Annotated in this window: 214 protein-coding genes, 2 tRNA genes, 6 pseudogenes, 1 riboswitch and 1 other annotated feature (2 of these 224 cut by a window edge); of the genes and pseudogenes, 116 read left to right on the top strand and 106 right to left on the bottom strand. The window is 68.9% G+C overall.

Features of this window, described 5'->3' with window-relative positions:
• From hslU to ACS5Q7_RS19560, 10 genes are all read right to left on the bottom strand, one after another.
• On the bottom strand, nt 1–212 hold the beginning of the coding sequence (hslU, locus tag ACS5Q7_RS19515; RefSeq protein WP_478340925.1) for an ATP-dependent protease ATPase subunit HslU. The gene continues 1,102 nt to the left of window position 1, outside the view; the window shows 212 of its 1,314 coding nt (coding positions 1–212); it begins with the start codon at nt 210–212; the stop codon falls past the left edge of the window.
• Nucleotides 213–310: 98 nt separating this feature from the next.
• Nucleotides 311–1,807 (bottom strand): SulP family inorganic anion transporter, encoded by a 1,497-nt coding sequence (locus tag ACS5Q7_RS19520; RefSeq protein ID WP_478340926.1) that lies wholly within the window; start codon nt 1,805–1,807, stop codon nt 311–313.
• A 50-nt stretch (nt 1,808–1,857) separates the two neighbouring features.
• Nucleotides 1,858–1,913 (bottom strand) — a sequence feature (sul1 is cis-regulatory element that is thought to sense ions involved in sulfur or methionine metabolism; They are found in Alphaproteobacteria).
• A gap of 58 nt (nt 1,914–1,971) precedes the next feature.
• Nucleotides 1,972–2,754 (bottom strand): DUF1223 domain-containing protein, encoded by a 783-nt coding sequence (locus ACS5Q7_RS19525; protein ID WP_478340927.1) that lies wholly within the window; start codon nt 2,752–2,754, stop codon nt 1,972–1,974.
• A gap of 9 nt (nt 2,755–2,763) precedes the next feature.
• Nucleotides 2,764–3,762, bottom strand: a complete 999-nt coding sequence (locus ACS5Q7_RS19530) for a lipid A biosynthesis lauroyl acyltransferase (RefSeq protein WP_478340928.1) — start codon at nt 3,760–3,762, stop codon at nt 2,764–2,766.
• 77 nt (nt 3,763–3,839) lie between these two features.
• The gene (locus tag ACS5Q7_RS19535) at nt 3,840–4,862 is read right to left on the bottom strand and encodes a zinc-binding dehydrogenase (protein WP_478340929.1); all 1,023 of its coding nucleotides are present in this window, start codon (nt 4,860–4,862) and stop codon (nt 3,840–3,842) included.
• A gap of 186 nt (nt 4,863–5,048) precedes the next feature.
• Nucleotides 5,049–5,327 carry an SH3 domain-containing protein gene (locus ACS5Q7_RS19540; RefSeq protein ID WP_243959013.1) on the bottom strand — a complete coding sequence of 93 codons (279 nt, stop codon included), beginning with the start codon at nt 5,325–5,327 and terminating at the stop codon, nt 5,049–5,051.
• A gap of 19 nt (nt 5,328–5,346) precedes the next feature.
• Nucleotides 5,347–6,105 carry an SDR family NAD(P)-dependent oxidoreductase gene (locus ACS5Q7_RS19545; protein ID WP_478341136.1) on the bottom strand — a complete coding sequence of 253 codons (759 nt, stop codon included), beginning with the start codon at nt 6,103–6,105 and terminating at the stop codon, nt 5,347–5,349.
• Nucleotides 6,106–6,107: 2 nt separating this feature from the next.
• Nucleotides 6,108–7,391: a beta-ketoacyl-ACP synthase gene (locus ACS5Q7_RS19550; RefSeq protein WP_478340930.1), complete on the bottom strand. Its 1,284-nt coding sequence runs from the start codon at nt 7,389–7,391 to the stop codon at nt 6,108–6,110.
• A gap of 82 nt (nt 7,392–7,473) precedes the next feature.
• Nucleotides 7,474–8,727, bottom strand: coding sequence for an allantoate amidohydrolase (locus tag ACS5Q7_RS19555; RefSeq protein ID WP_478340931.1), 1,254 nt, complete (start codon nt 8,725–8,727; stop codon nt 7,474–7,476).
• A 320-nt stretch (nt 8,728–9,047) separates the two neighbouring features.
• Entirely contained in the window at nt 9,048–10,571 is a 1,524-nt protein-coding gene (locus ACS5Q7_RS19560) for a CYTH and CHAD domain-containing protein (RefSeq protein WP_478340932.1), read from the bottom strand.
• Nucleotides 10,572–10,883: 312 nt separating this feature from the next.
• Between ACS5Q7_RS19560 and selB the strand changes: the two genes are divergently transcribed.
• On the top strand, nt 10,884–12,836 hold the full coding sequence (selB, locus tag ACS5Q7_RS19565) for a selenocysteine-specific translation elongation factor (protein ID WP_478340933.1): 1,953 nt from the start codon (nt 10,884–10,886) through the stop codon (nt 12,834–12,836).
• Here selB and ACS5Q7_RS19570 read toward each other — a convergent pair.
• Entirely contained in the window at nt 12,794–13,111 is a 318-nt protein-coding gene (locus ACS5Q7_RS19570; protein ID WP_478340934.1) for a hypothetical protein, read from the bottom strand. The genes selB and ACS5Q7_RS19570 overlap by 43 nt on opposite strands.
• Before the next feature lie 50 nt (nt 13,112–13,161).
• Complete coding sequence (locus ACS5Q7_RS19575) at nt 13,162–13,665, bottom strand: Fur family transcriptional regulator (RefSeq protein WP_478340935.1); 504 nt, start codon at nt 13,663–13,665, stop codon at nt 13,162–13,164.
• A 117-nt stretch (nt 13,666–13,782) separates the two neighbouring features.
• Here ACS5Q7_RS19575 and ACS5Q7_RS19580 point away from each other — a divergent pair, with 117 nt between their 5' ends.
• From ACS5Q7_RS19580 to ACS5Q7_RS19590, 3 genes are read left to right on the top strand one after another with little or no spacing between them, the layout of a single operon-like run.
• Nucleotides 13,783–13,950 carry a hypothetical protein gene (locus tag ACS5Q7_RS19580; RefSeq protein ID WP_478340936.1) on the top strand — a complete coding sequence of 56 codons (168 nt, stop codon included), beginning with the start codon at nt 13,783–13,785 and terminating at the stop codon, nt 13,948–13,950.
• Nucleotides 13,947–14,768, top strand: a complete 822-nt coding sequence (locus tag ACS5Q7_RS19585) for a metal ABC transporter ATP-binding protein (RefSeq protein ID WP_478340937.1) — start codon at nt 13,947–13,949, stop codon at nt 14,766–14,768. Before ACS5Q7_RS19580 ends, ACS5Q7_RS19585 begins: the two co-directional genes overlap by 4 nt.
• 35 nt (nt 14,769–14,803) lie before the next feature.
• Nucleotides 14,804–15,628, top strand: coding sequence for a metal ABC transporter permease (locus ACS5Q7_RS19590; RefSeq protein WP_478341137.1), 825 nt, complete (start codon nt 14,804–14,806; stop codon nt 15,626–15,628).
• A 7-nt stretch (nt 15,629–15,635) separates the two neighbouring features.
• Here ACS5Q7_RS19590 and ACS5Q7_RS19595 read toward each other — a convergent pair whose 3' ends face one another.
• The 3 genes from ACS5Q7_RS19595 to ACS5Q7_RS19605 form a co-directional block, all read right to left on the bottom strand.
• A complete protein-coding gene (locus ACS5Q7_RS19595; RefSeq protein ID WP_478340938.1) occupies nt 15,636–16,496 on the bottom strand; it encodes an SDR family oxidoreductase in 861 nt (286 codons plus the stop codon).
• 49 nt (nt 16,497–16,545) lie between these two features.
• A complete protein-coding gene (locus ACS5Q7_RS19600; RefSeq protein WP_478340939.1) occupies nt 16,546–17,364 on the bottom strand; it encodes an SGNH/GDSL hydrolase family protein in 819 nt (272 codons plus the stop codon).
• 222 nt (nt 17,365–17,586) lie between these two features.
• Nucleotides 17,587–17,847 (bottom strand): PepSY domain-containing protein, encoded by a 261-nt coding sequence (locus ACS5Q7_RS19605; RefSeq protein ID WP_478340940.1) that lies wholly within the window; start codon nt 17,845–17,847, stop codon nt 17,587–17,589.
• A gap of 147 nt (nt 17,848–17,994) precedes the next feature.
• Between ACS5Q7_RS19605 and ACS5Q7_RS19610 the strand changes: the two are divergent.
• From ACS5Q7_RS19610 to ACS5Q7_RS19620, 3 genes and pseudogenes are all read left to right on the top strand, one after another.
• Nucleotides 17,995–18,648, top strand: a pseudogene (locus ACS5Q7_RS19610) (magnesium chelatase domain-containing protein); the annotation flags it as partial.
• Nucleotides 18,649–18,873: 225 nt separating this feature from the next.
• Nucleotides 18,874–20,598, top strand: a complete 1,725-nt coding sequence (locus ACS5Q7_RS19615; protein WP_478340941.1) for a recombinase family protein — start codon at nt 18,874–18,876, stop codon at nt 20,596–20,598.
• Nucleotides 20,599–20,783: 185 nt separating this feature from the next.
• Entirely contained in the window at nt 20,784–21,413 is a 630-nt protein-coding gene (locus ACS5Q7_RS19620) for a hypothetical protein (protein WP_478340942.1), read from the top strand.
• A 521-nt stretch (nt 21,414–21,934) separates the two neighbouring features.
• Here ACS5Q7_RS19620 and ACS5Q7_RS19625 read toward each other — a convergent pair.
• From ACS5Q7_RS19625 to ACS5Q7_RS19705, 17 genes are all read right to left on the bottom strand, one after another.
• Entirely contained in the window at nt 21,935–22,939 is a 1,005-nt protein-coding gene (locus ACS5Q7_RS19625) for a hypothetical protein (RefSeq protein ID WP_478340943.1), read from the bottom strand.
• Between the two features lie 260 nt (nt 22,940–23,199).
• Nucleotides 23,200–24,318 (bottom strand): tyrosine-type recombinase/integrase, encoded by a 1,119-nt coding sequence (locus ACS5Q7_RS19630; RefSeq protein ID WP_478340944.1) that lies wholly within the window; start codon nt 24,316–24,318, stop codon nt 23,200–23,202.
• A 98-nt stretch (nt 24,319–24,416) separates the two neighbouring features.
• Nucleotides 24,417–24,809 carry a helix-turn-helix domain-containing protein gene (locus tag ACS5Q7_RS19635; RefSeq protein ID WP_478340945.1) on the bottom strand — a complete coding sequence of 131 codons (393 nt, stop codon included), beginning with the start codon at nt 24,807–24,809 and terminating at the stop codon, nt 24,417–24,419.
• A gap of 98 nt (nt 24,810–24,907) precedes the next feature.
• A complete protein-coding gene (locus ACS5Q7_RS19640; RefSeq protein WP_478340946.1) occupies nt 24,908–25,162 on the bottom strand; it encodes a helix-turn-helix domain-containing protein in 255 nt (84 codons plus the stop codon).
• Nucleotides 25,163–25,337: 175 nt separating this feature from the next.
• The gene (locus ACS5Q7_RS19645; RefSeq protein ID WP_478340947.1) at nt 25,338–25,565 is read right to left on the bottom strand and encodes a hypothetical protein; all 228 of its coding nucleotides are present in this window, start codon (nt 25,563–25,565) and stop codon (nt 25,338–25,340) included.
• 746 nt (nt 25,566–26,311) lie between these two features.
• Entirely contained in the window at nt 26,312–26,554 is a 243-nt protein-coding gene (locus tag ACS5Q7_RS19650) for a hypothetical protein (RefSeq protein ID WP_478340948.1), read from the bottom strand.
• Complete coding sequence (locus tag ACS5Q7_RS19655) at nt 26,547–28,595, bottom strand: AAA family ATPase (protein WP_478340949.1); 2,049 nt, start codon at nt 28,593–28,595, stop codon at nt 26,547–26,549. Before ACS5Q7_RS19655 ends, ACS5Q7_RS19650 begins: the two co-directional genes overlap by 8 nt.
• 155 nt (nt 28,596–28,750) lie before the next feature.
• Nucleotides 28,751–29,020 (bottom strand): hypothetical protein, encoded by a 270-nt coding sequence (locus tag ACS5Q7_RS19660; RefSeq protein WP_478340950.1) that lies wholly within the window; start codon nt 29,018–29,020, stop codon nt 28,751–28,753.
• A 430-nt stretch (nt 29,021–29,450) separates the two neighbouring features.
• Nucleotides 29,451–30,266, bottom strand: coding sequence for a hypothetical protein (locus ACS5Q7_RS19665; protein WP_478340951.1), 816 nt, complete (start codon nt 30,264–30,266; stop codon nt 29,451–29,453).
• Between the two features lie 34 nt (nt 30,267–30,300).
• Nucleotides 30,301–33,291 (bottom strand): DEAD/DEAH box helicase, encoded by a 2,991-nt coding sequence (locus tag ACS5Q7_RS19670; RefSeq protein ID WP_478340952.1) that lies wholly within the window; start codon nt 33,289–33,291, stop codon nt 30,301–30,303.
• 32 nt (nt 33,292–33,323) lie between these two features.
• A complete protein-coding gene (locus tag ACS5Q7_RS19675; RefSeq protein ID WP_478340953.1) occupies nt 33,324–34,703 on the bottom strand; it encodes an EH signature domain-containing protein in 1,380 nt (459 codons plus the stop codon).
• On the bottom strand, nt 34,694–35,569 hold the full coding sequence (locus tag ACS5Q7_RS19680) for an OmpA/MotB family protein (protein ID WP_478340954.1): 876 nt from the start codon (nt 35,567–35,569) through the stop codon (nt 34,694–34,696). The genes ACS5Q7_RS19675 and ACS5Q7_RS19680 overlap by 10 nt, the downstream gene beginning before the upstream one ends.
• A gap of 6 nt (nt 35,570–35,575) precedes the next feature.
• On the bottom strand, nt 35,576–37,747 hold the full coding sequence (gene zorA, locus ACS5Q7_RS19685) for an anti-phage ZorAB system protein ZorA (protein WP_478340955.1): 2,172 nt from the start codon (nt 37,745–37,747) through the stop codon (nt 35,576–35,578).
• A gap of 206 nt (nt 37,748–37,953) precedes the next feature.
• On the bottom strand, nt 37,954–39,492 hold the full coding sequence (locus tag ACS5Q7_RS19690; protein WP_478340956.1) for a nucleotide-binding domain-containing protein: 1,539 nt from the start codon (nt 39,490–39,492) through the stop codon (nt 37,954–37,956).
• Nucleotides 39,492–40,067: an SLATT domain-containing protein gene (locus ACS5Q7_RS19695; RefSeq protein WP_478340957.1), complete on the bottom strand. Its 576-nt coding sequence runs from the start codon at nt 40,065–40,067 to the stop codon at nt 39,492–39,494. Before ACS5Q7_RS19695 ends, ACS5Q7_RS19690 begins: the two co-directional genes overlap by 1 nt.
• Complete coding sequence (locus ACS5Q7_RS19700; protein WP_478340958.1) at nt 40,064–41,641, bottom strand: DUF2235 domain-containing protein; 1,578 nt, start codon at nt 41,639–41,641, stop codon at nt 40,064–40,066. Before ACS5Q7_RS19700 ends, ACS5Q7_RS19695 begins: the two co-directional genes overlap by 4 nt.
• Nucleotides 41,642–41,704: 63 nt before the next feature.
• Nucleotides 41,705–41,878, bottom strand: a complete 174-nt coding sequence (locus tag ACS5Q7_RS19705; protein ID WP_478340959.1) for a hypothetical protein — start codon at nt 41,876–41,878, stop codon at nt 41,705–41,707.
• 228 nt (nt 41,879–42,106) lie between these two features.
• On the opposite strand from ACS5Q7_RS19705, the gene ACS5Q7_RS19710 reads away from it, so the two are divergent.
• The 4 genes from ACS5Q7_RS19710 (at nt 42,107) to ACS5Q7_RS19725 (ending at nt 45,634) form a co-directional block, all read left to right on the top strand.
• Nucleotides 42,107–43,210 (top strand): ImmA/IrrE family metallo-endopeptidase, encoded by a 1,104-nt coding sequence (locus ACS5Q7_RS19710; RefSeq protein WP_478340960.1) that lies wholly within the window; start codon nt 42,107–42,109, stop codon nt 43,208–43,210.
• 7 nt (nt 43,211–43,217) lie between these two features.
• Nucleotides 43,218–43,721 (top strand): hypothetical protein, encoded by a 504-nt coding sequence (locus tag ACS5Q7_RS19715; RefSeq protein WP_478340961.1) that lies wholly within the window; start codon nt 43,218–43,220, stop codon nt 43,719–43,721.
• Between the two features lie 81 nt (nt 43,722–43,802).
• The gene (locus ACS5Q7_RS19720; protein WP_478340962.1) at nt 43,803–44,516 is read left to right on the top strand and encodes a hypothetical protein; all 714 of its coding nucleotides are present in this window, start codon (nt 43,803–43,805) and stop codon (nt 44,514–44,516) included.
• 425 nt (nt 44,517–44,941) lie between these two features.
• Entirely contained in the window at nt 44,942–45,634 is a 693-nt protein-coding gene (locus tag ACS5Q7_RS19725; protein WP_478340963.1) for a DNA-binding protein, read from the top strand.
• Between the two features lie 36 nt (nt 45,635–45,670).
• Here the strand turns inward: ACS5Q7_RS19725 and ACS5Q7_RS19730 are convergent, their stop codons facing one another.
• Nucleotides 45,671–45,916 (bottom strand): hypothetical protein, encoded by a 246-nt coding sequence (locus ACS5Q7_RS19730; protein WP_111473378.1) that lies wholly within the window; start codon nt 45,914–45,916, stop codon nt 45,671–45,673.
• 263 nt (nt 45,917–46,179) lie between these two features.
• Here ACS5Q7_RS19730 and ACS5Q7_RS19735 point away from each other — a divergent pair, with 263 nt between their 5' ends.
• The 8 genes and pseudogenes from ACS5Q7_RS19735 to ACS5Q7_RS19770 form a co-directional block, all read left to right on the top strand.
• The gene (locus ACS5Q7_RS19735) at nt 46,180–48,408 is read left to right on the top strand and encodes a CHASE3 domain-containing protein (RefSeq protein ID WP_478340964.1); all 2,229 of its coding nucleotides are present in this window, start codon (nt 46,180–46,182) and stop codon (nt 48,406–48,408) included.
• Between the two features lie 358 nt (nt 48,409–48,766).
• A complete protein-coding gene (locus tag ACS5Q7_RS19740) occupies nt 48,767–51,172 on the top strand; it encodes a hybrid sensor histidine kinase/response regulator (protein WP_478340965.1) in 2,406 nt (801 codons plus the stop codon).
• A gap of 134 nt (nt 51,173–51,306) precedes the next feature.
• Nucleotides 51,307–53,220 (top strand): HWE histidine kinase domain-containing protein, encoded by a 1,914-nt coding sequence (locus tag ACS5Q7_RS19745; protein ID WP_478340966.1) that lies wholly within the window; start codon nt 51,307–51,309, stop codon nt 53,218–53,220.
• A 170-nt stretch (nt 53,221–53,390) separates the two neighbouring features.
• Nucleotides 53,391–56,114 (top strand): PAS domain-containing sensor histidine kinase, encoded by a 2,724-nt coding sequence (locus tag ACS5Q7_RS19750; RefSeq protein WP_478340967.1) that lies wholly within the window; start codon nt 53,391–53,393, stop codon nt 56,112–56,114.
• 77 nt (nt 56,115–56,191) lie between these two features.
• Complete coding sequence (locus ACS5Q7_RS19755) at nt 56,192–56,494, top strand: response regulator (RefSeq protein WP_478340968.1); 303 nt, start codon at nt 56,192–56,194, stop codon at nt 56,492–56,494.
• A 52-nt stretch (nt 56,495–56,546) separates the two neighbouring features.
• On the top strand, nt 56,547–56,669 hold the full coding sequence (locus ACS5Q7_RS19760) for a hypothetical protein (protein ID WP_478340969.1): 123 nt from the start codon (nt 56,547–56,549) through the stop codon (nt 56,667–56,669).
• 355 nt (nt 56,670–57,024) lie between these two features.
• Nucleotides 57,025–57,261: a hypothetical protein gene (locus tag ACS5Q7_RS19765; RefSeq protein WP_478340970.1), complete on the top strand. Its 237-nt coding sequence runs from the start codon at nt 57,025–57,027 to the stop codon at nt 57,259–57,261.
• A 149-nt stretch (nt 57,262–57,410) separates the two neighbouring features.
• Nucleotides 57,411–58,313, top strand: a pseudogene (locus ACS5Q7_RS19770) (YifB family Mg chelatase-like AAA ATPase); the annotation flags it as partial.
• A gap of 9 nt (nt 58,314–58,322) precedes the next feature.
• Here the strand turns inward: ACS5Q7_RS19770 and ACS5Q7_RS19775 are convergent.
• From ACS5Q7_RS19775 to ACS5Q7_RS19785, 3 genes are all read right to left on the bottom strand, one after another.
• Nucleotides 58,323–58,766, bottom strand: a complete 444-nt coding sequence (locus ACS5Q7_RS19775) for a hypothetical protein (RefSeq protein ID WP_478340971.1) — start codon at nt 58,764–58,766, stop codon at nt 58,323–58,325.
• Nucleotides 58,767–58,952: 186 nt separating this feature from the next.
• Complete coding sequence (locus ACS5Q7_RS19780) at nt 58,953–60,830, bottom strand: methylmalonyl-CoA mutase family protein (RefSeq protein ID WP_478340972.1); 1,878 nt, start codon at nt 60,828–60,830, stop codon at nt 58,953–58,955.
• 156 nt (nt 60,831–60,986) lie between these two features.
• Nucleotides 60,987–61,790, bottom strand: coding sequence for an undecaprenyl-diphosphate phosphatase (locus ACS5Q7_RS19785; protein ID WP_478340973.1), 804 nt, complete (start codon nt 61,788–61,790; stop codon nt 60,987–60,989).
• 240 nt (nt 61,791–62,030) lie between these two features.
• Between ACS5Q7_RS19785 and ACS5Q7_RS19790 the strand changes: the two genes are divergently transcribed.
• The 3 genes from ACS5Q7_RS19790 to hslV all read left to right on the top strand — a co-directional run bounded on the left by ACS5Q7_RS19790 (nt 62,031) and on the right by hslV (nt 64,615).
• Complete coding sequence (locus ACS5Q7_RS19790) at nt 62,031–62,723, top strand: glutathione S-transferase family protein (RefSeq protein WP_478340974.1); 693 nt, start codon at nt 62,031–62,033, stop codon at nt 62,721–62,723.
• A gap of 29 nt (nt 62,724–62,752) precedes the next feature.
• Nucleotides 62,753–63,868: a tRNA epoxyqueuosine(34) reductase QueG gene (gene queG / locus ACS5Q7_RS19795; RefSeq protein WP_478340975.1), complete on the top strand. Its 1,116-nt coding sequence runs from the start codon at nt 62,753–62,755 to the stop codon at nt 63,866–63,868.
• 201 nt (nt 63,869–64,069) lie between these two features.
• Nucleotides 64,070–64,615, top strand: a complete 546-nt coding sequence (hslV, locus tag ACS5Q7_RS19800; RefSeq protein WP_243959736.1) for an ATP-dependent protease subunit HslV — start codon at nt 64,070–64,072, stop codon at nt 64,613–64,615.
• 16 nt (nt 64,616–64,631) lie between these two features.
• Here hslV and ACS5Q7_RS19805 read toward each other — a convergent pair whose 3' ends face one another.
• Together ACS5Q7_RS19805 and ACS5Q7_RS19810 are read right to left on the bottom strand one after the other, a co-directional pair.
• Nucleotides 64,632–64,928, bottom strand: a complete 297-nt coding sequence (locus ACS5Q7_RS19805; protein WP_478340976.1) for a DUF2218 domain-containing protein — start codon at nt 64,926–64,928, stop codon at nt 64,632–64,634.
• A gap of 244 nt (nt 64,929–65,172) precedes the next feature.
• The gene (locus ACS5Q7_RS19810; protein WP_478340977.1) at nt 65,173–66,606 is read right to left on the bottom strand and encodes an FAD-binding oxidoreductase; all 1,434 of its coding nucleotides are present in this window, start codon (nt 66,604–66,606) and stop codon (nt 65,173–65,175) included.
• Between the two features lie 131 nt (nt 66,607–66,737).
• Here ACS5Q7_RS19810 and ACS5Q7_RS19815 point away from each other — a divergent pair, with 131 nt between their 5' ends.
• The 6 genes from ACS5Q7_RS19815 to ACS5Q7_RS19840 all read left to right on the top strand — a co-directional run bounded on the left by ACS5Q7_RS19815 (nt 66,738) and on the right by ACS5Q7_RS19840 (nt 69,353).
• Entirely contained in the window at nt 66,738–67,433 is a 696-nt protein-coding gene (locus tag ACS5Q7_RS19815; RefSeq protein ID WP_478340978.1) for a fumarylacetoacetate hydrolase family protein, read from the top strand.
• Between the two features lie 8 nt (nt 67,434–67,441).
• The gene (locus tag ACS5Q7_RS19820) at nt 67,442–67,906 is read left to right on the top strand and encodes an NUDIX domain-containing protein (RefSeq protein WP_478341138.1); all 465 of its coding nucleotides are present in this window, start codon (nt 67,442–67,444) and stop codon (nt 67,904–67,906) included.
• Between the two features lie 98 nt (nt 67,907–68,004).
• Nucleotides 68,005–68,079 (top strand) — tRNA-Gly (locus ACS5Q7_RS19825).
• 120 nt (nt 68,080–68,199) lie between these two features.
• Nucleotides 68,200–68,487: a DUF1902 domain-containing protein gene (locus ACS5Q7_RS19830; RefSeq protein ID WP_478340979.1), complete on the top strand. Its 288-nt coding sequence runs from the start codon at nt 68,200–68,202 to the stop codon at nt 68,485–68,487.
• Between the two features lie 9 nt (nt 68,488–68,496).
• Nucleotides 68,497–68,694 carry a type II toxin-antitoxin system HicA family toxin gene (locus ACS5Q7_RS19835; protein ID WP_478340980.1) on the top strand — a complete coding sequence of 66 codons (198 nt, stop codon included), beginning with the start codon at nt 68,497–68,499 and terminating at the stop codon, nt 68,692–68,694.
• Between the two features lie 317 nt (nt 68,695–69,011).
• The gene (locus ACS5Q7_RS19840; protein ID WP_478340981.1) at nt 69,012–69,353 is read left to right on the top strand and encodes a helix-turn-helix domain-containing protein; all 342 of its coding nucleotides are present in this window, start codon (nt 69,012–69,014) and stop codon (nt 69,351–69,353) included.
• Nucleotides 69,354–69,360: 7 nt separating this feature from the next.
• On the opposite strand, the gene ACS5Q7_RS19845 is transcribed toward ACS5Q7_RS19840, so the two are convergent.
• Genes ACS5Q7_RS19845 through folE form a run of 3 tightly spaced genes read right to left on the bottom strand, consistent with a single transcriptional unit; the run spans nt 69,361 to nt 71,674 of the window.
• Nucleotides 69,361–70,416: a patatin-like phospholipase family protein gene (locus ACS5Q7_RS19845; RefSeq protein ID WP_478340982.1), complete on the bottom strand. Its 1,056-nt coding sequence runs from the start codon at nt 70,414–70,416 to the stop codon at nt 69,361–69,363.
• Nucleotides 70,413–70,856: a phosphoribosyl-AMP cyclohydrolase gene (hisI, locus tag ACS5Q7_RS19850; protein WP_478340983.1), complete on the bottom strand. Its 444-nt coding sequence runs from the start codon at nt 70,854–70,856 to the stop codon at nt 70,413–70,415. Before hisI ends, ACS5Q7_RS19845 begins: the two co-directional genes overlap by 4 nt.
• A 23-nt stretch (nt 70,857–70,879) precedes the next feature.
• Nucleotides 70,880–71,674, bottom strand: a complete 795-nt coding sequence (gene folE / locus ACS5Q7_RS19855; protein WP_478340984.1) for a GTP cyclohydrolase I FolE — start codon at nt 71,672–71,674, stop codon at nt 70,880–70,882.
• Between folE and ACS5Q7_RS19860 the strand changes: the two genes are divergently transcribed.
• The 5 genes from ACS5Q7_RS19860 to ACS5Q7_RS19880 all read left to right on the top strand — a co-directional run bounded on the left by ACS5Q7_RS19860 (nt 71,613) and on the right by ACS5Q7_RS19880 (nt 73,301).
• A complete protein-coding gene (locus tag ACS5Q7_RS19860) occupies nt 71,613–71,744 on the top strand; it encodes a hypothetical protein (protein ID WP_478341144.1) in 132 nt (43 codons plus the stop codon). The two genes, folE and ACS5Q7_RS19860, sit on opposite strands and share 62 nt — an antisense overlap.
• 171 nt (nt 71,745–71,915) lie before the next feature.
• Nucleotides 71,916–72,362 carry an iron-sulfur cluster assembly scaffold protein gene (locus ACS5Q7_RS19865; RefSeq protein ID WP_478340985.1) on the top strand — a complete coding sequence of 149 codons (447 nt, stop codon included), beginning with the start codon at nt 71,916–71,918 and terminating at the stop codon, nt 72,360–72,362.
• Between the two features lie 2 nt (nt 72,363–72,364).
• Nucleotides 72,365–72,769 (top strand): membrane protein insertion efficiency factor YidD, encoded by a 405-nt coding sequence (gene yidD, locus ACS5Q7_RS19870; protein ID WP_478341139.1) that lies wholly within the window; start codon nt 72,365–72,367, stop codon nt 72,767–72,769.
• 108 nt (nt 72,770–72,877) lie between these two features.
• Nucleotides 72,878–73,048: a DUF3606 domain-containing protein gene (locus tag ACS5Q7_RS19875; protein ID WP_478340986.1), complete on the top strand. Its 171-nt coding sequence runs from the start codon at nt 72,878–72,880 to the stop codon at nt 73,046–73,048.
• 46 nt (nt 73,049–73,094) lie between these two features.
• A complete protein-coding gene (locus tag ACS5Q7_RS19880; RefSeq protein WP_478340987.1) occupies nt 73,095–73,301 on the top strand; it encodes a DUF2934 domain-containing protein in 207 nt (68 codons plus the stop codon).
• Between the two features lie 21 nt (nt 73,302–73,322).
• Here the strand turns inward: ACS5Q7_RS19880 and ACS5Q7_RS19885 are convergent, their stop codons facing one another.
• From ACS5Q7_RS19885 to ACS5Q7_RS19895, 3 genes are all read right to left on the bottom strand, one after another.
• Nucleotides 73,323–74,009, bottom strand: coding sequence for a glutathione S-transferase family protein (locus ACS5Q7_RS19885; protein WP_478340988.1), 687 nt, complete (start codon nt 74,007–74,009; stop codon nt 73,323–73,325).
• Between the two features lie 127 nt (nt 74,010–74,136).
• The gene (locus tag ACS5Q7_RS19890; RefSeq protein ID WP_478341140.1) at nt 74,137–75,591 is read right to left on the bottom strand and encodes a M48 family metalloprotease; all 1,455 of its coding nucleotides are present in this window, start codon (nt 75,589–75,591) and stop codon (nt 74,137–74,139) included.
• 14 nt (nt 75,592–75,605) lie between these two features.
• Nucleotides 75,606–76,388, bottom strand: coding sequence for a thermonuclease family protein (locus ACS5Q7_RS19895; protein ID WP_478340989.1), 783 nt, complete (start codon nt 76,386–76,388; stop codon nt 75,606–75,608).
• Nucleotides 76,389–77,279: 891 nt separating this feature from the next.
• Between ACS5Q7_RS19895 and ACS5Q7_RS19900 the strand changes: the two are divergent.
• The 4 genes and pseudogenes from ACS5Q7_RS19900 to ACS5Q7_RS19915 all read left to right on the top strand — a co-directional run.
• A pseudogene (locus ACS5Q7_RS19900) lies at nt 77,280–77,549 on the top strand (transposase); the annotation flags it as partial.
• A gap of 352 nt (nt 77,550–77,901) precedes the next feature.
• Nucleotides 77,902–78,096, top strand: a pseudogene (locus ACS5Q7_RS19905) (integrase core domain-containing protein); the annotation flags it as partial.
• A gap of 313 nt (nt 78,097–78,409) precedes the next feature.
• The gene (locus ACS5Q7_RS19910; protein WP_478340990.1) at nt 78,410–78,910 is read left to right on the top strand and encodes a DUF302 domain-containing protein; all 501 of its coding nucleotides are present in this window, start codon (nt 78,410–78,412) and stop codon (nt 78,908–78,910) included.
• A 28-nt stretch (nt 78,911–78,938) separates the two neighbouring features.
• A complete protein-coding gene (locus ACS5Q7_RS19915) occupies nt 78,939–79,862 on the top strand; it encodes a ketopantoate reductase family protein (protein ID WP_478340991.1) in 924 nt (307 codons plus the stop codon).
• Between the two features lie 38 nt (nt 79,863–79,900).
• On the opposite strand, the gene ACS5Q7_RS19920 is transcribed toward ACS5Q7_RS19915, so the two are convergent.
• Together ACS5Q7_RS19920 and ACS5Q7_RS19925 are read right to left on the bottom strand one after the other, a co-directional pair.
• Nucleotides 79,901–80,344: a MarR family winged helix-turn-helix transcriptional regulator gene (locus tag ACS5Q7_RS19920; protein ID WP_478340992.1), complete on the bottom strand. Its 444-nt coding sequence runs from the start codon at nt 80,342–80,344 to the stop codon at nt 79,901–79,903.
• Nucleotides 80,345–80,462: 118 nt separating this feature from the next.
• Entirely contained in the window at nt 80,463–81,062 is a 600-nt protein-coding gene (locus tag ACS5Q7_RS19925; protein ID WP_478340993.1) for a TetR/AcrR family transcriptional regulator, read from the bottom strand.
• A gap of 142 nt (nt 81,063–81,204) precedes the next feature.
• Here ACS5Q7_RS19925 and ACS5Q7_RS19930 point away from each other — a divergent pair, with 142 nt between their 5' ends.
• The gene (locus ACS5Q7_RS19930; RefSeq protein ID WP_478340994.1) at nt 81,205–81,924 is read left to right on the top strand and encodes an SDR family oxidoreductase; all 720 of its coding nucleotides are present in this window, start codon (nt 81,205–81,207) and stop codon (nt 81,922–81,924) included.
• A gap of 132 nt (nt 81,925–82,056) precedes the next feature.
• Here ACS5Q7_RS19930 and ACS5Q7_RS19935 read toward each other — a convergent pair whose 3' ends face one another.
• From ACS5Q7_RS19935 to ACS5Q7_RS19955, 5 genes are all read right to left on the bottom strand, one after another.
• A complete protein-coding gene (locus tag ACS5Q7_RS19935) occupies nt 82,057–82,236 on the bottom strand; it encodes a hypothetical protein (protein ID WP_478340995.1) in 180 nt (59 codons plus the stop codon).
• 176 nt (nt 82,237–82,412) lie between these two features.
• Nucleotides 82,413–83,720 (bottom strand): MATE family efflux transporter, encoded by a 1,308-nt coding sequence (locus ACS5Q7_RS19940; protein ID WP_478340996.1) that lies wholly within the window; start codon nt 83,718–83,720, stop codon nt 82,413–82,415.
• A 155-nt stretch (nt 83,721–83,875) separates the two neighbouring features.
• Nucleotides 83,876–84,439 (bottom strand): PaaI family thioesterase, encoded by a 564-nt coding sequence (locus ACS5Q7_RS19945; RefSeq protein WP_478340997.1) that lies wholly within the window; start codon nt 84,437–84,439, stop codon nt 83,876–83,878.
• Nucleotides 84,440–84,639: 200 nt separating this feature from the next.
• Nucleotides 84,640–85,125 carry a winged helix-turn-helix transcriptional regulator gene (locus tag ACS5Q7_RS19950; RefSeq protein ID WP_478340998.1) on the bottom strand — a complete coding sequence of 162 codons (486 nt, stop codon included), beginning with the start codon at nt 85,123–85,125 and terminating at the stop codon, nt 84,640–84,642.
• Between the two features lie 347 nt (nt 85,126–85,472).
• A complete protein-coding gene (locus ACS5Q7_RS19955; RefSeq protein ID WP_478340999.1) occupies nt 85,473–86,450 on the bottom strand; it encodes a GlxA family transcriptional regulator in 978 nt (325 codons plus the stop codon).
• A gap of 116 nt (nt 86,451–86,566) precedes the next feature.
• On the opposite strand from ACS5Q7_RS19955, the gene ACS5Q7_RS19960 reads away from it, so the two are divergent.
• Nucleotides 86,567–87,244 (top strand): HD domain-containing protein, encoded by a 678-nt coding sequence (locus tag ACS5Q7_RS19960; protein ID WP_478341000.1) that lies wholly within the window; start codon nt 86,567–86,569, stop codon nt 87,242–87,244.
• A gap of 204 nt (nt 87,245–87,448) precedes the next feature.
• Here the strand turns inward: ACS5Q7_RS19960 and ACS5Q7_RS19965 are convergent, their stop codons facing one another.
• Nucleotides 87,449–88,396: a LysR family transcriptional regulator gene (locus ACS5Q7_RS19965; protein WP_478341001.1), complete on the bottom strand. Its 948-nt coding sequence runs from the start codon at nt 88,394–88,396 to the stop codon at nt 87,449–87,451.
• Nucleotides 88,397–88,634: 238 nt separating this feature from the next.
• Between ACS5Q7_RS19965 and ACS5Q7_RS19970 the strand changes: the two genes are divergently transcribed.
• From ACS5Q7_RS19970 to ACS5Q7_RS19985, 4 genes are all read left to right on the top strand, one after another.
• Entirely contained in the window at nt 88,635–89,075 is a 441-nt protein-coding gene (locus ACS5Q7_RS19970; protein ID WP_478341002.1) for a hypothetical protein, read from the top strand.
• An 82-nt stretch (nt 89,076–89,157) separates the two neighbouring features.
• Nucleotides 89,158–89,646 carry a DUF302 domain-containing protein gene (locus ACS5Q7_RS19975; protein ID WP_478341003.1) on the top strand — a complete coding sequence of 163 codons (489 nt, stop codon included), beginning with the start codon at nt 89,158–89,160 and terminating at the stop codon, nt 89,644–89,646.
• Nucleotides 89,647–90,136: 490 nt separating this feature from the next.
• Nucleotides 90,137–90,454, top strand: coding sequence for a hypothetical protein (locus tag ACS5Q7_RS19980; RefSeq protein WP_478341004.1), 318 nt, complete (start codon nt 90,137–90,139; stop codon nt 90,452–90,454).
• A 40-nt stretch (nt 90,455–90,494) separates the two neighbouring features.
• Nucleotides 90,495–92,876 (top strand): TonB-dependent receptor, encoded by a 2,382-nt coding sequence (locus tag ACS5Q7_RS19985; protein WP_478341005.1) that lies wholly within the window; start codon nt 90,495–90,497, stop codon nt 92,874–92,876.
• A gap of 202 nt (nt 92,877–93,078) precedes the next feature.
• Here ACS5Q7_RS19985 and ACS5Q7_RS19990 read toward each other — a convergent pair whose 3' ends face one another.
• Entirely contained in the window at nt 93,079–94,083 is a 1,005-nt protein-coding gene (locus ACS5Q7_RS19990) for a helix-turn-helix domain-containing protein (RefSeq protein WP_478341006.1), read from the bottom strand.
• A gap of 270 nt (nt 94,084–94,353) precedes the next feature.
• Between ACS5Q7_RS19990 and ACS5Q7_RS19995 the strand changes: the two genes are divergently transcribed.
• The 3 genes from ACS5Q7_RS19995 (at nt 94,354) to ACS5Q7_RS20005 (ending at nt 97,453) form a co-directional block, all read left to right on the top strand.
• The gene (locus ACS5Q7_RS19995; RefSeq protein WP_478341007.1) at nt 94,354–95,832 is read left to right on the top strand and encodes a methyl-accepting chemotaxis protein; all 1,479 of its coding nucleotides are present in this window, start codon (nt 94,354–94,356) and stop codon (nt 95,830–95,832) included.
• A 150-nt stretch (nt 95,833–95,982) separates the two neighbouring features.
• Entirely contained in the window at nt 95,983–97,005 is a 1,023-nt protein-coding gene (locus tag ACS5Q7_RS20000; protein WP_478341008.1) for an HD-GYP domain-containing protein, read from the top strand.
• A gap of 67 nt (nt 97,006–97,072) precedes the next feature.
• Nucleotides 97,073–97,453, top strand: a complete 381-nt coding sequence (locus ACS5Q7_RS20005; RefSeq protein ID WP_478341009.1) for a hypothetical protein — start codon at nt 97,073–97,075, stop codon at nt 97,451–97,453.
• A gap of 281 nt (nt 97,454–97,734) precedes the next feature.
• Here ACS5Q7_RS20005 and ACS5Q7_RS20010 read toward each other — a convergent pair whose 3' ends face one another.
• On the bottom strand, nt 97,735–98,382 hold the full coding sequence (locus ACS5Q7_RS20010) for a TetR/AcrR family transcriptional regulator (RefSeq protein WP_478341010.1): 648 nt from the start codon (nt 98,380–98,382) through the stop codon (nt 97,735–97,737).
• 113 nt (nt 98,383–98,495) lie between these two features.
• Here ACS5Q7_RS20010 and ACS5Q7_RS20015 point away from each other — a divergent pair, with 113 nt between their 5' ends.
• Nucleotides 98,496–99,185, top strand: coding sequence for an MBL fold metallo-hydrolase (locus tag ACS5Q7_RS20015; protein ID WP_478341011.1), 690 nt, complete (start codon nt 98,496–98,498; stop codon nt 99,183–99,185).
• 149 nt (nt 99,186–99,334) lie between these two features.
• Here the strand turns inward: ACS5Q7_RS20015 and ACS5Q7_RS20020 are convergent, their stop codons facing one another.
• Nucleotides 99,335–100,234 (bottom strand): trypsin-like peptidase domain-containing protein, encoded by a 900-nt coding sequence (locus ACS5Q7_RS20020; RefSeq protein WP_478341012.1) that lies wholly within the window; start codon nt 100,232–100,234, stop codon nt 99,335–99,337.
• Between the two features lie 251 nt (nt 100,235–100,485).
• Between ACS5Q7_RS20020 and ACS5Q7_RS20025 the strand changes: the two genes are divergently transcribed.
• From ACS5Q7_RS20025 to ACS5Q7_RS20090, 14 genes are all read left to right on the top strand, one after another.
• Nucleotides 100,486–102,375 carry a methanol/ethanol family PQQ-dependent dehydrogenase gene (locus ACS5Q7_RS20025; RefSeq protein ID WP_478341013.1) on the top strand — a complete coding sequence of 630 codons (1,890 nt, stop codon included), beginning with the start codon at nt 100,486–100,488 and terminating at the stop codon, nt 102,373–102,375.
• A gap of 135 nt (nt 102,376–102,510) precedes the next feature.
• Nucleotides 102,511–103,425, top strand: coding sequence for a methanol oxidation system protein MoxJ (gene moxJ / locus ACS5Q7_RS20030; protein ID WP_478341014.1), 915 nt, complete (start codon nt 102,511–102,513; stop codon nt 103,423–103,425).
• Between the two features lie 43 nt (nt 103,426–103,468).
• On the top strand, nt 103,469–104,065 hold the full coding sequence (moxG, locus tag ACS5Q7_RS20035; protein WP_478341015.1) for a cytochrome c(L), periplasmic: 597 nt from the start codon (nt 103,469–103,471) through the stop codon (nt 104,063–104,065).
• Nucleotides 104,066–104,148: 83 nt separating this feature from the next.
• A complete protein-coding gene (locus ACS5Q7_RS20040) occupies nt 104,149–104,442 on the top strand; it encodes a methanol dehydrogenase [cytochrome c] subunit (protein ID WP_243952232.1) in 294 nt (97 codons plus the stop codon).
• A 183-nt stretch (nt 104,443–104,625) separates the two neighbouring features.
• Nucleotides 104,626–105,657 carry an AAA family ATPase gene (locus tag ACS5Q7_RS20045; RefSeq protein WP_478341016.1) on the top strand — a complete coding sequence of 344 codons (1,032 nt, stop codon included), beginning with the start codon at nt 104,626–104,628 and terminating at the stop codon, nt 105,655–105,657.
• Entirely contained in the window at nt 105,654–106,511 is an 858-nt protein-coding gene (locus tag ACS5Q7_RS20050) for a DUF58 domain-containing protein (protein WP_478341017.1), read from the top strand. Before ACS5Q7_RS20045 ends, ACS5Q7_RS20050 begins: the two co-directional genes overlap by 4 nt.
• Entirely contained in the window at nt 106,474–107,406 is a 933-nt protein-coding gene (locus ACS5Q7_RS20055; protein ID WP_478341018.1) for a nonribosomal peptide synthetase MxaA, read from the top strand. Before ACS5Q7_RS20050 ends, ACS5Q7_RS20055 begins: the two co-directional genes overlap by 38 nt.
• Before the next feature lies 1 nt (nt 107,407).
• On the top strand, nt 107,408–108,451 hold the full coding sequence (locus ACS5Q7_RS20060) for a vWA domain-containing protein (protein WP_478341019.1): 1,044 nt from the start codon (nt 107,408–107,410) through the stop codon (nt 108,449–108,451).
• A complete protein-coding gene (locus ACS5Q7_RS20065) occupies nt 108,448–109,077 on the top strand; it encodes an MxaK protein (RefSeq protein WP_478341020.1) in 630 nt (209 codons plus the stop codon). The genes ACS5Q7_RS20060 and ACS5Q7_RS20065 overlap by 4 nt, the downstream gene beginning before the upstream one ends.
• Complete coding sequence (locus ACS5Q7_RS20070) at nt 109,074–110,078, top strand: vWA domain-containing protein (protein WP_478341021.1); 1,005 nt, start codon at nt 109,074–109,076, stop codon at nt 110,076–110,078. The genes ACS5Q7_RS20065 and ACS5Q7_RS20070 overlap by 4 nt, the downstream gene beginning before the upstream one ends.
• Nucleotides 110,078–110,623 carry an SRPBCC family protein gene (locus tag ACS5Q7_RS20075; RefSeq protein ID WP_478341022.1) on the top strand — a complete coding sequence of 182 codons (546 nt, stop codon included), beginning with the start codon at nt 110,078–110,080 and terminating at the stop codon, nt 110,621–110,623. The genes ACS5Q7_RS20070 and ACS5Q7_RS20075 overlap by 1 nt, the downstream gene beginning before the upstream one ends.
• Nucleotides 110,620–111,561 carry a YncE family protein gene (locus ACS5Q7_RS20080; RefSeq protein WP_478341023.1) on the top strand — a complete coding sequence of 314 codons (942 nt, stop codon included), beginning with the start codon at nt 110,620–110,622 and terminating at the stop codon, nt 111,559–111,561. Before ACS5Q7_RS20075 ends, ACS5Q7_RS20080 begins: the two co-directional genes overlap by 4 nt.
• Nucleotides 111,558–112,073: an MxaH protein gene (locus ACS5Q7_RS20085; protein WP_478341024.1), complete on the top strand. Its 516-nt coding sequence runs from the start codon at nt 111,558–111,560 to the stop codon at nt 112,071–112,073. The genes ACS5Q7_RS20080 and ACS5Q7_RS20085 overlap by 4 nt, the downstream gene beginning before the upstream one ends.
• Before the next feature lie 59 nt (nt 112,074–112,132).
• A complete protein-coding gene (locus ACS5Q7_RS20090; RefSeq protein ID WP_478341141.1) occupies nt 112,133–112,756 on the top strand; it encodes a response regulator in 624 nt (207 codons plus the stop codon).
• A 3-nt stretch (nt 112,757–112,759) separates the two neighbouring features.
• Here ACS5Q7_RS20090 and ACS5Q7_RS20095 read toward each other — a convergent pair whose 3' ends face one another.
• Nucleotides 112,760–113,116 carry a hypothetical protein gene (locus tag ACS5Q7_RS20095; RefSeq protein WP_478341025.1) on the bottom strand — a complete coding sequence of 119 codons (357 nt, stop codon included), beginning with the start codon at nt 113,114–113,116 and terminating at the stop codon, nt 112,760–112,762.
• A gap of 179 nt (nt 113,117–113,295) precedes the next feature.
• Nucleotides 113,296–113,697, bottom strand: coding sequence for a hypothetical protein (locus ACS5Q7_RS20100; RefSeq protein ID WP_478341026.1), 402 nt, complete (start codon nt 113,695–113,697; stop codon nt 113,296–113,298).
• 608 nt (nt 113,698–114,305) lie between these two features.
• Between ACS5Q7_RS20100 and ACS5Q7_RS20105 the strand changes: the two genes are divergently transcribed.
• A complete protein-coding gene (locus ACS5Q7_RS20105; protein ID WP_478341027.1) occupies nt 114,306–118,229 on the top strand; it encodes an autotransporter domain-containing protein in 3,924 nt (1,307 codons plus the stop codon).
• Nucleotides 118,230–118,486: 257 nt separating this feature from the next.
• On the opposite strand, the gene ACS5Q7_RS20110 is transcribed toward ACS5Q7_RS20105, so the two are convergent.
• Both ACS5Q7_RS20110 and ACS5Q7_RS20115 read right to left on the bottom strand, forming a co-directional pair.
• Nucleotides 118,487–119,149: a response regulator transcription factor gene (locus ACS5Q7_RS20110; RefSeq protein WP_478341028.1), complete on the bottom strand. Its 663-nt coding sequence runs from the start codon at nt 119,147–119,149 to the stop codon at nt 118,487–118,489.
• Nucleotides 119,150–119,158: 9 nt separating this feature from the next.
• Nucleotides 119,159–120,499 (bottom strand): annotated as a pseudogene (locus tag ACS5Q7_RS20115) (sensor histidine kinase).
• Nucleotides 120,500–120,674: 175 nt separating this feature from the next.
• Between ACS5Q7_RS20115 and ACS5Q7_RS20120 the strand changes: the two are divergent.
• Nucleotides 120,675–121,586, top strand: a complete 912-nt coding sequence (locus tag ACS5Q7_RS20120) for an MBL fold metallo-hydrolase (protein WP_478341029.1) — start codon at nt 120,675–120,677, stop codon at nt 121,584–121,586.
• Between the two features lie 410 nt (nt 121,587–121,996).
• Here the strand turns inward: ACS5Q7_RS20120 and ACS5Q7_RS20125 are convergent, their stop codons facing one another.
• On the bottom strand, nt 121,997–122,701 hold the full coding sequence (locus ACS5Q7_RS20125; protein ID WP_478341142.1) for an IclR family transcriptional regulator: 705 nt from the start codon (nt 122,699–122,701) through the stop codon (nt 121,997–121,999).
• A gap of 174 nt (nt 122,702–122,875) precedes the next feature.
• Here ACS5Q7_RS20125 and ACS5Q7_RS20130 point away from each other — a divergent pair, with 174 nt between their 5' ends.
• The 11 genes from ACS5Q7_RS20130 (at nt 122,876) to uraD (ending at nt 135,207) form a co-directional block, all read left to right on the top strand.
• Nucleotides 122,876–124,201, top strand: a complete 1,326-nt coding sequence (locus ACS5Q7_RS20130; RefSeq protein ID WP_478341030.1) for an MFS transporter — start codon at nt 122,876–122,878, stop codon at nt 124,199–124,201.
• Nucleotides 124,202–124,206: 5 nt separating this feature from the next.
• Entirely contained in the window at nt 124,207–127,260 is a 3,054-nt protein-coding gene (gene ydiJ, locus ACS5Q7_RS20135) for a D-2-hydroxyglutarate dehydrogenase YdiJ (protein WP_478341031.1), read from the top strand.
• Nucleotides 127,261–127,277: 17 nt separating this feature from the next.
• On the top strand, nt 127,278–128,186 hold the full coding sequence (locus tag ACS5Q7_RS20140; protein WP_478341032.1) for a DUF1932 domain-containing protein: 909 nt from the start codon (nt 127,278–127,280) through the stop codon (nt 128,184–128,186).
• A gap of 37 nt (nt 128,187–128,223) precedes the next feature.
• Nucleotides 128,224–128,898, top strand: coding sequence for an RraA family protein (locus ACS5Q7_RS20145; RefSeq protein WP_478341033.1), 675 nt, complete (start codon nt 128,224–128,226; stop codon nt 128,896–128,898).
• Nucleotides 128,899–128,980: 82 nt separating this feature from the next.
• A complete protein-coding gene (locus tag ACS5Q7_RS20150) occupies nt 128,981–130,300 on the top strand; it encodes an MFS transporter (RefSeq protein WP_478341034.1) in 1,320 nt (439 codons plus the stop codon).
• A 35-nt stretch (nt 130,301–130,335) separates the two neighbouring features.
• Complete coding sequence (locus ACS5Q7_RS20155; protein WP_478341035.1) at nt 130,336–131,256, top strand: SMP-30/gluconolactonase/LRE family protein; 921 nt, start codon at nt 130,336–130,338, stop codon at nt 131,254–131,256.
• Between the two features lie 13 nt (nt 131,257–131,269).
• A complete protein-coding gene (locus ACS5Q7_RS20160; protein WP_478341036.1) occupies nt 131,270–132,208 on the top strand; it encodes an amidohydrolase family protein in 939 nt (312 codons plus the stop codon).
• A gap of 150 nt (nt 132,209–132,358) precedes the next feature.
• On the top strand, nt 132,359–133,717 hold the full coding sequence (locus ACS5Q7_RS20165) for an MFS transporter (protein ID WP_478341037.1): 1,359 nt from the start codon (nt 132,359–132,361) through the stop codon (nt 133,715–133,717).
• A 24-nt stretch (nt 133,718–133,741) separates the two neighbouring features.
• On the top strand, nt 133,742–134,266 hold the full coding sequence (uraH, locus tag ACS5Q7_RS20170; RefSeq protein WP_478341038.1) for a hydroxyisourate hydrolase: 525 nt from the start codon (nt 133,742–133,744) through the stop codon (nt 134,264–134,266).
• 62 nt (nt 134,267–134,328) lie between these two features.
• The gene (gene uraH / locus ACS5Q7_RS20175; RefSeq protein WP_478341039.1) at nt 134,329–134,682 is read left to right on the top strand and encodes a hydroxyisourate hydrolase; all 354 of its coding nucleotides are present in this window, start codon (nt 134,329–134,331) and stop codon (nt 134,680–134,682) included.
• Nucleotides 134,683–134,688: 6 nt separating this feature from the next.
• Nucleotides 134,689–135,207: a 2-oxo-4-hydroxy-4-carboxy-5-ureidoimidazoline decarboxylase gene (gene uraD / locus ACS5Q7_RS20180; RefSeq protein ID WP_478341040.1), complete on the top strand. Its 519-nt coding sequence runs from the start codon at nt 134,689–134,691 to the stop codon at nt 135,205–135,207.
• A gap of 172 nt (nt 135,208–135,379) precedes the next feature.
• Here the strand turns inward: uraD and ACS5Q7_RS20185 are convergent, their stop codons facing one another.
• The 4 genes from ACS5Q7_RS20185 to ACS5Q7_RS20200 form a co-directional block, all read right to left on the bottom strand.
• A complete protein-coding gene (locus ACS5Q7_RS20185) occupies nt 135,380–135,661 on the bottom strand; it encodes a helix-turn-helix domain-containing protein (protein ID WP_478341041.1) in 282 nt (93 codons plus the stop codon).
• 160 nt (nt 135,662–135,821) lie between these two features.
• Entirely contained in the window at nt 135,822–136,145 is a 324-nt protein-coding gene (locus ACS5Q7_RS20190; protein ID WP_478341042.1) for a helix-turn-helix domain-containing protein, read from the bottom strand.
• Nucleotides 136,129–136,491, bottom strand: coding sequence for a type II toxin-antitoxin system RelE/ParE family toxin (locus tag ACS5Q7_RS20195; protein WP_478341043.1), 363 nt, complete (start codon nt 136,489–136,491; stop codon nt 136,129–136,131). Before ACS5Q7_RS20195 ends, ACS5Q7_RS20190 begins: the two co-directional genes overlap by 17 nt.
• A 28-nt stretch (nt 136,492–136,519) precedes the next feature.
• A complete protein-coding gene (locus ACS5Q7_RS20200; RefSeq protein WP_478341044.1) occupies nt 136,520–136,927 on the bottom strand; it encodes a zincin-like metallopeptidase domain-containing protein in 408 nt (135 codons plus the stop codon).
• Between the two features lie 428 nt (nt 136,928–137,355).
• Between ACS5Q7_RS20200 and ACS5Q7_RS20205 the strand changes: the two genes are divergently transcribed.
• Both ACS5Q7_RS20205 and zigA read left to right on the top strand, forming a co-directional pair.
• Nucleotides 137,356–138,162 carry a DUF3658 domain-containing protein gene (locus tag ACS5Q7_RS20205; RefSeq protein WP_478341045.1) on the top strand — a complete coding sequence of 269 codons (807 nt, stop codon included), beginning with the start codon at nt 137,356–137,358 and terminating at the stop codon, nt 138,160–138,162.
• 110 nt (nt 138,163–138,272) lie between these two features.
• Nucleotides 138,273–139,493, top strand: coding sequence for a zinc metallochaperone GTPase ZigA (gene zigA, locus ACS5Q7_RS20210; RefSeq protein WP_478341046.1), 1,221 nt, complete (start codon nt 138,273–138,275; stop codon nt 139,491–139,493).
• A 161-nt stretch (nt 139,494–139,654) separates the two neighbouring features.
• On the opposite strand, the gene ACS5Q7_RS20215 is transcribed toward zigA, so the two are convergent.
• The 11 genes from ACS5Q7_RS20215 to ACS5Q7_RS20265 form a co-directional block, all read right to left on the bottom strand.
• On the bottom strand, nt 139,655–140,644 hold the full coding sequence (locus ACS5Q7_RS20215; protein WP_478341047.1) for a hypothetical protein: 990 nt from the start codon (nt 140,642–140,644) through the stop codon (nt 139,655–139,657).
• A gap of 269 nt (nt 140,645–140,913) precedes the next feature.
• Complete coding sequence (locus tag ACS5Q7_RS20220; RefSeq protein WP_478341048.1) at nt 140,914–141,375, bottom strand: PTS sugar transporter subunit IIA; 462 nt, start codon at nt 141,373–141,375, stop codon at nt 140,914–140,916.
• Nucleotides 141,376–141,406: 31 nt separating this feature from the next.
• Entirely contained in the window at nt 141,407–142,129 is a 723-nt protein-coding gene (locus tag ACS5Q7_RS20225) for a response regulator (RefSeq protein ID WP_478341049.1), read from the bottom strand.
• Nucleotides 142,126–144,840, bottom strand: coding sequence for an ATP-binding protein (locus tag ACS5Q7_RS20230; protein ID WP_478341050.1), 2,715 nt, complete (start codon nt 144,838–144,840; stop codon nt 142,126–142,128). Before ACS5Q7_RS20230 ends, ACS5Q7_RS20225 begins: the two co-directional genes overlap by 4 nt.
• A gap of 9 nt (nt 144,841–144,849) precedes the next feature.
• A complete protein-coding gene (locus ACS5Q7_RS20235) occupies nt 144,850–145,455 on the bottom strand; it encodes a K(+)-transporting ATPase subunit C (protein WP_478341051.1) in 606 nt (201 codons plus the stop codon).
• 17 nt (nt 145,456–145,472) lie between these two features.
• Nucleotides 145,473–147,563 (bottom strand): potassium-transporting ATPase subunit KdpB, encoded by a 2,091-nt coding sequence (gene kdpB / locus ACS5Q7_RS20240; RefSeq protein WP_478341052.1) that lies wholly within the window; start codon nt 147,561–147,563, stop codon nt 145,473–145,475.
• 82 nt (nt 147,564–147,645) lie between these two features.
• Entirely contained in the window at nt 147,646–147,837 is a 192-nt protein-coding gene (locus ACS5Q7_RS20245; RefSeq protein WP_478341053.1) for a hypothetical protein, read from the bottom strand.
• Between the two features lies 1 nt (nt 147,838).
• Nucleotides 147,839–149,554, bottom strand: coding sequence for a potassium-transporting ATPase subunit KdpA (gene kdpA, locus ACS5Q7_RS20250; RefSeq protein ID WP_478341054.1), 1,716 nt, complete (start codon nt 149,552–149,554; stop codon nt 147,839–147,841).
• Nucleotides 149,555–149,576: 22 nt separating this feature from the next.
• Nucleotides 149,577–149,666 (bottom strand): K(+)-transporting ATPase subunit F, encoded by a 90-nt coding sequence (locus ACS5Q7_RS20255; RefSeq protein WP_017484418.1) that lies wholly within the window; start codon nt 149,664–149,666, stop codon nt 149,577–149,579.
• A gap of 461 nt (nt 149,667–150,127) precedes the next feature.
• On the bottom strand, nt 150,128–151,090 hold the full coding sequence (locus ACS5Q7_RS20260) for a DUF6925 family protein (RefSeq protein ID WP_478341055.1): 963 nt from the start codon (nt 151,088–151,090) through the stop codon (nt 150,128–150,130).
• Entirely contained in the window at nt 151,090–153,246 is a 2,157-nt protein-coding gene (locus ACS5Q7_RS20265; protein WP_478341056.1) for a TonB-dependent receptor, read from the bottom strand. The genes ACS5Q7_RS20260 and ACS5Q7_RS20265 overlap by 1 nt, the downstream gene beginning before the upstream one ends.
• 108 nt (nt 153,247–153,354) lie before the next feature.
• Nucleotides 153,355–153,550, bottom strand: a riboswitch (cobalamin riboswitch).
• A gap of 140 nt (nt 153,551–153,690) precedes the next feature.
• Here ACS5Q7_RS20265 and ACS5Q7_RS20270 point away from each other — a divergent pair.
• From ACS5Q7_RS20270 to ACS5Q7_RS20300, 7 genes are all read left to right on the top strand, one after another.
• A complete protein-coding gene (locus ACS5Q7_RS20270; RefSeq protein WP_478341057.1) occupies nt 153,691–155,109 on the top strand; it encodes a cytochrome ubiquinol oxidase subunit I in 1,419 nt (472 codons plus the stop codon).
• A 10-nt stretch (nt 155,110–155,119) separates the two neighbouring features.
• Entirely contained in the window at nt 155,120–156,127 is a 1,008-nt protein-coding gene (gene cydB, locus ACS5Q7_RS20275; RefSeq protein ID WP_478341058.1) for a cytochrome d ubiquinol oxidase subunit II, read from the top strand.
• Nucleotides 156,127–156,258 (top strand): DUF2474 domain-containing protein, encoded by a 132-nt coding sequence (locus ACS5Q7_RS20280; RefSeq protein WP_478341059.1) that lies wholly within the window; start codon nt 156,127–156,129, stop codon nt 156,256–156,258. The genes cydB and ACS5Q7_RS20280 overlap by 1 nt, the downstream gene beginning before the upstream one ends.
• A gap of 34 nt (nt 156,259–156,292) precedes the next feature.
• On the top strand, nt 156,293–156,865 hold the full coding sequence (locus tag ACS5Q7_RS20285) for a GbsR/MarR family transcriptional regulator (RefSeq protein WP_478341060.1): 573 nt from the start codon (nt 156,293–156,295) through the stop codon (nt 156,863–156,865).
• 503 nt (nt 156,866–157,368) lie between these two features.
• Nucleotides 157,369–157,902, top strand: coding sequence for a GDSL-type esterase/lipase family protein (locus ACS5Q7_RS20290; RefSeq protein ID WP_478341061.1), 534 nt, complete (start codon nt 157,369–157,371; stop codon nt 157,900–157,902).
• A 124-nt stretch (nt 157,903–158,026) separates the two neighbouring features.
• Entirely contained in the window at nt 158,027–158,473 is a 447-nt protein-coding gene (locus ACS5Q7_RS20295) for a hypothetical protein (RefSeq protein ID WP_478341062.1), read from the top strand.
• Between the two features lie 231 nt (nt 158,474–158,704).
• Nucleotides 158,705–159,391 carry an SDR family oxidoreductase gene (locus tag ACS5Q7_RS20300; protein WP_478341063.1) on the top strand — a complete coding sequence of 229 codons (687 nt, stop codon included), beginning with the start codon at nt 158,705–158,707 and terminating at the stop codon, nt 159,389–159,391.
• A gap of 54 nt (nt 159,392–159,445) precedes the next feature.
• Here ACS5Q7_RS20300 and ACS5Q7_RS20305 read toward each other — a convergent pair whose 3' ends face one another.
• From ACS5Q7_RS20305 to ACS5Q7_RS20320, 4 genes are all read right to left on the bottom strand, one after another.
• Entirely contained in the window at nt 159,446–160,432 is a 987-nt protein-coding gene (locus ACS5Q7_RS20305; protein WP_478341064.1) for an NAD(P)H-binding protein, read from the bottom strand.
• Between the two features lie 7 nt (nt 160,433–160,439).
• Entirely contained in the window at nt 160,440–161,615 is a 1,176-nt protein-coding gene (locus tag ACS5Q7_RS20310) for a metallophosphoesterase (protein ID WP_478341065.1), read from the bottom strand.
• Nucleotides 161,616–161,898: 283 nt separating this feature from the next.
• Nucleotides 161,899–162,153, bottom strand: a complete 255-nt coding sequence (locus ACS5Q7_RS20315) for a hypothetical protein (RefSeq protein ID WP_478341066.1) — start codon at nt 162,151–162,153, stop codon at nt 161,899–161,901.
• Between the two features lie 569 nt (nt 162,154–162,722).
• The gene (locus tag ACS5Q7_RS20320; protein WP_478341067.1) at nt 162,723–162,863 is read right to left on the bottom strand and encodes a hypothetical protein; all 141 of its coding nucleotides are present in this window, start codon (nt 162,861–162,863) and stop codon (nt 162,723–162,725) included.
• A 69-nt stretch (nt 162,864–162,932) separates the two neighbouring features.
• Between ACS5Q7_RS20320 and ACS5Q7_RS20325 the strand changes: the two are divergent.
• From ACS5Q7_RS20325 to ACS5Q7_RS20340, 4 genes and pseudogenes are all read left to right on the top strand, one after another.
• Nucleotides 162,933–163,828, top strand: a pseudogene (locus tag ACS5Q7_RS20325) (IS481 family transposase); the annotation flags it as partial.
• Nucleotides 163,829–164,498: 670 nt separating this feature from the next.
• Nucleotides 164,499–165,449: a HEPN domain-containing protein gene (locus tag ACS5Q7_RS20330; protein ID WP_478341068.1), complete on the top strand. Its 951-nt coding sequence runs from the start codon at nt 164,499–164,501 to the stop codon at nt 165,447–165,449.
• Between the two features lie 35 nt (nt 165,450–165,484).
• A complete protein-coding gene (locus ACS5Q7_RS20335) occupies nt 165,485–168,439 on the top strand; it encodes an FAD-binding and (Fe-S)-binding domain-containing protein (protein WP_478341069.1) in 2,955 nt (984 codons plus the stop codon).
• Between the two features lie 71 nt (nt 168,440–168,510).
• On the top strand, nt 168,511–169,191 hold the full coding sequence (locus tag ACS5Q7_RS20340; RefSeq protein WP_478341070.1) for a GntR family transcriptional regulator: 681 nt from the start codon (nt 168,511–168,513) through the stop codon (nt 169,189–169,191).
• A 71-nt stretch (nt 169,192–169,262) separates the two neighbouring features.
• Here the strand turns inward: ACS5Q7_RS20340 and ACS5Q7_RS20345 are convergent, their stop codons facing one another.
• Nucleotides 169,263–169,910 carry a GntR family transcriptional regulator gene (locus ACS5Q7_RS20345; RefSeq protein ID WP_478341071.1) on the bottom strand — a complete coding sequence of 216 codons (648 nt, stop codon included), beginning with the start codon at nt 169,908–169,910 and terminating at the stop codon, nt 169,263–169,265.
• A 172-nt stretch (nt 169,911–170,082) separates the two neighbouring features.
• Between ACS5Q7_RS20345 and dctP (ACS5Q7_RS20350) the strand changes: the two genes are divergently transcribed.
• From dctP (ACS5Q7_RS20350) to ACS5Q7_RS20365, 4 genes are all read left to right on the top strand, one after another.
• Nucleotides 170,083–171,105 (top strand): TRAP transporter substrate-binding protein DctP, encoded by a 1,023-nt coding sequence (gene dctP, locus ACS5Q7_RS20350; RefSeq protein ID WP_478341072.1) that lies wholly within the window; start codon nt 170,083–170,085, stop codon nt 171,103–171,105.
• Between the two features lie 124 nt (nt 171,106–171,229).
• A complete protein-coding gene (gene dctP / locus ACS5Q7_RS20355; RefSeq protein WP_478341073.1) occupies nt 171,230–172,252 on the top strand; it encodes a TRAP transporter substrate-binding protein DctP in 1,023 nt (340 codons plus the stop codon).
• The gene (locus ACS5Q7_RS20360) at nt 172,249–172,956 is read left to right on the top strand and encodes a TRAP transporter small permease (protein WP_478341074.1); all 708 of its coding nucleotides are present in this window, start codon (nt 172,249–172,251) and stop codon (nt 172,954–172,956) included. Before dctP (ACS5Q7_RS20355) ends, ACS5Q7_RS20360 begins: the two co-directional genes overlap by 4 nt.
• A gap of 15 nt (nt 172,957–172,971) precedes the next feature.
• Nucleotides 172,972–174,324 (top strand): TRAP transporter large permease, encoded by a 1,353-nt coding sequence (locus ACS5Q7_RS20365; RefSeq protein ID WP_243958938.1) that lies wholly within the window; start codon nt 172,972–172,974, stop codon nt 174,322–174,324.
• Nucleotides 174,325–174,642: 318 nt separating this feature from the next.
• Here ACS5Q7_RS20365 and folK read toward each other — a convergent pair whose 3' ends face one another.
• The 16 genes from folK to ACS5Q7_RS20445 form a co-directional block, all read right to left on the bottom strand.
• The gene (gene folK, locus ACS5Q7_RS20370; RefSeq protein ID WP_478341075.1) at nt 174,643–175,113 is read right to left on the bottom strand and encodes a 2-amino-4-hydroxy-6-hydroxymethyldihydropteridine diphosphokinase; all 471 of its coding nucleotides are present in this window, start codon (nt 175,111–175,113) and stop codon (nt 174,643–174,645) included.
• A complete protein-coding gene (gene folB, locus ACS5Q7_RS20375) occupies nt 175,110–175,484 on the bottom strand; it encodes a dihydroneopterin aldolase (protein WP_478341076.1) in 375 nt (124 codons plus the stop codon). The genes folK and folB overlap by 4 nt, the downstream gene beginning before the upstream one ends.
• A complete protein-coding gene (gene folP, locus ACS5Q7_RS20380; protein ID WP_478341143.1) occupies nt 175,481–176,260 on the bottom strand; it encodes a dihydropteroate synthase in 780 nt (259 codons plus the stop codon). Before folP ends, folB begins: the two co-directional genes overlap by 4 nt.
• Nucleotides 176,261–176,552: 292 nt before the next feature.
• Entirely contained in the window at nt 176,553–176,915 is a 363-nt protein-coding gene (locus tag ACS5Q7_RS20385; RefSeq protein ID WP_478341077.1) for a hypothetical protein, read from the bottom strand.
• The gene (locus tag ACS5Q7_RS20390; protein ID WP_478341078.1) at nt 176,896–177,603 is read right to left on the bottom strand and encodes a hypothetical protein; all 708 of its coding nucleotides are present in this window, start codon (nt 177,601–177,603) and stop codon (nt 176,896–176,898) included. Before ACS5Q7_RS20390 ends, ACS5Q7_RS20385 begins: the two co-directional genes overlap by 20 nt.
• Nucleotides 177,600–178,745: a pyrroloquinoline quinone biosynthesis protein PqqE gene (gene pqqE / locus ACS5Q7_RS20395; protein WP_478341079.1), complete on the bottom strand. Its 1,146-nt coding sequence runs from the start codon at nt 178,743–178,745 to the stop codon at nt 177,600–177,602. Before pqqE ends, ACS5Q7_RS20390 begins: the two co-directional genes overlap by 4 nt.
• Nucleotides 178,742–179,827: a pyrroloquinoline-quinone synthase PqqC gene (gene pqqC, locus ACS5Q7_RS20400; RefSeq protein WP_478341080.1), complete on the bottom strand. Its 1,086-nt coding sequence runs from the start codon at nt 179,825–179,827 to the stop codon at nt 178,742–178,744. Before pqqC ends, pqqE begins: the two co-directional genes overlap by 4 nt.
• Before the next feature lie 135 nt (nt 179,828–179,962).
• Nucleotides 179,963–180,862, bottom strand: coding sequence for a pyrroloquinoline quinone biosynthesis protein PqqB (gene pqqB, locus ACS5Q7_RS20405; RefSeq protein WP_478341081.1), 900 nt, complete (start codon nt 180,860–180,862; stop codon nt 179,963–179,965).
• Between the two features lie 33 nt (nt 180,863–180,895).
• Nucleotides 180,896–180,985 carry a pyrroloquinoline quinone precursor peptide PqqA gene (pqqA, locus tag ACS5Q7_RS20410; RefSeq protein WP_238204934.1) on the bottom strand — a complete coding sequence of 30 codons (90 nt, stop codon included), beginning with the start codon at nt 180,983–180,985 and terminating at the stop codon, nt 180,896–180,898.
• Nucleotides 180,986–181,226: 241 nt separating this feature from the next.
• Nucleotides 181,227–181,931 carry a response regulator transcription factor gene (locus tag ACS5Q7_RS20415; RefSeq protein WP_478341082.1) on the bottom strand — a complete coding sequence of 235 codons (705 nt, stop codon included), beginning with the start codon at nt 181,929–181,931 and terminating at the stop codon, nt 181,227–181,229.
• Complete coding sequence (locus ACS5Q7_RS20420; protein WP_478341083.1) at nt 181,928–183,574, bottom strand: sensor histidine kinase; 1,647 nt, start codon at nt 183,572–183,574, stop codon at nt 181,928–181,930. Before ACS5Q7_RS20420 ends, ACS5Q7_RS20415 begins: the two co-directional genes overlap by 4 nt.
• A gap of 13 nt (nt 183,575–183,587) precedes the next feature.
• Nucleotides 183,588–183,779: a hypothetical protein gene (locus ACS5Q7_RS20425; RefSeq protein WP_478341084.1), complete on the bottom strand. Its 192-nt coding sequence runs from the start codon at nt 183,777–183,779 to the stop codon at nt 183,588–183,590.
• A gap of 115 nt (nt 183,780–183,894) precedes the next feature.
• Nucleotides 183,895–184,689, bottom strand: coding sequence for a formylmethanofuran dehydrogenase subunit C (locus ACS5Q7_RS20430; protein WP_478341085.1), 795 nt, complete (start codon nt 184,687–184,689; stop codon nt 183,895–183,897).
• Between the two features lie 3 nt (nt 184,690–184,692).
• Nucleotides 184,693–185,640, bottom strand: coding sequence for a formylmethanofuran--tetrahydromethanopterin N-formyltransferase (gene fhcD, locus ACS5Q7_RS20435; protein WP_478341086.1), 948 nt, complete (start codon nt 185,638–185,640; stop codon nt 184,693–184,695).
• A gap of 246 nt (nt 185,641–185,886) precedes the next feature.
• Nucleotides 185,887–187,515 carry a formylmethanofuran dehydrogenase subunit A gene (locus tag ACS5Q7_RS20440; RefSeq protein ID WP_478341087.1) on the bottom strand — a complete coding sequence of 543 codons (1,629 nt, stop codon included), beginning with the start codon at nt 187,513–187,515 and terminating at the stop codon, nt 185,887–185,889.
• Nucleotides 187,509–188,558, bottom strand: coding sequence for a formyltransferase (locus ACS5Q7_RS20445; RefSeq protein ID WP_478341088.1), 1,050 nt, complete (start codon nt 188,556–188,558; stop codon nt 187,509–187,511). The genes ACS5Q7_RS20440 and ACS5Q7_RS20445 overlap by 7 nt, the downstream gene beginning before the upstream one ends.
• A gap of 303 nt (nt 188,559–188,861) precedes the next feature.
• Here ACS5Q7_RS20445 and ACS5Q7_RS20450 point away from each other — a divergent pair, with 303 nt between their 5' ends.
• The 15 genes from ACS5Q7_RS20450 to ACS5Q7_RS20520 all read left to right on the top strand — a co-directional run bounded on the left by ACS5Q7_RS20450 (nt 188,862) and on the right by ACS5Q7_RS20520 (nt 202,324).
• Nucleotides 188,862–189,833 (top strand): beta-ribofuranosylaminobenzene 5'-phosphate synthase family protein, encoded by a 972-nt coding sequence (locus ACS5Q7_RS20450; RefSeq protein ID WP_478341089.1) that lies wholly within the window; start codon nt 188,862–188,864, stop codon nt 189,831–189,833.
• A 92-nt stretch (nt 189,834–189,925) separates the two neighbouring features.
• Nucleotides 189,926–190,819 (top strand): NADP-dependent methylenetetrahydromethanopterin/methylenetetrahydrofolate dehydrogenase, encoded by an 894-nt coding sequence (locus ACS5Q7_RS20455; protein WP_478341090.1) that lies wholly within the window; start codon nt 189,926–189,928, stop codon nt 190,817–190,819.
• 11 nt (nt 190,820–190,830) lie between these two features.
• Nucleotides 190,831–191,985 (top strand): ATP-grasp domain-containing protein, encoded by a 1,155-nt coding sequence (locus ACS5Q7_RS20460; protein ID WP_478341091.1) that lies wholly within the window; start codon nt 190,831–190,833, stop codon nt 191,983–191,985.
• Nucleotides 191,982–192,956 carry a methenyltetrahydromethanopterin cyclohydrolase gene (mch, locus tag ACS5Q7_RS20465; protein WP_478341092.1) on the top strand — a complete coding sequence of 325 codons (975 nt, stop codon included), beginning with the start codon at nt 191,982–191,984 and terminating at the stop codon, nt 192,954–192,956. Before ACS5Q7_RS20460 ends, mch begins: the two co-directional genes overlap by 4 nt.
• A gap of 6 nt (nt 192,957–192,962) precedes the next feature.
• Nucleotides 192,963–193,871, top strand: a complete 909-nt coding sequence (locus ACS5Q7_RS20470; RefSeq protein ID WP_478341093.1) for an ATP-grasp domain-containing protein — start codon at nt 192,963–192,965, stop codon at nt 193,869–193,871.
• A gap of 224 nt (nt 193,872–194,095) precedes the next feature.
• Entirely contained in the window at nt 194,096–194,932 is an 837-nt protein-coding gene (locus ACS5Q7_RS20475; protein ID WP_478341094.1) for a triphosphoribosyl-dephospho-CoA synthase, read from the top strand.
• Between the two features lie 232 nt (nt 194,933–195,164).
• Entirely contained in the window at nt 195,165–195,677 is a 513-nt protein-coding gene (gene fae / locus ACS5Q7_RS20480) for a formaldehyde-activating enzyme (RefSeq protein ID WP_243958899.1), read from the top strand.
• Nucleotides 195,678–196,043: 366 nt separating this feature from the next.
• Nucleotides 196,044–196,358 (top strand): polyhydroxyalkanoic acid system family protein, encoded by a 315-nt coding sequence (locus ACS5Q7_RS20485; protein WP_478341095.1) that lies wholly within the window; start codon nt 196,044–196,046, stop codon nt 196,356–196,358.
• A gap of 59 nt (nt 196,359–196,417) precedes the next feature.
• The gene (locus ACS5Q7_RS20490; RefSeq protein ID WP_478341096.1) at nt 196,418–196,639 is read left to right on the top strand and encodes a hypothetical protein; all 222 of its coding nucleotides are present in this window, start codon (nt 196,418–196,420) and stop codon (nt 196,637–196,639) included.
• A gap of 141 nt (nt 196,640–196,780) precedes the next feature.
• Complete coding sequence (locus ACS5Q7_RS20495) at nt 196,781–198,592, top strand: ATP-binding cassette domain-containing protein (RefSeq protein ID WP_478341097.1); 1,812 nt, start codon at nt 196,781–196,783, stop codon at nt 198,590–198,592.
• Nucleotides 198,593–198,667: 75 nt separating this feature from the next.
• A complete protein-coding gene (locus ACS5Q7_RS20500; RefSeq protein WP_478341098.1) occupies nt 198,668–200,563 on the top strand; it encodes a BON domain-containing protein in 1,896 nt (631 codons plus the stop codon).
• Nucleotides 200,560–200,832 carry a hypothetical protein gene (locus ACS5Q7_RS20505; protein WP_478341099.1) on the top strand — a complete coding sequence of 91 codons (273 nt, stop codon included), beginning with the start codon at nt 200,560–200,562 and terminating at the stop codon, nt 200,830–200,832. The genes ACS5Q7_RS20500 and ACS5Q7_RS20505 overlap by 4 nt, the downstream gene beginning before the upstream one ends.
• A gap of 64 nt (nt 200,833–200,896) precedes the next feature.
• Nucleotides 200,897–201,163: a hypothetical protein gene (locus ACS5Q7_RS20510; protein ID WP_478341100.1), complete on the top strand. Its 267-nt coding sequence runs from the start codon at nt 200,897–200,899 to the stop codon at nt 201,161–201,163.
• Between the two features lie 40 nt (nt 201,164–201,203).
• A complete protein-coding gene (locus ACS5Q7_RS20515) occupies nt 201,204–201,839 on the top strand; it encodes a YidB family protein (RefSeq protein WP_478341101.1) in 636 nt (211 codons plus the stop codon).
• Between the two features lie 314 nt (nt 201,840–202,153).
• Nucleotides 202,154–202,324 (top strand): hypothetical protein, encoded by a 171-nt coding sequence (locus tag ACS5Q7_RS20520; RefSeq protein WP_478341102.1) that lies wholly within the window; start codon nt 202,154–202,156, stop codon nt 202,322–202,324.
• A gap of 300 nt (nt 202,325–202,624) precedes the next feature.
• Here the strand turns inward: ACS5Q7_RS20520 and fabF are convergent, their stop codons facing one another.
• The 4 genes from fabF to fabD form a co-directional block, all read right to left on the bottom strand.
• On the bottom strand, nt 202,625–203,884 hold the full coding sequence (gene fabF, locus ACS5Q7_RS20525; protein ID WP_478341103.1) for a beta-ketoacyl-ACP synthase II: 1,260 nt from the start codon (nt 203,882–203,884) through the stop codon (nt 202,625–202,627).
• A gap of 90 nt (nt 203,885–203,974) precedes the next feature.
• A complete protein-coding gene (locus ACS5Q7_RS20530; RefSeq protein ID WP_007559070.1) occupies nt 203,975–204,214 on the bottom strand; it encodes an acyl carrier protein in 240 nt (79 codons plus the stop codon).
• 277 nt (nt 204,215–204,491) lie between these two features.
• The gene (gene fabG / locus ACS5Q7_RS20535; protein WP_478341104.1) at nt 204,492–205,229 is read right to left on the bottom strand and encodes a 3-oxoacyl-[acyl-carrier-protein] reductase; all 738 of its coding nucleotides are present in this window, start codon (nt 205,227–205,229) and stop codon (nt 204,492–204,494) included.
• Between the two features lie 20 nt (nt 205,230–205,249).
• Nucleotides 205,250–206,182, bottom strand: a complete 933-nt coding sequence (gene fabD, locus ACS5Q7_RS20540; protein ID WP_478341105.1) for an ACP S-malonyltransferase — start codon at nt 206,180–206,182, stop codon at nt 205,250–205,252.
• A gap of 180 nt (nt 206,183–206,362) precedes the next feature.
• Here fabD and ACS5Q7_RS20545 point away from each other — a divergent pair, with 180 nt between their 5' ends.
• Nucleotides 206,363–207,283 (top strand): bestrophin family protein, encoded by a 921-nt coding sequence (locus ACS5Q7_RS20545; RefSeq protein WP_478341106.1) that lies wholly within the window; start codon nt 206,363–206,365, stop codon nt 207,281–207,283.
• A 66-nt stretch (nt 207,284–207,349) separates the two neighbouring features.
• Nucleotides 207,350–208,705 (top strand): NAD(P)H-dependent oxidoreductase, encoded by a 1,356-nt coding sequence (locus tag ACS5Q7_RS20550; RefSeq protein WP_478341107.1) that lies wholly within the window; start codon nt 207,350–207,352, stop codon nt 208,703–208,705.
• Nucleotides 208,706–208,708: 3 nt separating this feature from the next.
• On the opposite strand, the gene ACS5Q7_RS20555 is transcribed toward ACS5Q7_RS20550, so the two are convergent.
• The gene (locus ACS5Q7_RS20555; RefSeq protein ID WP_478341108.1) at nt 208,709–208,921 is read right to left on the bottom strand and encodes a hypothetical protein; all 213 of its coding nucleotides are present in this window, start codon (nt 208,919–208,921) and stop codon (nt 208,709–208,711) included.
• A gap of 473 nt (nt 208,922–209,394) precedes the next feature.
• A tRNA-Pro gene (locus ACS5Q7_RS20560) sits at nt 209,395–209,472 on the bottom strand.
• Nucleotides 209,473–209,629: 157 nt separating this feature from the next.
• Here ACS5Q7_RS20560 and ACS5Q7_RS20565 point away from each other — a divergent pair.
• From ACS5Q7_RS20565 to ACS5Q7_RS20600, 8 genes are all read left to right on the top strand, one after another.
• Nucleotides 209,630–210,940, top strand: coding sequence for a glycosyltransferase family 4 protein (locus ACS5Q7_RS20565; protein WP_478341109.1), 1,311 nt, complete (start codon nt 209,630–209,632; stop codon nt 210,938–210,940).
• An 83-nt stretch (nt 210,941–211,023) separates the two neighbouring features.
• Nucleotides 211,024–211,344: a rhodanese-like domain-containing protein gene (locus ACS5Q7_RS20570; protein ID WP_478341110.1), complete on the top strand. Its 321-nt coding sequence runs from the start codon at nt 211,024–211,026 to the stop codon at nt 211,342–211,344.
• Nucleotides 211,345–211,450: 106 nt separating this feature from the next.
• Nucleotides 211,451–212,587 (top strand): efflux RND transporter periplasmic adaptor subunit, encoded by a 1,137-nt coding sequence (locus ACS5Q7_RS20575; protein ID WP_478341111.1) that lies wholly within the window; start codon nt 211,451–211,453, stop codon nt 212,585–212,587.
• A gap of 58 nt (nt 212,588–212,645) precedes the next feature.
• The gene (locus tag ACS5Q7_RS20580) at nt 212,646–215,843 is read left to right on the top strand and encodes an efflux RND transporter permease subunit (RefSeq protein WP_478341112.1); all 3,198 of its coding nucleotides are present in this window, start codon (nt 212,646–212,648) and stop codon (nt 215,841–215,843) included.
• Nucleotides 215,843–216,349: a hypothetical protein gene (locus tag ACS5Q7_RS20585; RefSeq protein ID WP_478341113.1), complete on the top strand. Its 507-nt coding sequence runs from the start codon at nt 215,843–215,845 to the stop codon at nt 216,347–216,349. The genes ACS5Q7_RS20580 and ACS5Q7_RS20585 overlap by 1 nt, the downstream gene beginning before the upstream one ends.
• 9 nt (nt 216,350–216,358) lie before the next feature.
• Complete coding sequence (locus ACS5Q7_RS20590) at nt 216,359–217,135, top strand: lysophospholipid acyltransferase family protein (protein WP_478341114.1); 777 nt, start codon at nt 216,359–216,361, stop codon at nt 217,133–217,135.
• Nucleotides 217,136–217,248: 113 nt separating this feature from the next.
• Nucleotides 217,249–217,695 carry a hypothetical protein gene (locus tag ACS5Q7_RS20595; RefSeq protein WP_478341115.1) on the top strand — a complete coding sequence of 149 codons (447 nt, stop codon included), beginning with the start codon at nt 217,249–217,251 and terminating at the stop codon, nt 217,693–217,695.
• A 99-nt stretch (nt 217,696–217,794) separates the two neighbouring features.
• Nucleotides 217,795–218,907 (top strand): DUF2125 domain-containing protein, encoded by a 1,113-nt coding sequence (locus ACS5Q7_RS20600; RefSeq protein WP_478341116.1) that lies wholly within the window; start codon nt 217,795–217,797, stop codon nt 218,905–218,907.
• 7 nt (nt 218,908–218,914) lie between these two features.
• On the opposite strand, the gene ACS5Q7_RS20605 is transcribed toward ACS5Q7_RS20600, so the two are convergent.
• The 4 genes in view from ACS5Q7_RS20605 to ACS5Q7_RS20620 are tightly spaced (at most 50 nt apart) and all read right to left on the bottom strand, a layout consistent with a single transcriptional unit that may run on beyond the window.
• A complete protein-coding gene (locus tag ACS5Q7_RS20605) occupies nt 218,915–219,226 on the bottom strand; it encodes a type II toxin-antitoxin system RelE/ParE family toxin (protein ID WP_478341117.1) in 312 nt (103 codons plus the stop codon).
• Nucleotides 219,216–219,401, bottom strand: coding sequence for an antitoxin PaaA2 family protein (locus tag ACS5Q7_RS20610; RefSeq protein WP_478341118.1), 186 nt, complete (start codon nt 219,399–219,401; stop codon nt 219,216–219,218). The genes ACS5Q7_RS20605 and ACS5Q7_RS20610 overlap by 11 nt, the downstream gene beginning before the upstream one ends.
• Before the next feature lie 50 nt (nt 219,402–219,451).
• Nucleotides 219,452–220,405, bottom strand: coding sequence for a prephenate/arogenate dehydrogenase family protein (locus ACS5Q7_RS20615; protein ID WP_478341119.1), 954 nt, complete (start codon nt 220,403–220,405; stop codon nt 219,452–219,454).
• Nucleotides 220,398–221,377, bottom strand: the 3' portion of a protein-coding gene (locus ACS5Q7_RS20620; protein WP_478341120.1) for a pyridoxal phosphate-dependent aminotransferase. The gene runs 145 nt beyond the window's last position; the window shows 980 of its 1,125 coding nt (coding positions 146–1,125); the start codon falls outside the window, past its right edge; its stop codon occupies nt 220,398–220,400. Before ACS5Q7_RS20620 ends, ACS5Q7_RS20615 begins: the two co-directional genes overlap by 8 nt.

Genomic DNA, 221,377 nt, shown 5'->3' on the forward strand with positions numbered 1-221,377 from the left:
GCGAGGCGCCTCGCGATCTCGGTCTTGCCGCAGCCGGTCGGCCCGATCATCAGGATGTTCTTGGGCGCCACCTCCTCGCGCAGCGGCCCGGTGAGCTGCTGGCGCCGCCACCGGTTGCGGAGCGCAATGGCCACCGCCCGCTTGGCCTCGTTCTGCCCGACGATGAAACGATCGAGTTCGGACACGATCTCGCGCGGAGAAAACGTCGTCACCGCCTGGCTCTTCCCTGATCCCCGACCCCTGTGCCGGTCAGCCGGGAATGGGGTCCCGGCCGGCGCGGCGCAAGGGGGCGCGGTGGCACGCGGGCCGTTCAGTGATGCGCGAGCGGCGCCGCGCCCGGCTTGTCGTGGGTGCCGAAGCGCTCGACCAGGGTCGCGCTCGCGGCGTTGAGGCCGCGCACCTCGACGCTCCGGCCGCGCTCGCGGGCCTTCAGCACCACCCTGTCGAGGGCGCCCACCGCCGAGATGTCCCAGAAATGCGCGGCCCCGACATCGATCACGAGGCGCTCCACCGGCTCCAGCAGGTCGATGGACTCCGCGAAGGTGCTCGCCGAGGCGAAGAATACCTGGCCGGTCACGGTGTAGGTCCGGGTCGTCCCGTCCGGCGACAGGGCCGAATCGATGCGGCTGAGGCGGGCGACCTTGCCGGCAAAGAACACGCCGGAGAGCAGCACGCCGACGAGCACGCCGATGGCGAGGTCACGGGTCGCCACCACCACCGCCACGGTGGCGAGCATCACCACGGAGGAGGGTAGGGGGTTGGTCCGCAGCCGGGCCAGGGAGCGCCAGGAGAAGGTGTTGAGCGACACCATGATCATCACCGCCGTCAGCGCCGCCACCGGCACCACCGCCAGCAGGCTCTGAAGCGCGACGAGGAGGAGGAGCAGGAAGGCCCCGGCCACGAAGGTCGAGAACCGCCGCCGGGCGCCCGACGACACGTTGATGACCGACTGGCCGATCATCGCGCAGCCGCCCATGCCGCCGAACAGCGCCGAGGCGATGTTGGCGAGCCCCTGGCCGTGGCATTCCCGGTTCTTGTCGCTGCCCGTGTCGGTCATGTCATCGACGATCTGAGCCGTGAGCAGGCTTTCCAGCAGGCCCACCGCCGCCAGCGTCGCCGCGTAGGGCAGGAGGATGCGCAGGGTGTCGAGGGTGAAGGGCACCTGCGGCAGGGCAAAGCTCGGCAGGGACGAGGGCAGGGCGCCGAGATGGGCGACCGTGCGCACGTCGAGATGCAGCCACGCCGTCAGGGCGGTGAGCACCGCGATCGCCACCAGCGGCGAGGGCACGGCGCGGGTGATGAGGGGCAGGCCGTAGATGATCGCGAGCCCCAGGGCGACGAGCCCGTAGGTCGCCAGGCTCACGCCGGTCAGTTCCGGCAGCTGCGCCATGAAGATCAGGATCGCCAGGGCGTTGACGAAGCCGGTCATCACCGATTGCGACACGAAGCGCATCAGCCGCCCGAGCTTCAGGAAGCCCGCCGCGATCTGGATGACGCCCATCAGGATGGTCGCGGCGAAGAGGTATTGCACGCCGTGGTCGCGGACGAGATCGGTCATCACCACGGCGGTGGCGGCGGTGGCGGCCGAAATCATCGCCGGGCGCCCGCCGGTGAAGGCGATGGTGCAGGCGATCACCACGGAGGCGTAGAGGCCGACCTTCGGATCGACACCCGCGATCACCGAGAAGCCGATGGCCTCCGGGATGAGCGCGAGGGCGACGACGAGGCCGGAGAGGATTTCGACGCGGGCGTCACGCAGGCGCGCGCCGAGTCCCGCCGCAGGGGCGGTGGTGGAGGAAGATGTCATGAGGAGAACCGCAGGGAGACCGCCGCGATGGCCGGCTTAAGTCTCGAATGCGTGGTCCGGCGGATCGGCGGCCGGAAGAGCCACCCGGGCTTGCACCGGGTCCTAGCGAATGCCGCCTTGTTAGACGGGCGCGTGCTGCAATGCAACAGAGCGGCGGCTTCGCCTCAGAGCCCCGGCCCCTTCGCTGCGCCGAGGATGCGCCCCGGGCGCCCCTCGCGGGAATGCTGCAGCAGCACCACCCAGCCATCCGCGCCGGGGATCGCGGCGGCGGAGAGGGGCGCCTCGAACCGGGCGGGTTGCCCGGTCCAGGTGCCGAGGCGCTGAAGGCCGCGCACGACGTTCACGTAGGACGCGACCCGGCCGCGATTCTCACCGGTTTCGATCGTGGTGTCCCGCGCCTTCAGCAGCGGCACCAGCCACACCTCGTCCCTCGTGTCGGGTTTCGGCTCCTTGGGGGAGGGGCGGGCGCCGACCTCCACGACGATCCGGCTGTCCTGCACCTCCGCGCTCATCGGCACGGAGAGGGGCGCCGTCCGGGCCGCTTCCTGCAACAGCCGCTCGAGGGCCACGCGGTTCGAGCCGATGGCGGTCTGGCCCCCATCCACGATGGCCTGCGGCGTCACCACCTGCCGCCCGCCCCTGGCGCGGGCATAGGCGCGCTGGCGCTCCGTGAGGGCGCGCAGGCCGAGGGTGTCGTGCCAGCCGAGATAATCCCAGTAGGTGACGGGCAGGGTCAGGGCGAGGATGCCGGGCTTGCGCGCGAGCTCACGCATCACCGGGTCGGCGGTGCGGCAGGCGGCGCAGCCCTGGGCGGTGAACATCTCGACCACCGCCGCAACCGGCTCGGCCCGCGCCGCCGCGCCGGTGAGGCCGCAGCTCAGCCCCGCCAGCGCAAGCGGAACCGCGCGGCGGCCGAGGGAAAAGGTGCGGGCGTGGGCATGCCTCATGCCATGCGATCAGAGCGCGGTCGTCTCGGCCTGGGAAGTCACGTTGCCTTGAGTCGCGGCTGCCTTGCGCGGCGCGGTCTTCGGCAACATGTCCGGCCGCCAGCGGCGGTGCATCCACAGCCACTGGCCGGGGTTCTCGCGCACCCAGCCCTCGATCACGTCGGTCATCGCCTGCATCGCGCCCGGCACGTCGATGGCTCCCTCGGCGTCGCGGGGCAGGTCCAGGGGCGGGGTGAGTTCCAGGCGGAACCGCTCGCCGGGCAATCGCACCACCCGCGCCCCGTGGACGGGGCATTCGTAGTGGCGGGCGAGCTTGGCGAGCAGCGGGTTCACGAGGCAGGGGCGGCCGAAGAAACTCACCACCACGCCGCGGGTGAAATGCTGGTCGACGAGCTGACCGAGATGGCCGCCCCGCTCCACCACGCCCTGCATGGCGAAGGCCGAGCCGGGGCCGGAGGCGGCGAGCCCGCCCATCGTGCTGCGGCGGACCTCCTCCACCAGCCGCTTGGCGGCGGGGTTGTTCGGCGGGCGGAACACGGCGGTCGCCTCCAGGCCGAACTTTGCCGCGCAGATCGCCGGCAATTCCCAGTTGGCGAGGTGGGCCGAGAAGATCAGGCCGGGCTGCCCGTCGTCGCGCAGGGCGAAGAAGTGCTCGATGCCCTCGACCTCGCTGCGCAGCGGCCCGGTCGCTTCGGGGTCGTAGTCGAGCAGCGTGTCGAGATGGGCGTATTCCGCCCCCGTCCGGCCGAGATTGTCCCAGGCCGAGAGGGCGATGGCCCGCACCTCCGCCTCCGGCAGGCCGGGGAAGGCGGCCCGGATGTTGGCGAGCGCCGTCCGGTGCGCCGGGAGCAATGGCCCGATCGTCCGCAGCAGCCCGCCCCCGAAGGCGGCCGCCCGCTCCGGCCCGAGCAGGCGGGCCAGGGCGAAGATCAGGCGGATGAGCGGGATGCTGGCGAAGCCGGCAAGTCGCGGATAGGACCGCTTCAGGATGAGGGCGAGGCGCAGCAAAGGAGTCGGGTTCCGGAGCGAAGGCGCGCCCTTAGATCATGTTTCGCGTTGCGGTGCGAACAACGCGCTTAGACTTATCAGAGCGCGACGAGAATCTTGCCGAACACCTTGCGGGATTCGAGCCGTTCGAGGCCCTGCGTAAAGTCCGCCATCGGGTAGACCGTATCGACCACCGGCCGGATGCCCTGCGCCATCTTGTCGAGGGACTGGGCGATGTTGGCCAGCGTGCAGCCGAACGAGCCGGTGATGCGGTATTGCTGCTGGAACAACTGCATCAGGTTCATGGTCGTGGTCGGGCCGGAGGTGGAGCCGCAGGTGACGAGCCGCCCGCCGCGCTTCAGGCAGAGCAGCGAGCCGTTCCACGTATCGGCGCCGACATGCTCGAACACCACGTCCACGCCCTTGCGCTTGGTCAGGCGGCGCACCTCGCCCTCGAACCGCTCGGTGCGATAGTTGATCACATAATCGGCCCCGAGTTCGGCGGCCTTGGCGCCCTTCTCGTCGTCGCCGACCGTCGTGTAGACGGTGCAGCCGATGGCCTTGGCCATGCGGATCGCCGCCGTGCCGATCCCCGATCCACCCGCATGGACGAGGACGCTCTCGCCCGGCTCCAGCTTGGCGTTGTCGAACAGCATGTGCTGCACCGTGCCGAAGGCGATACCGGCGCAGGCCGCCTCGGCATCCTCGACACCGTCCGGCACCGGCACCACGAGGCGGGCGGGCAGGGTGACGAGTTCGCGGGCGAAGCCGTCGATGTGGAAGCCCATCACGCCGCCGACCTCCTCGCAGAGGTTGTCGCGGCCTTCCCGGCAGGCGCGGCAATGCCCGCAGGTCAGCGCGCCGTAGGGCACGACGCGGGTGCCGACCGCGAGGCCGGTGACGCCCTCGCCGACGGATTCGACCTCGCCCGACGCCTCGGCGCCGACGATGAGGGGCATCTTGCGCTTGGCGAAGGCCATGCCGCGAAAGCCCCACACGTCGATGAAGTTGAGCCCCACCGCGCGGATGCGCAGCCGCACCTCGCCGGGTCCGGGAGGCGGCGGCGGCTCGACCTCGGTCAGGCGCAGGTCGCGGTCACCGAAGAGTTGCAGGGCTCGCATGGGCCTATTCGCTGGTGTGGATCGGATCGCACGAGGCTTGCCCCGCTCTACCCGTCATTGCGAGCGCAGCGAAGCAATCCAGGGATGCGCCACGTCTTGAGGCGTCCCGCCGCTCTGGATTGCTTTGCTGCGCTCGCAATGACGGCGGAGGCAGTTAGCACAGCACCGCGCACACGGCATCCCGGCTCATTCCGGCGAGAGATACCGCCGCCTTGCCCAGCCCACCGTGCGGCCGACGCGGACGCGGCACCATGTGGTGCGGCTCGGCGTGTCGTTGGTGCATCCGAAGACCAGGGCGCGCTGGCGGATCTCGCCCACCACCTCGGCGGCGGCATCGGGCTCGGCGCGGATGCTCAGCGGCTCGCCGGGGGCGAGGCCGGTGACGCGGTACGGTTCCGGGTCGGCATGGGCCGCACCGACGCCGAGGGGCAGGAGCGCGAGGAGCAGGGCGGCGAAGGGGCGCATCGGCAAGGTCGCAGGAGAGTCAGGAGCGGTGGATGCCCATCATCGCGGTCAAGCCGCCATCGACGGGCAACACGGTCCCGGTGATGTAGCCCGCGCCCTCGCCCATCAGGAAGGTCGCCAGCGCCGCAACCTCCTCCGGCTTGGCGAAGCGGCCGGCGGGGATCTGGCGCTCCATGCCGGCGCGGTGGGCGGCGTAGGGGGCCAGCATCGCCGTGTCGATGAAGCCGGGGGCGATGACGTTCACCGTCACGCCGCGCTTGGCGGTCTCGATGGCCAGCGTCCGGCAATAGGCGATGAGCGCGCCCTTGGTGGCGGCATAGGCCGCGTTGCCGGCATTGGCGCGCAGCGCCGCCACCGAGCCGATGGCGACGATCCGCCCCGCGCGGGCGCGGGTCATGCCCCGCACGAGGGATTTCGCGAGGCGGGTGAGCGAGAAGAAGTTCACCTGCATCGCCGCCTCGGCCTTGTCCTGGTCGAGCATGGCGGCGAGCCCGTCGCTCGACTGGCCGGCATTGTGGACGAACCCGTGATAGCCGATCTCCTCGGCCGTCTCGCAGAACGCGTCGAGGGCCGCCCGGTCCGCGAGGTCGAGGGCGTAGGCGCGGATGCCGAGGCGGGGATGGGCCTCGTTCAGTTCGGAAGCCAGCGCCGAGGCCGCCTCGCCCGAGGCGCGATAGGTGAAGTCGACGGCGTAGCCCGCCCCCGCGAGCGTGCGCACGATGGCCGCGCCGAGCCCGCTGCCGCCCCCGGTGACGAGGACGCGCTTCTCAGAGTCCATGCTCATGCGGGCTCTGCCGCGAGCACGAGGCAGGTGTTCTGGCCGCCGAAGCCGAAGGAGTTCGACAGGACGGTGCGCACGGGCATGTCCCGCGCCTCGCCCACGATGTCGAGGCCGAGCGCCGGGTCGGGGTTGCGGTAGTTGATCGTCGGCGGGATCCGCCCGTGGCGGATCGAGAGCAGCGAGGCCGCCGCCTCGATCGCCCCGGCGGCGGTCAGCGTGTGGCCGATCATCGACTTGTTCGAGGTGACGGGCAGGGTCGCGGCGCGTTCGCCGAACACGGCGGCGATCCCCATCGCCTCCATCCGGTCGTTCTCCGGCGTGGAAGTGCCGTGGGCGTTCACCGTGTCGATGGCCTCCGGCGCGAGGCCGGCATCGTCGAGGCTCGCGCGGATCGCGGCGAGGATCGGCGCGCCGTCCGGGCTGGAGCGGGTGCGGTGGAAACCGTCGCCCTTCTCGCCGCAGCCGAGCACGTAGCCGAGAATCGTCGCGCCCCGCGCGACGGCGGCGGCGGCATCCTCCAGCACCAGGGCGGCGGCGCCCTCGCCCATCACGAAGCCGTCCCGGTCCTTGGAGAAGGGGCGGGAGGCCTCCTCGGGCACGTCGTTGCGCGTCGAGAGGGCGGAGAGCAGCGAGAAGCGAATCAGCGATTCGGGATTCACCGAGCCGTCCGTGCCGATGCACAGGGCGGCTGTCGCCTCGCCCCGGCGGATCGCCTCGACGCCGAGCTGGATCGCGGTGGCGCCGGAGGAGCAGGCGGTGGAGAGGGAGATCGGCGAGCCGCGCGTGCCGAACCGCTCGGCGATCCGGTCGGCCACGGTGCCGAACAGGAACAGGTCGTGCCACGCATCGAACCGGCCGGTGGCGACTGCCCGGAGCATGCCGGCATAGTCGACCGCCTCGTTGCCGCCGGCGGCCTCCGCGATGGCGCGGCGCTGGGGCCATTCCATCTCGACGGGCGGCACGGCGATGAACAGCGGCCCGGGAAAGTCGCCCTTGGGGCCGAGGCTCGCCTGCTCCAGCGCCTCCTCGGCCGCCACGGCGGCGAAGCGCTCCGACAGGAGCGGGGCTACGAGCGGGTCGGTGTCGAGGAAGTCGACGGTGCCGGCGATCCGCGTGCGCAGCCCGTCCGTGGGGAAGCGGGCGATCTCGCGGATCCCGGAGCGGCCCTCGGTGAGGGCGGCCCAGGTGTCGGCCTGGCCCCGGCCGAGGGAGGAAACGAGGCCGAGGCCCGTCACCGCAATGAGCGGCCGGCCCCTGGCGTCGCGATAGGCGCGTGCGGTCATGGGAGCGTCCTGTACGGGATTTTTCGGCTCCGCACAGCCGGGTGGGACGAAAAGGGGCTCAGCGCCCGCGAGGGCGGGAGGATCAGCCGGCCAGCCTCAGCACCGTCTGCAACAGAACATCCGCGCCGGCCGCGCAATGCTCTTGCGTCGCCGATTCGGATTCGTTGTGGCTCACCCCGTCCTTGCACGGCACGAAGATCATCGCGGCGGGCACTTTCGCGGCGAGGTTGCAGGCGTCGTGGCCCGCGCCGGAGATGATTCGGCGGCGGGGCAGGCCGAGCCCTTCCGCCGCCGCGTCCACGGCGGCGACGAGGCGGGGGTCGAACGGGATCGGCTCCTTGCGCCAGATCCGTTCCAGCCCGATCGACAGGTGCCGCCGTTCGCCGATCTCGGACGCCGCCGCGCGCAGCTCCGTCTCCATGGCGTCGAGGGTTTCCGCGCGCGGATCGCGGGTGTCGACGGTGAAGGCGACGCCGCCCGGCACGACGTTGCGCGAGGGCGCGAGGATGGTGGTCTCGCCGATGGTCGCCACCGCGCTCGGCCCATGGGCCAGGGCGATGCGCTCCGCCGCGAGGGCGAATTCGGACAGGCCGAGCAGGGCGTCCCGGCGGCGGGGCATCGGCGTCGTGCCGGCATGGCTCTCGAAGCCCTCCACCGTGCCGTCGAACCACGCGATGCCCTGGCCGCCCTCCACGACGCCGATGGTCTTGCCCTCGGCCTCCAGGATCGGCCCCTGCTCGATGTGCAGTTCCACGAAGGCGCCGATGGTCCGCTCGCCCACCGCCTCACCGCCGCGATAGCCGATGGCGTCGAGGGCCTGCGCCACGCTCGTGCCGGCGGCGTCGGTCTTGGCCAGGATCTCGTCGGTGGTGAATTCGCCCGCATAGGCGGCCGAGGCCATCATCGCAGGCGCGAAGCGCGAGCCCTCCTCGTTGGTCCAGTTCACCAGCAGCAGCGGCGCCCGCGTCTCGATCCCCGCATCGGCCAGGGTGCGCATCACTTCCAGGCCCGCGAGGACGCCGAGCACGCCGTCGAACTTGCCGCCGGTCGGCTGCGTATCGAGGTGGGAGCCGAAGGCGATGGGCGGCAGGCTCATGTCCTTGCCCGGTCGCAGGGCGTATTGCGTGCCGAGCGCATCGACGCTCACGCTCAGCCCCGCCGCCTCGCAGGCCTCGCGGAACCAGTCGCGCACCGCGCCGTCCTCGGCCGAGAGGGTGAGCCGGTTGATGCCGCCCTTCGGCGTTCCGCCGAATTGCGCGGTCTCGTGGATCGTCGCCCAGAGGCGCGAGCCGTCGGAGCGCAGGTTGTGGGTGCTGCTGGGGCTGCTCTCGCTCATTCCGGGTCCTCGTGATCGGGGCGGGCGGAGCATGACGGCAAGCGGCCGGGCTGTCAGCCCTGCGACGCCTGCATGGCCCGCAAGGCGACCCCGCTTCTTCGGTAGATTTCTCGCCGGGAAATTGTATCGGGGCTCAGTCAGACATGGACCGGCAACATGCCGGGCGCATGGTTAAGGAAGGTCGCGCTTCCCCCCTCGCGCGACTGACAGGGCGGATCCTTCCCTCAACCCCGGTTGGGTCCGCCCTCGTCGCGTCAGCGCCGGAACGGCGTGCGGTATTCCCCAGACCGCTTCCGTTCCGGTGCTTTCGTGCGGCCCGCTCAGCGCCAGAACGGCTTCACGTCGAGAAGGTCCGTGCGCGCGTCGGCCGCCTTGTCGAGGAGGTCCTTCACCCGCTTCTCATCCACCTCCGGCATGGCCGGGCCGTCCTCGCTCGCGATGTCGAGGGGCAGGGTCCGCGCGGTCTCGATGTCGTTGAGCGCGCCGAGATGATCCTGGAGATCGGAGAGCGCGTCCCCGAACGCCTTCTGGCGCTTCTGGGCCTTGGATTTGGGGAACAGTCCCGCGAAGAACTCCGCGCCGTAGCGCAGCTTCTTGGCTGAGATGCGCGCCCGGTGGCGGGTGTGGGCATCGAGGTGGCGAAGGCCCTTCCCGCGCTTCTTCACCCGGCGGCGGGCCTTGTCGAGGATGCCGGCGGCGAAGTGGCGCCCGTCCTGGCGCGCCGCATCCTGCTCGCTCCATGGGCCGGCCTCGACCCAGCCGGCGATGTCGAGGAGAAGGCCGCGCCATTGCGGGCTCGTCAGGATCTCCTGCACGGCGGCATAGGCGTGCTCGCGCGCCTCGTGCGCGCCCTGCCCGATCTCGGCGATGCCGGGATGGTCGGGATTGTGCTCGGCGAGCACGGGCAGCGTGTCGTGGATGAACACGTCGAGGTTGCGGGCGTGGCCGAAGGGCTCCGTCACCCGCTTGATCTCGTCGCCGAGCGCCACCGCCTTGGGGTCGGCCTCGAACAGCGGGGCGAACAGCGACAGGGCCGAGCGCAGCCGCCGCAGGGCGACGCGCATCTGGTGCAGGGCGCTCGGGTCGCGCGGACCGTGGAGGAAGGCGGTCTCGTTGATGCGCAGGTGGCGCAGGCAAGACCGCGCGACGGTGCGGAACACCGTGCCGGCATCGTCGTCCGGCGACAGTTCGATCGGCTCGGCCTTGGCCGGGGAGGGCACCTCGCGGTCGAGGGCGGCAAAGCCCCGCGCGCTCTTCGAGAGCACGCCGAGGCGCAGCGGCACCGTCTCGGCGAGCGTCTGAGCGAAGGCGAAGAGGTCGGCCACCCGCCCCCGTTCCAGCTCGAGTTCCAGTTCGCACAGGAGCGCGTCGCCGGCGCCGGTCTCGACGCGGCCGTCATCGAGGGTCACGGCGATCGTCGATTCGCCGAACGCGACTGAATGGACCCGGCGCATGACGACCGAGGTGAAGAGCGGCTGCAACTCGGCTCCCGCCTTTTCCAGCACCGGCTCGGCGGCGGTGCCGGCCCAGGCGGAGGGTTCGGGCGCGTCGCCCGGAACGTCGGTCTCCCATTCCGCCCGGTCGAACAGGCCGATCTGGCCCGCGCCCGCCTTCACCGTCTGGACGTGACGCCCCTCCACGCTGCGGATGCGCAGGGTCAAGCCGGCCTGGCGGAGCGCCCGGTCGGGGGTGTCGTAGTAGCGCGTGCGGAGCAACTTCGGTTCGGACGCGGCCACGTCCTTGAGGTTCGGGTGCGTGCTCAAGGCCGTGAGGTCGGGGCCGTCGCATTCGAGCTTCAGCTCGACCTCGCGCGGTTCCTCCGTCCCTGCTTGCGCCTTACTCATGTGTCACCCACCTCGACATTGTGCTTCGACCGGCCGAGCGGCCCGTCTACCATGGTTGGCCGAAAGCGTCCGCTCGGCTCCGCCACCTACGCTTGACGCGCCGAAGCGATCCGCTGTTATCGGCCGTCTAAGGCCGATCCCACTGCGACGCCATTTTAAAGACAAAATATTTTGCGACATTAAATCGCTTGCAATTCAATTGCTCTGCTTAGTATCGCCATCCGCATACTGCGCCCGCTTTCCCCTCACGGTCGATGGAGCGGGTTTCCTCCACGCCGGTTATGCGGTCGGCCCGTCAATCGAGCACTTTCCGTGACTGCCTTGAAGACCCTCCTCGTCGGCGTCATCGGCCATGTCGATCATGGCAAGACCGCGCTCGTGCGCGCGCTCACCGGCATCGAGACCGACCGGCTGAAGGAAGAACAGGCCAGGGGCGTCTCCATCGTGCCGGGCTTCGCCCTGCTTTCGGGCGAGGCGGGGGAGATCGACCTCGTCGACCTTCCGGGGCACGAGCGCTTCGTGCGCGCCATGGTCTCGGGTGCGACGGGGATGCGGGCGGTGCTGCTGGCGGTGGACGCCAACGAGGGCATCAAGCCCCAGACCGTCGAGCATCTGGAAATCGCGAGGCTGATCGGCGTGCGCCGGGGCGTGCTGGCCCTGACCAAGGCCGACCTCGCCACGCCTGAGGCGATCCGCGCGCGCTCGGCCGAGATCGCCGCCGCCGCCGCGCGGGCCGGGCTCGACGTGGGCCCCGTCATCGCCACCTCGACCCTCACCGGAATCGGCATTCCCGCCCTCTCGGCGGCGCTCCTCGGTCTCCTCGCCGAGGCCAATGGCGGCACGGATGACGGCTTCCCCTACTTGCCGGTGGACCGGGTGTTCACCCGCGCAGGCTTCGGCACGGTGGCCACGGGCACCCTGCGCCGGGGCCGGCTGACGGTGGGCGATACGGTCGAGATCGTTCCCGGCGGGCGGCGGGGCGTCGTGCGCGGGCTGCAGATCCACGGGCGCCCGGTGGAGGTGGCCGAGCCCGGCCGCCGCACGGCGGTGGCCCTGCGCGGCGTCGGGCTCGACGAGATCGCACGGGGGCAGGCCCTGAGCCTGCCCGACCTTCTGGTCCCCACCCGCTGGCTCGACGTCGCTGTCACCGCCGCCGCGAGCGCGGAGGCCGCCCTGCCGAGCGGCCTCGCCTGCCGCCTGCTGTTCGGCACCACCGAGGTCGAGGCGCGGCTGCGGCTGCTCGACCGGCAGAGCCTCGAACCGGGGCAGACGGCGCAGGCGCAGCTTCACCTCGCGGAGGAGGTGGCGGTGCCGGCGCGGGAGCCCTTCGTCCTGCGCCTCGATTCTCCCGCCGTCACGGTGGCGGGCGGGCGCATCCTCGATCCGGCGAGCCGCCGCCGCCGCCGCCACGACCCGCGCGTCACCGCCGACCTCGCGGCCATCGCCGCCGGCCGCCCGGCCGAGGCGCTGACCGTGCGTCTCGGCCAAGCCGGAGCGCTCGGCGCGCCGCTGGCGGAACTCGCCCGCCTCGCCGGCACCACGCCGGAGCGCGTCCGCCGCCTGCTCACCGCCGCCGGCGCCCGCGAGATCGCGGACCGGTTCGTCGGGGCGCCCGCCTTCGCGGCCCTGCGGGCGGGGACGATGGGAACGCTGGCGCAGTTCCATCGCGAGCGCCCGATGGACCACGGCGCCGCCCTCGATCAGGTGGCGCGCTCCCTCGCCCTTCCCGAATCGGTGACGGCGGCGGTGCTGCGCGACCTCGCGGGGACGGGTGAGGTGACGCAGGCCGGCACCCTGTGGCGCCGGGCCGATTTCGACCCCGCCCGCAACGAAACGGAGACGGTGCGCCGGCTGGAGCAATCGTTCCGCAAGGCCGGGCTCAACCCGCCCGACGAGGCCGAGGCCATCGGGCGCGACATCCGCCGCCGGGACGCCCTGAACTACCTGATCGGCTCGGGCACGGTGATCCGCGCGGTCGACCGGGTTCAGCGCCGAGCGGTGCTGTTCCATCGGGAGGCGGTGGCGAGCGCCCGTTCGCGCCTCCTCGACGCCTTCCCTGGTGCCAACGACGCCGAGACCGGCTTCCTCGCCCGCGAGGCCGGGGCCGCCCTCGGGATCTCGCGCAAATTCTCGATCCCGCTGCTGGAACACCTCGACGCCACGGGCTTCACCCGCCGCGCCGGCGACAAGCGGATCATCGTCTCCCTCGAGAAGCGCGCTCCTCAGAAATCGCTGCCCAACCAGTCGTCCCGGCTCGGCTCGTAGCAGGTGTAGCCGATCAGGCAGGCGGCGGTGTCGCGGGTCGGCCGGAAGGCCCGGCGGGCGATCTCGGTCGGCTCGCAGAACGAGCGGTCGCGGACGAACCGGTCATAGGTCTGGCCGCCCGTACCCAGCACGATGGCCCCTTGCGAGGCCACGAGCCGCGAGGCCTGGGCGCAACTCATCGCCACGGTGGAGGGGCGCCCCTGCGCAAGGGCGGGCGAGGCCGCCAGCAGGGCGGCGGACAGGACGAGCGACCGCTTCGACAAGGGGGCCTCCATGATGGAGGTTCAAGCCGGAATCCGGATGCGCGGTTCCTGGCGCGGAGGGCCTAGGCCCGGCGCGCCTTGTCGCGGCAGGCGCCGCAATCGCCCTCGACCTCGAGGATGCTGGTGGCGGGGGTGAAGCCCGCGCGCTTGAGGGTCTTGCCGAGGCCGCTTTCCATCTCGGGCGAGGTCGTTTCGTCGATGCCGCCGCAGGTCCGGCAGATCAGGAACACGACGTTCTCCCCCGCCCCATGGGCGTGTGCGCAGGGCACGAAGGCGTTGCGGCTCGCGATGCGGTGGACGAGGCCGAGCTCCATCAGGAAGTCGAGGGCGCGGTACACCGAAACCGGCGCAACCCGACGCCCCGGGCGGCTCATGCGCTCGGCGATGTCGTAGGCGCCCGGCGGCTTCTCGCTCGCCACCACGGCGTCCAGCACCTCCCGCCGCAGGGCGGTGAACTGCACCGCGCGCTCCCGGCACAGCGCCTCCGCCCTGGCGAGGATCGCGGCCGGCTCGGCCTTGCAGGCATGGACGTGGGCGTGATCGTGGGAATGTCCGGCGGCTGACACGATTGCGGCTCCCGAAAGGGCGACCGGCTTCGGCGGCCGGTCATGCGCCGGTTGTGCGGCGGCTTTGTTACAGTGTATCACTTCCGGCCGGGACCGTACCAGGGGCCGCCGCACCGCATGCCCCATCCCGATCCGTCCCTCAAGAAGCCTGCTCCCGTGTCGCGCCGCCCGTCCGCCCCCCTCCGCCCGACGCTGTACCGCAGCGGGCTCGCCCCGCGCCTCGGCCTCGCGGCGGGTCTGGCCGGTCTGGTCTGGGTGGCCATCGCCTGGGCGCTCGCCGCGTGAGCGCGCCCGCGCCGATCCGGCTGCACGGGCTGACGCTCGGCTACGACAGGCACCCGGCCGTCCACCATCTCGACGGGACGATCCGGGCTGGCGACCTGCTGGCGCTGGCCGGGCCGAACGGCGCCGGCAAGTCGACGCTGCTCAAGGGCCTGACCGGCGAGATTCCCGTCCTCGACGGGCGGATCGAGCGGCCGGACGACATCGCCTACCTGCCGCAGATCGATGCCATCGACCGCAGCTTCCCCGTGAGCGTCATGGACCTCGCCGCCATGGGCCTGTGGCGGCGCCAGGGACCGTGGCGCTCCCTGCGCCGCGCTGCCCCCGCCCTGCGCGACGCGCTGGAGGTGGTGGGTCTCTCCGGCTTCGAGGCGCGGCCCATCGGCACGCTCTCGGGCGGGCAGTTCCGCCGGGCCCTGTTCGCCCGCCTGATCCTGCAGGATTGCCGGACGATCCTCCTCGACGAGCCCTTCACCGGCATCGACGCGCGGACCACCGACGATCTCCTGGCGCTCGTCCGCCGCTGGCACGGCGAGGGCCGCACCGTGGTGGCGGCCCTGCACGACTTCGCGCAGATTCGCAGCCATTTCCCCACCACGCTGCTGCTCGCCCGCGAGCCGGTGGCCTGGGGGCCGACCGGGCGGGTGATGACGCCGGACAACCTCGCCCGCGCCCGGTCGCTCTCGGAAGCCTGGGACGAGGACGCGGCCATCTGCGACGGCGCGCGCCACGCCGCCCCGCGCGAGGCGCACACGCATGGGCATTCCCATGCGCATGAGCACGGCCAAGACCACGGCCACGGCCATGAGGATGCCGCGTGATCGACCCCTTCGCGCCGTTCATCGAGTTCGGCTTCATGCGCCGGGCGCTGGCGGGGTGCCTCGCCCTGTCGGTCTCGGCGCCGCCGGTCGGCGTGTTCCTCATGCTCCGGCGCATGAGCCTGATGAGCGACGCCATGGCCCACGCGATCCTGCCCGGCGCGGCGGCGGGGTTCGTGGTGGCGGGCCTGTCCCTGCCGGCGATGACGATCGGCGGCCTCGTGGCGGGGCTCGCGGTGGCCCTGCTGGCGGGCGCCGTCACCCGCACGACGGTCCTGCGCGAGGATGCGAGCCTCGCCGCGTTCTACCTGATCTCCCTTGCGGGCGGGGTGCTGCTCGTGTCCCTGCGCGGCTCGCAGGTGGACCTGATGCATTTCCTGTTCGGCTCGGTCCTCGCCTTGGACGATCCGGCGCTCCTGCTCCTCGGGGGCATCTGCACGCTGACGCTGGCGACGCTGGCGCTGATCTACCGGCCGCTGGTGATGGAGTGCGTGGATCCGCTCTACCTGCGCAGCGTCAGCCGGGCCGGCGGGCCGGTGCATTTCGCCTTCCTCGGCCTCGTGGTGGTGAACCTCGTCGGCGGCTTCCAGGCGCTCGGCACGCTGCTCGCCGTGGGGCTGATGCTGCTGCCGGCCGTCGCCGCGCGGTTCTGGGCGCGGGAACTCGGCGCCACCATGGCGGCCTCCGTCGTCATCGCCGTCCTGGCGAGCTTTGCCGGCCTCAGCCTGTCCTACCGGTTCGACCTGCCGAGCGGCCCGGCCATCGTGCTCGCGGCGGGGGCGCTCTACGTCGTCTCGATGCTCGCCGGGCCGCAGGGCGGGCTGCTGCGCCGCCTCGTCCGGCCCCGGCACCTCGAAGCCTGAGGCGGCCCTACTCGTCCGCCAGGGCGGCGAGGCCCTCGCGGTAGGTCGGGTAGGCGAGGCTGACCCCGAGTTCCTCGCGGATCAGCCGGTTTCGCACGCGCTTGTTCTCGCCGTAGAAGCTGCGCGCCATCGGCGAGAGGTCGGCGGTCTCGAAATCGACCTCCGGCGGCGGCGGCAGGCCGGCGAGGGCGGCGGCGTGCTCGATCACCACCTGCGGCGGCGTCGGCTCGTCGTCGGTGACGTTGTAGATCGCCCCGTTGCGCGGCCGGTCGAGGGAGGCGAGCAGCGTCGTGGCGATGTCGTCCACATGGATGCGGTTGAAGACCTGGCCCTTCTTCACGATCCGCTGGGAGCGCCCCTCGCGCACCTTCACGATCGGGTTGCGGCCGGGCCCATAGATCCCCGACAGCCGGAACACCTGCACTGCCTTACCGGTGTGCGCGCCGAGGCCGAGCCACGCCTCCTCGGCCATGAGGCGGGCACGGGTGCGCTCGCTGCGGGCGGCGGGCGGGGTGGTCTCGTCGATCCAGGCGCCGCCCTGGTCGCCATAGACACCGATGGTGGAGAGATAGCCGATCCAGCCGATGCGGCTTTCCGCGATGGCGTCGCCATAGCGCGGAAGCACGGGGTCGCCCCCGGCATCCGGCGGGACCGAGACGAGGAGCGCGTCGCTGTCCGCGAGGTCGGCGGCAATGCCGGGATCGTCCGCCTTCGGCCCGTAGGCGCGCAGGGTGAGGCCGGTCTCGGCGGCGATGCGCCTCGCTGCCTCCTCTTCGGTGACGGTACCCCGGATCGTGCTGAAGCGGCCTCGCGCCGCCTCGGCGAAGCGGCGACCGGTGAAACCGAGTCCGAAGACGAAGAGATTCATGGAGCCGGGTGTCCGGGAGGCTGGGGCCTCCGTCAAGCCGGGCCGGTGACTATTCCGCCACCGCCTGCGTCACCTGCACGGGGCCGGCGTCGCGCAGGATCGATTCGGCCGCCGCCGCCGCGAGGAGGGCATAGCCCCGGTCGGCCATGTGCAGGCCGTCGGACGCGAAGAGCTGCTTCGACGTCACCTTCCCCTCGCGGACCCAGCCATGCATCAGGTCCGCCCGGCGGATCACCGGCACGTCCAGTTCCTCGCCGATCTCGCGCACGGCGTCACGGAAGCGGTTGGCGCCCGGCGTCGCTTCGAGCTTCGGGCACCATTGCGGCTCCATCAGCACCACGTCGATCCCGGCATCGCGGATCCGGCGCAGGCCCTCCAGGGTCGCCTCCCGGAAGTGATCCAGAGAGACGCCGCGCAGCGGGTCGTTGCTGCCGGTCTGCCAGATGACCAGTTGCGGCTCGGGGCCGATCACGTCGCGCTCGAGCCGGGCGAGCATGTCGTCCACGTGCTCGCCGCCGATGCCCCGGTTGATCACCGTGACGTCGACGCCGTGAAGCTTGGTGCGAAGGTCGGTCTGCAGGCGCGCGGGATAGGCGTTGGCCGGGCTCGACGCGCCGACGCCTTCCGTCGAGGACGAGCCGAAGGCGACGATGCGGAGCGGGGCGCCGATGGCGATTTGCCGTGCCACATGCGGCAGGTCGGGTGTCTCACGCATGTCGATGCCCAGGAGATCGAGGGATTCCGGGAGCAGGTCCGCGTAGGCCAGCACGGCGGTGGGGATGACGAGCAGCCCGGCTGCCAGGGCGACACGCCTGAGCCAGCGCTGGGCGAGGTCGCGGACGGGGCTTGCGGAGGATGGCGTCGACACGGGCACCGTTGGGTTCGGCGAGTGGCTACGATGGATATATTGTGCAGGATCACCGCGGAAGGATCGGTTCGGACGATGCGGTGAAAGCAAACTGAATTCGTAACTCATTGTAAACGAATTCGACGCCGGACACAAAGCCGATCTTTGCATATCCTCGTGGCCGGATCTGGGCGCTCCCCCTCCGAAAGGCCCCCATCCGAAGGGGGATGGGGGCGGCGCGGCTCAGTCGTTCTTGCGCTTCACGATCGCTAAGGTAGTCGGATCGAGCTTCAGATCGACCTTCTTCCCGGCCGAATCGATGGCGTCGTCCACCTCGATCATTCCGTCATCGAGCTCGATTTCGCTCCACTTGGTGAATCCTTCCTGGCGCAGCATCGCCTCGACCTTGGCCTTCTGCTCAGGCGGCAGCGGCGTGTCGGCATGGGCGGCCGGAGCCAGGGTCAGGGCGACGGCAAGGGCGGCGAGGCTTGAGGCGAGGCGCATGGCGGGCTCCGTTTCTGAATTGTAACAGAGCCCGAACAGCGGATGCGCCGGCTGGTTCCAGGCGCCCGACCCGCTTGAGCCGGCTCCGGTTTTCCCGCACAGGTGCGACACCCGGTCGCGGGTCGTTTTCACCGGAGCACGGCCAGGATGGTCACGCGCGTCGCCACCGTCGCCTTCGAGGGGATCGAGGCGCGTGCCGTCGATGTCCAGGTGCAGATCCTCCCCGGCTCGGTGAATTTCTCCGTCGTCGGGCTCGCGGACAAGGCGGTGGCCGAATCGCGGGAGCGGGTGCGCGGAGCCCTCATCGCCTCCGGCCTCGCCCTGCCGGCCAAGCGGATCACCGTGAACCTCGCCCCGGCCGACCTGCCGAAGGAGGGCTCGCATTACGACCTTCCCATCGCGCTGGGGGTGATGGCCGCCATCGGCGCGATCCCGGCGGACGCGCTGGCGGGCTATTGCGTGCTCGGGGAACTCGCCCTCGACGGGACGCTCACCCCCGTCAGCGGGGTGCTGCCGGCGGCGCTCGCGGCCGCCGAGCGGGGGCTCGGGCTCGTCTGCCCCGCCGCGACGGGGCCGGAGGCGGCCTGGGCCGGGGGCGACCTCGACGTGCTGGCGCCCCGTTCGCTCATCCAGCTCGCCAACCACTTCAAGGGCAGCCAGGTGATGGCCCGGCCCAAGCCGGCCCTGGCGGCGACGGACGAGGTGCTGCCCGACCTCGCCGACATCAAGGGCCAGGAGGGCGCCAAGCGCGCCCTGGAGATCGCGGCGGCCGGGGGCCACAACCTGCTGATGATGGGGCCGATTATCATGGAGGCCCGCTCCCCGGCGACGGCCACCGCCCCGACGGCGCCCGGTTTTTTCAGGGGACAACCGCGTGACGGTCCTTGGCATCTGTCCGACCGGCCACGATCACGACCTGCCACGCCGCACGAGGCATTCACCCGATGATAGCGACCGCGCCGCATCCTCCCCGCTGACCACGGAGCGCCGCGCCGAATGCCGGGCCTCCGCACCGACGGACGCCCGATGCCCAAGTGCTATTCCTACATCCGGTTCTCGCGTCCCGAGCAGATGCGCGGCGACAGCCTGCGGCGGCAGACCGAGGCCGCCGAGAAGTGGGCCGCCGATAACGGCATGGTCATCGACGAGAGCCTGACGGATCTCGGCGTCAGCGCCTACCGCGGCCTCAACAGGCTGAAGGGCGCGCTCGGCAAGTTCCTCGAACTCGTCTCGAAGGGCCAGGTGCCGAAGGGTTCGTTCCTGATCATCGAGAGCCTGGACCGGTTCAGCCGCGAGGACGCCCTCGACGTCATCGGCGAGTTCTCCAAGGTCCTGAAGTGCGGCATCACCATCGTCACGCTGCTCGACGGGCAGGTCTATTCCCGGGAGCGGATCAAGGCCGAGCCCATGGCGCTGTTCGGCTCGCTGATGGTGATGATGCGCGCCCACGAGGAGAGCAAGACGAAGGGCAAGCGGGTCGGGGAGGCCTGGGAGAAGAAGCGGAAGGCGGCCTCGGACACGGTGCTGACCTCGCGCGTCCCGGGGTGGCTCCGGGTCGTCGAGGAGGGGGGCAAGCGGCGGATCGAGTTCAAGGAGCACGGACGTGAGATCGTCCGTCGGATCTTCGACGACACCATCCGCGGGTACGGCAAGCACAAGGTCGCCCGGAGACTCGAAGAGGCCGGCTTCGAGCCCTTCGAGGACGGCAAGGCGTGGCACACGTCCTACGTCCAGAAGGTCATTCGCAACCGCGCGACCTTCGGTGAGATGCAACCCTACAAGCGCGACGAGGAGGGCCGCCGGGTGCCGGCGGGGCCCCCGGTCAAGGGATACTATCCCGCGGCCATCAGCGAGGCGGACTTCATGCGGGCGTCCGCGGCGCTGGCCCTGCGCGACAAGTCCGGCGGGCCGCGCGAGGTGACGGGTGAGGCGAACCTGCTGCGCAATCTCGCCCGCTGCACCTGCGGCGGCCGGATGAAGCGCGAGAACAAGGGCGGGCGGAGCTCGGCGTGGCTGGTCTGCGCCGAGGCGTCCCGCGGGGATTGCAAGAATACACGACGCTGGCGCCTCGACCTGGCCGAGGAGAAGGTTCTCGGCTGCACGACGCGCATCGACGTCCGCAAGCTCCTGGCCGCCGAGGGCGAGGAGGTGGAAGCACCGCCGACGGTCGCCGATCACGAGGCCAAGGTCGCGGAGGTCGGCAAGCGCCTCGCCTCCATCATGGCGGCCGTGGAGAGCGGGGTGACCGCGTATGCGCACCGCGCCGTCGAGTTGCAGAAGGAACTCGACGAGGCCGAGGCCGAGCTCGCCCGGGTCAGGCGGCTCGGCGCCATCGTGGCGAACCAGCCGACCCCGGAGCAGCGGCGGCGGACCTTGGCGGAGTTGAAGGCCAGGCTTGAGGGCGCGACCGATGCCGAGCGCGCCGACCTGCGCGTCCGGCTGGCCCAGGAGGTGCGGGCGGGCTTCACGAAGATCACCTTCGGCCCGGACCGAATCACGGCGACCTACAAGGGGGTGGTTCCGTACGCCGGCCTCAAGCCGCGGGACGTGACCGTCCTGGTCCACACCGAGAACCCGGACGAGATCGCCGAATTCCAGCAAGCCGCCTTGGAGATGGACGAGGGCAACCAGCGCAGCGGGTCTGTCCCCGAGTTCGCCCGGCGCCAGAGGGTGCGGTGGGAGGCCCTGGAAGGCCTGATGCCTGACGCCGGACCGCTCGGGGGGACGCTCGATCCGATGCCGCTCGCGTGAGGCGACACCTGCGGGTCGGGTGCGCGACAGCTTGCTGTCACGACAGCATGACAGCATGGCATCGTGCTGCTGTTCGAAAGCGCCGGGCATGTCGCAAGCCCTGTTGCGCACGCTCCTTTAACAGCATGCTGTCATGACAGCTTGGTAGCTTTTGCGAGGCTGTCGTCGTGACGAGAACGCGCCGCGTGGCATCACCGAATGCCCGTCCCGTTCCGGAATCCCCCGCCGAGCCCGAGGGCAAGGTGAAGGCGATGATCTACGTCCCCGGCGAGGTCCATACGGCTATCCGTATCCTCGCCGCCCGCCGGGGCTGCAGGATCAGCGATATCTACGCGGAAGCCGCTGCCGCCCATCTCGCCGTGGCGGACGGGCCCCCGAAGCGCCAGGTTCAGGGACGCGAAACTGGAGGCGCCGGTGCGCTCATGGAATTGGTTGCCGCGGTCGAGCGGCATAGCGCGCTCGTCGAGGAGATCGCGGACAAGGTCGACTGCATGGTCCCCGTCGATCCGGCGAAGGTCAGCCTGCCCCCGATGACGCTCGACACGTCGGCCTGGGCGGTCGCAAGCGCCCTGAGGATGCTGCTCAACGCCGGCGAGGAGGGAATGCTCAAGGCTGAGATCGCCGAGGTCGGGAAGTTCCAGCGGCTCAACAAGGTGGTCGAGAACGCCCTTTACTCCCTGAAGGGCGTCGGGCTCGCCCGGAACGTGAACATGAGGTGGTGGGCATGCTGGCCGCCACGCCAGGGAGACACTCCTCCCTTCGTCCGCGGCAAGCTTGCGGAGTATGCGCCCGGCAAACGGCGGTCCTCGCCATGATCGGGACGATGGCCCAGGGTGGCGAGACGAATGACCCTGCGGCGATCACGCGAAGAAGGTACACGCCTCGGAAAGGGACTCGGACCAGGGGTCCCGACCCTTGCCAATTCCTTGCCAATCGCGGTTCCGAACCCTGCATTTCCGCTCCGTTTTCGCGGTAAGATGCATTCGCCTGGCGCGCTTCGAGACGGTCCGCGCCGATCCGCTTTTCCAAGTTAAATCAATCGTTTACCGGACATAATGCCATGGTATTTCAAGTGGCGGTCGCTTGCCGCTGCAGCATCACCAAATCCGGCTCCTACTAAGACATACAGCGATATCAACAGGTTACGGGCCGAGCTTGCCAATCCCGCGGCAAGTTCGGTTCCGGACCCTGCGGGTCCGTTCAAGAGACACCCGCCGACGGCTCGACGCCGCCGGCGCCTTCCCCGGGAACTCAAACCCCCGCGGCGCACGGATGCGCGCCGCGGGGGTTTCCTTTTGCTGGAAGCCGGACCGGCCATCGCCCAGGGACGGGCTCCCTAGACCCAGAGGACGACGTCCTTCGGCTTGTACTCGGCCATGGTCGCCAGCCTCGGGTCGTCGTGCGGCCAGGCCCGGAGGCGGGCGAGCACCCCGCCGGGGATCGGCCTGCCGCCGTCGCCGCGGAACAGCACGTTCGGGAGCGCCCGCTCGTCGCCGAAGTCCAGCCCGTGGCGCCGGTCTAACAACCGTAAGTCCCCCGCCGCCCGCACGAAGTTATGCAGGTGCCGGACGACGACCACGGCGTCGATGTCGGCGAAGCGCAGGGCGGCCCCGTCCTCGCCCTTGGCGAAGCTGTTCGGCGTCAAAAGGCCGGACCGAGGGTTCACCAGCGTCGAGATCGGCTCGTAGACGTGGTCGTCCCAAACGATGACGAGCAGCCCCGCGGTTTGGCCGTCGGCCCGGAACCCCCCGAACTTCCGGTTGGCGTCCTTGAGGAAATCCAGGACGGGGTTGTCCCGCGGCAGCGTCATTCCGCCGGCGCCCAACGCCTCTCGCGCTCCCTCCAACGGCAAGCCCTCGCGGTAGGGCAACTGTACGCCGTTCTCCCCGCGCTGGCGGGCGTGCGCGAGGAGCGACGGGGTCTTCACCTCGACGACCAAGCGTTCCTCGGGCGTGACCACGAGGAGTTCGGGCCGCGGGCCGCTCTTGGTGGCGGCCGGCTCGTGCCGGAACGTCGTCCCCGGCGGCCAGGGGCATCCGGTGATCCGCTCGATCACCAGGATCTCACCCAGCTTCTGCATGAGCTGCTCGTAGTGCGGCTTATGTCCCTCGCGCCCGCCGATGGACGCCAGCTCGCCGAGGAGGACCGTCCCGATCCCCGGCTTGCCGGCTTCACCCGGGGCCGCGGCGTCGATGTGGATGCACGCCTGAATGATGGCGGTGGCCAGCGGGTGCCCGAACGGGTGGAAGAAGTGGTGGGCGAACCAGTGCCAGCCCACGTCCCCGATGCCGGAACGCGCCAGCTTCAGGAGTTCGACGGCGCGTTCGCGCATTCCGTCCATGACACGATGCTCCCCGGATCAGGCCTGGGCCCGGTGCCGGCGGCGGGACAGGCACGACCTCGCGCGGCCTCCGCTAAGCCCAATCGCCGCCGAGGCCAACCCGTGGTGCGAGGGCCGGATCGCTCCGGCCCGGGAGCCCCAGATGAGGCGAGATGGGCCATCCCTGGGGGATGCTGCCGGCCTGGACCAGTCGGTGGCCGCGCCAAAGAAAAAGGCCGCCCCTCACGGGGCGGCCTTCAACCGTTGGGTTGTTCCCCGCCTCAGGCGGCACCCATCCGGGCGTGCTCGTCGAGCGACTTCGCCCGGACCCACTCCATGGCCAGTTGCCGCTCCTCGATGTCGTCCGGCTGGACGTGCAGGTAGTACATCCGCGTCAACTCCACGCTGGAGTGCCCCAGGAAGCGGCTCACGACGTAGATGTCCCCGGTCGCGCGGTAGAGGCGCTCCCCGGCGGTCCGTCTCAGGTCATGAATCCGGAGTCCCTTGACGCCGGCCCGCGTGCAGGCGGCGCGCCACAGGCTCTGGAACATGCCGTAGGACACGTTCTTCCTGATGCCCACGTCGGGACCGGACTTCGGGACGTAGGTCCAGACCTCGGGCCGCTGGCCGCCGATGGCCTCCGCCTCCTCCAGGAGCTTGCGGATGCCGGCGGTGATCCGGACCTCGAACGGCCTGTTGCCCTTGATGATCAGGCGGATGACCCGCGCGATCCGGTCGACCTGCTCCCATTCGATGAGGGCGTCGTCGCGGCGCAGCCCGGTGAGCAGCACGAACTCGATGAGCGCCCAGAACTCGGGGCTGACGACGGCCTTGATGGCCATCTCCTCGTCCCAGGACATCACCCGCGTCCGGAAGCGCTTCTTTACCTTGTGACGGGACCACGTCGGCTCGTTGGGCAGCTCGATGTCCCACGCCTCGACGGCGCGCCGCAGCAGGACGCGGAGCGGGATCAGGACCGCCCGCTCGACGTAGGTGTCGGCGACCGGGCCGCAGTCCGGGTTGCCGTACCGAAAGTCCTCGCCGCGCTCGGCCATCAGGCGCGAGACCGTGTCGTTCCGGATGTCCGCCAGCGGCGTGGCCGCCCCGATCCGGTCGACGAGCCAGTCGAAGAACACCTCGACCTGGTCGGCGGAGACGAGCTTCTCGCCGGCTTCCTTCATGTAGCGGTTCACCCCCTGGAGCATGGTCATCTGCGGGGCGGCCGCGCGCGCGGCCTCGGCCTGCGCGATCAGGGACACCTTCCAGCGTCGCGAGAACGCCATCGCGTCCCGCTTCGCCGTGCAGCCCGTCGAGGTGCTGTGCCTCTTCCGGTTCACCATCACGCGGCAGTGGTAGGTCTTGGACCCGGCGGGCAGGAAAACTCCGTGGCTCTCGGCCATGTCAAAACTCCGTGGTCAAACAGGATCGTGGATCGGTGGTGCGGTCTGGAGGCCGCGGCCTGGCGGCCCACGGCAGCGGAGCAGGGGGACGCCCACGGTCAGACCCGCTTCCCGGCGAGGCGGGCCGCGCGGCGCTGCGCGTAGTCGGGCTTGGCCGGCAGCACCGGGGGGCGCTGTGGCCGGGCCTCGGGGAACGGCGCGACCCTCGGCAGCGTCGTCCGTCGCCGGAGGAGGAAGCCTTCGAGGTCCTCCTCCAGCACGCGGAGGTCCCGGCGGGTGGTGCCGCGTCCGACGTTGACGGCGACGAGATTGCCGTCGTCGACGTGGGCCTGGACGTGGCGGAGGCTGACGCCGAGCCGCTCGGCGACGTCGTTCAGGGTAAGTGCGACCTGGAGGATCAGGGCGAACTCGTCGACGCCGGGGTCATTGTCCGGCGCCGGGGCGTCCCGGAAATCGTGGATACGCATCATCGTCTCGGGGTCCTTCTTCATGGCGGTGTCGGTGCTGTGGGCCGGGGCGCGGGCACGGTTTCCCGGCGGGGCCGCGAGGCGCGGCCGCCCGTTCCGACAGGTTTTCGGGGGGTGATGGGTCAGTGCCGGGTGAAGGGGTCCCGGCTCGCGACGAAGCGCTCCAGGTCCCCGGCGCGGACGCCGATGTCGCGGCGGCCGATGCGCCCGGCGGCGACGGCGTCGAGGTAGCCACCCTCGATGAGCAGGATCACATGGCGCTGGCTGATGCGCAGGCGGTCGGCGACCTCCCGCATGGTGAGCGTTCCAGGCCGCTCCTTCGGGCCGGAGCCGGTCCGTAGGGGATCGGCCGGATCTTCGTCTCGGTCGCGTGTCATGGCGTGCGTCCTTTCGGTCTGGTCGGGGATCCGGACGTGCGAGGGGCGGACGCGGGCATGCCTTCCCCGCCGGGCTACCGGGGGTAGCCGCGCCTCGACGTTCTTTCGGGTTGTGTGGGTGGGAGGCCGGCCCGTTGGGATGCGGCCTACGGGGCGGCCGGTGCCTGCCCCGGGGTCAGGCCGGCGGTATTCGGGCCGGTGCCCACGATTGCGCCGCCACGCGGGCCAAATGGATGGCCCGGTCCAGCATGTCCGCCTCGTCGGAAGCGAACAGGTCCGGCTCGGCCGGGGGGCGCACGATCCGACCGAGGAGCCGGGCGAACCTGTGGGTCGGGGCGCCGTCGACGGAGACGGCCGCGGCCAGCCCGGCCTCGGCGACGCCCGCCATCAGCCTCGACTTCATGGCCCGCTGCGCCCGACGACCCGGGACGCGGCGTTCCTGCGTGACCGGCACCAGGGGACCGGTCGGCGTGTCGGCGGATGCCGCCGAGGCGGGCCGGGAAAAGGGCGCAGGGGATCCTCGACCCCGGGACGCCCCGGGGCCTTGCTCTGGATTCGGCATGGGTGTACGAGCCTTCGCGTGTGTGTTGGCGATGGCGGCCGTTGGTCTTTGCGGGAGCGACCGCCGCCTGAGTGACATCCGAGGCCAGCCATCCGGTCTTTGCGGGAGCGGTGGCTGGCCTCACCCTTCGGGCTCACGGCCCGCGAGCCTACGGCAGGGAGACCGCCGTGGGCTTTTTCATGCCCGCCGGGTGGCGGGTGCCGCCGTGGACCAGGGCCTGGCCGGGCGGCATGGCGATGATCTTGCACCGCTCGACATCGACGGCAAGTCGGGGCGAATCGCGCCTAGAACGGGCGAATCGGGTAGCCTCACAAAAATGAATTAAAAACAATCATTTCAAGCAAATCATTGATTTTACTACTGGTATACCAGCTTGAAGATTTGCGAACTTGGTCCTTTTCGGCGACATCTTGGGAATGCGCACTCGTGGCCTCGGAATGACATGTGGGTTTAGGCGCTTGGTCGGTTGCCGGCCGGTTCCCGGTGGTCAAAGGCCGGCCCGCAAGTCGCGGACTGAACGCGGTTCAAGAACCGGGAAAATGGGGTTCCGTCGGGGGCCGGGAATCGACCTCTTCACGAAACCGCGATCACGTCCGATTTCCGTCTTTGCCCCTTCCGAGGCCGAACGGGACGACGTTCCCGCCACCCTGGACTCGCGGTCCGGAGGCCTTGGTGGCTGCGGTGCAGGCGGCCCGCTCCGCCGCGAGCGCCGCCGCGGTCTCGACGGCGACGTCCTCAAGGAGGTCGAGGAACCGCTCGGGGGAGAGGTCTCGGGCGGCGCGGGCCAGTGCGGCGACGGCTTGGCCGAGGCGGGCGTCGATGTCAGGCATCGCGGGCCTCCACCACGGGGGACGCCACCGGGAACGCGGCGGGCACGGCCCCGCGTTCGGTAACGATCCGACGGATCTCGTCGCCGGCGAGGACGCGCCGGTCGACCAGCCGCGCCGCCACGGCGTCGACCGCGTCGGCGTTGTCGCGGACCAGCGCGTCCGCACGGGCTTGCAGGGCCGCGAGGTCGGCCTCGACCTGGCGCCTGAAACCGGCGTTAGTCCTGACGAGGGTCATCGCGGTCTCCTCGTCCCCGAGCCACGCGAGGCTGTCCCCCAGGCCGTACGAGGCATGGGCGGCGGCCACGAGCCGCGTGGCGGCGGCGAGGTCCGAGCCGGGCTGGCCGGCTGCCCCGCTGTGGACGCTGCCCCACAGGGCGTCGGCGGACCGGCCGGCGAGGAGCGTCACCACGTAGTCGTCGAGGTCCCGCCGCCGCACGCTGGACCGCACCCGGACACGGCTCCGCGTGAGCCCGGAATAGGGACCAGTCGCCACGATGGAGGCTGTCTCCACGTCCGCGCTCCCGAGGACGAAGCCGGCGAGGCAGTGAGCCGCCTCGTGCCTCGCCACCGATAGGATTTCCTCGGGGCTGCGGGTCTCCGGCGGGGCGACCTGCGCGACGAGGTCGGCGCGGGTCATCGGCCGGCCGGCGGCGCGGGCTGCCGCCCGGGCCCCCTTCGCCCAGCCCGCAATCTGCGCCCCCGTCGCGCCTGCGCCGATTGCGGCGACAGGACTGAGGTCAAGGTCTGCGAGGTCCCCGCCCAGGTGCTGGCGTAGGATGCCGACGGTGGCGGGGCCGTCGGGCCTCTCGATCCGCACGACCTTGTTAAGGCGCCCCGGCCGGACGAGCGCTTCGTCCAACCGCTCCGGGAAATTCGTTGCACCGATGATGATCAGGGATGAAGTTGCCCCTGACATCGCCGAGTCCAATACTGTGAGAATATGGGACGTCAAGGCGACCCAATACTCACGGTTTCTCTGATCGACCGTAGATCTGTTAGGAATACAGTCGATTTCTTCAAGTACGAGGACCCCGTGCCCGGCGGCGGAAGCTTGTCCGATTACGGTGTCGACCTGACGAATGATCTCGTTCAAGTATCCGCCGGTGGACGCGAACCAAGATGAGACGCTGGTCGAGAAAAGCGGCAGCCTTAGCGACTTGGCAAGGCTGCGGGCGAACGAGGACTTGCCCACGCCGGGGTCGCCCGCCAGCACGATGTTCTTATTCTCGATGCTGCTCCAGGGTCGGTTTCCTGCGCGATAGTCCTCGAATTCCGAGATCAACTTCAGCGCCCAGGCCTTGGAGCCGCCCTCGTCGTAGCCGTGGCATTCCTCGATGGGCCGGACGTCGGCGACGCCGGGGTCGAAGGCGGTCAGGGCGCGGGAGGCGGCCTCGATGCGGCGGACGCAGGACCTTCCGGAACTGCCGCGGCGGATGCAGCCGGCCAGGGTCGAGAACGGCAGCCCGGCCGCGATGCCGCGCGGGATCGGACCGGGCCGCGAGCCGGTCGCGAGCCGGATGGCGGTGCGCAGGGCCCGCGGGCTCGGCGATACCAGGTCGATGCGGATGTCGGCCAAGCCGACCAGGGTCGAGGGGAGGTAGCGCTCGGGGGCGTGGCTCACCCCGCAGATGTTCCGGCCAGCCCCGAGGGCCTCGGCGACCAAGTCGCAACCAACCTCTGGACGCTCCTGACGGGAGGCGCCCTGCCGCTTAATTACCTCATTCCAGTCGCCGACCTTCTGCATCGCGCGTGCGACCGGGTCGACCCAATCGGGTCCCGGTACGCCGACGACGACGGCAAGGCCGCGGGCCCTGGCGATGCGCCGGAGGTCGGCGGGCCGCATGGCGTCCTGGACCAGCGCCATCGCCAGCAGCGTGGTGACGCGCAGGCTCGAAACGGTCCCGCCGAAATCCTCGACGGCGGGCTCGGCGGGAAAGTCCTCGAACGCGTCGGCCTCGGTCGGCGGGGCCGCGACGGTCGCGGGGGCGGGGCGTCGCGGCGGCTTGGGCGTGCGGGCGGGCTGGCGGGTCTGCTTGGGCATGTGCGGCCTCCTGCGCGAGGCGGCCGCACGCGCTCGGGCGCGCCGGTCAGGCCTCGCGGGATGATCGGGAAGGGGTGGCGAGCGGGTCGGCCGGTTTCCAGCCGGGCGGCGTCGCTATGGGGAACGGAAACACGGGCATCTCCTCGGATACGTCGTTACGGCTCGATGCTCTCGTCGAAGGGCTCGCCGGTGGTGCGCCGGGCATGGGCGGTCACGCGGACGTCGCCCGGCCGCGGCCCGCCGATGCGTTCGGCCAGGGAGGCGGCCTGCCGCTCGGCCTCGCCCAGCACGGCGGCGCCCAGCGCCACGCGCAGCGCGGCGGCCACCCTCCCGAGGGAGGCCCGGCCCATCTCGGCGCGGCAGGTGGCGAGTTGCTCGAAAATTTGCCCGACGAGCCTGTCGGGGTCATGGAAATCGGGGGACACGGCAGCCTCCGTCGAGGCCGCCGGACGCATGCGCGCCGGTCAGGCCCCGGTTGGGATCGAGAAGGAGGTGAGGGGGCGGCCCATGGCGGCGCGGGCGTTCCGCGCGACCGCCGGCCGGACGTCGGCTCCAGGTATGAGGCGGTCGAGGGGAGGCATGGAGGCGAAGTTCCTCGCGTGGCGGCCCGGCAAAGAGCCTGGGCGGCAGGCAGTGGCGACTAACGGCATGCAGAACAAATCAGCTCGGTTAACGTCGGTCAACGACGACACCTTGCATCTAAGTAGAAAAGCCTGGGCCCCTGTGGATCCCGGGCGAAAAGGTGCGCTCAGGACGAAATCCGGGGAACCCTGGGCGACGTGGGGCGAGCTACTTGGAGGGTATCGCATCGTGCGTAACGTTCGGCGTACGCATTACATATTTCGGCGTTGGTGATCAGTGGCTTGAGGTTGAGGTCAACGAAGCGGTCCATGCCTGGAGAAGCTGATTTTCGGTGCAGCGCAACCGTTCCCCATGCGTCCGGAAAGACCTCATCGCCCCGAACACGCGTTGCTCCATCTCGAAGGCCTGGAGGGAGTCGGGCCAATGCTGTCGGGCGTGGAGCCGCCATTGCTCACCGAGTTCCTCGTGGGGAACGTGCAGGTTGATCTGGCGCAGGCGGTCCTCCACGTCCTGGGCGTGACCGACCTTCCAGATGTTCCGTCGCCCGAACCTCATCGCGTAGGTCCATGCCTCCTTAGTGGCATCGTGCGAGACGCTCCCCTCCCAGGATGTCGGCGTCAGGCCTGTCGTGGGTCCGATGCCCGTGACGGCACCTACGGCCTCGGCCAGGCCACGCACGCGGGCGTTGACTGAGACCGGCACCTCCTCCTTGGGCAGCGCCATCACCATCACGGCGTCAGCCTCGTCGAGCATGACCGCGCGCACCGTCGCCTCGTAGCTCAACTGCTCCCTCAGGATGTCGATGAGCTTCAGACGCGGCTCGGTGAACCGCCATGCCCGGACCATCGGCACGGCCCAACCCCAAACGTGGGTGCCGTCTTCATTAAGGTCCCTGGCCTGCATCAGGCCTGGATCGACGATGTCCCGGGTATCGACGGCGATGCGGGCGAACTCGGCCATGCCGAGCAGACGGCCACGCTCCTCCGGAGCCGTCGGTCCGCTCTGCGTCCCGACGAACACGACCCGGTCACCGGGCTTCGAGGCTCGAAGGAGCGCGTCACGGTTTCCCTCCTTGCCGAAGGCGACCAACGGCCAGCCGGCCGGATCGAAGCCGTGATCCCGTTTAGCGAAGACTCGCACCCGCCTCCTCCTGCCCCAGGCCGAGATCGGTCATCAGGGTCTCGGCCTCGTTGCCCCTAACCGGCGGCGCGAGCAGGTTCCGGGACATCAGCCGCTTCCTTTCGAGAAGGGCGTTCAACGTCACGTCGAAGGTCCTGTCGCGAAGCTGCGGGTGCACGGCCATGGGGATGTGGACGGTGACGTCCCGCTGCTGGCCGATCCGGTAGACCCGGTCGTTGCACTGATCCTCGACCGCCGGGTTCCACCACCTGCTCAGGTGCAGAACGTGATTGGCGGCGGTGATGGTGAGGCCGACGCCCGCGGCCTTCGGCGAAAGGATCATGGCATCGAACCCCGGCCGCTTCGCCTGGAAGACGTTCACCTTCTTCTGCCGCGCACCGCCCGGGACGGTGCCGTTGATGATCACCGGGGGGTCGACATCGAACATGGTCGCCATCGCCAGGGCCATGAGCGCCTGCATGCGGCGGGTGTCGACGAAGACGAGCACCTTCTCGTCGAGGCGGTCGATCTCGCGGAAGATCTCGAACGAACGAGTCAGCCTAGCGGACTGCGCGATCCAATTCCTGCAACCTGCCTTTGTCGTCAGGTCGAAACCGTCAGGCTCCCCCGGGAACAGCGATATCCCCCGGAGCTTTTGGATCAACTCCAGCATGGCGCCCGGTGCATGTTGCCTGGAACCCGCGACCGCATCGGCCACCACCTTGCCGTAGGCCATCGCCTGAACTTCCGGCATGTCGGTCGGATAGGTCCTGTACGCCCTCTCGGGCAGCCCCTTCAGGTGCTCGCCCTTCATGCGCCGGAGAATGATCGGAGGAGCGCCGCCCTGCGATTTCAGGAGTTGGTCGGACAGCAGCCGGTACTTCTCCAGGTCGTCGTCGCGGTACTTGGTCGAGAACGTCCTGAGGTCGCGTAACTGGCCGGGCATCACCCGATCCATGATCGACCAGAGATCCTCGATCCGGTTCTCGATTGGGGTGCCCGTCAGTCCCAGGACGAAGTCGGCGTTCATGGCGCTCGCGGCGTTGGCGTTGAGCGTGCCCGGGTCCTTGATCTTCTGGATCTCGTCGAACAGCGCGACCGAGAACCGGATCTTCGAGAAGGCGGTGTGGTTGTCGGCCAGGGTCTCGTACGTCGTCAGGACGATGTCGTGCTCCGCGATCTTCTCCCAGTCGAGCCTATCGACGGAGGCGGCGGCGTCCGCGCCGGCGTTCCTGAACAAACGGACCGACGAGCCGAACACCTTGGCCATGTCGTCCCCTAGCGCTCCCGGCGCCAGGTGCTTCTCCATCTCCTCGACCCAGTTTTCCAACAGGGCGGTCGGAGCGACGATGAGCATCGGTCGCCTGGCCAGCCGCGCTCCGCCCGGAGGCCGTGCCTCCTGGTCGGCCCTCACCCAGGCAAGGAAGGCAAGGCTCTGGAAGGTCTTCCCGAGCCCCATGTCATCGGCGAGCAGAACGCCGGGCCAGCCGGTCGTCCACGCGTCCACGAGCCACTTGAAGCCGTGCTCCTGATGCGGCTTGAAGCTGGTACGGCCCATCTTCCCCGCCGGAGGCGTCATGGGAATGGCCGGACGCCGCGGGATTGCCGCCATGACGTAGTCGACGCCTTCGAAGTTCCTCTTGATCTGGACCACCACCGGCATCGTCGGCTCGGGAGAGGTCGTCGAGTACAGTCGCTCCTCGGCATCCGCCGGCGCGATGCCGTCTTCCTCGATTGCCTCGCGTCCCAGTCCGACCTGCTTGAAAAGGACCTGTGCCGCTCCCAGGGGCAGGTCGGCCCCCTGAAAGGAGACGGTGGGATTGCCACCCGCCTCGGCGGTCATGACGTCCTGTCGAAGCCGCTCGATGTCGTCTCGCCCGACTTCCACTTCCCGCCCGTCGACGACGATGGGGAAGCGCTCGGGCAACCATTCCGTCCGAGCCTTCGAGAGCCACGACAGGTCGGGCTTTATCCAGGCGCCCAACCCGAGCACGCGGTCGGAATACTGCCACGTCTCCACGAACAGCGCGGTGCTGAGGGCGTCGCCGCCGTCGAGACCCAGGGCGGCCGCGATGGCCGCACGGGGATTGCCGATGAAGGCACGCTTCTCCTCCTCGCTTCCTCGCCGGACCTTGCGCACGACGTCGAGGGCGCGTTGAAGGTCCGGATCGAGAAGGAGATGGGTGGTGCGTCGGAGGGAGTAGGCCCGGCGGGTGTCGTACGTGGCCGCGAACTGTGTGAGGAATGCGCGGTGATCCTCCCCGTTCAGGAGTCTTGCGGCCTCGGCGTCGACCAAGCCCTCGTTGTCTCCGGGGTCGGCCTGGTCCTCGTCTCCGACAGGGGCGTTGTCGTCCAGCGAACGCGCCCGGGAACGGCTCATCAGGATCGGGTTGAAACTGATGCTGCCTGGACGGTCCTCGATGTCGAGGGCGAAGGAGCCGGCCTGGTAGACGGTGAGGCCGCGCGTGTACTCGTCCTTCACGCTCTCCGGATCGATCCTCGCGATGGCCTGCTGGACCAGGGCCCACCAAGTTACCCTGCCTTCGAGACCCTCCCGAGCCGTCCGGTTATAGCCGTCGGCCGCCTCCATGAGTGCGAAGAGCGGAGCGGTCAGACGTCCTGACCGTTCGCCCCATTCGATCATGAGGCCGGTTCTTCGAGGCGTGATCTCCCGGTAGGATGTCTCTCGCCATGCCACCCTGATCGAGGTGTCGGCCTGGCTGACGGCGCCCTGGATGGAGACGGTCACGAAAACCGGCGCAGGGTCTGCCAGGCCGATGCGGGACGCCAGCATCCCCGGCAGTTCCGCCGCTGCCTCATTCGGGATCACCAACGTGCCATCCCGCCAGTGCGTATCGGCTTCGGCCACGGCCGCCAGCAGGAGGCGCGCCGTGGTCGCGTTCTCACCATCGAGGGTTTCCCAGTTCGCCCGGGCGAGAGGACGCGCGCCTCTGAGCAGGGACGACCGCACGGGCGTGACCTCGACGTGGTCCACCAGACACCGAGCCTGAAACCGCACGGCCATGTTCAGACCCTGTACTCGGATGGAGGGATGCGCACGCCGGTCAGATCGAAGATCTCGTCAGCCACGTCGCTTTGCCAGTAATAGCGTTCGGACTGGTCGTGCTTGATGCTCGAATGGGTGCAGCGGATGTCCGCATCGTCGATCAGCCTCACCTGGTCGGCCGTATATTCCCGACGTCGCCACCGGGGCGCGGTTTCATCGGTTGCATCGTGCCAGATGTCGCAGATGCCGTTCTGGCTCCACTCGGCGACGATGCCATTCCCGATCTTCAGTAGAAGGACGGCGTGCCCGCGCTCGATCCTTTTCCTCCTGCTGGACACGAGCCGTGCGAACGGCGTGTTCGCGCCGAATTTCCGGCGTGCCTCGACGGCACCGACACCATCGAAGGCAACCCAGGCATCCGAGATCAGCCGGCGGTCGTTGACCGCCTCCCAGAACTTCCTGCGGTACGTCCAGTGGTTTTCCAGCGCATACCCGTCCACGACGTCGAGGAACTGACGAAGGCTCAACGTCGCCAGCCAACGCAGTACGATGGGCGTGCAAGCCATCGTGCCCCAGTTCTCGGACCCGACCCTCGGGTCACGGAAGGCGCTCAAGAGGAAGTCGAGGTACTCATCCACGATATTGGGAGGATCGACATCGGCGTACGGGAGGACCAGGGCATCCGCGAGTGGACCGCGATGCTGCGGGAACAAGAGGGTTCCATCGGCCCGGAAACCCCAGGCCCGGATGCTTGCCAACCGCGCAGCCGGGGAAAGCGTCACGCTCTCTCGGATCTGGCTGATGCCTGCGAGGAATGCCGCCTCACAAAGCTTGGACTCGGTCGCGAGACCTCGGATTCCATGGCCGGCCAGAACGTCAGTGGGCGAGCGGCCGGTTTCGAGGGCGATCCCGGCGATGATCCCAGGCGCACGGGCCGGGTCGAACAGCGACAGGGCTTCGGAGGCAGCCGACCAGGGGTCCACATAATCGCCGGCTATCGCCCGGAGCGTGTCGGCGACCCGCACCAGCGAAGGATCTCCGAGCGGGAACTTGATGACGTAGGCGGCGGCAAGACGGCGGAAGAAGCTCTTACGGCCCGAGCGCGCCACCTGATCGAGAAATCCGTCGACGATGCCGGGCCGTCCGGCCAGCGGCTGCGCGCCATCCCACAGGCAGAGGGGCGCGTGTTTCAGGTCGCGCTTCCCCGGTGGCTGGCCGGCCTGTAGGGCAAGGGCCACGCGGTCGGCTATCTCGTCGAGGTCGTCCGGCTCGTTGATCTCGACTTCGATGTCGTCGGGCACGATGGCCTCCGCGGCTGCCACCGTCGTCGCCCGATCCGGCAAGCGGACCCCGAAACGAGGCGGGTCCGCCATTTCCGCCAAGGCACGCTTCATTTGCATGCCTGGATGCTTTCCTGGCTGATCTCGGCGAGGCGGGCGATTTGGGCCTTCACCTGCTCGTTGAGGCTGAGGATATCGCGAAGGTTGACGGTCGTATCGGCGTCCATGACGAACCGGAGGTCGATGCGCCGGTTGCGCGCCCAGGCTTCACGGTCCTCGCCGGCGGCGATGGCGCGGGTGGAGGAGTACCCGGACACCGAGACGACGGTCTCACCACGGCGGTTCCGGAACTGCCGTAACTCGGGCGCGTCGGCTAGGAGTTCGCGATAGGTCGAGGTCGCCCGCTCGGTCGAAAGGACCCAGTTGCGCCGGTCGCGCTCGGCGAGATCAGGGACGCCGGTCGTGTCGGTGTGGCCCTCGACGAAGATCGTTTCTAGCCCGGCGCCCTTGAACGCCCCGACCGCCGCTGCGAGCACCTTGGCTATCCTGCCGACGTTCTCGCGGGCACGCGCGTCGAGGTCGGACTTGCCCGGGTCGAAACGGACCGCGGCCTCGGTCAGCCGGAGGACCCCGTTCCGCTCGTCGATCTCGACGGCAGTCCCCTGGGCCGCAAGCTGTTCGCGGATGACGTTGAGGAGGCGACGCCGCTGGTCGGCCGCGAGCTCCAACGCCTCGATCTGCCCGCGGACGTTGTCCTGAATGAGATTGACCTTCGCGTTGATGTCGCTGCTCAACTGGGCGTTGCGCATGAGGACGCTGGTCAGGCAGTCCTTGATGCGCTTCGAGTCATCGTCGCCGATGCGATAATTCAGCGCGAAGACCATCAGCATAATGATGAAAATGAAGAGCATCCCCACCATCATGTCCGTCATGGACACGAAGTAATTCTCGCTCTCCTCGGTCGAGCCGTCCGCTTCCGACATCATGGCCGACTATCGCGCGTTCGCCGGAACGCGGCGGACGTTTTCGAGGAAATCCTCGAATGAATCGGCCAAATCCGATGTGTTCTGCTCCAGGCTGTTGGTGACCGTGTGGAGCTTCTGGATCGCGTCGGCGCAGCCGGCGTCGATGTCGCGGACGAACTGGGCGATGCCCTGTTGCTGGCGGGTCGTCTCGGCCGCAAGTGCCCTGACGGCGTCGGCGAGCACCTGGTCCACCGCACCGAAGCGCTCGTCGTAATTCTTCCAGGCCGCCTCCACCTGACGCTGGTTGGCTTCCAGCCGGTCCGCGAGGGTCCTGGCCGCATCCTGCCCGACACGTATGGCGGCGCTGGCCTCGGTGACTGCCTTGGCCATCGTCTCCGACGAGGCGGAGATGCGGTCGGCGGACTGCACCAGCGGCCGGGAAGCCGCGCTGACATCATTAGCCACCTGTCCGAAGGCGGTGGCGATGACGTTCGACTGGTCTGTCGTCTGTTGATGCGCTCGGGCTTGCTCGGCGAACGCTGTCCCCGAGGCTCGCATGGCCGCCGACATGCGCTCCATGTCTCCACGCAGCTCGGTCACGACCTCGTTGAAGCCCGACCGGATCGAGGCGGCGGCTTCCCTTGCCGCCTCGCCGGCCGCCGCAGCGGCCGCCGTCGCGGCCTGCCGGGACGCGGCTGCGGAACGGCCTGACTCCTCCGTCACGCGATCCTGGAAGCCGGCCAGGGCCGCCTGAAAGGCCCCCATCTGCTCGCCTACACGAGACAGGACCTCACCGAGCCCCGTTTCCAGCATCGTGGCGGCCTTCTCGCCCGCCTCGGACACCCCGCTGTTCATGCGGTCCCGAGCCTGTTCGCCCGCGTCCCTGAGAGCGGCAAGGATGCCCTCCATGGTCTCGCGGCTGGCGGAATTCGCGTGGTTGAACTGATCGCCGGCCTGCCCCACCAGTGTCGCGAAGGCTTCGGTCGCGGCCGCAATCTTCAGGGCGAAATCGTCGCTCGATCCGGCAAGGTTGCCCCTCACGCCTTCGAGCGCCTCCTTCGTCTCTCGAAGGACCCCGGCCAAGGCGGTGATCTCGGCTCCGGCGCTTCCCTGGATGGTTTCCGTGAACCTGGTGATCAGCCCTTCGGCGCCCGTGCGGCTGTTGTCGTCCAGCTTGTTGGCCGTCGCCTCCAGTTGCGCCGCGAGCGGCTGGACGGCCTTCTCCACCGCCTCTGCCAGGGCGGGCGCGATGGTGGAGCCCAAACGGGTGAAGAACTGGACGTCGTTGATGGCCTTGAGTTGGCTGAGTTGATCCTCGCTCGTCCTCTGCAGCCTCTGCAACGCTTCCTGGGGAGCCTGGAAGGTCGTCCTGGCTTCGATGGCGCGGGCGAACCTTTCGAACCCGGTCTCGATGGCAATCGAGTAGACCTTGAATGTCAGCGCCAGTGCCAACGAGGCAAAAAGGCCGGCGATGGAGGTGGCGAACTTGAACGTCGCCGCATCGAGGAGCTCCCGAAGGGACTGCGTCATGTTCTCGGGCGACCCTGCGACGCCGCCCGCCGCCTTCGACAAGGCGATGACGAGGCCCACGAACGTCAGGAGCAGCCCGAGGCCGACGAAGTAGCCGGGGATGGTCGGCATGAGCTTAAGGCCGGCCAAGTTCTCGCGCGCGGCCGAGGCGTTGACGAAGGAGCCGGGGCGCACGGTCCGGACGACGACGTCGTCCTTCACGCACGTCTTCGCGAACTCGCTCCAGGCATGGCCCACGAGCGGGTCCCGGGAAAGCCTATGGTCGATCCTGTCGAACCCGTTCCGGAATTCTCTCGGATCGTGCTTCGGCCCCAGGGCTTTCGACGCCGAACGCAAGGCCACCCTGATGGCGATGACATGCATCACTAGGAGAGCGAGGGCCAAGCCTGCTGCCGACGAGACGATGGCGCATGCGAGCGCGAAGGCGAATTCGGGATGGCCGACGTTGCGGAACTCACCGGCGCCGATCTCCCTGAAGACGTTCAAGACCGTCGCCAGGTCGGATTTCGTCGAAAGAACCGGGAAGAAGTACGAAAGGCGGTATCCGATGAGGAAGAGCACCGCGAATGCGGGCACCCGTACCAGGGGCGACCAGATCGAAGGTTTCATCACACTGCCAGGAGGAACCGGGTCTACCTGGACGCTCGCATGCGAATCGTGGGTCAGCAAGCGCGCGGATGCATCAGTGATATCTGAAGTTGCAACAGGAAGTTGCGCCTTCTCGGCACCCCGCCTCGGCGTCCTGGTGGCATCGGGCATCCGGGAGAGGCGACCGCTTCTTCATCGCTAGTGCGCATCCCGAACGCATCGGATCGGGCGGGCATGGTCGCGAGGAAGGACGTCTGCGCTGCGGCCGCCGGAATACGCGTCAACCATCAAGGGGCGATGTTGACGACGAACGGTCCGCTCCGCGCCGCGCAATACCCGTCCTTGACGATGAAGCACTCGATGCTGTGGCTGCCGGCATACGAAGTGCCTTCCTCGCGCGTCAGCGTGCCGCTCGTGACGGTGCCCTCCTCGAAGCCCCCGCGGAGCCCTCGGGCGGAGGCGGCGTCCTTGCCGGTGTTCACGATCTGCCAGAACACGCGATAGGGCCTCGGGATATCGGTTTGGGCGACGAAACGCAGGTCGGCCCCTTTCGGAAGGGCGGCATCGTCGCTGGAGAACGCCGAAGGGCGGAAGCCCCGGCGCTGGTAGGTCGCCGAGGCGATCCGAACGCTCCCCCTCGACAGGGTCGGCCAGGTCACCGGCCTGCGATGCGGCGCATCGAGGATACGACGCAGGGCGCCACCCACGAAGCCCGCCGTGGCCGTACGACCGGGTGGAGACCGCTTCGACGATGCCGCGGCCTCGACCAGCGGGCGACCCATCCTGGGGGCGAGCCGATCGATGAAGCCGTCGACGCTGTCCTGTTCCGCGGCCTGCCGGAAGTCCGCCCTCGCCGTTTCAAGCCAATCGTAAAAGGCGTCCTTCCGCTCGGGCTCCTCCTTCCACATGTCCGCGAAATTCTCGCGCGGGTCCGACGGGTTGGCGATCCAATACTCGTCGCCCCGCATAAGCACGAACTGGTCCATCCGCGTGAGGATGCTGAGTAGCGCCCCGCTGATGCTCGTTTCCTGCTGGTAGGCGTGCGCCGCCAGCGTCGAGATCACGATGGACGTGGGGCGCCCGCCGGAATCCTCCGAGAACCTCATGTCGCGGTGCCGCTTGAGGATCTGGATGGCCGATTGCAGCGGCGTCTTCACCCTGAACGCGGGTATCTGTGAGACGTCGGCCTTGTCCTCGGCGAGCATCATGGCGCGCCGACGGCCCTCGAAGACCGGCCGCATCCGCTCGTAGAACCACTCCGCGTAGCCGTTCGGGTTGCTCACCGGCCAGTCGTCCGAGCGGACCCGGTAGTTCTCGTGCTCGCTGTCGGTGATGCCGACGGACTTCTCCACGTAGGCCAGCGAGAGCGACCGCTGTTCCCTCAGGAGGCGCTGGCGCTGCGCGTCCGGGACGGCGGGCAGCACGTCCATGTGGAATTGCGCCGTATCGGCGTAGTTGAGCGTCCAGCACCTGCGCCATCCCTCGGGCGGCTGCATGCCGTAACGTTCGGCATAGAGCCGGAGCTCGTGTCCGAGGTCGTCGTGAAGCCGCTTCTGGGTCAGGGACGACTTGGCGACGCCGAACTCGCAGACGATGTCGAGGTCGTAGTCTTCCGCGCCGTTCAGGGGCCGTATGGCCGTGCCGAGCCGGAACGAGCCCTGCGTGTAGGCGTCGATGTGGACGTGCTCGAAGCGGGAGCCGGGGCGCTCCAGCCAGGCACAGACCGACCTGTAGCTGCGGTCGGCGGACGCGTAGCGCTCGCCCGGGATGTCGAGGGCCTTCGCGAGGTCCTCGATCAACTCCTCGCCCGTACGACGGCTCGACATCAGCCCCCCTTCCGCAGGGAGGCGGGCACGAACCTGTCGATCTCGGCGTCGGAGAATGTGTAGTCTTCCTTCCGCTGGAGCGCCTCCTGCGCCGCGGCATAGGCCTTGCCGTCGGTCTGTGGCGCGGCCTTGTAGAGCGTGGCGAGCTTCGCCTGCAGGTCGTCCCTGCGCTTGATGGCCTCGTCGTCCGTGAGGCGGCGCATGCGCATCTCCGTCAGGAGCGACAGGTACGATTCGCGGATGGGCCACAGGCTGGCGGCCGCGTCGCGGTGCTTCTGCGCGGTGCCGCCCGGATCGAAACCCTTGGTGTAGCCGGTGATCAGGAGCGTGCCGAACGAGACCAGGGCGGTCGCGATCTTGAGCGTCGGTTGGTCGACGAAGACGCTCAGCGCCGCACCCGATGCGGTAACCGCCGAGAAGGCGATCTGGAGACGCTTGAGGTTGCGGAGGGTGCCGCCGCACCTGTCGGCCATCTTCTCGTGGGTCTTGTGGGTGTAGACCACCCGTCCGAAGCATTCCCGGACCTGGTCTTCGAGCGAGGTGAAGCCTTCCATGGCGTGGGATCGATCCTTCATGCTCCAGCCGTCGGGGCGGGCCCGAAGTAGCCCTTGAAGCGCTCGTGGTTCGCCAGCGGCGCCGGCCGGTACGGGGCGACGCCGTCGCATTGCACGACCGACGGCAGGGCGAAGCGCTCGTCGACGCTGGGATGCACGGTCGCGTCGGGCCGGATCTCCCGGTCCTTGGTTTCCCAGGATTTGCCGAGCGCCCACCGCCGCACCCATGCGGGCACCCACGAGGCCGAGACGCGGGCCTCGATGCTGTCGCGCATGCCGGCGACCTCGCAATGCTGCACGCCCGCGGCGGACGGGTGGAGCCGGAGCCGCGGGATGCGCATGACCTCCACCGGGTGGCGCGGATCGGCAACCGGGGGCAGCCCGTCCACCTTGAGGCCGTCTGGAACGCCGACCGCCTGCTCCAGCATCCACTTGAGCGCGGTGTCGGACAGGCGGGCCTCGGTCTCGTCGTAGCTGCCGCCGATGTCGGAGTGGTTGCCCGCGAACCAGAACTGCCGGAATTGGTCGGGGGCGCCGGGTGCCCGATGCGGGGCGACCTCGGTCGGCCCCCACTTCACGCGGTCGAAGTCCTTCCGGCGCTCGTCGATGGCGATGGCCGCCCGTGCGTAGCCGACCTGCGCGCTCAGGTAGCGGTCGAAGTTCTCGCCTTTCCACTCGGCGACGTGGCTGCGCTCCTGCCCCTCGACCGGCCAGTTCTTGATCGTCTTGGTCTTGGCCGCCCGGAGCCTGCGGGAAACTTCCCATGCCACGGCTATGGCGGCGAGCGAGAGCAGCACGGCGGCGCCGATGTCGACTTTCCAGAACGGGCCTCCGAGCGCGTACGAAAGGCCGCCGGCGAGCGCCGCCGTCGCAGTGATGGCGAGGCCGACCGGGATGATCACCGCGGCCGCGAGCCCGGCCTTGATGAGGGACCGCTTCGCCCCGGCGACCCCGAGGGCCGCGACCGTGTCGAACGTCCCGATGAAGTACGGCTCGACGTTGGACTTGCGGTCGGTCGGGTCACCGGCGTGATCGGGATGGTGCGAGGCGTACGTATCGCGGAAGCGGCGGGCGAGCTCGGTCCGCTCCGCGTCGAACTCGGCGCGCGGGTGACCGGCGCCGTGCTCCAGCACCGTCCCGACCGCCTCCTTGGCGATGTCCGCGGTCATCTTGCGGTAGCGCAGGAGCGGGCCGTCCTTCCCCCGGGTCGGGACGCCGCAATACATCAGCAGGTTCGCCACGCACCGGACGGTGTAGGCCCCGCGGCTGAAGCCGATCAGGAACACCCGGTCGCCGGGCTCGTAATGGTCGACGATGAACCGGTAGCAGTCGGCGATGTTGGTCGCGATGCCGCGGCCCGAAAGCGAGGCGGCCATCTTCTGCGCGAACCGGACCGGCGCCGTCAGCGCGGTGGCACCGATGTCGGTGCCGAGCCCGGGGTCGTAGAAGGCGACCTGCTCGGCCGGGTCGATCCCGCTCTCCGGGCCGACCTTGCAGACCCGGTACATCTTGTAGACGTTGCTGACGCGCTGCTCGGGACGGACGCCGCCGTCCTGTCCCGTGCCGTCCGAGAAGACCACGATGTTCTTGGCCATGATGCGCCCTGCGTCCGACCTCCCCGGATGCGGGCCCGCCCGTCGGCGGGCCCGCGAGCGCCTTCAGCGCTCCTTGCGCACGCCCTTGAACGGGGTGCCGTCCTTCTTGCCGTCCATGAAGCGGCCGGTACCCGTGTCCCGCTTGGTCCACGTATCCGTCCGCGGGTTGTGGATTTGCGAGCGGTCCCGGACCATGCCGTTGCGGTGACCGTCACCGCTGGGAGGGTTGGTAGCCATCGTCGTCTCCGTCGAACGCGCCGGGGCGTCGCCTGCGGCGCCGGGATACGTCAGGATCATCCGCGTCCCGGGTCCGCTGGAGCCGGGGCGGCCGAGGGAGCCTGACGCAGGCCCTCGGTCCGAGGAGCGGATGCGGCATGGCGACCGGCCATCTATGCATCCTCGTGGGTTGCTTTAATATCTTGCAAACTGCCGATGTGCAAGATAGACCGACGGCAGGGGCACGACATGACACCAGCAACGACCGGCATCAGGCTGAAGGCGCTGCGCGAGGCGCGCGGCCTTTCCCAAGAGCAACTCGCCCGGGTCTTCGGGTTCGAGAACAGACAGACCGTCGCCCAGATCGAGGCCGGCCAGCGCAAGCTGTCGGCCAAGGAGCTCGTGACGGCCGTCCGCGAGTTCGACGTCCCCCTCGACCACTTCACCAATCCCTACCTGATCGTCGGGGAGGCGCGGTTTTCCTGGCGTCGCGAGGGCGGCCTGGACGAGGCGGAGGTCAACGCCTTCGAGGCAAGGGCGGGCGAATGGATCGGGGCCTACCGCGAACTCGGCCGCGCGACCGGCAAGGGCGTCTCGCCTCTCAGGCACCGGTTGGGTCTCGTTCGCGGCAGCAGCTACGAGGAGGCCGAGGCCGACGGGGAGGCGGTCGCCGAGGCCCTGCGGCTTGGCCCGGTGCCGTCCGCGCGGCTCGCCGAGGCGATGCAGGTCGAGCTCTCGACGCTGGTGCTGATGGTCGATGCCCGACCCGGCATCTCGGGTGCCGCCTGCCTGCTACGGGACCTCGGCGCCGTCCTGGTCAACCGGAACGAACCCGCCGGGCGGCGCAATTACGATCTCGCCCACGAGCTCTTCCATCTCCTGACCTGGGACGCGATGCCCCCGGAGCGCATCGACGACGGGGTCGGCTCCGGCAAGATCCAGAAGCGCGTCGAGCAGATGGCGAACAAGTTCGCCTCCGCCCTCCTAATGCCCCGGGAGGTGCTCGCCCGGCATTGCGGGCCGGAGATCGACGCCGCGTGGCTGAACCGGACCGCAACGGCGCTGGGCGTCAGCGCGGTGGCCTTGAAGTGGCGGATGGTGAGCCTCGGCCTGATGGAGCAGGAGGCGGCGAAGGCTTTCGACGACCGGCCGCTCAGGAACAACGGCGCGACGGCGCCCCATGACGGTGAGATCCCACCGCTCTTCGGCAGGCCCTTCATGGAGGTGATGGCCGCCGGCATCGGGAAGGGGCTTGTCTCCGTCCGCCGCGTCGCCCGCCTCCTCGACGTGACCATCGACGAGCTCGGCGAGCTCTTCGCGGTGCACGGCATCCCGCGTCCCTTCGACATGTGAGACCGGTATGCCAGTGTATCGCGGCGCCGTGCTCATGGACGCGAACTCGGTCATCGAGGCGCATCGCGTCTCGGCGTGGGACGCGCTGGCCTCGCGCTACCGCATCGTGATGGTGGAAACCTGCGTCACAGAAACCCAGACGGGTTTCCAGCGACGGCGGCCGGAGAAGACCATCGACCGGGAGGCGCTCCTGGCGTCGCTGACCGAGTATCACCTCGACGACCTCGTGCGCATCATGGAGCTGCAACTCGATCCGACCGGGGTCTTCCTCGACGCTGGCGAGATGTCGCTGTGGGCCCATGCGCTGACGCGGACCGACGACTGGCGGATCTGCGGCGCGGACGAGGCGAGCATGAAGTTCGGCTTCGACCGCAAGAAGCGGGACAACCTCGTCAGCCTCGGCGGCCTGCTTGCGGATATCGGCCACCGCCCCGCGAAGCCGCTGTACCGGAATTTCGAGAAGGCGTGGCTCGACGCGCTGATCCACAAGCTCGTCATGAAGCTGCTCTGAGCCCGGAAGCCCTTCCCCCTATCCTCCACCCCGTCCCGGCGAGCCGTCATGGCCACCCGAACGCAGCCAGGGAGACCTGCCGTGAGCCAGATCAACCTCACCGCCGAGGAGAAGGCCGCCCTGGACGCCGTCGACGAGGCGGAACTGGATCGGCTCATCGACGGCGCCCTGGAGAGCGCCCGCCCGGACGCGCTGCGCCGCCTGCCGCTTTGGCGTTGCGGGCCCTACGTCGCCAACAGCTTCAGGAACTTCGAGCAGGCGCTGTCCCGCTTCGATGCGGCGAAGTCCTGGGCCAAGCGCGAGAGCACCGAGCAGGATGCCAGGCGGACCGGGATGAAGCTCTCGTCCGCCGTGTCGCAGATGAAGCATCGCAGGGAGGAAGAGGAGCGGCAGGGGCGCCTTTTCTTCGTCGACGACGGGATGATCTTCCATCCGGTCCGCCCGGCCAGGACGATGAGCGTCACGGTCCGGTACCGCTGGCGGGGGTCGGAAGCGGACCCGTGGACCCATGGCGCCATCACGTTCGGGTACACGCACGACCCCCGGCCTGATTACGCTCGGGAGGCGTCGAAGGCGAAGATGAGCGCGGCCCGTAAGCGCCGGGAGGAGGAGGACGAACTTCTCTACGCCTGGGAAAGGCTCCGGGATTCCGCGCTGTCCTCCGTCCACCGCTTCCTCAGCGACGGCGGTGACGGCGGCAAGATCCCAGAGGCCTACGCCGCGACGGTGGACGCGTACGACCGCAGGCTCAACAACCACAGCACCGATTTCTGGCGCGATGCGCCCAAGGCCTGATCGCCGGAGCGGCCCGCTCCTTCAGGACGAGGCTTTGGCCTGCCCCGGCCACGGGATACGGCCGCGCAGCAAGGTCGTCAGTCCGGAATGGCGACATCGGAACCTGCTTCCCCGGTCCCGGGCGCAAGCCGCCGATGGCCGCTGCACCGGCATGAAGGCAGTGCGAGCGACGCGCCGGGACGATGTGCAAGCAGCGATGCGTTGTAGGCGGTTTTTGCTTTTGCCTACAACGAATGGCGATGGAGTCTGACGACCCCTTCGATGCCTCCGCACCCGCACCCCACGGCATCGTCCCTCACACGAGGTATCGGGAAGTGCTACCCGATACCCGACCTCGGAGTCGCTTTCCGCGCCTCCGAGGGGGCTCCGTAGCGCGCGCTTAACCCCCTCCGGGCCATGGTCTCCCCGATCCAGGGAGCGCGCCCATGCCGTCGGAGTTCACCGTCTTCCACGTGGCCGACGTGCTGCTCGCCGCCGGGGAGCGCCCCAGCCTGCGCAACGTGCGCGCGAGGATCCCGGCCGGCGGATCGCCCCGCGACGTCTGCAAGCACCTGCGTGCCTGGCGCAAACGGCGCGGCTACGACGCCAGGCTCGAACCCACCGACATGCCCAAGGCCCTGCGCGACAAGGGGCAGGCGCTCGCCACCGAGATCTGGAAACAGGCCAAGCGCGAGGCCACCCAGGCCTTCGCCAAGGAGCGCGCAGCGAGCGAGGCCGACGCCGCCGACGAGCGCCAGGACCGGGAGCACCTGCTGGGCATGATCGAGACCCTCCAGGCGGAGAACGCCGCGCTCGCCGACCGCGCCAAGGCCGCCGAGGACGAGGCCGCCCGCCTCCAGGCCCGCCTGAATAAGGTCGAGAACCAACTCGACCGCTTCCGCGCCATGGAGTTCTGGGACCGCGTCATGCAGGAGATCTTCGAGATCATCCCCGCGGGAGGCGCCCTCACGCCGGCCGAGATCCTGCAGGAACTCAGGGGCGTGACGATCCGCGGCGCGGCCCTGCACAAGGAGCCGCTGAACCTCGCTACCCTCAAGAAGAAGATGGACGTGCGGGTCTCCCATAACCGCTACTTCGAGCCACGGGACGAAGGCCGGTACGCCCGCAAGGTCGGCTGAGGGCGCGGAGCGCGGGCGGCGTCGTCAGCCGCCGGCTCAGGCCATCAGCCGATGGGTGTTGTCCGCGACGAGCTCCCGGTAGCGCGCGATGACGTCGCCCTGGCTGCCGCCCGCCATCAGGGTGTTGGCGGCCTCCATCGCGGCCACGACCTTCTCTCCGACCATCGAGACCATCTCGGCCTGGCCCTCGGCGCCGCCCCAGGCGATCCGCACGAGGCGCAACTCGATGACCTTCTGGGCCTCCACGGCGAGGAGGAACGCGGCATAGAACGGGTTCAGCATAACGGCTCCGGTCGGACGGTCGCATCCGACAACGCTTCGAGGTGAGCCTCGTCACTGCGGACGATGACGCAGGCCGGGGCCGTCTCCATCACGTTGAAGTGCGCTCCCTCCGTCGGCCCGCCCGCAAAAGCCCGCAATCGCGACCTAGGCGGTGGTCACGGACCAGCGGGCAGGCGATGCCCTCGTCCCGAGCTCACGGCCAAGGTCGCACGGCGCTTGCGTCCGAAGGCTGGCCGCGGGCGGCCGGCGCAATCACGGACACCATGACCCAGTACCTCGTCAGGCGCGCCAACCTCCTCGTGCTCGGTGTCCTCATGGCCATCGTCGCCCTGGTCGGCGCGGTGACCTGGGAACGCCTCAACGCCTCGCGCGAGGCCCGGGAGTGGTCGCAGCACAGCTACCGGGTCCTCAGCACCACCAAGGACCTCGCCATCGCCCTGCGCGACGCCGAGCGTGGTCAGCGGGGCTACGTCCTCACGGGCCGGGACGAATACCTCGCGCCCTACGACGCCGCCCGCGACCGGCTCGGCCTGCTCCAGGGCGAGTTGCAGAAGCTGACCGCCGACAACCCCGTGCAGCAGGAGCGCATCCGCGCCCTGGCACCGGCCATCCAGCAGAAGCTGGAGGAGCTCGCCCAGACCTTGCAGGCGCGCCGCGACGGCGGGCTTGAGAACGCCCTGCGCATCGTCAACGGCGACGCCGGCCGCAACCACATGCGCGAAGCCGAGGCCATGCTCGACGGCATGCTGGCCGAGGAGCAGCGTTTGCTCGACGAACGCCTCGCGCAGAACGACGGTCGGGCGGCCTGGGTGCGCTGGATGGTCATCGCCGGATCGGCACTGGCCGTCCTCACGATGCTCTGGGCGGCCCGCCTCCTGAACCAGGCATGGTCGCGCTCCTACGCGACCGAGGCCGAGCAGCGGGCCCTGGCGCTGCGCCTACGCACCACCATCGACAGCCTCAGCCAGGGCGTCGCGGTGTTCGGCCCCGAGCGCAAGCTCGCGAACTGGAACGAGTGCTTCCAGGTGCTGCTCGACCTGCCGAAGGCCATGCTCCGGCCGGGCACCGCCTACGGCGCCTTCGTCGAGCACACCGGCGAACCCGGCCGCCCCGCGCTGGAGACCGAGGACCAAGTCCGCCACGGCAGCCGGAATCCACGCGAGGCGGTCACCTACGAGCGCGAGCGCGCCGACGGGCATCACCTGGAGATCCGTCGCACCCCGATGCCGGACGGCGGTTTCGTCCTGACCATCTCGGACATGACCAAGCGTGCCCAGGCTGAGGCCGTGCTGCGCGAGGCTCAGAAGATGCAGGCGGTCGGACAACTGACCGGCGGCATCGCGCACGATTTCAACAACCTGCTGCAGGTCATCCTCGGGAACCTGGAGTTCGTCCGGGCCAAGCTCGACGGCGACGCCAGGCTGCAGCTACGGATCGAGCGCGCGGCGTGGGCGGCCCAGCGCGGCGCGACCCTGACCGGCCAACTCCTCGCCTTCGCGCGCAAGCAACCGCTCGCCCCGGCGCCCGTCGACCTCGCCGCGACGATGCCGGACCTGATCCCGCTCCTGCGGCGCACGCTCGGCGAGCACATCGAGGTCCGCTACGTCGAGACCGCCGGCCTGTGGCCTGCCATGGCCGACCCGGCCCAACTGGAAAGCGCCGTCCTCAACCTCGCCCTGAACGCCCGCGACGCGATGCCGGGCGGCGGCCGGCTCACCATCGAGCTCGGCAACAAGGTCCTCGATGAGGCCTACGCCCGGGACAACGCCGAGATCACGCCGGGCGACTACGCCATGGTGGCGGTCTCGGACACCGGCCACGGCATGACCCCGGACATCGTCAGGCGCGTGTTCGAGCCGTTCTTCACGACCAAGCCCGACGGCAAGGGCACCGGGCTAGGCCTCGCCATGGTGTTCGGCTTCGTCAAGCAGTCGGGCGGACACGTGAAGATCTACTCGGAGCCAGGCGAGGGCACGACCGTGAAGATCTACCTGCCCCGGGCGGTCGGTGCCGTCGCCGCCGCGCCGCTCACCGGCGCGCCCGTCGAGTTGCCCCGCGGCTCGGCCACGGTGCTGGTCGTCGAGGACGAGGCGGGGGTGCGCGAGATCGCCTGCGCGATCCTCTCCGACCTCGGCTACCGGGTGCTGGAAGCCGTCGACGGCGAGGATGCGCTCCGGGTGTTCGGGACCAACCTCGCCTCGGTCGACCTGTTGCTCACGGACGTGGTCCTGCCGGGCAAGGTCCGCGGGCGCGAGCTCGCGGAACGGGTGCAGGCGCTGCGCCCGGAGGTGCGGGTGCTGTTCATGTCCGGCTACACGGAGAACAGCATCGTGCACCACGGCCGGCTCGACGACGGCGTGCACCTCGTGGGCAAGCCGTTCAAGCGCGAACAGCTCGCCCGTAAGGTCGCCGAGGTCCTGAAGGGTACCGCGGCGCCACCGGAGGCCGGGAACGTCGTGCCCCTGCGCCCGGTGAGGGACGCGGGTCCCTGACGCCGGCGGACTCCCCTAGCGCCCGTTGATCGGCCCGGGAGGCTGGGGCGCCGGAGGCTCGCCCGGCGGATCGCCTTCCGGCGGTGCCGGGTCCGGCGGCGGATCGCCGATGGGCGGCAACGGGTCGTCCCCTGGCCTCGGCGTATCGGACTGCATCATGACCCCCCACGTTCGGCTCCCGGAAGTGGAAGCGGACGACAACGCGCGGAGGTCCGCGATGTCCCGCGCGAGGTGAACTCCGTAGGGCTACCCGGAAATTCCGTGCCCGCGGGCGGACCTGCGCCGTGTCGACGCGTTGTCCGGCTCGTGGTTGTCCCACACCGGTCGCAAAGCTACTCACGCCCGCAAGCGGGGCCCCATGGACGAAGAGAACGAAAGGCTGCGCCGGCGCGAGCGCGAGCTCGAAGACCGCGTGGCGAGGCTTGAGGCCCAACTCGGCGACGGCCTGCGCCGGCCGGGCCAGGGGCAGCGGACCTCCGCGGCCTCCACCGACCTGCTGTTCACGGCGGCGGAGAAGACCCGCATGCCGCAGATCATCACCGACCCCAACCTGCCCGACAACCCCATCGTCTTCGCCAATCGGGCCTTCCAGAACCTGTGCGGGTACGACGCCGACGAGCTGATCGGGAGGAACTGCCGATTCTTGCAGGGGCCCGGCACGGACCCCGCCGACATCGCCAAGGTCCGGGACGCCATCGCGGCCCGGCGGGACGTCGTCGTCGAGATCCTGAACTACCACCGCGACGGCACGCCCTTCCGCAACGAGCTCTACGTCAGCCCCGTCTTCGATCCGGAGGGACGGCTCCGCTACTTCTTCGCGAGCCAGCTGGACGTCACCCGGTTCCGCACCACCGAGGGCGTGCTCGCCGAGAGCGAGGCCCGCTACCGGGCCCTGTTCGATGCCGTCGACAGCGGCCTCTGCGTCGTCGAGATGCGGTTCGACGCCGACGACCGGGCGGTCGACTACCGCTTCGTCGAGGTGAACCCGGCCTTCGCGGCGCAGACGGGCCTTCAAGACGCCGTCGGGCGCTGGATGACCGAGCTCGCGCCGGCCCATGAACGCCACTGGTTCGACACCTACGGCGAGGTCGCACGTACGGGACGACCGGTGCGGTTCGAGAGCGGCGCGGTCGCGATGGGGCGTTGGTTCGACGTCCACGCGCTGCGTGTGGGCGAGCCCGAACAGCACAGGGTCGCCATCCTGTTCAACGACATCACCGACCGGAGACGTCTTGAAAACCATCTGGAGGCCACCGCCCAGGAACGGGCCGACGAGCGCGACATGGTCTGGCGGGCCAGCCGCGACCTCTTCGTGATCTGCGGGTTCGACGGCATCTTCCGCAAGGCGAACGCGGCCTGGACCGAGACGCTCGGATGGGACGCCGCCGAAGTCGTCGGGGCGCGCTTCGATACGTTCGTACATCCCGACGACCACGCGGAGGCCACCGCGGCTTTCGAGAGGATCAGCAGCGGGCTCCCGCTGCACGACGTCGACGTGCGGGTCCGGACGAAGGACGGCGGCTACCGCTGGCTCTCCTGGAACGCCATCCCGAGGGGCGACCACTTTTATGCCGCCGGCCGCGACGTCACCGAGCGCCGCGCGCTGGAGGAACAGCTTCGCCAGTCCCAGAAGCTGGAGGCGGTCGGCCAGTTGACCGGGGGCGTGGCGCACGATTTCAACAACCTGCTGACGGTCATCAAGTCGTCGACGGACCTGCTCAAGCGGCCCAACCTCGCCGAGGAGCGCCGGGTCCGCTACGTCGGTGCCATCTCCGAGACAGTCGACAGGGCGGCCAAGCTCACCGGGCAACTCCTCGCCTTCGCCCGCCGGCAGGCGCTCCGTCCGGAGACCTTCGCGGTCAACCGCGCCGTGGCGGCGGTCTCCGACATGGTGGGCACGCTCACCGGCTCGCGCATCCACGTCGAGCTCGACCTGCCCGACCGGGAGACGCAGGATCTCTACGTCAACGCCGACCCCAGTCAGTTCGACACCGCGCTGGTGAACCTGGTCGTGAACGCGCGGGACGCGATGGACGGCGAGGGCCGCCTGCGCATCGGCCTCCGGCGCACCGGCCGCATCCCCGCGGTCCGGGCGCACCCGCCCCAACGCGGGGACTACATCGCCGTCTCGATCACCGACACGGGATCTGGCATCGCGCCGGAGAACCTGGAGCGCATCTTCGAGCCGTTCTTCACGACGAAGACCGTCGGCCAGGGCACGGGTCTCGGCCTCAGCCAGGTGTTCGGCTTCGCCAAGCAGTCCGGCGGCGAGATCACGGTCGAGAGCCGGAAGGGCGCCGGGACGACCTTCACCCTCTACCTTCCCCGTGTCGCCCCGGCCGCCGCCTCGGTGCCCGACGTGGAGCCGGAGGCGTTGGCGGAAGGCCATGGCACCTGCGTCCTTGTCGTCGAGGACAACCTCGATGTCGGGGCCTTCGCCCAGCAAGCGCTGAGCGAACTGGGCTTCTCGACGGTCTGGGCGACCGACGCGGAAAAGGCCCTGACCGAGATCGAGCGCATCCCGTTCCGGTTCGAGGTGGTGTTCTCGGACGTGATGATGCCGGGCATGAACGGCGTCGAGCTCGCGGGCGAGATCCGACGGCGACGACCGGACATTCCGGTCGTCCTGACCTCAGGCTACAGCGACGTGCTGGCAGCCGAGGGTACCCACGGTTTCGACTTGTTGCGCAAGCCGTACTCGGTGGCGGACCTGTCGCGCATCCTCCGTCGCGCCATCCAGGAGGCAAGGTCGAAGCCCTCCTGAGGGCGCGACCCCTTCGTCCTGCCGAAGCCCGGCGCCGAAATCTTCCATGAACCAGCGACGATGGGTGGACCCCAAACCACAAGACGGTTGCGCGCAACTCGTCTAGTCTACGATTCCGACACTCGCCCGAGAACATGCCGAAGCCCGCTCTACCGTCCCTGTTGCGCGATCCGGTCCGCCTCGAAGCGCTGGCGGCGACCGGCATCCTGGACACCCCGCCGGAGGCGGAATTCGACGACATCGCCCAACTGGCCGCATTGGTTTGCGACACGCCCGTCGCGCTCGTCAGCCTCGTCGCGGAAGACCGGCAATGGTTCAAGGCGCAGGTCGGTTTCCCGCTCTGCGAGACGGCCCTTAACGCCTCGGTCTGCGCATACACTCTGGCCGCTCCGGACCTCCTGACCATCCCGGACCTGACCGTCGATCCGCGGACCCGGGACAACCCGCTGGTGACCGGGGAGCCGTTCATCCGCTTCTATGCCGGAGCACCGCTACGGGACGCGGACGGGCAGGTGCTCGGCAGCCTGTGCGTCATCGACCACGAGCCCAGGCCCGGGGGGCTGACCGACAGGCAGGCGGACGCCCTACGACGCCTGGCCCGGCAGGTGATGACCGTGATGCGCGAACGGCGGCTTAACGCGGAGATGCGGACGACCCGCGACGCGCTTCGGACGTCCCAGGAGCGGCTGGCCTTCGCCTTCGCGGCGTCCGGCGGCCTCGGGTGGTGGGACTGGGACATCCCGGCCAACCGGCTCTACGCCGGGGAGCAGTTCGCCCGCATGTACGGCGTCGATCCGAATGAGGCTGCCGGCGGGGCGCCGCTCGCCGCCTTCGTCGACGGCATTCACCCGGACGACCGGGGCTGGGTCGGCGAGCGCATCCAGAACGCCCTCTATACCGGGGGCGAGTTCGGCGAGGAGTACCGCCTGCTTCGCGCGGACGGGACGCTGACCTGGGTGTACGCCCGGGGACGGTGCTTCCTCGACGACGACGGCAGGCCGCTGCGCTATCCCGGCGTCGCCGTGGACATCACCGCCCGAAAGCTGGCGGACGCGGCCCGCGCCGTAGGCGAGGCGCGGCTGAAGTCGATCATGGAGACCGTGCCGGTCGGTATCCTGCTCGCCGAGGCGCCCTCGGGCCGCATCCTGATGGGCAACCAGCGCCTCGCCGAGATCCTCGGCCACGACACGCTCTACGCCTCGTCGAGCGACGCCTACGGTGCGTTCGTGGCCTTTCACGAGGACGGTCGGCGGGTCGAGGGGCACGAGTATCCCCTCGCGCGCATCACCGGGGGCGAGTGCAAGCGTGCGGTCCTGGAGGTGCTGTACCAGAGACCGGGAGGTGCGCGGCGCTGGATCATGATTACCGGCGAGGCGGTCGAGGACGAGCGGGGCTCGACGGTCGGGGCGGTTTGCGCGGTCAGCGACATCGACGACCGCAAGGCCGCCGAGGCGTCGCAGGACATCCTCAACCGCGAGCTCAGCCACCGGCTCAAGAACACCCTGGCCATAGTGCAGTCCATCGCGACGCAGACCCTGCGCAACGCGGCGAGCCTGCCGGCGGCGCAGGAAGCGCTGGCGGCCCGTCTGGTCGTCCTCGGCAAGGCGCACGACGTCCTGCTGCTCGGGCATTCCGAGACAGCCAACGTCCGCGACCTCGTGCGGGGGACGCTGGCGCTGCACGAGGACAAGGCCGGTCGGTTCCACATCTCCGGGCCGAACCTGTTCATCGGGCCGAGCGCGGCGCTGATGCTCGGGCTGGTGCTGCACGAGCTCGCGACCAACGCGACCAAGTATGGAGCCCTCTCCACTGCGGCCGGCCGTGTTGACCTCGACTGGAGCGTGACCGGGGACGGGGAGGATGCCGATTTCCGGCTGGACTGGCGGGAGCGGGACGGGCCCCCGGTCGCACCGCCGGACCGCAAGGGCTTCGGCTCGCGCCTGATCGAGCGCGGGATGGGCGGCGGACGGGTCGCCATCGACTACCGGGTCGAGGGCGTCAGTTGCGTGGTGAGCGTGCCGATGAAGAGCCTGCAGTCGCGAGCCTGACGATAGGCCGACAGGGTGGCGGATCCCCTCCTGCGCTTTCGCCGGACAATCTTGGATGGCGAACTCCTCCAAGGCGTTGATCGGAAAGCCGCAGTGACGAGGTGTCGGTGCTTCGCTATCAGCCTCGCCCATGGACGATGCCGATTGCCGGGGGGCAGGCGAACTTCTCGATGGATAACGATTTGCGATGCCTCTCGCGCGAGGAGCTTGAGGAAGAGGTCCGCCGCCTAAGGGCGAAGCTGGCCGACCGACCGGACCACGGCCCGAGCCCATCCGACCAGCAGCCACGCCCGGCATCGACCGACACCGACGTGTTGTTCTCCGCCGTCGACAAGACCGGCCTGCCGATGATCCTCACGGATCCCAACCAGGACGACGACCCGATCGTCTTCACCAACCGGGCTTTCCTCGACCTCACGGGCTACGGCATTGAGGAGGTCGTCGGGCGAAACTGCCGCTTTCTCCAGGGACCGGACACCGAGCCGGACCGCGTCGACGCCATTCGCACCGCCCTCCGAGAAAACCGCGACCTCACCGTCGAGATCACCAACCACCGTCGCGACGGCACGCCCTTCGTCAACGCCCTGTTCGTCGGCCCCGTCTTCGATGGCGAGGGACGGCTGCGCTATCGGTTCGGCAGCCAGATCGACGTCACCGAGGCGCACCGCAACCGAGAGCGCCTAGCCGAGAGCGAGGCACGCCAACGCGCCATCTTCGACAGCGCCAGCGAGATGGCGATCATCGTCACCGACACCTCTGGCACGGTGACCGACTGGAACGTCGGTGCCACGCGCATTCTGGGCTGGTCGGCCGAGGAGATGTGCGGGCAGCCCATCGAGCGGATCTTCACGCCCGAGGATCGAACGACCGGTCAGATGCGCAAGGAGATGGACGGCGTCCTCCGCGACGGCCATGCCGAGGACATGCGCTGGCATCTGCGCAAGGACGGCGGCCGGTTCTACGCGGTCGGCGACATGACCTCGCTGCGGGGGCTCGACGGGACACACCGGGGCTTCGTCAAGGCGTTCAGCGACCGCACGCAGGAGCGCAACCTCGCCACCAAGGAACAGGCCGACGCCGAATTCATGCGCAGCGTCCTGGCGTCGTCCGCCGACTGCATCAAGGTGCTCGACCTCGACGGCGGCCTGACCTTCATGAGCGAAGGCGGCATGAAGGTGATGGAAATCAGCGACTTCAATCACATCAAGGGATGCCCATGGCCGAGCTTCTGGCAGGGCCAGGGGAATGCCGATGCCCTGGCGGCCTTGGCCACGGCCCGGGACGGGGGGATCGGCCATTTCCAGGGGGGCGCGGACACCTTCCTCGGCAACGCCAAATGGTGGGATGTCCAGGTGACGCCGATCTTCGGCCCTGACGGGCGGCCGGAGCGGATACTGTCCGTGTCGCGCGACATCACCGAGCAGAAGTCGTTCGAGGAGCGCCTCGCGGCGAGCGAGGCCCATTGGCGCGACCTGTTCGAGCGCTTGAGCGAGGGCTTCCTCGTCGGCGAGGTCGTGCGCGATCCGACCGGTCGCATCACGGATTGGCGCTACCTCGACGTCAACTCCGCATGGGGCCGGCTCGTGGGCATCGCATCGGACAGCGTCGTGGGACGCACGATCCGCGAGGTGTTTCCGGGTATCCAGGATGCCTGGGTCGACGAGTTCGCCGACGTGGTCGAGACCGGAGAGCCGATGACGTTCATCCGACAGGTCGGCACCCTGGCGCGGTGGTACGAGGGCCGGGCCTTCCCGCTCGGGAGCGAGCGCTTCGGCGTGATCTTCCTTGAGGTGACGGAGCGGGTGGAGGCCGATGCACGTCGCAACGGCCTCTTGGAGCTCGGGGAACGGCTGAGGGCCGACATCGGCACAAACGCGATAGCGAAGGCGGGCGCCGCCGTTCTCGGGCGCGTGCTCGGTGTCGGCCGGGTCGGCTACGGCACGGTGGGACCCGACGGCGAAAGCTTCGTGGTCGAGGAGGACTGGACCGCTGCGGGATTCCCGACGCTGGCCGGCCGCTACCGCATGGACGATTACGGCCTCTATGCCGAGGACCTCCGGCAGGGACGGACGGTCGTTATCCCGAACGTACGCGAGGATCCCCGTACCGCCGCCTCAGCCGCGACCTTGGAGGTGGTCTCCGTCCGCACGCTCGTCAACGTTCCCGTCGTCGAGAAGGGCCGGACGGTGGCGGTACTTTATGTGAACGACGACCGCCCGCGGACCTGGGGCGATCCGGAGGTCGCGTTCGTCCGCCAGATCGCCGAGCTGACCCGCCAGGCCGTCGAGCGGCGGCGTGCCGAGGAGCGGCAGGACCTGCTGAACCACGAACTCTCCCACCGCCTCAAGAACACGATGGCGATGGTCGTGAGCATCGCGCATCAGACGCTGCGGTCCGTCCCGGAGCGCGAGCCGGTGGAGGCATTCCAGAAGCGCATCCAGGCTTTGGCCTCGGCCCACGACCTGTTGCTGCGCAAGGACTGGACGGCGGCGGACCTTCGGACCGTGTGCCGAGAGGTACTCGGCACCGCGGCCGAGGCCCGCCGCTTCACGCTCGATGGCCCCGACGTTTCGCTCGGCCCCAGTGCCGCGCTGTCGGCGTCGCTGCTGCTTCACGAGCTGGCAACCAATGCGGCCAAGTACGGCAGCCTGTCCGGCGAGGAAGGCCAGGTCGAGTTGCGGTGGTGGATCGACGGCACGACGGGGGAGCCGGGGTTGGTGCTGCGATGGCGCGAGCACGGCGGCCCACCCGTGACGGCGCCGACCCGAAAGGGCTTCGGGTCGCGCCTAATCCGCACGGGCCTAGTCGGAACGGGCGAGGTCGACGTTACATACGACAGGGACGGGGTGATCGCGGTGATGCGTGCACCGATGGTCGAGGTGCAGCGCTCATGACGACGACCGAGGTGGACTGCGACGGAGTACGACCGGTCGTGCTAGTGCTTCAGGACGAGCCTATCCTGGCAGGGATCATGCGGGACTTCGTCGAGGAGGCGGGGTGCGACGCGGTCGTGGTGCGCACCGCCCAGGCCGCGGTCCGCACCCTGGAGGAGCGTACGGACATCCGGGTGGTGTTCGCCGATCTCGATGTGCGCGGCTCGACCACCGGGCTGAAGCTGGTGGCGATGATCCGCGACCGGTGGCCTCCCATCGAGCTGGTCCTGACGGGTGCCCTGGCGCCGGACCTCGACGCCATCCCGGCGCGGGGCGTGTTCTGCGACAAGCCCTTCCGCGAGGGCAAGGTGATCTCGGCAATCCGTAGCTTCGCCGCGTGAGCCAACCGACCTGATGACGTGCGAGATCGAGGCCTTCCTTGACGGTCGGTCGATGACCGCACTGATGCCGCCGCTGCCGGGCGAGGCGGTCGACGAATACGCCGACCGGGCCACGAGGGAGCCCTTCGCCCCCTACATCGTCGAAGGGCCGGACACGGGGATGGCCGACGTCTGAACCGCGAGCGGCCCCTCCGGGCATCCGTATTGGCTTTCGTGCGTAGTCGAGGACCGATGGAGGTGACCATGCCGGATGACAAGGACCGCAGGGACGAGGCGCCGGAACCGGCCGAGGACCTCGGCTTGCCGACGCCCCCGAGCCCGGGGCGTGTGCCCCCGCCACACTTGCCGCCCCCTCCGGAGGACGAAGGATCCCCCGTCGAGCCTCGCCCCGGCGGCCCGACCCGCGGTGGCGTGGCGTAGGGTAGGGGCGTTACCATCGCTCCGATGCGTGGGCGCGACCGGGTTGACCGGCCACGGTCGCGTGGGCATCTGCCGGGCGGAAGCTAAGGTTCGGGGCGGGAAGCCGGGTGTTGGCGATGCGCGACGGGACGCATGCGTTGAGGCTTCGCTTGCTGGACGAGGCGGTCGGGCGCGAGGATCACGCCGACGCGCTGGCCGAGCTGGCCGCCGGCCTGTCCCCGGAAGTCCACGTGCCAACGTTGCGGGTGCTGGCCCGCAGCCAGCGTATTCGCGCCATGGAACTGCGCGGCCGGGCTGCGGCCTTGGTCCGTCAAGGCGCGTCCGGCGGCCGGCCGGTCGGCCGATGACCCGGTCCCGGCGCCGCCCTCGCGATGCGTTCGGTCCCGTTTGGCACGCCCGGGTCCGGGTCGGATGGCGAACGCCGGGCGACCCCAGCCGGTGGGGCGCCCGCCTCGTTCCAAGCTTCGCAGGCCTGCCTCGTCTTGGCCGCTTAATGGGCCACGACATGCTGCTCAACGGACCGCCGGGGTCGGGCAAGTCGATGCTCGCCGCGCGCCTGCCCTCGATCCTGCCGCCGCTCGGTCCCCGTGAACTCCTCGACATCGCCATGGTGCGCTCGGTGGCCGGCGGGCTGAAGGGCGGCGCCCTGTCGAACCGGCGCCCGTTCCGCCAGCCGCACCATTCCGCCTCCATGGCGGCGCTGGTCGGCGGCGGCCACGGCGCCCGGCCGGGGGAGGTGTCGCTCGCCCATGGCGGCGTGCTGTTCCTCGACGAGTTGCCGGAATTCAGCCCGCAGGTACTCGATTCGCTGCGCCAGCCCCTGGAGACGGGCACGGTGATGATCGCGCGGGCGAACCACCGCGTGACCTACCCAGCCCGGTTCCAGCTGGTCGCGGCGATGAACCCCTGCCGCTGCGGGCACGGGTTGGATCCCGGCTATGCCTGTCGGAAGGGGCCGAACGAGCGCTGCATGGCGCAGTATCAGGCCCGCATCTCCGGCCCGCTCCTCGATCGGATCGACCTGCGTATCGAGGTGCCGGCGGTCTCGGCGGCGGATCTGATCCTGCCCGCGCCCAGCGAGGGATCGGCCGAGGCGGCCTCCCGCGTCGCCGCCGCCCGCGCCCGGCAGACGGCCCGCTACGCGGAGTACGGCCTGCCGCCGGAGACGACGAACGCGACCTGTCCGGCCAAGGTGATCGAGGCGGTGGCGAGCCCGGACGCGCCGGGCACGGCGCTCATTCGGCAGGCGGCCGAGACGATGCGCCTCTCGGCTCGCAGCTTCCACCGGGTGCTGCGGGTCGCGCGCACCCTGGCCGATCTCGACGGCGAGGGGCCGGTGCGGCGGCTGCACCTCGCGGAGGCGCTGTCCTACCGGGGGAGGAGCGACGGAACGGTGTGAAGGGCCGGCTTACTCCGCCGGGGCGGCATCCTCGGCACCGGCCTTCTCGGCCGGCGGCTCGGCGCTCGCCACGGCCTTGCGCTCCAGCATCGGCTGAAGCCGCTCGGCGAGCTGCTTGTCGAGATGCTTCGCGTAGGCGCCCTTGAAGTAGCGCTCGCCGGTCTTGGCGCCGAACAGGCGGTCATGCGCCTGGATCATCGCCGCGACCTCGGGCCGGCACAGGAAGCCGGTGACGGAGGCCGCCTCGTACCAATGGCCGGCGCGGGCCTCGCGGATCGCCTTCGGGTTCGACATCACCGTCTCGGCGAAGCAATCGGTCGCGGCCTGCCGCAGGGGCGACATCACCGTTTCCGCCGCGGCGGCGTCGGGGGCTTTCACGGCTCGCTGCGGGCGGGCCTCCGCGCTTGTCACGAGAGCGAGGACGGCGAGCGTGGCGAGGATCGGGGACTTCATGCGGGGCGGCCTCGTCGGGTGTCCGAACCGGGTTTCAAGATCCCCCCGGATTGCGTCGGGAACAGGGCCAGGGCGCGGTGCCGGCGTGACATGCGAAATGCGCCGGCACCGCGAGGCGGGCGGGCGGGCGCGGCGATGCCCCGGACGCGGTGAGCCGAATGGCTCATCGCGCCGCTCGGCCCCGACTCAGCGGGGCGCGGACCGAAGCGCCCGGCGGATCGCATCGTCGAGCAACGCCAGAAGATCGCATCCGACATGCAGGAAGGCGTGGACACCCGCCGCCTTGAGGGGCGCTTCCAGTTCGGCCGGGCGCCCGGCGAGGTAGATCGTCCCGGCGCCGGCGGCCGCCAGCGCCTCGGCCGCCTCCACCGCCTTCTCGGCATAGACCGTATCGGACGAGCACAGGCAGACGAGGGGGGCGCCGGAGGCCTTGTAGGCCTCGACCAGGGCGGCCGTGTCGGCGAAGCCGTCGTTCGACAGGGCCTCGATGCCCCCCGCCGCGAAGGCGTTGGCGGCGAAGCTCGCGCGGGTGTTGAAGGCGGCCAGCGGCCCGAGATTGGCCAGGAACACGCTCGGCCGGCGCCCGGCCTTGGCGAGCGCGGCGTCCGAGGCGTCGCGCAGGGTCTCGAACGGCTCCGCCAGACGCTGCGAGGGCAGGGGATCGCAGGCCACCGCCGCGCCCGTCCCGAAATTCGCGGGCTTGCCCGGCGCGACCGGCGGCACGTCAAGGACGGCGACCGGCTTCTCGGCGAGGTTCGGGAACTCGGTGGCGCCGGTCAGCGGCATCCGCCGCGTGGCGACCGCCTTCGTGCGGGCCTCGCGCACCGCCTCGATCCGGCGCTGGATCTTGCCGACGCTGAGGGAGGCGACGATGCCGCCCTCGCCCTCGATGGCCCGGAAGGCGTCCCAGGCGGCCTCGGCGATCTGGTCGGCCAAGGCCTCGAACCCGCCCGCGCCCGCCGCCGGGTCGCTCACCCGGCCGAGATGCGATTCCTCGATCAGGACGATCTGGCTGTTGCGGCCCACGCGCCGCGCGAAGGCGTCCGGCAGGCCGAGCGCCTGGGTGTAGGGCAATACGCAGACCGCATCGGCCCCGCCCATGCCGGCGGCGGCGGCGGCCATGCCGGTGCGCAGGATGTTGGTGAAGGGGTCGCGCTTGGTCATCATGCGCCACGCCGTCTCGGCATGGATGCGCAGGGGCTTCGGCTCGAGGCCGCAGGCCTGCTCCACCCGCGCCCACAGCCGGCGCATGGCGCGGAACTTCGCCAGCGTCACGAACTCGTCGGCATCGGCCACGAGGAGCACGGCGATCCGGTCGCGGGCCGTGTCGAGGTCGTGGCCGGCGGCTTCGAGGGCGCGCAGATAGGCGAGGGCGGTGGCGAGCACCGCGCCGAGTTCGGCGGCCTCGCCGGCCCCGGCCTCGTGATACGGGCGCCCGTCCGCCAGGAAGGCGCGGCCGGTGAAGCCGGCTGCGTCCAGTTCGGCGACGGCTGCGGCGAGTTGGGGGGCGATCTCCTTCCACACGGCGCCGAGGCTGCCGGTGGCGGCGAGGACGCCCACGGGGTCGATGCCGAGATCGAGATCGTAGGAGGCCAGATCCTCGCCCCGCGCGGCGGCGAGGTCGCGGATCCAGCGGGCGGCGTCGAGGCCTCGCCCGCCCGCGTCGAGGCGCAGGCTCACGATGGGCAGCATCACGCCCGCGAGCGCGGCGTCGAGCCCGGCGGCATCGGTCACGGTCAGGCCGTAGCCGCGCGCACCCGGCGCCCCGGCGAAGGCGAGGACGAGGGCGTCCGCGCCGCCTTCGAGGTCGGTCATCACCTGACGGGCGGCGGCGGCGGGATCGGGATGGTCGACGCGCTGGGCGATCTTCCAGGGGCCGGGCGCCCGCACCGGCTGCGCCGTCGGCTCGGCGGCGGCGTAGAGCGGCTCGATGCGCAGCCCGTCGGCGGTCTTGGAAACGAGCTTCTTTTCGAAATCCGCGCCCTTCAGCGCGGTCTCGACCAGGGAGAGCCACCGCTTGCGGTCGGCCGGCTCGAAAAGATCGGCGAGCGGTCTGTCTTCCATCGGTTCGGCCGAGCCCCCCTCAAGGCGCTCCGTGCCGAAGGTCGGCCGGCGGGGAGCGCGTCGCAGCATGGATGCCGCGGTTCAACCGCCGCGGTCATTTCGCTGCGTCGCACGAGAACCCGTTCCGATGCAATTCCCCTTCCGGCCGCCCTGACCTCAGCCCAGGATGATGAGCCCCGCGAGGCCGAGCGCCCCGACGATGATGCGCCACCACGCGAACAGCCGGAACCCGTGCTGCGACACGTAATCGAGCAGCACCCGCACGACGAACAGGGCCGAGATGAAGGAGACGACGAAGCCGATCGCGATCAGCCCGACATCGTTGCTCGACAGGTTCTTGTAATTGTCGAGGAGGTCCTTCGCGAAGGCGCCGGCCATGGTCGGCATCGCGAGGTAGAACGAGAATTCGGTGGCGGAACGCTTGTCCGCGCCCATCAGCATCGCGCCGACGATGGTGGCGCCCGAGCGCGACACGCCGGGGATCATCGCGAGGCACTGGAAGACGCCGATCTTGAAGTCCATCGGCAGGGTGAAGTCGTAGACGTCGGTCTTCTTCACCTCGAGGTCGGTGTCGTCGATCACGAGGAGGACGAGGCCGCCGGCTACCAGGGTCGCGCAGACGATCCACGGGTTGAACAGGTAGGCCTTGATCAGCTTCGAGAAGAGGCCGCCGATGACCGCCGCCGGCAGGAAGGCGACGAGGATGCCGATGATGAAGCGGCGGGCCTGCGGGTTGTGCGGCGCGGCGGTGGCGATGTTCAGGAGCCGGCGGAAATACACCGCCAGGATCGCCAGGATCGCGCCGAGCTGGATCAGCACTTCGAACGTGTTGTTGGGCGAATGGAAGCCGATGAAATGGCCGACCAGAAGTTGGTGCCCGGTGGAGGAGACGGGAATGAACTCCGTCGCGCCTTCCACGAGGCCGAGCAGAACCGCTTTCCCGATGCTGACCGGATCCATGCCTGCCCTCGCGCCTTCCGGCGCACGCACCAGGCGCCGCCCCACACCCATGACCGTCCCGGTTGCATCACCCATCGCGGTTGACGGGCGGTTACCGAGCTTGGCGACGCGTGTTAATGGGGCGGCAAGAAACCGGCAATAACGCTCGGACCGAAGCCCTGCCTGCCAGGGCGGATGGCGCGAGAGGGAGCCCCGCGCCGTGACCCGGCAAGTGACTGTCCCGTCCCCACTGCGGCTTCGATGGCGAACCTCTATCACTTCCCCTTTTGCGCCAATTCCCGCTTCATCCGGCTGATCATGGCCGAGATGGGCCTGGAGCCGCTCCTCATCGAGGAGCGCAGCTGGGACCGGCGCGACGAATTCCTGCTGATTAATCCGGCCGGCACGACGCCCGTCCTGCTGGAGCAATCGGGCACCGTCGTCCCGGGCGCGGGCGTCATCGCAGAATATCTCGACGAGACACGGGGGCTCGGCCTCAGCGGGCGGCGCCTCCTGCCGGAGGACCCGACCGGCCGCGTCGAGGTGCGCCGCCTGCTCGACTGGTTCCTGGTGAAGTTCGAGAACGAGGTGACCGGCTACCTCGTGGCCGAGAAGATCGCCAAGCGCTTCATGACCACGAGCCAGGGCGGCGGCCCGCCGGACATGAACGCCATCCGCGCCGCCCGCACCAACGTGCGCTACCACCTGAAATACATCGGCTATCTCATCGCCCGGCGGCGCTGGCTCGCGGGCGACGACCTGTCCTATGCCGATCTCGCGGCGGCGGCCCATCTCTCCTGCGTCGACTACCTCGGCGACGTGCCGTGGGAGGAGGACGAGATGGCCCGCAACTGGTATGCGCGGGTGAAGTCGCGGCCCTCCTTCCGCGCCATCCTCGCCGACCGGGTCGCCGGCATGCCGCCGGCCGCCCATTACGCGGATCTCGATTTCTGAGCGACAAGCGGTTCTTCCACGGCGAACGGTTGCGCCGGCTGGTCGAGGACAGGGCCCGCCACCTGGGCTTCTGCGGCCTGCGCATCACCCGGCCCGACCGCGTTCCCCATCTGCCCGAACGCCTCGCGCACTGGCTCGCCGAGGGCGCCCACGGCACCATGGACTGGATGGAGGAGCGCGCGGACCAGCGCGCCAGCCCCGTCGCCCTGTGGCCGGGGGTGCGCAGCATCCTCGTGGTCGCCATGAGCTACCGGCCGGAGGAGGATCCCCTGGCGCTCGTCGCCCGGCGCAGACACGGCGCCATCGCCGCCTATGCCCAGCGGCGCGATTATCACGAAGTGTTGAAGGGCAAGCTGAAGGAGCTGGGCGGCTACCTGTCGGCCAAGGCCGACGCGCGGGTGAAGGTTTTCTGCGACACCGCCCCCGTGATGGAGAAGGCGCTCGCCGAGGCGGCGGGGCTCGGCTGGCAGGGCAAGCACACGGTGCTGATCTCCCGCGAGGCCGGCAACTGGCTGCTCCTCGGGGCGATCTACACCAGCGCTGAGTTCGAGCCCGACGCGCCCGGCGTCGACCGCTGCGGCTCCTGCCGGGCCTGCCTCGACATCTGCCCCACCGACGCGCTGCCCGCGCCCTACCGGCTCGATGCGCGGCGCTGCATCTCCTACCTCACCATCGAGCACCAGGGGCCGATCCCGGCCGCGTTCCGCCCCGCCATCGGCAACCGGGTGTTCGGCTGCGACGATTGCCTCGCAATCTGTCCCTGGAACAAGTTCGCCCGGCAGGCCGCCGAGACGCGCCTGTCCGCCCGCGACGACCTCGCCGCGCCGGACCTGCGGACCCTCGCCGCCCTCGACGAGGCCGCTTTTCGGACGTTCTTTGCCGGAACCCCGGTGAAGCGCACGGGGCGCGACCGCTTCCTGCGCAACGTTCTCATCGCGCTGGGCAATTCCGATGAGCCCGGCCTCGCGCCGAGTGCGGTCGCGCGCTTGGCGGACGCTTCGCCGCTGGTGCGCGGCATGGCGGTCTGGGCCTGCGGCCGGCTGCTGGACGGGGACGCCCTGCGCGACCTGCACCGCCGCTTCGGGGCGGACGAGGCGGACGCCCATGTCCGCGAGGAATGGGCCTTCGCCCTTACACCACCCTGACGCGCCCCGCCGTCATTGCGAGCGAAGCGAAGCAATCCAGGGCTGCGCCACGCCTGGCAGAGGTCCCGCTACCCTGGGTTGCTTCGCTTCGCTCGCAAAGACCATGAGGGGCCGAAGCGCTGGACGCGACGGGGAAGCCTCCCCATCTGCGCCGCATCACGGAACAGGAGCGCAGACGTGAGCCACGACGAGCGGGGCGGCATGCCCAGCATGCACGCCACCACGATCCTGATGGTGCGGAAGGGCGGTCGCGTCGTCATCGGCGGCGACGGGCAGGTGAGCCTCGGCCAGACGATCGTGAAGGGCAATGCCCGCAAGGTGCGCAAGCTCGCCAAGGGCGCGGTGATCGGTGGCTTCGCCGGAGCGACGGCCGACGCCTTCACCCTGTTCGAGCGGCTGGAAGCCAAGCTGGAGCAGTATCCCGGCCAGCTTACCCGCGCCTGCGTGGAGCTGACGAAGGATTGGCGGACCGACCGCTACCTGCGCCGTCTGGAGGCGATGATGCTGGTGGCCGACCGCGACGTCAGCCTGCTGCTATCGGGCTCCGGCGACGTGCTGGAGCCGGAAAGCGGCGTGATGGCGATCGGCTCAGGCGGCAATTATGCCCTCGCCGCCGCGCGGGCGCTCGAGGACGGGGCGCTCGATGCCGAGGCGATCGTCCGCAAGGCAATGGGCATCGCGGCGGAGATCTGCGTCTACACCAACGGTAACCTCGTCATCGAGGCGCTGGACGAAGCGGCGCGGTAGCGCGCCGCCGGACGGCTCAGGCGACGGCGCGCGACCAGCGGATGTCGCCGAGCCCTTCGCGGAAGGCGAAGCGCAGGAGATGGTCCGAGACGACGTTCTCCAGGCGGGTGAGGTTCACCGGGTCGGCGCTCTCGATGCGCATCACGAGGGCGTCCGGCTCGGCATCCAGCGTGCACACGCGGTCGGTGCCGAAGGGGACGGTGCCGTGATCGGCGGTCGCCTCGACCTCGAACTTGTGGCTCCAGTGGCGGCAGAGCTGCTGCAGGTAACGGCTTGCCTCGGTGGTCTGCACGCGGGCCAGTGAAGAGGGCATCGGATGACTCCGGATCGATGGCGCTCGGCGGTCTGTCTCGCAACTGCGAAACGTCCGACGGCGAGAAGCAAGGGGCGGGCCTACTCTTCCAGAATAGCGGCCGTGCCCTCACCAGAAGGTCCAATCGACGCCTTAGCAACGGGTTAACGCCAAGGTTCGATTGCGGCAGGTGTGTCTGCCGCGTCCCCGTTCTCCGCCGTCAGGGGAGCTGAATTATGGCGCGGCGCACAAAAGTCGATCCCTGTCACGCACTCTCCGCAGGGGGCGGCACGACCTTGCCGGGGTTCAGCAGGCCCCTCGGGTCGAGGGCCGCCTTGATGTCGCGCATCAGGTCGAGGGCGACGGGCGGGGCGTAGCGGGCGAGTTCGTCGCGCTTGATGAGCCCAACCCCGTGCTCGGCCGCGATAGAGCCGCCGAGTTCGTGCACGATGTCGTGAACGATCCGGTTGAAGCGCGTCCAGTGGTCGAGGAACGCGGCCTTGTCCATGCCGACCGGCTGGCTGAGGTTGAAGTGGATGTTGCCGTCGCCGAAATGGCCGAAGCCGCAGGGGCGCAGGCCCGGCATGGCGGCGAGGCAGGCGGCATTGGCCCGTTCCAGGAACTCCGGCAGGCGGGCGAGGGGCACCGACACGTCGTGCTTGATCGAGCCGCCCTCGCGGGTCTGGGCCTCCGGCACGGCCTCGCGCAGGTCCCACAAGGCCTTCGCCTGCGCCCCGCCCGACGCAATGGCGGCATCGCCGATCATCCCCGCCTCCAAGGCTTCGCCGAGGGCCGATTCGAGATCGTGCCGCGCCTCGGAGCCCGGCCGGCAGGACGAGAACTCGACGAGGGCGTAGGCGCCGTGATCCCCGGAGAGGGGGCGCACCGTGCCTCGTCCATGACGGAGCGCCAGCTCGAGGGCGAAGGGCGGCAGGTATTCGAAGGCGGTGAGATCGCGGTCGGCCCGGTCGCGCAGGAACACGAACAGGTCGAGGGCGGCCCGCGCCGAGGCGAGGCCCACGAAGGCGACCCCGGTGGAGCGCGGCTTCGGGAACAGCCGCAGGGCGACGGCCGTGACGATGCCCAGCGTGCCCTCCGAGCCGATGAAGAGCTGCTTCAGGTCGTAGCCCGCATTGTCCTTGCGCAGGGCCTTCAGCCCGTTCCAGATCCGCCCGTCCGCCAGCACGACTTCGAGCCCGAGGGTCAGTTCGCGGGCATTGCCGTAGGCCAGCACGTTGAGCCCGCCCGCATTGGTGGCGATGCCCCCGCCGATCCGCGCCGAGCCGCGCGAGGCGTAGGTGAGGGGGAACAGCATCCCCGCCGCGTCGGCCGCCGCCTGCACGGTCTCGAGGATCGCGCCGGCCTCCACGATGATCGTCGCGCCGATGGGATCGATTGCCCGCACGGCCGTCAGCCGTTCCAGCGAGATCACCACGCCGCCCTGCGGCACGCCCCCGCCGGTGAGGCCGGTATTCCCGCCGAGCGCGACGAACGGCACCCCCGCCCCGGCGCAGAGCCGCACAGCGGCGGCGACCTCCTCCGTCGAGCCGGGCCGGAGCACGGCGGGCGTCGCGCCGTGGAAGAGCCCGCGCCGCTCGCTGAGATAGGGCGCCAGCAGATCAGGGTCGGTCAGGACGTGGCGGTCGCCAAGGGCACCGCGCAGGGCGTCGAGGAGAGCGGAGGGGGCGGGCTCGGTCATCGCATGAATTTTGCGCGCAGTGGCCCGCTCAGCAAGCCCGGCCGGATGGCGGCCCGTGGCGGATGGCTTACAACGAGGTTCGCGCCCGGCAGCATTCCAGCCGCAGGCGACGCGAAGACTTGAGGATCCCGATGCTCTCCGTCATCCAGAATCCGCCCCGGACCACCCTGCCCATCGTCGGCAGCCAGGATTTCTTCCCGGTCCGGCGGGTCTATTGCGTCGGGCGCAACTACGCCGCCCATGCCCGCGAGATGGGCGCCGACCCGGATCGCGAGCCGCCCTTCTTCTTCATGAAACCGGCCGATGCCCTCCAGATCATCGGCGCGGAGCCGACGCCGCATCCCTACCCGTCCAAGACCAGCAACTACCATTTCGAGGTGGAGATGGTGGCGGCGCTGTCCGGCGGGGGCACCGACATCCCGGTCGAGTCCGCCCTCGACCACGTCTACGGCTACGCGATCGGCCTCGACATGACCCGGCGCGACCTCCAGGAGGAAGCCAAGAAGATGTCCCGCCCCTGGGACACGGGCAAGGCGGCCGATTCCTCCGGCCCCATCGGCGCGCTGCATCCGGCCGCCCTGATCGGGCACCCCGACAAGGGGGCTATCACCCTGTCCGTCGACGGCACCGTGAAGCAGAAGGGCGACCTCGCGGACATGATCTGGTCGGTGGCCGAGCAGATCGCCTATCTCTCCCGCTACTTCGCCCTCCAGCCCGGCGACCTGATCTTCACCGGCACGCCCTCCGGCGTCGGTCCCGTGGAGCGTGGGCAGCGCATGGTCGCGGCCGTGGCGGGGCTCGGCGAAATCACCCTGGACGTCGTGTGACGAAGCGGCTGATCCTCGACCGCCCGGCCTTCCGCCGGCTGTTCTTCCTCGGCGCCCTCGCCACGCGGGGCGTCACCCTCGGGGTGCGCGGAATCGCCCTCGACGGGGAGGGGCGCGTGTACCTCGTGCGCCACACCTATCTCAGCGGCTGGCACCTGCCGGGCGGCGGCGTCGAGCGCGGCGAGACCGCCGAGGAGGCGATGGTGCGGGAATTCCGCGAGGAGGGGGAAATCCGCATCGAGGCGCCGTTGCGCCTCCTTGGCCTGTTCCACAACGTGGCGGGCACATCCCGCGACCACGTCGCCCTGTTCGTGGCTCCCGCCTTCACCGTTCTAGGGCCGAAGGCGCCGGATCGGGAGATCGCAGAAGGCGGCTTCTTCCCTGCCGCCGCCCCGCCGGAGGGCACGAGCCGGGGCACGGTGGCCCGGCTGCGGGAGTTCCGGGAGGGCCTTCCGCCAGCTTTGCAGTGGTGAGCCGGAAAACGGGCTTGCGTCGCCCGTCGGAATGGTGTTTAGAGAGCGCCGCCGGGGGCCGCCGGCACGGACTTCCGGGGCGGCCAACAGCATTGTGAGCGGGTGTAGCTCAGGGGTAGAGCACAACCTTGCCAAGGTTGGGGTCGAGGGTTCGAATCCCTTCGCCCGCTCCAGTTTTCCCAACCAGACGACCAGACTAACGATAAGCCGCCTTCGGGCGGCTTCGTCGTTTCTGGTTGGCTTCAACCGTGCCTTGCTTGCGGTGGCCGGGGGACGGACTTACCGTCTGCGCCATGGCAAGGCTCGATGATCCCGATGGCCGTGCGGCGGCCGCGACCCGGATGGATTTCGAGGTCAAGATCGCCAGGGATCGCGACCTCGGCGTCTGGTACGTTTCCGAGTCGGCGATCCCGGGTCTGAACGCCGAGGCCGCGACGTTCGACGAACTGGTGGAGATCATCACCGATCTCGTGCCCGATCTCGTGGCGGCCAACCACCTCGAGTCCGATGTTCCGGCGGGGCGTGGCATCCCGGTGCGCATCGAGCACCTCGTCCACGCCAAACTGGCCTCTGCCTGCTGAAACACGCACGTGGGCGGCAACCTCTACCCGGCGCTTGTGCGCCTACTCCTCGCAGCGCGCTGCGAATTGGTCCGCCAGGGCAAGGGCTCGCACGAGATCTGGCGAAGCCCCATCACCAAGCGGCACTTCACCGTTCCGAGGAACACGCAGGTCACCCACACCGCCAACGCCATCTTGAAGGATGCCGGCCTGCCGAAGGCATTCTGAGAGGCGGTGGCTCCTGACACCCGCGCGTCGGCGATGCGAAGGACGGCGGTATTCGATCTCCTGGGGCGAGATGTTCGCGCTCGGTGGCGACGATGCGATGCTTATTGCGCTCTATCCTCAAGCTCGATCATGACGGCTTTGAAAATTCGGTAGCGCGTGTTGTCCCGATTCAGACGAATGGCGAGAACGGAATCGATTGCGATGCCAAGGGCACGTGAGCCGTGTATCCGCTCCATCATGCGTTAAGTTCAACGATTCGTGGGTTAAAGAACGCATCGTTCATAGCATCCTGGTGGAGTTCAGAACAGTTCGTTCTGATGAAGCTGTTCGGGGATCGATTGCGCGAGCGAGCCGCCGTGCTCGCCCTGTCTCACGCGGACGTCGCGCGCCGCGCCGGTCTGAGCGACAAGCGCTACTCGAACTACGTCATCGGGCTACGCGAGCCCGATCTCGCGACGCTCGTTCGCATTGCCGACGCTCTAGAAACGACGCCGGATGCCTTGCTCGGTGCGACCGCTGCCAAGCCTTCAACATCGCGGGCACAGAACGTGGAGCGGCTTTGCTTGGCCGCATCGTCTTTGTCCGACGACGATCTGGAACTGCTGATCGTTCAAACGGAAGCGTTCGCGGGCTGGAGGCGGAGACGCAACGAACGCTGAGCAGGGTTCACACCCGCGCGGCGGCCCCGTCCAGCGCGGCGCGGATGCGCGGTAGCGCGGTGCGGGCGGCGCGGTAGCCGAGGGCGATGCCGTCGGCGGCGCGGTGGAAGTCGAACAGGCCGAAGGCCGCCACGTCCGGGCCGATGGCCACGTCCGGCGGATCGCGTTCCAGGCGGGCGCGGGAGATGCGGTCCTGGGTGATGTTGAACGCATCGAGCACGACCCGGGCGATGCCGGGCACCGGCGGCTCCGGCGGCGTGCGCGACAGGCCGGGCACACGGCCGCGCATGGCGTCCAGGATGCCCCGGCGCGGGGCGGGGGCCGTCACCTCGTGCGTGACGGGGCCGCCCGTGTCGCCGTTGAGGTTCACGCAGACCACGACATCCGCGCCGAGCGCCCGCGCGAGCGCCACGGGCACCGGGTTCACGAGGGTGCCGTCCATGAAGAACCGCCCGGCGATGTCCACCGGGGGGAACAGGCCGGGAATGGCGTAGGAGGCGCGCACGGCCTCGACCAGCGGCCCCTCCGTCAGCGCGACCTCCGCGCCGGTGCCGAACTCCGTGGCGACGCAGCCGAAGGCGATGCGCAGGGTCTCGATCCGGCTGTCGCCGAGGTCGGTCAGCAGCCGACGCCGCAGCCTGTTGCCGGCGATGAGGCCGGAACCGGGCAGGCGCGGGTCCACGAGGCGCACCACGCGGCCTCGCGTCAGGGAGCGGGCGAAGGCTTCAAGCCGGTCGAGCCGCCCCGCCGCGTAGCAGGCGCCGACCACCGCGCCGATCGAGCAGCCGGCCACCACGGTCGGCGCGAGGCCCGCTTCCTCCAGGGCGCGAATGACGCCGATATGCGCCCAACCCCGCGCTGAGCCGCCGCCCAGGGCGAGGCCGAGGCGGGGGCCGGTCTCGGCGGGCCGAACCGGCTCGACGGTGCCGGGCGAGAATTCAGGTTCGGCCCAGGAGGCCGGACGGCGGGCCGCCTCGGCGGCGCGCCCGCGCGGCGATTCGGCCCGGGACGGAGAGGGGATGGGGCGATGGGGAAGCTCGCGCCGCTCCGGCAGGCGGCTCATTCCCCGGCGAACCGCAGCCGCACCTGTCCGGTCTCCCGGTCGAGGGCGACGGTGCGGTAGAAGCAGGCGCGGCGACCCGTGTGGCAGCAGCCACCATCGCCGCCGACCTCGACGGTGATCAGCACGGCGTCCTGATCGCAATCGGTGCGCATCTCCACGACGCGCTGGGTCTGGCCGCTCGTGGCGCCCTTGCGCCACAACTCGCCGCGCGAGCGCGACCAGTACCACGCCTCGCCGGTCTCGACCGTCCGCGCCAGGGATTCGGCGTTCATGTGCGCGACCATCAGCACCCGCCCGTCGCCGGCATCGACCGTGACGCAGGTCACGAGGCCGTCGCGGTCGAAGCGGGGCATGAAGAGGTCGCCCTCCTCGACCTCGGCCTTGCTGCCGGGCGTGGGGAAGGCGATGCGGGATGCGTGCGTCGGGGCGGTCTCGGGCATGGCGTTCGACAAGCCGCGAGGGCCTATTTGGCTCCGCCGCGGACGAGGGTCAGGAAGCGGACCTGCTCGTCGGGCGCGTCCTTGAACACGCCGCGGAACTGGGTGGTGAGGGTCGAGACGCCGGCCTTCTGCACGCCGCGCATGGCCATGCACAGATGCTCGGCTTCCAGCATCACGGCGACGCCGCGCGGCTTAAGGATGCTCTCGATCACGTCCGCGATCTGCGCCGTCATCGTCTCCTGCGTCTGAAGGCGCTTGGCGAAGGCATCGACCACGCGGGCGAGCTTCGAGAGGCCGACCACGCCCTTCGACGGGTAATAGGCGATGTGCGCCAGCCCCATGAACGGGACCATGTGGTGCTCGCAATGGGAGTGGAACGGGATATCCCGCACCAGGACGATGTCGGAATAGCCCTCCACCTCCTCGAACACCCGCTCCAGCAGCGAATCGGCATCGATGCGGTAGCCGCCGAACAGCTGCTCGTAGGCCTTGGCCACGCGGGCGGGGGTCTCGATCAGGCCCTCGCGGGTCGGATCGTCGCCGGCCCAGCGCAGCAGGGTGCGCACGGCGGCCTCGGCCTCCTCGCGGCTCGGACGGCCCAGGGCGATCCCTTCGGGGACGCGGGTCGCGGAGGCCGGCTCCGGGGCGATCTCGGTCACGGCGGCGGTGCCGTCGCGGAACGGCAGATTATCGTTGCGCATGCCGTTCAGGGCCTGACCGTCGACACTGTAGGACAGGGATTTGAGTGCGGCATCCATGGCATCTCCGGCCCGCGCCACACGGGTCTTCATCGTGGTGCTGTCGGGCTTCGCGTACATGCTGATCGGGCTCGGGTTCTCGTGTGGGACCCGCGCCCGTGGCTGGCGCACGGGCCGGTGCCCCGGATGAACGTGGGCGGATGAGCCCGACCTCGGCCTTGGGCGCGACCTCGGTCGACCGGCCGCCTCCTCGCGAAGCAGCGGCACATCGCCTATATCGTGCCTCCCGAGCAAACGCGCAATCCGACGTTGGCTGCGCGGGCGGTCTGGCTGCCCTTATGCTTGCTCAACTGAGGCTTTAATGCTGGACGATATATACAATCGACGCATTCTGGAACTCGCCGCCGACATCCCGCGTCTCGGCCGTCTGGCGGCACCCGATGCGAGCGCCACGGCCCATTCCCGGCTCTGCGGCTCGACGGTCACCGTCGACGTGACCCTCGGCGCGGACGGCCGGGTGACGGATTTCGCGCAGGATGTCAAAGCCTGCGCCCTCGGGCAGGCGTCCTCGTCGCTCATGGGCCGGCACGTCGTCGGCACCTCGGCGGAGGATCTGCGGGCTCTGCGCGCCTCCATGCGGGCGATGCTGAAGGAGGGCGCCCCGCCGCCGGCCGGTCCCTTCGCCGATTTCGCGGTGCTGGAACCGGTGCGGGACTTCAAGGCGCGCCACGCCTCGACGCTCTTGACCTTCGACGCGGTGGTGGATGCCCTCGACCAGATCGAGGCCAAGCGGCGGGCCGCAGCGTGAGCCTGCCGCGGCGGGCCGCGCATCTCGCGCTGCGCACCTATCAGCTCAGCCTGTCGTCCCTGATCGGCCGCCAGTGCCGCCACTGGCCGAGCTGTTCCGCCTACATGGATCAAGCCATCGCCACCTATGGCGTCTGGCCGGGGGCGTGGATGGGCTTCGCCCGCATCTGCCGCTGCGGCCCGTTCGGCACCCACGGCATCGACCTCGTGCCCGGCCGCCTGCCGGAGGACGCGGCCTGGTACCGGCCCTGGTCCTACGGCCGCTGGCGCGGCACCGAGGCGCCGCCCCTGCCGGAGGGCTCGCTCCTGACGTGCGAGGCGGTGGAGGAACCGGAGCCGGAACCGGCGCCCGAACCTCGCCCGTTCCCCGACCTGCCGTTCCGCTCGCCGCCCTTCCGCTGGGAGTGACAGGCGCGCCCGTTCCTCGCGGGGCGGTGAAACCTAATCTGCGGCCTCCGGTTGATCGGGAAAGAGCCCGGCGCGGCCGGGTGCCTCCAGAGATCGGGATTGGGTGCCATGACGACGGGAACCGAGGGCAAGAGCCACATCGACATCTTCGACCGCACCAGCCGGATGGCCTGGGCGCAGCATTTCGGCGTGAGCGAGGAGCGCCTGCGAAAGGCGGTGACCATGGTCGGCACCCGCGTCACGAGCATCACCGCCTACCTGCACCGGCCGGGATCCTGAGGAACGCCGCATGGCGCGGCGCGTGGCACCGGTTCGGTAGGGCGCGATGACCTCAGAGCGGAATGCGGGCGCAGACGAGTCTCGCCAGGATGCGATCACCTTCGAGCAGATCCGGGAGCGCGCCTACGAATTGTGGGAGCGCAACCATCGGCCCGAAGGCCTCGAAATCGAGTTCTGGCTGATCGCCGAGCGCGAATTGCGGGCGGAGCGGGAGCGCCGCAAGGACAAGTCCGGCGGCGGGACCGGGGCGTAGAACGCCCCGGTTTCCTCGGCCTCAGGCGGCCGGCTTGATGAAGCGGAACATGTTCGCCCGCGCCTCGTCGTCCATCTCGGCCTTGAAGGCGTGGCGGCCCTTCAGCGCCTCGGCGCGCTGGGCGGCCGGGCGGGCATTGATCGCGTCGAGCAGCCGCTTGACGTTGGGCAGGCCCGCGAATGCGTCCTCGCCCACCACGAACGGCACCATCCGGGCCCATCCCCACACCGCCATGTCGACGATCGAGTAGGCATCGCCCACCATGAAGGCGCGGCCCTCAAGGTGCTTGTCCAGTACGCCCCAATGGCGGCGCGCCTCGTAGACGTAGCGGTCCATGGCGTAGGCGCCGGCATCCTTCGGCGCGAAGTGCCGGAAGTGGACGCACTGGCCGGAGAACGGCCCGATGCCGGTGGCCACGAACATCAGCCAGGACAGCATCTCGCCGCGCGCCGCCCCGTTCTGCGGCGGCAGGAATTGGCCCGCCTTCTCCGCGAGGTAGAGGAGGATGGCGTTCGAATCGAACACCGTCGTCTCTCCGTCCACGATCGCCGGCACCTTGGCGTTCGGATTGACCGCGGCATAGGCGGCGTCGAACTGGTCGCCCTTGCGGGTGTCCACCGGCACCGGCTCGTAGGGAAGGCCGAGTTCCTCCAGGCAGAGGGCGACCTTCATCGGGTTCGGCGAGAGGTTGTAATAGAAACGGATCACGCGCGGTCTCCGGGGTTGACGCCTAGTGCATCGATCCAGACGAAGGCGTCAGCCGTGTCTGGAAAAATTGATGCAAAAACAAGGAGCTAGGGCAGACACGCATGAACGGAGTGAGTGCGTCTCTGCCCTAGTCGGTGACGATCTTGTAGCTGCGGCCCGGCACCAGGGCCGCGCCGCGTTCCAGGCCGTTCAGGACGAGGAAGCGGTCCAGGGCGCGGTCGGACACGACCATGCGCCGGGCGAGGTCTTCCGTGCCGGCGCCTTCCGCCTGGACGATCTGGAGGCGCGTCGGGCGCAGGGCCGTCACCTCCTCGGCCGGGACCTCGGCGAGGCTCGATACCCAGCGCCTGAAGGCGGTGTCGGGGTCCGCGCTGCCCTTGGCGGCCATGATCATCCGGTAGGTCGCACCGCCGAGGCGGATCGCGGCGAGGCGGAACGTCCAGTCCTTGCCCCGCGACAGGGCGAAGGCGGCCGGGTTGCCGTTGACGTCGCGGCTCTCGGAGCCGGCGGGATCGAGGCTGTCGTTCCAGGTCGCCTTGAGCATCGCATCGAGGCCCTGGCCCTCCTTGCTCTCGATCTGGTCGAAGAGCAGGCGGCGGTTCCCGTCCGCCGTGGTGCCGAGCACCGCCGAGCGGGTGTTCTCCAGGCTGAACCCCTCCGGCACGGCGAAGGCGATGCCGAGGCCGGAATGGATGAAGCGCCCGCTGCGGACCACGCCGTCGCGGGGGCTGTCGCCGTAGGCCAAGCCGTCGATGGCGGCGAGGTAGCGGCTGCGGTCGTCGGTGCCGATGCCCGGCGCACCGACCTTGCGCGCGGCGCGGATGGCGAGGCTCACGCGCTCGGCCGTGCCGGGATGGGTCGCGAGCATGTCGGGCTCGCCCGCCGTGCCGCCGCCCTGCTTCAACTGCACGGTGCGGTTCAGCGCCGTGAGGAATCGCGCCGCCGCGAACGGGTCGTAGCCGGCCGCCGCGAGGGTCTTCACCCCGGCGGCATCGGCCTCCAGTTCCTGCTCGCGGGAGAAGCGGGCCAGGGCGAAGCGCGATTGGCTCTTGAGCTGCGCCCCCGTGTCGGGGTCGTTCAGAACGTCCGCCACCACCTTGCTCACCAGGGCGGAGCGCAGTTCCAGCTCGCTCCGCGCGGTGGCGTGGTTGAGGGTGACGTGCGCCATCTCATGGGCCAGCACCGCCGCGACCTCGGACGTGTCGTTGGCCAGCGCCACGAGGCCGCGCGTGACGTAGAGCCGCCCGTTCGGCAGGGCGAAGGCGTTGATGACGGGCGAATCGAGCAGGGTGACGGCGTAGGCCTGGTCCGGCCGGTCGCTCGCCTTCACGAGGCGGTCGGTCACTTCCGTGAGCAGACGGGTGACGGCGGGGGCCTTGGCCTCGCCGCCGAAGGAGGCCACGAGCTTCTGGTGATCGGCATCGGACGCCCGCTCGCGGCCCGTCACCTTGGGCGCTCCGGCCGGCACGCGCACGGCGGCCGGCGCGCTCACCGAGCCGGTCTGGTCCGCCACGCAGGCGCCCAGAATCAGGGCGGCGAAGCCGAGACAGGCCGCCCGCCGGAAACCGACCACCCCCCGCATCACGTCCATCGCGCTCAGCGCCGCACCCCAGAATCGTCCTGCCCGTGCAGCACCTCGATCACATCGGGCGTCGCGACCGCGATGACGGGGCCGCGCCCGATCTCGATGACGCCACGGACCCGCACGCGTGTGCCGTGCAGCGAGTCGGCAGTCAAACCATGGTCGGCCATCGTTCGCCAAGTGCGTTTCGTTACCGTGACGGTGAGGCCGTCGCCGCCCCGAGGGACGAAGTCGAGGTAGGTGCGCGTGCTGCGCTCGCCGACATGGCGGACGATGCCCTCGACCACGGCGTGGCGTCCGGCGAGTCGCCTCAGGGCGGGGCCGTCCTGGGCGTCGGGGGGCGTTTCGCGCCACAGGCCGAGGTGCCGCCGCCGCGCCGTGTCCTCGACGCGCAGGAGGGCGGGGCGGCAGAGGGCGTCCGCCTCGCCGGGATCGACGGCGGCGAGGCCCGCCGCCACGAGGTCTCCGGCGAGGTCGGTGCCGTCGGCGAGGGATTCGGCGCCGACGCGCTCGCGGCCCCAGCGGTCCGGCAGGCCGCGCGGCGTCACGAGGATCCGCTGCCCGGCCCTGGCGGCGATGCGGACCCGCGCCGCATCGTCCTCCTCCGGCCAGCGCAGCGAATCGAGGACCGCCCGCCCCCCGGAGGCGAAGCGCAGTTCGCCGCGCGGGCCGAGACTGTCCAGGGTCTCGGTCCGGCTGGGGGCCTCCCGGCAATCGGGATGGGCGACGGGTCCGGCGGGGGCGGAGCAGGGCCATGCGAGCAGCGCGAGAAGCGCCGAGTGACGCCGCAGCCCCATCGCTCCCGGCCTCCGACGGTGTTGGCCGCGCCCCGTGGAGATGCTAAGGACGCGCGGTTGTCTCCGTAGCTCAGCTGGACAGAGCACAGGTTTCCTAAAGGTTCAAATTGGGCGTCGCGCCGGGAAACCGCGCGGCGGATCCGCTCAAAGTCGGGGAAAGCTTCCGGCCCGGTGCTCCGGCACCACGGCCCTGCCGATCCCGAGCCAAGCCCGCCCCGGCGGGAAGGTGTAGAGACTAGACGGGCGGCACCTACAGGCCGAAAGGCCCAGGGTGAAGGGATAGTCCAGACCACGAACGCCCCGAGCCTCCGGCCGGGCGGCGGCGAAAGCCGAAGTGGGATGAAACCTGGGGTCGCAGGTTCGAGCCCTGCCGGGGACGCCATCAACCTTTAAGGCCTTGATTGGCCTGAAACTCCGACGATATCAGTGCCTTAGCAGCCGCCGGTCCTACAATTCGGTGATGCAAACGCCATGACGCTGATGTCGTATCTCATCCGCGACCGCCACAGCATCTACTACTTCCGGCGGCCAATCCGGGTGGCGCTACGGCCCTTCATGCCGGTCGCGTGAAAGGGCAAGACGGCTTGGGTCAAGAGCTTGCGGACGAAGGTCCCGGCGGCCGCCAAGAAGGCCGGTGCGAATGCCTTGCGGGATTGCCTCGTGGACTTCGAGACCGCCGAACGGGCGCAACGCGGAGAGGCCTCTGTGGCTCGTACGCATCGGATTGGCGCGATGCCCACGGCTGATGAGATTGCCTCTGACTTCCTCGCCACCTTACTCGCGTCGAATGACGCCCAGCGGCTGGAGGGTGATTCGCGGCGTCACCTTTAAATCGCGGGGAGTGGGCTCAGTGGGACGCCCTAGGTTCAATCGACATTCAGGGTTTCGCTTGGCGGCGTGCTATGGGTGCTACGATCGGGAGCGCACTGGCACGATCTGCCCGAGCGCTACGGCAAGTGGAAGACCGCTCACAAGCGCTTCACCCGCTGGGCCAAGGCCGGGGTGTGGGAGCGGGTCTTCGCCGACCTCATCGTCGATCCCGACAACGACTACGTCAGTCTCGACTCCAGTCTCGTGTGCGCTCACCAGCAGGCGGCCACCGGCAAGGGTGGCAGCCAAAAAGGGGGGATTAGGCTCTGGGGCGCTCCCGAGGAGGACTGACGACCACGATCCATATGGCCGCCGATGCGCGCGGGAGACCGCTCAGGCTTATCCTCGCCCCCCGGCCAGCGTGGGGATGCGCCGCTGGTTCCGGCGCTGCTCGACGGCCTCTAGCCGCTCCGCGTCCTGTCCGACAAAGCCTACGACAGCAACGCCCTGCGTAGCCTCATCTTCGACATAGGGGCTGAGGCGGTCATCCCATGCAACCCGACCCGGCGGCGCCCGATCCCCTACGACTTCGCCGCCTACAAGGTCCGCAACACCATCGAGCGCTGCTTCAACAAGCTCAAGCACTTCCGCCGCATCGTCACACGCTTCGACCGCAGGGCCCGTCACTTCCTCAGCTTCCTCCACATTGAAGGAGGCACAGATCGTGATCGAGAGCTGGAGACGACCGTACAACGTTGGCCGCCCCCACTCGTCGCTCGGATACCGTCCGCCAGCCCCGGAAATGTTCATGCCAGCCTTCACCGCTTGGCCAGCTGCGCTCGCCCGACCGGCTCCGCCGACCAAGCTGCCCGTGGTGGAGCGGCCTACCGCACACTGACTTCACTCTTGGACCACCTAGTGGGGGCCGATCACATCGCACCGCTCCTCTGCGGCCATTTCCGACCGCTTCAACCATTATGATCGACACTTGTTTAGAGGCGAGACGGACGTCAATGCCGCCGCTTTCTGTCGTCTTGGACGGCGTGTCGGAGCGCGCAAAGTCACCGGCTGGCCGGTCGGACAGACCTACTGCACGGAGTGAAATGACTGATCGATTCGAACCGCTCGATGTCGGCTTGCCGAATAAGGGCAATTGCACATATTTGCCTTGACGGGTGCCTGCCCGGGTGCGTGATCAGGGACGAACGAAGATGATCCAGGAACTGCAGGTCCGACACGTCGAGCACGTCACCACGCAGTCGTTCGAGAAGGTCGTCGCCGCCTTCGAACACGCAGTAGGGTCAATCGAGGTGGTCGGCTGGCCAGCTCTCCCAGGTGGTGCGCGAGACGAGGGGGAGTTCCGGAGCCGGGTCGAGAAGCATCTTGGACCGAGCGGCTTCACCCGCTTCCTCACGCTCGACCACGGCGAATGGCTCAAGCTCTATGGGCAAGATGCCAAGGTGATGATGTACACCCTTGGCAACCCGCTCATTGCCATCACGATGCTGCGCCACGACATCCGGGCCGGCCTCAACGTGCCAGTCCGGCTCGTCATCTACCGGGACGAGGCCTCTGCCACGACGCGCCTCGCCTACGACGTGCCTTCCACGCTGATGGGCAACATCGCGGATGAGGCATGCCTCGCCGCGGCCCGAGGCCTCGATGCCAAGCTTGCCGCCCTCGCGGAACAGGTGACCGGCACCACGGCGTGAACTCGCCCTCGCTCGATAGGAGAACACCATGCGCCTGCTCGTCGTGGGGGCCGGATCGACCGGCGGGTACATCGGGGGCCGGCTCGCCCAGGCGGGCCGGGACGTCACTTTCCTCGTTCGACGGGGTCGCGCCGAGGGGCTGCGACGCGACGGCCTCAGGATCATCAGCCCGCTCGGCGACGCGACCGTCGAGCCGCAACTGGTCACCGCAGACACCCTGGACGAAACCTTCGACGCCGTCCTCTTATCGGTGAAGGGCTTCCAGCTCGACGCGGCGCTCAACGACCTCCGCCCGGCGGTCGGGCCGGAGACGATGATCCTGCCGGTGCTGAACGGCATGCGGCACATGGAGATCCTGGCGGAGCACTTCTCGCCCGGGAACCTTGTCGGTTGCGCCCTCAAGATCGCGACCATGCTCGACGACGAGGGGCGCGTGGTACACCTCAGCCCACTTCAGGATCTCGCCTACGGGGAGCTTGACGGCGGCACGACGCGACGCATCCAGGCGCTGCACGAGCTGATGCGGGCGGGCGGATTTCAGCCACGCCTGTCTCGCGAGATCCGGCGCGAGATGTGGGAGAAGTGGATCCTCCTGGCCACCATCGGCGCCGTGACCTGCCTGATGCGCGGGCCCATCGGGGAAATCGAGGCCGCGCCCGGCGGACCGGCCTTTGCGCTCGCCGTCCTGGACGAGGCCGTGGCGACCGTCCGGGCCATCGGCACAGGCCCCTCGGAGGCTTTCCTGACTGCGACGCGCGATCAACTGACCGCCAAGGGCTCGCCCCTGACGTCCTCAATGTACCGAGACCTCCTCAATAGACGCCAGGTCGAGGTCGAGAACATCATCGGCGACCTCGTCCGCGCCGCGGCTGGCGCCGGCATCGAGACGTCGCTGCTCGCCGCCGCCTACACGCATCTCTCGGTCTTCCAGAACAGGCTCGGAAACGCCTGAGACGAACCGAAACTGCCTGTTATCCGGCGAAGGCCCGCCTAACGGGCCGTACCGGGAAGATCGGTCGTGGTGACCTGGCGCATCATGTTTTTGAGACCGGCTGCCTCATCCTGCCCGAAGCTGTCCTGGAAGCCTTCCTCGGCGGACTTCCAGAGTGGCTTGGCCAAAGCGAGGAGCGCGCTTCCCTCCGGCGTGAGCGCCACGACCCGTCTTCGGCCATCGCTCGCCGATTGCCGGACGGTCAGAAGTCCGCGCCTGTCCAGTGGTCGCAGGAGATGGCCGAGGGTCGAGCGATCCATGACCAGAAGCGCGGCGAGTTGCTGGACCGACGGCTCGCCGTGGCGGTCGACCTTGGCCAGGATGGAATACTGGTTGAGGCCGAGGCCAATTGGAGCCAGTACGCCGTCATAGAGACGCGTCAGGTGCCGGGCGGCCTGCCTCACGGCGGAGCAACTGCAGGCCTCCGGTGGCAGGTCGTCCATATGTGCCTCTCGCTCCCTTGGCGTCCACGGCCCATTGCCTGCATCGAGATGGCGGCAATTGCCCCTGTTCGCAACGAGGGAATCAAGGTCCGCTCTGTTCGAGCGGAGAGCCGTGGCCTCACTGGCGATCCGAGGAAGCAGGTTCGTCGGCGGCCTCCAGAAGCGCGGCGACCGCATGCTTGGCGGACGCGAACGGTGAGCCGTCGCCGTAGACCTGCGAGAGCAGCAGGGCTCCCTGGAACAGCACGTTGATCTGCTTGCCCACCTCGGCCGGCCTCGCGAACCCGGCCCGCTCGCAGAGGTCGACGAAGCGTTGCTCGACGTATAGCGCAGCCCGCTTCCCGTGCGCGGCCAAGCCGTCGTGCTTGCCGACGAACTCCTGGGCCGCCTTGATCCCCAGGCAGCCTCGCGTCGGGTTCTCGTCGATCATCGCCTTGCGGGCATCGAAGAAGGCCATGATCTGCTGGCGCGGCTCCTCGTTCGAAGCCGCCACGGGATCAAAAAGCCTGCCAACGATGACCTGTCCGTAGTGGTCCAGGACCGCCTCGATGAGGTCGTCCTTGGTCGGGAAATACTTGTACAGCGTACGCTTCGAGATGCCGCTCTCCGAGAGGACGGCATCGACGCCGGTCGCATGGAAACCGCCGTCGTAGAAGCGGTCGAAAGCCTGCTGCACGATTTCCTGCTTCTTTTCCTCGCCCCGCACGTCGCCGGCCATCGGCCCCCCTTCTCATCCCTCCGCACCATACCGAGCGGCCTTGACCGGGTAAACCGATCTGTTTACGTAATTGTATGTAAACAGATCGGTTTACATCGCCGCGAGACGGGTTCCGCGTGCGACGCCTATCGGAGGAGAGATCATGTCCCTGCAGAACAAGGTAGTGCTGGTCACCGGCGCCAACCGCGGCATCGGTGCAGCCGTCGTGCGCGAGTTCCTCAAGGCGGACGTAGCGAAGGTCTACGCCGCCGCGCGCAGCGTGGCTTCCTTGCCCGACTTCGGCGACCGCCGGGTCGTCCCGTTGCAACTCGACGTAACCAGCGACGCATCCGTCACCGCGGCCGCCGGCACCGCCAGGGACCTCGACATCCTCGTGAATAACGCCGGCACCATGGCGTTCGGCGACTGGATCGCGACGAGCCAGGACGCGGTCGAGGCTGACATGAACGTCAACTACTACGGCACGATGCGGGTCATCCGGGCCTTCCTGCCGCATCTCACCGGCCGTGGATCGGGGACGATTGCCAACGTCGTCAGCGTCGTCGGCCTTGCGCCCGTGCCGCTCCTGGCCGGCTACTCGGCCTCGAAGGCCGCCCTGCATTCGTTGACCCAAGGGCTACGAGGCACCTTGGCGCAGTCCGGGGTCACCGTCGTCGGGATCTATCCCGGTCCCATCGACACGGACTTGGCCAAGGACATGCCGATGGAGAAGGCGTCGCCCGAACATGCGGCCGCCAACATCGTCCGGGGCCTCGCCGAGGGTCAGACCTCGATCTTCCCGGACCCCACGGCGCAGCAGATCGGCCAGCTTTGGTCCCAAACCGGACCGCAGCTCGAAGCCGCGCTGCAGGCCGGTGGCTGACGGACCTCCGTCGATTTGGTTTTCGCAGGACTTTCAGACCCGACACATCGAGGTGGCGGTGGCGACAGTCGCCGCCCTCCCTCAGCCAGTCACAGCGTCGCCCAAGCACGCGCTTGGACCAAGCGAGTGACATCATGCCGGCTTCGATGCGCTCCGCCGTACCATGAGGGCTGCATGTGCCCGGTCCACCGCGGCGGTCGCCATGGCGATCTGGGCCGCGGGGATGTGGAGCAGGTCTCCGGTCTCCTGCAGGACCAAAAGGTGATCACCGGGCTGGAAGGCTTCTGCGAGTTCCGGCGTGATCACGGTCATGCGGTCGCCGCCGAAAGGCACGGGGGTTCCCGACACGAGGCACGTGAGAGTGTTCATCTTGGAAGCGGGCATAGGGAATGGGGGCCTTCGGGAATTACGCTAAGCCCCTGCTTCGCTTGGCAGGGGTCGGAAGGAGCAGGTCCGCCGGTTGACGAACCGGCATGACCGGCGGCCCGTCATGCCCTGTGCGGCGCCGGTGGCAGAGCGGTCGACGTCCGAGATCGTCCGAGCCACGCCCCGGACGCCAAGGCGCCGGCATTGATGAAAGCCAGGGTGGCAAGGCCAGCGCCGAGTGCGAGGAACAGGCCCTCCAACCCGTAGCCGAGATGCAGGGCCAGGAGTCCCCCGCCGAGCGCGACGGTGACGCGGAGCAATCCTGCAACCAGCGGCCACCCCACCTGTCCCGCCCCCTGGGCGGCGAAGTAGAGGGCGAGCCCGACGCCGAAGAGGCCGTAGAAGGGTCCGACAAGACGAAGATAGAGCGCGCCGACCGCGAGCATGCCGCTGTCCTGGTCGAACAGGCGCAGCCAGACCTCGGGCCGCAGCGCGGCGCCGAGCCCGATGGCCTCCGCGAGGAGGCCGGCGATCACCGCCCCCGTCCAGGCCACCTGCTTCGCACGGGCCGTATCCCCAGCGCCCACCGCCGTCCCGACCATCGCGGCGAGCGGCGCCCCCAGGCCGAACACCATGGGCACGAGGAGGTATTCGAGCCGCGCCCCCGTGCCGTACCCCGCGACCGCCGCTGGCCCGGCCACGCCCACGAGGCCGGTCGCCGTGGCGATGGTCACATTCGTGGTGGCGCTGACGACGGCCGAGACGGCACCGATCCGGAGAATCGACGCCAGCGCGGTCCGCGACAGGGCCGGCGGCCGGACCGGAGGATGCAGGACTCCGCGGCCGGACCAAAGGTAAGCAGCGAAGACGACGATCCCGGCCACGTAGTAGGCCAGAACGGCGACCGCTCCGCCGACCACGCCGAGTTGCGGCAGAGGCCCGATGCCGAAGATCAGGGCGGGCGAGAGCGGGATGAGGGCGACCGTGCCCGCGCACATCACTCCCGCCGGAAGCAGCATGTTGCCGGTGCCGCGGATCACGGCGGCCAGCGCGTTGAACAGCCAGAGCAGCACGGCGCCGGCGAAGACCACATCCGAATAAGCGAGCGCCGCCGCGAGCGACGCTCCGCTGCCCCCCATGGCCGCATAGAGATGCGGACCGGCCAGCAGGGCCGCGACAGTGGTAAGCACACCGAGCCCGACCGCGATCGCCACCGTGTGCCAGACCAGACCGTTCGCCTCCTCCAGCCGACCGCCGCCGAGCGCCCGCGAGACGGCCGAGAGCATGCCCCCGCCGACCGCGCCGGCCGAGATCATCTGGATCAGCATCAGCATCGGGAAGACGAGGGCCATGCCGGCCAGGGCATCGGTGCCGAGGCGGGCGATGAAGTAGGTCTCGATCAGGCCCGTCGAGGCCTGGGCGGTTGTCATCAGGACGTTGGGCCCCGCGAGGCGCAGCAAGGTTCCGAGGACCGAGCCCCTCAGCAGGCGCTCCGTGCGGGCATCCCGTGGGGGCGGCCCGCTCCCGAGGCCGGGCGGGTCGAGATCGCGCGCTGATACCGGCGGCCGGGCGGCACGAGCGGCCGTCACGAGACTCGGGTCCAGGCCGCCACGACCGGGTCGGTCGCCGGTGGCTGCAGGTCGATCAGCAGGCAGGTGGTGCTCGCCGTGGCGCAGAGTCGTCCCGCCCCGTCGGAGAGCCGAGCCTCGGCCACCGCCTGTCGGCGGCCGGCATGGACGACCTCTCCCACCGCCGTGAGCGTCCCCGACGCGGCCGTGACCGCGCGCAGGTAGTTCACCTTGATCTCCAGCGTGGTGTAGCCCCGGCCCAGGGGCAGCGACGCATGCACGGCGCAACCCATCACGCTGTCGAGGAGCGACGCGAGCGCGCCGCCGTGGACGGAGCCCAGCGGGTTGTAGAGGTACTCGCCCGGCCCCATCCGCATCGTCACCCGGCCGGGCTCGGCCGAGACGAGATCGATGCCGAGCAGGGCGATCAGCGGCGGGGGCGGAACCTCCCCCGCCATCATCGCCCGCAGGAAGGCTAGGCCGTCGAGGCCCTGGCCTGCCTTCGCCACGAGGGCGGGGTCGGACCATTCCACGACGCGACGGCGGGACGGTGCGGTATCGAGGGCGGCATCAGTGGGCATCGGCGACGGGTCCTTTCGGCGGTCCGACCCTGCGCATCAGCGGCACGAGGGCGGTGGCGAGGGTGACGTTGCGGCTCTTCGGGGCCATCGGGTCGACGATCGGGCGCCATGGCTCCCGACGGCGCTGTTGGCCGCCACGCGAATCCCCGTGTGGCCGAGAGTGAGTCGGACGGCGTCGCCCATCTCCGTCGCTCCCGCTGTCAGATCATCGTATTGGGCTCGAAGCGGCGCCGGAGCCTGTCGCTGGCGGCCGGGCCCGCCGCCACGCGCACACCCTCTTCGAGGGGGCGGCCGGTCCGCCGGTCCACCACGACGGGATCGACGGGCAGGCCGGTGGCCGGATCGGTCAGGATGACGCTCTCGCCTTCGGGGGCGAGGTGGCGGTTGCCCCAGGCGAACAGGGTCCAGAGCACCGGCCGGAAGTCCCGCCCCTTGTCGGTAAGGACGTATTCGTACCGGGCCGGCCGCTCCTGATAGGGCCGCCGCTCCATAAGACCCGCTTCGCACAGGGCCTTGAGCCGGCGGGTCAGCATGTTCGGCGCGATCCCGAGGCTCTGCGCGAACTGGTCGAACCGGGTCAGCCCGTAGAAGGCGTCCCGAAGGATGAGGATGCTCCACCACTCGCCGACCCGGTCCAAGGATCGGGCGACGGGACAGGGCATCTGATCGAAGGGCGTGCGTTGCATCGGCCTAACATGGCCGAGTCACTTTCATTATGCAAGTTACTGAAGGTTAGAGGACGGGACGCCCTGGTTCATTGTCATCCGAATGCGCGGCGCCGCTCTCTACCGTGGAACCGAGCGACGATCGGGACCATCGCGTTCCGCGTTGCTGTCGGACGGTGGCGGTGCAGACTTCCAAGCGCGCGAGTGATCAGTTCTTCGCCTGCACGACTGATCGTGGGAAGGCTCTGGCAGCGTGCGCGAAAGGCTGCTCGATTCCTCCTGACCTCCAGCGAGCTCCGTCGTTCAATCCAAGGGTTCTCTTTCGAAGCTCTCTCGGTGGTCTATAAGCGATTGGAATGGCTACGAGCCTAGAGCCGGATCGCAGGCGCCGCGTGGAGGCGCCTATACTCGGCGGGCGTCGTCCCGACCCGCCGCATGAAGGCGCGCCTGAGCGTGTCGACGTCCCGGAAGCCACAGGCGCCCGCGACCTGCTTCAAAGCAACGTCGCCCGTTTCCAGGAGGCGGCGCACCGCCTCGATCCGCACGGTCTCGACGTAAGCCGCCGGAGTCATGCCGGTCTCTGCCCGGAACACGCGCGCGAAGTGACGGGGGCTCATGCCGGTCCGGCTGGCCAGACGCTCGACGCCATGATCCTCAGCGGGATGCGCGGCCACCCAGCGTTGGGCTTCCTGCAACGCCGAGCGGCCAGACGACGCGCTCACGCCGCGACGGCTGAACTGCATCTGGCCGCCGCCGCGTTTGAAGAACATGACGAGTTGCGCCGCCACCCGCCGAGCGATCTCGGCCCCGAGATCCTCTTCCACGAGCGCCAGGCCGAGATCGAGACCGGCCGTGACGCCGGCCGCCGTCCGGAGCGGGCCGTCGAACAGGCAGATGGCGTCCACCTCGACTCGCGCCGCCGGGAAGCGTGCGGCCAGCCTCTCCGCGACCGCCCAGTGCGTCGTCACCCGCCGGCCGTCGAGAAGGCCGGCTTGCCCAAGCAGGAACGCTCCGCTGCAGACCGAGCCATAGCGCCGGCATCGCCTTGCCGCGTCTCGGAACCACGCAAGAAGCTCGGGGGCTACCACCGCCTCATGCATCCGGGGGGCGCCAGCCACGAGGAGCGTGTCGAAAGACGAGCTCGCCTCGGTTGGGGCGATGAGGTCCGGCAGGAGGCGCCGTCCCGAGGAGGTGGTGATCGGGCCCGGTGCCGACCCGATCACGGCGAGGGCATAGACCTCCCGGCCGCACTGGATATTGGCCTCGGCGAAGACGTCGAGCGGGCCGGCGACATCGAGGAGCTGGACGTCCGGCAGGGCAAGGAGGGCGACTGTTCGGGACGTCATGAGAACCGGTGTCCGACGATGCATGCATGTTGGCAGAAATCGTCGGAATACGACGATTGATGCCAATCACCGCGTCTCCTAGCTCCGGAGGACAGATAAAGCAAAGGAGCCCTTCCATGAGGATCGACCAGGACGCCGCCATCCCCGACAGCAAGCTCGCCCGTGCGGTCACGGAGTTCGTCCGTGACACCGAGACCGAGCTGCTCTTCAATCATTCGAGCCGGGTCTACCAGTTCGGCGCCCTCGCCGGCGCGCACCGCGGCCTGGCCTTCGACCGTGAGCTCCTCTACGCCGGCGCCATGTTCCACGACGTCGGCCTGATGCCGGGTCACGGCAGCGCGGCGGAGCGCTTCGAGGTGGACGGAGCCAACGCCGCCCGCGACTTCCTCAAGGCGCTCGGCGTGCCCGAGGCGGACGTCTACACCGTCTGGACCGCCATCGCGCTGCACACCACGCCCGGCATTCCCGTCCACATGCATCCGGTGGTGGCGCTCGTGACGGCCGGCGTCGAGATGGACGTGCTCGGCCTGACATACGGCGAATACACGGACGCCGAGCGCGAGGCGGTCGTGTCAGCCTTTCCCCGTACCCCGGACTTCAAGGAGGACATCATCCAGGCCTTCTACGATGGCATCAAGCACAAGCCGGGCACCACCTTCGGCAACGTCAAGGCCGACGTGATCGCCGACAAGGAGCCGGCCTTCCGCAAGGGCAACTTCTGCAGCGTGATCCGCGCCTCGCGCTGGCCCGGCGGGACGCATGCACCGGGATGCGGCTGCGGCCAGCATGATTGAGCGTCGCCGACCGGCCCCCGGGATGGTGGCCGGCCCCGTCGACCGGTCGAACCCGTGGATGGCCTGCAGGGAGGGGATGACGATGGACGCCAGGACCGCCACGGTCGGGTTCGTCGCCCCCCGGAAATCGCAGCCGCCGGACATCGTCGGACCTGTCGACGGGTTCGTGCGGGCTCCCGGGTGAGGTCAGCCTGAGGGAACGGATCAGACCGCTTCTTCCCCGTGCGCGCTCCCCGCCTCCCGCCCCATGCGGACCATGACCTCCCTTAGCCAGCGATGGGCGGGATCGCGGTCATAGGAAGCGTGCCACAGCATCGAGATGACGATCTCCTCGGTGGGCACCGGCACCGGGCTCGTCGCCAAGCCGAGCTGGGCCGCGAAGGTTGTGGCCAGTTCGTCGGCCATCGTGGCGATCACGGGCGCGGCCTGGACGTGGAACGGCACGGTGGCGAAGCGCGGCGTCGTCGCCGCCAGCCTCCGCGTCCGGCCCAACTTGGCGAGCGCCGTGTCCACCACTCCCGGACCGACGCCGGTCAGGTACGTCAGGATGTGCGGGAACCGGACGAAGTCGTCGAGCGACAGCGGACCGCTCACGCCGAGCAGCCGGGGGTTGAACAGGCTCAGGAAGCCGAAGCGATAGAGCGGCCGGACCTTATGGTGGACTTGGCCCTCGGAGATCATGCCGACGGCCACGTCGATCCTGTCGGCGTCGAGGTCCCCGAGCACGCTGCCGTAATCGAGGCCGACCAGGTGCAGGCGGATGCCGGGCGCCTCGTGCGCGAGGAACGCGAGCAGGCGCGGGATGAGACGCACCTCGACGCTGCCGGGGATGGCGAGCGTGAAGGACCGCTCCACCGTCGCGGGGTCGAAATCGTCCTCCCGGAGGACGATGCCCTGGAACTGGCGCAGGGCGGCTCGGACCGGCTCGACGAGGGCGAGCGAGCGCGGAGTCGGGCGCATGCCGTCAGGCGTCCGGGTCAGGAGCTCATCGCCGAGGAGTTTTCGTAGGCGGGCGAGGCTGCTGCTCATAGCGGATTGCGTGATGCCGACCTTCGCGGCGGCGCGCGTGACGCTGCTCTCGGTGAGGAGCGCATCCAGCGCCACGACCAGGTTCAGGTCGATGCCGGCGAGGTCACGGTGCTTGATCGTCATGGCTCGGCCCGCTCATCATTCCCGACCAGATCCCCGACGGCCCGACGATGCAGGATCCGGCAAGCGGAACCTCAAGGCGTTCCCGACGGGATGAACCGGCTACAGGGCGGGCACAGGCGTACCATCATTCACAGCGTGAATGTTGGCTATCGGTTACATCTGTTTGATGAATACGACTGTGGGCTGCATCTTCTCCTCATCGAACGACGGGTTCCCGTCACGCCGAGAGGATCGAAAGATGACCCACCCTACCATCACCCTCACCGCCGCCCTGACGATGACCGTTGCGGCCCTCCTGCCGGCTACAGGGTCGGAGGCGACCCTTGGCACTGCCGCGTACGGCGCCTTCTCCGTCCCCGCCGTTATCGGCGCGGCCTACCACACGCCGGGTCTCGCGCTGAGCGCCGCCGACGTGCGTGCGCAGGGCGGTCTCCTCGTGCCCGCCCTCACGCGCTGGCAGGAGGCGCGGCCGGCAATCGCCTCCGTCGAGCCCTTCAAGGCGCCCGGCACCATCACCGTCGCCTACCGGAACCGGAACGTGGCAACGGATGCGGCGCAGGTCCTCAAGCAGGGAGGCTTCGCGACCGCGGGCGTCGTCCGGTGGCTGCCCGACGCGCCTGTCACGGTCGAGGCCAACACAGGCACGGTTAAGCTCGGGTCGCTTGAGCCCATGAACTGAGCGGGCAGCCGGACAGGCCAAGGACGGGCAATCGCGGCCTGCGACGCGGGCTGCCCACTCTTCGAAATTCGAAGATGAGATCATGACCGGTCAGCTCACTTCGACCACGATCACGGTCGAGCATGTGGCCCTTTCCTCGACCAAGTCCTTCGAGGCGGTCCGATCCGCTTTGGAGGCTTCGGTGCCCGCCATCGACCCCGATTACGCCAAGCTCCTGAAGGCCGGTGAGGTGGACGAAGCACGCGGTCTCCTCGAACGGCAGGCGCCGCTCTCGATCTTCGGATCCCGGGACCATGGCGACGTGCTGCTTACCGCTGGGTTGGGCCGCAAGGCCATCCAGTACGACATCGGCAACCCGCTGACGGCGGCATCGATCATCCGGCACGACGTTTCGGCCGCCTTGTACGCGCCGATTCGGGTGCTCCTGCGTGAGGACGCCGAGTGTGGTGTCGCGTTCGAGTATGACCGCCCGGCCAGCACGTTCGGTCAGTTCGGGAATCCGGAGGTCGACGCCGTCGCCCGTAAACTGGATGAACTGCTTCGGAGCGTCCTCGCCGCGGTCGCCGAATGACGTCAGGTCCCGCAAGCATCGCGGGTCGGCCCAAGCCTTGCCACGTTGCCGCCTTTGGTTGCGGAGCCGGACGGACGGTCTTCAAGACGGTGGCCGTTATCTGAGTCGGCGAAGGCCGTGATCATCCGCGGCGGGGCGAATGTCTGATTTGGGAGAAGCAAACCCCGTCCGCTGGTGACCGCTTGGGGTCGCGAGCGGAAGGGCCGCTCAAGGTGATTTCGCCACAATCCGCTTCTGGATCGAATGGTCTTAAGAGCGGACGTCGTGTGTCGGCCGCAGACGGAAAGAGGCAGACCTGAGCGCCTCCTTTCAACAACTAGCTCATGACGCCGGTCGCCTCGTGTGACTTGTTGAGCAGCCGGACAAAAAATCTCGAATGATCCGGTCTGAGCCATTCGCGGGCTCATTGACGTTTCGCATTCCAGCCTCTTACCACCGCAATATGCGTGCGCGACCACCTCAATGGGTCAAGAGCCGCGCGATCATCAGCATGGTCGCGCTATACGCGCTGCTGCTCCAATCTTTCCTGGCCTTCGCCGCCCCGGTCATGTGGTCCGACCCGGGCGGAACCGTCCTCTGCGCGGAGCACGGGCCGGGCACGCCCGTCCCCGACCAAGCGGACGCGCAATGTCATGCGTGCTGCATGGCGATCGATATCGGTACCATTGCGCCGCCGAACATCCTCGCCTTATCCGTCCCGTATCCTTTCCCGCAAGTCTCCCGCGTCGCTTGGCGCCCCGAAGCCGACCTCGCCAAGACCGGACCGCCGACCCACGCCCGGAGTGCCCGAGGTCCGCCCGTCGCCTGATCGCACGTCACTCGCGCCGATCAGCCAATGGGATACCGTCATGTCCGATCAATCACCCCGCGGAAGCGCATGGGCGCTGGCCGCCGTATGCCTCGTTGCACCACCCATCACGACCTCCAGCTTCGCCGAAGGCAGCACCGTCACCCTCGAAGAATTGTCGGTCACGAGCCAATCGGCCGGCCCCGCCACGCCACCTCCGGTCGCGGGACAGACGCCGGTCTCGACCAGCATCGTCCCCTCCGGCCCCGGCGCCCCGCCCATCGTGCGCCGGTTCCAGCTGCCGCAAACCAGCGCGAGCGTCACGCGCGAACAGATCGACGAGACAGTCAACGTCGTCGATACCGAGGACGCCATCAAATACTTCCCCAGCCTCTTCGTCCGGAAGCGGAACGAGGGCGACACCCAGCCCGTCATCGAGACGCGCACCTGGGGCGTGAATTCCAGCGCCCGCACCCTCGTCTACGCCGACGACGTGCTGATCTCGGCGCTCATCGCCAACAACAACACCATCGGAGCGCCACGCTGGGGCATCGTCGCGCCCGAGGAGATCAAGCGCATCGATTTCCTATACGGGCCGTACTCGGCCGCCTTCCCGGGCAATTCCATCGGCGGCGTCCTGCAGATCACCACCCGGATGCCGGACCATTTCGAGGCGACGCTCAAACAGACCGGAGCTGTTCAGACCTCGCAGTACTACCGAACGGATCGCAGCTACGAGACGAACAAGACCAGCGCCACGTTCGGCGACCGGATCGAGGATTTTTCCTGGTTCCTGAGCGCCGATTACCTCAATACCTTCACGCAGCCGCTGACCTTCGTGACGAACGGGAGCGCCCCGGCGGGCACCCTCGGCACCATCCCGGCGCTCAACAAGATCGGGCAGGTCGCCAACGTCGTCGGCGCGGGAGGGCTGCTCCATTCGGAACAGGCCAACGCCAAGCTCAAGCTCGCCTTCGACATCACGCCGTGGCTGACCGCGACCTACACGTTCGGCTACTGGTCGAACGCGGTGAATTCATCGGTCCAGAGCTACCTGACCAATGCGGCCGGCGTGCCCACCTTCGGGAATGTCTCGTCCTTCGCCCAGAACCGCTACACGCTGGACGAGCAGCACATGGCCAACGCCCTGTCGATCAAGACCGACACGCATGGCGATTTCGACTGGGAGGTGGTTGCCTCGAACTACTACTTCCTCACCGACGCGCAGCGGAACCCCTACGGCGTCACGCCGGGTTACGGCTTCACCTCGTTCGGCAAGGTGCTCCGCTACGACGGCACCAACTGGACCAACGTCGACCTGCGCGGCATCTGGCGGCCGTTCGGCATCGAGGGCCCGCACGAGATCAGCTTCGGCGCTCATGGCGACCAGTACCGCCTCGACAACCCGACCTACGGGACGTCCAATTGGCTCGACCGTTCCAATCAGTTGCCGACGGAGTACACCAATAGCCGCGGCACGACCGAGACAGGCGCCCTGTGGGTGCAGGACGCGTGGCACTTCGCGCCGGCCTGGACGCTGACCACCGGTGCGCGCCTGGAGAGCTGGCAGGCCACCGACGGCTTCAACCTGACCACGACCGCCAACACCGCCACGGAAGCGGTCACGTCGACGACCCAGATCCGCCAGCCGAACCTGTCCTCGACGCACGTCTCGCCGAAGGCCACGCTGGCCTGGGTGCCGGAGCCCGGATGGGCGGTGAAGGCGTCCTTCGGCGAGTCCTACCGCTTCCCGACCGTGACGGAACTCTACCAGCTCGTTCAAACCGGGCCGATCTTCACCAACCCGAACCCCAACCTGCGGCCCGAGCACGATTACAGCGGTGAGCTGGCCGTGGAGCACCAGTGGGACACCAACCGCGTGCGGGTCTCGTTCTTCCAGGAGAACACCTACGACGCGCTGATCTCGCAGACCAACTTCGTCACCGGCACCGTGCCGACGACCTTCACCACCAACATCGATGCGATCCGCAACCGCGGCGTGGAGGTCGAGGCCGGGCGCACGGGGTTCCTGATCGATCGCCTCGATCTTACCGGCAGCGTCACCTATGTCGACTCGCGCATCCTGAAGGACACGGCCTTCGCGAGCACCACGGGAACGACGGCGCGCGGCAAGCGCGTCCCCTACGTGCCCGATTGGCGCGCGACGCTGGTGGCGACCTACCACATCGACCCGAACTGGTCTTTGACGGTGGCGGCGCGCTACAGCGGCAAGCAGTACTCGACCTTGGACAACACCGATGTCGTGTCGCACGTTTTCGGCGCGTTCGACAGCTTCTTCGTGGTCGATACGCGCATGCAGTACAAGATCGACGATCGTGTCGCGATCAGCTTTGGCATCGACAACATCGGCAACGAGAAATACTTTCTCTATCATCCATTTCCGGGACGCACCTTCATCGCCGATGCTCGCGTGAGCTTCTGATCGTTGGCGGACGCTCACTTCACATCGAGCGTCCGCTTTCGGGATGTCGTGGTGGACTGTAAAGTGACCCCGTTGGGTTGAAGGTGGAATGGCTGCTCAGGGTGGATTTCCGCTGCTCCGCTGTTGCGCAGAAATGAGTTGGAGCGGACGTCGCAACCGCATCATCAGAGTCGTGGATATCGATCCGTGGGCGCTCAGTCGTTCACCCCGACAGCGCGGCTTGGCGGCGCGTTTCGGTGGGCGAATGGCCATACTCGCGGCGGTAGCGCTGCGAGAAGTCGCTCAGATGCACGAAGCCGTGTTGCCGCGCGATGTCGGCGATCGACCAATTCGCCTTCGCGCTCGAGAGCAAATCATCGCGCGCTCGTGACAGTCGACGCTCAATGATGAACTGAACGGGTGTGCGGCCCAGCTCCCGTTTGAATTTGTTCTGAAGCGAGCGAACACTGGTTCCAGCTGCCGCCGCAATGTCGGCAAGGGTCAAGGAGGTCGACAGGTTTGCCGCGATGTAATCGATGGCGAGCTGAAGATGCCGGGACTGCAGATCGTTCGTTGTCGACACCGTCGCGGCAGCCTGCCTCGGCCAAGCGGACAGCAACTGATAGCTCACAATTTCCTGCAGCAGGGGCAGCATTAGATCGGCATGCCTCTCGGGGTTCGGCAGACGACCTTGGATCAGCCGAATCGTGCTGAAGAGGGCACTCATGCCGGACGCAGCCATGTCGGCGATCGGCTGGAGGGCGGGCAAACCGTGATGGTCCTGCCCGGTGAGGGCGACTTGCGCAGCCACGAGGGCGTCGATGGCGAGCGTTGCACTGACGGTTTTGATCGCGGACGAGGCTTGGACCTCGGAGAGGTCGTCGAACCCCGTCAGGGCGGCAACAGACGGGGTTGCGATCACCTCGCCATGCCGAAGGCGATAGATGATACGGCCGGACATCACGAACCGGAGCGTCAAAAGGCCTGCGGTAAATTTCGGCTTGCTGACAAAGCCGCTTGCCGATGACGTCTCCCAAAAGCTGAGGGCCGCGCTTTGGCTACCGGAAATCTCGATATCTGGCTCGATTGATCGATCGGTGTCAATATAGACTGCGATTCCACCTGTATCGTTAAAATTATCGATCTGGCGTCGTGATGAAATAGCGATCGAAAGGCGCGGCTGTGGGCGCCATATGTTTGAATTTACATGCGACTGATCGACGAGCATTTGCGAGGATCGAACTAAAAGAAAAACCCGGAGGGCGCCGTGTCGCACTGAATTGACCTAAGCTTAGCGGAGTAGCGCCCTTAGAATCAAGTCTTTGAAGGCTAATATGCGGATTCTGGCGATTATGTAAGGATCGCGCATGCACTGTAATTATTGCGAATATTTCTATTTAACCGAATATTAGCAACAGATAAGGGATAACGTGCCTACAAATATCGTTGAGCTCCGCAGAACCTAGTTTTCGCTCTGCCCCGATGGAGAGACACTTGCATGTTCAATTTTCGTTTCGGACGTGACGTCCGCTCCCTTGAGATGCTCGCCGATGCGCAGCCCGTCGCCGAGTTCGGCGCGGATGGACAGTTGCTGACAGCCAACGGCCCCTTTCTTGCGCTCGTCGGCTACGCCGCCAGCGAACTAGACGGATGCCCTCACGGCACCCTCTGCCCCAAGCCCTCCGTTGGCGAAGCGGCCGACCAGCGCCTGTGGGACACGTTGCGGACGGGGACGCCGTGCAGCGGCGAATTCCTGCGCGTCGCCAAAGGCGGTCACGAGGTGTGGATCAAGGCGACCTACGTTCCAATCGTCCATCGCTCCGGCCGCCTGGAGAAAGTCGTCCTTGTCGCAACCGATATCACGGCCCTGAAGCAACAGGCCCTGGATTTGGTCAGTCAAGTGACGGCACTCCACCGGTCGCAGGCGGTGATCTCGTTCGATCTGTCGGGGACCATCCTTGATGCGAATGCCGGCTTTCTGGACTTGATGGGTTATCGGCTGGAGGAGGTGCAGGGTAAGCACCACCGCCTCTTCGTGGACACGGCCGAGCAGGCCGACCAAGCCTATGCCGACTTCTGGGATAGGCTCAGGCGCGGGGAGTTCGTGTCCAATGCGTTCCGCCGCATCGCCAAGGGCGGTCGCGATGTATGGATCCAGGGGTCCTACAACCCGATCCTCGACGCGGACGGCCGGGTGCTCAAGGTCGTGAAGTTCGCCACCGACATCACGGCTCAGATTCAGGAGCGGCAGCGTCGGGTCGAGGCCCAGAAGGTGATCGGGACGGATCTCGATGCGATCGGGGCCGCCGTCGAGGATGTGACGCAGCAAACGGCTGCCGCGGTCGAGACCGCCAGCAAGGTCTCCCAGGAAATACAGTCCGTTGCATCCGGCGCGGAGGAGCTGTCGGCCTCCGTCGGTGAAATCAGCCAGCAGGTCAGCCACGCGGCGCGCATGGCCGGTGAGGCGGTGACCGAGGCCCAGCGCACTGGGGGAATCGTCCAGGGCCTTAGCGGACAGGCTGCGCAGATCGGCGAGGTGGTGACGATGATCCAGGGCATCGCCGCCCAGACCAACCTCCTCGCGCTCAATGCGACCATCGAGGCAGCGCGCGCTGGCGCCGCCGGGAAGGGCTTCGCGGTCGTCGCTTCGGAGGTCAAGGCCCTCGCCGAGCAGACGGCTCGTGCGACCAGCCAGATCCGCGAGCAAATCGTGGCGACACAGGCGGCCACGCGTGAGGCCGTCGATGCGATCGGTTCGATCCAGGCGACGATACAGTCGCTGGATCATGTCTCGGCGACGATCGCGGCCGCGGTAGAGGAGCAATCCGCCGTGACCCGGGAAATGTCGGGGAGCATGCAGATGGCCGCCCAGGGCGTGGCTGCGATTGCTGCCGGAATGAACACCATCGCCCACACGAGCGAGAAGGTTGATGCCGCCACGCGCCAGGTGCGTGATGTCGCCCGCGCGGTGCGCTGATCTCGGATGACGGCGATAGTAACAGCCCGAATAAACTCAAGATTGTCGGTCGATCATAATTGTGCCGCATCGACCAGTCGGTCTTATCAACTTCAAGATAAAACAGATTAGAAGCGAACATTATTTAGTGGACCTGTCATGCTTTTAGTGATGACTGACGACCTTGCGCGCACAAATCGTCTGCTCCGAACTTTCGATGCTGATGAGCAGATACAACTGTGTGATTTCTACGAAGACATGCAGCTGTCTCGCAAGCCGCGAACGATCTTGGTCGATGTCGCACAGTTCGACTCGGCGGCGGTGTCACGCCTGCGCTCCACCCTGAACGAGGTGCGTGGTCCCGAAGTGCCGTTGTTTCTGATCACCAGTGCCAATGCCGCTCGGGCGGAGGCGCTCGCGCGGGTGTTCGGCGCCACCGAGGCGTTTCCAGGCACCGTGCCTCCCAGCCAGGCCTGGGAACTCGCCGTTCAGGTCTACAAACAGGAGGGAGCCTCGCCGAGGGTGCTGGCCCGTCGGCTGGCGGCCGAGGCACGTCAATTTCTGGTCGAAGCTTTCTTCTCGGGTGACGCGATCACGCCGGCCGTCGCGACGACGGGTTCCGATCTCATCGCGCGCGCCGTGAGGGAGAGCGGCATTCGGCATTGGGTCTTTGCGGTCCAGCGTTTCGACAATACCACCCACCAGCATTGTCTCCTGGTGGCCGGATTGGCTGCCGCCTTCGCCACGAATCTCGGTTTCGGCGCCCTGGCAAGCTATCGACTGACTAAGGCCGCCCTGCTGCATGACGTCGGTAAGACACAGATACCGCTTTCGGTTCTTAATAAGCCGAGCTTTCTGACGCCGGCAGAAATGGCTGTTATGCGCACGCATGCGATCAAGGGCTACGATATACTGAAGTATGGCGGCTTTTCCCAAGACACGCTCACGGTCGTTCGGTCCCATCACGAGCTATTGGACGGCTCCGGTTATCCCGATGGCCTGAAGGGCGACGAGATCCCAGATATCGTAAGGCTTATGACAATCTGCGATATCTTCGCGGCATTGATCGAGCGCCGGGTTTATAAAGATCCGATGCCGGCTGAGAGGGCCTACGGTATCCTCGAACGCATGAATGGACGCCTGGATATGGACCTGGTCCGTGTCTTCAAGCCCCTGGCAATGGCGATCGCGTGACCGGGGCAGGCGCGCAGGAGGCGCATCCGGGCTGAACGGCGGCGCAATAGACGTCAGGCCTCTCCGGATGATCCTTCGCGCATGGGTCGGGTTTGACTGCGGTGAAGAAACGGCGGAGGCGGAAAGCGTCATGCTACGGTGGAAGCTTGCGGTCGTGCTCGACATCCCGGCGGCGCTGGCAGCTGCGGGCGCGGCCGGGGCATGGCTAGCTGCGGCGGCGGTCCCGCTTCCCGAGGCCAGTGATCTGACCTCCTACGGTCCAGGGTGGCGCCCGATCGGCGATGTGCTGCTCGATCAAAGCATGTGGAACCGGTGCGGTGCCGCATGCGCCGCCGTCACCTTCAGCCTCCACGCCGTCGCCATCGTTGCGGACCGGGTCGTCCGATGGGGAAAGCCCGCCAATGAGCGAGGCGCTGGCGAGGCCAGCGTACCCCGGTCATCCACTTAACGTCGAGAAAGTCTGACGCGGAGTGAGCTTGTCTGACCGAGCGCAAGATCTGTCTCGACCCTGTCCGTCGTCAGATGATTTGAGCAGGTGCCGGCAGTCACAGGGCTGTCCGGGCGCTCCCCGGCAACGGCTTCCGAGAGAACGCCAGCCGTATCAAGGCCTCAGGCGCCATTCTCCAGGCCGGTAGGCTGTCTGGTTTCCGGCGTCTCATACGCTGGCGGGGATATCACCGCCTGCTTGCGCTGGGGCGCTCGTGATCCGTAGGCGAAACGGCCTTGATCCTATCGACTAGCTTGTGTCGGCAGCAGGCCGATGATCAGGCGCTCGGCCACGCGGGCCGCTAAGGCTTCGATCACCTGGGGGCGAACCTCGCGGTCCACCACACGGTCGATCGTCAGGAGCGTGAACCCGTGAACGAGCGACCATGCGGTGACCACCGCCACCGAGATCTCCTGCTCATCCTCCGGGTCGATCGCGAATGCGCCCGCGCGTGCACCGGCCAGGATCACGCCCCGCAGCACCGCACGGGCCTCGGTCAGGACAGCCAAGACCGTTGGCGGAAGGCCTTCGATGCTGGGCAGGGCTTGACCGAACATCAGCCGGTAGAGCGCGGGGTTTTCCACGCCAAACCCGATGTACGCTTGCCCGATGGCACGCAGTGTCGCGACCGCACCCGTGGCCTCATCGATCGCTGTGGTCATGCAGGTATGCAGCGTCTCGTAACCCGTGAGCGCCACCGCAGCGATCAGCGCCTCCTTATCCTTGAAATGCCGGTAGGACGCCGCATGGCTCACCCCGGCGCGGCGGGCGACCTCGCGCAGCGAGAAGTCCCACCGCCCCGTCTCCGTCAGGATCGCCGTGGCGCTGTCGAGGAGGGCACGGCGCAGATCGCCGTGATGGTACGGGGCTGCTGATGCGACTGTGTTCACGAGAACCTCGTGCGATGTGTTGACGGTGGTAACATTCGGTGTATGTTGCCAATGGTAACACGGTCTCGGCGGGAATGCATCCCAGCCAGTGCGAAGAAGCAGAGGTCATGATCATGCAGCAGATCGTCGAGGATGCTTGGCTCTTGGCGCTGGGCAACGACAACGCCATCCTGCTCCGTCAAGGCGAGGAACTGGCCCTGATCGACGCAGGCTACCCCGGCAAAGAGCAGATCGTCTTCGACGCGATCGATAAGCTCGGTCGGCGTCCCTCAGACCTGAAGCACCTCGTCTTCACGCATGGCCATCCCGATCACATCGGAAGCGCAGCCGCCATCATCCGCGCGACTGGTGCACGGACGTACATGCACGCTGCCGATGCTCCCCTGGCGGAAAGCGGCGGACCGTTCCGGCCGATGGCCCCCGCGCCCGGCCTTGTGCACGCCCTGATGTACAAGCTTGTTTGGGACCAGAACGAGCGCATGCAGCCGTTCGCGATCGACCAGCACATCGCTGACGGTGAGACGCTGCCGATCTTGGGTGGCTTGCACGTGACACACGTACCCGGTCATTGCGCCGGACAGGTCGCGCTGATGTGGCAAAGCGGACGGCTCCTGCTCGGCGGTGATACGTTCATCAACATCCTGGGTGTGAGTGACCCGATCGCGTTCGAAAACGAGGCGGAAGGGCGGGCCAGCCAACGCAAGCTCGCGGCGCTCGACTTCCAAGCCGTCGCGTTCGGGCACGGCAAGGCCATCACGAAGGATGGCCCGGGCAAGCTTCGTCGCTTCGTCGCGCGGCGCTGACAGGCGTGCACAGATCACCGTACGCCATAGGGATGGGGAGCGGGCCTATGACCGCTTTCCGGCCACTCCGATGTCCAGCGGTACGACCTGCTTGGGTCGCAAGGAGGCAGTCCGCTATTCCGATCCGCCCTTTGCCAAACGATCCACGATCACCGCGCAGGTCTACGCATCGTTGCCAGCGCGTCTGTGAGTTGCCCTTCAAACAGTAAAGCCGAGCCATAGTGGAATTCGGGGTCGAACGCGTGCTTGGCATTCATCACCGATGACGCGCTTTGCATCGCGAGCAGCCGCCCGCCTTCATCGAACAGCCCCGATCCAGATCCGCCATAGCCGTCGTTGCAATCGTGGCGGATGCGCCGGATGCCGTCCTCGCCCGGCGGATCGATGCGGCGGACGGTGCAGTGCTCCAGGCTGCTCTCGCCCCGATAGTTCTCGTGGCCTGCGGGGGACACCATGGTCACCGGGAGAGAAACGTCCCCCGTCGGCAGCTCGGGGGGCTGCGGCAGGGGCTGGGGCGGCACATCTGCCGGGGTGGCGAGGCGCAAGATGGCCCAGTCGTCGGTGATGTGCAGGGCCGTGGCGTCCGGGGCTATCCCGAGGTGGAGGCTGTCGGGCACGAAGTCGTAGTTGCGGCCCGCAATCTGGAAATAGCAGTCCGAGACCTGCCGCGTCGTCTCCAGGCGACGGCTGCGGAAGTTGTGGGCATTGAGAACGACGATCGCGGGATCGGCGATCAGCCACGCCGCCGCCGCCCGCCGTGGGACCCCGTCCGGCCGGCGGCACCAGAGGACGCCCGCGCCCTTGTAGCGGTCGAGATCGGCGCCGGTGAGATCGCGTCGTCCGTCCTTCGGATAGAGGGCGGCCAGCCGGGGCTCGCCCTGTGACGCGTGGGAAAGGCCAAGCAGTGCGGCGGCGAGCAGTGGAAGGGTTCGGGTCCACCAGTGCCAAGCTTGCACGCGTCCCATCTCGCCCCCGCCATGACCGCGCCGCCGGTGAAAAGCCCAATGGTTGAGCGTGCGCCACGCCGCCGTCAAGCAGTTCAGACGCATTCCATACTATCCGCGACCTATTGCCGATTTATCCCGCCAACAAATAACCGACATCCTAGAGACAATTCCGGAGTTCACTCTGTAAAAATGACAAGCGATTGCGGTTGTAATAAGTCTTTTATAAGAAACTTGCGGCAGTAAGTTCTTGTGATCGACGAGCGGCTAAAGAGATGGACTTGGTGTTTGTCTCGCATCGCACAAACATCTGCCGCGAGGCCTGAAGGCGCGGCGGCTTGGCGAGGAGATGCACAATGAGATTGGGAAGGCTTTCACGGTCGGTGTCGATCCTGGCCCTGGCCCTGGCCACGCCGGTCGGTCTGGTGGGAGGCGCCAGCGCCAACGACAAGCTCGTCGAGATGTCGAAAAGCGACGACAACTGGGTGATGCCCGGTAAGAACTACGACTCGAACAATTTCAGCGATCTGACTCAGGTCAACAAGACCAACGTCAAGCAGCTGAAGCCGGCCTGGACGTTCTCGACCGGCCTGCTCAACGGCCACGAGGGTGCGCCCCTGGTGGTGGATGGCAAGATGTACATCCACACCTCGTTCCCGAACTACACCTTCGCCCTCGATCTGGACGATCCGGGCCATATCCTCTGGCAGGACAAGCCGAAGCAGAATCCGGCCGCGCGCTCGGTCGCCTGCTGCGATCTCGTCAACCGGGGCCTCGCCTACTGGCCCGGCGACGGCAAGACGCCGCCGCTGATCCTGAAGACCCAGCTCGATGGCAACGTCGCGGCGCTCAACGCCAATACCGGCGAGACCGTGTGGAAGGTCGAGAACTCCGACATCAAGGTCGGCTCGACGCTGACGATCGCCCCCTATGTCGTGAAGGACAAGGTGATCATCGGCTCCTCGGGCGCCGAGCTCGGCGTGCGCGGCTACCTGACCGCCTATGACGTCAAGACCGGTGCCCAGGTGTGGCGCGCCTACGCGACGGGGCCGGACCAGGATCTGCTGCTCGCCGACGACTTCAACATCAAGAACGCCCATTACGGCCAGAAGAACCTCGGCACGACGACCTGGGAGGGCGATGCCTGGAAGATCGGCGGCGGCACCAACTGGGGCTGGTACGCCTACGATCCCGGCACGAACATGATCTACTTCGGCACCGGCAACCCGGCGCCGTGGAACGAGACCATGCGTCCGGGCGACAACAAGTGGACCATGACCATCTTCGGCCGTGACGCCGATACCGGTCAGGCGCATTTCGGTTACCAGAAGACGCCTCACGACGAGTGGGACTATGCCGGCGTCAACGTGATGATGCTGTCCGAACAGAAGGACAAGGACGGGAAGATGAGGAAGCTCCTCACCCACCCGGACCGCAACGGCATCGTCTACACCCTCGACAGGACGGACGGCTCCCTCGTCTCGGCCAACAAGATCGACGACACGGTCAACGTGTTCAAGTCGGTCGATCTGAAGACCGGCACCCCCGTGCGCGATCCGGAATACGGCACCCGGATGGATCACCTCGCCAAGGACATCTGTCCCTCGGCGATGGGCTACCACAACCAGGGCCACGATTCCTACGATCCGAAGCGTGAAGCCTTCTTCATGGGCATCAACCACATCTGCATGGATTGGGAGCCCTTCATGCTGCCCTACCGGGCAGGTCAGTTCTTCGTCGGTGCGACGCTGAACATGTATCCGGGTCCGAAGGGTGACCGGCAGAACTACGAAGGTCTCGGACAGATCAAGAGCTACAACGCCATCACCGGCAAGTTCAACTGGGAGAAGATGGAGCGCTTCGCGGTCTGGGGCGGCACGACGGCGACAGCCGGCAACATCGTGCTCTACGGAACCCTCGACGGCTTCATCAAGGCCCGCGACTCGGACAACGGCGACCTGCTCTGGAAGTTCAAGCTTCCCTCGGGCGCGATCGGCTACCCGATCACCTACACCCACAAGGGCACGCAGTACGTCGCCATCAACTACGGCGTCGGCGGCTGGCCGGGCGTGGGCCTGGTGTTCGACCTGCAGGATCCGACGGCCGGTCTCGGCGCGGTCGGCGCGTTCAAGAAGCTCGCCAACTACACCCAGATGGGCGGCGGCGTGATCGTGTTCTCCCTCGACGGCAAGGGTCCCTATGACGACCCGAACGTCGGCGAATACCAGCAGGCGGCCGTGAAGTAGGCCTCACGACGTCCCCGCCGGCCTCCAGGCCGGCGGGCCCCATCCCGACACGACCGCCGGAGCCCCGGGGCACGCCAGTCCCGCTCAAGGGCCGGCGCGCCGGCAATCAGAAAACGACATCAGGGATCGGAACTCATGCTGTTCCTCAGCGGGCCCTTGCGCGCGGCGACCTGTGCCGCCGCCCTCCTGACACTGGCGGCCCTGCCGCTCAGTAGCCAAACGCAAGCGCAGGAATCCGAGGCGCAGGCCGACCGGACCGACGCGCCCAAGCTCCCGGCGGCGCCTCCGGCAGACCCGTCGACGCTGCGGATCTGTGCGTCCGAGAAGCAGCCGCCCCTGTCCATGCGGGACGGCTCTGGCCTGGAGAACCGGATCGCCACCGCCGTCGCCGAGGCGATGGGCCGGAAGCCGGTCTTCGTCTGGATCGCCAAGCCCGCGATCTACCTCGTCCGCGACGGCCTGGAAAAGAAGCTCTGCGACGTGGTCGTCGGCCTCGACAGCGACGACCCGCGGGTGCTCACGACCAAGCCCTACTACCGCAGCGGCTATGTCTTCCTCACCCGCGCCGACGGCGACCTCGACATCAAGTCCTGGTCCGACCCGCGGCTGAAGACGATCGACCACATGGTCGTCCCCTTCGGCTCCCCCGGCGAGGCGATGCTCAAGGATATCGGCCGCTACGAGGAGGACATGGCCTACCTCTACTCGCTGGTGAACTTCCGCGCGCCGCGCAACCAGTACACGCAGATCGATCCCGCCCGCCTCGTGAGCGAGGTGGCCGGCGGCAAGGCTGAGGTCGGCGTCGCCTTCGCCCCGGACATCGCCCGCTACGTCAAGGACTCGACGGTCCCGCTGCGGATGAACCCCGTGCCGAACGACACGGTGAGCAGCGACGGCCGCAAGATGCCCCAGGCCTTCGACCAGTCCATGGGCGTCCGCAAGGACGACACCGCGCTCCGCGACGCTCTCGACGCCGCGATCCCCAAGGCGAAGCCGCAGGTCGACGCCATCCTGAAGCAGGACGGCGTGCCGGTCATCGCGACCAACTGACTTTCGCCCCACCCCCATCACCTCAGAAATGCGAAATCTTCGGATGATCGGATCGACGCGTATCCTGACACTGGCGGCCGCCCTCGGCCTCGGCACCGCGGTGCTGGCGGGGGCGGTGTTGGCCCAGCCCCAGGCGGGCGCCCAGAGCGGCATCGTCTTCCGCAACGTCATCACCGGCGAGGCGATGGACACCCACGAGGGCAAGCCCGGCGGCCGGGACACCCAGGCGGTCAAGAGGTTCTTCCAAACGGGGCAGAACATCTACATCGACGACAAGTCCTGCTTGCGGAACGGCGAGAGCCTGTTCCTGACCTCGTGTTCGGGCTGCCACGGACACCTCGCGGAGGGCAAGGTCGGCCCCGGTCTCAACGACAATTACTGGACCTACCCGGCCAACACGGAAGATGTCGGCCTGTTCTCGACCCTGTGGGGCGGTGCCAACGGCATGATGGGCCCCCACAATGAGGACTTGAACCCCGACGAGATGCTGCAGGTCATCGCCTGGATCCGGCATCTCTACACCGGTCCGGTCAAGGATGCGGCGTGGCTCACCGACGAGCAGAAGAAGAATTACACGCCGTTCAAGGAAGGCGAGACCTTCGCCAAGGATGCCCCCGGCCAGTGCAAGCCGCTGGAGTGAGCGTCCGCGCGGAGCGACGTCCCGGCAAGGGGCGAGCGAACGGCCCTCAAGGCCGCCCTGGGGAGAGAACGAGGAGAGCTGACATGCGCAAGACGGTGATGATGGCGGCGGTGATCGCCGGTGCGGCCCTGCTCGCAGGCCCGGCCTCGGCCTATGACGGGCAGAAGTGCAAGGCGCCCGGGAATTGCTGGGAGCCGAAGCCCGGCTTCCCCGAGAAGGTCGCGGGCTCGAAGTACGACCCGAAGCACGACCCGAAGGAACTCTCGAAGCAAGCCGATTCTATCAAGGCGATGGAAGAGCGCAACAAGAAGCGCATCGAGAACGCCAAGAAGACCGGCAAGTTCGAATACGACGTCGCCAAGATCTCGGCGAACTGAATGTCACGGGAGGCCGGGGTGCATCGCCCCGGCATCCCCCGAACCCGCGTCGTCATTGCGAGCGAAGCGAAGCAACCCAGGGCAGCGGGACGTCCCCGGCCATGGCGTGTCCCTGGATGGCTTCACTCCGTTCGCAATGACGGCGGTGCTTGATGAATCCGTCCGAAATCCTTCGAGCGTACCATGAACCCTCCGCGCCCCGGCGACGCGATGCTGACAGACTGGCGGGAGGCGGCCGGACGCTTCGAGGCCGAAATTGCCAAGGCGGTGGTGGGCCAAGCCCGCGCGATCCGCCTCGTGACCATCGCGATCTTCGCCCGTGGCCACGTGATGCTGGAAGGCGACGTCGGCGTCGGCAAGACGACCCTCCTGCGCGCCGTCGCCCGGGCGCTCGGAGGCGCCTACGAGCGGGTCGAGGGCACGGTCGACATGATGCCGACCGACCTGATCTACCACACCTTTCTCGGTGAGGATGGCCGCCCGCGCATCGAACCCGGGCCGGTGCTGCGGCAGGCCGAGGACCTGTCGATCTTCTTCTTCAACGAAATCAACCGCGCCCGTCCCCAGGTCCATGCCCTGCTCCTGCGCCTGATGGCCGAGCGGACCGTGACGGCCTTCGAGCGGGAATGGCGCTTCCCCCATCTCCAGGTGTTCGCCGACCGCAACCGGGTCGAGCGGGAGGAGACCTTCGAACTCCCCGCCGCCGCCAGGGACCGGTTCCTGATGGAGATCGGGATGGAGGCGCCGCGAGAGGCCGAAGCCCGGCGTGCGCTGGCCTTCGATCCGCGGTTCCACGACACCGACAGGCTGATCGCGGAGGTTGCGCCGGGCCTCCTCGACCATGCCGCGATCGGCGGGATCGCGGGGGCGATTCAGCACGCGGTCGAGGCCACGCCGGAGATCGAAGCCTACGTCGTCGCCCTGTGGGACGCGCTCCTGCGCCCGGCCGAGGCCGGCATCCGCTTGGCCGATCTCGACATGGGGCGCCTCGTCCAGGGGGGCGCCTCGCCACGGGGCCTCGCCTTCCTCGTCCGGGCCGCCCGTGTCCGCGCTTGGCTGGAGGGTCGAGCCTGGCTCGTGCCGGAGGATATCCGGGCGATCTTCCCCGAAATCATGGCGCACCGCATCTTCCTCGAGCCGGTGCACGAGCTGCGCCGGGCCGAGATCGTCCCGGCCCTCTGCCGGGCGGTGTTCGACACGGTGCCGGCCCCATGAGCGAGCCCCCCTCGGCCGACATCCTCTACCTGCCGCGCTGGCGGCCCCGGGGAAGCCGCCCGGGCGCGCATCGCGGGCGGGATGCCGGCGGTCTCGGCACGTTCCGGGATCAGGTCCCCTTCCTCAGCCTGCCGGATGCGAGGCGGATCGACCTGCGCGCGACCCTGCGCGACCCGTTCGAAGGAGTGCATGTCCGCCGCTTCGAGGCACGGGTGCCGGTCGAGATCTGGGCGCTGGTCGATCTCTCCGCCTCGATGCGCTATCGCGGCGCCGGCGACCGGATGGCGCTGGCAGGCGACCTCTGCGCGGGCCTCGCCGCCTCCGCGACCCGGATCGGCGACGGGTTCGGGCTGATCGGCTGCGACGCGGCCATCCGCGCCGACCTGACCCTGATGGCCACCCGCCATCGGAGCGCCGCCCTGGCCATGGCCGGCAAGCTGTCCGAAGCCCGCTGCGCGGCGGGCAGTCCCGAGGGGCTGCTGGAGGCCGCGCGGCTGCTGTTCGGGCGGCCCCGGCTCGTCTTCCTCGTCTCGGATTTCCGCTGGCCGCCGGACCTGACCCGACGGGTCTTCGAGTCGCTGGCGCTCCACGATGTCGTGCCGGTCATCCTGGCGGACAGCGCCGAGGACGAGGGCCTGCCCGAATGGGGGCTTTCGGAACTGGACGATCTCGAAGGCGCCGGCCGGCGGCTGGTGTTCCTGCGGCCCTCCCTGCGTCGCCGCTGGATCGCCCGGGAGCGGGAGCGTCGCGAGGCGCTGACCGCCGCAGTGGCGGCGTCCGGCGCACGCCGGCCCTTCGCCATGGTCGACCGGTTCGATGCCCAGGCGCTCAGCCGCCACCTGCTGGCGAACTGAGATGCGCTTCCTCGTGGTACTTTTTCTCGTCCTCCAGGCCGGCGCCGCTGCGGCGCAGGTGCGCTCCGTCGAGGTGCGGGTGCCCCGTGGCTTCGGATACTTCCTCGGCGATATCCTGCACGCCCGGGTCGATATCGCCCTCGAACCCGGCACCACCGTCCAGCAGGCCTCGCTGCCGCGCCCCGGCCCCGTGACCTACTGGCTCGACCTGCGCGACGTCGCCATCGAGCGGATCGCGGGGGGCCTGCGCCTGCGCCTGACCTACCAGAGCTTCTACGCCGCCCTCGACGCGCGGCGGCTCGAAGTGCCGGGATTCACCGTGGCGCTCGCCGACGAGACTCCCGGCGGCACCACGACGGCGCAGGCCGAGATCCCCGCCTGGACCTTCGGCGTCTCCCCCTTGAGGGAGGTGCAGCCGGAGAAGCGCGACGACCCGGCCGACTACCTCCAGCCGGACGGCCGCACCCGTCGCCTCGACCCGGAGCCCGCCGCGATGGCGGCCCTCGGTTGCGCCGGGCTCGCGCTGCCCGCCCTGGCGCTGCTGGCCTGGGACCGGGCCTGGCTCGGCCGCCGCCGGGGCCGCCCCTTTGCCCGGGCCGCCCGGCGCCTGCGCAAGCTCCCCGGAACAGGGGAGGGCGGCTACCGCGAGGCCCTGCGCCTGATCCATCGCGGCCTCGACGAGACCGACGGGCGGCGGCTGCTCGCGGACGACCTTCCGGACTTCCTCGACAGGCACCCCGCCTTCCGGGGCGAGGGAGAGGCGCTGGCGCGCTTCTTCGCGGCCTCGCGCCGGGCCTTCTTCGGCCGGGCGGTCGATGAGGCCCGTGAGCTCTGGCCCTGGCCCACGCTGCAGGCGGCCGTGGGTCGCCTCGCCGCCGCCGAGCGGAGGGCGTGAGATGAGCGCGCATCTCGCCCTCTTCGGCTTTGCCCTGCCCCTCGCGCTCTGGCTCCTGCCGCTGGCCCTCCTGCCCCTCGTCGCCACGGGGCGGCGCAGGCATCCGGTGCCCGCCGTCGCGGCGGCCCCGCCGGATGCGCTGTCCCGGTGGATCGGCGCCACCCTTACCCTCGCGGGGGTCGCCGCCATCGCCGGTCTGGTGTTCGGGCTGGCCGAGCCCTACCGAGTCGGCGAGCGGGTGACGCGGATCGGCATCGGCGCCCAGGTCTCGATGCTGATTGACCGTTCGGGCAGCATGAACGAGACCTTCGCCGGGCGGCAGCCCTCGGGTGCGGAGGAATCCAAGGCGGCGGCCTCCCGGCGCCTGCTCGCGGGTTTCGTCGGCGAACGGGAGCACGATCTGTTCGCCGTCACCGCCTTCTCGACGGCGCCGATGCTCGTCTTGCCGATGACCGACCGGCACGAGGCCGTGCGGGCGGCGATCGCGGCGATCGACCGGCCCGGCCTCGACTACACCAACGTCGCCCGTGGCCTCGCCATGGCGCTCTCGCAATTCGGCACGGACAGCGGCATCTCCCGGGTGCTGCTGTTCATCTCGGACGGCGCGGCGGTGATCGACCCCAGGGTGCAGGACCAGCTTCGGGCCGACTTCGCGAAGATCCGCCCGAACCTCTACTGGCTGTTCCTGCGGACCAAGGGCTCCCCGTCGATCCAGGACCGGCCGGAGGGCGAGGACACGCCCCAGGCCGCCCCGGAGCGCCACCTCGACCTGCTCTTCAAGAGCCTCGGCATTCCTTATCGGGCGTTCGAAGCGGAGGGACCGCAGGCGGTGGCCGACGCCATCGCCCGGATCGAGGCCCTGGAGCGCGACCCGATCCCCTACACGGAGGTCCGCCCCCGCCGCGATCTCACCGGCTGGGCCTATGGCCTTGCCGCTCTCGGCCTCGCCCTCCTCGTCCTCGCGGCGCTCGCCGAGGCGGACATGGCCACGCGCCGCCGGGTTAAGCGCCCGGCAGAAGACGCGCCCCAGCGGAGGGCGGCATGACCGGCCTTTCGGAGATGCGCGGCGGGTCGACCGCGCGCGTCTTCCCGTCCTCGCGGGGTGGGGGAAGCGTGTGGCGCCGCCTGCGTCCGCAGATCGTCGTCGCGCTGCCCATCGTGCTTCTTGGGCTCGCGGCTGCTTTCGGCTTCCAGGCGTGGCGTCAGGAACTGGCGAACCGCACCATCGCCGCCCTCGAAAGCGGGCGGGACGTGGCGGTGGCGGCCGATGCCCCGGCCCCGGTCCTCGCGGCGCGGGTCGGGTTTCTGGCGGGGCGCGGGCGCTGGGAGGAGGCCGAGCCGCTGCTTGCCGCCCTCGATGCCATCGGCGAGGCCGGCGCCGTCGCCCGCGCCCGCTACCAGATCGCCAACGCCCGGATGCGGGAGGCCTTCGGCCTGCTCGCCCGGGGCGACCTGGGCAAGGCCGGGCCACAGGTGACGCTGTCCCGGCAGGAGTATCGCCGGGCCCTGACCGCGATGCCGGATTTCTGGGACGCGAAGTTCAACCTCGACGTCGCGTCCCGCCTGATCCGCGACTACCCGGAATTGAGCCGGGGCGAGGGCGACGAACTGCGCGTCGAGCCGAAGAAGATCTGGACCGACATCCCCGGCCAGCCGAAGGGCGGCCCGTGAGCGCCGCCCTGCCGCTCGCCCGCAACCTGCGCGCGCCGCGCTTCCTGGCGCTCGCCCTGGCGTTGGCGCTCGCCGGCGCGGCCCTGGTCGTTCCGGCCGTTCCGTTCACGCGCACGGGGGCCGAGCTCCTGGCGGTCATCGACATCACCGGCTCGATGAACGTCCGCGACTATGCCCGCGACGGCCGTCCCGAGAGCCGGCTCGATCGGGCCAAGGCCGCCCTGCGCCGGCTCGTGGCCGAGCTGCCCTGCGGTTCGCGGGTGGCGCTCGGCCTGTTCACCGAGCGGCGGCCGTTCCTTCTGTTCGAGCCGATCGAAACCTGCGGCGACTTCGCCCCCCTCGACGGCACCCTGGCCTCCCTCGACTGGCGCATGGCCTGGGAGGGCGACAGCCGCGTCGCGGCCGGGCTGTACCGGGCGATCGACATGGCGGCCGGGCTCGGGACCGACCTCGTCTTCGTCACCGATGGCCAGGAATCGCCGCCCCTGCCCGGCGGGGAGCCGCCCGCGTTCGAGGGCAAGCCGGGGGCGGTGCGCGGCCTCATCGTCGGCGCGGGCGGATACGCCCTCTCGCCGATTCCACGCTACGATGATCGCGGGCGGGAAAAGGGCTTCTACGGTGAATCCGACGTGCCGCAGGAGAACCGCTTCGGCCCGCCGCCCGCCGACGCGGAAACCCGCGAAGGCTACAACCCGCGCAACGCGCCCTTCGGCTCCGCCGCCGCCCAAGGCACCGAGCACCTCTCCTCGGTGCGCGAGCCCTACCTGAAGCGCCTCGCGGCGGCGACCGGCCTCGCCTACGCCCATCTCGACGGTCCCGACGACCTCGAAGGGCCGGTGCGCGCCGCCGCGACACCCCGGGCGCTGCCGGGCTCCCTCGATCTGCGCCCCCTCCTGGGGGGCATGGCCCTCGCCCTGGTGCTCGCCACCCTGGGCGCCGGCCGGGCGGACGCCCTGCGCCGCCGCCTTCCGCGTAGTCTGTCCCCCTCGGAGAAAACCTGATGGTTTGGTTGCCGCGTCGCGTCCTGCCCGCCCTGTTCCTGGCCGTCGCCGCCGGTCCCGCCCTGGCGCACGGCCCGACGCCTCAGAAGATCGCCCAGACGGTGACGATCAAGGCATCGCCCGACGCCGTGTGGAAGGTCGTCGGCGATTTCGGCGGGATCGCCTCCTGGCACCCGGACGTGGCCAAGGCCGAGGCGACCGGCGGCAACGCCGAGGGCGCGACGCGCAAGGTGACGCTCAAGTCCGGCGGGACGCTCGTCGAGGGCCTCGACGAGTGGAAGGGGCCGGAGCGGACCTATTCCTACCGGATGTCCGACCCCGACCTCACCGCCCTGCCGGTCTCTTCCTACTCGGCCACCCTGACCGTGACCCCGGACGGCGACGGCTCCAGGGTCGAGTGGATGGGTCGCTTCTATCGCGGCGACACGGGCAACGAGCCGCCGGACAACCTCAGCGACGAGGCCGGACGCGAGGCGATGAACCGCTACTTCGGCGACGGACTCAAGGGCCTGAAGGCGAAGGTGGAGGGCGGGCGCGCGCCATGACCGTCCGTCGGTCCTGTCTCGCCTTCCTGATCGCGCTGATCGCAGGGCCTGCGGCCGGGCAGGCCGTGGTCGTGGCGAGCCAGCAGGGCGCGCGGCTCACGCGGATCGAGGGCGAGGCCGTCGCCGGGTCCTTCACGGTTCCTGCCTCGCCGGCGGTCGTGGCCGCCGACGGACGCGGGCGGCTCTATGTCAGCCACCCGGACGGGCGCGCGGTCTCGGTGATCGAGCCGGACGGCGCGGTTCGCCGCCTGCCCCTGCCGGCCCAGGCCTTCGGCCTCGCCGTCGAGCCGGATGGAAGCCGTCTCTATGTCGGTGACTGGTCGGGCCACCGGGTGCTGTGCCTCTCCCTCGCGACCGGAGCCGTCGTCGGCGAAATCCCGGTCGGACCGGACCCGGCGGGGCTCGTTCTCGGCGAGCCTGGGCGCCTCTACGTCGCCGAGCGGGAGGGGCGCTCGGTCGGCGTGATCGACACGGGCGCGCTCCGGCGCGTCGGGGGCCTGCCGGTGGGCGACGGCCCCTTCGCCCTTGCCTACGATCCCGATCTCGTTCGGCTTTACGTGGCGAACGTCCGCAGCAACGACGTCACGGTGATCGACGCGGCAGCCGGGCAGGTGCTGGCCACCATCCCGGTGGGGACGGCGCCCTACGGCGTCGCCGTCGTCTCCGGCGGCGGCCCGGTGCTCGTCACCAACCAGCACGCCGCGTCCGTCACGGTGATCGAGGCTCGGGCGCTCGCCGTCTCCGCCACGATTCCGGTCGGCCGGTATCCCGAAGGGGTGGCGATCCTCGGTGGCTTCGCCTACGTCGCCAACTGGTTTTCCGATGACGTCTCGGTCATCGACCTCGCCGCCCGAAAGGAAGTGCGCCGGCTCCCGGTGGCCGAGGGGCCGCGCACCCTTGCCGTGGCGCGGATCGCCCCACCGGAGGCGGCACGATGAGGTGTCTTCTGCTGTCCGCCCTTGCGCTCACGGTCTCGCTCACCGCCTGCAACCGTAGCGACGATGAGGCGAATGCCGATCAGGCAGTGGTTACCCGCACTTCGGAGACCGATCTGCCCGCTTGGCTCACGCACAGCGACGGAACCGATCCCGGCCGATGGCTCGCCGGCCGGGAGGCCGGGCACCCCCTGGCCCTCGACGCGCCGCAGGTGCAGGCGATGCGCGGGAGTCTCGTCCGGGCTGCGGAGGGTTTCGTCGAGGATCGCCGGATGATCGCCAACCGCACCGTGCAACTCGGCCAGATGCTCGCCGAGGTCGGCAAGGGTGAGGCCTATGGAACGCTCCTCGACGGTTTCGGGCAGGTCGCCGCCGCCCGGGGTCGGCACAAGAGCCTCTACGGCGAGATGTGCCAGCACTATTTCAACATCCGCACCCGTGGCTTGGGGCACGAGGCGGCGCTTGCCGAACTCTCCGGGAACGAGATGCGGCCTCTCACCCGGAGCACGCCGTGAGCGCCGGCCTCGACATCGCCCCGCCCCGGACGGCCTCCCGTTCGCCCGAGGGGATCCTGATGGTCGACGATCATCCGGTCGTCCTCCAGGGATTCCGGCAGCTCGCCGAGATGGACGATATCGGGCAGGTATACGAGGCGGGTGATGTGGTCTCCGCCTACAGGATCTTCCACCGGCATCGGCCCGGCCTCGTCGTGGCGGACCTGTCGCTGGGGGAGGACGGGCTGTCCGGCCTTTCGCTGATCCGGCGGATCAAGGCTCTGGAACCGGCCACCCGCATCCTCGCCTTCAGCATGTACGACGACCCGGTCATCGCCGCCCGCACGATCCAAGCCGGAGCGCTGGGCTTCGTCATGAAGGATTCGTCCGTCGAGGTCTTCCTCGAAGCCCTGGAGGCCGTCCGGACGGGCCGGGGATACCTACCGCACGCCATCGCGACCGGCATCGCGATGCTCGATCTCGCGCCCGACCGCTCGCCCCTCTCGCGCCTCACCGCGAGGGAGCTCCAGATCCTGTCGCTGCTCGGCAAGGGCAAAACCTATACGGAAATCGCCCGGATCCTGACCTTGAACTACCGCAGCGTCGTGAGCACCACCGCCGTCATGCGGGTTAAGCTCGGCGCGGGCAGCCTCGCCGAACTCATCCACATCGCCCTGGGCCAGTCCGGTGCGCGGGCTGGGTGAGGGTCACCGTGGGAGGAAGATCCCCGGGATGATCCGGCCCTTCTGGCCGAACAGCTCCACTGCCTTCCCGCAGCTTGCCGGCACATCCTTCTCGTAGGCGGCGAGGTAGGCGCGGGCCTGCAGCATCAGCGCGTCGCGATCGATCTCCGCGGGATCGACTCCCATCGACCGAATCGCGCCCTTGAAGCGTTCCGCGTCCGACTTGAGCGCGCTGCAATGGAGATTCACGAAGCCCACAAGGCCGGCAAGCTTGGCCGCATTGCGCTTTTCCGCAGGGATCTCGCCGGCCTCCTGGCCCCGCGCGGCCGGTCCGGCCGCGACGAGCACAGACGTCGCCAGAAGCACCGCGTGAAACCGCATGGGATGATCCTTCTCTGAATGACAGACCGGTGCAATGGGCGACAAAGGGGGTCCTTGCCCGCTCCAACGCCTGGTCATCGGCCATGCTGGCCGGATTACGGAGTTCCGGGCTCTCGGGAAGCCGCCCGGCTACGCCCGTGGCGGTGGCTCCTATCGCCGATCCCCGCCGCAAGGCGCCATTACGGCTCTTCGCTGGAGGGCTGCGCATGCAGCGAGACACAGGTGCGGACCATGTCGCTCAAGGTCAGGGTCCTGGTGTCGCCGATATTGGCCGTCTCCTCCAGGCAGCGCATGAAATACTCGCGGGTGAGATCCGGCGAGAGCGCGACCATCGCTTTGCCCATGCGGTTGGTGAAGTCGATCTTGTCGGAAGCCGAGGCCCGCGGCCAGAGCGAGGCGAGATCGTCCATCGTCAGGCGCGCCCAGGCCGGCCCGGACCCCAAGGCACAGCAGAAGACAAAGACGAACGAGAACCTTTTCATCGCGACTGCCTGCCCGTGGATGAAGGACGCGGCGTCGACCGCGCGAACGTCATGGATCGGTGGATCCTGAATGGTCGGATCGCATCGAAGCTCAGGCACACTGATCGAAGATGAAATCGGCCTTCGTTGGGTCGAAGTCCGCTCAATCGGTCGAACGCCCGAAATAAGATCAAGATTCCCTCGTTCGAGCGCATGTCGTCAAGGATCATATTGCTAAAATTTTGCTTATGACCGCTGACAATCGAAGGCACGACACATTGCCATGTGGAGCTTCCACTTATCTTCTATAATAAACGTATAATAAATTACTGATCGCCATTGCCGCTTACACGGATCGGTCGATCCAGGTCCGAATCGGCTCCCCATCGGGAGCGGCTTCGCCTTTCGCGGGAATGCGAGATCGCCATCGCGCCCTTTGTTCGGGGCGAGGCGTCACCGCTTCCGCCCTACGCCGGAAGCTCCCGGGCGATCTTGCCGAATGTCCTTCGCCAAAGTTTCTGTAAATTCCCGATTGATACAGGGAGATTTTGGTGTCTTTCTAGAACTAAGTCTCTTTGTTGCAACAGTTTGTAAATCTGTGAATGCAGCAACGGCTGTGATTGCAACAACAGTTTGACGAAATTCAGCCTGGCAAATTAGCGTTCGTTTGCGCGCAAGAACGCGCTGCCGCGTCATAAGCGGCCAACCTATAAATCGGGGGACGCATCGTGATCAGTTCGGGCATCGGCGGATTGCGCCGCTCGCTTCTTGCCGGCGTGCCGGCCTGGGCTGCTGTCCTCGCCGGGGCGAACGTCACAAGCGCCGAAGCGGCCTGCGCCCCCGGGACGCCCACAACGGGCCAGTCGGTGACCTGCTCGGGCGCGTCGGCCGCCTTCATCGCGCCGGCCGGCGTGAACGCCCTCACCGTCGCCATCACCCCCGACGCCACCGTCGCGGCGACGCAGACCAGCGCCGGCACCAATCCGAGCTTCGCCAATGTCCGCGTGAACGGGTCGAGCATCGTCAACAATGCGGGCACGATCAGCAATGCAGCGCCGCAGAACCGCGACAACTATGGCGTAAACCTCGCCGGCGACCTCTCGACGCTCAACAATACCGGGACGATCACCCTGACCGCGCCCGCCGGCAACACCACGACCCGGATTTACGGCGCCTTTTCCAGCGCGCCGGACGGAACCCAGTACGCGAGCACGACCGTCACCAATAGCGGAACCATTGCGGTCACGCAGAACGGCAACGGCATCGCCCGAGGCATCTATTCAGGCGAGAACACCTCGCTGTTCACGATCACCAATACGGGTTTGATCTCGGCAGCGCGGGGGAGCACTGCCACCGCCAGCACCAGCGCGGTCGCGGCGATCGATTCCGATGACGACACCGACCGGCTGGTCGTCACCAACGGTACCACCGGCCGCATCACGGCGAGCGGCGCCAATAGCCGTGCGCTGAGCGGGCGGGCCGCGCAGTACGAGATCACCAATGCCGGCGTGATCGGCAACACCACGCCGGGCGAGGCGGCGATCGCGACCTTCGCACTGAATGCCGGCAATGCCGGCGCGACGACGACCCGCGCCTACAACACCGTGATCGTCAACACGGCGACCGGCGTCATCAACGGCGACGTCCGCAACACCGACCAGGACCTCCAGACCGCAGCGACCGTCGTGAACCTGCGCCGCACTGGGACGCTCACCAATGCCGGCACGATCAACGGTAACGTCGCCTCCGGCGGCGGCAACCAGACGGTGACAAACACCGGCACCATCACCGGCGGCATCAGCTTCCTCGACGTCGCCGCCACGACCAACACCGTCAATCTCGGCACCGGCTCGGTCATCGGCGGCGCGATCGCCGCCCGGGGCCTCGGTACGAACACCCTGAACCTTTCGGGGACGGGCCTCTTCGCGGGCAGTCTGTCGGGCTTCACGAGCCTCACTCAGAACGGCGTGGGCAGTGCCTGGACCCTCGGACCGAACTCCACCGTCGCCATCTCCGGCAATCTCACCGTGGCCGGGGGGAACCTCACCCTGGCGGCCGGCTCGCAACAGAGCGTCGGCGGCCTGATCCAGGTCACTGGGTCCGGGGCGCAACTCACCAACAACACGGCGCTCGCCAAGACGGTGAACCTGTCCGGATCGAACACGAGCCTCGTCAACAATGGCACGATCACCGGGACCGGCGCCACGGGCCGCGCGAACACCGCCGCCAACCGGATCTACGGGGTGATCTCGAACTCGACGGGGGCGGACTTCGCGAATGTCGCTGTCGTGAACAACGGCACCATCGCGGTGACCGAGAACGGGATCGGCATCTCCCGGGGCATCTATGCGGGCGAGAACATCGCCTCCATGAGCATCACCAACGCCGGCACCATCTCGGCCACCCGCGCGGCAAGCTCGACGGGGACCGCCGCCGTCGCCGCCGTCGATTCGGACGACGACGTCGCCGCCCTCACCGTCACCAACCAGGCGGGTGCGCGCATCGCCGCCAGCGGAACGAATGCCCGGGCGATCCAGGGCCGCGCACAGAGCTACACGATCGCCAATGCGGGCACGATCAGCGCCACGTCCGGCGCGCAGGCCATCGTCGTCTACGGCGCCGGCAACGCGTCGCTGACCAATAGCGGGATCATTACCGGCGACGTCCGCTTCATCGATGCCGACCCGCAGAACACCACCACCGCCAATCGGCGCAACTCGACCACGGTGAACACCGGCACGATCAACGGCAACCTGGCCTACTGGATGGGTAACCAGACCCTGACCAATACCGGCACGATCAGCGGATCGATCACTTTCGCGGACATCGCCACCAGCCGCAACAGCGTCACTCTCGGCACCGGATCGGTGGTCGGAGGCGCGATCACGGCGACGGGGCGCGGCACGAACGCCCTCACCCTCACGGGCACGGGGACGCTCGCGAGCAACGTGGCGGGCTTCTCCACCCTCACACAGACCGACGGCGCCTGGACCCTGGCCTCGGGCACGACGCAGACCTTCTCCGGCGGCGCGACGGTGGCCGGGGGCGCCCTCACCGTGAACTCCGCGCTCAACGCGGCGACACAGGTCGCCTCCGGCGCGACGCTCGGCGGGGCGGGCACGATCACGGGCGCGGTAACCAATGCGGGCACCGTTGCCCCGGGCAGCGCCGCTGCGCCCTTCGGCACGCTGACCGTCGCGGGCAACTACACGCAAGCGCCGGGCGGCACCCTCGCCGTCGCGGTGGCGCCGGGCGCCAACGCGCAGCTGGCCGTGACCGGTCGGGCGCAGCTCAACGGCGCCCTCGTCCTGAACGGGGCCGCCGGAACCTACGTGCCGGGCACCACCTACACCGTTCTGACCGCTGGTTCGACGACGGGGGCCTTCACGTCGGTATCCTCGACGGGGCTTCCGACGCTCCTGGCTGCGGCCCTGGCCTCGACTGGCAATGCCACGACGGTCACCCTCGCGCAGCAGAGTTTCGCCCTCGTCGCCCGTACCGACAACCAGCGCAGCGTGGCACGCGGCGTCGATACGCTGCTTGCCGGCAACCGGGCCGCGCTCACCGTGCTCGACAATCAGAGCGACGCACAGAACGCCGCGACCCTCGACAGGCTCTCGGGCCAGGGCTACGCCTCCGTGGCGGATCCCATGTTGCGCTCCGGCCGCGCTTTCGGCACCCAGATGATGGCCCGCGCCTATGCGGCGGGCAGCGAGGCCGGATCGACCGGCTTCGTGCTGCCCCCGGCGGTCTATGCCGCCGACCTGCCCGCCCGTGGGCCGGTACCGGCTCCGCGCTTCGTCGAAGTGAACCGCGGCTACGGCGTGTGGGCGACGGGCTACGGCCAATTCGGGAACGTCGATTCCACGGCCAACGCGGCGGGTCGTAGCGAGACCGTCGCGGGCATGGCGGCGGGCATCGACATGCATCCGACCACCAACACGGTGGTCGGCGTCGCGGTGGGCTACGGCTCCGTCGACGTGTCGCTCCGGCGCACCGGCGAGCGGGCGCATGTCGACAATGCGCAGGTCGGAGTCTACGGCGGCTACACGGACGGGGCCTTCTACGCCAACGGCGCCCTGGGCTATGCCCGCGCCGAGGGCCGCGTGAACCGCTCCCTTGGCCTGCCGCAACTCCAGCCCGGCGGCGCCCAGGGCGATATCGGCGGCGACCAATTCATCGCGGCAGGTGAACTCGGCTACCGGGTGCCCGTCGCCACCGCGACGCAGATCGTCCCCCTCGTCGGTTATCAGGTGAACACGTTCAGCCAGGATCGCGTCCGCGAGACCGGCGGCGGCCTGTTCGACCTGACCGTCGCGGGCAAGGACTTCCTGTCCGCGCGGACCCTGGTCGGTGGACGGATCGAGACGGCCACGGCCGTCGCGGGCAAGCCCGTCTCGCTCTGGGTGAAGGCGGCCTACGTCCACGACTTCGCGGACGTGAACCGGACGATCAGCGCGAGCTTCACGCTGGCGCCGACCGTGCCGTTCCTCGTGACCGGACGGCGGCTCGACCGGGACCGCGCCCTCGTCTCGGCGGGTCTCGGCATGGAGCTCGCCCCCCGCCTCCAGGGCTTCATCGCCTACGACGCGGAACTCGCCTCCAGCGATACGATCCAGGCGGTTCGCGGCGGGGTGCGCTACGCCTTCTGATGGGGATCAGCCGAATCGCGAAGGAGCGGTCGCGAGCTTTGGATGGCGAGGACCGGGCGAACAACACCGTCTGCCCGGTCCTTGGAGAACACGATAGACCGTCACCGTTCGCGAGGCCGTGCAGAAGGATCGATCCGGCGCGACCATACGAAGCGAGTGTCCGTATTGGAACACACGCCTGCTTTCGGGATCCAAACGATCGCGCATGGACGGCTGAGTTGGGTCGCTATCGAAAGGTCGTCAAAGCAGACGAAGTGCTAGGGCTCCTTCAGCGACAGTTCCTCCGAGGGCGATACCAGCCCAGCCCCGATCGCTATCCAGACGAGATGGGCATCGGTGCGTGCCCCAAGAGTGGCGCGGATCACCGAGAGGTTGTTGTGCACCGTTTTAAGGCTCAGACACAGGGCCTCGGCGACGGCTTGGGCGGTCATCCCGCCGACGGTCAGGCTCAAGATTTCGAACTCCCGCGGGCTGAGGTCGTCGAGCGCCGTGCGCCCGCCGGCCACCTCGTCCTGAGCGATCGCGCGCGCGATGTCGGCGCTCATCGCCTGCTCGCCGCGGAGCACGGTCGCAACCGCCGCCAGCAGTTCACGGGGTGGGCTCGCCTTGCTGACATACCCGCTCGCCCCGGCGGCGAAGGCTTGGCGCGCGATCATTGCCCCGGTGCGCATGCTGAACACGACGATGCGAGCAGACCCATCCCACTGGCGGATGTGACGGATGGCTTCGATTCCGCTGGGGCCTGGCAGCGACAGGTCGAGGATCACGAGATCGGGCTTGTGAGCCTTGTAATGGGAATAGGCCATTGCCGCGTTCTCGGCTTCCGCGACCACGACGAAGCCCGGCTGTCGCTCGATCAGGCGGCGATAGCCCTCGCGCACGACGGGATGGTCATCGACGAGCAGGATGGTCGTGGCCATGGGGCGATCTCAGCCGGCGGTCGGCACGGATGCGCAGGCACGGATGCCTGAACCGGTGCCGCTGAGCGAAAAGCTTCCGCCCAGCGCGGCGAGCCGCGCTCGGATGCCGACGAGCCCACGGCCCGTGTGAGACGCGGCTTAGGAGACATCGCCCCCGCCGTCATCGTCGAGTGTCAGCGTCACTGTTCGGGGTCCGGCCTCCGACCGGCCGAGCCGCAGGAAGATCCGGCTCGGCCGCCCGTGGCGCAAGGCGTTCGTCAGCAGTTCCTGCGCGATCCGATAGAGGCTCGCCGCCACATTCTCGGGTATGTCGGTGAGATCCCCCCTGACATCGAGATGCAGGGCCGGCCCGGACCTCAGTTGTCCTCGCCAATTTGCCACGAGGCCACGCAGCGCCTCCTCCAATCCGGCCTCGGTGAGATCGGGCAGTTCGAGGCGGGCCAGGGCTCCACGCAGGCTCTCCCGCATGGTGGCGATGATGGCTTCGATACCCTGGGCGTCCTCGCGAAGATCGTCGCGCTCCGGGGGCGCAGCCAGTTCGATCGCCGCGGCACGTGCCCCCGCAGCGGCCAAGCACTGGCCGAAGGCATCGTGCAGATCGCGCGCGAGGGCCTGCCGCTCTTCTTCCTGGACCGTGACGAGCCGCTGCATCAGGCCCGCGCGCTCGGCCTCACTATGGGCAAGCCGGTCGGCGAGGGCGTTGCAGGCGCGGGCAATCCGGTCGAACTCGGTGGCGGCAAAGCTTGGCAGCGGCGGGCGTGTGCCGGCCGTGTCGAGGTTTTCCAGCCCGTGCACGATCCGCCCGACCGGTGCGACGAGGCGCGTCACGGCGAGCCAGTTGAGAAGGAGCGTCGCCGCCGCCAAACCAAGGGCCAGTCCGCCTGCGAGGCGCGTGCGCCGCCAGAGACGAGCCGCCGATGCCATCGGATCGGGCCATGCCGTGACACTGCCGATGGTGCGTTCGCGATACACGATCGCCCGGATCGTCGGCGCGGCAGCAGCCTCCCAGACGAGGGCTTCGCGGAACCACGTAGGCGCGGCATCGAGGCCGTCCCAGTCACCGCAGAAGCGGCGGGGCAATTCCACGCCGAGATGAATGTCGGCGCAGATGCCCGGCAGGAGCGTGACGATGGCCGGCCCGGCCTGCGGTGCGCTGGCGGGCATGGCCGCTGGTCCGGCGCTTCCGAGGCCCGGCTGACGCGCGAGCTGCGCGGCGATCCGATCTGCCGACATGGCAGCCTCCCAGCGGAGGCTCGCGTGAGCGTCCCAGGTGGCCCATGCGATCGCCCCCACCAGGCAGAGCGCGGCCACAGCGAGAAGGCGCAGACCGAGATGCGTGGGTAGGCTCATGGATCAAGCAGCCGGGCTCGAAGCGAGGCTCTGATTTGGCACCGGGACCGTCGGGCTGCGCAAGCCATCGCTCACTCGGACGGGAAGAATGCCCGGGCTTCAGCGGGAGGACTGCCCTGGTCTGATCCCGTCACGATCCGGAGGATGGTGCTGTCCCCTCGCCACGGAGCCGGCCATGTCGCTTCACCTCTCCCGCCGCAGCCTCTTGGCCGCGTCCGCCCTGCTGCCCCTGGGGTTGCAGGGTCCTGTTGTCGCCGCGGCCCCGAGCGGTCCTTACCGGGTCGGTGCGTTCACGGTGACGCCGTTGCGGGACGGCCTCTTTCCGCTGGAGCCGAGCATGATCCCGGCCGCCGAAAGCCAAGCCGGACAAGCCTTGTTGAAGGGGGCCGGTCTTCCTGCGAAGGGCCCGTCGCCGGAGCCGGTCAACGCGTTTCTGATCCGATGCGGGGAACGGCATTGGCTGCTCGATGCGGGTTGCGGCACCGTCCTCGGGCCGGGCTTCGACCGCGTAACCGCGGCACTGGCGGCGGAGGGCGTGAGGCCGGAGCAGGTCGAGACCATCTGGCTCAGCCATCTGCACGCCGACCATGCCGGTGGTCTCTTGACGCCGGACCGCCGCGCGCGGTTCGCGAATGCGGAACTGGTGCTGCAGGAGCGTGAGGTGGCCTACTGGTCGGATGCGGCTGCCAGAGCCTCCGCTCCGGCTCCCTTGAGCCCGATGTTCGAGACTGCACAGGCGGTGCTGGCGGCCTATCCCGACCGGATCCGGCGTATCTCCGGCGAGGCGGAGCTTGCACCGGGTGTCCATGCTGTGCCGCTGCCCGGCCATACGCCGGGACATATGGGCGTCTTGATCGCGGACGGCTCCGACCGCCTGCTGATCTGGGGCGACATCGTCCACTCGCGAATTCTCCAGATGCCGCATCCGGACTGGACGGTGATCTGGGACACCGATCCAGCGGAAGCGATCACGACGCGACGGCGCATCCTCGACCGTGCGGCCGTGGACGGCTTGAGTGTGACGGGGATGCACCTCGCGACGAGTGGACGGATCGAGCGCAAGGATGAGGGTTACGCCCTGGTCTAGAGCCACACCCGAACGAGTTGGTTCAGCCAGCCTTCTCCAAGTCTTCCCCCTCATCCTGAGGTGCCTGCGTCAGCGGGCCTCGAAGGAGGGCTCCAGCCTGCCGCGCGATCCCTGGAGCCCTCCTTCGAGGCGGCTTCGCCGCACCTCAGGATGAGGGGAGAGAGTGGGGGCCGCCTCGATGTGGTCGGTCGCGGCTCTAGCTGCGCCGAAGCTTGGAGACCGCGGATGTCCGCTTTCGAGGTCTCTTCAAAGGATGTTCGGCGACCGCATTGGGTCGGAAGGGCCGCACAGGGTGGGTTTCTGCCGATCGGCTTCCGGGCGCAGAAACGGAACAGCGGACACCGATGGTAAGATGCGCCAAAGTGGCGGAGCCCTTTTAAAATGGCCGGCCTGCTGGGCAGCACATCCTCTTAGAGCTGTGCTCCGAGTTCAGACGAGAGACGTTCACCGGCCTCTCGAAGCCGAGGCTTGAGCGCCTCGGCTTGCTCCAACGTCAGTCGAGACGCTGGACCGGACAGGGCGAGGGCACCGATCAGTCTCTGCTCCGTCCCGAACACCGGCATCGCAATCGATGCCACGTGAGGGTCGGTGATACCGGAGGAGTAGAGGGGAACCTCGATTGCCGTCTTTTCCGAAACCCTTCGGTCGCTGAAAGTCCTCAACACCTGGGCGATGGCGGATCCATCCATCGGTCGCATGTCGCCGGGTCGGACGTTCATCCGGAGCGGCGACGGCGAGTCTGCCCGGAAGAGGCACAGCCGCTGGTTACCCCGACGAATGTAGAACGAGGCCGTCTCCAGGGACTCGGCTGCGAGCCTCTCCAGAACGGGGACGATCCGCTCCTCCAGGGCGAAGGATTGCTGGTAGACCGAACCGATCCGGGCCGCCTCGACGCCGAGTCGGTAGCGTCCATCATCCAAGCGCTCGATCAGGTCGAACTTCTCCAGCGAGATGCACAGCCGCATGATCGTGCTCTTCACGAGCGACGTGCGGCGGGCGAGCTCGGAGAGTTCCAGGGCGTCGTCGCCTCGCCGGAACGCGGTCAGCACGGTCAGCACCCGATCGGCCGAGGCCACACCTTCGAGATTGGGCCGCGTGCGCACCTCCTTCGCCATCGCTTCGTGACCGTTCCATTTTTGCAGGGTCCAGGAAGCGCGATCCATAGCCGCCGACCCTCCCCACACCAAGCCGTGAAACAGCCTCGCCCACGGCATCGTTGACAGCGCCAGCCGTTTGAGCGATCAAAAACGAAACGCCGTTTCAAAATTGGCGATTCGGGAGTGGACGTCATGGTGCAAGGGCAACAGGCCCAAGCTCCGGCCCACGCGGTCGATGAGCGAAGCCTCCATCGTAAGATGATGCGGCGGATCCTGCCGTTTCTCTTCGTGTGCTACGTGGTCAGCTACCTGGACCGCGTGAATGTCGGCTTCGCCGCGCTCACGATGAACGAGCATATCCGGCTCACCGCGACGTCCTTCGGCATCGGCGCGGGGCTGTTCTTCCTCGGCTACTTCATCGCCGAGATCCCCAGCAACCTCATCATGATGCGCGTCGGAGCCCGGCTCTGGATCGCGCGGATCATGATCACCTGGGGTCTGGTCTCGGCGGCGACCGCCTTCGTCACGGGCCCGATCCAGTTCGGCATCGCCCGGTTCCTCCTCGGCCTCGGGGAAGCCGGCTTCGTGCCCGGTGTCTTCCTCTATCTCAGCCTGTGGTTCCCCTCGGCGGTGCGGGCGCGAGCGACTGCGCTGTTCCTTCTCGGCATCCCGGTGGCGAACATCATCGGCTCGCCGATTTCTGGGGCCTTGGTGCAGGTCGCAGGCTTCGGCCTCGCGGGCTGGCAGTGGCTGCTCATCCTCGAAGCCCTGCCGGCAGTGATCCTCGGCATCGTCTGCCTCTTCCTCCTCACGGATCGGCCAGAGAAGGCGCAATGGCTCACGCCCGCCGAGCGCGAAGCCCTCGTCGCCACGCTCGCGGCGGAGAAGGCGGCCATCGAGACGAAGCATCCGATGACCCTGGCCCAGGCCCTGCGGAACTGGCGGGTGCTGACCCTGGCGGCGATCAACTTCTGCGCGATTATTGGCTCGCTGGGCATCGGCCTGTGGCTGCCGCAGATCATCAAGCAGCTCGGGCTCGCGACCTCCCTCGTGGGGTTCGTGACCGCGATCCCCTATATCTTCGGCGCGGTGGCGATGGTGGTCTGGGGCCGCTTCTCGGACCGAGGCCGCGACCGCACGGTGTATCCGGCGATCTCCCTGTTCGTGGGCGCCGCCGCGCTGACCGCGAGCGCCCTCACGCCGACGCCCCTTCTCACCATCGCGGCGCTCTGCGTCGCGGTGATGGGCATCAACTCCTTCGTGGCGACCTTCTGGGCTGTGCCCTCAGGCTTCCTCACCGGGCGGGCCGCGGCGGGCGGGATCGCGATGATCGTCTCGATCGGCAATCTCGGGGGCTTTGCCGGCCCCTATCTGATCGGCTTGGTGCGGGACGTCTCGGGCGGCTTCACAGCGCCGCTCCTCATGGTCGGGGGAATCCTCTTCGTGGGCGCCCTGACGATGCTGGCCTTCGGCCGGCAGGTCCGTCGGGATGCGATCCCGGCCGCTCTCCCGGCCTGACCGCCATGATCCCGCCTCTCTCCCCCGGGTCCAAGGTGCTGTCGCTGTACGCGATCTTCTGCGCCGAGCTGCGGGTGCGCGGCTTCGCGGGCGACCTGACCTTGGCCGAGGCCGACCGCACCGTGCTCGCCACGGACAACTCGATCTACCAGATCACGCCGCAGGCCATCGCCTTTCCGCGGGGTCTCGACGACCTCGTGCGCATCGCGACCCTGCTGGCCGAGGAGCGGTTCGCCGGCGTGCGGATCGCCCCCCGCGGCGGCGGGACCGGGACCAACGGCCAGTCCCTGACCGACGGCCTCGTGGTCGATCTCTCGCGGCACATGAACCGCATCCTCGCCATCGACCCAGCGCGCCGGACGGCGCGAGTCGAGGCGGGGGTGGTGAAGGATCAGCTCAATGCGGCCTTGGCCGAGCACGGCCTGTTCTTCGCCCCCGAACTCTCCACCTCGAACCGCGCCACCATCGGCGGGATGATCTCGACGGATGCCTGCGGCCAGGGTTCCTGCCTCTACGGCAAGACCCGCGACCACGTGCTCGCCCTCACCACGGTGCTCGCCGACGGCACGGTCTGGCACTCCGAACCCCTCGACGCGGCCGGGCTGGAGGCGGCCCAGAGCCGTCCCGATCTTGCGGGTGCCATCCACCGGGAGGTGGACAAGCTTCAGCGTGAGAACGCCGCGCTCATCGCACAAACCTTTCCGCCGCTGAACCGCTGCCTCACCGGCTACGACCTCGCTCACCTGCGCCGCGAGGACGGACGCTTCGACCTCAACGCCGTGCTGTGCGGTTCGGAGGGGACGCTTGGCCTCCTCGCCGAGGCAACGCTCAACGTCCTTCCGCTGCCGAGCCACGTGGCGCTGGTGAACCTCCGCTACGACAGCTTCGACGCGGCCCTGCGCGATGCTCGTGCGTTCGTGGCGTTCGGTGCGGCCTCGGTCGAGACGGTCGATTCCAAGGTGCTGGGGCTCGCCCAGGAAGACCCCATCTGGGAGGGCGTCGCCGCCTACTTCCCGGAGGACGGAGGCGAGCGGGCCCGGGGCGTCAACCTGATCGAGTTCGTCGGCGACGACGAGGGGGCGGTCGAGACGGCGCTCGCCCGGCTCACGGCGGCCCTGGACGAGGCTGGCCGGGCCCACGGCCGCCGGGGCTACACGGTCGCCCGAGGCGAGGCAGACGTCGATCGGCTCTGCGCCATGCGCAAGAAGGCCGTCGGCCTGCTGGGCAACACCAAGGGTGACCGGCGGCCCATCGCCTTCGTCGAGGACACCGCCGTCCCGCCGGAGCATCTGGCCGACTACATCGCGGAGTTCCGCGGCGCCCTGGACCGGCGCGGGCTCGATTACGGCATGTTCGGCCATGTCGATGCCGGGGTGCTCCATGTCCGCCCGGCCATCGACATGAAGGCGCCCGGCGCCGAGGCGCTGGTCCGCGCGGTCACCGAGGACGTCGTCGCCCTGACCCAGCGCTACGGCGGGCTGCTCTGGGGCGAGCACGGCAAGGGCGTGCGCTCCGAGTTCTCACCAAGGTTCTTCGGCCCGCTCTACCCCGTCCTGCAGGCGGTGAAGGCGGCGTTCGATCCGCGCAACCAGTTCAATCCTGGCAAGATCGCAGCCCCCGAAGGCAACGCGCTGCTGACCGTCGACGGCGTGCCGACCAAGGGGTCGCGGGACCGGGCAATCCCGGAGGACGTCCGGGCCGGCTACGACGAGGCGCTCCACTGCAACGGCAACGGCGCCTGCTTCAGCTGGGACCCGGACGAGGCGATGTGCCCGTCCTGGAAGGGCACCCGCGAGCGCCGGCACTCGCCGAAAGGCCGCGCCCAGCTGATGCGCGAGTGGCTGCGTCGCCTGGCCCTCGAAGGGCGCGACCCGCTGGAGGAAGCCCGGCGCCTGCGTGCCCGGCCGGGCTGGCTCACCTTCCCGGCCCGCCTCGCCGCGACCCTGCGCCGGCGGGACGACTTCTCGCACGAGGTCCACGAGGCGATGGCAGGCTGTCTCGCCTGCAAATCCTGCACCGGGCAGTGCCCGATCAAGGTCGACGTGCCGACCTTCCGGGCGAAATTCCTCGAACTCTACCACGGCCGCTACCTGCGACCCTTGCGACACCACGCGGTCGCCGCCCTGGAGGCCGCCGTGCCCCTGCTGGCGAAGGCGCCGCGGCTCGCGAATGCCGTGACGTCCCTTGGGCTCACGGAGATGGTCGGGCTCGTCCATATCCCGAAGCTGTCGGACCTCGATCTGCGGAGCGAATTGAGCGCCCGCGGCGTCGCCTTCGCCGATGTGAAGACCCTGGAAGGTCTCCCGGAGGCCGAGCGCCTGACGAGCGTCATCGTCGTTCAGGACGCCTTCACGAGCCACTACGATACACCGGTCCTCCTCGCCCTCCTCGACCTGTTGATCGGCCTCGGGTTGCGGCCGTGGCTCGCGCCCTACCGCCCGAACGGCAAGCCGCTGCATGTCCACGGCTTCCTCGGCCGGTTCGCGCGTCTGGCGGCGGTGAATGCCGACGATCTCGGCCGGCTCGCCGCGACCGGTGTCGCCCTCGTCGGTCTCGACCCGTCGATGACGCTGACCTACCGCTCCGAGTACCGGCAGGCCCTGCCGGGGCGGGACCTGCCGCAGGTCCACCTTGTCCAGGAATGGCTCGCCAGCCGCTTGGAGGCAGCTCCCGCGCTCTCCGAGACCGAGCCCTACTGGCTGCTGCCCCACTGCACCGAAAGGGCGACGGCGCAGCCGGCGCTCGCCGATTGGACCGAGGTCTTCGCCGCACTGGGGTTGCGCCTGTCGGTGCTGCCCTCGGGCTGTTGCGGCATGGCCGGCACCTACGGCCATGATGCCGAGCACCGGGCGATGTCGGAGCGGATCTACAGCCTGAGCTGGGCCGAACACGTCGCCAAGAGGGGCCTCTCGGGCCGCCTGCTCGCCGACGGCTACTCCTGCCGCTCGCAGGTGAAGCTCATCGATGGCCTGCGCCTGCCCCACCCCGTCGAAATCCTCCGCGACCACCTCACCGCCAGTCCGCTTGCCGGTCGGCGAACCATCCCCCTCACCGCATAGCCCGACAGGAGCACACCATGGCAGATCGCACACAATTCCGGCTCGGCCTCGTCGGCTACGGCGAGATCGGCAGCACGCTCGGCGCCGGCCTGCGCGGCGCCGGCCTCGACGCAATCGCCTGCTACGACAAGTACGCCTTCGACGGCCCCTACGCGGATCTCATCCAGGCGCGGGCCAGGGATGCTGGTGTCACCCTCGTCCGCTCGAACGCGGAGCTCGCCGAGGCCGCCGACCTGATTGTGAGCTTCACGCCCGGCGCCTCCTCCCTGGAAAGCGCCGACGCCTTCGCCCCGGTGCTCACGGCCCGGCACACTTTCCTCGACTTCGCCTCGGCCACGCCGAAGATCAAACAGACCGTCGCCCGGAAGCTCGAGGCGACCGGCGCTCTTCTCGGCGACGGCTCCATCGAGGGCACGCCGCTGCATGGCTATTCCATGCGGATGCTGTCGAGCGGCCCGGCCGGCGAGCGGGTGTGCGACCTCCTCGTGCCATGGGGGATGCAGATCGAGTTCACCGGTTCGGTGCTCGGCACCGCCTCCGGGATCAAGATCATCCGCTCGGTCCTGATCAAGGGGATCGAGGCGCTGACCGACGAGATGCTGCTCGCCGCCCGGCAATACGGGATCGACGAGGTCGTCCTCGCCTCGGCCTCCAAGACCCTCGCCCGCCCGTGGATGGATACGGTCCAGAGCCTCACGCCGTCGGGGGCGATCCACGCCAAACGCCGGGCCGAGGAACTGGAGATGTCGGCCGACGCCGTCGCCGATGCCGGGGTCGAGCCGATCATGGCCCGCGCCGTCGCCCAGCGCCTGCGCTGGAAGGAGAGCCTCGGCCTCAAGGATCACTTCAAGGGCGTCGTCCCCCGGACCTACCAGGAGGCCCTCGACGCCATGGTGCTCAAGGCCGGCCTCAAGCCCGTCGCCTGACGCCGCATCTGCCCCCCTGCATCGAAGGACGACCATCATGGCCATCGGTTTCAAGATCCATCCCCGCACCCGCACGGTCGACACCGCCACCGTCGAAAAGTTCAAGGGCATCGCAGTCGCCAACATCAGCGATTCCATGAGCCGCATGAGCCACGGCGGCGCGCGGATCCGCCCGCTTCATGCCGGCGGTGTGCTTTGCGGTGTCGCCCTCACGGTGCGGGTGCGCCCCGGCGACAACCTGATGGTACAGGCCGCCCTGAACCGCGCGAAGCCGGGCGACGTGCTCGTCATCGACGGAGACGGCGATCTGACGAACGCCTTGATGGGCGAGCTCATGCTCTCCCACGCCCAGCACATCGGCATGGCCGGCGTCGTCGTGAACGGAGCGGTGCGCGACTACGGCTGGATCCGCAGCGGCGCGTTCCCGGTCTTCGCCGCCGGCATCACCCATCGCGGCCCCTACAAGCACGGGCCTGGGGAGATGAACGCCACCATCGCCATCGAGGGCATGGTGATCGAGCCCGGCGACCTGATCGTCGGTGACGACGACGGCTTCGTCTGCGTGCCCTTCGACCAGACCGAGGAAGTCTTCGCCGCCGCTGACAAGAAGCAGCAGGGCGAGGCCAAGACCATGGCGGCGATCAAGGCGGGCACCGTGGATCGCTCCTGGGTCGAGCGCGCCCTCGCGGAGGCGGGCTGCGAGGGGATCTGATCCCCTGCCGCCCCAAACCACAAAGGCTCAAGGGCGCGGGACGTCACGCGAGCCACATCTCGAATAAGAGGGAGGTTGGGACGTGAACGTCTCCGAGCAAGCCAAGCATCCGCTTGAGTTCGCGACCATGCGCCGGGTCATCCTGCGGCTCGTGCCGTTCCTGATGCTCTGCTATTTTTGCGCGTTGCTGGATCGGGTCAACGTGGGCTTCGCCGCCCTGCAGATGAACAAGGATCTCGGGCTGACCCCGGCCACGTTCGGCTTCGCGGCGAGCCTGTTCTTCGTCTCCTACTTCCTGATCGAGGTGCCGAGCAATCTCGCCCTGCAGAAGGTCGGGGCGCGGCGCTGGATCGCGCGGATCATGATCACCTGGGGCTTCGTCACCATGGGCATGGCCCTCGTGACCGGGCCCCATTCCCTCTACGTGATGCGCTTCGTCCTCGGCGCGGCGGAGGCCGGGTTCTTCCCGGGCGCGATCCTCTACCTGACCTATTGGCTGCCGAGCGAGTACCGGGCCCGGGTCCTGGCGACGTTCACGGTCTCGATCCCGCTGGCGACCTTCGTCGGCTCGCCCCTGTCCGTCTCGCTCCTCGAACTCGATGGGATGCTCGGGCTCAAGGGCTGGCAATGGCTGTTCGTGCTGGAGGGCCTGCCCACCGTCCTCCTCGGCATCACCTGTCTGTTCGTGCTGACCGACCGGCCCCGCGATGCCAACTGGCTGAAGGATGAGGAGCGCGCATGGCTCGTCGGGCGCCTCGACGAGGAGGCGGCGCGGCGCAAGCCCATCGGCCACATCTCCCTCTGGCAACTGGCCCGGAACAAGTACTTCCTGACGATGGCGCTGGTCTGCTCCGGTGCCTCCGCGACGGGGAGTGTCCTGTCGGTGTGGCAGCCGCAGATGATCAAGTCGTTCGGGCTGACCAACCTGCAGACCGGCTTCGTCAACTCGATCCCCTACGGCTTCGCCACGATTCTGATGGTGCTCTGGGGCCGCCACTCCGACCGGCAGGGCGAGCGGCGCTGGCACACGGCGATCCCGCTGCTGCTCGCGGCCTTCGGCCTGGCGTACCTCAACCTGACCGGAGGCATCGCCACCGCCGTCCTGGCCGTGACCTTCGCCCTCGTCGGCGCCTACTCCTTCAAGGGGCCTTTCTGGGCGCTCTCCGCCGGTTGGCTGTCGCCGGGGACGCTGGCGGCCGGCCTTGCGGGCATCAACGCGATCTCGAACCTGATCGGCGGCGGCCTGATGGTGAACATCGTCGGCCTCGTGAAGGACGCGACGGGAAGCTTCCCCCTCGGGATGCTTCCGGTCGCCGCCCTCGATGCCGCCGCGGCGATCAGCGTGATCCTGATCAGCCGCGCCCATGCCCGCGAGGCTCGGACCGCGGCGCTGGCCGCCTGAGCCACATTCCCCACCCCCAACACCGAGGACACGCGATGTCGTTCTTCGCTCCCCCGCCGATGGTGACGGCCGAGGTCTTCACGCGGCTGCCCGATCGTTTCCGCAAGGCCCGGCCGACGGCCTGGGCCAACGCCAACCGCGGCGGACACGCCATCGATTCCTTCCTCGAAGGCCCCGTCTTCGACCGCGCCGGGCGCCTCTACGTCACGGACATCCCCTTCGGCCGGATCTTCCGCATCGACCCTGCCGGCGAGTGGGAACTCGTCGCCGAATACGACGGCTGGCCGAACGGCATGAAGATCCACCAGGACGGGCGGATCTTCATCACCTGCTACAAGCGCGGCCTGATGCTCCTCGACCCCGACACCGGGGCGGTGACGCCGTTCCTGGAAACGGCGGGCTCGGAAGGTTTCCGAGGGGTCAACGACCTGACCTTCGCCAGGAATGGCGACCTCTACTTCACCGATCAGGGCCAGACCGGGCTGCAGGACCCGACCGGCCGGGTTTACCGCCTGCGCCCGTCAGGCGAACTGACCTGCCTCGTGGACACTGTGCCGAGCCCCAACGGCATCGTCATCGACGATGCCATGAACAACCTGTTCGTGGCCGTGACCCGCACTCAGCAGATCTGGCGCATCCCCCTGAACGCCAGCGGTCTCGTTGCGAAGGTCGGCGTCTTCTCACAGCTGCACGGCGGCCTCGGTGGCCCGGACGGCATCGCGCTGGACGCCGAGGGCTGTCTCATCGTCGCGCATACCGGTTTCGGGTCGATCTGGCGGCTGTCGCCGCTCGCCGAGCCCCTGCTGCGGGTGCGGTCCCCCGCCGGAATCTCGACGACCAACGTCGCCTATGGCGGCCCGGACGGCACGTCCCTGTTCATCACCGAATCCCAGACCGGAAGCATCCTCACGGCGCGGATGCCGGCTCCCGGCCAAACCCTCTTCTCGCATCACTGAACGGACCGGACGGATGACGATTGCGATGACCCGCCGCGAACATCTCGCGGTCCTGATGGCCGGCGCCGCCATCGGCGCAGGAGTGCGGCCCGCCTCGGCCCAGACCGTGCCCTGGTCCTCGGGCACGGACCGGCCGACATTCACCGTGCCGCCGGGGGCCACGGATTGCCATCATCACCTCTACGATGCGCGTTTCCCGGCCGCGCCTGGCGCCACCCTGCGACCGCCGGATGCGACCGTCGCCGATTACCGTCTGCTGATGCAGCGCCTCGGCATCACCAGACACGTCGTGGTGCAGCCCTCGACCTACGGGGTCGACAACAGCCTCCTCGTTCAGTCCGTGAAGGAGTTCGGGCCGACGGCGCGCGGCATCGCGATGCTGGACGCCTCGGTGACGCCCGAGGACCTGAAGCGCCTGGACCGGGCCGGCATCCGCGGCGTTCGGTTCGGCACGCGCCTGCCGGGCGGGGCGCCCCTCACAGACATGGTGCCGGTCGCCCGCAAGATCGCCGACCTCGGCTGGCACATCCAGCTCGTCACTGACGGCGATAGGATCGTGGAGTTGGCCGACACTCTGAAGGGCCTGCCGGTACCGGTCGTCTTCGACCACATGGGCCATCTCCCGGAGCCCGCCGGCCCCGATCATCCGGGCTTCAAGGTCATCGCCGACCTGATCGAGACGCACGGAGCGTGGGTCAAGCTCACCGGCGCCTACATTCTCTCGAAGGTCGGGCCGCCGAGCTACGCGGATCGCAGCCGCCTCGCCCGCGCCTACGTGCAGCTCGCCCCCGAGCGCCTCGTCTGGGGCAGCGACTGGCCGCATCCAACCTCCCCCGCCGATGCGAAGCCGGACGATGCCGTGCTCCTCGATCTCCTGGCGAACTGGGCCCCCGATGAGGCGGTGCGGAACCGGATCCTCGTGGCCAACCCGGCCAAGCTCTACGGCTTCTGAACGCGCGCCCAATGAGTTTCATGCCCCCCACGCGGCGATGCATCCTCGGCGTGGGAGGTGCCTTCACCCTCGGGGTGGCTCACATATTGCAATCGCCAAGCGCGGCCAGCCCTCGACACAGGTGATGAGTGTGATCTTCAGGGGCGATCGATGACGATCCAGTCGTACTCGGCCTCCGATGCGCCGGCCCCTGCCGCGCTTGACAGCACTTACCGCCGTATCACCCTGCGGTTGCTCCCGTTCCTGATGGCCCTCTGGGTTCTGTCCTGGATCGACCGGGTGAACATCGGGTTCGCCAAGCTTCAGATGCTGGCCGACCTTAAATTCAGCGAGACCGTCTACGGCATCGGCGCGGGGATCTTCTTCATCGGCTACTTCATCTGCGAGGTGCCGAGCAACTTGTTATTGGAACATATTGGCGCCCGAAAAACTATTGCACGGATTACCTTCTTGTGGGGCATCTGCTGCGTAGCAATGATGTTCGTCACCACGCCCGCTTTCTTCTACCTCCTGCGCTTCTTCCTCGGGGTTTTCGAAGCCGGCTTCTATCCGGGTGTCATCCTGTACTTGACATACTGGTACCCAAGCGAACGGCGCGCCAAGGTTTTCGGCCTGTTCATGTCGGCCTCGGCGCTGGCCGGCGTCATCGGCGGTCCGCTCGCCGGCGGCATCCTCAACGGCATGAACGGCGTCAACGGCTGGGCGGGCTGGCAGTGGGTATTCCTGCTCGAGGGCATCCCCTCGATCCTCGCGGGCCTCGTCACGCTGCTCTACCTGACCGACCGGCCGTCCAAGGCCACATGGCTGACGCCCAAGCAGCGGTCGCTGGTCGAGGCCGACCTCGCCCGCGACGCGGCCGCCCAAGGCCCACGCGAGCACCGCATCTTCGCTTCGCTGAAGGACGTCCGCGTCTGGCAATGCATCGCGATCTTCTTCTGCATCGTCACGGCGAATTCGGCGCTGACCTTCTTCGGACCGAGCGTGGTGCGCGACGCCGGTTTCACCGACCCCCTCACCGTCGGCTGGATCATGTCGGCGGCCTACCTGTGCGGCGGTGCGGGGATGATCCTCAACGGGCGCGACTCGGATCGCACGGGCGAGGCACGCCTCCATTGCGGCGTGGCGGCGTTCGTCGGGGCCGCCGCGATCGCGCTGACCGGCCTCCTCGTATCGAGCGCCCCCATCCTGGCGATGATCACGCTCGCGGTGGGGATCGTCGGCACCATGAGCGCGATCCCCGTCTTCTGGCAGATCCCCGGGCGCTTCCTGGCAGGTTCCGCCGCGGCGGCCGGCATCGCGCTCATCAACTCGGTCGCCAACCTCGCGGGCTTCGGCGCCCCAGCGGTGATGGGCTACCTGCGCGAGCTGACCGGCTCGGTCTCGGTCGGTCTATGGATCGTCGCGGCCGTCGAGGCCCTCTCACTCGCGCTGATCCTCGCCTTCGTCCCGCCCGCGATCCCCGAACTCAAGCGGCGCGCGACGGCCCGCGCCGCACATGAGCCGGCGTGATCTCACCAACACCAGGAGCCAACCTTGGATCATCCTTCAAAGCGATCCGAACTGACGCGGCGCAGCCTGGTCGGCGTCGGCCTCGGCACCGCGGCGGTGGCTTCCGCAAGCGCGGTGATGGCCCAGGGCGCGCCCACGAGCCCTCCGGCCAAACCGGGCGCGCTAACGACCGCCCCGACCTCGCAGACTGGCCTCTCGCCGCGTTTGACCCTGCACGCGATCGACAACTTCCACGGCACGCCGGCCGCCGGGATGGTCTGTGATCTCGCGAGGCTCGAGGGCGAGGGCTACAAGCCACTCAAAACCATCACCACCACGGCGACCGGGCGCCCGGCCGACCCGTTGCTCGTCGACGACGCCTTCAAGGCTGGCCACTACGAGCTCGTGATGCATTTCGAAGACTATTTCGCGAAGCTTGGCGTGACGCTCCCCAGCCCGAACTTCCTGAGCCTCGTGCCGATCCGCTTCCAGATCCGTGACACCGGCCAGCGTTACCACCTCCCGGTGCTGCTCACGCCCTGGGGCTATTCGTACTATCGCGGCAGCTGAGCCCGGCACGGACCGTCCCCGGAACGGATAGACCCCCTCTCTCGCTCAGGACACCGAAGATCATGGCCGGCATCTCGACCCACGTCCTCGACACCGACCGCGGCCGCCCGGCCGGCGGGGTGCGCATCGACTTCTCGATGCTGGAGGACGGCAAGTGGCGCCTCGTGAAAAGCGTCGTCACCAATGCCGATGGCCGCACCGACAAGCCGATCTTACCCGGCGACGAGGCCAAGGTCGGTCAGTACGAGCTGGTGTTCCACGTCACCGACTACCTGAGGGCCCGGTCTGGCACGGCCGAGGCCGATATCTTCATCGACGACCCGGTGGTTCGCTTCGCGATCTTCGACGCCAAGCAGCATTACCACGTGCCGATGCTCTGCGCGCCGGGCAGCTTCACCACCTATCGCGGCAGCTGAGGCCCCATGCCCGACATCGCCGCCATTAACCGCCTCGAGCGGGACGCCTTCGTCGCCCTGCTCGGTGGGGTGTTCGAGCACGCCGCCTGGGTGGCTGAGGCGGCTTGGCTGGGCCGCCCCTTCGGCAGCGTCTCGGACCTGCATGCGGCGATGATGGATGCGGTACGCGCCGCCCCGCCGGATCGGCGTCTGGCTTTCCTCAACGGTCATCCGGAACTCGCCGGCCCAGAGGCGCGGGCGAAGAGCATGACCGCCGAGTCCGTGAGCGAGCAGGGTGCTGCGGGGCTCGACCGGATGCCGCAGGAGGACGCGGACACTTTCGACCAGTTGAACGCGGCATACCGACAGACATTCGGCTTTCCGTTCATCGTTGCCGTGCGTGGCCGAAACCGAAGCGAGATCCTCGCGCTGTTCAAAGCGCGCCTCCTACGCTCGCGCGACGAGGAGGAATCTGTCGCCCTCGATGAGATTGCCGCGATCACGCGGATGCGGCTCGATCGGCTGGTGAGCGAGGCAAGCCGCTGACCCGGTGAGCGGATCGGGCGCGGGGAGACGGGGGTACGGCGCATCCTCGACCCGGTCCACGGCACGACGCTGGATCAACGCGAAAACGCCGCTGCGGCCCCCGTCGGCCTCCTGTGCGGGAGCCCGTTTCGGCGGGTGCGATATTCAGAGGACTCCGGTCCTCACGCAATGCTCAGGCCTTATCGGCAATGCGAATTTCCAGGGTCAGACCGGCGCCGGTCGCCAGACCCACGAGGGCGTCCAAGCTGAATTTGCCGAGCTTGCCTCGGAGCAGATCATTGAGCCGGGGTCGTGTGACCCCGAGCCTCCTGGCAGCTACCTCGTGGGGGACGTTCCATGCCTCCACGCGTGTCACGAGAGCAGTGAGCAGATCGGCCCGAGCCTTCATGTTGGCGGCTTCGGCCTGGGTGTCGGCGATGGCGTCGAACACGTCGCTGAAGGTCTGGGCTTCCACAGGTAAACCTTCCATGCTCAAAGCCGCTTCGTGGCGATCTCGATGTCGCGTTGGCGTTTTTGTTGGGTCCGCAGCTCAAAGGCATGAACGACCAAAACGCCAAGCGGCAGCATCGCGAGATACCTGCGATCACCGAGCGGGCGGTGTGATATTGAGCGTATCAGGCGATGTGCTGAATGCCGTGCCGCCGAACGAGCGAAAGCAATTTTAGCGCGCTCCCAGTCGGCTTCTTGAGCCCACTCTCCCACTTCGCGACGGTGCTTTCGCTGGTGTTGAGATAGCGCGCGAAGACCGGCTGGCTGACGTTGTTCGCCTCACGCAGTTGCTTGATGACCGCAGGTTCGATCGGTTCAGGTAGTGTCAAACAGCTCTCATCGAACTGGCGCATTGTCGCCTTATCGATCGTTCCTGCGATGAACATGCCCTCGGCTGCGCTGTGTATAGCTTCGAAGGCGTCGCTCTTGAATTTACGCCTGCTGCTCATGACAAATCTCCACCAGTTGCCTTGCGGCTATCTCTTTAGCGATATCAGCGACTGATTTATTCTCATATATCTTGGCAAGCTTACGAAAGCCATCTAACTCGTCATCATCGATATTATCGCGGTCCTTCTTCGCGAAAATATATGTGTAGATCCAAAAACTTTCGCCTTTCGCCAGAATGATACTTCTGTGCATGTTCTTGTTAAGGCGTTTCTTGAAGACACCGCCGCCCAAGTCGTCAGCTTGTCCCTTCATTGTTTCCGAAATTGCCTCACATAATTCGTCATCTGAAATCTTCGCCTTTTTGGCCTGCTTGCTGAACCAGCGCGTCTTGAAAACCCGCGTCATGTCGGTGCCTCTGACATGGCAAAAGGTATCACTTAGTCCTACTTAAATCAAGGATGGTTTGAAGATGTCGCCGTGTCGCGGCGACATCTTCGGAGGGCTTACGCCACCTCTCGCAGGTCGGCGGAGTCGCAATCCTCGCCCTCGACGGGGCCCGGTCATGGCCGGGCTGCGAGCCGTGCAGGAAGATCACTACGCGCTCGGCGTTGCTGGCCGCCTGAAAGATCGCGCGCTTGTCGTTCTTCAGGACCGTAATCCAGGAGGCGATACAGGCGGCGTGATCCTGGCGTGGCTCGATAGGGAGGCGGATGTCGGCGCCCGTATTCGCGAAGAATGCATCGACCTGGGGAAGGCGGTCGTGGGCCGTGAGGGCCTTGGCCGCAGCGCGGCACGCATCAAATCGCTCGGGCAAGCCGTCGATCTGGTCGGCGCAAAACATGGCGTAGGCTTTGAGGAAGAAGGTACGCCGCTTCTCCTCGTTGCCATTGCCCCTCAGTCGGTACGCCCGATGGCGCCGGCATAGACGACCCGGACAGCGTCCTTAAGACGCCTGCGAAGGATCTCTGCCTTCGAGCGCGACCGATTCCTGTCACGTTGACTGGCAAGGGCCGGGAGGAGCCCCACTGCTTTTTCAGCCGTCATCCTCAAGGGAGACCAACCGCATCCGACCCAGCACGGTCGTCCACCCTTGTCTCGCCTTCGTCCGAAACCCGACGCGGAACCATCGCTCGGCGAAGCGGGATCACGACACCCCGGGGTGCTGTCACCAAACGTTACACAACAGCCCAGCGGGATCACATCACAGCCAGATCGCGTGGTGACAATGCTATCAGCCGCCCCGACACCATGCGGCGATGAGGATCGCAGATGCCCGGTGAGGACGAAGTCGTCCACGTGACGTGGGGTGTGAGCCGGGCGGACACCATCCGTGACGCCCTCCAGTCACAAGGCGACGAAGCGCGCGTCATCGCGCTCTCGGGCTCCCTCGATTTCGGCCCCATCAATCCGCCGGACCCAGAGGTGCGACACGCTTGGCTCAGAGCCGTCTTGCGGCCCGATCCCTACGCCGATGAGCGCGACGTGGAAGAGCCGTGGGTGGAAGCCACGTCGGCGAGGGTGCATCCCGTCTACTGGGTCTGCCTGAGCGACCCGGCCGAACACGCCAGTTTTCTCGAATTCGCCTTCCGGATGCAGGGTCGCCCCTTCGATGTCATCGACGCGACGAACCTCGACTTCGTCACGCGTGACGGCATCCGAAGGCCCTGGTCGCTTGGGATCATGCGGTGTGAGGACATCGTCGCGTCTGGCCTGAGGGACAAGCGACGGGTGTTCTCTCAGGCCGAGTGCGACGCCGCAGCGGCTGCGTGGGCGGCATTGAGGAGCGAGGATGCCCCATTGCGCATCGTGCGCGACGGCCGCTTGATGTCGGCGCCTCTCACGCAGTTCGATGCTGTGCTCATCTCGCAAGCCACGCCAGACTGGGAAGTCGCTGCAAGAGTCATCGGGCGCACGATGCACCATCTGACCGTCGAGGTGGACCCACCCGGTCAGATGGTCGGCGACATCATTCTGTTCGGCCGTATCCAGGCTCTCGGCGATGCGGGAAATCTGGAGATCAGAGGGCCGGGACCGGGTATGCGCGATTACGAGATCAGGAAGCCCATCACCCGTTGACCGGACGGATATCCTGAGCGTGCACGTCGATGGCTCACCGGTTGACGAGGCAATGTTATTACATAACCATTAGGCGTCGCTTCATCACAGCCACGCCATCGGCCACCTCCATGCAGACCCACGATTCGCGCCTTCCCGTCACTGTGCTGTCCGGCTTCCTGGGCGCGGGCAAGACCACGCTGCTCAACCACGTCCTGAACAATCGCGAGGGCCGGCGGGTCGCGGTGATCGTCAACGACATGAGCGAGGTGAACATCGACGCCGATCTCGTCCGCGAGGGCGGCGCCGACCTCTCGCGGACCGACGAGAAGCTCGTGGAGATGACCAACGGCTGCATCTGCTGCACCCTGCGCGACGACCTGCTCGCCGAGGTGCGGCGCCTGTCGGAGGCGGGCCGGTTCGACTACCTGCTGATCGAGGGGACCGGCATCGCCGAGCCCTTGCCGGTGGCCTCGACCTTCTCGTTCCGCGACGAGGACGGGATGGCCCTGTCCGACGTCGCCCGCCTCGACACGATGGTCACGGTGGTGGACGCCGTGAACCTGCTCAAGGATTACGGCTCGAACGACTTCCTGCGCGACCGCGGCGAGACGGCGGGCACGGAGGATACCCGCACCCTGGTCGACCTGCTGGTGGAACAGATCGAGTTCGCCGACGTGGTCGTGATCAACAAGGCGCGGGACGTCGCGCCCGATCACCTCGCCTTGGTGCGCTCGGTGGTGCGGGGGCTGAACGGCGACGCGCGCATCGTCGAGACGTCTCACGGGCAGGCGCCCCTCGACGCGATCCTCGACACCGGGCTGTTCGACGAGGAGAAGGCGCAGCGGCACCCGCTCTGGTTCAAGGAGCTGTACGGCGCCGCCGAGCACGTGCCGGAGACCGAGGAATACGGCATCAGTTCCTTCGTCTACCGGGCGCGACGCCCGTTCGACCCCGCCAAATTCAAGGCCTTCATCGATGCGACCTGGCCCGGCCTCATCCGGGCCAAGGGCCATTTCTGGCTGGCGACGCGGCCGGATTGGGTCGGCGAGTTCTCGCTGGCCGGCGCCGTCGCGCACGTCTCGGCGATGGGTTTCTGGTGGTCGGCCGTTCCGAGGAAGCGCTGGCCGGAGGCGACGGAATTCCGGGAGCGCCTCCAGACCGTGTGGAGCGAGGTGTGGGGCGACCGTCGCCAGGAACTCGTCTTCATCGGCACCGGCATGGACCGCGCCGCCATCACGGCGGCGCTGGATGCCTGCCTCATCGAGACCGGGCGCGACGTGGCCCCGTTCGACCCGGCCCCATACCGGGGTCTCCCCGACCCGTTCCCGGCTTGGCGGCGCGCCGCCTGAGAGGCCTGGGACTCGTCAAGCGCGGAGTTCGGGGACGACCGGGGTGCAGGCCGCCCGGATGCCGCGCGACCGGCGGCCGGGGCCGTCGCCCGCGCAAGGCGTCGGTCAGGTCCGCGCCGGGTGGACCGATCGCGCATCGGCGATGAGCTGCGGCAGGTCTGCTACGATCCCTTGCAGATCGGCAGGGGTCGAGGGGGAGGGGCGGGGTGGCTCGCCTCGTATTGCGCGATGAGAGGTTCCAGGGTCTCGCGCGGCCAGAAACGCGGCGAACGGATCTGCTGGAGGCAGGAGGCGTTCCAGTAAGCGCCTGAGCGCGACGCGGCCCCCCTTCGCGCCGCCACCGCCGCGATGTCGTCCGCTTCGGGGTAGATGTAGACCGTCGTGGGGTTGTCCTGCATCAGAGGGACGATCTCGGCGGCATCGGCGCTCGACCAACTCGTGCAGCCATTGCTGCGCCCGGTGGCGTACTCGACCAGCGTTCCGCTCGGCACGTATCCGTCGGCGTTCGCGTGCGGGCTGTCCGGGGCTTTGCGCTGGCACAGGCCCCGCATCACCAGGGCGGCATGCCCGCCGATGGCGCGTTCGCGGGCGTTGTCGGCCGCGCCTTCGCCGTCGAATTGGACGAAGGCGCGCGTCAGGGCTGCCTCCCGGCCCGACGCGGTTCGATAGTAGCCCTTGAACGAGGTTTTCGTCTCGGCGGTCACGTAGCTCCCGCCAGCGGTCAGCAGCGAGCCCTGCGCGTTGCCGAAGTTCTTCGCGCACCGTCTGTCATTCGCGAAGTTGGCGAGGCCAGGCAGGTTGCGCCCGCTGCCGTGCCCTGCCGAGACCGCACGGAAGACTCGTTCGGACTCACAGATCGTATAGAAGCGCGCGCCCGATGGACCGTCGCTGGGCCGTGTCGCATCCATGGCGAAATAACAGGCGTTCCCGACCCGGCCCTGGCTCGACTTGCGCAGGTAGAGGGCGCGGGCTCTCTCCAGCACGACCGGAGCGATCTGTCCGGCGCCCTCACCGACATGGGCTTGGAGCCATTGCGGGAGGGGCGCTGCCTGCTCGGCCGCCAACACGGGTGGCGCGGCCAGCGGTAACGAACCGCCGCAACCGATCAAGACGAGGAGGGCGGACCGGGCGGGCTTGTTTGCGATTGGCAAGCGTCTCTCCCAGCCTGCTTATCAGAGTCGTCGGTCGTCCAGCCCACGGTCGAATCGGGCGCTCGTCAGCATAACAGCGATAAGACGGGGGAGGTTGGCAAGCGTCGCCAGTGACGCCCATTGGCCCGCGACCCGAGCCCTGGACTGGCCCGCCGGGCGCCTGCCAGGCAACACGCGCCGGGTAACCCGTTTACTGGTGGGGCAGGGGCGTGGCGCGACACGATCTCTGACCAGCTCGAACGCGGGCGGGTGCCTCGGCCCGGTCTCGCTCAGGCTTTGCTGAGCGTCCGGGCGGCGACGAGGGCATGGAGGGCGGCGGCGTCCCTGGCGCCGCGCAGGGCCGCGGCGGTCTCCGGGTCGCGCAGCCAGCGTGCCACGCTGGCCAGCGCGTTCAGGTGCTGGCTCTCGCCCCCGGCGGGCAGCAGAAGCAGGAAGACGAGATCGACCGGGCGGTCGTCGACCGCGTCGAAGTCCATTGGATCGCGCAGCCGCGCCAGCAGGCCAAACGGGCGGTCGATGCCTTCGAGCCTCGCGTGAGGCAGCGCCACGCCGTCCCCGACGCCGGTCGAGCCCAACTCCTCCCGCTTGGCGAGCGGGGCGAGGATCTCGTCGACGCCGAGGCCGAGCCGGTCCGCCGCACGCGCGGCCAGGCTCTCCAGAAGGGCCTTCTTGGAGGGCGCACGCAGGCCCGCGAGGACGTCCTCGGGCGCGAGGATCTCGTCGATGGTCATGGTGCCGGCCGGCGGAGCGTCGTGAGCGGCATCAGTGCGTCGTCTCCGTCGTGCGCGGCTTGATGTTCGGTTCGTCGTCCGGGGCGCGGAGCCTGTAGCCGACGCCGGTCTCGGTGAGAAGGATGCGCGGCCGTTCGGGGTCGGCCTCGAGCTTCTGGCGGAGTTGGCGCACGTAGACGCGCAGATACTGCGGGTCCGAGGAGACCGAGACCTCGTTCATGAGCTGCGCGTGGGTGAGCACCTTGCCGGCATGGAGCACGAGCACGCGCAGGAAGTCGTATTCCCGCGGGGTCAGCTTCACCTCGGAATCGTCGACCTTCACGATCCTGCGGACGAGGTCCACGCTGAGACCGTCGACCCGGAACACCGGACGCTCGCCGCGCTGGGCGAGTTGGTGGCGCAGCGCCGCGCGCAGTCGTGCCAGGAGCTCGGCCATGCCGAACGGCTTGGTGACGTAATCGTCGGCGCCGAGATCGAGGGCCTCGACCTTGCCGCCCTCGTCGTCCCGGCTCGACAGCACCACCACCGGCAGGCCGGGATGGCTCGCCCGGATCGCGCGGAGCAGGTCGTGGCCGCGCATATCCGGCAGGCCGAGGTCGAGGAGGACGAGGTCCACGCCTTCGCGCTTCAGAACGTCCAGAGCGGTCGCCCCGTTGGGCGCCTCGAGGATGGCGTAGCCCTGGGTCGAGAGGCCCATGCGCAGCAGCTTGCGGATCGGCGGCTCGTCGTCGATCACGAGGACGGTCGGGCTCATGCGGCGATGTCCTTGGGCGTGCGGGCGGGGACCGGCAGGGTCACGGTGAAGACCGCGCCGGAGCGGTCCCGCCGGTTGGCTGCGGTGACGGTGCCCCCCATCGCCTCGACGAAGCCGCGCGAGATGGCGAGCCCCAGCCCGGTGCCGGCGCGGACACGGTCGCTCTTGCGCACCCGGTAGAACTTGTCGAACAGGCGCTCGACGTCCTCCTCCGGGATGCCGTTGCCCTCGTCGAGGATTTCGATGCGGACGGACCGGCCGTCCTGCCGGGCCCGCACCGTCACGGTCGTGTCCTCGGGCGCATACTTCGCGGCGTTGTCCAGAAGGTTGACCAGCACCTGCTCGAACAGGACCGGGTCGAGCCGCAGGGTCGGCAGGGTCGGCGCGAGGTCGACCGCGATCCGGTGCCCGCGCAGCATCTTCTCGAGCCGGCGCAGGGCCGTGTCGACGGTCTCGGCCACATCCTGCGGGGCGAGGTTCGGCGCGACCGCGCCGGCCTCGAGGCGGGTCATGTCGAGGAGGTTCGCGATGAAGCGGTTCAGCCGCTCCGATTCCTCGATGACGGTCGAGAGAAGGTCCGCCTTGGCCTCCGTATCGAGGACGGCGTCGAGGTCGCGCAGCGTGCTGGCCGCGCCCAGCACCGAAGCGAGCGGCGTGCGCAGGTCGTGGCTGATCGAGGTGAGCAGCGCCTGGCGCAGGCGGTCGGTCTCGGCGGCGCGCTCGGCCCGGTCGAGATCCTCCACCAGCCGCACCCGCTCGATGGCGAGCGCTCCCATGTCGGCGAGGGCGTCGAGGAGGCGGCGGCCCTCCGGCGTCAGGATCGGGCCGGTCCCGTCCGCGTCGAGGCCGATCACCCCGATGGTGCCGCGGCCCGTGCGCATCGGCAGGAACAGGCGCTTGGCGCCCGGCAGCGTGTCGGCGCCACGGCCCGCCGGGCGGTCGTTGTCGAAGGCCCATTGCGCCGCCGCCACGTCGGCCTCGTCCAGCATGTCCTCCGGCGGGTAGCCGGCCCTGACGGTGACGGCCTTGCCCTCGGGCAGGAGGAGCACCACGCGCACCTTCAGCATGGCCGCGACCTGGGCCGAGGTCGCCCAGAGCACGTCGTCGAGGGTGCCGCAGGCGGCGAGCTTCCGGGAGAACCCGAACAGGCGCTCGGTGGACCGCGCCCGGCCCTGGCTGACCACCGCCGTCAGCCGCGCGCGCGCGGCGAGGTTCGACACGAGGACGGCGACGAGGGTGAAGAGCAGGAAGGCGGCGACGTTGGTCGGGTCGGCGATGGTGAAGGTGTAAACCGGCGGCAGGAAGAAGAAGTTGTAGGACAGCGAGGCGGCGAGGACTGCCGCGAGTGCCGGGCCGAGGCCCCACCGGACGGCGACGCCCACCACGGCGGTGAGCAGGAACAGGTCGGCGTTCTCCACGCCCGCGTACGGTTGGGCGAGGATGGCCGTGCCGAGGCCGGCCCCCACGGCGGCGAGGGCGACGAGGTAGGGGAGGGGGTCGAAGGTCGCCCGGGGCGCGGCGGTCGCGACCGCCCGGCGCGTCGGCTTCTCGGGCTGCACCGCCTCGCCGGGCACGACGTGAACGCAGATGGCGCCGCCCTGGCGCACGAGGTCGTGCACCACCGATCCGTTGACCAGTTCGAACAGGCGGGAGCGCTCGGACTTGCCGACAACGATGTGGTTGACGTTGGCCGAGCGGGCAAAGGCCAGGACATCCTCGGCGATGCGGCGACCACCCGGCAGGGTCACGGCGTCACCCCCGAGCTTGTCGGCGAGCCGCAAGGCCTCGGCGATGCGGTCGCGCTCCGCCTCGCTCAGGGAGGCCGAGCGCATCCCCTCCACAGCCAGGGCCGTCCAGGGGGCGTGCAGGCGGTCGGCGAGCCGCTTGGTGTAGCGCACCAAGCCGGACGAGCGGGGATCCTCGCTGACGCAGACCAGCACGCGCTCCCCCGCACCCCAGGGTCCGGGGATCGCGTTCGCTCGCATATGGCCGAGAAGTTCGTCGTCGACCCGGTCGGCTGTGCGGCGCAGGGCCAATTCGCGCAGCGCCGTGAGGTTTCCGCGCGAGAAGTAGTGCTTCAAGGCGCGCTCGGCGTTGGTGGGAACGTAGACCTTGCCGGCCTTCAGGCGGTCGATCAGGTCGTCGGGGTTGAGGTCCACCACCTCGATGTCCTCGGCCCGATCGAGGACGCCGTCCGGCACCGTCTCGCGGACGCGGATGCGCGTGATGGAGGCGACGACGTCGTTGAGGCTCTCGACATGCTGGATGTTGAGTGTCGTCAGGACGTCGATGCCCGCGTCGAGCAGTTCCTCGACGTCCTGGTAGCGCTTCGGATGGCGCGAGCCCGGGGCGTTGGTGTGGGCGAGTTCGTCCACCAGGGCGATCTGGGGGCGGCGGGCCAGCAGGGCGTCGAGGTCCATCTCCTCCAGGACGGTGCCGTGATACGGCACGGGCCGCCGGGGGATCACCTCGAACCCGTCGAGCAGGGCCTCGGTCTCGGCGCGGCCGTGGGTCTCGACCACCCCGATCACCACGTCGGCCCCGGCCTTCGCCTTGGCGCGGCCGATGGTCAGCATCTCGTAGGTCTTGCCGACGCCGGGGGCGGCGCCGAGGAAGACCTTCAGCCGGCCGCGCGTCCGCTCCTCCCGCCGCGCCGCTTCGAGCAGCGCGTCGGGCGAGGGGCGGTTCGGGTCGCGGCCGGTCTCGGGCATGCTCGCTCCTCAGCGCTTCGTCATATCGTCTAGGGCGAGGTTGAGCGCCAGGACGTTGACGCGCGGCTCGCCGAGCAGGCCGAGCGTGCGGCCCTGCACCTGGCCGGCGACGAGGTCGCGGAGCTTGTCTTCGGACACGTTCCGGGCCTTGGCGACGCGCGGCACCTGGAACAGGGCCGCGTCGGGGCTGATCTCGGGATCGAGGCCGGAGCCGCTGGTGGTCACGAGGTCGACGGGAACCGGCTGGCCGGGATTCTCGGCCTTCAGCGTCTCGAGGTCGCCCTTCACCCGCTCGGCCAGCGCCGCGCTCGTCGGCCCGAGGTTGGAGCCCGACGAGTTCGCCGCGTTGTAGGGCGCCGGCACGGTCTTGGTGGCGTCGGCGGGGTCGGCCGCCGTGGTGGCCGAGGGGCGGCCGTGGAAGTAGTTGGCTCCGGTGAAGCTCTGGCCGATCAGGCTGGAGCCGACGACCTTGCCGTCGCGCTCGATCAGGCTCCCGGCGGCCTTGGCCGGGAAGATGGCCCCCGCGATGCCCGTCATGGCGAGGGGGTAGGCGAGGCCGGTGACCGCCGTCAGGGCGACGAGAAGGACGAGGGCGGGGCGAAGCTGGTTCAACATGGGAGGTCTCCGGGACCTTAGGCGAGATGGAGGGCGCTGACGGCGAGGTCGATGGCCTTGATGCCGACGAACGGCACGAGGACACCGCCGAGGCCGTAGATCAGAAGGTTCCGGCGCAGCAGCGCGGCGGCGCCGACGGCCCGGTAGGTCACGCCTTTCAGGGCGAGCGGGATCAGGGCGATGATGATGAGCGCGTTGAAGATGATCGCGGACAGGATCGCGCTCTGCGGCGAGGCGAGGTGCATGACGTTCAGCGCCTGAAGCTGCGGGTAGAGCGTCAGGAACATCGCCGGGATGATGGCGAAATACTTCGCCACGTCATTGGCGATGGAGAAGGTCGTCAGCGCCCCGCGCGTCATCAGCAGCTGCTTGCCGATGCCGACGATCTCGATGAGCTTGGTCGGGTCACTGTCGAGGTCGACCATGTTCCCGGCCTCGCGGGCGGCCACCGTGCCGGTGTTCATGGCGACGCCGACATCGGCCTGGGCGAGCGCCGGGGCGTCGTTGGTGCCGTCGCCGCACATGGCGACGAGCTTGCCCTGCGACTGCTCCTTGCGGATCAGCTCCAGCTTGTCCTCCGGGGTGGCCTGGGCGAGGAAGTCGTCCACCCCGGCCTCGGCCGCGATGGCGGCGGCGGTCATGGGGTTGTCGCCGGTGATCATCACCGTGCGGATGCCCATCTGGCGCAGCTCGGCGAAGCGCTCGCGGATGCCGCCCTTCACGATGTCCTTGAGGTAGACGACGCCGAGCAGGCGCCCGTCCTTGGCCACGGCGAGCGGCGTGCCGCCGGCCTTGGCGATCTCCTCCGCGATGGCGCGGATCTCGCCGACGACGCCCGTTTCGGCCTCGGGGCGCACCGCCAGGGCCACGTTCGAGCCGCGCGACGCCACGGGCTGACCCGAGACCGAGGCGATGACGGCGTCGACCGCGCCCTTGCGGATCGATGTGCCCTGCAGGTCCACGCCCGACATCCGCGACTGGGCGGTGAAGGGCACGAAGGTGGCATTCAGGCTGCCCATGTCGCGGGCGCGGATGCCGTACTTCTCCTTCGCGAGGACCACGATGGAGCGGCCCTCCGGCGTCTCGTCGGCGAGCGAGGCGAGCTGCGCCGCATCGGCGAGATCCTGTTCGGAGACGCCACGCACCGGGCGGAACTCGGTGGCCTGCCGGTTGCCGAGGGTGATGGTGCCGGTCTTGTCCAGCAGCAGGGTGTCGACGTCGCCCGCCGCCTCGACGGCGCGGCCGGACATGGCAAGCACGTTAAAGCGCACCAGCCGGTCCATGCCCGCGATGCCGATGGCCGAGAGCAGCGCGCCGATGGTGGTCGGGATCAGCGTGACGAACAGCGCCACCAGCACGATCACGGGGATCGACCCGCCGGCATAGCTCGCGAAGCTCGGGATCGAGGCCACCGCGAAGACGAACACGATGGTGAGGCCGGCAAGCAGGATGTTGAGGGCGATCTCGTTCGGCGTCTTCTGCCGGGAGGCGCCCTCGACCAGCGCGATCATCCGGTCGACGAAGGTCGAGCCGGCGGCGGCCGTGATGCGCACCTTGATCTCGTCCGAGAGGACCTGCGTGCCGCCGGTCACCGCCGAGCGGTCGCCGCCGGATTCGCGGATGACGGGGGCGGACTCGCCCGTGATGGCGGCCTCGTTCACCGAGGCGACGCCCTCGATCACCTCGCCGTCCGAGGGGATCAGGTCGCCAGCCTCGACGAGCACCACGTCGCCGACCTTGAGGGAAGTGCCGGGCACGCTCTCGTAGGTGCGACCCTGGCCGGTGAGCCGCTTGGCGGTCATCTCGGTGCGGGTGCGCCGCAGGCTGTCGGCCTGGGCCTTGCCGCGGCCTTCCGCCAGCGCCTCCGCGAAGTTCGCGAAGATCAGGGTGAACCACAGCCAGAGGATGATCTGGCCGGAGAAGAGCAGGTCGCTGCCGCCGGTGACGAGGTCGCGGAGGAACAGCACGGTGGTCAGCGCGGCCACCACCTCGACGACGAACATGACCGGGTTACGGATCATGGCGCGGGGGTCGAGCTTCTTGATCGAGCCGAGGAGGGCCGGGCCGACGAGGGCGGCACTGAACAGGGATGAGGTCTGGCGGGACATGGGATGACGTGTCCGAAGAGGGGCATCGAGGCCCGGCCTCATGGGCCGGGCCTGCGGGGTTCATGGGCCGGGCCTGCCGGGTTCAGGAGTTGCCGGCGGCGAGGACGAAGGCCGCGGTGAGGGCGAGGCCGCCGAGCATCACGACGCCGAGCAGCGCCAGGACGAGGTCGGAGGTCCGCAGGGGCTGGGCGCTGGCGCGCTCCCGCCGTTGCGGGGGCCGGTGCAGCGCGAGGTGATGGCGCGGGACACGCCGGGACAGGACGGCGCGGGGCATCTCAGCCCCCCGTCGCGAAGGTCTGGCCCGCCGCGCCCGCGAGGTGCTCGACGATGGGTCCGAGCGCCAGGGACGGGAAGAAGGTCAGGCCGCCGACGATGAGGATCACGCCCACGAGGAGCCCGACGAACAGGCCGCCATGGGTCGGGAACGTGCCCGCCGAGGCCGGGACCGTCTTCTTGCCCGCGAGCGAGCCCGCGATGGCCAGGGCCGGGATGATCACGAAGAACCGCCCGACCAGCATGCCGATGGCGAGCAGGCTGTTGTAGAACAGCGTGTTCCCGCTCAATCCGCCGAAGGCCGAACCGTTGTTCGCCGCCGCCGAGGTGAAGGCGTAGAGGATCTCCGAGAAGCCGTGCGGTCCGGCATTGGCCGGTCCGGCGAGGCCGGCGGCCGCCACCGTGGCGACGGCGGTGCCGCCCAGCATCATCAGCGGCAGGCACAGGATGGCGAGCATGGCCATCTTCACCTCGCGCGACTCGATCTTCTTGCCGAGGTATTCCGGCGTGCGGCCGACCATCAGGCCCGCCACGAAGATCGTGATGACGACGAACACGAGCATGCCGTAGAGGCCGGCGCCGACGCCGCCGACGATGATCTCGCCGAGCTGCATGTTGATCATCGGGATCAGGCCGCCGAGCGCCGTGAACGAGTCGTGCATGGCGTTGACGGCGCCGCAGGAGGCGGCGGTCGTGACCACCGCGAACAGCGCCGAGGCGACGATGCCGAAGCGGGTCTCCTTGCCCTCCATGTTGCCGCCGGTGAGCCCGAGGCCGTTGAGGACGGAGCTGCCGTTGGCTTCGGCCCAGTAGGTGACGGCGACGCCGGCCAGGAACAGCACCGTCATGGCGCCGAGGATCGCCCAGCCCTGGCGCTCGTCCCCGACCATGCGGCCGAAGACGTTGGTGAGGGCGGCGCCGAGCGCGAAGATCGAGACGATCTGCACGAAGTTCGACAGGGCGGTGGGGTTCTCGAACGGGTGCGCGGCGTTGGCGTTGAAGAAGCCGCCGCCGTTGGTGCCGAGCATCTTGATCGCCACCTGGCTCGCCACCGGCCCGACCGCGATGGTCTGCTTGGCGCCCTCCAGGGTGGTCGCGTCCACGTACGCGCCCAGCGTCTGCGGCATCCCCTGCGAGACGAGGAACAGGGTGTAGACGATGCAGATCGGCAGCAGCACGTAGAGGGTGCAGCGGGTCAGGTCGACCCAGAACGAGCCCACCGTCTTCGCCGAGGCCCGGGCGAAGCCACGGATGAGGGCGACGGCGAGCGCGATGCCGGTGGCCGCCGACAGGAAGTTCTGGTGCGTCAGGCCGAGCATCTGGGACAGGTACGAGAGCGTGCTCTCGCCGCCGTAGTTCTGCCAGTTCGTGTTGGTGACGAAGCTCGCGGCGGTGTTGAACGCGAGGTCCGGCGCCATCGCCGACTGACCCATCGGGTTGAACGGCAGCACGTCCTGCAGGCGCAGCACGGCGTACAGCAGCAGGAAGCCCAGCAGATGGAAGGCGAGCATGGCGAGGCCGTAGCCGAGCCAGGTCTGCTCGTGGCGGGCGTCGATGCCCGAGACGCGGTAGAGCCCGCGCTCGACGGGTGCGAGCACGGGCGAGAGGACAGTGCGCTCGCCGGTGAAGACGCGGGTCATGTACGCCCCGAGCGGCTTCACGAGCGCCAGGACGACCGCGCAGAACAGCGCGATCTGTATCCAGCCGGTGGTTGTCATGTGCGGAGGTCCGTCTGGCCGCTCAGAACCGCTCGGGGCGGACGAGGGCGTAGGTGAGGTAGACGAGGAGGCCGGCGGTCACGAGGGCGCCCAGCGCGAGGTCGAGGGTCATGGCGGCGGGCCTCAGAGGCGTTCGCAGAGCACGGCGTAGCCGGCGGCGAGCGCGAAGAAGGCGAGGCCTCCGGCGATGAAGATGATGTCGAGCATGGTGGTCGTATCCGGTTCGGCGGGCCGGGCGCGGGCCTGCCGCGACCGGTCTTGGCCGACCCAGAATGTGGACCGGAACCGCGTTAGGGTTCGAGACGGAGCGAGGGGCGATCCTATAAGGGACCCGTTAGGATCGGCCCGATTCCGGTCCGACCCAGGTGCCTGGATGCCACGCGATGCGCAGGTCCTGGCGGGCGCCGGGCATGTCGGTGTGCGCTGCCCGACGGCAGACCGCGCTCCCTGAGACTCGGTCGATGCGGACCACATGTGTCTCCGCACCGCGATGCCGCAGGCTGTGCAGCGGCCATCGATGCGTCGACATGCGGCGGCGTCGGTCGCCGGCCCTGCTTCCGGCGCCGTGCCCTTTCAGGCCTGGTCGGCGGCGTCCTCGTCCTCGTCGATCTCAGGATCGGCTTCGACGGTCTCGCCGCGCAGGTAGCGCCCCTGGACCTCGGCGACACGGCGCGCGCCCTGCGCATGGCGCTTCGAGATGGGGCTGTCCGGGCCGAGGGTCCCGCCGCGCTTGGCCACAAGCAGATCCGGGTCGCCCCAACTGTCGAGGAGGACCTGGAAGGCATCGTGCCGGGCGATGTCGAAGGCGATCCGTCGACCCATCATGTCCTTGTAGGGGTGCGCCGGATGAATACCGGCGAAAGGAACCCAGCCCCTCGGGATTGGCGTGGTCGCCGCGTGCGTGCGGCCCCCGCGCAGGAGCTTGGGCAGCACGTGCGTATGGGGACCCTCCGGGCTGGCATCGCCGGCCCCCGGGATTGGGGCGTAGACCTCGATGCGGCCGACCCGGGCGAGGAACACCCGGTGCGGGCTCAGCGCGACGAGTCGGCGGCAGATGGGGTTCGCAGGGTCGAACAGGGGAAGCCCGACGCCGGACCGGAGGCAGGCGATGGCCTCCGGGTCGCTCGTGCGCACGCAGGCGTCGACCGCGAGGAGGCCGAGGCCGAGGTCGAACAGGATCGCGTCCCGGTCCCGTTCGCGGGCGGCGTCTCGGTCGGGGCCGAGCTCCGTCACCACGCCGCGCCGGTTCATCGCGCAACGCGCTTCCGGCAGGCACAGGGCGACGGCGTGGTTCCAGCCCGACGCGAAGGCGGTCTCGTAAGCCACGGGGCGCATGTCGGGAGAGGGCATGAGGGCGATGGCGCCCCGCTCCGTCGACAGGCCCATCCGCCCGTCCGGCAGCGGCGATGTGGGCTCGTCGGGATCGCGCATGAACTCCGCGATGGCCCCGAAGCTGCCGAGGCTCCAGGCAGTGTCGGGATCGGCCAAGGCCTCTCGCAGTAGGGTCGTGACCGCGAACGAACGACGGGCGCGCATCAGAACCGCCCGGCGATGGTCAGGCGCACGGCCGTGGGTTCGACGGGGTGGAGGACGCGGTCGATCAGCCCCTCGGCCGGCTCGCCCGGCAGGCGCGAGACGTAGGCGTAGGTGATCTGGTCCGACTTGCTGTTCGTCAGGTTCAGCACGTCGAGCGAGACGCTGACCCCGTTCTCGAAATTGTAGCCGACGCGGCCGTTGAACAGCGCGGTCGGGCGTGAGCGGATCGAGTTGTCCTCGATCAGCGGGCGCGGCCCGAAATAGCGGAAGCGCAGGCTGCCGAACCACCCAAGCGACTCGCCGAAGGTGATTCCCGCCGAGGCGATGGTGGTGGGGGCCTCCGGCACCCGGTTGCCCACGGGGTCGTAGTCCGAGAAGCGGGCATTGGTGATCGTCATGTCGCCTTCGAGCGAGAGCCAGGGCGTCACCGCATAGCGGTTCGTCCACTCGACGCCGAAGCGGCGGGTCGGGCGGCTCGGCTCCGTCGTCCCGGTATCGCCCTGGAACAGGTTTTCGGAGGCGAAATCGAGCCGGAACAGGGCGACGCTCGTCTCAAGACCGGCGATGGAGCGATTGCGCAGGCCGATCTCGTAGCCCGTCGAGGGCACGAGGAAGGGCGAGCGGGTGGTGTTGAACAGCGAAGACGTCGGATCGACGGTGGCGGTCACGCCGCGCACGTCGTTCGAGTGGAAGCCGCCGCCGTAATTCACGTAGAGTTCGGTGTCGAACCACGGGCCGAGCACGAGCCCGAGCTTCGGGTTGACGATGGCGTCCCGCGCCTTGCCGGAATTGGCCGGCGTGTCCGAGACGACGCTGGCGTAGTAGCCGTCCGCGCGGAAGCCGAGGCTGGTGCGCAGCCAGTCTGTCCAGCGCACGCGGTTGTCGAAGTAGAATGCCCCGCTCGTCTCCAGCACCCGATCATCGAGAATGCCGGAGCGGTATTGCCGGTTGGTCGTGTTGAACAGGCCGACCCGGATCGAGTCCGTGCGGGTCTGGACGCCGATCTCGTTCTCCATCGGCATCCCGAACAGGTCGCCTTGGAAGATGTGCAGCGCCTCGCCGCCGCCGAGGATGCGCTGGTCGAGCTGGTGGAACTGGTCGCCGTTGACCGGGTCGTTGAGAAAATAGGTGAAATCGTTGAACAGGTTGAGCTGCGAGCGGATCACGTAGGCCGAGGCTCGCGTCACGCCGGTGTCGTCCGTCGCGCTGAACCTGCCGGAGAGCGAGAACCGCGAGGTATCGCCCCCGTCGGTCGAATTGAGCGTGCCGTACCGGCCGATCAGCCCGGAGACGATGGCGCGCTCGGGGACTTGGTTGGTCGCCGTCCATCGGGCGGCGTAGGCCATGCCGGTGACGGAGAACCCGTCCAGCGCCGTGCCCTGGCTGTAGCGGGCCACCGTGCTGATCTTGCGCAGGGCATCCGGCACGACCCACGGCCCGTCGTAGAGCTGCGCATCGGCGGCGAGCAGGAGGTTGCCCTCGCCGAGCGGCGCCGAGACGATGTTGAGGGCGCGCTTGTAGCCGAAGCTCCCGATCGACGTGAGGGCGAGGTTCTTGGGCGTGCTGTCGAGGTAGTCGATCCGCACCGAGCCGGCGGAGGCGAAATCGCCGTCGCGGACGAAGTACGGCCCCTTGTGGAACTCCACCGCCCCGACGAGCTCGGGAATGAGGAAGTTGATGTCGGCGTAGCCCTGGCCGTGGGCGTGGGTCCGCATGTTCAGCGGCATGCCGTCGAGGAAAAGGGCGATGTCGGTGCCGTGGTCGAGGTTGAAGCCGCGCAGGAAGAACTGGTTGGCTTTGCCCTCGCCGGAATGCTGCGTGACGATGAGGCCCGGCACCGCCTCCAGCACTTCGCCGGGGCGCGTCACCGGCCGGTTGTTGACCTGCGCCCCGGTCAGGATCCCGGCGCTGGCCGAGTCGACCGTGAGCAGGGAGCCGCCGATCCCGGTGACGCCGCCGACGTAGCCGGCGCTCGCGGCAGGTACGGTTTGCGGCTTCGCGGGCGCCGCATCCGTGGTGACCGAGATCTCTTCCAGCGTCGTTTCCGACGTCGTCGCAGCCTGGACGGCTCGGTCTTGGGCGTGCGTGGCGGTGGCCAGCGCGGCGAAGCTACATCCGGACAGCGCGACGAGGGCGCGAATGGAGAGACGGGACACGAAGGCCTCGAGGGCGACAGTGGCACGTCACCGCGAATGACATCGCCGCGCTCGGCCGAGACCCAGCGCTTCGACACCCGCCAGGACACCCCGCCCGACGCGTTTCGCGTGTGACCACGACTGACGGCAGGTCTCCTGGCTCACGGGTCGCCGCCCTGGCACCGTCTTCCCGGATGATACTCATCCAGTGACGCGGTGGTGCTGGGCTCGCCGCTTACAGTTGCGGGGGCAGCCGCGGCTTCGGGTTGCCCCTCACCGCGTTCCCTTTTGATCCCCGAGGGGAACCGTCAGCGACAGCTTAACAGTCAGCATCGGTCGAACGTCAAGGCCCGAGGCCGGGTGGATCCTCAGCCGCCTCGGGACTGGCCGCCCGCATTTCTCTCTTTTCAAGAATTCCTGAAAATGCAATAAAGCGGGAAGGCCAAGAGCGCCCGGAGTTTCTCCATGCTGTCCGACATCGACGCCCTCGTGCTGGCCCGCGCGCAATTCGGCTTCACGGTCGCCTTCCACATCATCTTCCCGGTCTTCTCGATCGGCCTCGCGAGCTTCCTCGCGGTCCTCGAAGGGTTGTGGCTCGCGACCGGTCGGCAGGTCTTCATGGATCTGTTCAAGTACTGGATCAAAATCTTCGCCATCGCCTTCGCGATGGGCGTCGTCTCGGGGCTGGTGATGTCCTACCAGTTCGGGACCAACTGGTCGGTGTTCTCGGACAAGACCGGGCCGGTCCTCGGGCCATTGATGGCCTACGAGGTGCTCTCCGCCTTCTTCCTCGAGGCCGGCTTCCTCGGCGTGATGCTGTTCGGCATGCGGAAGGTCGGGCCGCGCCTCCACTTCCTCGCCACCCTGGCCGTGGCCTTCGGGACCTTCTTCTCCGCCTTCTGGATCCTGTCGGTGAACTCGTGGATGCAGACGCCGCAGGGCTACGGCGTCAACGCCGCCGGTCAGTTCGTGCCGGAGGATTGGTGGGCGGTCGTCTTCAACCCGTCCTTCCCCTACCGCCTCGTCCACATGGTGCTCGCCGCCTATCTCACGACGTCCCTCGTCGTCGGCGCCGTCGGCGCGTGGCACCTCCTGCGCGACCGCTTCAACCTCGGCGCACGGACGATGTTCTCCATGGCGATGTGGATGGCGGCGCTCGTCGCCCCCCTCCAGATCCTGGCCGGCGACGCGCATGGGCTCAACACCCTGGAGCACCAGCCGACCAAGGTGATGGCGATGGAAGGCCATTACGAGAGCCACCCCAATGGGGCGCCTCTGATCCTGTTCGGCCTGCCGAACCAGGAGACCGGGAAGGTGGAGTATCAGGTCTCGATCCCGAAGCTGTCCTCGCTGATCCTCAAGCACGACCTGAACGCCCCGCTGAAGGGACTCGATTCCGTGCCGCGGACCAACTGGCCCCCGGTGCCGGTGGTGTTCTGGTCGTTCCGGGTAATGATCGCGCTCGGCATGCTGATGCTGCTGCTCGGCCTCGTCAGTCTCGTGGCCCGGTACAAGCACCGGCTCTACGAGTGGGCGCCCCTGCACCGCTTCGCCGTGGCGATGGGACCGGCGGGCTTCGTGGCCGTGGTCGCCGGCTGGATCACCACCGAGGTCGGGCGCCAGCCCTTCACCGTCTACGGCCTGCTGCGGACGGCCGAGTCGGCCTCGCCGCTCTCGGCGCCGGCGGTGGCGGGCTCGCTCACGGCCTTCGTGGTCATCTACTTCGCGGTGTTCTCGATGGGCATCCTCTACATCCTGCGACTGATGGCGAAGGCCCCCCATCAGGGCGAGCGCGGCGTCGAGCCCGGCAAGCCGATCCGGACGGCCGGCATCACCCCGGCGCCCTCGGTCGGTCCCGACCGTACCCTGCAGCCGGCCGAGTGAGGGCGCACCGATGATCGAGAATCTCGACCTCACCGTCGTCTGGGCGCTGATCATCGCCTTCGCGGTGTTCGCCTACATCGTCATGGACGGCTTCGACCTCGGGATCGGCATCCTGTTCCCGGCCTTTCGGCCGGGGCCGGAGCGCGACACCGCGATGAATTCCGTCGCCCCCGTCTGGGACGGCAACGAGACCTGGCTCGTCCTCGGCGGCGGCGGCCTGTTCGCGGTGTTCCCGCTGGCCTACGCCATCATCATGCCGGCTCTCTATGCGCCGATCATCGCGATGCTGCTCGGCCTCGTCTTTCGCGGCGTCGCCTTCGAGTTTCGCTGGCGCGATCCCCGTCACCGTTCCCTCTGGGACGTCGCCTTCACCGGCGGCTCCGTCGTCGCGGCCCTGGCGCAGGGCATCGCGCTCGGGGCCCTGCTTCAAGGCATCAAGGTCGAAGGACGCGCCTATGCCGGCGGCTGGTGGGACTGGCTCTCGCCCTTCAGCGTGCTGGTGGGGATCGGGCTGGTGTGCGGCTACGCGCTGCTCGGCGCGACATGGCTGGTGATGCGCACCGAGGGGCCGCTCCACGAGCGTGCGCGCAGGCTCTCGCTGCCGCTCGCCGCCGCCACGGTGCTGGCCATCGCGGTGGTCAGCGCGGCGACACCGTTCCTGGAAGGCAAGTATTGGCAGAACTGGTTCGCGATGCCGAACGTCCTGCTCACCACGCAGGTGCCGTTGCTCGTCGGGGTCGCGGCTTTTCTTCTCCATCGCACGCTCAAGGACGGGCGGGACCGCTGGCCGTTCCTGATCTCGCTCGGGCTGTTCCTGCTCTCGTTCATCGGCCTCGGGATCAGCGTGTTCCCCGATGTCGTGCCCGGCCGCGTCACGATCTGGCAGGCGGCGGCTCCCCATGCCAGCCAGGCCTTCATCCTGGTCGGTGCCTCGGTCTTGATCCCGATCATCCTGATCTACACCGGCTATTCCTACTGGGTCTTCCGTGGGAAGGTCGATGCGGACGGGTATCACTGATGAGCCCGATCCCGACCGAACCGGGGCCACTCTGGCAACGCCTTGCCTGGCTCGCCGCGATCTGGCTCGGCAGCGTCCTCGCCCTCGGCCTCGTCGCCTTCGTCCTGCGCATCTGGCTGAAGGCCGGCTGAGCGCTTCCCTCCGGTCCTCGAACGCGGAACCTCCGTGCAGCTTCCTCCCCTCGTCCAGACCTTCGTCCTGCATTTCGGCGAGATGGGCTCCCGGTGGGGCATCAACCGCACGGTCGGGCAGATCTATGCCGTGCTGTTCGTCGCCGAGCGCCCCCTCAACGCCGACGAGATCGTCGCGCGCCTCGGCTTGTCGCGTTCGAACGTCAGCATGGGGCTCAAGGAGCTTCAGGCGTGGAAGCTCGTTCGGCTCCAGCACATGCCCGGAGACCGCCGCGACTACTTCTCCACGCCGGACGACATCTGGCAGATCGTCCGCACCTTGGTCGAGGAGCGCAAGAAGCGTGAGATCGATCCGACGCTGACGATGCTGCGGGAAACGCTGATGCAGACGCCGCAATCCGATGCGGAGGTCCACGCCCAGGGGCGGCTTCGCGAATTGCACGACCTGCTGGAGCTTCTCACGAGTTGGTACGCCGACATGCAGCGGCTCGAGACCGAACGGCTCGTCGACCTCCTCACGCTCGGGTCGAAGGTCCAGAAGATGCTCGAACTCAAGGATCGTCTCTTGCCCCGGAAGCGAAAGGCCCGCGAGGAAGAGGATCGCTGACCGATCCAATACCGCGGCAGCCAAGCGACGGGATGGCCACTTCCGTACCACCGGTCGACACCGTCACCTGACGAAGGCCGTCGCTCACTCGAAAGATCACATTCTTGTTGCGGAATCGATAGATATGGATGATGTTTGATCGGTTGCCGCAGCGACAGATTAGGGTGTAATAATATATTAATTATGCATATCGCTCTCGACTGAAGATATTAAGTCAAATTTCGCTCTCTAGAGCGATTTCGCTTTGATCCGGATCACCTGCTTCGCCGTCTTTGCGAGCGACAGCGAAGCAATCCAGGGCAGCGGGACCTGAACGGATGTGGCGGATCCCTGGATTGCTTCGCTTCGCTCGCAAAGACGGGAGACGCAGCGTGATCCGGGTTTTCCCGAAACCGCGCTAGACCGTGCCGGTTGTAGGATCATCTGTCGAAACATCATGTCTGTCGGTGACAGGTCTGCTGTCGCGGTAATCGTTCCCTGCCGATCGTTCGCGGTTCGGGTTGATGGCCGCCACTGATGGGGTGGAAATGTCGTTCGCCTGGAGGATTCGGTGTCTCGCCCTCCTGCTCCTTCTTGGAGCCGGATTGTCCCCCCAGGCGGCGCATGCCCAAATCGTCGCGCTGGGCGCGAGCGTCGTCCAGGGTTTCGGCGTTTCCTCCGGAGAAGCCTTCCCTGAGCAACTGCAGGCGATGCTCCGCGCGAAGGGGAAGCCTTACACGGTCAGCAATCAGGGCATCTTCGGGGATACGACCGATGGGGTGCTCAGCCGCCTGGACAGCGCCGTACCCGACGGAACGCGCATCGTGATCCTACTGATCGGCGGCAATGACGTTCGGCGCGGAAAGACCGTCAGCGAGATGGAGGCTGGCGTGCGCGAGATCAACGCCCGCCTGCACGCCCGCGGGATCAGGGTGATCAATGCCAAGCCGTACTATGTATCAGCGAGGCAAGCGGGAATGGTTGTTTCCGATGGTCTGCACCTGAATGCGGAAGGTCAACACTACGTCGCGGCGCAACTGGTCAACCAGATCCGCTGAGGCATCCGTCACGGCAGTCTTGTTGGTTCATCGGAGAGCTTCGACGGAGCAGCGGCGCGATCACTGCCAGCGTGTCCATGAGGTGCGAACAGCCATGGTTGAGAGAGTCAGTCTGCGGTTGTGGATGCTGCCGTTCATCCTCCTGTCGGTTGCTGTGCTGGGCGGAGGCAGCGCGGAGGCGCGGCGGGCGGGTTCCGCCAATCCGGCGTCCGGCTTGCAGGATAGCGGCGATACGATCGACGTCTCCGACAACCACGGCGGGTCTGTCGGCCAGTACGATGGGATGTGGGCGGCCTACGCCGCCGCAGGCAAGAGGGTCCGGATCGTCGGTCCCTGCCAATCCGCCTGCACGACGCTGCTCGGGCATATTCCGAGGGACCGCATCTGCGTGACGCCGCAGGCGAGCTTCGGCTTTCATCGCGCCCACACGCAATACGGCACGGACACGATGTGGAACGGCTACCCCGCCGATATCCGGGCCTGGATCAAGAGCCAGGGGGGCCTGACGGCCGATTTCAAATGGATGACAGCCCCGGATACCTACAGATTTTTCAAGACGTGCCAGATCTGATGACCATGGGGGTCAGGACCAGCGTCTCCTCAACGGGCCGATGAGGCGCCCGAGTTTTCAGGGCAGGCGGGACGTATCGATCGTCCAAGACCTACCGGTTCGCCATCTCGGGGGCCATCAGCATCCATCCCACAACGGCGAATGGCCCCCGCCGCACTCCCACCGTCACCCGCCATGAAACCGGCGGGCCTGCTCGCGCCTTATTCGGCCGACCGATCGCGGAGAGCCAGTGTGACCCAACCCTCAAAGAACGCCCTCATCGTCGGAGCATCCCGCGGTCTCGGGCTCGGCCTCGTCGAGACCTTCCTCACGCGCGGCTGGCGCGTCACCGCCACCCAGCGCAAACCGTCCCCCGAACTCGCCCGCCTGACGACGGAATCCCTGCGCGTCGAGACCGCCGATATCGACGACGATGCCAGTGTCGCCGCCCTGCACGGCCGACTGGCGTCCGAGCGCTTCGACCTGATCTTCGTGGTGGCGGGCGTCGCCACGCAGGCGCACGATCCGCTGCACGCGGTGCCCCGGGCCGTGGCCGCGCAGGTCTATCTCACCAACGCGATCAGCCCCATGCGCTTCGCCGAGACCTTCCTGGATTGCCTCGTGCCGGGCGGTAGCCTCGCCCTGATGAGCTCGATCCTCGGCAGCGTCAGCCTGAACGAGGCGGGTGGTTGGGAAACCTACCGGGCCAGCAAGGCGGCGTTGAACACCCTGGCGCGCAGCTTCGAGATCCGCCATCGGGCGGAGGCCGTCTCCGTGTTGGTCCTGCATCCGGGTTGGGTTCGCACCGAGATGGGCGGGGAGGGCGCCGATATCGACGTGGGCACCAGCGTCACGGGCCTCGCCGACGTGATCGCGGCGCGGCTCGGCGAGCCCGGTGTTCATTATCTCGACTACCGGGGCGAGACGCTGCCCTGGTAGGCCCCGACGCGGACGGGCGCGACGTCAGCGCGCGTCATCAAAGTCCGCGCACTGTCAGAACACCGCGTGATCGCCGCGCTCGGCGGCGGCCTCGCCACGGACGACGCGCACGTAGAAGTCGTACAGCGTCTCCGATCCCGTCGACGGGGTGGCCTGCGCATCGTATCGCCCGGTCGCCGGGTCCAGCACGAGCATGGACTCGGTGGCGTAGTAGCGGCCGATCCGCGCCAGTTCGGCCTTGGCGGCCAGGGCCGGCACCCATCGTCCGAGCATCGCCAGGACAGCGACGATCCCATCCAGCAGCAGCACCGGAACGTGCGTGAAGCGCGGCTCACGTCCCATCAGGGCAAACAGCCGCTCGCCCTGCGCCTTCGGCGTGATCGCTTCGCCCGGTCCGCCGATCGGCAGCACGCGGTTGCGCCGCGCCTCGTCGTCGAGGCAATCCGCGAGATAGCGAGCGAGGTCGTCGTCGCTGATCGGCTTGCAGGCCGTCAGCGTTCCGTCGCCGAAGACCAGGAACGGCTTGCCGCGTCTCACGCGGTCGATCTGTCCCGAGAGCGACTTGAAGAAGGCCGTCGGCCGGACGATCGTGTAGGCGAGCCCCGAGGCGATCAGTTCCGCCTCGAAGGCGAGCTTGGCGTGCTGAAAGGCGAGAACGGGTTTCTGGACGCAGATCGCCGAGAGCAGCACAACGTGGCTCACCTTGGCCGCCCGGCTCGCGTGCAGGGCGTTCACCTGCGCGCGGTAATCGATGGCCCAGGCGTCGGCGGGCAAGCCAGTGCGCGAGGCGAGGCACGACACCAGAACGTCGAACGTTTCACCGCGAACGCCGTCACGCGCCAGCGACGTCGGATCGGTCAGATCCACGATTCGCTGACTGACGCCCGGGGGGAGCGCGGCGTCGGCACGGCGCCGGACGAGGCAGACGACCTCGTGACCGCGTGACGCCAGCGCCCGCACGGTTGCACGGCCGATGGTGCCGGTCGCCCCCAGAAAGAGGACACGGCGCGGCTCCCCGCGATCCGGTCGATCCGTGGTCATGAGGCCTTCATTCCGACGCTCCGCCGTCCTTGCGCGACGGCGATCGTTGCGCTGCCCCCGAATAGTCCAGCGAGGTCCGCAGGGTGATCCGCGTCAACTCGGAGGGGCGACCGAGCCGAAGCGCGAAGCCGGGCCACAGCGCGGTGCCGTTACTGACGTAGAGTAGCATGCCTTGCACCCGGTACGCCCCGGAGACGAACCCGGCATTACCCCGTGCCACCAGCCGGTCCAGGCCGCGGATCATGCCGCCGTGGGTGTGCCCGGACAGTTGCAGCGCGACGCCGGACGCGGCCGCTCGCGCGGCGTTCGCCGGCTGGTGATCCAGCAGCACGATCGGCGCACCCACGGGCGCCCCCGCCAGCGCGTTCGCGAGGTCCGGTCCCGGATGGCCGGTGGCAGGCGCCGAGCGGTCGGTGACGCCCGCCAGCACCAGCGCATCGCCATCGCGCGACAGCACCGTGTGGGCGTTGGCCAGCACGCGGACACCCAGATCGCCCAGCTGGCGCATCCAGGCATCGTGGTCGAAAAAGTACTCATGGTTGCCGGGCACGGCCCAGACGCCGTCCCGCGCCCGTAAGGCGCTCAACGGCGCCACGTCGGATCGCCGGGCCGCGAGCGAGCCGTCGATGAAATCGCCCGTCACCACGATCACGTTGGTGCCGAGGTCGTTGGCACGCGCGACGACGGCCTGCGCCCACGCCGCGGGGAACAGGCGGCTGATGTGCAGGTCGGAGAGATGCAGGATCGTGTAGCCGTCGAAGCCATGGGGCAGGTTCGGTATCGCCACGGTGACGTCCTTCAGCGGCGGCACGCGCACGGCCTGCGCGACAGCGACCGCCGCCAGTCCCAGAGCCGCCAGGGCCACCCCGTATCGCCAGGTCATGGGGACAGCCCAGCCGCCTCCGGACAGGAGCCAGCCGATCAGGGCCACGGCATCGAGGGCGAGGAGCATCGGTGCCGCCAGCGCGAGCGCGCCGAACGCTCCGTTGAACAGGATCACCACCGGGCGGGGAAATTCCGGCGCGAAGACCGATCCGGAGGAGAGGCGGCTCCACAGGTGATACTGAGACGCGACGATCAGGAGGATGATCGCGGCGAGCTTGAGCGCAAGCGGCCACGGGCTCGGCCACACGACCCGTGCGGTGACGTAAAGGGCGGGGATGCTTGGGATCAATCGGATCATGCACCGCTAGATGGCGAGCGGTTTTCCCAAAGCAAAGCTTGCCGTGTGACGGAGGATGCGGCGGCCTTCGTTGCAGCCGCGATGATCATCCCGTTCCGGTCCGGTCGGACATCACCAGCACGTCGTCGGCCGCAATGCCGAGGCAGCGCTCCGTGTTCTCACGCTCCGTATGGTCCCGCGTCGAGACCCGATCGGCACCGGGAGGCGGCGATGATTTTGCGTTCGTCGTCGCGACGGTGTTTCGGAGGCGCTTCGTCCCGGTCCGTTCCCGATAGGCTATCGGCTATTTGATGATCTTGCTCAGTTTCTCCTTCGCCTGGTCCCACTTTGCTTTGACATCGGCTCCGATATCGCCGGCCTGTTGTTTAATGCAGACGTTCACGATGCCGAGTATCTGTTTTGCGCCATAGGCATCCAGCAAGTCAGCCGTATCGATGGTTTGGATGATTTTGGACCAATCACTTGCCGGCAGTCGGCAGATCGAGGCAGCGTCCTGGGAATAGCAGGAAATGTGCGTCTGAAATGCGAAGTCCTTCATCTTGTTGCAGTCGCATTTCTCGGGATGGTCCAGATCGAGTTTGGGAACGATTGATTCCTGGAGACACTGCAGTGTCATGTCCCGCCAAGCGGCGCCCTGCGCGGACCAATCGCTCCTGGCAATGAATTTGTCGCAATGCCTCTTGCCGTAGTTCGTGAAGTAATTCTTGTCTCCGCTGCACGGAAAATATTTTTCAAATCATTGCGGGTAAGCTCAGCAACTCAACTTCGCTGAACTAAAACATTGAGCCTCTGCATAGATCGGAACAATGCCGAGTGATAAAATGATCAATAACTTAACTAGCAGCGAGCGGAACAGAATTGAATGTCAATCTTGTTTCCGCATGAGCGGCGGCGCGCCAATCTCCTGATGCGCCACGACCCTTCGCGAATGTTGATCCATCCGAATCATCATCGATGCTCTTCCGAGAGGGGCTGAACATTTTAAAAATCAAGTGTTACCGAGAGGCAGATTCGCGTCAATTGCATTGAAGCCTTGCGGGATCGGAGGGGGCACTAACGTTCATCGGAACCGATGAGGCTATCGGAACCTGGGTCGCGACGTCGTCCTCATCGCCGGTTTCGGGGCGCGGGCTTCGCCAAGTCCAGCCGGGCGGCGAACCGTGAGCCCGAAATTTCCAGCTGGTCGAGGCTCGCGAACTCGTCGGCGGTCTCGTCCACGGGCTCCGCGCTGTATGTTGCCGGGCGCATCGCCTCCACATCCTCGACGAACTGTTTGATCCCGCGGTGTGGTGGTACGGTTGACCACCATGCGGAGAGATGCGCTATGGGCCAATTCTTTACGGCAGCGCCCGCACGACGGAGGCGGTCCGTCGCACAATACAGCTACGTTAAGAGAGCGTGAGAGGGGTAGCCAAGCGCTACGGTGTCAGCACGACGACGATCCAGAAGTGGCGAACTCGGCAGACGACAGGCGATGCCGCCATAGGGCCGAAGCAGCCCCGTTCGACGGTCCTGACACCAGAGGAGGAAGCCGTCATCGTGGTTTTCCGGGGGCATACCCTGTTTCCGCCGGACGACTGCCTCTACGGCCTGCAGCCCACGATCCCGCATCTGACCCGCTCGTCGCTGCACCGCTGCCTTGAGCGGCACGGCATCAGCCGCCTGCCGGAGATGGAGGGCGACAAGCCCAAGACAAAGCGCTTTGCCGATTGCCCCATCGGCTATATGCACATCGATATCGCCGGGGTCAGGACAGAAGAGGGTAAGCTCTACCTCTTCGTCGCCATCGACCGAACGTCAAAGTTGGCTTTCGCCAAGCCGGAAGCTGAAGCGAACCGCTACACAGCATCATACTTCCTCCGCGCGCTGCTCGCATTCGTGCCGTACGCGGTCCACACCGTGCTGACCGACAACGGGCTCCAGTTCTGCCATGCCCCGCGCAACCGCTCAGGCCCGACAGCCGGCACAGGTTCGACCGCGTCTGCCACGAGCAGGGCATCGAGCATCGCCTGACCAAGCCCAACCGTCTCTGGACCAACGGGCAGGTCGAACGGATGAACCGCACCATCAAGGATGCCACGGTCAGGCGCTACCACTACGAGACCCATGAACAGCTCCGGGCGCACCTGCAACTGTTCGTCGACGCCTACAACTATGCCCGTCGACTGAAGACGCTGCGCGGCCTCACGCCCTACAAGCACGTCCTTCAGAGTTGAGCCAAAGAGTCCGAACGCTTCAGGCTCGATCCGTCACACCACATCCCGGGACCATACACCTCGATATGGGTGTCTATCGGGCGAGCCAGGTCATGCAATCGAGGGCGGGGTGAGGCGACTGCGGAAGTATCTGCTGCAGACATCGCGTGCTTAACGGTGGCTGCATGCCCCAAGTTGTGGATCAAGCTTGGCAAATCGAGTGAGCCGAAACGGCGATACGCGAATCAGCGGTAGCGGGTGCGAAGTTGACGCCAACAATTAAGTCCTACACAATTCACATCGGCGGCCTTGACAGAGTACTGCGATCATTCGGTAATTTTGTTCTGGCACGCCCCCCTGTCGGGGACGCCATTTTTTCAAGCTCCATCGTCTTTGCGAGCAGCGCGAAGCAATCCAAGGCAACGGGTCGCTTTAGAATGTGGCGCTGCCCTGGATTGCTTCGCTGCGCTCGCAATGACGGTGGGGGTAGGGTCCTTCCCTCCCGTGCCCCCCGTTGTGCCCGCGTCCTCTCCGTCATTGCGAGCAGCGCGAAGCAATCCAGGGCAACGGGCCGCTTCACAATGTGGCGCTGCCCTGGATGCTGCGCGCGCAATGACGGCGCCTCGTCTCGACGGGCAATGTATGGTCAATGGCAGCCGCCCGGCACGAAGCCGGTGCGGGACGTTCCATGCTGATCCTCGACCGTATCGCGCACATCCCCCTGCCCAAGCGGCGGCAATTGGTACGCGCGCTAGAGATCCTGTTCGAGGAGTTCGAGGAAGCCCAGAAGGGCAAGCTCTCGGAAAAGGCCAAGCGCGGACGAATCCTGAAGGTGATCCTGTACGGGTCCTTCGCCCGCGGAACGTGGAAGGACGATCGGCGCTCGGGCTACGTCTCGGATTTCGATCTGCTCGTGGTCGTGAACGACGAGCGAGTCGGCTTGGGATACGAGGCGTGGGACAACTTCGAGGACAGGTTCATGCAGCCTGCCGCGTTACGCGAGCATCCACGGCCCCACCCGAGCTTGAGTATCCACACCTACCAGGAAGTGAACGATCAGTTGGCCATGGGAATACCGTTCTTCGTCGAAATCCGACGCGACGGTATCGTTCTCTACGAGGCGAACGGCTATCCCTTCGCGGAACAGGGACCTCTGACGCCCAAACAGCAACTTTCCATGGCGCGGCTGCACTTCGACAAATGGTTTCCCGATGGGGAAGGCTTCATGCAAGCCTCTGAGTTAATGGTTGCGAGAGGTAATCGCAGGCTCGGGGCGTTCCTGCTACATCAGGCCGCTGAGAACTTTTATCACTGCATCCTGCTGGTCCTCACACTCTACAGCCCGAAGCTGCACGATCTGAAAAAACTGCGCGAGAAGGCCGAAAGTCAAGATATCCGGCTGGTCGAGGTATGGCCGCGCAACACGCGTTTCTTCCGGCGCTGCTTCAGCCGGATCCGCGATGCCTACGTGAACGCGCGCTACTCGCCGCACTACGAGATCACCGCCGAGGAATATGCCTGGTCGTTCGAGCGGATCGAGGCCCTCGGCCGGATCGTCGCCGAGATCTGCGCCGAACGGTTAGGCGGCTTGCCCGGCCCAACGGAGAACGCGGCGTCCGGTCCATTTCCGTCCGACTGAATCTTGAATACAGTCACCCCTAGAACAGAAACCGGATGGGGGGAATCGTGGCGGCAGGGACGGTCGAGACACCCCGCGCGGCGGCGCGCAAGGAGGCCGGGCTGGCGCGGCGGCTCGCCGAGCGGCTGCAGGGCGAGGCGCGCTTCGATGCCTTCACCCGCGGGCGCTACGCCACCGACGCCTCGATCTATCAGATCACCCCCGCCGGCGTGGTCCTGCCGCGCTCCGGCGACGACATCGCCGCGACCTTGCAGATCGCCGCCGAGCACGGCGTGCCCGTCATCCTGCGCGGCGGCGGCACCTCGCAGAACGGCCAGCCCATCGGCGCCGGCCTCGTCGTGGATTGCTCGCGCCACTTCAACGGCGTGCTGGATTACGATGCGGAGGCCGGCACGATCACCGTCGAGCCGGGCGTGGTGCTGGAACGGCTGAACGCCCGGCTGAAGGCGGATGGCTGGTTCTTCCCCGTCGAGCCCTCGACGGCCACTCGCTGCACCATCGGCGGCATGGCCGGCAACAATTCCTGCGGCGCCCGCTCCCTGCGCTACGGCACGATGCGCGACAACGTGCTCGCCATCCGCGCCCTGCTGCATGACGGCGAGCCCTTCGCCTTCTCCCTCACCGGCAACGATGCCACGGGCGTCGCCGGCTCGGCGCGGGCGGAAGACCTCGCGGCGCGGATGCTGCGCCTCGCCCACGACCACCGGGACGAGATCGAGGCGCGCTACCCGAAGGTGCAGCGCCGCGTCGGCGGCTACAACCTCGACGCGCTGGTGACGGACCGGCCGAACCTCGCCCACCTTCTCGTCGGGTCGGAGGGGACGCTGGCCGCCACCACGGCGGTGACGCTGAAGCTCTCGCGCCTGCCGACGCATCGGGTGATGGGCGTCTGCCACTTCCCCTCGTTCCGCGCGGCGATGGAGACGACCCGGCACATCGTCGCCCTCGACCCGGTGGCGGTGGAACTGGTGGACAACAACGTCCTCGTGCTCGGCGCCGACATCCCCCTGTTCCGCACGACGCTCGCCGACATCACGCGGGGCCGGCCCAACTGCCTGCTGCTCGCCGAGTTCGCGGGCGACGACCTCGCGGCCCTGAAGCGCGACCTCAAGCGCCTCGATGCCTGCATGGCCGACCACGGCTTCCCGAACGCGGTGGTCGAGGTGATCGAGCCCGCCCGGCAGAAGCCGGTCTGGGAGGTGCGGGAAGCCTGCCTCAACATCATGATGTCGATGAAGGGCGATGCGAAGCCGGTCTCGTTCATCGAGGATTGCGCCGTCCCCCTCGAACACCTCGCCGACTACACCGACGCCGTGACCGAGGTGTTTTCCAAGCACGGCACGCGGGGCACGTGGTACGCCCACGCCTCGGTGGGCTGCCTGCATGTCCGCCCGATCCTCGACATGAAGCTCGGGGGCGACGTCGCCAAGATGCGCGCCATCGCCGAGGAGACCTCGGAGCTGGTCCGCCGCTACAAGGGCTCGTATTCCGGCGAGCACGGCGACGGCATCTCCCGCTCGGAATTCGTGGAGCCGCTGTTCGGCGCGACGCTGGCCCACGCCTTCGAAACGGTGAAGGACGGGTTCGACCCGGAGAACCACCTCAACCCCGGCAAGATCGTCCGCCCCCTGCGGATGGACGACCGCAGCCTGTTCCGCTTCAAGCCGGACTATGCCGTGTCGGCGCCGGCCAAGACGGCCCTCGACTGGTCGGATTGGGGCGGCTTCGGCGGCGCCGTGGAGATGTGCAACAACAACGGCACCTGCCGGAAGCTCGCGGGCGGGGCGATGTGCCCCTCCTACCGGGTGACGAAGGAGGAGCAGCACCTTACGCGCGGCCGGGCGAACTCCCTGCGGCTGGCGATCTCCGGCCAGCTCGGGACCGACGCCTTCACCAGCCATGAGATGAAGCGCACGATGGACTTATGCGTGTCGTGCAAGGCCTGCCGGCGCGAATGCCCGACCGGCGTCGACATGGCCAAGATGAAGGTCGAGTTCCTGCATCATTACCATGCCCGCCACGGCCTGCCCCTGAAGGACCGGCTGATCGGGCTGATGCCGCACTACGCGGGCGTGGCCGCGCGGCTCGCGCCGCTTCTGAACCTGCGGGACCGGCATCCGGCCCTGGCGGCGGTATCGGAGCGGGTCACCGGCTTTTCGGCGCGGCGCACCCTGCCGCAATGGCGGCGGCCGTGGAAGGAGATCGGCGAGCCCGCCCACCCTGCCGACATCACGGGCGATTTCCGCGACGTGATCCTGTTCGGCGACACGTTCAACCGCGCCTTCGAGCGGGAGAACCTGGAGGCGGCCGAGCGGGTCCTCGCGGCGGCGGGCTACCGGCTGCACCGGGTGTTCCCGGCCAAGGGCCGCCGGCCCCTGTGCTGCGGCCGGACATGGCTCGCCTCGGGCCAGACCGACCGGGCGCGGGCAGAGGCGCGGCGCACCCTCGACGCGCTGCTCCCCTATGTCCGCGCCGGGGCGCGGGTGGTCGGGCTGGAACCATCCTGCCTGCTCACCTTCCGCGACGAGTTCCTGGCCCTGCTGCCGGGCGAGGAGGCGCAGGCGCTCGCAGAGCGGTCCCTGCTGATCGAGGAATTGCTGATGCGCGACCTCTCGGCGGGGCGGATCAGCCTGCCCTTCGTCCATCAGGGCGGCCGATTGGCGCATCTGCACGGCCATTGCCACCAGAAGTCCTTCGGCGTGATGGGTCCGGTGGAGGCGCTGCTGCGCTCGGTGCCCGGTCTCGATGTCCGGGTGATCGAATCGAGCTGCTGCGGCATGGCCGGGGCGTTCGGCTACGGCAAGGAGACCGTGGATGTCTCCTTCGCCATGGCGGAGCTGTCCCTGTTCCCGGCCCTGAGGCAGGCGGGACCTGAGGATCTGGTGGTCGCGGACGGCACGTCGTGCCGCCATCAGATCCATGACGGCCTGGGAATCCATGCCAAGCATGTGATCCGCGTGCTCGACCGAGCGTTGACGCCTCGACACTGAATACAGGTGCACCTACACATATTGTTCCAGTGGCCCGGTCGTGCGCGACTGGGCAGGTCCTGTGTGTGCGCATGAACAAGATCGAATCCGGCTTCGGCATCAGCCGCCGCTACCTCCATGACGAGGTGGCGGACCGTATGCGCGAGTTGATCCAGTCCGGCGAGATGGAGCCGAAGGAACGGATCAACGAGAGCGAGTTGACCGAGAAGTTCGGCATCTCGCGCACCCCCCTGCGCGAGGCGATCAAGATCCTCGCCACCGAGGGGCTGCTCGAATTGCTGCCGAACCGGGGGGCCCGCGTCGCGAGCATCACCGAGGCCGAACTGGAGGATATGATCGAGGTCATCGCGGGCCTGGAGGCGACGGCGGGCGACCTTGCCTGCCGCACCATCACCGATGACGAGATCGACGCGATCCAGGTCGATCACGACGCGATGGTCGGCGCCTTCAAGGCGGGGGACGAGGCCGGCTACTTCGCCCATAACCGCCTGATCCATGAGGCTATCATGGCGGCGGCGCGCAACGCCACGCTGTCGAGCATCTATCTCAGCCTGTCGGGCCGGGTGCAGCGTTCGCGCTACCGCGCCCACCAGACGCAGGACCAGTGGCAGCAGGCGATGTCGGAGCACGAGCAGATGATCGTGCACCTGCGCGCCCGCGACGGCGCCGCCCTCGGGAGCCTGCTGCGCGAGCATATCCGCGGCAAGAAGCGGGTGATAGCGGCGAACTACGTCGACGCCGGCACTCCGTAAGGACGCCTCCGGGCTGAGACCATCCTGCCGTCATTGCGAGCATCGCGAAGCAATGACGAGCGAAACCGGAGTCAGGCCGCGTCCTGTGCCCTGAGCCCGGCGATCAGGTCGGCGAAGCGGTCGCCCTGCACGAGGACGTGGCTGCGCAGGCGCTCCGCCGCCAGGGCGTCGTCGCCGACGAGGATGGCCTCCACGATGGCCCTGTGTTCCGCGAGGGATTGCGGCAGCCGCTGCCGCACGCGCAGTTGCAGCCGGCGGTAGGGGGCGAGGCGGCGGTGCAGGGTCAGGGCCTGCTCGGCCAGGAAGGCGTTGCGGCTCGCCCGGTAGATGAGGCCGTGGAAAACGTAATTCTCGGCGTAATAGGCCTCGCAATCGTCGGAGGCCGCCGCGCAGGCGGCGAGCGCCGCTTCCAAGGCGTCCCGGTCGGAAGGGCCGAGGCGCCGCGCCGCCAGCCGCCCGCAGGCTGCCTCGATCTCGGCCATGGTCTCGAACATCGCCACGAGGTTGTGCGGTTCGGGCGCGCTCACGATGGTGCCGCGCCGGGGCTTCGTCTCCACGAGGCCGCTCACCGCCAGTTGCAGCAGCGCCTCGCGGATCGGCGTGCGCGACACGCCGAACCGAGCCGCGAGCTGCACCTCGTCCAGGCGCGCCCCCAGGGCCAGCCGCCCCTCGACGATCTCGTCCTCGATCGTCTGCCGGAGATCCTGAGCGCGGCTCATCCTCCCCCTCCCGTCCTGGCGTTCGGGTTCGTCGATGACCCGAATTGCGCATACATTATGCGGAGGCGTTGACAAAATATACAAGAGGCCGTTTCCTGCATATCAGAACGGTATCGCTGAATACCGCAGCGCACATAATATTCGCCGCCATTGTGCGGCGCGGGAGGTGCCCATGACGCTGACACGACGCCATTTCGTCGCCGCGACCCTTGCCGCCCCGGCGCTCTTGCGCTTCGGCCTGAACAGTGCCCAGGCGGCCACCACGATCAAGCTGTCGCACCAGTTCCCCGGCGGGACGATCGACGAGGGCGATTTCCGCGACCGGATGTGCCGGATGTTCGCCAAGCAGGTCGGCGAGAAGACTAAGGGCGCGCTGGACGTGCAGGTCTATCCCGGCTCGTCGCTGATGAAGACCAACGCCCAGTTCGGCGCCATGCGGAAGGGCGCCCTCGACATGTCGCTCTACCCGGCCCCCTATGCCGGCGGCGAGGTGCCCGAGATGAATATCGGGCTGATGCCGGCCCTCGTGACCTCCTACGATCAGGCCATCGCCTGGAAGAACGCCCCCGTGGGGCGCAAGCTCACCGAGATCCTGGCCGCGAAGGGCATCGTGCTGGTCTCGTGGGTGTGGCAGGCGGGCGGCGTCGCGAGCCGCGAGCGCCCGCTGGTCGGCCCCGCCGATGCCAAGGGCATGAAGGTGCGCGGCGGCTCCCGCGAGATGGACATGATGATGAAGGAGGCCGGCGCCGCCACACTGTCCATTCCGTCGAACGAATCCTACGCCGCCATGCAGACCGGGGCCTGTGACGCGGTCATCACCTCCTCCACCAGCCTGATCTCCTTCCGCCTGGAGGAATTGTCGAAGGCGCTGACCTCTGGTCGCCAGCATTCCTACTGGTTCATGCTGGAGCCGATCATGATGTCGAAGATCGTGTTCGACGGCCTGCCCAAGGACCAGCAGGACGCGATCATGGCGACCGGCGCCGAACTCGAGAGCTTCGGCCAGGCCGGCGCCAAGGCGGACGACACCCGCGTCGAGGAGCTGTTCGCCAAGGCGGGTGCCAAGGTCGATCAGATCGATGAGGGGACGCTGGGCAAGTGGCGCGACATCGCCCGCGCTACGGCCTGGAAGGACTATGCCGGGAAGAACGCGAACTGCGCCGAGCTTCTGAAGCTCGCGGAGCAGGTGGCCTAGCCACGACTGTCACCGACCGGTCGCGCGGACAGGGATGAAATCCCGCCGCGCGGCCGTTTGATGGTCTGCCGCGGATGCGGCCGACGGCGCGGGAACGCCGCGACCGAGACAGGGGGGAACGCCGGTGATCACACGACGCCATGTCCTTGGCGCGGCCTCGGCCGTGGGCGGCCTCGTCGCCTGCCCGGCGGTTCTGCGTGCGCAGGCGCCGAAGGTCCTGAAGCTGTCGCACCAGTTTCCCGGCGGCACCCTGGAGGAGGGCGACGCCCGCGACCGCATCGCCCGCCGCTTCGCCGCCGAGGTCGAGAAGCGCACGGGCGGCGGCCTGCAGGTGCAGGTCTACCCGACCTCGTCGCTCATGAAGACGCTGGCCCAGTTCAGCGCCGTCCGGAAGGGCGCCCTCGACATGAGCCTCGTGCCGCTCTCCTACGCGGGCGGCGAGGTGCCCGAGACCAACCTCGCCCTGATGCCGGCCGTCGTGCCGAGCTATGAGCAGGCCGCCAAGTGGCGCGATGCCAGGATCGGCGAGGAATTCTCCAAGACGCTGGCCGAGAAGGGCGTCGTCATCCTCACCTGGGTCTGGCAGTCGGGCTCCGTCGCCTCGAAGGTGAAGCCGATCCTCGTGCCCGAGGACGTGAAGGGCGTGAAGGTGCGCGGCGGCGGGCGCGAGATCGACATGATGTTCCAGGCAATGGGGGGCATCGTCTCCACCATGCCGTCGAGCGAGATGTATATCGGCATGCAGACCGGCGCCCTGGAGGCGGCGATCAGCTCGTCCACCAGCCTGATCTCGTTCCGCCTGGACGAGATGGCGAAGAACCTCACCGCCGGCCGGGGCCGCTCGTTCTGGTTCGTCCTCGAACCGCTGATCATGTCGAAGATCGTCTTCGACGGGCTGTCCCCCGAGCAGCAGAATGCCATCGTCGATGTCGGGCGCGAGATGGAGGCCTTCTCCTTCGCCGCCGCCAAGGCCGACGACGCGGAACTCGTGAAGATCTACGGCGCGCGCGGCGTGCAGATCCACGACCTCAGCGACGCCAACATCGAGAAGTGGCGCGACCTCGCCCGGGGCACGGCCTGGAAGGACTTCTCGGCCAAGAGCGCGCGCTGCGCCGAACTCCTCAAACTGGCGGAGCAGGTTTCGTGAGCCACGGTTTCGACGCCGCCACCGCCGTCCCCGATGCGCACGCGCCGCCCGAGCCTCGGATCCCCGGCACCCTCGGGGTGCTCGACCGGATGTCGAAGGCCATCAACCGCGTCATCATGGGGCTCGGCGGGTTGGCGCTGTTCGGCGCCTGCCTCGTGCTCAGCTACAGCGTGGTGATCCGCTACGTCTTCCATGAGCCGACCGAGTGGCAGGACGAGATGGCGGTGTTCCTCATCGTCGGCGCCACCTTCGGCTCGGCGGCGGCGGTGCAGGCCAAGCGCGGCCACGTCGCCATCGAGGCGCTGACGGGCCTACTCCCGCCCGCCGTCAACCGGGTGCGGCTGGTGCTAGTGGATTGCGTCAGCCTCGCCTTCTGCCTGTTCTTCACGTGGAAGAGCTGGTCCCTCGACCACGAGGCCTGGACCGACGGGCAGGTCTCGCAATCGACCTGGGGTCCGCCGCTCTGGATCCCCTACACCCTGATGGCGGCGGGCATGAGCCTGCTCTGCCTGCAACTCGCCCTCCAGATCGCCGAGGCGATCCGGTTAGGGCCGAGCGGCGCCGGCTGGGCGCGGCCGAAGATCGGGCTCGGTGCCGACATCAACCGCGACATGAGGGGACGCCCGGACGCGACGCCGGCCGGTCCCGACCCGATGGGAACCACTGTCCGCACCGGCCCGAAGGCCGGGCAGGCTCGCGGCTGAGGCAGGGGACACACGATGAGCGTCGCGACGATCGGTTTCCTCTACGCCGGTGCCACCCTGGGGGCGATGCTCTCAGGCATCCCCATCGCCTTCGCGCTGGGCGCGGTGGCCTTGGCCTTCATGCTGGCCTTCATGCCCGCCGCCTCCCTCGATACGGTGGCGCAGAACGTCTACGAGGAGATGGCCTCCATCACCCTCCTCTCGATCCCGCTCTTCATCCTGAAGGGCGCCGCCATCGGCCGCTCGCGGGCGGGGCAGGATCTCTACTCGGCCATGCATGCCTGGATGCACCGCATCCCCGGCGGGCTCGGCATCGCCAACGTCTTCGCCTGCGCCCTGTTCGCGGCCATGGCGGGATCGAGCCCCGCGACCTGCTCGGCCATCGGCTCGGCGGGCATCCCGGAGATGAGGAAGCGCGGCTACTCGCCGGGCTTCGCCGCCGGCATCATCGCGGCGGGCGGCACGCTCGGCATCCTGCTGCCGCCCTCGATCACCATGATCCTCTACGCCGTGGCGGCCGAGCAATCCCTCGGGCGGCTGTTCCTCGCCGGCATCGGACCGGGGCTGTTGCTGGTCGGCCTGTTCGCGAGCTGGGCGATCTTTCGCTTCCGCTCCGAATACGCCACCGCCAAGACGGTGCTGGAGAACGGCGGCCCGGCCTCGCCGATCCTGGCCGAAGACAAGTACAGCATGGCGCAGCGCTTCTCGACGCTGCCCCGCGTGGCGCCCTTCGTCATCCTGCTCACCGGCGTGATGGTGGCCCTCTACGGCGGCTACGCCACGCCCTCCGAGACGGCGGGCCTCGGTGGGTTGCTGGCGCTGGCTCTGATCGCGGCGATCTACGGCGTGTGGCGGGCGCGTGACGTGAACCCGATCCTCACGGCGACGCTGCGGGAATCGACCATGCTGATGCTGATCATCGGCATGTCGCTCCTCTACGCCTACGTGATGAGCTACCTTCACATCTCGCAATCGGCGGCGGCGGCGATCGTGGCGATGCAGCTCTCGCCCTGGCTGCTGCTGCTGACGATCCTCGGCCTCGTGATCGTGCTCGGCTTCTTCCTGCCGCCGGTCTCGATCATCCTGATGACCGCGCCGATCATCCTGCCGCCGCTCAAGGCCGCCGGGTTCGATCTCGTGTGGTTCGGCGTGGTGATGACGATTACCATGGAGATGGGGCTGATCCACCCGCCGGTGGGCCTCAACATCTTCGTCATCAAGAACATCGCCCCCGACATCCCGCTCTCGGACATCATCTGGGGGACGCTGCCCTTCGTGATCCTGATGGCGGTGGCGATCCTGATCCTGTGCCTCGTGCCCGGCATCGCCATGTGGCTGCCGGACCTGCTGCTCAGCAACACGCGGTAGGGGTTATTCGCTGATCCCTGGCTCCATCCCGAGCGTCTGGCCGGGAAGGCACGGGAAACCCCTCTCCCCGCAAGCGGGGAGAGGCCCCCTGACACCTTGTCGTGTCAGGGGGGAGCGTAGGCGAAGCCGGAGCGGCGGTGAGGGGGCGTGCCGGAAGGATCTCCTCCGGTGAGCCCCCTCACCTTCGGCTGCCGCCTCGCCGCGCCGACGACAGGGTCGTCGCGGACCTCTCCCCGCAAGCGGGGCGAGGGGATTATTCCCCTTCGCGGCCCCACTTTCAGGATGAGGTGGTGGGAAGGACGGGCGACAGTGAACCCCTCAGGCCCGCGCGATCCCCGTTCGGTCGAGCTTGGCCAGCGCGTCGCTCACCTTTTCGCCCCCGATCGTCAGGGTGGGGGCGATCTCGTTCAGGGGCACCAGCACGAAGGCGCGCTCGCGCACGTAGCGATGGGGCAGGACGAGGCGCTCGTCGTCAACCGCCGCGCCCTCGTAGGCCAGGACATCGATGTCGATGATCCGGGGGCCCCAGCGCTCCTCGCGGATGCGGCCGAGGTCGCGCTCGATGCCCTGGCAGGCGTCGAGCAGGGCATGGGGGTCGAGGTCGGTCTCGATGGCGACCGCACCGTTCAAGAACCAGGGCTGGTCCGTCTTCCCCCAGGGCGGGGTGCGGTAATCCGGCGAACGGGCGACGACCCTGATGCCGGGGATGGCGGCGAGCTTGTCCACCGCTTGGTCCAGCATCGCGGCCATGTCGCCGATGTTGCTGCCGATGCCGAGCCACGCCTTCACCGCGTGCCCTCCCGGCGGCGGGTGATGGTCACGCCGGCCAGATCGAGCACCGCGGGAATCGGCGCGCTCGGCTTGTCGATCCGCACGGTCATCGCCGCGATGGCCGGGAAACGGGTCAGGATCTCCTGCGCGATGGTCTCGGCCAGGGCCTCGATCAGCTTGAAGCGGCGCTCCGTGGCGATGGAGACCGCGATGGCCGTCAGGTCGGCGTAGCTCACCGTCAGGGCCACGTCGTCCGCCCGGCCGGCGGGGGCGAGGTCGAGTTCGGCGTCGAGGCCGATGTAGAAGCGCTGGCCCAGCACCTCCTCTTCCGGCAGAACGCCATGGCGGCCGAAGACGGCGATGCCCTCGACGCGGATATGGTCACTCATGCCCGCGACTCCGGCCGCATCACCGCATCGACGACGCGCATCGCGTCCACATGAGCGGCGACGTCGTGGACGCGCACGATGTCGGCGCCGAGCGTCCCCGCGAGCGCGTGCGCGGCGAGCGAGCCGTAGAGCCGGTCGGCGGGTTTGGTCTCGCGGTCGTGCAGCCGCCCGAGCAGCGATTTTCGCGAGACGCCGACGAGGAGCGGGAAGCCGAGCGCCCGGATCTCCGGCAGGCGCCGCAGGGCTTCGAGATGCTGCTCCCAAGTTTTGCCGAAGCCGACGCCCGGATCGAGCACGATGTCCCCGTCCGGGATGCCGGCCCTGCGGGCGATGCCGAGGGACCGGTCGAAGAAGGCGAGCATGTCGGCCACGATGTCGAGACCCGCGTCGATGGTCTCGCGGTTGTGCATCACGATGACCGGGGCGCCATGGGCGGCGGCGACCGAGGCGATGTCCGGCTCGCGCTGCAGGCCCCAGACGTCGTTGACGATCTTGGCTCCGGCCGCGAGGGCGAGGTCGGCGGTGGACGCCTTGTAGGTGTCGATGGAGATCGGCACCGGCAGGTGCCCGGCCAATGCGCGGATCACCGGCAGGACACGGGCCTGCTCCTCCTCGGCCGGGACGGGGGTGTGGCCGGGGCGTGTGGATTCCCCGCCGATGTCGAGGATCGCCGCGCCCTCCGCCACCAGCCACTCGGCCTGGGCACGCGCCTCGGCCTCGCCCCGGAACAGACCGCCATCCGAGAAGGAATCCGGCGTGACGTTGAGGATGCCCATGACGAGACTTCGCCGCCCGAGATCGGGCAGCAGGGTGGGCAGGGCGGGGGAGCGGGGTGTCTCGGTCACGGCCCCGGTGTGCGGGAAACGCGGGCGGCGCGCAACGGGCGAACGCCTCCAGTCTATCCATCCACTACCCTCATCCTGAGGCGCCCGCCTTGGCGGGCCTCGAAGGAGGGCTCCAGACAACGCAGAGCTTTCTGGAGCCCTCCTTCGAGGCTGCTTTGCAGCGCCTCAGGATGAGGGAATTGATGGGACAGGAACGGGCCTATCCCACCGATCTATGGGCCGGTCAGCCCCGGTAGCAGCGGATCTCGGCCTCGGCCTGGGCGCGGCGCAGGTCGGCGACCTTGTCGTCGAAGATCTTCGTCGACTTGAACTCGTTGGCCCGGTTGCCGATGCCCTGCCGCATGGACAGGATCGTGCTCGCCTGCACGTACTTCTCGTAGGGCAGGATCGCGGCGAGCTGATCGACCGAGCAGGAGCACTTCTCCATGTTCTCCCGGGTCTGCCCGTTGGCGGCCATGCAGCCGAACACGTAATCGACCCGGGCGTCGGTCGGGTAATCGTTCTCCTCCGCGGCCCGCCCCGGGGCTGCGGCGAGGCCGAGGCCGAGGGCGGCCAGAACCGCGAGACTAGCCAGCCTTCTGATCATAGCCGAGCTTCTCCTCCAGCAATTCGCCGCCATCCTTGTTCTTGGAGGCGGCCTCCATGGAAACGATCTCGCCCGGCACGGCGGGAGAGGTCACGAACGTGTAGGTGAGGTTGTCCATGCCGCGCATGCGCTCGCCCATCGGATCGCCCTCGAAGGGCTTCATCACGATGCGCCAGCCGTCGACCTCCTTGCCGCCGAAGCTCACCTTGGTGGGCGTCACGGTGGCCTTCTCGCGCAGGCCCCTGCGGATCGCGAGCTTGAGGTAGCGCGGGTTCGCTTCCAGCACCTGCGCGAGAGCCATCACGTGGTTCTCGAGGAAGAGCGGCACGATGGGGTTGCCGGTCATGTCCTCGAACGGACCCGCCGGACGGCGGTTCAGGCCGGAGAACATCTCGACATCCATGTTGCGGGCATCGGCCTGCTTGCCCGGCTCGACCTTGATCGTCACCGTATCCTGCAGGGGCGCGCCGAACGGACCCTTCGCGATGCCGGACCGGCGCAGGTAATCGTAGGTGATGGTGCTGCCCGGCGCCGCGTTCTTCATCTGCGGCTGCTCGAACAGCAGATCGGCGGCGCCCGGAGCGGCCGTGGCATTGGCCTGCGTCGGCGCGGGCGTTTCCGTGGCCGAGACGAGAGCGGGCGTGGAGAGGGTCAGGGCGAGGGCAGCCGCGACGGGGAGGAATCTCACGAAGGGGCACCTTCTTTCAGCGGCGAGCGGATGTTGCTGCCGATCGTGCGGTAGACATAGTCGGGAGGCGTCTCGGCCGCCTCCTCGACGGCGAGGGCACGCACCTTGGCGTGCAACGGGGACAGGGAGCAGGCCGGATCGGTCGCCGCCGCGTCGCCCGCCAGCGCGAGCGCCTGGCAGCGGCAGCCGCCCCAATCCTTCTCCCGGCGGTCGCAGAAGCGGCAGGGCTCCTGCATCCAATCTGTGCCGCGATAGGCGGTGAAGGCGGGCGAATCGCGCCAGATCTCCCCGAGGGAGTGCTCCGTCACGTGCCAGAATTCGAGGCCGGGGATCGTCTCCGCCGCGTGGCAGGGCAGCACCTTGCCCTGGGGCGTGACGTTCATCAGCTTGCGGCCCCAGCCGCCGGCACAGGCCTTCGGGTACTTGGCGTAATAGTCCGGCACCACGAGGTCGATGACGAGCTGGCCCTTCAGGCGCTCGCGGGCGGCCTCGACGATGCGGATCGACTCGTCCACCTGGGCCTTGTTCGGCATCAGCGCGGCGCGGTTCACGTAGGCCCAGCCGTAATATTGCGTGTGGGCCACTTCGAGGCGCTTGGCGCCCATCTTCACCGCGAGGTCGATGAAGCCCGCCACCTCATGGATGTTGCCCCGGTGGATCACCGAGTTCAGCGTCAGCGGCAGGCCGAGGTCCACCACCTTGGCGGCGAAGGTCATCTTCTGCGGCTGGGCGTTCTTCAGGCCGCCGATCTTCTCGGCATTGGCGGCATCGACGCCCTGCACCGACAATTGCACGTGGTCGAGCCCGACATCGTAGAGCGCCTGGAGCTTGTCGAGCGCGCCGCCGACACCGGAGGTGATCAGGTTCGAGTACAGGCCGAGATCGGCGCAGGTCTTGGTGATCTCGACGATGTCGTTGCGGGCGGTGGGCTCGCCGCCCGACAGGTGAACGTGCAGCACGCCGAGGCCCGCCGCCTCCCGCAGCACCCGCTGCCACGTCGCCGTGTCGAGTTCCCCCGAGCGGCGGTCGAGTTCCAGCGGGTTCGAGCAGTAGGGGCAGCGCAGGGGGCAGCGGTGGGTCAGCTCCGCGAGGAGCCCCACTGGTGCCGGCGCTTCCGGGCGGATCGGCGCCTGTGCGTTCATCGCTCCAACACCCGCTTCTCCGCGAGGCCGTCGAGCATCACGCAGATATCCGCCTCGATCGCGCGCGGATCGGCGGCGTAGACCGTGCCCAACTCGTCGGCGATCTGGGACACCGTGCGCGACCCGTCCACCAGCTTGAGGACGGCGACGGCGTTGTCATCGAGGTCGAAGGTGCGCTCGGGGGCGAGGAGCACATACTTGCCGCGGGTTTCGTCGTTGCGCAGGCGGACGCCGCGCGGCAGGCGCGGGGTGTCGCCCGGCGCGGTCTTGCGCGGGCCGGCTTCCGGCTTGGGCGCATCCGCCCCGGCGACGAGGCCGACGCCCGGCTGCCACGCATCCGGCGGGATCATGCCGGGGGCCACGTAGGCGAAGTAGAGCGCGTCGAGCTGCACCCAAAGGACGTTGCACTTGAAGGTCAGCGCGGCCATCGCCTGCCGCTGCAACTCCGGCGTCGTCGCGTGCTTCTTCACGTAGTCGAGGGCGAAGTCGGCATCGCGCGGCGCCTGGGTCAGGCGCTTGTCGAAGTACGCGAGCGTCTCCTTCGTGATGAAGTCGTAGTTCTTCAGCATCCCGGCGACGCGCTCGGAGATGATGGTCGGCGAGAACATCTCGGTCAGCGACGAGGCGATGGCCTCCAGGAGCGACCGCTCCGAGACGAAATGCACATAGGCTTCCACGGCGAACTTGGTCGCGGAGAGGATACCGTTCGTGGAGAGCACGTAGTCGCGCTGGAAGCCGACGCCCTCGGCGAGCTTCAGCCAGCGCTCGATGCCGCCGTCGCCGGGAGCATCGCCATCATGGTCGACGATGCGCTGGCGCCAGATCCGCCGCAACTCGGCATCGTGCATCCGGGCGAGGACGGCGGAATCCTTCACCGGGATCATCGCCTGATAATAGTAGCGGTTGAGCGCCCAGGCCCGGACCTGATCCTTCGAGAGCTTGCCGTCGTGCAGCAGGCGGTGGAACGGGTGCAGGTTGTGGTAGCGCCGGGCGCCGATGTCGCGCAGGGCGGCTTCCATTTCGTCGCCGGTGAGGAGGCGTTCGCTCTCCGTGGCGTCCGGGGTCGGGAAGATGGCGTTCATGGCGTTTCCGGCGTCCGTCCTCGGCTCGTGCCCGATGGTCTTATGACCGACTTCTTGGCGTTGCCCGGACCGAGTGCACGGCCCCAGACCGGGAATGTAGGTACGAGACGCGCACTCTTAAATAGTGCGCGACGCTCAGAGCTGCAGGGTGAGCCCGTCGTGAGCGACCGTCCAGCCCGCCGCCTCGACATCGGCCCGCTCGGCCGAGCCCTCCACGAGGACCGGGTTGGTGTTGTTGATGTGGACGAAGACGCGCCGCCCGATGGAGACGCCCGACAGGGCCGCGATCGAGCCGTTCTCGCCGCGCATCGGCACATGGCCCATGCGCCAGCCGGTCTTGGTGCCGACGCCGGCCCGGATCATGTCATCGTCGTGCAGCACCGTGCCGTCGAAGAGCAGGGCATCCACCCCGTCGAGCAGGGTCCGCACCGCGTCGTCCACCAGGGCGCAGCCCGGGATGTAGGCGAGGCGGCGCCCGTTGGCCTCGATCATCGCGCCGACCGTCGTCTCGGTCGCCGCGCCGATCTCGACCTCGGCGCCTTCCAGCCAGAGCGGCACCTTCCCCGGCACCGCGAACAGCGTGACGGTGAGGCCGGGCAGGGGTTCGAACGTGGTTTCCAGGGCGACGCTGGTGCGCTTCACGACACCCTCGGCCATCACATCGAACACGCGGTTTGCGTTGACAGAGTCGAGGATGCCGGAGGTGGCATAGAGCGTGTAGGGCTGGCCCTCGCGAAGCGTCAGCAGACCGGCCACATGGTCGACGTCGCCGTTCGTGAGCAGCACGGCGCGGATCGGGGAATGGCGCAGTCCCTCGCGCGGATGCATCGCGGTGTTGTCGAACAGCTGCTGACGGATGTCGGGTGAAGCATTGATCAGCAGCCAGTCATCGCCATCGGCGGACACGGCGATACTGGATTGCGTCCTGGGGCGGACGCGCTCCGGCTCGCTGCGCGCGAGGGAGCAGATGGGGCAGCGGCAATTCCATTGAGGAAGCCCGCCGCCCGCAGCGGAGCCGAGAACTACGACGCGCATGGTGCGTCTCCCGTGTTCCCGGCCCGCCTGAAATCAGTTGAAGGTGTCGATCTCGGCCGACTCGTAGCTCGTCACTTCCATGCCGACGCAGATCTCGGACACAACGGGGGCAGCCCAGGCCATGGTGTTTCTCCTTAGTATTTCGTTCACCGAGCGTCCTCAGATCAATCCTAAGAGGACCCTAAGACACTGATGGCGCTCTCGTTTCTGGCGCAGGGCTGATATTGTCCATTTGCGGTCCGCGTTCAAGCACCAAATTGCCGGATCTTCCCAAATTTTTCGTGAGAGAAACGCGGAAGGGATTGATTCAACGGAATAATTCCGCGCAGACCCCCGCTATCCCCCAAAGGTCCAAGACAGAAAGTCACTGTCGAAAATCCGGCCCCCGCGATTCCAGCATGAAGCCCTTTCCGCGCACGGTGGTGAGGACCGGGCCGCCGTGGCGGACGAAATCGGCCATCTTCGAGCGGAGATAGCCGATATAGACATCGACCACGTTCAGGGAGAGCCCGCCCTGGCTCGCCCAGAGCCGGTCGAAGATCTCGGCGCGGGAGACCGGCTTGCCGAGGCTGTCCATGAGCATGGCGAGGAGTTCCGCCTCCCGTGGGGTGAGGCGGGCGCTGGCCTCGCCGCAGGTGACCTGCCGGGTGTCGAGGTCGAAATGCAGCCGGCCGGCGACGAGGCGGGAGCGCGGCGCCTCGGCCTGCTGGCGGCGCATCAGGTGGGTGCGCAGCCGCGCGACCAGCTCGTCGAACTCGAACGGCTTGACAATGTAGTCGTCGGCGCCGAGCGCCAGACCTTCGGCCCGGTCGCGGATCTCGTCGCGGGCCGAGAGGAACAGGATCGGGCCGGAGAAGCCGCCCTCGCGGAGGGAGCGGCAGACGTCGTGGCCCGATCCGTCGGGAAGGCCGACATCGAGGAGCACGGCGCCGGGGGCGGGGTCGCGGGCGGCCTTCAGGGCGTCGCCGACGCTGTCGGCGGTGCCGACCTCGAACCCCTCGGCTTCCAGTCCACGGGCGAGAAGGCCCCGGATATCGATGTCGTCCTCGACGATCAGGATCCGCGTCATGCGGCCGGCTCCCTCAGCTTCCCTCCGGCGTCCGTCTGCGCGGACGCTCGGCCCATCCATGCCGGCTCGGCGGCGGGGATGTCCAGGCTGACGCGTGCGCCACGGCCGCCCTCGCCGGAGCCGAGATGCAGGGTGCCGCCATGCTGCTCGACGATCCAGCGGGCTAGGGCGAGGCCGATGCCGAAGCCGGTCTCGTCCGGGGCGGGGGCGCCGTCCACGCGCTTGCCGCGCTTGAACCGCTCGGTCAGTTCGGCCTCCGGCGCGCCGAAGCCCGGCCCGTTATCGGTGACGGTGATGCGCGCCGCGTTCCCCTCGACCCGCGCCAGCGCGACCTCGACGCGGGTGAGCCCGGTGGCGTGGCGAAGGGCGTTGTCGATCAGGCTCTCCACCGTCTGGCGCAGCCATTCCCGGTCGGCCACGCATTCCACGTCCTCGGCGCCGGGCACGAGGTCGAGGGCGACGCGGCGGCGGGCCGCCTCGGAGGACATCGTATCCACCGCCTCGGCCAGGACGGCGGCGACGCCGAGCGGACGGCGGTCGAGCTCGATCTCACCCGATTCGGAGCGGGCAACGCGCAGCAGATCCTCCACCCGGCGCTTCAGCCGCTGGGCGCGCTTGCGGATGGTGGTGAAGGCCGGGGTCGGGTCGGCGGCGCGGGCGGCGCCCCGCATGGCGATGTCGCATTCGCCGAGGATGACGGTAAGCGGCGTGCGCAACTCGTGGCTGACATCGGCGAAGAAGCGGCGGCGGGAGCGGTCCACCGCTTCCAGCCGGGCATTGGCGGCGCGCAGGTCGGCCGTGCGGGCGGCGATGGTCGATTCGAGGGCCGCCCGGTCGGCCGCGACATGCACCTCCCGGCGGGAAAGGCGCGCGGCCATGCGGTTCACGTTGGCCATCAGCAGGCCGAGCTCGTCGTGGGATTGCACCGGCAGCCGCGTGTCGAGGGCGCCGCGCCCGATGGCGCTGGCGGCGAGCCGCACCTCCACGATCCGCGCCAGGATCGGGCGGGTGAGGATGCGGTAGAGGATCACCAGCAGCGCCAGGGCGACCGCGACCGCGATCACCGCCGCGCTCCGCAGGCGGCTCGACAATTCGCGCGCCTCCTCGGAGCCCCGCGTCATGCTCCGGCGCTCGGCCTCGATCAGGAAGGAAAGCGGCTGGCCGGTCATGGCCCCGAAGCCGTTGAGGGCGCCCTTGATCGAATCCTGGCGCTTGTCCGGGTCCATCTGGCGGCTGATGAGCGAGACCTGCCGGTCGAGGACCGCCCGCGCCCCGCGCAGTTGCGACATCGGCCGCGAGCGCATGGCGTATTGCATCCTGTCGGTCGGGTCGTCGCTCGGCGGGAAGGAGCGGGCCATGGCCTCGTCGACGGCGATCAGCGCCTTGTCGACATTGGCGCGGGCGATGGCCATCGCCTCTGGTTGCCCGTCCGGGTTGCCCACCGTCTCCACGGCGGCGAGGCCGAACTGGGTGAGCCGGCCGGACAGTTCGGCCAGGAGTTCCAGGCGCCCCTGCGCGGCGAGCGTCCGGTCCACGGTCCGCTCGGCCACGCCGATCGAGGCCAGTACCGCCGCTGCCGCCAACAGCACCAGAAGGGCGCTGCCGGCGAACAGGACCGCGAACCGGGCCTTCAGCGAGCCCATGGGGCGGGGCTCCTCAGGGCTTCTTCGCCGCGCAGCGCCACTTCTCGACGTGCCACTCGGGATGCTCTTCCTGCCACTGGGCCAGGACGGCTTGCGAGTTACGCAGGCAGATGAAGGCGTTGGCGGCGCCGCCACCCACCGGGATCTGCTCGTCGCGGCAGGTGGCGGGCTGGGCGATGAGGCAGACGGACAAGAGCAGGAACAACGGCGTTCTCCCGGTTGCCGGCCATCGTGACGGGCCGGCTTGGACTCAGAATAGTCCGCCCGCGCGCCGCGTGCACAGGGCAGGAGCCAGCGCCCAGAAGGCGCAGGCCCCCGCTTCAGCCCGCCACCCAGATCTCGCCCTTGGCCAGGGTCGCGAGGTCGCCGGAATAGCGCCGCAGGGGCTTGTCCAGCAGCGCGGCATGGGCCTCGCTCACGGCGCGCAGGTGCTTGCCGAGAAGGCGCAGGAACACGAGGTCGTGGCTCCCCGTCTCCACGAAGGTCGGGGACAGGGTCCCGTGCTTGCCGGTGACGAGGGTGCCCCGGCGCATGCCGTAGCCCGGCAGGTCGCCGACTTCGAGGGCGGCGATGGTGCCCGCGATCATCCGCGCGCCGGCATGGGCGCCGGCCTGGCCGACCAGGATCAGCCCCCGGCGCATCCGGTCGCCGCAATGGTCGCCGGCCCGACCGCGCACGATCAGCGTCGCCCCGTCGAGCCCAGCCTTGGCCGCGTAGACGGCGCCGCCCGCGTAGTCGCCCGCGTCGCCCTCGATGGTGATGGTCCCGCCGGTGGCACCGGAGCCCGCATACGGGCCGGCATGGCCGGTGACGGTGAGCGTGCCCGACGCCATGCCCGCGCCGAGGCGCTGGCCGACATCGCCGACGACGCGGATCGTCCCCCCGGAGAGGGAGGCGCCGACCCGGTCGAGGCGCTCGTGGCCGCCCTCGATGGTGAGGGTGTCGGAGCCGTCGAGGGAGACGGCGAAGCAATCGCCGAGCTTCACGCCCCGGTGGCTGGTGCCGATCTCCAGCCGTTCGGCCTCGGCCTGCGACAGGCCGCTCAAGGCGAGGGGGGAGATGGAGAGGAAGTCCAAGCGCTCGGGGGGCGCCTCGCGGAGCGTGAGGGTGCTCAAGGCTCAGCCCTCCTGGCCGGCGGCCGGCGCGATCAGGTCGCGCAGGTGGTAGTGGTGGCGGCCGAGATTGCCGCCGTAATTGCCCGCCGTGACGGCGATCAGCCCGTGCCGCTCGCCGACCTCCGTGGCGGCGTGCAGCCCCGCCCGCATGGAATCGGACACGCCCTGCGAGGTGAGGGCGTCGATGACGATTTCCAGCACCACGCCGCATTCGGGCGGGAGCGCGGAGCCGGCCCGGCCCTTGAGAGTCGGGCAATAGGCGTCGTTGGTGGAGGCCATCATGCCTTTGGTCCGCCCGCCGACCTTCGAGCCGGAGCGGACGATGCCGCCGGGGAAGGGCAGGATGGCGCCGGGGATCGAGGAGGCCGCTTCCACCGCGATCTCGGCCACCTTCAGCGTCTCGGCATGGGTGCGGCCGAGGAACAGCAGGTTGCCGCCGCCCACCGCGCCCTCGACGGCGCGGACCGAATCCTCACAGAGGAATTCGCCGTCCATCACCGGGATGCGCCAGTAGCGGCGCTCCTTGCCGGTCTCGTCGGGCATGCGCTTGGCGATGGCGAAGCCATCACCGAAGTAGCGGATGGCGCCGCCGAGCTTGATCTTGTTCGGCCCGTCCACGCCCGCGTAGCAGGCGGTGCCGGGGCAGGTGAGGATGCACTGGCCGACCCGCTTGATGAGCTGGTCCTTCAGGCCGTTCGGCTCGAAGCCGAACAGCAGGATGCGCACGCCGGGCCGTCCGTCCGGCGTCTGGTCGGGTGAGAGGATGGCGTCGATGCCGGCCTCGGCGCCGCAGCCGATCACCGAGGTGGCGAAGCCGGTCATGGTCGTGGCCGCGATCATCGCCCATTTGGGCGTGTCGTTGGTGACGACGATGGCCGTGCCCGCGACATCGAACGCCTCGGCGAAGGTGTCGATGACGCGGATGCCGTTGAGGGTGAGGTCACTGGACATCTTGGTTGCCGATCTCGGACGTCACGGACTCGAACCTCTTTCGTGGTGTCGCCGCGCTCCTCCCTCCCCCCTTTGCGGGGGAGGGTGGCCCCCAGAGGGGGTCGGGAGAGGGGAGCAACGGGGCAGGGTGAAGCGCTGCCCTCACCGCACGCTCAGACATTTTCGGAAGCGGGGTTCCCCTCGCCCGACCCCTGCTGACGCAGGGGCCACCCTCCCCCGCAGGGGGGGGAGGGAAAACCGCGCCCATCACACCCGGCATGGCACGGCCTCGAAGGTCGGTGCGTCGAACGCCTCGTCCGGCACGGTGAAGCTGTCGAGCCCGGTGCCGAAGCGGTCGGTGAGGTAGGTATCGGTGCGCTTCTCCATCGCTCCGTCGGCCTCGACGGTGAGCGACAGGGTGCGGCCCGCCCGCCAGTCCACGACCTCGCCGTCCTCGACGATCGGCGTGCCGTCCTTGAGCACGAGCTTGGCGGCGGTGAACATCACCGTGCGGTTCGGGTCGTCGCGGTAGACCGCCACGTCCGCCCGCGCCCCGGCGCGCAGGTGCCCCCGGTCGTGGAGGCCCAGCAGCTTCGCCGGGCCGGAGCGGGTGAGCTGCGCGATCTCGGACAGGGTGTATTCCCGCTCGATCCCCGGCAGGCCGCTGCGCTCGCCGACGATGCCCGGCAATGTCGCGATCTCTCGCTCGCGCTCGGACCTGTCCATCAGCAGGTGGATGATGCGCGGGTATTGCGTGAACGGGCCGCCGTTCGGGTGGTCCGTGGTCAGGATCGTCCGCTCCGGATCGGGCGACAGGAGCATGATCTCCAGGCCGATGGCCCATTGCAGCGAGGACGTCGGCCCCTTCGGCCGGTAGAGGAACGGCACCACGCCGCCGCCCTCCGCGTCGCCCGCGTTCAGCACCCACTTCTTCGGGTTGGCGCCCTTGCGGCCGGCGAACTGGCGCAGGATGTCGAGGGAGACCGTTACGGTCTGGCCGAACACCACCTGCCCGATATCGAGCGTCGCCTGCGGGTTGTCGCCGATGGCGCGGGCGATGCGCTCGGCGGCCGAGCGGAAGCCCTTGCCGTCGTCGGTCTCGCCATAGGCATAGAACTGCGCGTGGGCGAAGTGGATGCGCCGCCCCTCCGCCGCGTCGAGGGTCGCCATGAACGAATCGTCGGCGCCCGGCAGGCCGAGGTTGTTGCAGTGGACGTGCAGCGGGTGCGGCACGCCGATCTCCTCCACGGCGTCGAGGAGCGAGCCCATGATCCGCCGCGTCGAGAGCCCGTAGCAGGGGATCTCGTCGTCGAGGGAGAGCTTCAGCGCGCCGTCCTTGAAGGCCGAGGCGCCGCCCGCGTTGATGCACTTCACCCCGAGCCCGCGCGAGGTCGCGACGTTGAGCGCCACGAGGTCCCGCACCGCCGCCTTGCCCTCGCCCTCGCGGAGCAAGTTCAGCAGCTGGTCGTCGTTGCCCATCACCGTCAGGGCGCCCCGGTCGAGGAGCGGGATGTCGGCGAGTTCGAGCTGCGTGGCCAGCGCATGGGTCGGCGGCATCGCCGGCTCGACGGCGGTGGTGTAGCCCATCCGCGCATAGGTCGAGCCGATCCAGGCGGCGGCCCCGCCGGCATGGGCGAAGGGGTGCCCCTCCGGCGCCGCCTCGCTCACGTAGAGCTCGGGCAGCAGCAGCCGCGAGGTGATGACGTTGCCGCCCGCGATGTGCGAGTGCACCTCGACGCCGCCGGCCATCACGACGCAGCCCGCCGCGTCGATCACCCTGTCGGGCTCGCGCCCCGGTGCCTCGATCACCCGGCCGTCCTCGATCCAGACATCGCCGACGGCATCGCGGGACGCGGTCGGATCGACGACGCGCCCGCCCCGGATCACACTCAGCATGCGGTGCCACTCCTCGCAGCGAGTCGGTTTGTCAGACGTCCCAGCACGGAGGCGGCCGTGGGCCGATCCGCCGGGGCGGATCCTCCCGCCTGAGCCGGCCAGTAGGTGAGGGCGCCCCGCGTCTCGTTCCACAGCACCCCGCCGACATCGCGGCCGGGCACGCCCACGGCGATCACCACCTCGGCGGCATCGGGGCTCGCCTCGCCGACCAGCGCCACGGAGGGCACCTGCCCCAGCCAGTCGGGCCGGGGGGCGGGCAGCGAGGACAGCCACAGGGCGGCATCCGCCTCGCCCGCCGCGACCTGCCTCGCGGCATCGAAGCGCCAGGGATCGTGCTCGGGCACCTTCCGGCCGAGGCCGACGCGCGGGGCCTGCCCCGTCGTCCAGGCCGAGACGGGCACCACGGCCCTGTCCTGGTTCCGGTGGCCGCCCGAAACCGCGAGGGAGAAGGCGCGCGTCCTGTCGTTGAGGTCGATGACGAGCCCCTGAACGGTCTCGACGCCCATCTCACCGATCTCGGCGGGATCGTAGAGCACCACCACGTACTGCGCGGCGGCGAGCTTGGAGGCCAGCGCGGCGGTGGGCGATTCGTCGGCGAGGTGCCCCCGGACATGGGCGCGCAGCCGCGCCAGGGCCGGCAGCACGCCGCCCTCGTTGGCCCCGTCGAGCGCCAGGATGGCGCGTGAAGCGCCCGCTGCCCGGCCCCGCGTGGGGGCGCTGGCCTCGATGCGTCCGAGAAGCTCGCTCTTCGCGGGCGCCGACCCGAGCACGAGCACGGCGTCGGCCCGGCCGACCGCTTCGGCCGGCGTCGAGGTCATCGCGCCGACGCGGGCGAGGGCGCCGAGTTCGGCATAGGTGCCGGCCGCGCCGTCCGTGTCGAGGGAGGCGCCCACGCGCCCGGCGAGATCGAAGGCCGCCCGAATGGCGGAGACTTCGGCGTTGAGGCCGGCGATGACCGGCATCCGTGCCGCGCCCAACAGGTCGGCGGCCGCTGCGATGGCGGCGTCGATGTCGGTGGCCGCGCCTTTGACCCAGGCTGGCATTGCTCCCCTCGCTCGATCTTTCTTGCGACCCGCGGGGTCCAGGCCCCGGGAATCGTGAATCTCTGTCGGGCGGGCGACGGCCGTAAGACCGGAGGAGCGGGACGTTCCAGAAAGTCCCGCCGGCTCGGAATGGCCTGCCCGCCGGGCCCTGACCCGGACGGACGGCAAACTCGGCACGCCGTCGCGGGCCTAGGTTTGCCTTCATCGGGCGCTTCCGGCAAGGGCCTTGGCGGTTGCCCCGCCGGGTTTCCCGTGTGAGAAGCGCGCCAGTTCCGACGCCAGACCCGGAGGAAGGGGATCGCCGTGTCCGACGTCCCCGATTCCGCAGCGGAGAGCGTGCGCATCGAAGCGCCGGCCCGGCTGCATTTCGGCTTCCTCGACCTGCATGGGGGCCTCGGCCGCCGGTTCGGCAGCGTCGGGCTCGCCATCGACTCCCCCTCCCTGATCCTCACGGCGCGGCCCGCCGACAGCCTCCAGGCCGAGGGGCCGGAGGCCGAGCGCGTCCGGCGCTACGCCGAGGCCGCCGCCGCCCATCTCGGGGTCGGCACGCGGGTCGCCTTCCGGGTGGAGCAAGCGATTCCCGCCCATGCCGGGTTCGGCTCCGGCACGCAGCTCGCGCTCGCCGTCGCGGCGGCCCTGGCGCGGCTCGCCGGGCGGCCGTTCTCGCCGGAGGATTTTTCCAACGCGCTCGATCGCGGCAACCGCTCCGGCGTCGGCCTGCGCGCCTTCACCGAGGGTGGGCTGATCGTCGATGGCGGGCGCGGGGCCGATGCCGCGCCGCCGCCGGTCATCGCCCGGCTGCCCTTCCCGGAGGCATGGCGCCTCGTCCTGATCCTCGACACCTCCATGGCTGGCGTTCACGGCACGCGGGAGGTGGAGGCGTTCCGCGACCTGCCGCGCTTCCCCGAGGTCCAGGCCGCCGAGATCTGCCGCATCGTGCTGATGCAGGTGCTGCCGGCCTGCGTGACCGGCGACGCGGATGCCTTCGGCGCCGGCATCACCCGGATGCAGGATCTGGTGGGCGACCATTTCGCCCCGCACCAGGGCGGGCGCTACGCCAGCGCGGCCGTCGCCCGCGTGCTCGAACAGGCCGCGCAGCGTGGCGTCGCCGGCTACGGGCAGAGTTCCTGGGGGCCGACCGGCTTCATCCTGGCCCGCTCGGACGCCGAGGCGAAGAGCCTCGTCTCCGACCTCGACGGCGGCGGGTCCTTGCGCTTCCTGATTGCGCGGGGACGCAATACCGGTGCAACGGTCGCCGGGGGGATCCGCGCCTGACGCGGGTCGCTTCCGCTTGACCGGGGGCTCGCGGAAGACTTGTTAAAAGAATCGGCTCCAAAAGGGGTCGATCAATGGGAGAGGTCGAAGGAATGGCCCGCTCGATCCTGCACATGCTCACGCCGCTCCGGCACATGAGCCCGTTCGACGTGAACATGGCCGTCGATGCCGGCTTCGAGACGCTGGTGACGTACACGGAGGTCAGCCTCTCCGACGTCGTGTCGCTGACCCAGGACTCGATCTTCTCCCGCTCGCCGCAGGACGGGACCCGCACCGGCCTCTTCATCGGCGGCAAGAACGCCGAGGACGCCCTCGACATGGTCGACCGGGCGAAGAAGGCCTTCGTGCCCCCCTTCGTGAACCACGTCTTCGCCGATCCGGCGGGCTCGTTCACCACGGGAGCGGCCATGGTGGCGCAGGTCTCCCGCGCCCTGCGGGTGAAGTTCGGCACCGATCTCAAGGGCAAGCGCATCGTGATCTTCGGCGGCGCGGGCGTCGTCGCCTACGTGGCGGCGGTGATCGGCGCGCTGGAAGGTGCCAAGACCGTCCTCGTCGGCCATGACGGCGAGGAGCGCGTCTCCAAGATCGCCTTCACCATGAAGTGGCGCTTCGGGGTAGAGGTCGGCGCGGTGGACGGCACCAGCCCCGACGACCGCCGCGAGGCGATCCGCGACGCCGACGTGATCCTCTCCGCCGGCCCCGCCGGCATCCCGATCCTCACCGCCGACGATCTGTCCTGCGCGGGCAAGCTCCTCGTCGCCTCCGACGTGAACGCCGTGCCCCCGGCCGGCATCGCGGGAATCGACGTGAACGCGGTGGATGTGGAACTGCCCGGCGGCCGGGGCTTCGGCATCGGCGCCCTGGCGGTCGGCAACGTGAAGTACCAGACGCAGAAGCGCCTGTTCCAGCGGATGCTCGAATCCGACACGCCGCTCTGCCTCGATTTCCGCGACGCCTACCCCCTCGCGGTCGAGATCGCCTGCTGATTCGCTCGTCCGTGGGCGAGGCCATCGTGATCGCGGCCCAGTCCGGCCGCGCCCTCGCGCAGGCGGCGCGGCGGGCGGGCCTCGTCCCCTACGTCGCCGACCTGTTCGGGGACGCGGATACGGTCGCCTTCGCCGAATCGACACAGGTCATGCCCGGCCGGTTCGGGCGGGGCATGGTGCCGGAGGCGGCCGTCAGTGCCATCGACGCCCTCGCGGAGGAGGCGGGCACGCCGCTCGGCGTGGTGCTCGGCAGCGGGTTCGAGGACGATCCCGGCCTGATCGCGCAGATCGCCCGGCGTCACCGGCTGATCGGCGCCGGTGCCGAGGCCGTCGCATCCTTGAAGGATCCCTTCGACTTCGCGACGCTCTGCGCCCGCCTGGGCGTGCCGCATCCCCCCGTCACGGCGGGTCCGGTGGACGATCCCGCCCGCTGGCTCGTGAAGGCCGTCGGCGGATCGGGCGGTGGCCATGTCCGCGCCGCGACCGGGGCGGCGCCGGAGGCGGGCCATTACCATCAGGCCCGCGTGCCCGGCCGTGCTTACGCTGTGAACATCCTCGCCGGCCCCGGCCGCGCGGAGGTGCTGGCGGTGACGGCGCAATGGTCCGCCCCGTCCCCCGAGCGGCCGTTCCGCTACGGCGGCGCCCTCGCCCTTGCGGCAGGGGAGGCGCATCCGCTGCCTTCCGCGATCCTCGCCGAGGTGGAGCAGGCCGCGCGTCTTATCGCGGAGGCGACCGGCCTCGTCGGCCTCGCCAGCGCGGATTTCCTGAGCGACGGCGCAAGCTGGTGGCTCATGGAGGTCAACCCGCGCCCCGGCGCGACCCTCGACGTGCTCGACCGGCGGGCGACACCGCTCCTCGCCGCGCATGTGGAGGCGTGCCTCGCGGAGCATGGGTCTCCGTCGATCGGCGCGCCGCCGGAGGATGCGGCGGCCTCGGCGATCTGTTACGCCCTGGCCGACCATGCGCCGGTTCCCGTCGTCGCGTGGCCCGCCCATATCCGCGACCGGCCCGCCGCCGGCAGCACCGTGAGGCGGGATACGCCGCTCTGCACCGTCTTCGCCACCGGCGCGGATGGCGCGGCGGCCCGCGCCGCCCTCGACGCACGGACGGACCGTCTGCGGACGGTTCTGAACGAGAACACGATCCACGAGGAAGCCCGAGTATGAGCGACAGCCAGAGCCCCCCGAGCATCAACGCGCTGAGCGCCCCCCTGGTCGAGCGCTTCGTCGCCGATGCCCAGGCCCTGCGGCTCGCCGTCTCGCAGGCGCCCGGCGGCGCGCGGATGGTGGATGCGGGCTCCACCGCGCGGGGCTCCATCGAGGCCGGGCGGCGCATCGCCGAGATCTGCCTCGGCGGCCTCGGCACCGTCACCGTGGTTCCCTCCGGCCCGGTCGCTGCGTGGCCCTACACGCTCACCGTCCACTCGGCCGATCCAGTGCTCGCCTGCCTCGGCAGCCAGTATGCCGGCTGGAGCCTCGCGGACGAGACCGGCGGCACGGGCTTCTTCGCCCTCGGCTCCGGCCCCGGCCGCGCGGTCGCCGCCGTCGAGGAGCTGTATGGTGAACTCGGCTATCGCGACACCGCCACCAAGACCGCCCTCGTCCTCGAATCGGCCGGCGGCCCGCCGGAGAGCGTGGTCGCCAAGGTGGCCGAGGCGGCGAATGTCCGCCCCGAGGACCTGACCTTCATCTTCGCCCCGACCCAGAGCCTCGCGGGCTCCACCCAGGTCGTGGCCCGCGTTCTGGAAGTGGCCCTGCACAAGGCGCACACGGTCGGCTTCGACCTGCACGCCATCCTCGACGGGATCGGCTCGGCCCCGCTCTCGCCCCCGCACCCGGACTTCATCAAGGCCATGGGCCGCACCAACGACGCCATCATCTATGGCGGCCGGGTGCAGCTCTTCGTGGATGCCGACGATGCCGACGCGAAGCAGCTCGCCGAGCAACTGCCCTCGACGGGCTCGGCCGATCACGGCTCGCCCTTCGCCGACATCTTCTCGCGGGTGAACGGCGACTTCTACAAGATCGACGGCGCGCTGTTCTCCCCGGCCGAGGCCATCGTCACCTCGGTTCGCACCGGCTCGACCTTCCGCGGCGGCCGGCTTGAGCCGTCGCTGGTCGAAGCGTCCTTCGCCTGAGCCGCAATGCGCATCGCCCTCGCGGCCGATAACGGCAACTGGCACAAGGCGCGGCTGCTCGCGGCCCTGCGGGCGCAGGGCGTCGAGCCGGTTCTGTTCTCACTGGCCGACGTCACCATCGAGACCGGCGCCGGGGAGCCCCTGCGGGTGCCGGGCTTCGACGGCGCGCTGCCGGATGGGGTTCTGCTGCGGACCATCGCGGGCGGCACCTTCGAGGCGACGACGATGCGCCTCGGCGTGCTCCACGCCCTGGTGGCGGCGGGCTGCGTGGTGTGGAACTCGCCGAGCGCCATCGAGCGCTCGGTGGACAAGGCGGCGACCTCGCTGCTCATCGCCCGCGCCGGCCTTCCGACGCCGCAGACCTGGGTGGTCTCTACCCGCGAGGCCGCCTGCGCTCTCGCCGCGCGGGAGGCGAGGTCCGGCAACCCGCTGGTGCTGAAGCCGCTCTTCGGCTCGCAGGGCGAGGGGCTGGCCCTGATCGAGCGACCTGAGGACCTACCCGAGGAGGAAGCCGTCTCGCGGGTCTATTACCTGCAGCGCTACGTCCCCCGGCGGGACGGGCTGTGGCGGGACTTTCGCGTGTTCGTCTGCGACGGACGGGCTGTCGCGGGCATGATCCGCGAAGGCGACGGCTGGATCACCAACGTCCACCGGGGCGGTCGCCCGCTGCCCTGGGCGATGCCCCCTGTGGCGGCCGAATTGGCCGAGGCGGCGGCGGCGGCGGTGGGCGTCGCCTATTCCGGCGTCGACCTCGTGGAGGACGGGGAGGGCGGCTATGCCGTGCTCGAAGTGAACTCCATGCCGGCCTGGTCGGGGCTCCAGACCGTCTGCGAGACCGACATCGCGGCCACCGTGGTGCGCGGCTTCCTGGCGGCGGTGCGCGGGCAGGTGCGCCCGCGCCTCGTCGTGGCGTGAGGGCCATGCCGATTGTTCGCTCCCCTGCACGCTCCGCAGAGGCCGACTGGAAGGGTCGCGACGGCGCCTCACACCTCACCGTCTTTGCGAGCGTGAGCGAAGCAATCCAGGGGCGGGAGGGCCGCTTCCGACCGTGGAGCGTCCCTGGATTGCTTCGTTCCTCGCAATGACGGAGGGGGACGCGACCTTTCCGGACAGACTCTCAGGTGGATGGGAGGGAGCCCATGACACTGCAATCCTCCCGGATCGCCGATCTCTACCGGGCCGCCTGCCTCGCTGAACTCGATGCGCTGAAGGTCGGCAACGTCCACGCCTACGCGGCGGGGCACCGGATGGAGGTGGCCGATTTTGCCCGCAGCGCCGAGGTCTCGGCCGCGGGGCTGGCCCGCGCGGGGGCGGGGATCGGCGCGCGGGTGCTGGCGGGGGTCGATGCCACCCGCGCGGCGGTCGGGCAGAACACCAATCTCGGCATCCTCCTCCTCTGCGCGCCGCTGGCAGCGGCGGCCGAGCGGGGCACCGGCCTGGCGCAGGCCCTCGCCGCGCTCGGACCCGAGGATGCGCGCGACGTCTTCGCCGCGATTCGCCTCGCCTCGCCGGGCGGGCTGGGGCAGGCGGCCCGTCACGACGTGACCGACGAGTCGGCCCCGCCGCCGCCGCTGGCCGCCGCGATGGAGGAGGCCGCCCCACGCGACCGTATCGCCCGCGCCTATGTCACCGGCTTCGCGGATATCCGCGCCATCGGTTTGCCGGCTCTCGACGCCGCGCGGACGGCCGGGCTCGATGCGCCGTGGTGCGCGAGCGCGGTGCATCTCGCCTATCTCAGCGCCGTCCCGGACAGCCACATCCTGCGCAAGCATGGGGCGGCGGTGGCGGAAGAGATCCGCGCGCAGGCCGCCCGGCTCCGCGCGCGCATCGACATGGCCGGCAAGCCGGTCGCCGACCTTCTGGCCTTCGATGCCGCGCTGAAGGAGCAGGGCATCAATCCCGGCACCAGCGCCGATTTCACGGTGGCGACGCTGTTCTGGGATGCGCTCGCCGAAGCCGGTGCGCGGCTCGCCTGAACGGGGCTCCGTTCCGCCGGTCCTTTCGCCGGCATAGAGATATTCCTCAAAATCAGAGCGTTGCGCGCCTTGTGACAGTTCGGGGGTCGCTGTAGGGTCCGCCGCGCTATCCGGCCCAACCGGCCCGGCCAGACCCCGCAACGGGCTGTCGGGCGCCGATAACAAGGATGGCTTCCCGGCAGCGGCTTCGCCCGGCGCCGCAGCCTCTTACGGATTCAGGGAGAGACACCGAATGGCGAAGATCAACAAGGTCATGGTTGGCGAGGCTCTCGTCGGCGATGGCAACGAGGTCGCCCACATCGACCTGATCATCGGACCGCGCAACTCGCCGGCCGAGACGGCTTTCTGCAACGGCCTGACCAACAACAAGCACGGCTTCACCAGCCTGCTCGCGGTGATCGCGCCGAACCTGCCGTGCAAGCCGAACACGCTGATGTTCAACAAGGTCACGATCAACGACGCCCGCCAGGCGGTGCAGATGTTCGGACCGGCCCAGCACGGCGTGGCGAAGGCGGTGCAGGATTGCGTCGCCGAAGGCATCATCCCGGCGGACGAGGCCGACGACCTGTACGTGCTGGTCGGCGTGTTCATCCACTGGGAAGCGGCTGACGACGCCAAGATCCAGCAGTACAACTACGAGGCCACCAAGCTCTCGATCCAGCGCGCCGTCAGCGGCGAGCCGAAGGCCTCCGTCGTCACCGAGCAGCGCAACACGGCCAAGCACCCCTTCGCCGCCAACGCTTAGATCGGGGACGGCCCTGGGCAGAGCGCACCTCCGCCCGCACCGCGGGGTCTGCTCCAGCGGCTGGCTTCGATCTTCCTAGGCCGTTAGGGCGTGAGGCCGGACACCGGGCTCCGGTCGTCCGCCAAGCGACGGTTCCAGGAAAAATAAGGTCGCGCCGTCGTCCCTCGGGACGGCGGCGCGGTCCGGGCGGTGCTCCGCCCGGGGCGTTTCAGGGTTGGGCCGAAGGCCCCGACGGAACACGACTCAACGGGGCGGCGCGAGCCGTCCCGTTTTTCGTGTTGGCGCCCTTTGTTGCCGGGTGCCTAGGGCGACCCCATGTCTGGGCTTCCCGACCGCGCGAGCCCCGCGCCCAACCTGGTTTCCCCGATGCCGAAGCCCCTCATCGTCGACATCCCGCATGACCTCGGACAGGCCGAGGCCAAGCGCCGCCTCACCGAGGGGACCGAGCAGGCCCGCGCCCTGCTGCAGAAGAGCGGCATCACCATCGACCAGCTGGGCTGGACCGGCGACCGGCTCGATTTCGGCGTCTCGGCGGTGGCCCAGAAGGTCGCCGGCACCATCGATGTTGGCCCCGAGAGCGTGCGCCTCGAAGTGAAGCTGCCGTTCCTGCTGGCCCTGTTCGCGGAGAAGATCCAGAAGGTCGCGAGCAAGGAAGGCACGCTCCTCCTCACCAAGAAATAGGCGGAACATCCCGCCTCCACGGGCCGTTCGACTGCCGAAAACTCGTGGAGGAATGCCCAATGGCGAATCCCGGCTCCGTTCCGGAAGTGCCCCAGCCCGCCCCGACGCCCGCGCCCGATACGCCCTACGATCCGCCGCAGGTGCCGGCCCCCGGCCCCTCGCCGGAGATCCCCGGCAACACGCCGGCCGAGGCGCCGGGCATCCAGCCGCCGGAGATTCCGGTGAACGACCCCGGCAGCCAGCCGATCAGCCCGCCCGGCCCCGCCAACCCGACGGCGTGACGCCCCCGTCATTGCGAGCGAAGCGAAGCAATCCAGGGATCCGCCACCTCCGGAAACGTCCCGCTGCCCTGGATTGCTTCGCGATGCTCGCAATGACGAGAGGTGTTTGAAGACGCGCCCCAGCGCTGCCATAAGCGCCGCATGGCCGCCCCCCCGCTTCTCACCCTCCAGGATGCCGCGCTGACCTTCGGCGGCACGCCGCTGATCAGCCGCGCCGATCTCACCATCGCGCCGGGCGACCGGACCTGTCTCGTCGGCCGCAACGGCTCCGGCAAGTCGACGCTGATGAAGATCGCCGCCGGGCTGGCGGAGCCGGACAAGGGCCGCCTCTTCGTGCAGCCCGGCACGACGATCCGCTACCTCGCGCAGGAGCCGGATTTCTCAGGCTTCGCCAACACCCTAGACTTCGTGGAAGCCGGCCTCGCGCCGGGCGATTCGGTGCATCGCGCCCGCTACCTCCTCGAAAGCCTCGGCATGACGGGGGAGGAGGATCCGACCAAGCTCTCCGGCGGCGAGGGCCGCCGCGTGGCGCTCGCCCGTGCCCTCGCGCCCGAGCCCGACGTGCTGCTCCTTGATGAGCCGACGAACCATCTTGACCTGCCGGCCATCGAATGGCTCGAAGCCGAGTTGAAGGGCATCCGCGCCGCCCTCGTCCTCATCAGCCACGACCGGCGCTTCCTCTCTTCCCTGTCGCGGGCGACGATCTGGCTCGACCGGGGCGAGACCCGCCGCATCGAGCAGGGCTTCTCCGGCTTCGAGGCGTGGCGCGATGCCTTCCTCGAAGAGGAGGAGCGTAACCAGCACAAGCTCGACCGCAAGATCGCCGATGAGGAGCATTGGCTGCGCTACGGCGTCACCGCCCGGCGCAAGCGCAACGTGCGGCGGCTCGGCAACCTCCACGCGCTGCGCAAGGACCGGCGGGAGCATCGCCGCCCGGTCGGCTCGGTGAGCATGCAGGCGGGGGAGGCGGAATCCTCCGGCGCCCTGGTGATGGAGGCGCGCGGCGTCTCGAAATCCTACGGCGAGCGCAAGATCGTCGACAACCTGAGCCTGCGGGTGATGCGCGGCGACCGCCTCGGCATCGTCGGCGCCAACGGCGCGGGCAAGTCGACCCTCATCAAGCTGCTGACCGGCGAGATCGCCCCCGATTCGGGAGAGATCGTGCTCGGCACGAACCTCAAGCCGGTGATCCTCGATCAGGGCCGCGCCGCCCTCGAACCGGGCATGACCGTCACCGACGTGCTGACCGGCGGGCGCGGCGACAGCGTCGTCGTGAACGGCCGCAGCCGGCACGTCATCGGCTACCTGAAGGATTTCCTGTTCGCGCCGGAGCAGGCGCGCACGCCGGTCTCGGTGCTGTCGGGCGGGGAGCGCAACCGGCTGCTCATCGCCAAGGCCCTGGCCCAGCCCTCGAACCTCCTCGTGCTCGATGAGCCGACCAACGATCTCGATCTCGAAACCCTCGACCTGCTGCAGGAGATGCTGGACGATTACGAGGGCACCCTGCTCCTCGTGAGCCACGACCGCGACTTCCTCGACCGCGTGGTGGGCAGCGTCCTCGTCTCGGAGGGGGAGGGGCGCTGGGTCGAATATGCCGGCGGCTATACGGACATGCTCACCCAGCGCGGCAAGGGCGTCGAGGCCCGCGCGGCGGCGGGCAAGAAACCCGAGGGCAAGGCGGAGAAGGCCGAGCCTCGGGAGCGCGCCGCCCCGCCTCCCGGCAAGCCGAAGCTCGGCTTCAAGGACCAGCACGAACTGAAGACCCTGCCGGAGCGCATCGCCAAGCTCGAAGCGGGCATCGTGCAGCTCAAGACGATCCTCGCGGATGCCGGCCTCTATGCCCGCGACCCCGCGCGGTTCGAGAAGGCAAGCACCATGCTGGCCCAGGCCGAGACGGACCTCGCCGCCGCCGAGGACCGCTGGCTCGAACTGGAAATGCTGCGCGAGGGCTGAGACCGTCGCGCCGCCTTCATACTGCCGGAATGGCCTTGTGCTATGGCGGGGCTTCCCAACCGTCGGACCCGATCCGTGCCGCAGACCGAGACGTCCGCCCGAGCCCTGCGCCGCGCCGGCTGGCTCGCCGGCCTGCTGCCGCTGGCCGGGCTCTGGGCCGGCCTCGCCGTCTGGGCCGCACCGGGGATCGCCGCGCGGATCACCGCCGAGGGCGAGGGCATCGCGGCGACCACCTTCACCAGCGGCGAGCCGTGGCTGCGCATCGCCGCGCGCGGGCGGGATCTGGTGGCGCAGGGCGAGGCGCCCGACGAGGCCGGGCGGGCCATCGTCCTCGCCCGCCTCGCCGCCCTCGCCGGCCCTCGCCGGATCGTCTCGGAGATCGGCCTCGTGGAAACCGCCGCGCCCTTCCAATGGGCCGCGACCTGGACCGGCGGCACGGGCGTGACCCTCGAAGGCAGTCGCCCGGTCGAGATCGGCCGCAAGGCCCTCGAAGTGGAGGTGACGGGAGCCATCGGCGCGGGCACGCCCCTGCGCGATTCCGCCCGCGCGGCGCGGGGCGCGCCCCCCGACTTCTCCGCCGCCGCCGCCTTCCTCGCCGCGCGCCTGCCGAGCCTCGCCCCCGGCGGCAAGGCCATGCTGACCGACACGGTGCTCAGCCTCTCCGGCGAGGCGGTGGACCTCGCCGCCTACGATGCCCTGCGAAACGCGCTCTCGCGCCCGCCGGACGGGTTCAGCCTCGGCAAGGTCGAGATCCTGCCGCCGCGCATCACCGATTACCGCCTCGCCCTCACCCGCACCGGAACGGGGGCGACGCTCACCGGCTACGTCCCCTCCGAGGCCGCGCGCCAGATGGCCCTCGCCATGGCTCGCACCCTCACCGAGGGCGGCCCGGTGGAGGACAGGCTCCAGGCCGCGCGTGGCCTGCCGGGCTCGGTCGATCCGCGGGGCCTCATCGACTTCATGGGCCAGCTCGCGGGGCTGATCCAGGCCGGCGAGGTCACGTATGCGGGCGGCGCGGTCTCGGTGAAGGGCGATGCCATCGATCCGCAGGCGATCCCCGAGGCGCAGGCGCTGGTGAAGGAGGGCCGCCCCGCCGGCATCGCCGAAGGCACGGTGACGCTCGCCGCCAAGCCCCTGTCGCCCTACCGGGTGAGCCTGCGCCGCACGCCGGAGGCGCTGACGGTGAGCGGCCACCTGCCCGACGAGGAGACCCGCCGCCGGGTGCTCGCCGCCCTGCGCCAGCGTGCGTTCCGCGAAAAGGTGATCGACCGCACCCGCCTCGCCGAGGGCGCCCCGGCCGGGCTCGCGAGCGCCCTCGACGGCGCGGCCGCCCTGCTTTCCACCCTCGCCACGGGCGAGGCGGCCCTCACCGACCGCAGCGTCTCCCTCACCGGCGAAAGCCTCTATCCCGAGGCCGCCGACCGCGCGCCGGAGAAGGTCGCCGCCCTGCTGCCCCCCGGATGGACCGGAGAAGTCGCCGTCTCCGCGAAGGAGCCGGACACAAGGCGCGACGGGGAATCCTGCCGCCAGGGCGTCGCCGCCGCGACCGCCACGGCGGATTGGCGCTTCGCGGTGGGCAGCACGGCGCTGACGCCCGCTTTCTATCCGGGCCTCGATGCCCTCGCCGCCCTCGCCAAGACCTGCCCGGACCTGCGCGTGGCGGTCTCCGGCCCTGCCGACCCGCCCGGCGCCAAGCCGCCGCCCACGGAGGAGCCGAAGAAGCCGGCAAAGGACGCCGAGAAGAAGCCGGCCGAGAAGAAGCCCACCGAGAAGCCCGGCAAGGCCAAGGCCGAGAAGGCGCCGGAGCCCACCCCCGAGGCCAAGCCGCCGGAGGAGGAAGCCTCCGGCCTCGCCCGGCAGCGGGCGCAGGCCTTGGTGGAATACCTCCTCCAGGCGGGGATGCGGCCGGGGCAGGTCTCGGCGGGTCCCGACAGGGCCGCCGGCCCCGCGACGGTGGCGCTGGCGCCGTGACCCTGCTTCTCACCGCCTTCTGGCCCGGCCTCGCCGGTGCGATCCTGCTCGGCTGCGCCGTGGGTTTCCTGTCCGGTTGGCCCGAAAGCCGGGCGATCCCCTGGGGTCTCTCCGGCCTCGCCCTCGTGCTGATGCTGCTCGCCGCCGCCCAGGCGGTGCCGGGCCTGCCCGGCCTCTGGCTCGAAGGGGCGGCGCTGATGCTGCCCCTCTATCTCGCGGGCTGCGCGCTCGGCGCCATGGGGAACCGAACGACCGGCGCGGGACGTTGATCGGCCAGCAGGGCATCCGCCCGCCGCCGCTTCATGCCGGAGACCGAGCTTGCGCCGATTCCCGTTGACGATCGCCCTTTTCGCCGGCCTTCTCGCCGCCGGGCCCGCCGCCGCCCAATCCGCCGCCAGCGCCATCGACCAGCCCACCGCCGGGACGCTGCCAGCTGGCACCTCCACGGTGAAGGGCGGCGCCGCCGAGCAACCGACCGGCCGCGTCGCGCCGCCCAGCGCCCTGAAGCCGTCGACGGAGGTCATGGCCGAGGACAAGGGCAAGACCCAGCGCGTGGACCCGCTCGATCACCTGCCGGACTCCATGCGCCGGAACAAATGACGGTCTAGGATCGCGACTTGACGCGAACGGGGAGGGGCTCATGGGCATGCTGGAATCGGTGATCGGCGGCGTTCTCGGGCAGGTCTTCGGCGGCCGGCAGGGCGGGATGTCGCCGGTGGTGAAGGCGCTGCTGATGCTGCTCCTCGCCAAGGGCGCCAGCGGCGGCTTCGGCGACATCTTCGGCCAGGGACGCCAGGGCGAGCCCGGCCCGGAGGCCGACCGCACTGGCACCCGCCCGCCGCAGCCGATGCCGCGCGACGAGCCCGGCGATATAGGCGGGTTCGACCAATATGGCGGTCGTCGCGATACCGGCCCCTCCACGGACGGACCGGCGGACGAATCGCTGCCCGGCAGCGGCTTCGATGACCTGTCGGGGATGCTCGGCGGCGGCGGTGGCGGAAGTCAGGCCCGCCCCGATCCCGAGGAGATCGGCGGTCTCGGACCCCTGGTGGACCGTTTCCGCAATGCGGGGCTCGGCGACGTGATCGGTTCGTGGATCGGCCACGGCGCCAACCATGCCATCGACCCGGACCAGCTCGCCCATGCGCTCGGCAGCGACACCGTCGCGACGCTGGAGCGCGAGACCGGGATGGATCGCTCGGCGCTGCTCAGCGAGCTGTCGCAGGCGCTGCCGGAGGTGGTGCATCGGCTGACGCCCGAGGGGCGGGTGCCCTAAGACCCCTGCCTTCTCCTGGGACCAAATGCCCTCCACCCCCTTGACCGCCGGGTCCGCCGGCGGCCTATTGGCGGGTGGGGCGGTACGCGCCGCCCTGGGGTTGGGAAGCCCCTAACAGAGAGGCTTGGTGCCCGCCGCTTGGGCACCATCTTCCTTGACCATGCGGTCGGGGAGCCTGCGACGTATGTCCAGGCGCTCCGGTGCTAAAGGTCGTAGGAGCCGTCTCTGTTCGGTTTTCCCACTCCCCGACTATGGGTGGTCCAGGGCTCGTCAGCGGGGGCGTACCGCGGACACGGGCCTTCCGGGAGTTGAGGATGTCCGACTTCGCCGACACCAAGCAGCGACTGGCGCTGCTCCGCGCCACCGTCGAGGCCCTGCCCAACGCATGGCCGCGCGATCCCCTTCACTGCCGCTCACGGGCGATGCTGATGCAGATCGTGACGCTGCTGACGAAGCCGGTCGAGCAGCCCACGCGGGCGGCGTAAGGCACGTCCCCGAACCTTCATGCCGAGAGCCTGACCGGGAAGGTGTGCAATCCCCTCGCCCCGCCTGCGGGGAGAGGGCCGCGACGACCTTGTCGTCGGCGCGGCAAGGCGGCAGCCGGGGGTGAGGGGGGCTGCCGGGTGCGTCTCATTCGGCGAGCCCCCTCACCGCCGCTCCGGCTTCGCCTGCGCTTCCCCCTGACACGACAAGGTGTCAGTGGGCCTCTCCCCGCAGGCGGGGAGAGGGGGCGCCTCCCCGTCAGATATTCAGGATGAGGGACGTGTCGGGGCGTTCTGGAAAGCTCAGACCCGCCGCATCACCAGCGAGGCGTTCGTCCCGCCGAAGCCGAAGGAGTTCGACAGGGCGATGTCCACGCGCTTGCGCTTGGCCTCGTGCGGCACGAGGTCGATCTTCGTCTCGACGCTCGGGTTGTCGAGGTTCAGCGTCGGCGGGATCACGCCGTCGCGGATGGTGAGGACCGAGAAGATCGCCTCCACCGCGCCGGCCGCGCCGAGGAGGTGGCCCACCGCGCTCTTGGTCGAGGACATGGTGGCCTTGGCCGCGCCGTCGCCGAGGAGGCGTTCCACCGCCTTCAGCTCCAGCTCGTCGCCCATGGGCGTCGAGGTGCCGTGGGCGTTGATGTAGTCGATCTCGGCCGGGTCGATCCCCGCCCGCTTCACGGCCGCCGTCATGCAGCGGAAGGCGCCGTCCCCGTCCGGGGAGGGGGAGGTGATGTGGTAGGCATCGCCCGAGAGGCCGTAGCCGACGATCTCGGCGTAGATCTTCGCGCCGCGCGCCTTGGCGTGCTCGTATTCCTCCAGCACCACGATGCCCGCGCCTTCGCCCATCACGAAGCCGTCGCGGTCCTTGTCGTAGGGGCGGGAGGCCTTCTCCGGGGCGTCGTTGAAGCCGGTGGAGAGGGCGCGGCAGGCCGAGAAGCCCGCGATGGAGAGGCGGTTCACCGGCGATTCGGCGCCGCCCGCCACCATCACGTCGGCATCGCCCAGCGCGATGAGGCGGCTCGCGTCGCCGATGGCGTGCGCTCCGGTCGAACAGGCGGTGACCACCGCGTGGTTCGGACCCTTCAGCCCGTGCTTGATCGAGACCTGGCCCGAGGCGAGGTTGATGATGCGGCCGGGAATGAAGAACGGCGAGATGCGGCGCGGCCCCTTATCGTGCAGGGTCACCGAGGCGTCGTAGATGCCGCCGATGCCGCCGATGCCGGAGCCGATCAGCACGCCCGTGGCGCAGCGGTCTTCCTCGTCGGTCGGGTGCCAGTTCGCGTCGGCCAGCGCCTCGTCCGCCGCCGCCACCGCGTAGACGATGAACGGATCGACCTTGCGCTGTTCCTTGGGATCCATGGCGGAATCGGGGTTGAACGAGCCGTCCGACCCGTCGCCGAAGGGGATCTGACAGGCGATCCGGCACGGCAGGTCGGCCGATTCGAAGCCCCGGATCGTCGCGGCCCCGCTATCCCCCGCGATCAGCCGGCTCCAGGTGTGCTCCACCCCGCTGCCCAGCGGCGTGACCATCCCCAGACCCGTGACCACAACCCGCCGCATCGCTTCCGTCCCGTCAGTCCTTCAAAAACGAATAACGGCGCGGGGGCGAAACCGCCTCATCCGCGCCGCGTGAAAACTCGCGTCAGCCCCTCAGGCGGCCGAGTTCTTCTCCAGGAACTTCACCGCGTCCCCGACCGTCTGGATGGTCTCGGCGGCGTCGTCCGGGATTTCGACGTTGAACTCTTCCTCGAAGGCCATGACCAGCTCGACGGTGTCGAGGCTGTCGGCACCGAGGTCGTCGATGAAGTTGGCGCTCTCGACCACCTTCTCGGGCTCCACGCCCAGGTGTTCGACAACGATCTTCTTCACGCGCTCAGCGATATCGCTCATCGGTCTTGCGTCCTCGTCCTTGCTGGTCTCTGTTCGCGTTTTCTTGTGGGCCGTGGCTCACCTTGCCTGAGGGCACTGGAGAGCCGGTGTCCGATCGCGCGTGTTTCGAGGTGAACCGGGTTAGCCCCGATGCAGGGGCTTTGGACTGAAAACCCGCTTAACCGTCAACCCCCTGTACGGCTGAACCGGGTGGTAGCACAGGGTTCCGGCGCTGGCGAGAGGCCGTTCACAAACCGTTCAGAGGTGTGGTTTTCCAGTGCCTTGACCCCGTTTCCGGTCAGATCATCGCCATGCCGCCGTTCACGTGCAAAGTCTGGCCGGTGACATAGCCCGCCTCCGCAGAAGCCAGATAAAGCGCCGCCGCCGCCACTTCCGCGCCCTCGCCGAGGCGCCCCGCCGGCACGCGGGTGAGGATGCCCTCGCGCTGCTTCTCGTTGAGCGCGTCGGTCATCGGCGAGGAAATGAATCCCGGCGCGATGCAGTTCACGGTGATCCCGCGCGAGGCGACCTCGCCCGCCAGCGCCTTGGTGAGGCCCACGAGGCCGGCCTTCGCGGCGGCGTAGTTGCCCTGGCCGGGATTGCCGGTGGTGCCGACCACCGAGCCGATGCCGATGATCCGGCCGTAGCGGCGGCGCATCATGCCCTTCACCGCCGCCCGCGACAGGCGGAAGGCGGCGGTGAGGTTCACGGCGATGACCGAATCCCACTCCTCGTCCTTCATCCGCATGAAGAGGTTGTCGCGGGTGATGCCGGCGTTGTTCACCAGGATGTCCAGCGGGCCGATGGCCGCCTCGGCAGAGGGCACCAGCGCCTCGACGGAGGCGGTGTCGGCGAGGTTCGCAGGCACGATCGCGGTGCGCTCCCCGAGTTCCGCCGCCAGGGCCTCCAGCGCCTCGGCGCGGGTGCCCGACAGGGCGACCGTGGCGCCCGCCGCGTGCAGGCCGCGGGCGATGGCGCCGCCGAGGCCGCCGGTCGCGCCGGTGACGAGGGCCTTCCGGCCGGTCAGATCGAACATGGGTCGGGTTCCGTTCGTGATCAGAGCGCGAAGGCGGCGACGTCGGCCGGGGTGCCGACCGAAACGGCCTGCGCGCCGGGGGCGATGCGCTTGACGAGGCCGGCGAGGACCTTGCCCGCGCCGAGTTCGACGAAGCGGTCCACGCCGGATTCGGCCATGGCGGCGATGCTCTCGCGCCAGCGGACGGTGCCGGTGACCTGCTCCACCAGGGCGGCGCGGATCTCGTCCGGCCCGCCGACCGGCGCGGCGGTGACGTTGGCGTAGAGCGGCACGCGCGGGGCATTCAGCTCCACCGCCGCGAGCGCCTGCGACATCCGCATGGCGGCGGGCGCCATCAGGCGGCAATGGAACGGCGCGGAGACGTTGAGCATCACCGCGCGCTTGATTCCCTTCGAGGGGGCGAGGGCGACCGCCCGCTCGACGGCGGCGCGGCTGCCGGAGAGCACCACCTGCCCGCCGCCATTGTCGTTGGCGACATCGCAGACCTCGCCCAGCGCCGCTTCCTCGGCCAGGGCGTGGGCGGCGGCGAGATCGGTGCCGATCAGCGCTGCCATGGCCCCGGCGCCGGGGGGCATCGCCGCCTGCATCGCCTCGCCCCGGATGCGGAGAAGGCGCGCGGCGTCGGTGATGGAGAGCGAGCCGGCGGCGGCGAGCGCCGCGTATTCGCCGAGCGAATGGCCGGCGACGCAGGCCACGTCCCGCGTCAGGTCCAGGCCCTTCTCGGCTTCCAGCACGCGCAGCGCCGCGAGGCTCGCGGCCATCAGGGCCGGCTGGGCGTTGGCGGTGAGCGTCAGCTCGTCGGCCGGACCCTCGGCCATCAGGTGCGAGAGCTTCTGGTTCAGGGCGTCGTCGACCTCGTCGAGCACGGCCCGCGCCTGCGGGAATTCCGCCGCCAGATCCTTGGCCATGCCCACGGCCTGGCTGCCCTGGCCCGGAAAGATGAGTGCGCGCATTCCAGCCGCGACGCCCAGCGCCGCCCCCTCCGGGGTGCCCCTCCCGGCGCGGCGGAGACCCCTCGTTAACGAAGGCGGCGCAGTCGCACCCGTTGCGGCGCGTTGTCAACAACGCGGCGCACAATCGTGGCCCTTACGGAAGAGGCTGCCAAGCGCCCGCGCCCGTGGCACAGAGCGGGCATGATCGTCCGCCCACGCCCCACGCTCATCACCGTCCTGTTCGCCCTGCGCGGCTCGATCCTGCCGCAGGTGGCGCCGACGGTGATCGGGATCACCGCCTTCTCGGTGGTCGTCGTCGCCGCCGAGCAGCGCTGGCCCTGGGCCTTCCCCGTCACCGCCGGGGTCGGGCCGTTCACGCTGATCGGCCTCGCCCTGTCGATCTTCCTCAGCTTCCGCAACAACGCCTGCTACGACCGCTGGTGGGAGGCGCGGAAGGTCTGGGGCGCGCTCATCGTCGAGACGCGGGGGCTGGCCCGCACCATCCCCGCTTTGCTGCCGGGGGAGGCGCACGCCGCCCTGCGCCGGGCGAGCCTCCTGCGGGTGATCGCCTTCACCAGCGCCCTCCATGCCTCGCTCCGCGACGGGGACGAGGCGCAGGCCGCCGCCGCATGGCTGAGCGAGGACGAGGCCGCCGCCCTGCGCGACCGGCCGAGCCCCGTGGACGCCACCCTCCGGCCGCTCCTCGGCGACCTCGCGGCGGCGATGCGGGCGGGGGCGATCACCGACGTGCTGTTCGGCCTGCTCGAACGGAAGGTCTCGGACCTCTGCGCGATCCAGACCGCCTGCGAGCGCATCCGCCACACGCCCGTGCCCTTCGCCTACACGCTCCTCGTCTACCGGACGGCGTGGCTCTACTGCCTGTTCCTGCCGGTGGGGCTGTCCGGCTCGCTGGGCTGGGCGACGCCCTTCGCCGTGGCGCTGGTCGCCTACACATTCTTCGGTCTCGATGCCCTCGGCGACGAACTGGAGGAGCCGTTCGGCACGGCGCCCAACGACCTGCCCCTCGACGCGATGCTCCGCACCGTCGAACGCACAATCCTCGACGCCCTGGGCGACCCGCTGCCGCCGCCGATGGCGGCCGACCGTTACTGGTTGCGCTGACCGGCGGTCTTGCTCCCCGTCCCGGATCGTGCTGCACCGTTCGGCAAAAATCCGGGAGGAGAGGCCATGTCGTTGTTCGCGCAATTGCAGCGTCGCGCGCAGGAGAAGCGGCCCGTCCGCGTGGGGCTGATCGGGGCCGGCAAGTTCGGCTCGATGTATCTCTCGCAGGCGCCGCGCACCCTCGGCATCCACCTCGTCGCGGTGGCCGACCTCTCGCCGCCACGCGCCATGGACTCCCTGCGCCGCGTCGGCTGGGCCGACGAGCGCTTCGGCGCCGCGACCCTCGAACAGGCGTCCCGCGAGGGCACGACCTGCGTGACCGACGACGCGGACGGGATGATCGCCAGCCCGTTCATCGACATCGTCATCGACGCCACCGGCAGCCCGGCGGCGGGCATCCACCACGTCCTCAAGGCCTGCGAGCACCGCAAGCACGTGGTGATGGTCAATGTCGAGGCGGACGTGCTCGCCGGCCCCTACCTCGCGCGGAAGGCCGCCGAGGCGGGCATCCTCTACAGCATGGCCTCCGGCGACCAGCCCGCGCTCATCGCCGAACTGGTCGATTGGGCGCGCACCATCGGGCTCGATGTCGTCTGCGCCGGCAAGGGCACGAAGTACCTGCCGGTCTACCACGCCTCCACCCCCGATACGGTGTGGGGCCATTACGGCTTCACCGAGGAGCAGGTGGCCGGCGGCGATTTCAACCGCCAGATGTTCAACTCATTTCTCGACGGCACCAAGTCGGCGCTGGAGATGGCGGCGGTGGCCAATGCCTGCGGCCTCACGCCCCCGCGCGACGGCCTCGCCTTCCCGGCCTGCGGCGTGGATGACCTGCCGACCCTGCTGCGGCCGATCTCCGACGGCGGCATCCTCGCCGAGACAGGGACGGTGGAGGTGGTCTCGTCCCTGGAGCGGGACGGGCGCCCGGTGTTCCGCGACCTGCGCTGGGGCGTCTACGCGGTGTTCGAGGCGCCGAGCCGCTACGTCGCGGAGTGCTTCGCGCAATACGGCCTGAAGACCGACAGCACCGGCCGCTACGCCGCCACCTACAAGCCCTATCACCTGATCGGGCTGGAACTCGGCATCTCGGTCGCCTCCATCGCGATCCGGGGCGAGGCGACGGGGGCCACCACCGCGTGGCGCGGCGACGTCGCCGCCACCGCCAAGCGCGCCCTGAAGGCCGGGGAGAGGCTCGACGGCGAGGGCGGCTTTACCGTCTACGGCAAGCTGATGCCCGCCGCCGACGCCCTGGCGCAGGACGCACTGCCGATCGGCCTCGCCCACAACATGGTGCTGCGGAACGACGTCCCGGCGGGGCGCCCCGTGCGCTGGAGCGACGTGAGCTTCGACGAGGGCCAGGAGGCGATCCGAGTCCGCCGGGACATGGAGGCCCTGTTCCGCGCCGAACTCGGCGTGGTCTGAGCGCTATTGCTGCCAGCGGTAGATATCGAAGATGCTGCGCTTCGATTGGAACCAGCGGCGCCCGGTCTTGGGATCGTGCCCGTTGGCCCGGAACGACTTGGCGATGCGCCGCACGAGGCGGTTTGCCAGCGAAACGCTGTCGATGTCGTAGGCGATCAGTTCGGGTGGCCGCGTGGTTTCGGCCTTCCGCTCGCGAATGAAGATCGAATGGGGCATGGGCTTCACCGGTATCGTCTTGCCGATGCCTGACAACGATCAACTTTTGCTTGCGTTCATCGCTGGTTGAACTGAGGTTAATGCCTAAAATTGCAGTATCATGTTCGCCGGCAAGATGTCTGCCTGTCGAGCGCACGAGTTTGATTGCGGCACTGCACGCAAATTCTGAATAATCTTCGGCTTCCGGCGAGAGCGGTTTCGGTTCGCTTCGTATCGTCTTTGCGAGCGCAGCGAAGCAATCCAGGGCCAGCGGGCCGTTTCCGAACGTGGCGCATCCCTGTATTGCTTCGCTGCGCTCGCAAAGACGGTGGCGGAGGGCTTTTCGCCCCACATCCCGAGAACGATGATCGCCCTCGCCGGACATCTGCAGCAGCCTGCTGGGCTCGCTGCGACGATGACGGGCAGGGGGCGGTCCTGAAACGAGAAAGGCGACCCGAAGGCCGCCTGTCACTCGCGCCTCTCGGGCGGATCGATGGTCGGAGTGGCGGGATTCGAACCCACGACCCCTAGTCCCCCAGACTAGTGCGCTAACCGGGCTGCGCTACACTCCGACGCCCCGAAGGGTCCGCGGCTCTTAGCGTCTTCGCGCCCGGCAAGGCAAGCCCTGAAACGCACGCAACCGCGCATCCGCCACAACCGAAGGGCGGGATCGCGTCCCGGCGCTGGTCCCGCGGAGCCGGGGCGGCTAGGCAGGGGCACTCCATCGCGATGCGAGGCCAAGCCCTGTCCGACACGATCCAGCGCCCCACCGCCTTCGACCTCACCCGCCTCGTCACACGGCTGCGGCATGCGAGTCCGTCGGGAATCGACCGGGTCGATCTCGCCTATGCGCATGAATTTCTCGATGGCAGGGAGAACAGCGTCGGCGTGGTCTCCACGGCGCTCGGCCCCCGCGTGCTCCCGCGCGAGGAGGCGCGGTCCATCGTGGCGGCGGTGGAGGCCGGGTGGGTCGAGGATCGCCCGGCAGAGGAGGATCCGGCCTATCGCCGGCTCGCCGGGCGCCTCGGGGCGCCCCTCGGCGGCGAGGCGCGTGAGCCGGCGACGAAGCCGGCCGCCTCCGCGCGGGACAGGCGGCTGATCCAGGCCCGCACCGTGGCGCGGATCCTCGCCCGGTCGCGGCCCATCGCGGCCCTGCCGCGCGACAGCCTCTATCTCCACACCTCGCATCTGCGCCTCGACAGGCCCGGCCGGTTCGACTGGCTGTACGACCGCCGGGATGTGCGCGCGGCCTTCTTCGTCCACGACGTCATCCCGATCAGCCATCCCGAATACGGCCGCGACGGCGAAGCCGCCCGGCACGAGATCCGGATGCGGACGGTGGGGCGGCACGCGGCGGCGATCCTCGTCAATTCCGAGGATACCGGGCGGCGCACCCTGGCCCTCCTCGATGCATGGCGCGTCCCGCGCCCGCCCGTCGCGGTGGGGCATCTCGGCGTCGAGCGGGCCTTCGGAATCGACGGGTCGCGCCTCATCCCGGACCGCCCGACCTTCCTCGCCTGCGGCACCATCGAATCGCGCAAGAATCACCTGCTGCTGTTCCAGCTCTGGCGGGTCCTGGCCGAGAAGCACGGGGCGGCGACGCCCCGGCTCGTCGTCGTCGGGCGACGGGGCTGGGAGGCCGAGAGCGCCATCGACATGCTGGAGCGCTGCCCCGGCGTGAAGGCGCACGTCATCGAGGCGTCGGGCCTGTCCACCCACGGCCTCGCGGCGCTGATGCGCTCCTGCACCGCCCTGCTGATGCCCTCCTTCACCGAGGGCTACGGGATTCCCGTGGTCGAGGCCGCCGCCTCGGGTTTGCCGGTCGTCGCCTCCGACATCCCGGCGCACCGGGAGATTGCGGAGGGACTGGCCCTGTTCCACGATCCCCTCGACGGACCCGGCTGGCTCGCATCGGTGGAGAGTCTGATGCAGGCGGGTTCGCCCCTCCGGGCGGATCTCGCCGCGCGCCTCGACGGATACCGGCCCCCGGATTGGCCCGGACACTTCGCGGCGGTGGGACCGACCTTGGCCGCTCTGTGACGCCGCGCGAGTTGCGTCACCGGTCGCTGACGAATATGGAAAAGCGTCAGCGTCGTGGATGAGACGCGCCGGAGCGATGTCGGATGAATGTGGTCGACCTCGATCGCGAGACGGTCAAACAAGGTCTCGCGGATGGGTCGATCCTGGTGATCGACGTGCGCGAGGCGCACGAATACGAGGCGGCCCATATTCCCGGCGCCGTCTCTCATCCGCTCTCGGAATTCGACCCCGCCGCCCTCGCCGAACTGGTGGAGAAGGATGGGCGCAGGCCCGTCCTGTCCTGCGCGGCGGGCGTTCGCTCGGTCCAGGCCCTCGCGCTCGCGCAGAGGGCGGGGCTCACGCTCTCCGAGCACTATCGGGGCGGATTCAAGGATTGGTATTCGGCGGGCGAGGATATCGCCTAGAGTTTCCTGTGCGGCTGTGTTGCGAACACCGTCATGTGTGGTCGCGCACAGGCGTTTTGGCCGGTGCGGGAGTAGCGCGCCATTGCCAAGGGACCCCAAAAGAACGATGCGCAGCCGGCTCGCACGCACTCTCCCGCTCCTCGTCGGCTTCGCCGCGGCAGCGACTTCCGCCTTCGCCCAGGCTCCGGGCGGCCCCCCGCCCAAGGTGACGGTGGCCAAGCCCGTGGTCCGCGAGATCGTGGAGAAGGACCAGTATACCGGTCGCTTCGATCCGGTGGAGTATGTCGAGGTCCGCGCCCGCGTCACCGGCTACCTGGAGAAGATCAACTTCATGGACGGCCAGACGGTGAAGAAGGGCGACGTGCTCTTCGTCATCGACCGGCGGCCCTACAAGGCGGCGCTGGAGCAGGCGCAGGCGGCGCTCTCCTCGGCCAAGGCCCGGCAGAACTTCTCCGTCACCGACCTCGAGCGCGCCCAGACGCTCTCGCGCAGCGGCAACATCTCCGAGCAGGTCACCGACCAGCGCCGGCAGGCGTCGCAGACCGCGCAGGCCGATGTCGACAGCGCCCAGGCCGCCCTCGACAACGCGCAGCTCAACTTCAACTTCACCGAGGTGAAGTCGCCCATCGACGGGCGGATCAGCCAACGTCTCGTCACCGAGGGCAACATCGTCATCGCCGACCAGACGATGCTGACGACGATCGTGTCCCTCGACCCGATCTATTTCAGCTTCACCGTCGATGAGAAGTCGTTCCTGAAGTATCAGAGCTCCCTCGGCATCGGCATGGGCCAGACCCAGCGGGGCAAGGGCGTGCCGATCCTGATCGCCCTCTCGGGCGAGGCGAAGCCGACCCGCAAGGGCACCCTCGACTTCGTGGACAACCGGGTCGACACCGCCACCGGCACGGTGCTGCTGCGCGCGACCGTCGAGAACGCCGACAAGTTCATCAAGCCCGGCCTGTTCGGCATCGTCTCGATGCCCGCGACGAAGCCCGCCCAGGGCGTGCTGCTGCCCGACGACGCGGTGGCCGCCAACCAGGACAAGCGGATCGTCTACGTTCTGGGGCCGGACAACGTGATCAAGCAGCAGGACGTGAAGCTCGGGCCGAAGGTCGACGGCTACCGGGTGATCCAGGACGGCCTGAAGGGCGACGAGCAGGTGGTGGTGAACGGCCTGACCCGGGTCCGCCCCGGCGTGAAGGTCAACCCTGAGACCACCGAACTGCCGCCGAGCAAGACCTGAAACGGGACGAGGCGCCGCGAGCCCGCAAGGGCCGCTGCTTCTCCATGAGGTTCGACCGATGCGTTTCGCCCACTTCTTCGTCGACCGGCCGATCTTCGCGTCCGTCACGTCGATCGTCTTCCTGATCCTGGGCTTCGTCGCCTACGAGACGCTGCCGGTCTCGCAATATCCCGAGATCGTCCCGCCGACCGTGACCGTGCGCGCCTCCTATCCGGGCGCCAACGCCGAGACCGTGGCCGCGACCATCGCGACGCCGATCGAGCAGGAGGTCAATGGCGTCGACAACATGCTCTACATGACGTCGTTGTCGACCAACGACGGCAACATGCTGCTGACCGTGACCTTCAAGGTCGGCACCAACCTCGATATCGCCAACGTGCTGGTGCAGAACCGCCTGTCGGTGGCGCAGCCGCGCCTGCCGCCGGACGTGCGCAACCTCGGCGTCACCGTGCGCAAGGCCTCGCCCGACCTGATGTTGGTCGTGCACCTGCTCTCGCCGAACAAGACCTACGACCAGAACTACCTCGCCAACTACATCTACCTGAACATCCGCGACGAGCTGCTGCGCCTCGACGGCGTGGGCGACATCACGATCTTCGGCGGCAACGAGTACGCCGAGCGCATCTGGGTCGATCCGAACAAGCTCGCCGCCTACGGCCTCTCCGTCACCGACGTGACGACGGCCCTTCAGGAGCAGAACGTGCAGGTGGCGGCCGGCGCCCTCAACTCGCCGCCGGCCGCGTCGACGGCCGCGTTCCAGCTCGTCGTGCAATCGCAGGCGCGCTTCAAGACGCCGGAGGAGTTCGCGGACGTCATCATCAAGGCGCAGAACGGGCGCCTCGTGCGGGTGAAGGACATCGCCCGCGTCGAGATGGGCCAGAAGGACTACACGACCAACTCGTTCCTGAACGACACGCCCGCCGTGGGCATCGGCGCCTTCCAGCGGCCGGGCACCAACGCCCTCGACGCCGCCGCGTCGGTCAAGAAGGTGATGGAGCAGGTCAAGAAGAACTTCCCGCCGGACGTCGAGTACCGCATCGCCTACAACCCGACCGAATTCATCGAGGAGTCGATCCAGGAGGTCTACAAGACCCTCTACGAGGCGGTGGGCCTCGTGGTCATCGTGGTGCTGGTCTTCCTCCAGAGCTGGCGCACGGCGCTGATCCCGGTCATCGCCATCCCCGTGTCGCTCATCGGCACCTTCGCGGCCATGGCGGCCTTCGGCTTCTCGCTGAACAACCTCACCCTGTTCGGGCTGGTGCTCGCCATCGGCATCGTGGTGGACGATGCCATCGTCGTGGTGGAGAACGTCGAGCGCAACATGGCCGAGGGCCTGTCGGCGGGAGACGCGGCCCACAAGACCATGGACGAGGTGGGCGGGGCGGTGATCGCCATCGCCCTGGTGCTGGCGGCGGTGTTCATTCCCACCGCCTTCATCCCCGGCATCTCGGGCCAGTTCTACAAGCAGTTCGCCCTGACGATCGCCGCCTCGACGCTGATCTCGGCCTTCAACTCCCTCACCCTCTCGCCCGCCCTGTGTAAGCTTCTCCTCAAGCCGCACCATGAACGGGCCCAGCCGCGCTTCTTCCTCACGCGGTTCGTGAACTGGCTGGCGAACGGCTTCAACCGCGCCTTCGATGCCACTTCGAACGGCTACGGGCGGGTGATTCGGACGCTCACCGGGGGCGTGGTCGGCCTCGGCGTGATGCTGCTGGTCTATGCCGGCGTGATCTGGGGCACGCTCCACCTCGCGCAGACGACGCCCACGGGCTTCATCCCGGACCAGGACCAGGGCTACCTGATCGGCGTCGTGCAGTTGCCCTCGGGCGCCTCCCTCGACCGTACCACCAGCGTGGTGCTGCGGGCGGCGGCGGAGGCGCGCAAGGTCGATGGCGTGACCAACGCGGTGATCATCGCCGGCTTCGACGGCGCGACCTTCACCAACACCACCAACTCGGCGGTGATGTTCCTCACCCTCAAGGGGGCGAAGGAGAGGGCCGAGCACGGCCGCAGCGCGGGCGTCATCACCGGTGACGTGATGAAGGCCACGGCCAACATCGAGGAGGCGCGGATCATCGTCATCCCGCCGCCGCCGGTGCGCGGCCTCGGCCAGGGCGGCGGCTTCAAGATGCAGGTGGAGAGCCGCCAATCCTCCGACATCAACCAGCTGCTCGCCGCGACCGGCGAAATGCTCGCCCAGGCCAACCAGAGCCCGGACGTGACGCGCGTCTTCACCACCTTCGGCAACGACACGCCGCAGCTCTACCTCGACATCGACCGCACCATCACGCGGATGCTGAACGTGCCGCTGGCCAACGTCTTCTCGTCGTTGCAAGCGGATCTCGGCGGCACCTACGTGAACGACTTCAACACGCTGGGCCGCATCTATCAGGTGCGCTTGCAGGGCGACGCGCAGTTCCGCTCCACCGAGCAGGACATCTCGCAGATCAAGGTCCGGTCCTCGACCGGGGCCCTGGTGCCGATGGGCACGCTCGCCAGCGTACGCAACGTGAGCGGCCCGCAGATCGTGCAGCGGTTCAACCTGTACTACTCGGTGCCGGTGCAGGGCGTGGCCAAGCCCGGCGTGTCCACCGGTCAGGCGCTCACCGCCATGGAGGAGATCGCCAAGAAGGCCCTGCCGGACGGCTACGCCTACGACTGGACCGAGATCGCCTACCAGCAGAAGGCGGCGAGCGGCACGGCCGGCTACGTCTTCGCGCTGGGCGTGCTCCTCGTCTTCCTCGTGCTGGCGGCGCAGTACGAATCGTGGGCCCTGCCGCTGGCGATCCTGCTGGTGGTGCCGACGGGCGTGCTCGCGGCGCTCGGCGGCGTGCAGTTCCGGGGGCAGGACAACAACATCCTCACCCAGATCGGCCTGATCGTGCTCATCGGCCTCGCGGCCAAGAACGCCATCCTGATCGTGGAATTCGCCCACGACATCGAGCAGCGCGAGCATCGCGGGCCGGTCGAGGCGGCGGTGGAAGCCTGCCGCCTGCGCCTGCGGCCGATCCTGATGACCGCCTTCGCCTTCATCCTCGGCACCCTGCCGCTGGTGATCGCGACCGGCCCCGGCGCCGAGATGCGCCAGGCGCTCGGCACGGCGGTGTTCTTCGGGATGATCGGCGCGACCTTCTTCGGCCTGTTCCTGACGCCGGTCTTCTACGTGGTGATCCGGCACCTCTCGATCTGGCTCGGCAGCTTCCGGCGCAAGAAGACCGACCATGGCACGGGAGGGGCGACGCCCGCCCACAGCTGATGCGGCTCCTCGGCCGCATCTTCCTCGGCGGTTTCGCCCTGCTCCTCGCGGTCGTCGCGGGGAGCCTCGCCTTGATGCTCGCCCTCCTGCTCGATCCGGGGGCGAATGCGTGGCTGACGCAGGGCGCACTCGCCGGCTTCGATGCCGCCTTCAGTGATCTCGCCGCCGGCCTCCCGCCGGAGGGCTTCCTCCTGTTCGTGGCCGGGCTCGCCAAGGCGCTGTTCGTGCTGCTGTTCGTGCCGCCCGCCCTCGTCGGCTTGACGGGGGAGGCGCTGGGGCGGCGGGGCCTTCTCTGGTACGGCGGCGGCTGCGGCCTGCTCACGGCGGCGCTGCCCTGGCTGGCGCGCGGCTCGCCCCGGCCGGGCGCCCCTGGGCTCGCCGCCGCGGAGGCGCGGCTGACCCTCATCCTGTTCGTCGTCGGCGGTTGCGCCGGGCTGGTCTACTGGCTCGTCGCCGGGCGGAGCGCCGGAAACGCGCCCTTGGAAGCCGGGCAGGGGGCGCGCTAAAGGAGGGCGATGCTTGCGCTGCGCTCCCTCGCCTTCAACATCGGCTTCTACCTCGCAACGACGCTGATCGCCGTGCTCGGCCTTCCGTTCCTGGCGACTCGGCCGGGCGTGCTGCGCGTCGCGCGGCTCTGGGCGCGGGTCACGCTCTGGCTGCTGCGGGTCATCGCCGGCACGGAGGTCGAGTTCCGGGGGCTGGAGAACATCCCCGAAGGGCCGGTCCTGGTCGCGGCCAAGCATCAATCGGCGCTGGAGACCCTGGCGCTCTGCACGGTGTTTCCGCGCTTCGCCTACGTGCTGAAGCGCGAGCTGCTGCTGATCCCCCTGGTTGGCTGGTTCTTCTCGCGCGGCGGCATGGTGGCGATCGACCGGTCCAAGGGAACGCGGGCCATGAGCCTGATGAATTCCGCCGCCGCCGATGCCATCCGCGGCGGCGCACAGCTCATCGTGTTCCCCGAAGGCACCCGCCGGGCGCCGGGAGCGCCGCCCGCCTACAAGCAGGGCATCTCGCACCTCTACACAGCGCTGAACGTGCCCTGCCTGCCCATTGCCCTGAACACCGGCCTGTTCTGGTCGCGCAACAGCCTCGTGCGCCGGCCCGGCAAGGCGATCATCGACATCCTGCCGCCGATCGCCCCCGGCCTGCCCCGCACGGACTTCCAGACCCTGGTGCAGGAGCGAATCGAAGCCGCCTCGAACGCCCTCCTCGGCGGCGGCCTGAAGGACCTTGCCGGCGCCGGCTACGAGGTCTCCTCGAGCGAGTCCCCGGCGGTCGCGCCGCGCCGCTGAGCCCCTGCCGCGAGGCTGTCCCAGCCTTGTGGATAACTCTCCGAGCCACCATCTCTCCGTCATGGCCACAGCGTCCTTGACGTCTGTGGAAAACACGTTCTAATTGAGAACAAATGACGAACAGACGGGCCCTGTCCTGGTCGGCCGCGCTCCGCGACCTGAAGGACGATCGCTTACGGAGACAGGACGTGCGTGAGGAACGCTTGAGAACGGCTCAAGGTCTGCGCGGCTCCCCGGCGCTTGCGCTGTCGGCGTGGCGCGGGCGGTCCGGCCGCCGCTACGTCGTCGGCGTCCACCCGGCGGTGGAGTTCGACCCGGAGAAGATGTCCGATTCGGTGACCATCGCCGTGCGCCGCGATTCGTCGGGCATCGCGCAGATGGTCTCGGTGGCGAGTTCGGGCGAGAGCCCGCGCGAGCATCTGCGCCGGGTCTGGCTCGACCGCGCACGGCACAGCGGCGCGACGGAGCTTCACATCCACCGTCTGGCCGAGGACGAGGGCGAGCGTGGGGCCATCGTGGACGACCTCCGCCCCGAGACGGCCGAGCCCCGTCAGGTCTGATCGGCGGCACCGCGGCCCTTGCGCCGCGGCCTCCCGCCGGGATAGGGCCGCGGGCCGGAGAGACGGCCCGACTGACAAGGCCCTGGGGGGACGCCGCGCATGACGCAGGGGATGGACGGCCGCAACGGGGCCGCGAGCGATGTCGCCCGGACCCGGCGGCGCGGGCGGCTCGGGTTGTTCCTGCCCTACATCCTCCTCGCCCTCCTCGTGGCGGTCTGGTCGGGGGCGTGGTTCTGGATCCGCGGCAAGGTCGAGCACGAGATGGATGCCTGGGTGGCCCGCGAGGCCAATGCCGGGCGGACATGGACCTGCCAGGATCGCAGCCTGACCGGGTATCCCTTCCGCATCGAGCTGCGCTGTACGTCGCTAACGCTCGCCCGCTCCGATGGCAGTTTCCGCCTCGGCCCGACGACATTGGTGGCGCAGATTTACCAGCCTCGTCTCGTGGTGTTCAAGAGCGTGGGGCCGTTCCATGCCGAGCAGGGCGCCCTCACGGGCGACGCCTCGTGGAACGCCCTCCAGGGCAGCTTCCACGGCGCGAGCGACGGCTTCACCCGCCTCTCCCTGGTGGTGGATGGCCCGAAGGTGAGCGTGGCGGGGGCCGAGCCGCAGCCGATCTCCCTGGAAGGGCGGCATCTCGAGCTTCACGCCCGCCCCTCGCCGGCCCGCTACGAGTCGGACGGTGCCGTCGAGGTGAACCTGCAACTCTCCCAAACCGCGATCCCGACTCTCGATGCCCTCACCGGCAGCGCCGCGCCCGTGGACGTCTCCCTCGACACGACGATCACCCACGCGATGGTGATCGGCACCGGGGCGGTGCCACGCGAATTGGAGAAGTGGCGCCAAGCCGGCGGCCTGCTCGAGATCGGTGCCCTGTCCCTCGCCAAGGGTGATCAGCGCATCCAGGCGAGAGGCCAGATCGCGCTCGATGAGACCCACCGCCCGGTTGGCCAGATCGACCTTCGCGCGGCTGGCGTCGATGCGCTGATCGGCAGCGTCGTGGGCCAGCGCTTCGGCTCGGAGAGGGGGGCGCTGGTCGGCCAACTCGTCGGCGGCCTGCTCGGCCTCGGCAAGGGCGCCGCCCGCGCGGAGGAAGCCCCCGCCGGCTCCGGCCCGCCGCTGAAGCCGCTGCCGCCGCTCAAGCTCGTGAACGGGCAGGTGCTGTTCAGCGGGTTTCCGATTCCCAACGTGCGGGTTCCGCCGCTGTATTGAGGATGGCTCAATGGAGCGTCGGCACATCCGCTCTCGACAGGTTCCGCCCGCCATAGAGGATGCGAAGGATCAGAACGAGATCCTCCGTCACGGTGAAGGCGACGAGGACACGTCGATCCATCGATAGGGTGCGGACGCCAGGGACGAGATCCGGGCGCGGAGTGCCCCGCTCGGGAAATTCCGAGAGGCCAAGGCAGAGGCGCTCGATCCGCTGGATATAGCGGCTTGCGCGCAATGCGCCGGAGTTTGTCGCGATATAGTTGTATAAGTGGATAAGGTCTGCCTCGGCGAGTGGGTAGAACTCGACTCTACGCGTCACCGGAGGCGGCGTTCAACCGCTCTGCGTGGTAAGCCCGCAATCTGGCAAAGACTTCCTCGGCCGGGATCGTCGGCCGGGGATCGTCGAGCGCTTCCTGCACCTTTGCGCGGAGATACGCGTCGAACTCGGACGTCTCCCAGTCGATCGGCGCGTCTTCAGGCTTGCTGACATGCATCGGGGCGAACTCCCTCGTTCGGCGCCACTCTACCGCCGGGCCGGGGATTGTCACGCCTTGGCCTCACCCTCCGCCGGGCGCGGCCGTCCGAAATCCGGGGCCGCCGTATCCTGGCCCAGCGCCACGATGCTGCGGCGGATGGCGCGGGTGCGGGTGAACATCGCGTGCAGGGCGTCGCCGTCGCCCCAACGCACCGCCTTGGCGAGGGCCGCGAGGTCTTCGTTGAAGCGGCCGAGCATTTCCAGCACCGCGTCGCGGTTGTTCAGGAAGATGTCGCGCCACATCGTCGGGTCGGAGGCGGCGATGCGGGTGAAATCGCGAAAGCCGCTGGCCGAGAACTTGATCACCTCGGATTGCGTCACCGCTTCCAGGTCGGCGGCGGTGCCGACGATGTTGTAGGCGATCAGATGCGGCACGTGGCTGGTGATGGCGAGCACGAGGTCGTGGTGCTCGGGGCTCATCGTCTCGACCAGCGCCCCCATGCCCTCCCACAGGGCGCGGACGCGCTCGGCGGCCTCGTCCGGGGTGCCCTCCGGCGGGGTGAGGATGCACCAGCGCCCGGCGAACAGGGTCGAGAAGCCGGCATCCGGCCCGGAATATTCCGTGCCCGCGATCGGGTGGCCGGGCACGAGATGGACGCCCTCACGCAGGTGGGGGTGGATCGCGGCCACCACCGAGCCCTTCACCGAGCCGACATCGGAGACGATGGCGCCCGGCTTCAGGTGCGGCGCCATCGCCTCGGCGACAGGCCCCATCGCGCCCACGGGCACGCACAGCACCACGAGGTCCGTGCCGCGCGCGCCCTCGGCCGGATCGCCGGTCACGGCATCGGCGATGGCGAGCTCGCGCACCCGCTCGCGCACCGCCGCGTCGGCATCGACGGCGATGATCTCCCGCGCGAGCCCGTAGCGCCGTGCGGCGCGGGCGATGGAGGAGCCGATCAGCCCGAGGCCGACGATGGCAATCCGGTCGAAGGACGGCACGGCGGTCTGGGTCTCAGGCACGGGCGCCCCGCACGAAATCGCCGAGCGCCGCGAGGAAGGCGGTGTTGGCCTCCGCGCCGGCCACCGTCACCCGCAGGGCGTTGGGCAGGCCGTAGGCCGTGACGCGGCGGGTGATGAGCCCGCGCTCGGTGAGGAACGCATCCGCGTCCTCCGCCGAGCGGCCGGGCTCGTCGGCGAAGTGGATCAGCACGAAATTCGCCACGCTCGGCGTGACGGTGAGGCCGAGCGCCCGTGCGCCGTCGGTCAGCTTGGGCAGCCATTCGGCATTGTGCGCCGCCGCCGCCGCCACATGCGCCTCGTCGGCGATGGCCGCCGCGCCCGCCGCGATGGCGGGACCCGAGACGTTGAACGGACCCCGGATGCGGTTCACCGCGTCGGCGACATGGGCCGGGGCGAGCATCCAGCCGATCCGCACGGCGGCGAGGCCGTAGATCTTGGAGAAGGTCCGCGTCATCACGACGTTCTCGGCCTCGAGGGCGAGTTCGAGCCCGGCCGTGTAGTCGTTCGCCCGCACGTATTCCGCGTAGGCTCCGTCGATGACGAGGAGCACGTGCGCGGGCAGGCCGGCATGGAGCCGGCGGATCTCGCTGAACGGCAGGTAGGTGCCGGTCGGGTTGCTCGGGTTCGTCACGTAGACGATCCGCGTGCGCTCGGTGACGCGGGCGAGGATGGCGTCGACGTCGGTGGTCAGGTCGCGCTCCGGCGCGACGACGGGGGTGCCGCCCGAGGCCAGGATTGCGATCCGGTACACGAGGAACCCGTGCTCCGAGTAGATGCCCTCGGTACCCGGCCCGCAATAGGCGTAGGCCAGCAGCGACAGCAGCTCGTCCGAGCCCGCGCCGCAGACGATCCGCTCGGGGTCGAGGCCGAACTTCCGCGCGATGGCCGTGCGCAAATGGGTCGCGCGCCCGTCCGGGTAGGTCTCCAGCTTGGCGGTCGCCTCGTGGAGGGCGGCGATGGCCGCCGGGCTCG

This window comes from Methylobacterium sp. Gmos3 (assembly GCF_056430985.1).

Excerpts from the sequence above, each read along its gene's own strand:
- ACS5Q7_RS19520 (WP_478340926.1), bottom strand. The coding sequence starts at position 1,807 with ATGACATCTTCCTCCACCACCGCCCCTGCGGCGGGACTCGGCGCGCGC.
- ACS5Q7_RS19525 (WP_478340927.1), bottom strand. The coding sequence starts at position 2,754 with ATGAGGCATGCCCACGCCCGCACCTTTTCCCTCGGCCGCCGCGCGGTT.
- ACS5Q7_RS19535 (WP_478340929.1), bottom strand. The coding sequence starts at position 4,862 with ATGCGAGCCCTGCAACTCTTCGGTGACCGCGACCTGCGCCTGACCGAG.
- ACS5Q7_RS19540 (WP_243959013.1), bottom strand. The coding sequence starts at position 5,327 with ATGCGCCCCTTCGCCGCCCTGCTCCTCGCGCTCCTGCCCCTCGGCGTC.
- ACS5Q7_RS19545 (WP_478341136.1), bottom strand. The coding sequence starts at position 6,105 with ATGGACTCTGAGAAGCGCGTCCTCGTCACCGGGGGCGGCAGCGGGCTC.
- ACS5Q7_RS19550 (WP_478340930.1), bottom strand. The coding sequence starts at position 7,391 with ATGACCGCACGCGCCTATCGCGACGCCAGGGGCCGGCCGCTCATTGCG.
- ACS5Q7_RS19555 (WP_478340931.1), bottom strand. The coding sequence starts at position 8,727 with ATGAGCGAGAGCAGCCCCAGCAGCACCCACAACCTGCGCTCCGACGGC.
- ACS5Q7_RS19560 (WP_478340932.1), bottom strand. The coding sequence starts at position 10,571 with ATGAGTAAGGCGCAAGCAGGGACGGAGGAACCGCGCGAGGTCGAGCTG.
- ACS5Q7_RS19570 (WP_478340934.1), bottom strand. The coding sequence starts at position 13,111 with ATGGAGGCCCCCTTGTCGAAGCGGTCGCTCGTCCTGTCCGCCGCCCTG.
- ACS5Q7_RS19580 (WP_478340936.1), top strand. The coding sequence starts at position 13,783 with ATGCCCCATCCCGATCCGTCCCTCAAGAAGCCTGCTCCCGTGTCGCGC.
- ACS5Q7_RS19590 (WP_478341137.1), top strand. The coding sequence starts at position 14,804 with ATGCGCCGGGCGCTGGCGGGGTGCCTCGCCCTGTCGGTCTCGGCGCCG.
- ACS5Q7_RS19595 (WP_478340938.1), bottom strand. The coding sequence starts at position 16,496 with ATGAATCTCTTCGTCTTCGGACTCGGTTTCACCGGTCGCCGCTTCGCC.
- ACS5Q7_RS19605 (WP_478340940.1), bottom strand. The coding sequence starts at position 17,847 with ATGCGCCTCGCCTCAAGCCTCGCCGCCCTTGCCGTCGCCCTGACCCTG.
- ACS5Q7_RS19615 (WP_478340941.1), top strand. The coding sequence starts at position 18,874 with ATGCCCAAGTGCTATTCCTACATCCGGTTCTCGCGTCCCGAGCAGATG.
- ACS5Q7_RS19625 (WP_478340943.1), bottom strand. The coding sequence starts at position 22,939 with ATGGACGGAATGCGCGAACGCGCCGTCGAACTCCTGAAGCTGGCGCGT.
- ACS5Q7_RS19630 (WP_478340944.1), bottom strand. The coding sequence starts at position 24,318 with ATGGCCGAGAGCCACGGAGTTTTCCTGCCCGCCGGGTCCAAGACCTAC.
- ACS5Q7_RS19635 (WP_478340945.1), bottom strand. The coding sequence starts at position 24,809 with ATGAAGAAGGACCCCGAGACGATGATGCGTATCCACGATTTCCGGGAC.
- ACS5Q7_RS19640 (WP_478340946.1), bottom strand. The coding sequence starts at position 25,162 with ATGACACGCGACCGAGACGAAGATCCGGCCGATCCCCTACGGACCGGC.
- ACS5Q7_RS19645 (WP_478340947.1), bottom strand. The coding sequence starts at position 25,565 with ATGAAGTCGAGGCTGATGGCGGGCGTCGCCGAGGCCGGGCTGGCCGCG.
- ACS5Q7_RS19650 (WP_478340948.1), bottom strand. The coding sequence starts at position 26,554 with ATGCCTGACATCGACGCCCGCCTCGGCCAAGCCGTCGCCGCACTGGCC.
- ACS5Q7_RS19655 (WP_478340949.1), bottom strand. The coding sequence starts at position 28,595 with ATGCCCAAGCAGACCCGCCAGCCCGCCCGCACGCCCAAGCCGCCGCGA.
- ACS5Q7_RS19675 (WP_478340953.1), bottom strand. The coding sequence starts at position 34,703 with ATGCAAATGAAGCGTGCCTTGGCGGAAATGGCGGACCCGCCTCGTTTC.
- ACS5Q7_RS19680 (WP_478340954.1), bottom strand. The coding sequence starts at position 35,569 with ATGATGTCGGAAGCGGACGGCTCGACCGAGGAGAGCGAGAATTACTTC.
- ACS5Q7_RS19690 (WP_478340956.1), bottom strand. The coding sequence starts at position 39,492 with ATGTCGAGCCGTCGTACGGGCGAGGAGTTGATCGAGGACCTCGCGAAG.
- ACS5Q7_RS19695 (WP_478340957.1), bottom strand. The coding sequence starts at position 40,067 with ATGAAGGATCGATCCCACGCCATGGAAGGCTTCACCTCGCTCGAAGAC.
- ACS5Q7_RS19700 (WP_478340958.1), bottom strand. The coding sequence starts at position 41,641 with ATGGCCAAGAACATCGTGGTCTTCTCGGACGGCACGGGACAGGACGGC.
- ACS5Q7_RS19705 (WP_478340959.1), bottom strand. The coding sequence starts at position 41,878 with ATGGCTACCAACCCTCCCAGCGGTGACGGTCACCGCAACGGCATGGTC.
- ACS5Q7_RS19710 (WP_478340960.1), top strand. The coding sequence starts at position 42,107 with ATGACACCAGCAACGACCGGCATCAGGCTGAAGGCGCTGCGCGAGGCG.
- ACS5Q7_RS19715 (WP_478340961.1), top strand. The coding sequence starts at position 43,218 with ATGCCAGTGTATCGCGGCGCCGTGCTCATGGACGCGAACTCGGTCATC.
- ACS5Q7_RS19725 (WP_478340963.1), top strand. The coding sequence starts at position 44,942 with ATGCCGTCGGAGTTCACCGTCTTCCACGTGGCCGACGTGCTGCTCGCC.
- ACS5Q7_RS19730 (WP_111473378.1), bottom strand. The coding sequence starts at position 45,916 with ATGCTGAACCCGTTCTATGCCGCGTTCCTCCTCGCCGTGGAGGCCCAG.
- ACS5Q7_RS19735 (WP_478340964.1), top strand. The coding sequence starts at position 46,180 with ATGACCCAGTACCTCGTCAGGCGCGCCAACCTCCTCGTGCTCGGTGTC.
- ACS5Q7_RS19740 (WP_478340965.1), top strand. The coding sequence starts at position 48,767 with ATGGACGAAGAGAACGAAAGGCTGCGCCGGCGCGAGCGCGAGCTCGAA.
- ACS5Q7_RS19745 (WP_478340966.1), top strand. The coding sequence starts at position 51,307 with ATGCCGAAGCCCGCTCTACCGTCCCTGTTGCGCGATCCGGTCCGCCTC.
- ACS5Q7_RS19750 (WP_478340967.1), top strand. The coding sequence starts at position 53,391 with ATGGATAACGATTTGCGATGCCTCTCGCGCGAGGAGCTTGAGGAAGAG.
- ACS5Q7_RS19755 (WP_478340968.1), top strand. The coding sequence starts at position 56,192 with ATGCGGGACTTCGTCGAGGAGGCGGGGTGCGACGCGGTCGTGGTGCGC.
- ACS5Q7_RS19760 (WP_478340969.1), top strand. The coding sequence starts at position 56,547 with ATGACCGCACTGATGCCGCCGCTGCCGGGCGAGGCGGTCGACGAATAC.
- ACS5Q7_RS19775 (WP_478340971.1), bottom strand. The coding sequence starts at position 58,766 with ATGAAGTCCCCGATCCTCGCCACGCTCGCCGTCCTCGCTCTCGTGACA.
- ACS5Q7_RS19780 (WP_478340972.1), bottom strand. The coding sequence starts at position 60,830 with ATGGAAGACAGACCGCTCGCCGATCTTTTCGAGCCGGCCGACCGCAAG.
- ACS5Q7_RS19785 (WP_478340973.1), bottom strand. The coding sequence starts at position 61,790 with ATGGATCCGGTCAGCATCGGGAAAGCGGTTCTGCTCGGCCTCGTGGAA.
- ACS5Q7_RS19790 (WP_478340974.1), top strand. The coding sequence starts at position 62,031 with ATGGCGAACCTCTATCACTTCCCCTTTTGCGCCAATTCCCGCTTCATC.
- hslV (WP_243959736.1), top strand. The coding sequence starts at position 64,070 with ATGCCCAGCATGCACGCCACCACGATCCTGATGGTGCGGAAGGGCGGT.
- ACS5Q7_RS19805 (WP_478340976.1), bottom strand. The coding sequence starts at position 64,928 with ATGCCCTCTTCACTGGCCCGCGTGCAGACCACCGAGGCAAGCCGTTAC.
- ACS5Q7_RS19810 (WP_478340977.1), bottom strand. The coding sequence starts at position 66,606 with ATGACCGAGCCCGCCCCCTCCGCTCTCCTCGACGCCCTGCGCGGTGCC.
- ACS5Q7_RS19815 (WP_478340978.1), top strand. The coding sequence starts at position 66,738 with ATGCTCTCCGTCATCCAGAATCCGCCCCGGACCACCCTGCCCATCGTC.
- ACS5Q7_RS19830 (WP_478340979.1), top strand. The coding sequence starts at position 68,200 with ATGGCAAGGCTCGATGATCCCGATGGCCGTGCGGCGGCCGCGACCCGG.
- ACS5Q7_RS19840 (WP_478340981.1), top strand. The coding sequence starts at position 69,012 with ATGAAGCTGTTCGGGGATCGATTGCGCGAGCGAGCCGCCGTGCTCGCC.
- ACS5Q7_RS19845 (WP_478340982.1), bottom strand. The coding sequence starts at position 70,416 with ATGAGCCGCCTGCCGGAGCGGCGCGAGCTTCCCCATCGCCCCATCCCC.
- hisI (WP_478340983.1), bottom strand. The coding sequence starts at position 70,856 with ATGCCCGAGACCGCCCCGACGCACGCATCCCGCATCGCCTTCCCCACG.
- ACS5Q7_RS19860 (WP_478341144.1), top strand. The coding sequence starts at position 71,613 with ATGGCATCTCCGGCCCGCGCCACACGGGTCTTCATCGTGGTGCTGTCG.
- folE (WP_478340984.1), bottom strand. The coding sequence starts at position 71,674 with ATGTACGCGAAGCCCGACAGCACCACGATGAAGACCCGTGTGGCGCGG.
- ACS5Q7_RS19865 (WP_478340985.1), top strand. The coding sequence starts at position 71,916 with ATGCTGGACGATATATACAATCGACGCATTCTGGAACTCGCCGCCGAC.
- ACS5Q7_RS19875 (WP_478340986.1), top strand. The coding sequence starts at position 72,878 with ATGACGACGGGAACCGAGGGCAAGAGCCACATCGACATCTTCGACCGC.
- ACS5Q7_RS19880 (WP_478340987.1), top strand. The coding sequence starts at position 73,095 with ATGACCTCAGAGCGGAATGCGGGCGCAGACGAGTCTCGCCAGGATGCG.
- ACS5Q7_RS19890 (WP_478341140.1), bottom strand. The coding sequence starts at position 75,591 with ATGCGGGGGGTGGTCGGTTTCCGGCGGGCGGCCTGTCTCGGCTTCGCC.
- ACS5Q7_RS19895 (WP_478340989.1), bottom strand. The coding sequence starts at position 76,388 with ATGGGGCTGCGGCGTCACTCGGCGCTTCTCGCGCTGCTCGCATGGCCC.
- ACS5Q7_RS19910 (WP_478340990.1), top strand. The coding sequence starts at position 78,410 with ATGATCCAGGAACTGCAGGTCCGACACGTCGAGCACGTCACCACGCAG.
- ACS5Q7_RS19915 (WP_478340991.1), top strand. The coding sequence starts at position 78,939 with ATGCGCCTGCTCGTCGTGGGGGCCGGATCGACCGGCGGGTACATCGGG.
- ACS5Q7_RS19920 (WP_478340992.1), bottom strand. The coding sequence starts at position 80,344 with ATGGACGACCTGCCACCGGAGGCCTGCAGTTGCTCCGCCGTGAGGCAG.
- ACS5Q7_RS19925 (WP_478340993.1), bottom strand. The coding sequence starts at position 81,062 with ATGGCCGGCGACGTGCGGGGCGAGGAAAAGAAGCAGGAAATCGTGCAG.
- ACS5Q7_RS19930 (WP_478340994.1), top strand. The coding sequence starts at position 81,205 with ATGTCCCTGCAGAACAAGGTAGTGCTGGTCACCGGCGCCAACCGCGGC.
- ACS5Q7_RS19935 (WP_478340995.1), bottom strand. The coding sequence starts at position 82,236 with ATGACCGTGATCACGCCGGAACTCGCAGAAGCCTTCCAGCCCGGTGAT.
- ACS5Q7_RS19940 (WP_478340996.1), bottom strand. The coding sequence starts at position 83,720 with ATGACAACCGCCCAGGCCTCGACGGGCCTGATCGAGACCTACTTCATC.
- ACS5Q7_RS19945 (WP_478340997.1), bottom strand. The coding sequence starts at position 84,439 with ATGCCCACTGATGCCGCCCTCGATACCGCACCGTCCCGCCGTCGCGTC.
- ACS5Q7_RS19950 (WP_478340998.1), bottom strand. The coding sequence starts at position 85,125 with ATGCAACGCACGCCCTTCGATCAGATGCCCTGTCCCGTCGCCCGATCC.
- ACS5Q7_RS19955 (WP_478340999.1), bottom strand. The coding sequence starts at position 86,450 with ATGACGTCCCGAACAGTCGCCCTCCTTGCCCTGCCGGACGTCCAGCTC.
- ACS5Q7_RS19960 (WP_478341000.1), top strand. The coding sequence starts at position 86,567 with ATGAGGATCGACCAGGACGCCGCCATCCCCGACAGCAAGCTCGCCCGT.
- ACS5Q7_RS19965 (WP_478341001.1), bottom strand. The coding sequence starts at position 88,396 with ATGACGATCAAGCACCGTGACCTCGCCGGCATCGACCTGAACCTGGTC.
- ACS5Q7_RS19970 (WP_478341002.1), top strand. The coding sequence starts at position 88,635 with ATGACCCACCCTACCATCACCCTCACCGCCGCCCTGACGATGACCGTT.
- ACS5Q7_RS19975 (WP_478341003.1), top strand. The coding sequence starts at position 89,158 with ATGACCGGTCAGCTCACTTCGACCACGATCACGGTCGAGCATGTGGCC.
- ACS5Q7_RS19980 (WP_478341004.1), top strand. The coding sequence starts at position 90,137 with ATGGTCGCGCTATACGCGCTGCTGCTCCAATCTTTCCTGGCCTTCGCC.
- ACS5Q7_RS19985 (WP_478341005.1), top strand. The coding sequence starts at position 90,495 with ATGTCCGATCAATCACCCCGCGGAAGCGCATGGGCGCTGGCCGCCGTA.
- ACS5Q7_RS19990 (WP_478341006.1), bottom strand. The coding sequence starts at position 94,083 with ATGCTCGTCGATCAGTCGCATGTAAATTCAAACATATGGCGCCCACAG.
- ACS5Q7_RS19995 (WP_478341007.1), top strand. The coding sequence starts at position 94,354 with ATGTTCAATTTTCGTTTCGGACGTGACGTCCGCTCCCTTGAGATGCTC.
- ACS5Q7_RS20000 (WP_478341008.1), top strand. The coding sequence starts at position 95,983 with ATGACTGACGACCTTGCGCGCACAAATCGTCTGCTCCGAACTTTCGAT.
- ACS5Q7_RS20005 (WP_478341009.1), top strand. The coding sequence starts at position 97,073 with ATGATCCTTCGCGCATGGGTCGGGTTTGACTGCGGTGAAGAAACGGCG.
- ACS5Q7_RS20015 (WP_478341011.1), top strand. The coding sequence starts at position 98,496 with ATGCAGCAGATCGTCGAGGATGCTTGGCTCTTGGCGCTGGGCAACGAC.
- ACS5Q7_RS20020 (WP_478341012.1), bottom strand. The coding sequence starts at position 100,234 with ATGCGTCTGAACTGCTTGACGGCGGCGTGGCGCACGCTCAACCATTGG.
- ACS5Q7_RS20025 (WP_478341013.1), top strand. The coding sequence starts at position 100,486 with ATGAGATTGGGAAGGCTTTCACGGTCGGTGTCGATCCTGGCCCTGGCC.
- moxJ (WP_478341014.1), top strand. The coding sequence starts at position 102,511 with ATGCTGTTCCTCAGCGGGCCCTTGCGCGCGGCGACCTGTGCCGCCGCC.
- moxG (WP_478341015.1), top strand. The coding sequence starts at position 103,469 with ATGATCGGATCGACGCGTATCCTGACACTGGCGGCCGCCCTCGGCCTC.
- ACS5Q7_RS20040 (WP_243952232.1), top strand. The coding sequence starts at position 104,149 with ATGCGCAAGACGGTGATGATGGCGGCGGTGATCGCCGGTGCGGCCCTG.
- ACS5Q7_RS20045 (WP_478341016.1), top strand. The coding sequence starts at position 104,626 with ATGAACCCTCCGCGCCCCGGCGACGCGATGCTGACAGACTGGCGGGAG.
- ACS5Q7_RS20050 (WP_478341017.1), top strand. The coding sequence starts at position 105,654 with ATGAGCGAGCCCCCCTCGGCCGACATCCTCTACCTGCCGCGCTGGCGG.
- ACS5Q7_RS20055 (WP_478341018.1), top strand. The coding sequence starts at position 106,474 with ATGCCCAGGCGCTCAGCCGCCACCTGCTGGCGAACTGAGATGCGCTTC.
- ACS5Q7_RS20060 (WP_478341019.1), top strand. The coding sequence starts at position 107,408 with ATGAGCGCGCATCTCGCCCTCTTCGGCTTTGCCCTGCCCCTCGCGCTC.
- ACS5Q7_RS20065 (WP_478341020.1), top strand. The coding sequence starts at position 108,448 with ATGACCGGCCTTTCGGAGATGCGCGGCGGGTCGACCGCGCGCGTCTTC.
- ACS5Q7_RS20075 (WP_478341022.1), top strand. The coding sequence starts at position 110,078 with ATGGTTTGGTTGCCGCGTCGCGTCCTGCCCGCCCTGTTCCTGGCCGTC.
- ACS5Q7_RS20080 (WP_478341023.1), top strand. The coding sequence starts at position 110,620 with ATGACCGTCCGTCGGTCCTGTCTCGCCTTCCTGATCGCGCTGATCGCA.
- ACS5Q7_RS20085 (WP_478341024.1), top strand. The coding sequence starts at position 111,558 with ATGAGGTGTCTTCTGCTGTCCGCCCTTGCGCTCACGGTCTCGCTCACC.
- ACS5Q7_RS20090 (WP_478341141.1), top strand. The coding sequence starts at position 112,133 with ATGGTCGACGATCATCCGGTCGTCCTCCAGGGATTCCGGCAGCTCGCC.
- ACS5Q7_RS20095 (WP_478341025.1), bottom strand. The coding sequence starts at position 113,116 with ATGCGGTTTCACGCGGTGCTTCTGGCGACGTCTGTGCTCGTCGCGGCC.
- ACS5Q7_RS20110 (WP_478341028.1), bottom strand. The coding sequence starts at position 119,149 with ATGGCCACGACCATCCTGCTCGTCGATGACCATCCCGTCGTGCGCGAG.
- ACS5Q7_RS20120 (WP_478341029.1), top strand. The coding sequence starts at position 120,675 with ATGTCGCTTCACCTCTCCCGCCGCAGCCTCTTGGCCGCGTCCGCCCTG.
- ACS5Q7_RS20125 (WP_478341142.1), bottom strand. The coding sequence starts at position 122,701 with ATGGCGAAGGAGGTGCGCACGCGGCCCAATCTCGAAGGTGTGGCCTCG.
- ACS5Q7_RS20130 (WP_478341030.1), top strand. The coding sequence starts at position 122,876 with ATGGTGCAAGGGCAACAGGCCCAAGCTCCGGCCCACGCGGTCGATGAG.
- ydiJ (WP_478341031.1), top strand. The coding sequence starts at position 124,207 with ATGATCCCGCCTCTCTCCCCCGGGTCCAAGGTGCTGTCGCTGTACGCG.
- ACS5Q7_RS20140 (WP_478341032.1), top strand. The coding sequence starts at position 127,278 with ATGGCAGATCGCACACAATTCCGGCTCGGCCTCGTCGGCTACGGCGAG.
- ACS5Q7_RS20145 (WP_478341033.1), top strand. The coding sequence starts at position 128,224 with ATGGCCATCGGTTTCAAGATCCATCCCCGCACCCGCACGGTCGACACC.
- ACS5Q7_RS20155 (WP_478341035.1), top strand. The coding sequence starts at position 130,336 with ATGTCGTTCTTCGCTCCCCCGCCGATGGTGACGGCCGAGGTCTTCACG.
- ACS5Q7_RS20160 (WP_478341036.1), top strand. The coding sequence starts at position 131,270 with ATGACGATTGCGATGACCCGCCGCGAACATCTCGCGGTCCTGATGGCC.
- ACS5Q7_RS20165 (WP_478341037.1), top strand. The coding sequence starts at position 132,359 with ATGACGATCCAGTCGTACTCGGCCTCCGATGCGCCGGCCCCTGCCGCG.
- uraH (WP_478341039.1), top strand. The coding sequence starts at position 134,329 with ATGGCCGGCATCTCGACCCACGTCCTCGACACCGACCGCGGCCGCCCG.
- uraD (WP_478341040.1), top strand. The coding sequence starts at position 134,689 with ATGCCCGACATCGCCGCCATTAACCGCCTCGAGCGGGACGCCTTCGTC.
- ACS5Q7_RS20190 (WP_478341042.1), bottom strand. The coding sequence starts at position 136,145 with ATGAGCAGCAGGCGTAAATTCAAGAGCGACGCCTTCGAAGCTATACAC.
- ACS5Q7_RS20195 (WP_478341043.1), bottom strand. The coding sequence starts at position 136,491 with ATGACGCGGGTTTTCAAGACGCGCTGGTTCAGCAAGCAGGCCAAAAAG.
- ACS5Q7_RS20200 (WP_478341044.1), bottom strand. The coding sequence starts at position 136,927 with ATGTTTTGCGCCGACCAGATCGACGGCTTGCCCGAGCGATTTGATGCG.
- ACS5Q7_RS20205 (WP_478341045.1), top strand. The coding sequence starts at position 137,356 with ATGCCCGGTGAGGACGAAGTCGTCCACGTGACGTGGGGTGTGAGCCGG.
- zigA (WP_478341046.1), top strand. The coding sequence starts at position 138,273 with ATGCAGACCCACGATTCGCGCCTTCCCGTCACTGTGCTGTCCGGCTTC.
- ACS5Q7_RS20220 (WP_478341048.1), bottom strand. The coding sequence starts at position 141,375 with ATGACCATCGACGAGATCCTCGCGCCCGAGGACGTCCTCGCGGGCCTG.
- ACS5Q7_RS20225 (WP_478341049.1), bottom strand. The coding sequence starts at position 142,129 with ATGAGCCCGACCGTCCTCGTGATCGACGACGAGCCGCCGATCCGCAAG.
- ACS5Q7_RS20230 (WP_478341050.1), bottom strand. The coding sequence starts at position 144,840 with ATGCCCGAGACCGGCCGCGACCCGAACCGCCCCTCGCCCGACGCGCTG.
- ACS5Q7_RS20235 (WP_478341051.1), bottom strand. The coding sequence starts at position 145,455 with ATGTTGAACCAGCTTCGCCCCGCCCTCGTCCTTCTCGTCGCCCTGACG.
- kdpB (WP_478341052.1), bottom strand. The coding sequence starts at position 147,563 with ATGTCCCGCCAGACCTCATCCCTGTTCAGTGCCGCCCTCGTCGGCCCG.
- ACS5Q7_RS20245 (WP_478341053.1), bottom strand. The coding sequence starts at position 147,837 with ATGCCCCGCGCCGTCCTGTCCCGGCGTGTCCCGCGCCATCACCTCGCG.
- kdpA (WP_478341054.1), bottom strand. The coding sequence starts at position 149,554 with ATGACAACCACCGGCTGGATACAGATCGCGCTGTTCTGCGCGGTCGTC.
- ACS5Q7_RS20255 (WP_017484418.1), bottom strand. The coding sequence starts at position 149,666 with ATGACCCTCGACCTCGCGCTGGGCGCCCTCGTGACCGCCGGCCTCCTC.
- ACS5Q7_RS20260 (WP_478341055.1), bottom strand. The coding sequence starts at position 151,090 with ATGCGCGCCCGTCGTTCGTTCGCGGTCACGACCCTACTGCGAGAGGCC.
- ACS5Q7_RS20270 (WP_478341057.1), top strand. The coding sequence starts at position 153,691 with ATGCTGTCCGACATCGACGCCCTCGTGCTGGCCCGCGCGCAATTCGGC.
- cydB (WP_478341058.1), top strand. The coding sequence starts at position 155,120 with ATGATCGAGAATCTCGACCTCACCGTCGTCTGGGCGCTGATCATCGCC.
- ACS5Q7_RS20280 (WP_478341059.1), top strand. The coding sequence starts at position 156,127 with ATGAGCCCGATCCCGACCGAACCGGGGCCACTCTGGCAACGCCTTGCC.
- ACS5Q7_RS20290 (WP_478341061.1), top strand. The coding sequence starts at position 157,369 with ATGGCCGCCACTGATGGGGTGGAAATGTCGTTCGCCTGGAGGATTCGG.
- ACS5Q7_RS20295 (WP_478341062.1), top strand. The coding sequence starts at position 158,027 with ATGCTGCCGTTCATCCTCCTGTCGGTTGCTGTGCTGGGCGGAGGCAGC.
- ACS5Q7_RS20305 (WP_478341064.1), bottom strand. The coding sequence starts at position 160,432 with ATGACCACGGATCGACCGGATCGCGGGGAGCCGCGCCGTGTCCTCTTT.
- ACS5Q7_RS20310 (WP_478341065.1), bottom strand. The coding sequence starts at position 161,615 with ATGATCCGATTGATCCCAAGCATCCCCGCCCTTTACGTCACCGCACGG.
- ACS5Q7_RS20315 (WP_478341066.1), bottom strand. The coding sequence starts at position 162,153 with ATGAAGGACTTCGCATTTCAGACGCACATTTCCTGCTATTCCCAGGAC.
- ACS5Q7_RS20320 (WP_478341067.1), bottom strand. The coding sequence starts at position 162,863 with ATGCGCCCGGCAACATACAGCGCGGAGCCCGTGGACGAGACCGCCGAC.
- ACS5Q7_RS20330 (WP_478341068.1), top strand. The coding sequence starts at position 164,499 with ATGCTGATCCTCGACCGTATCGCGCACATCCCCCTGCCCAAGCGGCGG.
- ACS5Q7_RS20335 (WP_478341069.1), top strand. The coding sequence starts at position 165,485 with ATGGGGGGAATCGTGGCGGCAGGGACGGTCGAGACACCCCGCGCGGCG.
- ACS5Q7_RS20340 (WP_478341070.1), top strand. The coding sequence starts at position 168,511 with ATGAACAAGATCGAATCCGGCTTCGGCATCAGCCGCCGCTACCTCCAT.
- ACS5Q7_RS20345 (WP_478341071.1), bottom strand. The coding sequence starts at position 169,910 with ATGAGCCGCGCTCAGGATCTCCGGCAGACGATCGAGGACGAGATCGTC.
- dctP (WP_478341072.1), top strand. The coding sequence starts at position 170,083 with ATGACGCTGACACGACGCCATTTCGTCGCCGCGACCCTTGCCGCCCCG.
- ACS5Q7_RS20365 (WP_243958938.1), top strand. The coding sequence starts at position 172,972 with ATGAGCGTCGCGACGATCGGTTTCCTCTACGCCGGTGCCACCCTGGGG.
- folB (WP_478341076.1), bottom strand. The coding sequence starts at position 175,484 with ATGAGTGACCATATCCGCGTCGAGGGCATCGCCGTCTTCGGCCGCCAT.
- folP (WP_478341143.1), bottom strand. The coding sequence starts at position 176,260 with ATGGGCATCCTCAACGTCACGCCGGATTCCTTCTCGGATGGCGGTCTG.
- ACS5Q7_RS20385 (WP_478341077.1), bottom strand. The coding sequence starts at position 176,915 with ATGATCAGAAGGCTGGCTAGTCTCGCGGTTCTGGCCGCCCTCGGCCTC.
- pqqE (WP_478341079.1), bottom strand. The coding sequence starts at position 178,745 with ATGAACGCACAGGCGCCGATCCGCCCGGAAGCGCCGGCACCAGTGGGG.
- pqqC (WP_478341080.1), bottom strand. The coding sequence starts at position 179,827 with ATGAACGCCATCTTCCCGACCCCGGACGCCACGGAGAGCGAACGCCTC.
- pqqB (WP_478341081.1), bottom strand. The coding sequence starts at position 180,862 with ATGCGCGTCGTAGTTCTCGGCTCCGCTGCGGGCGGCGGGCTTCCTCAA.
- pqqA (WP_238204934.1), bottom strand. The coding sequence starts at position 180,985 with ATGGCCTGGGCTGCCCCCGTTGTGTCCGAGATCTGCGTCGGCATGGAA.
- ACS5Q7_RS20415 (WP_478341082.1), bottom strand. The coding sequence starts at position 181,931 with ATGACGCGGATCCTGATCGTCGAGGACGACATCGATATCCGGGGCCTT.
- ACS5Q7_RS20420 (WP_478341083.1), bottom strand. The coding sequence starts at position 183,574 with ATGGGCTCGCTGAAGGCCCGGTTCGCGGTCCTGTTCGCCGGCAGCGCC.
- fhcD (WP_478341086.1), bottom strand. The coding sequence starts at position 185,640 with ATGTCCAGTGACCTCACCCTCAACGGCATCCGCGTCATCGACACCTTC.
- ACS5Q7_RS20440 (WP_478341087.1), bottom strand. The coding sequence starts at position 187,515 with ATGCTGAGTGTGATCCGGGGCGGGCGCGTCGTCGATCCGACCGCGTCC.
- ACS5Q7_RS20445 (WP_478341088.1), bottom strand. The coding sequence starts at position 188,558 with ATGCCAGCCTGGGTCAAAGGCGCGGCCACCGACATCGACGCCGCCATC.
- ACS5Q7_RS20455 (WP_478341090.1), top strand. The coding sequence starts at position 189,926 with ATGGCCCGCTCGATCCTGCACATGCTCACGCCGCTCCGGCACATGAGC.
- mch (WP_478341092.1), top strand. The coding sequence starts at position 191,982 with ATGAGCGACAGCCAGAGCCCCCCGAGCATCAACGCGCTGAGCGCCCCC.
- ACS5Q7_RS20470 (WP_478341093.1), top strand. The coding sequence starts at position 192,963 with ATGCGCATCGCCCTCGCGGCCGATAACGGCAACTGGCACAAGGCGCGG.
- ACS5Q7_RS20475 (WP_478341094.1), top strand. The coding sequence starts at position 194,096 with ATGACACTGCAATCCTCCCGGATCGCCGATCTCTACCGGGCCGCCTGC.
- fae (WP_243958899.1), top strand. The coding sequence starts at position 195,165 with ATGGCGAAGATCAACAAGGTCATGGTTGGCGAGGCTCTCGTCGGCGAT.
- ACS5Q7_RS20485 (WP_478341095.1), top strand. The coding sequence starts at position 196,044 with ATGCCGAAGCCCCTCATCGTCGACATCCCGCATGACCTCGGACAGGCC.
- ACS5Q7_RS20490 (WP_478341096.1), top strand. The coding sequence starts at position 196,418 with ATGGCGAATCCCGGCTCCGTTCCGGAAGTGCCCCAGCCCGCCCCGACG.
- ACS5Q7_RS20495 (WP_478341097.1), top strand. The coding sequence starts at position 196,781 with ATGGCCGCCCCCCCGCTTCTCACCCTCCAGGATGCCGCGCTGACCTTC.
- ACS5Q7_RS20515 (WP_478341101.1), top strand. The coding sequence starts at position 201,204 with ATGGGCATGCTGGAATCGGTGATCGGCGGCGTTCTCGGGCAGGTCTTC.
- ACS5Q7_RS20520 (WP_478341102.1), top strand. The coding sequence starts at position 202,154 with ATGTCCGACTTCGCCGACACCAAGCAGCGACTGGCGCTGCTCCGCGCC.
- fabF (WP_478341103.1), bottom strand. The coding sequence starts at position 203,884 with ATGCGGCGGGTTGTGGTCACGGGTCTGGGGATGGTCACGCCGCTGGGC.
- ACS5Q7_RS20530 (WP_007559070.1), bottom strand. The coding sequence starts at position 204,214 with ATGAGCGATATCGCTGAGCGCGTGAAGAAGATCGTTGTCGAACACCTG.
- fabG (WP_478341104.1), bottom strand. The coding sequence starts at position 205,229 with ATGTTCGATCTGACCGGCCGGAAGGCCCTCGTCACCGGCGCGACCGGC.
- fabD (WP_478341105.1), bottom strand. The coding sequence starts at position 206,182 with ATGCGCGCACTCATCTTTCCGGGCCAGGGCAGCCAGGCCGTGGGCATG.
- ACS5Q7_RS20545 (WP_478341106.1), top strand. The coding sequence starts at position 206,363 with ATGATCGTCCGCCCACGCCCCACGCTCATCACCGTCCTGTTCGCCCTG.
- ACS5Q7_RS20550 (WP_478341107.1), top strand. The coding sequence starts at position 207,350 with ATGTCGTTGTTCGCGCAATTGCAGCGTCGCGCGCAGGAGAAGCGGCCC.
- ACS5Q7_RS20555 (WP_478341108.1), bottom strand. The coding sequence starts at position 208,921 with ATGCCCCATTCGATCTTCATTCGCGAGCGGAAGGCCGAAACCACGCGG.
- ACS5Q7_RS20565 (WP_478341109.1), top strand. The coding sequence starts at position 209,630 with ATGCGAGGCCAAGCCCTGTCCGACACGATCCAGCGCCCCACCGCCTTC.
- ACS5Q7_RS20570 (WP_478341110.1), top strand. The coding sequence starts at position 211,024 with ATGAATGTGGTCGACCTCGATCGCGAGACGGTCAAACAAGGTCTCGCG.
- ACS5Q7_RS20575 (WP_478341111.1), top strand. The coding sequence starts at position 211,451 with ATGCGCAGCCGGCTCGCACGCACTCTCCCGCTCCTCGTCGGCTTCGCC.
- ACS5Q7_RS20580 (WP_478341112.1), top strand. The coding sequence starts at position 212,646 with ATGCGTTTCGCCCACTTCTTCGTCGACCGGCCGATCTTCGCGTCCGTC.
- ACS5Q7_RS20585 (WP_478341113.1), top strand. The coding sequence starts at position 215,843 with ATGCGGCTCCTCGGCCGCATCTTCCTCGGCGGTTTCGCCCTGCTCCTC.
- ACS5Q7_RS20590 (WP_478341114.1), top strand. The coding sequence starts at position 216,359 with ATGCTTGCGCTGCGCTCCCTCGCCTTCAACATCGGCTTCTACCTCGCA.
- ACS5Q7_RS20595 (WP_478341115.1), top strand. The coding sequence starts at position 217,249 with ATGACGAACAGACGGGCCCTGTCCTGGTCGGCCGCGCTCCGCGACCTG.
- ACS5Q7_RS20600 (WP_478341116.1), top strand. The coding sequence starts at position 217,795 with ATGACGCAGGGGATGGACGGCCGCAACGGGGCCGCGAGCGATGTCGCC.
- ACS5Q7_RS20610 (WP_478341118.1), bottom strand. The coding sequence starts at position 219,401 with ATGCATGTCAGCAAGCCTGAAGACGCGCCGATCGACTGGGAGACGTCC.